Source organism: Parabacteroides sp. 20_3 (genome assembly GCF_964238835.1).
Classification (GTDB): Bacteria; Bacteroidota; Bacteroidia; order Bacteroidales; family Tannerellaceae; genus Parabacteroides; species Parabacteroides distasonis.
In genome coordinates this window covers 1-230,686 of sequence record NZ_CAXSNO010000002.1, presented here as the reverse complement: position 1 = coordinate 230,686, position 230,686 = coordinate 1, and the positions used below count along the sequence as shown (strand labels likewise).

At 45.9% G+C, this 230,686-nt stretch carries 191 protein-coding genes, 1 pseudogene and 1 riboswitch (1 of these 193 cut by a window edge); of the genes and pseudogenes, 124 read left to right on the top strand and 68 right to left on the bottom strand.

Going from position 1 to position 230,686, the window contains the following annotated elements; translation table 11 throughout:
- Positions 1-231 carry the final stretch of a LytTR family DNA-binding domain-containing protein gene (locus tag ACESPU_RS04820; protein WP_009017290.1) on the top strand. Its footprint begins 534 nt before the window's first position, so the window shows 231 of its 765 coding nt (coding positions 535-765); the start codon falls outside the window, past its left edge; the stop codon is at positions 229-231.
- Here ACESPU_RS04820 and ACESPU_RS04815 read toward each other — a convergent pair.
- From ACESPU_RS04815 to ACESPU_RS04795, 5 genes are all read right to left on the bottom strand, one after another.
- Positions 226-2,295: an ATP-binding protein gene (locus ACESPU_RS04815; protein WP_373133169.1), complete on the bottom strand. Its 2,070-nt coding sequence runs from the start codon at positions 2,293-2,295 to the stop codon at positions 226-228. The genes ACESPU_RS04820 and ACESPU_RS04815 overlap by 6 nt on opposite strands.
- Before the next feature lie 80 nt (positions 2,296-2,375).
- Entirely contained in the window at positions 2,376-4,145 is a 1,770-nt protein-coding gene (locus ACESPU_RS04810) for an ATP-binding protein (protein ID WP_005862780.1), read from the bottom strand.
- Between the two features lie 14 nt (positions 4,146-4,159).
- On the bottom strand, positions 4,160-4,846 hold the full coding sequence (locus ACESPU_RS04805; RefSeq protein ID WP_005862778.1) for a response regulator transcription factor: 687 nt from the start codon (positions 4,844-4,846) through the stop codon (positions 4,160-4,162).
- 180 nt (positions 4,847-5,026) lie between these two features.
- A complete protein-coding gene (locus ACESPU_RS04800) occupies positions 5,027-6,016 on the bottom strand; it encodes an N-acetylmuramoyl-L-alanine amidase (RefSeq protein WP_008779768.1) in 990 nt (329 codons plus the stop codon).
- 77 nt (positions 6,017-6,093) lie between these two features.
- A complete protein-coding gene (locus ACESPU_RS04795; RefSeq protein ID WP_005857406.1) occupies positions 6,094-6,672 on the bottom strand; it encodes a 3'-5' exonuclease in 579 nt (192 codons plus the stop codon).
- 243 nt (positions 6,673-6,915) lie between these two features.
- On the opposite strand from ACESPU_RS04795, the gene ACESPU_RS04790 reads away from it, so the two are divergent.
- Genes ACESPU_RS04790 through ACESPU_RS04780 form a run of 3 tightly spaced genes read left to right on the top strand, consistent with a single transcriptional unit; the run spans position 6,916 to position 9,585 of the window.
- Entirely contained in the window at positions 6,916-7,362 is a 447-nt protein-coding gene (locus ACESPU_RS04790; RefSeq protein ID WP_005857403.1) for a cold-shock protein, read from the top strand.
- A gap of 43 nt (positions 7,363-7,405) precedes the next feature.
- Entirely contained in the window at positions 7,406-8,227 is an 822-nt protein-coding gene (gene panB / locus ACESPU_RS04785; RefSeq protein WP_005862774.1) for a 3-methyl-2-oxobutanoate hydroxymethyltransferase, read from the top strand.
- Positions 8,228-8,238: 11 nt separating this feature from the next.
- On the top strand, positions 8,239-9,585 hold the full coding sequence (locus ACESPU_RS04780) for a cobyrinate a,c-diamide synthase (RefSeq protein ID WP_158532549.1): 1,347 nt from the start codon (positions 8,239-8,241) through the stop codon (positions 9,583-9,585).
- Here the strand turns inward: ACESPU_RS04780 and udk are convergent.
- From udk to ACESPU_RS04765, 3 genes are all read right to left on the bottom strand, one after another.
- Positions 9,542-10,171, bottom strand: a complete 630-nt coding sequence (gene udk, locus ACESPU_RS04775; protein ID WP_005857397.1) for a uridine kinase — start codon at positions 10,169-10,171, stop codon at positions 9,542-9,544. The genes ACESPU_RS04780 and udk overlap by 44 nt on opposite strands.
- A gap of 608 nt (positions 10,172-10,779) precedes the next feature.
- On the bottom strand, positions 10,780-11,454 hold the full coding sequence (locus ACESPU_RS04770) for a porin family protein (protein ID WP_048928426.1): 675 nt from the start codon (positions 11,452-11,454) through the stop codon (positions 10,780-10,782).
- An 8-nt stretch (positions 11,455-11,462) separates the two neighbouring features.
- Positions 11,463-13,271, bottom strand: coding sequence for a LysM peptidoglycan-binding domain-containing protein (locus ACESPU_RS04765; protein WP_121961373.1), 1,809 nt, complete (start codon positions 13,269-13,271; stop codon positions 11,463-11,465).
- Between the two features lie 104 nt (positions 13,272-13,375).
- Here ACESPU_RS04765 and ACESPU_RS04760 point away from each other — a divergent pair, with 104 nt between their 5' ends.
- Both ACESPU_RS04760 and ACESPU_RS04755 read left to right on the top strand, forming a co-directional pair.
- Positions 13,376-14,719, top strand: a complete 1,344-nt coding sequence (locus ACESPU_RS04760; protein ID WP_373133168.1) for a gliding motility-associated C-terminal domain-containing protein — start codon at positions 13,376-13,378, stop codon at positions 14,717-14,719.
- Positions 14,694-15,677: a lytic transglycosylase domain-containing protein gene (locus ACESPU_RS04755; protein ID WP_008772325.1), complete on the top strand. Its 984-nt coding sequence runs from the start codon at positions 14,694-14,696 to the stop codon at positions 15,675-15,677. The genes ACESPU_RS04760 and ACESPU_RS04755 overlap by 26 nt, the downstream gene beginning before the upstream one ends.
- Positions 15,678-15,787: 110 nt before the next feature.
- Here ACESPU_RS04755 and glsA read toward each other — a convergent pair whose 3' ends face one another.
- Positions 15,788-16,753, bottom strand: a complete 966-nt coding sequence (gene glsA, locus ACESPU_RS04750) for a glutaminase A (protein WP_005857387.1) — start codon at positions 16,751-16,753, stop codon at positions 15,788-15,790.
- Between the two features lie 75 nt (positions 16,754-16,828).
- A complete protein-coding gene (locus ACESPU_RS04745) occupies positions 16,829-18,268 on the bottom strand; it encodes a glutamate decarboxylase (RefSeq protein ID WP_005857385.1) in 1,440 nt (479 codons plus the stop codon).
- 222 nt (positions 18,269-18,490) lie between these two features.
- Here ACESPU_RS04745 and ACESPU_RS04740 point away from each other — a divergent pair, with 222 nt between their 5' ends.
- From ACESPU_RS04740 to ACESPU_RS04730, 3 genes are read left to right on the top strand one after another with little or no spacing between them, the layout of a single operon-like run.
- Positions 18,491-19,717 (top strand): MFS transporter, encoded by a 1,227-nt coding sequence (locus ACESPU_RS04740; RefSeq protein ID WP_005857383.1) that lies wholly within the window; start codon positions 18,491-18,493, stop codon positions 19,715-19,717.
- 32 nt (positions 19,718-19,749) lie between these two features.
- Complete coding sequence (locus ACESPU_RS04735) at positions 19,750-20,664, top strand: DMT family transporter (protein WP_005857381.1); 915 nt, start codon at positions 19,750-19,752, stop codon at positions 20,662-20,664.
- Positions 20,665-20,697: 33 nt separating this feature from the next.
- Positions 20,698-20,850, top strand: a complete 153-nt coding sequence (locus ACESPU_RS04730) for a hypothetical protein (RefSeq protein WP_005857379.1) — start codon at positions 20,698-20,700, stop codon at positions 20,848-20,850.
- 51 nt (positions 20,851-20,901) lie between these two features.
- Here the strand turns inward: ACESPU_RS04730 and ACESPU_RS04725 are convergent, their stop codons facing one another.
- The gene (locus ACESPU_RS04725; RefSeq protein WP_005857377.1) at positions 20,902-21,408 is read right to left on the bottom strand and encodes a GNAT family N-acetyltransferase; all 507 of its coding nucleotides are present in this window, start codon (positions 21,406-21,408) and stop codon (positions 20,902-20,904) included.
- A 196-nt stretch (positions 21,409-21,604) separates the two neighbouring features.
- On the opposite strand from ACESPU_RS04725, the gene ACESPU_RS04720 reads away from it, so the two are divergent.
- The 16 genes from ACESPU_RS04720 to ACESPU_RS04645 all read left to right on the top strand — a co-directional run bounded on the left by ACESPU_RS04720 (position 21,605) and on the right by ACESPU_RS04645 (position 37,381).
- Positions 21,605-22,195 (top strand): hypothetical protein, encoded by a 591-nt coding sequence (locus ACESPU_RS04720; RefSeq protein WP_005857375.1) that lies wholly within the window; start codon positions 21,605-21,607, stop codon positions 22,193-22,195.
- Position 22,196: 1 nt separating this feature from the next.
- The gene (locus ACESPU_RS04715; protein WP_005862767.1) at positions 22,197-23,075 is read left to right on the top strand and encodes a DUF2764 domain-containing protein; all 879 of its coding nucleotides are present in this window, start codon (positions 22,197-22,199) and stop codon (positions 23,073-23,075) included.
- A 3-nt stretch (positions 23,076-23,078) separates the two neighbouring features.
- Positions 23,079-24,836, top strand: a complete 1,758-nt coding sequence (locus tag ACESPU_RS04710; RefSeq protein WP_008772320.1) for a V-type ATP synthase subunit A — start codon at positions 23,079-23,081, stop codon at positions 24,834-24,836.
- 7 nt (positions 24,837-24,843) lie between these two features.
- The gene (locus ACESPU_RS04705) at positions 24,844-26,160 is read left to right on the top strand and encodes a V-type ATP synthase subunit B (protein WP_005857368.1); all 1,317 of its coding nucleotides are present in this window, start codon (positions 24,844-24,846) and stop codon (positions 26,158-26,160) included.
- Between the two features lie 11 nt (positions 26,161-26,171).
- A complete protein-coding gene (locus ACESPU_RS04700) occupies positions 26,172-26,795 on the top strand; it encodes a V-type ATP synthase subunit D (protein WP_005857366.1) in 624 nt (207 codons plus the stop codon).
- Positions 26,792-28,612, top strand: a complete 1,821-nt coding sequence (locus ACESPU_RS04695; RefSeq protein WP_057319466.1) for a V-type ATP synthase subunit I — start codon at positions 26,792-26,794, stop codon at positions 28,610-28,612. The genes ACESPU_RS04700 and ACESPU_RS04695 overlap by 4 nt, the downstream gene beginning before the upstream one ends.
- Positions 28,613-28,666: 54 nt before the next feature.
- Positions 28,667-29,122: a hypothetical protein gene (locus tag ACESPU_RS04690; RefSeq protein ID WP_005857362.1), complete on the top strand. Its 456-nt coding sequence runs from the start codon at positions 28,667-28,669 to the stop codon at positions 29,120-29,122.
- A 160-nt stretch (positions 29,123-29,282) separates the two neighbouring features.
- Positions 29,283-29,648: a BlaI/MecI/CopY family transcriptional regulator gene (locus tag ACESPU_RS04685; RefSeq protein ID WP_008772319.1), complete on the top strand. Its 366-nt coding sequence runs from the start codon at positions 29,283-29,285 to the stop codon at positions 29,646-29,648.
- Positions 29,649-29,656: 8 nt separating this feature from the next.
- Positions 29,657-31,126: a M56 family metallopeptidase gene (locus tag ACESPU_RS04680; RefSeq protein WP_158533103.1), complete on the top strand. Its 1,470-nt coding sequence runs from the start codon at positions 29,657-29,659 to the stop codon at positions 31,124-31,126.
- Between the two features lie 68 nt (positions 31,127-31,194).
- A complete protein-coding gene (locus tag ACESPU_RS04675; protein ID WP_254887707.1) occupies positions 31,195-32,394 on the top strand; it encodes a DUF4934 domain-containing protein in 1,200 nt (399 codons plus the stop codon).
- 125 nt (positions 32,395-32,519) lie between these two features.
- Positions 32,520-33,452 (top strand): site-specific integrase, encoded by a 933-nt coding sequence (locus tag ACESPU_RS04670; RefSeq protein WP_005857356.1) that lies wholly within the window; start codon positions 32,520-32,522, stop codon positions 33,450-33,452.
- Between the two features lie 520 nt (positions 33,453-33,972).
- Positions 33,973-35,076, top strand: a complete 1,104-nt coding sequence (locus ACESPU_RS04665) for a transcription termination/antitermination protein NusG (protein ID WP_122378580.1) — start codon at positions 33,973-33,975, stop codon at positions 35,074-35,076.
- A gap of 19 nt (positions 35,077-35,095) precedes the next feature.
- Positions 35,096-35,509: a hypothetical protein gene (locus ACESPU_RS04660; RefSeq protein WP_158533102.1), complete on the top strand. Its 414-nt coding sequence runs from the start codon at positions 35,096-35,098 to the stop codon at positions 35,507-35,509.
- 5 nt (positions 35,510-35,514) lie between these two features.
- Complete coding sequence (locus ACESPU_RS04655) at positions 35,515-36,651, top strand: MraY family glycosyltransferase (RefSeq protein WP_373133221.1); 1,137 nt, start codon at positions 35,515-35,517, stop codon at positions 36,649-36,651.
- Positions 36,652-36,720: 69 nt separating this feature from the next.
- Positions 36,721-37,014, top strand: a complete 294-nt coding sequence (locus tag ACESPU_RS04650) for a nucleotidyltransferase family protein (RefSeq protein ID WP_121962974.1) — start codon at positions 36,721-36,723, stop codon at positions 37,012-37,014.
- Positions 37,007-37,381: a DUF86 domain-containing protein gene (locus ACESPU_RS04645; protein WP_121962973.1), complete on the top strand. Its 375-nt coding sequence runs from the start codon at positions 37,007-37,009 to the stop codon at positions 37,379-37,381. Before ACESPU_RS04650 ends, ACESPU_RS04645 begins: the two co-directional genes overlap by 8 nt.
- 1 nt (position 37,382) lies before the next feature.
- Here ACESPU_RS04645 and ACESPU_RS04640 read toward each other — a convergent pair whose 3' ends face one another.
- The 6 genes from ACESPU_RS04640 to ACESPU_RS04615 all read right to left on the bottom strand — a co-directional run bounded on the left by ACESPU_RS04640 (position 37,383) and on the right by ACESPU_RS04615 (position 41,738).
- The gene (locus ACESPU_RS04640; RefSeq protein ID WP_121962972.1) at positions 37,383-37,829 is read right to left on the bottom strand and encodes an N-acetylmuramoyl-L-alanine amidase; all 447 of its coding nucleotides are present in this window, start codon (positions 37,827-37,829) and stop codon (positions 37,383-37,385) included.
- Entirely contained in the window at positions 37,826-37,921 is a 96-nt protein-coding gene (locus ACESPU_RS04635) for a smalltalk protein (protein WP_158556952.1), read from the bottom strand. The genes ACESPU_RS04640 and ACESPU_RS04635 overlap by 4 nt, the downstream gene beginning before the upstream one ends.
- Positions 37,922-38,178: 257 nt before the next feature.
- Positions 38,179-38,646 carry an HU family DNA-binding protein gene (locus tag ACESPU_RS04630; protein ID WP_005857915.1) on the bottom strand — a complete coding sequence of 156 codons (468 nt, stop codon included), beginning with the start codon at positions 38,644-38,646 and terminating at the stop codon, positions 38,179-38,181.
- 314 nt (positions 38,647-38,960) lie between these two features.
- Positions 38,961-39,167: a DUF4248 domain-containing protein gene (locus tag ACESPU_RS04625; RefSeq protein WP_005857347.1), complete on the bottom strand. Its 207-nt coding sequence runs from the start codon at positions 39,165-39,167 to the stop codon at positions 38,961-38,963.
- Positions 39,168-39,263: 96 nt separating this feature from the next.
- A complete protein-coding gene (locus ACESPU_RS04620; RefSeq protein ID WP_373133167.1) occupies positions 39,264-41,102 on the bottom strand; it encodes a DUF3987 domain-containing protein in 1,839 nt (612 codons plus the stop codon).
- 75 nt (positions 41,103-41,177) lie between these two features.
- On the bottom strand, positions 41,178-41,738 hold the full coding sequence (locus tag ACESPU_RS04615; protein ID WP_121962286.1) for a BT4734/BF3469 family protein: 561 nt from the start codon (positions 41,736-41,738) through the stop codon (positions 41,178-41,180).
- Between the two features lie 195 nt (positions 41,739-41,933).
- Between ACESPU_RS04615 and ACESPU_RS04610 the strand changes: the two genes are divergently transcribed.
- From ACESPU_RS04610 to ACESPU_RS04540, 15 genes are all read left to right on the top strand, one after another.
- Entirely contained in the window at positions 41,934-42,296 is a 363-nt protein-coding gene (locus ACESPU_RS04610) for a hypothetical protein (protein ID WP_121962287.1), read from the top strand.
- A gap of 62 nt (positions 42,297-42,358) precedes the next feature.
- Positions 42,359-43,918 (top strand): ATP-binding protein, encoded by a 1,560-nt coding sequence (locus ACESPU_RS04605; protein WP_121962288.1) that lies wholly within the window; start codon positions 42,359-42,361, stop codon positions 43,916-43,918.
- Positions 43,919-44,020: 102 nt separating this feature from the next.
- Complete coding sequence (locus ACESPU_RS04600; RefSeq protein WP_373133166.1) at positions 44,021-44,338, top strand: hypothetical protein; 318 nt, start codon at positions 44,021-44,023, stop codon at positions 44,336-44,338.
- Positions 44,339-44,667: 329 nt separating this feature from the next.
- Positions 44,668-46,110 carry a lipopolysaccharide biosynthesis protein gene (locus ACESPU_RS04595; protein WP_121962290.1) on the top strand — a complete coding sequence of 481 codons (1,443 nt, stop codon included), beginning with the start codon at positions 44,668-44,670 and terminating at the stop codon, positions 46,108-46,110.
- A gap of 107 nt (positions 46,111-46,217) precedes the next feature.
- The gene (locus tag ACESPU_RS04590) at positions 46,218-47,411 is read left to right on the top strand and encodes an EpsG family protein (RefSeq protein WP_158532854.1); all 1,194 of its coding nucleotides are present in this window, start codon (positions 46,218-46,220) and stop codon (positions 47,409-47,411) included.
- A 60-nt stretch (positions 47,412-47,471) separates the two neighbouring features.
- Positions 47,472-48,188 carry a 2-C-methyl-D-erythritol 4-phosphate cytidylyltransferase gene (locus ACESPU_RS04585; protein WP_121962292.1) on the top strand — a complete coding sequence of 239 codons (717 nt, stop codon included), beginning with the start codon at positions 47,472-47,474 and terminating at the stop codon, positions 48,186-48,188.
- 4 nt (positions 48,189-48,192) lie between these two features.
- Positions 48,193-49,245: an NAD-dependent epimerase/dehydratase family protein gene (locus ACESPU_RS04580; RefSeq protein ID WP_158563037.1), complete on the top strand. Its 1,053-nt coding sequence runs from the start codon at positions 48,193-48,195 to the stop codon at positions 49,243-49,245.
- A gap of 51 nt (positions 49,246-49,296) precedes the next feature.
- Entirely contained in the window at positions 49,297-50,220 is a 924-nt protein-coding gene (locus tag ACESPU_RS04575) for a phosphorylcholine transferase LicD (RefSeq protein WP_121962294.1), read from the top strand.
- 30 nt (positions 50,221-50,250) lie between these two features.
- Positions 50,251-51,567, top strand: a complete 1,317-nt coding sequence (locus tag ACESPU_RS04570) for a DUF362 domain-containing protein (RefSeq protein WP_121962295.1) — start codon at positions 50,251-50,253, stop codon at positions 51,565-51,567.
- A complete protein-coding gene (locus ACESPU_RS04565; RefSeq protein WP_048928443.1) occupies positions 51,564-52,943 on the top strand; it encodes a phenylacetate--CoA ligase family protein in 1,380 nt (459 codons plus the stop codon). The genes ACESPU_RS04570 and ACESPU_RS04565 overlap by 4 nt, the downstream gene beginning before the upstream one ends.
- 12 nt (positions 52,944-52,955) lie before the next feature.
- Positions 52,956-54,233 carry a hypothetical protein gene (locus ACESPU_RS04560; protein ID WP_158532855.1) on the top strand — a complete coding sequence of 426 codons (1,278 nt, stop codon included), beginning with the start codon at positions 52,956-52,958 and terminating at the stop codon, positions 54,231-54,233.
- Between the two features lie 141 nt (positions 54,234-54,374).
- A complete protein-coding gene (locus ACESPU_RS04555; RefSeq protein WP_008778387.1) occupies positions 54,375-54,689 on the top strand; it encodes a nucleotidyltransferase domain-containing protein in 315 nt (104 codons plus the stop codon).
- Entirely contained in the window at positions 54,686-55,090 is a 405-nt protein-coding gene (locus ACESPU_RS04550) for a HEPN domain-containing protein (protein ID WP_005857332.1), read from the top strand. Before ACESPU_RS04555 ends, ACESPU_RS04550 begins: the two co-directional genes overlap by 4 nt.
- A 136-nt stretch (positions 55,091-55,226) precedes the next feature.
- A complete protein-coding gene (locus ACESPU_RS04545) occupies positions 55,227-56,537 on the top strand; it encodes a UDP-glucose/GDP-mannose dehydrogenase family protein (protein WP_008772299.1) in 1,311 nt (436 codons plus the stop codon).
- A gap of 2 nt (positions 56,538-56,539) precedes the next feature.
- Positions 56,540-57,316, top strand: coding sequence for a glycosyltransferase (locus tag ACESPU_RS04540; protein WP_158532856.1), 777 nt, complete (start codon positions 56,540-56,542; stop codon positions 57,314-57,316).
- 70 nt (positions 57,317-57,386) lie between these two features.
- On the opposite strand, the gene crcB is transcribed toward ACESPU_RS04540, so the two are convergent.
- Entirely contained in the window at positions 57,387-57,773 is a 387-nt protein-coding gene (crcB, locus tag ACESPU_RS04535) for a fluoride efflux transporter CrcB (RefSeq protein WP_008779782.1), read from the bottom strand.
- Between the two features lie 70 nt (positions 57,774-57,843).
- Positions 57,844-58,863, bottom strand: a complete 1,020-nt coding sequence (gene pheS, locus ACESPU_RS04530; protein WP_005857329.1) for a phenylalanine--tRNA ligase subunit alpha — start codon at positions 58,861-58,863, stop codon at positions 57,844-57,846.
- 168 nt (positions 58,864-59,031) lie between these two features.
- On the opposite strand from pheS, the gene ACESPU_RS04525 reads away from it, so the two are divergent.
- Positions 59,032-60,306 (top strand): hemolysin family protein, encoded by a 1,275-nt coding sequence (locus ACESPU_RS04525; RefSeq protein ID WP_122145096.1) that lies wholly within the window; start codon positions 59,032-59,034, stop codon positions 60,304-60,306.
- 9 nt (positions 60,307-60,315) lie between these two features.
- Here ACESPU_RS04525 and ACESPU_RS04520 read toward each other — a convergent pair whose 3' ends face one another.
- The 4 genes from ACESPU_RS04520 to pyrB all read right to left on the bottom strand — a co-directional run bounded on the left by ACESPU_RS04520 (position 60,316) and on the right by pyrB (position 63,098).
- Complete coding sequence (locus ACESPU_RS04520; RefSeq protein WP_373133165.1) at positions 60,316-61,038, bottom strand: porin family protein; 723 nt, start codon at positions 61,036-61,038, stop codon at positions 60,316-60,318.
- 4 nt (positions 61,039-61,042) lie between these two features.
- Positions 61,043-61,609: a flavin reductase family protein gene (locus ACESPU_RS04515; protein ID WP_005862715.1), complete on the bottom strand. Its 567-nt coding sequence runs from the start codon at positions 61,607-61,609 to the stop codon at positions 61,043-61,045.
- Positions 61,610-61,700: 91 nt separating this feature from the next.
- A complete protein-coding gene (gene pyrI, locus ACESPU_RS04510; protein ID WP_005857324.1) occupies positions 61,701-62,165 on the bottom strand; it encodes an aspartate carbamoyltransferase regulatory subunit in 465 nt (154 codons plus the stop codon).
- 12 nt (positions 62,166-62,177) lie between these two features.
- On the bottom strand, positions 62,178-63,098 hold the full coding sequence (gene pyrB, locus ACESPU_RS04505) for an aspartate carbamoyltransferase (RefSeq protein ID WP_005857322.1): 921 nt from the start codon (positions 63,096-63,098) through the stop codon (positions 62,178-62,180).
- A gap of 691 nt (positions 63,099-63,789) precedes the next feature.
- Here pyrB and ACESPU_RS04500 point away from each other — a divergent pair.
- The gene (locus ACESPU_RS04500) at positions 63,790-65,016 is read left to right on the top strand and encodes an MFS transporter (RefSeq protein WP_016564142.1); all 1,227 of its coding nucleotides are present in this window, start codon (positions 63,790-63,792) and stop codon (positions 65,014-65,016) included.
- Between the two features lie 89 nt (positions 65,017-65,105).
- On the opposite strand, the gene mobV is transcribed toward ACESPU_RS04500, so the two are convergent.
- From mobV to ACESPU_RS04465, 7 genes are all read right to left on the bottom strand, one after another.
- Complete coding sequence (gene mobV, locus ACESPU_RS04495) at positions 65,106-66,473, bottom strand: MobV family relaxase (protein ID WP_022508104.1); 1,368 nt, start codon at positions 66,471-66,473, stop codon at positions 65,106-65,108.
- 193 nt (positions 66,474-66,666) lie between these two features.
- Complete coding sequence (locus ACESPU_RS04490) at positions 66,667-67,635, bottom strand: toprim domain-containing protein (RefSeq protein WP_016564201.1); 969 nt, start codon at positions 67,633-67,635, stop codon at positions 66,667-66,669.
- Positions 67,636-67,889: 254 nt separating this feature from the next.
- The gene (locus ACESPU_RS04485) at positions 67,890-69,131 is read right to left on the bottom strand and encodes a primase-helicase family protein (RefSeq protein WP_016564203.1); all 1,242 of its coding nucleotides are present in this window, start codon (positions 69,129-69,131) and stop codon (positions 67,890-67,892) included.
- Positions 69,132-69,441: 310 nt separating this feature from the next.
- Entirely contained in the window at positions 69,442-69,831 is a 390-nt protein-coding gene (locus ACESPU_RS04480) for a hypothetical protein (protein ID WP_016564204.1), read from the bottom strand.
- Positions 69,832-69,849: 18 nt separating this feature from the next.
- A complete protein-coding gene (locus ACESPU_RS04475; RefSeq protein WP_016564205.1) occupies positions 69,850-71,085 on the bottom strand; it encodes a site-specific integrase in 1,236 nt (411 codons plus the stop codon).
- A gap of 260 nt (positions 71,086-71,345) precedes the next feature.
- Positions 71,346-73,046, bottom strand: coding sequence for an alkaline phosphatase (locus ACESPU_RS04470; RefSeq protein WP_373133164.1), 1,701 nt, complete (start codon positions 73,044-73,046; stop codon positions 71,346-71,348).
- 43 nt (positions 73,047-73,089) lie between these two features.
- Positions 73,090-74,268 carry a Xaa-Pro peptidase family protein gene (locus ACESPU_RS04465; RefSeq protein WP_057318726.1) on the bottom strand — a complete coding sequence of 393 codons (1,179 nt, stop codon included), beginning with the start codon at positions 74,266-74,268 and terminating at the stop codon, positions 73,090-73,092.
- Positions 74,269-74,403: 135 nt separating this feature from the next.
- Between ACESPU_RS04465 and ACESPU_RS04460 the strand changes: the two genes are divergently transcribed.
- Positions 74,404-74,544, top strand: a complete 141-nt coding sequence (locus ACESPU_RS04460; protein WP_195319927.1) for a hypothetical protein — start codon at positions 74,404-74,406, stop codon at positions 74,542-74,544.
- A gap of 53 nt (positions 74,545-74,597) precedes the next feature.
- On the opposite strand, the gene ACESPU_RS04455 is transcribed toward ACESPU_RS04460, so the two are convergent.
- A complete protein-coding gene (locus ACESPU_RS04455) occupies positions 74,598-75,047 on the bottom strand; it encodes a YhcH/YjgK/YiaL family protein (RefSeq protein ID WP_122145098.1) in 450 nt (149 codons plus the stop codon).
- Positions 75,048-75,262: 215 nt separating this feature from the next.
- On the opposite strand from ACESPU_RS04455, the gene ACESPU_RS04450 reads away from it, so the two are divergent.
- Genes ACESPU_RS04450 through ACESPU_RS04440 form a run of 3 tightly spaced genes read left to right on the top strand, consistent with a single transcriptional unit; the run spans position 75,263 to position 78,366 of the window.
- Positions 75,263-77,476, top strand: a complete 2,214-nt coding sequence (locus ACESPU_RS04450) for a heavy metal translocating P-type ATPase (protein WP_373133163.1) — start codon at positions 75,263-75,265, stop codon at positions 77,474-77,476.
- Between the two features lie 15 nt (positions 77,477-77,491).
- Positions 77,492-77,698, top strand: a complete 207-nt coding sequence (locus tag ACESPU_RS04445) for a heavy-metal-associated domain-containing protein (protein WP_005857310.1) — start codon at positions 77,492-77,494, stop codon at positions 77,696-77,698.
- A gap of 17 nt (positions 77,699-77,715) precedes the next feature.
- Positions 77,716-78,366 carry a hemolysin III family protein gene (locus ACESPU_RS04440; protein ID WP_005857308.1) on the top strand — a complete coding sequence of 217 codons (651 nt, stop codon included), beginning with the start codon at positions 77,716-77,718 and terminating at the stop codon, positions 78,364-78,366.
- A gap of 204 nt (positions 78,367-78,570) precedes the next feature.
- Here ACESPU_RS04440 and ACESPU_RS04435 read toward each other — a convergent pair whose 3' ends face one another.
- From ACESPU_RS04435 to gadC, 8 genes are all read right to left on the bottom strand, one after another.
- On the bottom strand, positions 78,571-78,744 hold the full coding sequence (locus tag ACESPU_RS04435; RefSeq protein WP_373133162.1) for a DUF6722 family protein: 174 nt from the start codon (positions 78,742-78,744) through the stop codon (positions 78,571-78,573).
- Between the two features lie 121 nt (positions 78,745-78,865).
- Positions 78,866-80,185 carry a TldD/PmbA family protein gene (locus ACESPU_RS04430; protein WP_005862700.1) on the bottom strand — a complete coding sequence of 440 codons (1,320 nt, stop codon included), beginning with the start codon at positions 80,183-80,185 and terminating at the stop codon, positions 78,866-78,868.
- A gap of 1 nt (position 80,186) precedes the next feature.
- Positions 80,187-81,719 carry a TldD/PmbA family protein gene (locus tag ACESPU_RS04425; RefSeq protein WP_008772291.1) on the bottom strand — a complete coding sequence of 511 codons (1,533 nt, stop codon included), beginning with the start codon at positions 81,717-81,719 and terminating at the stop codon, positions 80,187-80,189.
- Entirely contained in the window at positions 81,709-82,950 is a 1,242-nt protein-coding gene (locus ACESPU_RS04420; protein ID WP_158532859.1) for an anaerobic sulfatase-maturation protein, read from the bottom strand. Before ACESPU_RS04420 ends, ACESPU_RS04425 begins: the two co-directional genes overlap by 11 nt.
- Before the next feature lie 24 nt (positions 82,951-82,974).
- A complete protein-coding gene (locus ACESPU_RS04415; protein WP_373133161.1) occupies positions 82,975-84,741 on the bottom strand; it encodes an ArnT family glycosyltransferase in 1,767 nt (588 codons plus the stop codon).
- Between the two features lie 98 nt (positions 84,742-84,839).
- Positions 84,840-86,396 carry a DUF4435 domain-containing protein gene (locus ACESPU_RS04410; protein WP_022192595.1) on the bottom strand — a complete coding sequence of 519 codons (1,557 nt, stop codon included), beginning with the start codon at positions 86,394-86,396 and terminating at the stop codon, positions 84,840-84,842.
- A gap of 138 nt (positions 86,397-86,534) precedes the next feature.
- A complete protein-coding gene (locus tag ACESPU_RS04405; protein WP_005857296.1) occupies positions 86,535-86,747 on the bottom strand; it encodes a hypothetical protein in 213 nt (70 codons plus the stop codon).
- Between the two features lie 160 nt (positions 86,748-86,907).
- Positions 86,908-88,395: a putative glutamine/gamma-aminobutyrate antiporter GadC gene (gadC, locus tag ACESPU_RS04400; protein ID WP_005857294.1), complete on the bottom strand. Its 1,488-nt coding sequence runs from the start codon at positions 88,393-88,395 to the stop codon at positions 86,908-86,910.
- 197 nt (positions 88,396-88,592) lie between these two features.
- Between gadC and ACESPU_RS04395 the strand changes: the two genes are divergently transcribed.
- The 6 genes from ACESPU_RS04395 to nhaA all read left to right on the top strand — a co-directional run bounded on the left by ACESPU_RS04395 (position 88,593) and on the right by nhaA (position 95,964).
- Positions 88,593-89,339, top strand: a complete 747-nt coding sequence (locus tag ACESPU_RS04395; RefSeq protein ID WP_211737931.1) for a potassium channel family protein — start codon at positions 88,593-88,595, stop codon at positions 89,337-89,339.
- Positions 89,340-89,495: 156 nt separating this feature from the next.
- A complete protein-coding gene (gene uvrA / locus ACESPU_RS04390; RefSeq protein ID WP_373133160.1) occupies positions 89,496-92,351 on the top strand; it encodes an excinuclease ABC subunit UvrA in 2,856 nt (951 codons plus the stop codon).
- Entirely contained in the window at positions 92,348-92,569 is a 222-nt protein-coding gene (locus ACESPU_RS04385; RefSeq protein ID WP_005857287.1) for a hypothetical protein, read from the top strand. Before uvrA ends, ACESPU_RS04385 begins: the two co-directional genes overlap by 4 nt.
- Positions 92,570-92,572: 3 nt before the next feature.
- Positions 92,573-93,172, top strand: a complete 600-nt coding sequence (locus ACESPU_RS04380; protein WP_005862686.1) for a YigZ family protein — start codon at positions 92,573-92,575, stop codon at positions 93,170-93,172.
- A 107-nt stretch (positions 93,173-93,279) separates the two neighbouring features.
- On the top strand, positions 93,280-94,488 hold the full coding sequence (locus ACESPU_RS04375; protein ID WP_005862684.1) for a cation:proton antiporter: 1,209 nt from the start codon (positions 93,280-93,282) through the stop codon (positions 94,486-94,488).
- Between the two features lie 114 nt (positions 94,489-94,602).
- Positions 94,603-95,964 carry a Na+/H+ antiporter NhaA gene (gene nhaA, locus ACESPU_RS04370; protein ID WP_005862682.1) on the top strand — a complete coding sequence of 454 codons (1,362 nt, stop codon included), beginning with the start codon at positions 94,603-94,605 and terminating at the stop codon, positions 95,962-95,964.
- Positions 95,965-96,076: 112 nt separating this feature from the next.
- On the opposite strand, the gene ACESPU_RS04365 is transcribed toward nhaA, so the two are convergent.
- Positions 96,077-96,328, bottom strand: a complete 252-nt coding sequence (locus ACESPU_RS04365) for a GlsB/YeaQ/YmgE family stress response membrane protein (RefSeq protein WP_005857281.1) — start codon at positions 96,326-96,328, stop codon at positions 96,077-96,079.
- A 97-nt stretch (positions 96,329-96,425) separates the two neighbouring features.
- Complete coding sequence (locus tag ACESPU_RS04360) at positions 96,426-98,192, bottom strand: alpha-glucosidase (RefSeq protein WP_373133159.1); 1,767 nt, start codon at positions 98,190-98,192, stop codon at positions 96,426-96,428.
- Between the two features lie 105 nt (positions 98,193-98,297).
- On the opposite strand from ACESPU_RS04360, the gene ACESPU_RS04355 reads away from it, so the two are divergent.
- Positions 98,298-99,740 (top strand): alpha-amylase, encoded by a 1,443-nt coding sequence (locus ACESPU_RS04355; RefSeq protein WP_288653588.1) that lies wholly within the window; start codon positions 98,298-98,300, stop codon positions 99,738-99,740.
- A gap of 8 nt (positions 99,741-99,748) precedes the next feature.
- On the opposite strand, the gene pbpC is transcribed toward ACESPU_RS04355, so the two are convergent.
- Both pbpC and ACESPU_RS04345 read right to left on the bottom strand, forming a co-directional pair.
- Positions 99,749-102,295, bottom strand: a complete 2,547-nt coding sequence (gene pbpC, locus ACESPU_RS04350) for a penicillin-binding protein 1C (RefSeq protein ID WP_373133158.1) — start codon at positions 102,293-102,295, stop codon at positions 99,749-99,751.
- Positions 102,267-102,704, bottom strand: coding sequence for a DUF6078 family protein (locus ACESPU_RS04345; protein ID WP_122378617.1), 438 nt, complete (start codon positions 102,702-102,704; stop codon positions 102,267-102,269). The genes pbpC and ACESPU_RS04345 overlap by 29 nt, the downstream gene beginning before the upstream one ends.
- Positions 102,705-102,858: 154 nt before the next feature.
- Between ACESPU_RS04345 and ACESPU_RS04340 the strand changes: the two genes are divergently transcribed.
- Both ACESPU_RS04340 and ACESPU_RS04335 read left to right on the top strand, forming a co-directional pair.
- On the top strand, positions 102,859-108,393 hold the full coding sequence (locus tag ACESPU_RS04340) for an alpha-2-macroglobulin (RefSeq protein ID WP_373133157.1): 5,535 nt from the start codon (positions 102,859-102,861) through the stop codon (positions 108,391-108,393).
- Positions 108,394-108,605: 212 nt separating this feature from the next.
- Complete coding sequence (locus ACESPU_RS04335; protein ID WP_005862667.1) at positions 108,606-108,977, top strand: RNA-binding protein; 372 nt, start codon at positions 108,606-108,608, stop codon at positions 108,975-108,977.
- 28 nt (positions 108,978-109,005) lie between these two features.
- Here ACESPU_RS04335 and ACESPU_RS04330 read toward each other — a convergent pair whose 3' ends face one another.
- Entirely contained in the window at positions 109,006-109,932 is a 927-nt protein-coding gene (locus tag ACESPU_RS04330; RefSeq protein WP_373133156.1) for a helix-turn-helix domain-containing protein, read from the bottom strand.
- Between the two features lie 231 nt (positions 109,933-110,163).
- Between ACESPU_RS04330 and ACESPU_RS04325 the strand changes: the two genes are divergently transcribed.
- Complete coding sequence (locus ACESPU_RS04325) at positions 110,164-112,377, top strand: TonB-dependent receptor domain-containing protein (RefSeq protein ID WP_373133155.1); 2,214 nt, start codon at positions 110,164-110,166, stop codon at positions 112,375-112,377.
- A 171-nt stretch (positions 112,378-112,548) separates the two neighbouring features.
- On the opposite strand, the gene ACESPU_RS04320 is transcribed toward ACESPU_RS04325, so the two are convergent.
- Complete coding sequence (locus ACESPU_RS04320; RefSeq protein WP_005862659.1) at positions 112,549-112,782, bottom strand: hypothetical protein; 234 nt, start codon at positions 112,780-112,782, stop codon at positions 112,549-112,551.
- A gap of 121 nt (positions 112,783-112,903) precedes the next feature.
- Here ACESPU_RS04320 and ACESPU_RS04315 point away from each other — a divergent pair, with 121 nt between their 5' ends.
- The 22 genes from ACESPU_RS04315 (at position 112,904) to ACESPU_RS04210 (ending at position 137,300) form a co-directional block, all read left to right on the top strand.
- Positions 112,904-115,213, top strand: coding sequence for a UvrD-helicase domain-containing protein (locus tag ACESPU_RS04315; RefSeq protein ID WP_217772259.1), 2,310 nt, complete (start codon positions 112,904-112,906; stop codon positions 115,211-115,213).
- 411 nt (positions 115,214-115,624) lie between these two features.
- The gene (nspC, locus tag ACESPU_RS04310) at positions 115,625-116,764 is read left to right on the top strand and encodes a carboxynorspermidine decarboxylase (RefSeq protein ID WP_087344446.1); all 1,140 of its coding nucleotides are present in this window, start codon (positions 115,625-115,627) and stop codon (positions 116,762-116,764) included.
- 19 nt (positions 116,765-116,783) lie between these two features.
- Positions 116,784-117,737 (top strand): signal recognition particle-docking protein FtsY, encoded by a 954-nt coding sequence (gene ftsY / locus ACESPU_RS04305; RefSeq protein WP_005857252.1) that lies wholly within the window; start codon positions 116,784-116,786, stop codon positions 117,735-117,737.
- The gene (gene rimO / locus ACESPU_RS04300) at positions 117,734-119,032 is read left to right on the top strand and encodes a 30S ribosomal protein S12 methylthiotransferase RimO (protein WP_048927244.1); all 1,299 of its coding nucleotides are present in this window, start codon (positions 117,734-117,736) and stop codon (positions 119,030-119,032) included. Before ftsY ends, rimO begins: the two co-directional genes overlap by 4 nt.
- A 77-nt stretch (positions 119,033-119,109) precedes the next feature.
- On the top strand, positions 119,110-119,400 hold the full coding sequence (locus tag ACESPU_RS04295; RefSeq protein ID WP_008778384.1) for an HU family DNA-binding protein: 291 nt from the start codon (positions 119,110-119,112) through the stop codon (positions 119,398-119,400).
- Entirely contained in the window at positions 119,393-120,484 is a 1,092-nt protein-coding gene (locus ACESPU_RS04290) for an HU family DNA-binding protein (protein WP_005857245.1), read from the top strand. Before ACESPU_RS04295 ends, ACESPU_RS04290 begins: the two co-directional genes overlap by 8 nt.
- Before the next feature lie 168 nt (positions 120,485-120,652).
- Entirely contained in the window at positions 120,653-121,648 is a 996-nt protein-coding gene (locus tag ACESPU_RS04285; protein WP_005857243.1) for a MoxR family ATPase, read from the top strand.
- 123 nt (positions 121,649-121,771) lie between these two features.
- A complete protein-coding gene (locus tag ACESPU_RS04280; protein ID WP_005857241.1) occupies positions 121,772-122,641 on the top strand; it encodes a DUF58 domain-containing protein in 870 nt (289 codons plus the stop codon).
- 9 nt (positions 122,642-122,650) lie between these two features.
- Complete coding sequence (locus tag ACESPU_RS04275) at positions 122,651-123,625, top strand: hypothetical protein (protein ID WP_121962310.1); 975 nt, start codon at positions 122,651-122,653, stop codon at positions 123,623-123,625.
- A gap of 3 nt (positions 123,626-123,628) precedes the next feature.
- Positions 123,629-124,615, top strand: coding sequence for a VWA domain-containing protein (locus tag ACESPU_RS04270; protein ID WP_005862644.1), 987 nt, complete (start codon positions 123,629-123,631; stop codon positions 124,613-124,615).
- Positions 124,616-124,628: 13 nt separating this feature from the next.
- A complete protein-coding gene (locus tag ACESPU_RS04265) occupies positions 124,629-125,648 on the top strand; it encodes a VWA domain-containing protein (protein WP_005857235.1) in 1,020 nt (339 codons plus the stop codon).
- Positions 125,649-125,660: 12 nt separating this feature from the next.
- A complete protein-coding gene (locus ACESPU_RS04260) occupies positions 125,661-126,401 on the top strand; it encodes a tetratricopeptide repeat protein (RefSeq protein ID WP_005862642.1) in 741 nt (246 codons plus the stop codon).
- 32 nt (positions 126,402-126,433) lie between these two features.
- Complete coding sequence (locus tag ACESPU_RS04255) at positions 126,434-128,245, top strand: BatD family protein (RefSeq protein ID WP_005862640.1); 1,812 nt, start codon at positions 126,434-126,436, stop codon at positions 128,243-128,245.
- Positions 128,246-128,249: 4 nt separating this feature from the next.
- A complete protein-coding gene (locus tag ACESPU_RS04250; protein ID WP_005862639.1) occupies positions 128,250-129,017 on the top strand; it encodes a tetratricopeptide repeat protein in 768 nt (255 codons plus the stop codon).
- Positions 129,018-129,020: 3 nt separating this feature from the next.
- A complete protein-coding gene (locus ACESPU_RS04245) occupies positions 129,021-129,713 on the top strand; it encodes a phosphatase PAP2 family protein (RefSeq protein ID WP_057326541.1) in 693 nt (230 codons plus the stop codon).
- Between the two features lie 139 nt (positions 129,714-129,852).
- Positions 129,853-130,125: a DNA-binding protein gene (locus ACESPU_RS04240; protein ID WP_373133154.1), complete on the top strand. Its 273-nt coding sequence runs from the start codon at positions 129,853-129,855 to the stop codon at positions 130,123-130,125.
- Between the two features lie 114 nt (positions 130,126-130,239).
- Positions 130,240-131,358: a universal stress protein gene (locus ACESPU_RS04235; RefSeq protein WP_005862634.1), complete on the top strand. Its 1,119-nt coding sequence runs from the start codon at positions 130,240-130,242 to the stop codon at positions 131,356-131,358.
- A gap of 119 nt (positions 131,359-131,477) precedes the next feature.
- Positions 131,478-132,242 carry a hypothetical protein gene (locus ACESPU_RS04230; RefSeq protein WP_005862631.1) on the top strand — a complete coding sequence of 255 codons (765 nt, stop codon included), beginning with the start codon at positions 131,478-131,480 and terminating at the stop codon, positions 132,240-132,242.
- Positions 132,243-132,314: 72 nt separating this feature from the next.
- Complete coding sequence (locus ACESPU_RS04225; RefSeq protein WP_057326542.1) at positions 132,315-132,920, top strand: rhomboid family intramembrane serine protease; 606 nt, start codon at positions 132,315-132,317, stop codon at positions 132,918-132,920.
- 98 nt (positions 132,921-133,018) lie between these two features.
- Complete coding sequence (locus tag ACESPU_RS04220) at positions 133,019-134,467, top strand: hypothetical protein (protein WP_005857217.1); 1,449 nt, start codon at positions 133,019-133,021, stop codon at positions 134,465-134,467.
- Positions 134,439-135,770: a GDSL-type esterase/lipase family protein gene (locus ACESPU_RS04215; RefSeq protein WP_373133153.1), complete on the top strand. Its 1,332-nt coding sequence runs from the start codon at positions 134,439-134,441 to the stop codon at positions 135,768-135,770. The genes ACESPU_RS04220 and ACESPU_RS04215 overlap by 29 nt, the downstream gene beginning before the upstream one ends.
- Before the next feature lie 9 nt (positions 135,771-135,779).
- A complete protein-coding gene (locus ACESPU_RS04210; RefSeq protein ID WP_122144678.1) occupies positions 135,780-137,300 on the top strand; it encodes an MBOAT family protein in 1,521 nt (506 codons plus the stop codon).
- Positions 137,301-137,536: 236 nt separating this feature from the next.
- On the opposite strand, the gene ACESPU_RS04205 is transcribed toward ACESPU_RS04210, so the two are convergent.
- Both ACESPU_RS04205 and ACESPU_RS04200 read right to left on the bottom strand, forming a co-directional pair.
- A complete protein-coding gene (locus ACESPU_RS04205; RefSeq protein WP_122144679.1) occupies positions 137,537-138,832 on the bottom strand; it encodes a mechanosensitive ion channel family protein in 1,296 nt (431 codons plus the stop codon).
- A 69-nt stretch (positions 138,833-138,901) separates the two neighbouring features.
- The gene (locus ACESPU_RS04200; RefSeq protein ID WP_195205414.1) at positions 138,902-140,071 is read right to left on the bottom strand and encodes a mechanosensitive ion channel family protein; all 1,170 of its coding nucleotides are present in this window, start codon (positions 140,069-140,071) and stop codon (positions 138,902-138,904) included.
- Positions 140,072-140,213: 142 nt separating this feature from the next.
- Between ACESPU_RS04200 and ACESPU_RS04195 the strand changes: the two genes are divergently transcribed.
- The 9 genes from ACESPU_RS04195 (at position 140,214) to hisB (ending at position 151,243) form a co-directional block, all read left to right on the top strand.
- Positions 140,214-143,063 (top strand): M16 family metallopeptidase, encoded by a 2,850-nt coding sequence (locus ACESPU_RS04195; protein ID WP_373133151.1) that lies wholly within the window; start codon positions 140,214-140,216, stop codon positions 143,061-143,063.
- Positions 143,063-143,518 (top strand): DUF4268 domain-containing protein, encoded by a 456-nt coding sequence (locus ACESPU_RS04190; RefSeq protein ID WP_005857205.1) that lies wholly within the window; start codon positions 143,063-143,065, stop codon positions 143,516-143,518. Before ACESPU_RS04195 ends, ACESPU_RS04190 begins: the two co-directional genes overlap by 1 nt.
- A 9-nt stretch (positions 143,519-143,527) precedes the next feature.
- Complete coding sequence (locus ACESPU_RS04185) at positions 143,528-146,056, top strand: M1 family aminopeptidase (protein ID WP_373133149.1); 2,529 nt, start codon at positions 143,528-143,530, stop codon at positions 146,054-146,056.
- 54 nt (positions 146,057-146,110) lie between these two features.
- Positions 146,111-146,377 carry a hypothetical protein gene (locus tag ACESPU_RS04180; RefSeq protein ID WP_036615828.1) on the top strand — a complete coding sequence of 89 codons (267 nt, stop codon included), beginning with the start codon at positions 146,111-146,113 and terminating at the stop codon, positions 146,375-146,377.
- Positions 146,367-146,699 carry a type II toxin-antitoxin system RelE/ParE family toxin gene (locus tag ACESPU_RS04175; protein ID WP_036615831.1) on the top strand — a complete coding sequence of 111 codons (333 nt, stop codon included), beginning with the start codon at positions 146,367-146,369 and terminating at the stop codon, positions 146,697-146,699. The genes ACESPU_RS04180 and ACESPU_RS04175 overlap by 11 nt, the downstream gene beginning before the upstream one ends.
- Positions 146,700-146,942: 243 nt before the next feature.
- Positions 146,943-147,794, top strand: a complete 852-nt coding sequence (gene hisG / locus ACESPU_RS04170; RefSeq protein WP_005857196.1) for an ATP phosphoribosyltransferase — start codon at positions 146,943-146,945, stop codon at positions 147,792-147,794.
- 1 nt (position 147,795) lies between these two features.
- Positions 147,796-149,076 (top strand): histidinol dehydrogenase, encoded by a 1,281-nt coding sequence (gene hisD / locus ACESPU_RS04165; protein WP_195473310.1) that lies wholly within the window; start codon positions 147,796-147,798, stop codon positions 149,074-149,076.
- On the top strand, positions 149,073-150,110 hold the full coding sequence (gene hisC / locus ACESPU_RS04160) for a histidinol-phosphate transaminase (protein ID WP_008772240.1): 1,038 nt from the start codon (positions 149,073-149,075) through the stop codon (positions 150,108-150,110). Before hisD ends, hisC begins: the two co-directional genes overlap by 4 nt.
- The gene (gene hisB, locus ACESPU_RS04155; RefSeq protein ID WP_008772239.1) at positions 150,107-151,243 is read left to right on the top strand and encodes a bifunctional histidinol-phosphatase/imidazoleglycerol-phosphate dehydratase HisB; all 1,137 of its coding nucleotides are present in this window, start codon (positions 150,107-150,109) and stop codon (positions 151,241-151,243) included. The genes hisC and hisB overlap by 4 nt, the downstream gene beginning before the upstream one ends.
- Before the next feature lie 130 nt (positions 151,244-151,373).
- On the opposite strand, the gene cysK is transcribed toward hisB, so the two are convergent.
- The 4 genes from cysK to ACESPU_RS04135 all read right to left on the bottom strand — a co-directional run bounded on the left by cysK (position 151,374) and on the right by ACESPU_RS04135 (position 158,204).
- A complete protein-coding gene (cysK, locus tag ACESPU_RS04150; RefSeq protein WP_211737900.1) occupies positions 151,374-152,321 on the bottom strand; it encodes a cysteine synthase A in 948 nt (315 codons plus the stop codon).
- A 169-nt stretch (positions 152,322-152,490) separates the two neighbouring features.
- Positions 152,491-153,855, bottom strand: coding sequence for an efflux transporter outer membrane subunit (locus ACESPU_RS04145; RefSeq protein WP_373133148.1), 1,365 nt, complete (start codon positions 153,853-153,855; stop codon positions 152,491-152,493).
- Positions 153,856-153,885: 30 nt separating this feature from the next.
- Positions 153,886-157,089 carry an efflux RND transporter permease subunit gene (locus ACESPU_RS04140; protein ID WP_373133147.1) on the bottom strand — a complete coding sequence of 1,068 codons (3,204 nt, stop codon included), beginning with the start codon at positions 157,087-157,089 and terminating at the stop codon, positions 153,886-153,888.
- Between the two features lie 5 nt (positions 157,090-157,094).
- The gene (locus ACESPU_RS04135) at positions 157,095-158,204 is read right to left on the bottom strand and encodes an efflux RND transporter periplasmic adaptor subunit (protein ID WP_373133146.1); all 1,110 of its coding nucleotides are present in this window, start codon (positions 158,202-158,204) and stop codon (positions 157,095-157,097) included.
- Positions 158,205-158,354: 150 nt separating this feature from the next.
- On the opposite strand from ACESPU_RS04135, the gene ACESPU_RS04130 reads away from it, so the two are divergent.
- Complete coding sequence (locus tag ACESPU_RS04130) at positions 158,355-159,188, top strand: helix-turn-helix domain-containing protein (protein WP_005857181.1); 834 nt, start codon at positions 158,355-158,357, stop codon at positions 159,186-159,188.
- A 75-nt stretch (positions 159,189-159,263) separates the two neighbouring features.
- Here the strand turns inward: ACESPU_RS04130 and ACESPU_RS04125 are convergent, their stop codons facing one another.
- The gene (locus ACESPU_RS04125; protein ID WP_122297243.1) at positions 159,264-160,448 is read right to left on the bottom strand and encodes a dicarboxylate/amino acid:cation symporter; all 1,185 of its coding nucleotides are present in this window, start codon (positions 160,446-160,448) and stop codon (positions 159,264-159,266) included.
- A gap of 132 nt (positions 160,449-160,580) precedes the next feature.
- Between ACESPU_RS04125 and ACESPU_RS04120 the strand changes: the two genes are divergently transcribed.
- Together ACESPU_RS04120 and ACESPU_RS04115 are read left to right on the top strand one after the other, a co-directional pair.
- Positions 160,581-161,264, top strand: coding sequence for an SGNH/GDSL hydrolase family protein (locus tag ACESPU_RS04120; protein WP_048927255.1), 684 nt, complete (start codon positions 160,581-160,583; stop codon positions 161,262-161,264).
- A 4-nt stretch (positions 161,265-161,268) separates the two neighbouring features.
- Complete coding sequence (locus tag ACESPU_RS04115) at positions 161,269-163,785, top strand: glutaminase domain-containing protein (protein ID WP_373133145.1); 2,517 nt, start codon at positions 161,269-161,271, stop codon at positions 163,783-163,785.
- Between the two features lie 43 nt (positions 163,786-163,828).
- Here the strand turns inward: ACESPU_RS04115 and ACESPU_RS04110 are convergent, their stop codons facing one another.
- Both ACESPU_RS04110 and ACESPU_RS04105 read right to left on the bottom strand, forming a co-directional pair.
- The gene (locus ACESPU_RS04110; RefSeq protein WP_048927257.1) at positions 163,829-164,716 is read right to left on the bottom strand and encodes an AraC family transcriptional regulator; all 888 of its coding nucleotides are present in this window, start codon (positions 164,714-164,716) and stop codon (positions 163,829-163,831) included.
- Between the two features lie 15 nt (positions 164,717-164,731).
- On the bottom strand, positions 164,732-165,649 hold the full coding sequence (locus ACESPU_RS04105) for an AraC family transcriptional regulator (RefSeq protein WP_036615856.1): 918 nt from the start codon (positions 165,647-165,649) through the stop codon (positions 164,732-164,734).
- 232 nt (positions 165,650-165,881) lie between these two features.
- Between ACESPU_RS04105 and ACESPU_RS04100 the strand changes: the two genes are divergently transcribed.
- Genes ACESPU_RS04100 through ACESPU_RS04090 form a run of 3 tightly spaced genes read left to right on the top strand, consistent with a single transcriptional unit; the run spans position 165,882 to position 169,002 of the window.
- Positions 165,882-166,955, top strand: coding sequence for an alpha/beta hydrolase (locus ACESPU_RS04100; protein WP_048927258.1), 1,074 nt, complete (start codon positions 165,882-165,884; stop codon positions 166,953-166,955).
- 8 nt (positions 166,956-166,963) lie between these two features.
- Positions 166,964-167,830 carry a DUF3737 family protein gene (locus ACESPU_RS04095; RefSeq protein ID WP_005862587.1) on the top strand — a complete coding sequence of 289 codons (867 nt, stop codon included), beginning with the start codon at positions 166,964-166,966 and terminating at the stop codon, positions 167,828-167,830.
- A 5-nt stretch (positions 167,831-167,835) separates the two neighbouring features.
- Positions 167,836-169,002, top strand: coding sequence for a MalY/PatB family protein (locus tag ACESPU_RS04090; RefSeq protein ID WP_373133144.1), 1,167 nt, complete (start codon positions 167,836-167,838; stop codon positions 169,000-169,002).
- A gap of 90 nt (positions 169,003-169,092) precedes the next feature.
- Here the strand turns inward: ACESPU_RS04090 and ACESPU_RS04085 are convergent, their stop codons facing one another.
- Together ACESPU_RS04085 and ACESPU_RS04080 are read right to left on the bottom strand one after the other, a co-directional pair.
- Entirely contained in the window at positions 169,093-172,203 is a 3,111-nt protein-coding gene (locus tag ACESPU_RS04085; protein ID WP_048927259.1) for a glycoside hydrolase family 2 TIM barrel-domain containing protein, read from the bottom strand.
- Positions 172,204-172,215: 12 nt separating this feature from the next.
- Entirely contained in the window at positions 172,216-173,373 is a 1,158-nt protein-coding gene (locus tag ACESPU_RS04080; protein WP_158533120.1) for an MFS transporter, read from the bottom strand.
- 114 nt (positions 173,374-173,487) lie between these two features.
- Here ACESPU_RS04080 and ACESPU_RS04075 point away from each other — a divergent pair, with 114 nt between their 5' ends.
- The 3 genes and pseudogenes from ACESPU_RS04075 (at position 173,488) to ACESPU_RS04065 (ending at position 175,990) form a co-directional block, all read left to right on the top strand.
- The gene (locus tag ACESPU_RS04075; protein ID WP_048927261.1) at positions 173,488-173,892 is read left to right on the top strand and encodes an HsmA family protein; all 405 of its coding nucleotides are present in this window, start codon (positions 173,488-173,490) and stop codon (positions 173,890-173,892) included.
- Positions 173,893-174,031: 139 nt separating this feature from the next.
- Positions 174,032-174,178 (top strand): annotated as a pseudogene (locus ACESPU_RS04070) (cytochrome-c peroxidase); the annotation flags it as partial.
- A gap of 72 nt (positions 174,179-174,250) precedes the next feature.
- Positions 174,251-175,990 (top strand): thiamine pyrophosphate-dependent enzyme, encoded by a 1,740-nt coding sequence (locus ACESPU_RS04065; protein ID WP_373133143.1) that lies wholly within the window; start codon positions 174,251-174,253, stop codon positions 175,988-175,990.
- A 4-nt stretch (positions 175,991-175,994) separates the two neighbouring features.
- Here the strand turns inward: ACESPU_RS04065 and ACESPU_RS04060 are convergent, their stop codons facing one another.
- Positions 175,995-177,098 carry a Gfo/Idh/MocA family protein gene (locus ACESPU_RS04060; RefSeq protein WP_048927263.1) on the bottom strand — a complete coding sequence of 368 codons (1,104 nt, stop codon included), beginning with the start codon at positions 177,096-177,098 and terminating at the stop codon, positions 175,995-175,997.
- Positions 177,099-177,206: 108 nt separating this feature from the next.
- Here ACESPU_RS04060 and proS point away from each other — a divergent pair, with 108 nt between their 5' ends.
- Positions 177,207-178,688, top strand: coding sequence for a proline--tRNA ligase (gene proS, locus ACESPU_RS04055; RefSeq protein WP_005862574.1), 1,482 nt, complete (start codon positions 177,207-177,209; stop codon positions 178,686-178,688).
- 98 nt (positions 178,689-178,786) lie between these two features.
- Here the strand turns inward: proS and ACESPU_RS04050 are convergent, their stop codons facing one another.
- Positions 178,787-180,454 carry a formate--tetrahydrofolate ligase gene (locus ACESPU_RS04050; RefSeq protein WP_005862573.1) on the bottom strand — a complete coding sequence of 556 codons (1,668 nt, stop codon included), beginning with the start codon at positions 180,452-180,454 and terminating at the stop codon, positions 178,787-178,789.
- A gap of 393 nt (positions 180,455-180,847) precedes the next feature.
- On the opposite strand from ACESPU_RS04050, the gene ACESPU_RS04045 reads away from it, so the two are divergent.
- Positions 180,848-181,360: a hypothetical protein gene (locus tag ACESPU_RS04045; RefSeq protein WP_048927265.1), complete on the top strand. Its 513-nt coding sequence runs from the start codon at positions 180,848-180,850 to the stop codon at positions 181,358-181,360.
- Positions 181,361-181,408: 48 nt separating this feature from the next.
- Here ACESPU_RS04045 and ACESPU_RS04040 read toward each other — a convergent pair whose 3' ends face one another.
- Entirely contained in the window at positions 181,409-182,113 is a 705-nt protein-coding gene (locus ACESPU_RS04040; RefSeq protein ID WP_044546061.1) for a precorrin-2 C(20)-methyltransferase, read from the bottom strand.
- Between the two features lie 66 nt (positions 182,114-182,179).
- Positions 182,180-182,379, top strand: a riboswitch (cobalamin riboswitch).
- A gap of 62 nt (positions 182,380-182,441) precedes the next feature.
- Between ACESPU_RS04040 and ACESPU_RS04035 the strand changes: the two genes are divergently transcribed.
- From ACESPU_RS04035 to ACESPU_RS03930, 22 genes are all read left to right on the top strand, one after another.
- Entirely contained in the window at positions 182,442-183,605 is a 1,164-nt protein-coding gene (locus ACESPU_RS04035; protein WP_008772223.1) for an ABC transporter substrate-binding protein, read from the top strand.
- A 9-nt stretch (positions 183,606-183,614) separates the two neighbouring features.
- Positions 183,615-184,652 (top strand): iron ABC transporter permease, encoded by a 1,038-nt coding sequence (locus ACESPU_RS04030; protein ID WP_008772222.1) that lies wholly within the window; start codon positions 183,615-183,617, stop codon positions 184,650-184,652.
- Between the two features lies 1 nt (position 184,653).
- Positions 184,654-185,667: an ABC transporter ATP-binding protein gene (locus ACESPU_RS04025; protein ID WP_008779842.1), complete on the top strand. Its 1,014-nt coding sequence runs from the start codon at positions 184,654-184,656 to the stop codon at positions 185,665-185,667.
- An 815-nt stretch (positions 185,668-186,482) separates the two neighbouring features.
- Positions 186,483-188,870, top strand: coding sequence for a DUF4906 domain-containing protein (locus ACESPU_RS04020; RefSeq protein ID WP_227154359.1), 2,388 nt, complete (start codon positions 186,483-186,485; stop codon positions 188,868-188,870).
- Positions 188,871-189,021: 151 nt separating this feature from the next.
- Complete coding sequence (locus tag ACESPU_RS04015; protein ID WP_258988422.1) at positions 189,022-190,701, top strand: ATP-binding protein; 1,680 nt, start codon at positions 189,022-189,024, stop codon at positions 190,699-190,701.
- 589 nt (positions 190,702-191,290) lie between these two features.
- The gene (locus ACESPU_RS04010; protein WP_227154522.1) at positions 191,291-193,576 is read left to right on the top strand and encodes a fibrobacter succinogenes major paralogous domain-containing protein; all 2,286 of its coding nucleotides are present in this window, start codon (positions 191,291-191,293) and stop codon (positions 193,574-193,576) included.
- A 519-nt stretch (positions 193,577-194,095) separates the two neighbouring features.
- Complete coding sequence (locus ACESPU_RS04005) at positions 194,096-196,537, top strand: FISUMP domain-containing protein (protein ID WP_191215881.1); 2,442 nt, start codon at positions 194,096-194,098, stop codon at positions 196,535-196,537.
- A 504-nt stretch (positions 196,538-197,041) separates the two neighbouring features.
- On the top strand, positions 197,042-199,375 hold the full coding sequence (locus ACESPU_RS04000; protein WP_222435035.1) for a DUF4906 domain-containing protein: 2,334 nt from the start codon (positions 197,042-197,044) through the stop codon (positions 199,373-199,375).
- Positions 199,376-199,518: 143 nt separating this feature from the next.
- Complete coding sequence (locus tag ACESPU_RS03995; protein WP_146374709.1) at positions 199,519-201,204, top strand: AAA family ATPase; 1,686 nt, start codon at positions 199,519-199,521, stop codon at positions 201,202-201,204.
- A gap of 586 nt (positions 201,205-201,790) precedes the next feature.
- Positions 201,791-204,211, top strand: a complete 2,421-nt coding sequence (locus ACESPU_RS03990) for a DUF4906 domain-containing protein (RefSeq protein WP_217804315.1) — start codon at positions 201,791-201,793, stop codon at positions 204,209-204,211.
- 68 nt (positions 204,212-204,279) lie between these two features.
- Positions 204,280-205,047, top strand: a complete 768-nt coding sequence (locus tag ACESPU_RS03985; RefSeq protein WP_158532590.1) for a DNA-binding domain-containing protein — start codon at positions 204,280-204,282, stop codon at positions 205,045-205,047.
- Between the two features lie 170 nt (positions 205,048-205,217).
- Positions 205,218-206,906 carry a fimbrillin family protein gene (locus ACESPU_RS03980; RefSeq protein WP_158532591.1) on the top strand — a complete coding sequence of 563 codons (1,689 nt, stop codon included), beginning with the start codon at positions 205,218-205,220 and terminating at the stop codon, positions 206,904-206,906.
- A 52-nt stretch (positions 206,907-206,958) separates the two neighbouring features.
- A complete protein-coding gene (locus tag ACESPU_RS03975; protein WP_373133142.1) occupies positions 206,959-208,011 on the top strand; it encodes a hypothetical protein in 1,053 nt (350 codons plus the stop codon).
- Between the two features lie 22 nt (positions 208,012-208,033).
- Positions 208,034-209,092 carry a fimbrillin family protein gene (locus ACESPU_RS03970; RefSeq protein ID WP_158532593.1) on the top strand — a complete coding sequence of 353 codons (1,059 nt, stop codon included), beginning with the start codon at positions 208,034-208,036 and terminating at the stop codon, positions 209,090-209,092.
- A gap of 49 nt (positions 209,093-209,141) precedes the next feature.
- Positions 209,142-210,368 (top strand): fimbrillin family protein, encoded by a 1,227-nt coding sequence (locus ACESPU_RS03965; protein WP_121772392.1) that lies wholly within the window; start codon positions 209,142-209,144, stop codon positions 210,366-210,368.
- Between the two features lie 152 nt (positions 210,369-210,520).
- Positions 210,521-211,624 (top strand): fimbrillin family protein, encoded by a 1,104-nt coding sequence (locus ACESPU_RS03960; protein ID WP_158532594.1) that lies wholly within the window; start codon positions 210,521-210,523, stop codon positions 211,622-211,624.
- Positions 211,625-211,640: 16 nt separating this feature from the next.
- Positions 211,641-212,780, top strand: coding sequence for a fimbrillin family protein (locus ACESPU_RS03955; RefSeq protein WP_227154355.1), 1,140 nt, complete (start codon positions 211,641-211,643; stop codon positions 212,778-212,780).
- A gap of 21 nt (positions 212,781-212,801) precedes the next feature.
- Positions 212,802-213,698 carry a fimbrillin family protein gene (locus ACESPU_RS03950; protein WP_373133141.1) on the top strand — a complete coding sequence of 299 codons (897 nt, stop codon included), beginning with the start codon at positions 212,802-212,804 and terminating at the stop codon, positions 213,696-213,698.
- 30 nt (positions 213,699-213,728) lie between these two features.
- Entirely contained in the window at positions 213,729-214,601 is an 873-nt protein-coding gene (locus tag ACESPU_RS03945; protein ID WP_227154347.1) for a fimbrillin family protein, read from the top strand.
- Between the two features lie 30 nt (positions 214,602-214,631).
- Complete coding sequence (locus ACESPU_RS03940) at positions 214,632-215,585, top strand: fimbrillin family protein (RefSeq protein ID WP_227154345.1); 954 nt, start codon at positions 214,632-214,634, stop codon at positions 215,583-215,585.
- A 17-nt stretch (positions 215,586-215,602) separates the two neighbouring features.
- Positions 215,603-216,613, top strand: a complete 1,011-nt coding sequence (locus tag ACESPU_RS03935) for a BF2992 family fimbrillin-A clan protein (RefSeq protein WP_227154344.1) — start codon at positions 215,603-215,605, stop codon at positions 216,611-216,613.
- A gap of 73 nt (positions 216,614-216,686) precedes the next feature.
- The gene (locus ACESPU_RS03930; RefSeq protein WP_227154342.1) at positions 216,687-217,838 is read left to right on the top strand and encodes a DUF4906 domain-containing protein; all 1,152 of its coding nucleotides are present in this window, start codon (positions 216,687-216,689) and stop codon (positions 217,836-217,838) included.
- Between the two features lie 69 nt (positions 217,839-217,907).
- Here ACESPU_RS03930 and ACESPU_RS03925 read toward each other — a convergent pair whose 3' ends face one another.
- The 3 genes from ACESPU_RS03925 to ACESPU_RS03915 form a co-directional block, all read right to left on the bottom strand.
- Positions 217,908-218,996 (bottom strand): phage integrase SAM-like domain-containing protein, encoded by a 1,089-nt coding sequence (locus ACESPU_RS03925; protein WP_005862537.1) that lies wholly within the window; start codon positions 218,994-218,996, stop codon positions 217,908-217,910.
- 105 nt (positions 218,997-219,101) lie between these two features.
- Entirely contained in the window at positions 219,102-222,338 is a 3,237-nt protein-coding gene (locus ACESPU_RS03920; RefSeq protein ID WP_048927274.1) for an FAD-dependent oxidoreductase, read from the bottom strand.
- Positions 222,339-222,440: 102 nt separating this feature from the next.
- Positions 222,441-222,578, bottom strand: coding sequence for a hypothetical protein (locus ACESPU_RS03915; protein ID WP_008772202.1), 138 nt, complete (start codon positions 222,576-222,578; stop codon positions 222,441-222,443).
- Between the two features lie 925 nt (positions 222,579-223,503).
- Between ACESPU_RS03915 and ACESPU_RS03910 the strand changes: the two genes are divergently transcribed.
- Positions 223,504-223,983, top strand: a complete 480-nt coding sequence (locus tag ACESPU_RS03910) for a DUF2975 domain-containing protein (RefSeq protein ID WP_048927275.1) — start codon at positions 223,504-223,506, stop codon at positions 223,981-223,983.
- A 2-nt stretch (positions 223,984-223,985) separates the two neighbouring features.
- Positions 223,986-224,207, top strand: a complete 222-nt coding sequence (locus ACESPU_RS03905; protein WP_005862373.1) for a helix-turn-helix transcriptional regulator — start codon at positions 223,986-223,988, stop codon at positions 224,205-224,207.
- Between the two features lie 356 nt (positions 224,208-224,563).
- Here ACESPU_RS03905 and ACESPU_RS03900 read toward each other — a convergent pair whose 3' ends face one another.
- On the bottom strand, positions 224,564-224,914 hold the full coding sequence (locus tag ACESPU_RS03900; RefSeq protein WP_057318927.1) for a DUF1622 domain-containing protein: 351 nt from the start codon (positions 224,912-224,914) through the stop codon (positions 224,564-224,566).
- A gap of 331 nt (positions 224,915-225,245) precedes the next feature.
- Positions 225,246-225,317 (bottom strand): hypothetical protein, encoded by a 72-nt coding sequence (locus ACESPU_RS03895; protein WP_350453580.1) that lies wholly within the window; start codon positions 225,315-225,317, stop codon positions 225,246-225,248.
- A gap of 100 nt (positions 225,318-225,417) precedes the next feature.
- Between ACESPU_RS03895 and ACESPU_RS03890 the strand changes: the two genes are divergently transcribed.
- Entirely contained in the window at positions 225,418-225,681 is a 264-nt protein-coding gene (locus tag ACESPU_RS03890) for a hypothetical protein (RefSeq protein WP_227154340.1), read from the top strand.
- 93 nt (positions 225,682-225,774) lie between these two features.
- Here the strand turns inward: ACESPU_RS03890 and ACESPU_RS03885 are convergent, their stop codons facing one another.
- Positions 225,775-226,008, bottom strand: coding sequence for a YecH family metal-binding protein (locus ACESPU_RS03885; RefSeq protein ID WP_048927276.1), 234 nt, complete (start codon positions 226,006-226,008; stop codon positions 225,775-225,777).
- Between the two features lie 165 nt (positions 226,009-226,173).
- On the opposite strand from ACESPU_RS03885, the gene ACESPU_RS03880 reads away from it, so the two are divergent.
- A complete protein-coding gene (locus ACESPU_RS03880; RefSeq protein WP_048927277.1) occupies positions 226,174-227,055 on the top strand; it encodes a DUF3078 domain-containing protein in 882 nt (293 codons plus the stop codon).
- A 68-nt stretch (positions 227,056-227,123) separates the two neighbouring features.
- Here the strand turns inward: ACESPU_RS03880 and ACESPU_RS03875 are convergent, their stop codons facing one another.
- The 3 genes from ACESPU_RS03875 to ACESPU_RS03865 all read right to left on the bottom strand — a co-directional run.
- Positions 227,124-228,509 (bottom strand): transglycosylase SLT domain-containing protein, encoded by a 1,386-nt coding sequence (locus ACESPU_RS03875; protein ID WP_005862368.1) that lies wholly within the window; start codon positions 228,507-228,509, stop codon positions 227,124-227,126.
- A gap of 12 nt (positions 228,510-228,521) precedes the next feature.
- The gene (gene rlmD / locus ACESPU_RS03870; RefSeq protein WP_005857064.1) at positions 228,522-229,934 is read right to left on the bottom strand and encodes a 23S rRNA (uracil(1939)-C(5))-methyltransferase RlmD; all 1,413 of its coding nucleotides are present in this window, start codon (positions 229,932-229,934) and stop codon (positions 228,522-228,524) included.
- A 422-nt stretch (positions 229,935-230,356) separates the two neighbouring features.
- A partial coding sequence (locus tag ACESPU_RS03865; protein WP_217969712.1) for an integrase core domain-containing protein occupies positions 230,357-230,686 on the bottom strand: 330 nt, incomplete at its 5' end.

Sequence of the window (230,686 nt, the reverse complement as noted above, 5' to 3'; positions counted from 1 at the left end):
GACGGGAAGGAATACCTTTTCACGCAGACCTTGGATGAGCTCGCCGATAGCCTTGATCCTGCCTTGTTCTTCCGGATCAATCGTCAGTACTTGATATCCAGAAAGGCGGTGCAAGATATCGATCTCTGGTTTAACGGACGCCTTGCGGTCAATTTGATCGTACCGACCTTGGAGCGTATATTGGTTAGCAAGGCGAGAGTGCCGGATTTCAAGACGTGGTTTACGTCATGATGGATTATCAAGAGGATTATAGGGGTGGAGTACGATGAACCGGGCTCCATGCTTATACGTCGGGTCTAATTGAATGGAGCCACCTAAATGCTCGATAATCGTTTGGCTGATGGATAACCCTAAGCCTGTACCCTGCGCGTATTCATCTACCTTTTCGAAACGCTCGAATATGACTTTCTGCTTATCCTCCGGTATTCCACATCCGGTATCGGTTACGGTGATACGTACATGCTGTTTGTCCTCATCTATTTGATAAGATAGGTTGATCTCTCCTTCTTTCGTGAATTTGCAGGCATTAGTCAATAAGTTTATCAATAATTGTTGGAGACGTATCGAATCTGTCTGAATATGTAAGGGGTCTTCAGAAGGTGTATAGGTCAATTGAACACCCGGAAAGACCCGGTGCTCTACACTTGCCAAAGCGTTCCGGCAACAATCTGATAAGCTTGTCTTCTCTATAATGAACTTCATATTCCCGGATTCTAGGCGAGAAAGGTCAAGAATGTCATTTATCAGATTAAGTAATAAATAAGAGTTATTGTTGATAATGGAGAAAAACTCTTTCTTTTCGCCAGCGGAAATAGATTCATCGGATATTAATTCCGAAAAGCCGACAATTGCGTTAAGTGGCGTACGGATCTCATGGCTGATATTGGCGATAAACGTGCTTTTCATCTGGTTGGCGTGTTCCGCTATCTCTTTGGCTGTACGAAGTTGACGCTCGGACTCTACTAAGGCTTCCTTGTCTTTCATAAGTTCTCGTTGGTAGCGGCGTGCGGAGCGATAGGACTTGTATACGATGTATAGCATCACTAAAAGAACGATCGATACTACGAGTAGAATAATCATTAACAACCTTTGGGTATGCAGTTGTTGTTCACGTAGCTGTAGTTCATATGCCTGCATCTCTTGATTGTTTAGATCATGTAATGTCCGGAGCTGATTGATCTGCCGGTTGAAGGCCTCGTCATGCAACATCTTGGTATGTTCTACAACTTCTCTACTAAATGCGAGCGCTTCTTTATAACGTCCCAATGCTTCGAGTATCTCGACTTTCAGTTCCGATGTTCGTATATCTTCTTCTGTTAATTTATTTTTATCTATGATATTCAGCGCCCTTTCATACATACCTATTAAATAGTAATACTTGGCGAAAACAAAGTTATAACAGAATTTCGTATAATCATCTCCGGTTTTCTCTACGATCGGTGTCGCCTTCAACAAGGTCTCCAATGTCTCCTTGGGCTTGTCTTGAAGGACATACATATCCGCATAAAAAACATACATTAGCGCACGGCAACGATCCACGGGGAAAGCGGTTCCTTGTTCTTCATTCTCTCTTTCCCTATCTTGGATCATTTCATCGTAACGAGTTAATAATTCCTTGGCTTCGGTGAAATGGTCGGTTCGAAGATAAGATTCGATGAGGTTTGCCATGTATTGCATCTCGAATTTCGGATTGTCACCTCGTTTCTGTAATAAATCGAGACCTTCCCGATAAGCTACTATCGCGTCACTATCCCGATGTATCTCTTGATAGATTAAACCTAGGTTCTCATTGCAACAAATCAATCCATATTCACTTTTTGTATCACGGGCATAGTTGTATAGGCTGATCGCCCCGTTCATCGCTAACTCATAATTGCCGTCCCATAGATCCATTTGGCAAATGAATCCTCGTGCATCGAATAATGCGTCTGGAACCTCATTCTTGGCCGCGGCTAATGAATCTATCTTATGCGACCAGTAAATCAGGCTATCCCTGTTTTGTATATTGTAATAATGGCGGGATAAGTTGGCCCATGCGTAATATAAGGAAACATGACCTTTCGAAGTGGAGCTTGCCACATCTGCCATTTTGTTTAGGTAAACAATCTCCTTGGGCATTTGCCTGTACATTGTCGCTAAATCCTTATATAACTCGATCTGTTCATTTATGGCTGGCGAGGACTTTAATAGGGATAAAAGGCTGTCTTCCCTTTGTCGGGTAGTATAGGTATTTTCCCCTAAAGAAAACATTGGGATCATTAAATAGATAAATAATACTAAATAGGTATTTCTCATGATATTGTATGATGTTCAATACAAAAATACATTTTAATATTAAATATCAAGCGTATGTTATGGAATTTTAGAGGTCTGCCTTATAGTTTCTTTTTCAAAGTGAAGAAAAAAGTAACCCCTTTTCCCGGACTGCTCTTCGCCGATATTTGTCCTTTATGAAAATTAACCCCGTTTTTAACGATGGATAATCCTAATCCGGTTCCTCCGATCTTACGACTGCGTCCCTTGTCTACCCGGTAGAAGCGCTCGAATATGCGATTGATATGTTCTTCCGGGATACCCACTCCATTATCGGAGAAGCTAAAGTAATAATATTTAGGATCTTCTTTATAGCAGTTGACGGTAATCCTTATGTTTTCTCCCGCATAAGCGATCGCGTTGTCATATAGATTCCGGAATATGGAATAGAGTAGGGAGTTATTCCCGAACACGGTCGGATCTCCCGGGAGGATAATTTCCGACGTGATGTGTTTTTCTTCCATATCTTGGGAGCATTCTTTTTGTATCTCGGCGATAAGCTTCGTGATATTTACTTCCGTGAGGTCGAACATCTCGGATGCCTCGTCAAGTCTGTTTAATACGGAAATATCTCGTAATAATCCTGTAAGGCGGGTACTTTGGGAATAACAACGTTCCAAGAAAAATTGACGTTTGTCCGGACTCAAATCTGGGTTGGATAGGATTGTTTCCAAATACCCTTGAATGCTGCTGACCGGTGTTTTCAGCTCGTGAGAGACGTTCTGCGTAAGCTGTCGTTTCATCCGGCTTTCTTCTTCTTGACGGGATATATCATTAATAGAGATCTCATAACTATTATCGAGGAATAAAATACATTCGATCAAGAATATTTTACCGTTCTTGTCAATAGTCACGGACTCTCTTAATACTTTCTTTTTCCGATTCAGATTCCGGATATTCTTATTCAAGAAGGTACGGATTGGTTCTAATTCGGCTATATCAGTAACGTCTTCCACTTGGTGGATCTGGGTGTCGGATATGACATTTATGAATTGAATGAATAGGATGTTAGAAAGAATCTCCCGCCCTTCACTTGTAAACATAGCGAAGCCTTCCTTGGAATATTGGAAATGTTTGATAAGCTTTTCCCGTTCCATGGATAACTCGTTTTTCGCTTTCTGTTGCCGATGGTATAAGGTTACGATATTCTGTGAGATATCACCTAGTTCATCATTCGGGAAAACATAATCGACCGCAGGCATTCGATCTTTCTCTACGTTTAAGGCGAAATCCCTTAGTTTGGATATCGTTTTACCTATGCTGAAAGTAAAACGGGAAAGGACAAAGAAGAAAATCAAGGTCATCAATGCCATGAAATAAATGAAGTCCTTGTTTACTGTCAATATCCCTCTTACATATGGATCATAGGGCAGGGCTGAGCGGTAAATATAACCTCCTATATTCGATGCCGAATAGAAATACCTTTTTCCCGTAGATTCCGAGGAACGGATAGCGAACCCTTCATTATATAATCGGGCTTTGCGTACCTCGCTCCGGTCGTTATGGTTATTAAACTCGTCCGTCCCGCTATTATCAAACAATACGTCGCCAGATGGATCTATAATGGTTACCCGCAAATCCTTTTGAGGGATGTCGTCCATGAAACTTATTACGGTCTTGTTGATGTCCGTACTTTGTTGGCATTTGCGGAATAATTGGTAATTATAGTTACTCAACACATTGTTCAACTTTTCTTGTGCGAACTCCCTTTCCCGCTGATATTGGAATAGCAGGAAACAGACCGTAAAGCCCAAGAACATAAAAAAGACCGACCAGAAAAGCCGTTGGCTAAACGGTATCCGGTGCCTTTTCTCACCATCTATCTTTACCATGATTCACGACAATATTAGCATTCAAAACAATAACCGAAACCTAAGCGAGTTACGATGTTCTTTCCATAAGGACCTATTTTCTTACGTAACCGGGTGATGTTGACATCGATGGTACGGTCTAGAACATATACCTCGTCTTTCCAGATGCGAGACAGTATTTCCTCTCTGGAGAAGACGTTCCCTTTATTTTCCAATAGAAGTTTTAGTATCTCAAACTCTTTTTTGGTCAATGGAACTTCCACCCCGTCTACCGTAGCCTTGATGCGTTTCGTATCAAGAGCTAATGTCTCATACTCGAGTTTCTCAATCTCTTTATCTTTTGATTTCTCGGAAGTTCTTCTTAGTACGGCCTTAACACGCGCTATCACTTGGCGGATGGAGAAAGGCTTGGAGATATAGTCGTCCGCCCCGAGATTGAACCCTGTGAGCATATCGTTCTCCGTATCTTTGGCCGTGAGGAAGATGATAGGGGTATTGGCCGTCTTCTCATCTTGTCGCAGGATACGTGCCATCTTGAAACCGGAGATTTCTCCCATCATGACATCCAACAATAATAAATTGTAAACGGTCAGATCCTTTTTCAATGCCTCTTCCGCACTATAGGCGGTATCTACTTCATAACCTTCTATTTCTAAGTTGAATTTAAGGATCTCACACAAATCCTCTTCATCATCCACTACAAGAATACGAGTTGTTGCCATAAGCTGTTCTGTTTTTAAAAGAGTGCCTTACGGCTCTCCATATACAAATATAATTATTTTTGGCAAAGAACGGATATTCTTATTTCGGAGAAATGAAATATATGTTACATTGCTGTTAAAATCGCTCATGTAACATTTCTGCCGCAGGATATGTGTTAGTATAATAGATCATTAGGGATGCTACTTCCTATAATAATTATAATCCGTGACAAAACCCTCGCAAAGCCAGTTGGCCAAGGCTTGCCGATTGTTGCTGAGGATGATCCGTTGTTGGTCGTATTGGTTTTGTATGTTGCCCAATTCGACGAATACGGAGGTCGGGGTCGTGTGACGTAATACATATAAGTTACGATCGTCTACCGTGCCCGAGAATCCCCGGCCCGGCTGGTGGCGGTTGTATTTGCGCGAGAAAGTGGATTTCATCGTTTTAGCCAAGCGCTTGCTCGCTTGATCCTTGGGCTTATGATAGAAAAAGACATCGGTCCTTTGATGCCGGCTCCGGCTGTCCACATGGATGAATATCGCTCTCTTATAAGTTTCTTTATCTTTCCGGCTCAAGCTGTTTATCTTGGCGCAACGCTGATCCAGACGGCTTACTTGGCTGAGGGGGATCGGACTACCCATACAAGTTTCCCGTTTGCTGTTATTGAGGAATTGCTGGTCACGTATTCCGTCCTTTGCGTCTTGGATGATAATATGTACCTTTGCGCCTCGCGTTAAAAGATTGCGTGCCAAACGTAGCATGATGTCGTAAGCGTATTCATCCTCATGCAATTCATGGGAGCCCATTTTACCGATCGCCCCGGGGTCCGGACCGCCATGACCGCTGACCAAATAAAAGCAAGCTCCCTTTAAATCGGAAGAAGTTACTTTGTAACTGGCTAGTGACTTGCCGAATAGGGGCTGATAATTCTTCTTCTGAGGGGCGGAGGCGAGCGGAGGCAAGGTATATTTTACGCCCATGCGCAGAGTGTTATTTTTACCCAACTTCCCTTTATTAAGCTCGATAAACTCTTTCTGATACGTCCCGCCGGTACGGTTGAAGCGTTTGAGAAAAAGAGTGATGCCCTCTCCGTTTTTCGGATACGCCTTTTCTTGGGCAGTCAAGGAACCTGTATATACGAGAGCGATAATAAAGAAGAAAATACGGATACTATGTTTCACAGACATCTTAAAAATTGATTCTACGCCGTAAAGATAATTAAATCAACCTATAGTCAAAAACGATAATTTATAAAAAGAATCAATCAACCCATAAATGAGAGGGAGGATATCCTATTATAAATTTCTTTGGTTAATTGAATATCATAGGACGCGTCGTGCAATTTCGCGGAATCTATTTGTATGCCTAAAGCCCTTGCCACCGTTTCCTGCTTGAAATCTGTCATCTCATGCCGTTTGCGCATCAAATGCTGGGTAGACAATACCATTACGTCGATCGAGTTCACCCAGAACCATGAGTAGAAATAATTATCTCCGTTCTGTACGAAGAAGGCTTTCAAGAAGTGATTATCGAAAGAGGCGTTGTTGTATCCAACGAGGAAGAACTTGTCTTTTTTATCAAATTTGTCCACGTATTTGGACAGCATGTTCACAAATTTAACGTACACCTCTCGCATGGGAGGATAAGCTTGTATCTGTTCCTTGGACACGTTGCAAATGCGAAGCGCTTCTTCCTCTATCTCACATTGGGGATGCGGGCAGACATTGAAATTAAAAGATTCCTTCGTAACCCCATCAATTACGATCTCCCCACTTATTTGGTGGACGCCATTTCTCCAGTATTTTATGCCGGTAGTCTCTAAATCAAAAAAAAGTAGTTTCATAAATGCTTTTTGGTATAGGATGCAAAAGTAAGTTTTTTTATTCTTAAATGAGAGAATCTATAAGGTTTTCTCCGTTTATTTTATTATCTTTGCGAAAGTTTGAGTCTAGAATCATTATCGACATAGTTCTTCTTTTTATAATTATTAAGCGGATCTCTCCTTTAATCATCAATTCTCACGCTAAGTTAGTATAAACAACGCTTCACGGAACGTGAGGCCCTAGTATAAATTAAAATCGACTGTATGGCAAAATACGCATCATTTGGTAAACGTGAAAACGAGAAAAAGAAACAAGCCCGCCGAGTAGAGAAACAGAACAGGAAAGAGGAAAGAAAATCGTCCGGCAAGGCGACTAGCTTTGAGGATATGATCGCTTATGTGGATGAAAATGGGATGATCACCTCTGTCCCTCCCGAACTTCGTCAAAAAGAAGAGATAAATCAGGAAGATATCTTGATCTCGACTCCTAAGAAAGAGGATGTGGCTCCCGTTATCTTAAGGGGCAGGGTAGACTATTTTAATGAGGCAAAAGGGTTCGGGTTTATCCGTGACTTGTCGGGGACGGAAAAGTATTTCTTTCACGTGAACAATGTTGTGGATGATATCTCCGTGAATGATATCGTGACGTTCGACCTTGAACGTGGCGACAGAGGCTTAAGTGCCGTGAATGTTTGTCTTGAAAATAAATAATAATACTTACCTTTGCGGCCGAAACAATTAATAAAAATATAATATGTCTGTCGCAAAAGTAGATGATAATAGAAAGGTGACCACGCATCGCCTGATAGAGATGAAGCAGCGTGGCGAGAAAATATCCATGCTTACCGCCTATGATTATTCGATGGCGAAATTGATCGATCAAGCAGGAATGGATGTGATCTTGGTGGGAGACTCCGCTTCTAACGTAATGGCTGGAAACGTGACCACTTTGCCGATTACGCTCGACCAGATGATTTACCATGGTAAATCGGTCATGAAAGCGGTGAATCGTGCGCTGGTGGTGGTAGACCTGCCTTTCGGTACGTACCAAGGAAACTCTAAAGAAGCCTTGGCCTCCGCTATCCGGGTGATGAAAGAGACGCATGCCGATTGTATCAAGTTGGAAGGCGGGGCTGAGGTTCGGGAATCTATCGAACGTATCTTGTGTGCCGGTATTCCAATTATGGGACATTTAGGATTGACGCCGCAATCGATCAATAAATTCGGTACGTATACGGTACGTGCCCGTGAAGAGGCCGAGGCTAAGAAACTGATCGAGGATGCCCATTTGCTAGAGGAGATAGGTTGTTTCGCCTTGGTGTTGGAAAAGATCCCGGCGGAGTTGGCGGCTCGTGTCGCTTCGGAGCTTACGATCCCGGTTATCGGCATTGGCGCCGGTGGAGGCGTAGATGGTCAAGTGTTGGTTATGCATGATATGCTCGGTATCAATCAAGGCTTTTCTCCTCGTTTCTTACGTCGCTACGCTAATTTAGGGGAGGAGATTACCCGTGCCGTACAAGCGTACATCGAGGACGTGAAATCTCAAGACTTCCCGAACGAGAAGGAGCAATATTAGAAACAGAATACATGAGATCTCATTTGCTAATAGGTGCCGCTTCGTCGGGAAGCGGGAAGACTACTTTTACCTTAGGATTGCTTCGTGCCTTGAGAAATCGTTCTTTACGGGTGCAGCCTTTTAAGTGTGGGCCGGATTATATAGATACTCGTCATCATAAAATGGCGGCTGGTTGCGCTTCCGTGAATTTGGATGGTTTCATGATGTCGGAAGGGCATATCAAGGATTTATATGCCCGGTATACCTCGAATGCGGATGTAGCCGTGACCGAAGGGGTGATGGGGCTGTTCGATGGCTACGATGCCATGCGAGGGAGTAGTGCGGAGATCTCCGGTTTATTGCGGATACCGATCGTATTGGTGGTGAACGCTAAAAGTACGGCTTATTCGGTGGCTCCCTTGCTTTATGGCTTCCGGAATTTTCGGAAAGATCTGAATGTCGTGGGGGCGGTATTTAATTTCGTGGCGTCGGAGAGTCATTATTCTTTCTTGAGACAAGCGTGTGAGGATGCGGGTGTGGAAGCGTTAGGCTATCTACCGAAGTGTGCGGATGTAGAGATCCCGAGCCGGCATTTGGGGTTGTCGTTGGATGAGGACTTTTGCTTTGAGGAGTTTGCGGACCGGGTTGCTTGCTTGGTGGAGGAGCATGTGGATATAGACCGCCTGTTGGCAATCACGGCTTTGCCAGAGCGACAGCCAGTTCCTCGGGTTAAGGAAGTCATGAGGACTGTTTCAAAGGCAAACTTAAATATAGCCATCGCCCGTGATCCCGCTTTTAATTTCTCATATGAGGAAAATATACATTTCTTATCTACTCTAGGCAAGATTACCTATTTCAGTCCATTGAGGGATGATTGTTTACCGGAGGCCGATTTTGTCTATTTGCCGGGTGGATATCCCGAGTTATATTTATCGGAGTTGAGCATGAATTCCGGGATGCGTGAATCGATTCATTCCTTTGTGGAAGTGGGGGGCAAGTTGCTGGCGGAATGTGGGGGGATGATGTATCTCTGTAAAGAGATTATCGGTACGGATGGGATTGCCTATCCAATGGCCGGTGTATTACCGCAATCCGCCACGATGGAGAACATGAAGTTACGTTTAGGGTATCGGACTTTATGCTATAAGAATGATGTCCTACGAGGGCATGAGTTCCATTATTCCCGGATCGTGCCTATGGAAAGCCCGCTGCCTTCGGTAGCGAAAGCCTTTACGGCGAAAGGAGGTCAAACGGATACCCCGCTATATCGCTACAAGAACGTATTGGCGGGGTACACGCATTTATATTGGGGAGATCCCTGTCGGAACGATTGGTTTATTGATTTTCTGTATGGGGAAGCCCCAGATTGTTCTCGATAAACATTTTCAATATATTGATGGCGATCTGGTTGCTTCCTCCTTCGGGTATAATTAGGTCGGCATATCGTTTGCTAGGCTCTATAAATTGCAGGTGCATAGGCTTTAGTACCCGGGTATAGCGTTCCATTACCGCTTCCGCCGTGCGTCCTCTCTCGATCATATCCCGTTGGATCACACGGATAAGACGTTCGTCCGAATCTGTATCGACAAATACTTTCAAGTCCATCAAGTCTCGTAATTGAGGGTCGCATAAAGCGAGGATCCCTTCGATGATGACAACATCACGAGGCTCGATATGAATGGTCTCGGGCAATCGGCAGCAGGTAAGATAAGAATAAGTCGGCTGCTCGATGCATTTCCCCTCTTTCAGCAAGGTGACTTGCTCTGAGAGGAGCGGCCAATCAAATGCGTCGGGATGGTCGAAATTAATATATTGACGTTTCTCTACCGGCACATGGCTGTTATCTTTGTAATAAGAATCTTGAGGGAGTAATACGACCTCACCGGGAGGTAAACTTTCTATGATCTTTTTTACCACTGTAGTTTTCCCGGAACCAGTCCCGCCCGCTATACCTATAATTAGCATGATTTCTTATATTAATCCATATTTATGTTTATAAATGCAAAGGTAAGAAATATTTATAGTGGTAGTATTTCGCTGTTAATAGAAAAAACGAGATAAAAAGAGCTGAATTCTATGTTGTATAGCATGTTTATCTTAAATAAAGTTAATGAGTAGGCTTTTCTTGTTGGAAAATTATGCTGCATAACATAAAGTCTCTATATTTGCACTGTGTTTTTCATGGTATTAGATTTAAGGTTAACAATGAGATTGGCTGTCCGTGACGGATGGCCTTTTCTTTTATAGTAGGTCACCTCAACAATAATGATAGTTAGATGCGTTCCCCATTGTATTCATGATTTATTACTGTAGAACCTTCCTGTTGGATAAAGGTATTATCGGAAGTAGCTTGTACGCCTGTATCCAAAGATCTTTTCACGGATGTGAAATGATCTTTTCACAAGGGTGAAACGATCGTATCACGAGCGTGAAAAGATCTCTTCACAGGTGTGAAAAGATCAGATCGTCCGGAGATTGGCTATACTATCCACCGTTCTTACCCCTTGAGTGGGATTACTTGCGGCACAGATCTTACGATTGGTTGTTACGATATTATCACGGGCCCATCCCCTTTATTTGCTAAAGATGGGAATCAGATAGGTTAGTTTCGCGGATATTATTTGGCTGGAAGATTTAGAGAAAGTGTCTCCTTTACGGCTATTGAACATATCGCCCAGTGCATAGTAATAACGACCTTCCAACAGGAAAGAGCCTATTCCGGTGCGGAGCTCGATTCCCGGTCCGCCGCAAAGCCCCCAATCGAACTTCTTTTGGACTTCCATTGTATGTTGTTCGTCCGGACGGTTCGCGTTCGGGTTCTCGCCATTAAGGTTCGACTCCGTGCTTTCGCTCAGCGCATAACCGATTTTAGGCCCTAGATTGACGAATACACGCACTCGCTTGCTTCCGAAATGGATGTGAGTCAAGAACGGAAGCTCCATATAGTTTACCGTACGGCTATATTTATATTGAGGTTTCTCCTCAAACTTCTCTTCCCATCCATGTTGGGTAAAGTTCAATTCCGCCTGTATGCCTAAATTGGGTTCCGTATTCCAACGTATCGTCGCTCCCCCGTTAAACCCAAGTTTCATCTTCGTAGGGACTTTTGGGGCAAAACTTACGCTAGAGAAATTTAATCCGAAGGACGCTCCAACCGCAAGCTCTTGCTTAAAAGTACTTTTCTGCGCATAGCAAATCGATAAGCTTGCCATGCACAGAAATATCGCTACAAATATCTTTTTCGTCATCATATCAATTATCTTACCTCACTGCGGGTTACCGTATAATCATTCTTGTAATGTACAATAAACAAGTTCGTATTGATAAAACCGCCCCAATTATTCACTCTATGGAAATCGAATCCGGTCTGGATGCTCTTATAATGGATCTTGTCTAAATTATTCTCGAAGTTCGAGCCATATTTATTGATGGCGCCTAGGAAATACATACCCGTGTCAAAGCCTAGGATTCCATATTTCGGGAATGTGTTGATTAAATTCTTGCTATACCAGTTTTTATAATCGGAATAAAAGCTATGGACTTCCGGAGATAAGTTGTCCGCATAGAAATTACTATAGATATAGGTGTTCAATGCGTAGAAGTCCTCCAGACACTCTCTTGTATAGGTCTGCCATTCCGGATAACCGAATAGGTTGACCATATAAGGCTCTTTCTCCTCCTCTTTTAACTCGGAAAGCATACGGAGCGGTGCCTTGATCTTATTCACCGCATCTAAGGAGGCGGAGGTTGGCAATACCACATTCCGCTTGTCCCTTACCATGGCTGCCTCTATATCCGTGGCGAAAGTATCCCCTTTATAAGTTACTTCCTTGAACGGGATATCGCGTTGCTGCATCTCCGTCTTGAAGGCTTTGATAAATTCCGGCTTTTCTTCTTTATCCTTTATATTGACAAGTATGATATTGTAATCCGAGAATAAATCGCATCCGGCTTGTGCCGCCTTGGAGTATAAATAGGAATGAGGTGTGTTTACTTGATAAACATTCGCGTTTGACAAGACATCATCATTCTTGGAGGTGAAAGGGATCACGTATTTGATATTATGCTTTTGGGCAAAATCAGCGATCAATCCGATTTGGTCGTTCTGTACGGCGCCAATGATCAAATTAGCGTTTGATAACGCATCTTCTTTCAATATCTCCTTGACTTTCTTCGTACCGTTTCCAGTATCATATACCGATAGCTCGATAGAGGTTCCCATATTTCGCAAGCTGTCAACCGCCAATAGCAATCCCTCGTAATATTCCACGAAACGGGAGGTCGCGGATGATTGCGTTGTCTCGTTCGTCATGAACGGCAACAATAAGGCGACTTGGATACGGTTCACCTTCTTTATATCTTTAGGAGTAGAGAGGAGGGCGTTCACCTCACGCTCTTCCGGCTGTCTTATGTTTTGGGTGATCACTTCTTCACTGGCTACCGGTATCTTGATAACCATGCCCGCTTTTACTCCGTTTTTCAGCTCGGGGTTGAGTCTTAAAAGCTCCGCGCTGGAAATATCGAACTTCCGGCAGATACGGTACATGGTCTCTTTTTTCTGTATGGTATATTCCATTTCCTTCTGTACGGTCTTTTTTTCCGTAGTAGGCAAGGTTTCCAGTCGTGTCGGCGGGATCCGGATATTCTTGCCAATCGTAAAGGTCGATGTGGAGAGACCCGGATTGGCGGCGATAATATCCGTGGCGGGCACTGAATATTTAATGGATAAAGAGTACAAGGTCTCTTTCGGCTGGATCGTATGGTATGTATAGTTATCTGCTTTGCCGGAAGGTGCGATAGCGGAGTCCTTCTGCGGGATTCTTAACGTAGAACCGGCCTTGATCCCTTCTTTACTTTCCGGATTCAACCGATAAATATCCTCTACGCTTACGCCATACATGGTCGCTATGGCGTATACGGTTTGTCCGCGTTCGATGGTATGATAAAATATATCGCTCCCTTGTTCGTTAGTAAAAATAACTTGCTTATTATTCTTTTGGGAATAAACGGTTACGCTCGATAAACTTAAAAAGAACGTCAATGCGTATATACTAATCTTGTTCATTTGCTGTTCGGAGTATTTTGTGACAAAGATAGTGAATTTTGCTTATCATGCTACGTATGTCCTTTTATTTCCCTAATTTTGGAACCGTAATTTTTAGACTATATATGCTAAAGAAGGAATTAAGAAAGATACTGTTATCGCTAAGTTTTGTGTTTGTAGCGGCTGTCTCGTATGCTCAATATGTGGTGACGGGAGGAAGTGGTAGCCCGATGAAAGCCACGCAGAGTTCCGGCGATTCCGCCGAGCGGCTTGAGGTCTACTTGGTGTATGGAATGGATAACGTGACGATTAGTTATACTTCATCCTCTTCTTCTTCGCATCAATGGTATCGTTATAAAACCAAGCGATTGGAGGCCGAGAAGGTGGCCTCCACCCAAAATGGAACTACTTCCACCATTCGGAATGTAGAGGAGGGATATGGCTATTTTGTCGAGGAAGGAGCCGTATCTCGTTACGTCTGGATCGTTGATTACAGCAAATACACCTTAAACATATCCAACCTGCATGTCTCCGATAATAGCGATCCATGTAGCGGATTGGTCTTGGCTGGGACAGGTACGATCCAACCTATTTATTATTATTGGCCGAATACGGGAACAAGACGTGAACTGTCTCGCCAATTTGATGTTATTTATAATACATTGGAATACAATTCGGATAAAAAAGAATATACCTCTAAACAAGAGACGGCGGTCATCGAGGGTAATTTGTTCGGTAAATCCATTCCCGCTCCTTGGTGTGATACGGAGATCTGTGTGAAAGGCGATTATTTCGCTCGTCATTTTGGAAAGGAGGTCACGCTTTGTATCGATGAATATCAGGCCGCTGCGGTAGATGCTCATATAGACACGTTGCTGATTGAGCAAGAGGCCCCGAATATGAATACGACGAAGAGCGGTTATTGCGCTCCCGCCACTGTTCAATTCTCGGCTATCGCGAATACGCCGACAGCCGCCCTGTTTAATTGGAAAATCTATCGGCAAGGGGAAGAAGATAATCCGGTTGTTCGTTTTACGGGTGAGGAAGTGGATTATACGTTCAACCAATCCGGGACTTTTATCATCAAGTTGGAAGTAAGCGACCAAAGCACTACTTGCAGCACGGAAGATGAGGTTCAGATTGATATCTCGGAGTCTTATCTGATGATACCGAACGCATTCTCCCCGGGTACCACGCCCGGAATTAATGATGAGTTCCGGGTTGCCTATAAGTCGTTGGTGAAATTTAAGGCATGGATATTTAATCGCTGGGGCCTACAGATGTATTACTGGACAGATCCGGCCCAAGGATGGGATGGTAAGAAAGGTGGTAAATACGTTCAGCCGGGTGTGTATTTTTATGTGATAGAAGCCGAAGGTTCCGATGGTATTAAGTACAAGGAAAAAGGCGATATAAACATTCTTAGACCTAAAACAATTCAAGATGAAAATGAGAATATCCAAGAATAATTTAGCTAGTTTTTTATGTGGAGGCGTCGTTTGCTTGACCGCATGTATCTCGATGGGTTCGAATGACGTGGAAAAAGTGATAGAGAGCCGTCCGGTTGTCTCATCCATGACCCTGTCGCCGGATGTTCCGTCCTCGGTTCCTTTTTGTGGGAAACTAATCGATATTACCCGCTATGATATGCGGGAAGCCTATGACCGTGAATTGAGTAGCTTTACTTATTTCCATTCTACGACGATGCTTCTGATCAAGCGGGCGAACCGTTATTTCCCGGTGATCGAGCCGATCTTGAAGGCGAACGGCATTCCCGATGATTTCAAATATCTAGCGGTGATAGAAAGCCATTTGGACCCCCGTGTATCCTCTCCGGCTCGTGCTGTCGGGATGTGGCAATTACTGGAGGGCACGGCAAGGGAGTATGGTTTGACAATCACCCCGACGGTCGATGAGCGTTGCCATGTGGAGAAAGCGACCGGGGCGGCTTGCCGCTATTTGAAGGCCGCCTATAAGAAATATGGAGATTGGGCGGCGGTAGCCGCTTCTTATAATGGCGGCATGGGACGTATATCCGGTGAGCTGGTCAAACAAGATGCGGATTCCTCCTTTGATCTCTGGCTGGTGGAGGAGACTACCCGTTATATTTATCGAATCATGGCGATCAAGCAAATTTTCGAGAATCCGTCGAAGTACGGTTTTGTGCTTCGTGCCCGTGACCTGTATAAGCCGATCCCTACCGTAGACGTGGCTGTAAGCCAAGATATACAGAATCTGTCGGCTTTCGCTAAAGAGCATGGGATCACTTATGCGGACTTGAAACGTTTTAATCCTTGGCTCCGTGATCGTAAATTGGTGACAGGTGGGAAGACCTATAAATTAAGCATTCCTCAAGAAAAGGATATGTATTATAAGACCCCGAATACGGAAGTATACGATTCGGCTTGGGTCGTGTCGGAGAATTGATCCGATTTTTATTGATACAAAAAATAAAGTGTTTCATTTAGATGGTATAACAGCCCATCGTAATGAAACACTTTTTCTATACTACTTCTCGTTTAAACTGATTCAGTCTATTAGTCAACGATCGTCACACGGTGACCGTTGAACACGTTCAATCCGAGTTTATTCATTACATACTTAATAGCAAGCTGTGCCTTTACAGAGTTACCAGCTTGGTCAATAGGAGGAGCGAATGCGGAAATACCGAATTGTCCGGGAAGTACACCCATGACACCACCGCCTACGCCAGTTTTTGCGGGAATACCAGAAGTGTACAACCAATCACCGGTGTGTTCATAAAAACCTACGGTAGAGATCATGGAAGTGATCTTCGGAGATAATTCTGCATCGAATACTTGTTTCTTTGTCACAGGATTGAGACCTAAATTTGCGACCGTAGCGGCAGCGACAGATAGTTGCTTAGCCGTGATACCCAAAGAACATTGACGGGTATACAGATCCAAAGACATATCCGGATCGTCATAAATGCGATTGTAATTCTTTAGCAACCAAGCGATGGAGCGGTTATTGAAGTTTGTTGCGGACTCGGATTTATAGAGTTCGTCGATCAACTGCGGTGCGCTTCCGCACAAATCCGTGATATTGGCTACGATAGCATCCCACTTCTGTTTGGAATCACCGACAGGCTTCACCATACTACAAGCCGTGATAGCGCCGGCATTTACCAATGGGGTAGAAGGATGGTCGTTTTCCAATAAGATAGCGATGATGGAGTTAAATGGCAATCCGGTAGCGTCGGCACCAATCTTCTCCAATAATTCTTTCGCTCCGTATTGGCGCAGTACCAAGATAGCGGTGTGTACTTTCGATACGGATTCAATACCGAAACGATATTCGGAATCTCCCACCTCGATGGTTTGTCCGTTTAAAAGGCAAATACTGATTCCGAATAGATTTTTATTGATATTCGCCAGATAAGGAATGTAATCGGCATTCTTACCATCCGTATTTGTCTTGTAAAGATCGTAAGCCTGTTGAGCTACTTCCTTAATTTGGGCGATCGTTATTTTTTTGTCCATATATGAATTGGATTAAAGAAGGCGTGTATGAAAACACTGATAGCCCTTTCATGCACGCCTTGATGAATTTTGTTTTTATTTCTTAGCGTTGCTCATTGCGGTGTGAGTAAATACCTTACCCTTAACCGGAACGTTCTTGTCTTGAGCGATGCGAGTAGGAGTCGGATATTCAAGTTTCTCCAATGCCTCTACAGCGTTCTTGATATCACCTAATAACATATCGGCCATATCACGGCTGAAACCTTGACGAACTACGACACGCATAACCACGTAGTTATCCAGCTTCTTCGGTAGTGTATACGCTGGAACCATCCAACCGCTTTGTTGCAATTTATCTTGCAAATCGTAAAGTGTCCATTTGGCGTTCTTAGCGTAATCCGGTTTCATGTACCAAATAAACAATGGATTCACAACCTCGTTGCTGTAATTAACGAATGGGGCCATCTTACCGATTTCTTGGTGGATGTATTTCGTGATTTCCATACTGTTATATTGGATTTGTTTGTAGCCCTCGAATCCGAGACGAATAAACTGATAGTATTGTCCGAGGATTTGTGCGGCAGGACGAGAGAAGTTCAAACCAACCTGAGTGATATTCGCTCCAAGATAGTTTACGCTGAATGCCATTTCTTCCGGCAAATATTTCTTGTCTTTCCAAACAACCCAACCCAATCCCGGGTAAACCAATCCGAATTTATGTCCGGATGTGCTGATAGAAAGAACCCATTTCAAACGGAAGTCCCATTTTGTCTCCGGGCTTAAGAACGGAAGGATAAAACCACCGCTGGCGGCATCTACGTGGATAGGTATATCATAACCGGTCTTGGCATTGTATGCGTCGAGCGCTTTGTCCAAGGCTTCTACGTCATCGTTCAGTCCTGTCCATGTTACACCTTGGATAGGAACGATACAAATCGTGTTCTCGTCACACATCTTAAGCGCTTCTTCCGGATCAAGTGTCGTCTTGTCTAAAGTCAAGGGAACTTCACGCATTTCGATTTGCCATAGCTGGGCGAATTTCTCCCATACGACTTGGAAGCCAGTAGAGATCACGAAATTAGGCTTGTCAGTTGGTTTACCTTGTGCTTGTCTCTTTTTGCGCCAACGTAACCAAGCGGCTACACCACCTAGCATACAAGCCTCTGAAGAACCGATAGCCAAGGCTCCGGTTTTCCATTTTTCTTGCTCGGGAGAATTCCAAAGACTCGCCATGATATTAATACATTTGGCGTTCATAACAGCGATTCTCGGATACTCTGTTTCGTCAATATAGTTGATGTTGATAGCTTCGTTCATCAATTTTGTCGCGTACTCGTCCATATACGTAGTAACGAATGTAGCTAGGTTCAAGCGAGGCTGTGTTTGTGCGAAAGTCTCGTCTTTAACCATTTGATAAGCGATCTCCGGGGTTGTAGGGCCATCAGGAATCTTATCTACTGGAGAGGGTGTCAACATCACTTCTGAGCCAAAAATCGCTGTTTTGGCATCGCCATTTCTGAAATTTGAGTCTTTCATTTTTCTTTAGTTTTTTTGTTAATAAAATGATTTGGGTCAATGGAATACTGCTTCCACTGAGCGTTTATGCCAAAACAGATTATGGATTGGAATGTTTTTTGGATTTACATTATTTGGGGTTTATTAGCGATACAAGTCCAGTCCTCTTGGAAAGAGCGAAAATGATGAACTTTCACATAAAATGTTTGTTTTGATTAGATAAAAACGTAAAACTAAATCTTTATGAGAATACAGACAGGCCGGGGCACAATTCCCCTTATAACTCTGGTAGGGATATGGTCTATCTCCGCTTTAAATGCATTACCGGGTTTAGCGGTTTCTCCGATATTAGGGAAACTTTCCGTTATTTTTCCTCATTCTACGGAACTGGATATTCAGATGCTTTCCTCTTTGCCATCGTTATTGATAATTCCATTTATTATATTGTCGGGTAAATTAACGGAGAAAGTAAATGAGATACGTCTATTGCAATTAGGCTTGGTGATCTTTGCCCTAAGTGGTATTCTATACTTACTCTCTAATAAGATGTGGCAGTTGATAGCGGTGAGCGCCTTAATGGGAATCGGATCTGGCTTGATCGTACCCTTATCGACCGGTTTGATTTCTCGTTTCTTTATCGGGAAATACCGGACGAAGCAATTTGGTTTAAGTTCTGCTATTACAAATGTAACGTTGGTATTAGCCACGATCTTAACGGGATATCTGGCGGAGGTGAATTGGCATTTACCGTTTGCCGTTTATCTATTGCCCTTGATTTCCATCGTACTTTCCGTATACTTGAAAAGGAGTATGGAGAATGAGCCGGCGATCGTATCGAAATCAGAAGTGAAAGCCCCTGTTGCGGCAGATCCCGTCACGGTTCCGGGTAAATATGGTGTGGATATAAAGCATCTGGTACAAATCATGTGTTTTTATGGATTGGCTACGTATTTAGTGATTATAGTCAGCTTTAACTTACCGTTTTTAATGAAGGAATATAAGTTTACAAGCGGTAATTCCGGATTAATGATATCATTGTTTTTCTTGGCTATTATGGCTCCCGGTTTTATCTTGAATCAGATCGTTGATTTATTTAAGCAAAAGACAAAATTTGTCAGTCTATTGGCGATCGCTTTAGGGATGGCCTTGATTTTGATATCTCGTACGGAATGGCTAATTGGATTGGGATGTATTTTTATCGGTTTCGGATATGGTGTTATCCAGCCAATCGCTTATGATAAAACGACTCGTACGGCCATTCCTGAGAAAGTTACATTGGCATTAGCTTTCGTGATGGCGATGAATTATTTGGCGATATTACTTTGTCCGTTTATTATCGATTTCTTCCAGTCTATACTCCATGTCAAGAGCCAGCAATTCGCGTTTATTTTTAACCTCTGTATTGCGCTGGTCGCTACGATCTGGGCTTATGTAAAACGAGACTCGTTCCTTTTCAACGATAAAATATGATTTACGAATATAAAACTAAAAAACGATAGACAGTGAAAAATAAGAAAACAGAAGCTAATATTAGCATGGTGGTCTCAAAAACTTTCAGTGGATTGAATATGAACGCCTTGAAATACTTGCTTCCCTTATGGATGAGCCCGTTGACGGGCGCTTCTTTCCGATGCGTGTTTGCGGCCGTGGCGTTTTGGGTGATCGGCTGGTTTATGAAACCGGAGGTTTCTACGACGAAAGATAAGGTGTGGCTATTCTTACTAGGCGCTATCGGTATCTATGGTTTTATGTTTCTTTATTTAGTGGGGCTTAGTAAGACAACGCCGGTCTCGAGTTCTATTTTCACGAGCTTGCAACCGATCTGGGTATTTTTGATTATGGTATTCTTTTATAAGGAAAAGGCTACTTGGATGAAAATACTCGGTATCTTGATTGGTTTATCCGGGGCCTTGGTTTGCATCTTGACCCAGCAAAGCGACGATTTAGCGGCGGACGCTTTTAATGGAAATATGCTATGCCTGGCTAGCTCCGTGTTTTATGCCGTGTATTTGGTCTTAAGCCAGCGGATCTTACAAAAAGTAGGGACGATGACGATGCTTCGATATACATTCACGGGCGCCGCTTTCTCCAGTCTATTGATTTTGCCGATAGAAGGCTTTCATGCTCCTTTATTCTCGGAGCCATTTCATTGGTGGCCTTTTGCCGTATTGATGTTTGTGCTTATTTTCCCTACGGTAATCAGTTATCTGTTGATTCCTATCGGATTGAAGTATTTGAAAACTACGTTGGTGGCTATTTATGGCTATCTGATCTTGATCGTGGCAACGATTACATCCCTATTGATCGGGCAAGACCGTTTCAGTTGGACACAGACGTTCGCCATTATCTGTATTTGCGCCGGGGTTTATCTGGTTGAGATAGCGGAAGGAAAAGAGAAAAAGACAGTCAAGGTTTGACTTATTAAATATGAACTATTAAATTGTTGCGTTATGGATAAAAAACAAGAAAAGAAAATCTGGAACTCTCAACTTGCGATTGAGAATCCGAAGAATGATAGGATCGCTGTTATTTACTCTGTAAAAGTTAGTAGTGTACGAATCCTAGAGAAACCTCGTAATCCGAAAAGAGGGAAGACCCGTTGACAATCATCATCCCCTATTCTATATATAAATATATGAATAGGGGATGACTGTCTATTTATTCTCCACTTCCATGCCCATGATATAATCGTTCATGAAATAGCCGTTTCCTATATGATGGTCCCGTGTGCCTATTTCCCGTAATCCCATATGTCTGTAGAAGCCTATGGCGGGATTGTAACGGTTTACGTATAATTCTATAGTGAAAGGCCCGGTATGTACCTCCTTCAAATAGTTAATACCTTGCTCGATGATAAAACGCCCGATTCCTGTGCCATGCATTTCCGGTAGGGAATAGATCTTTTGAAAATTGTACGTGTTTTCACCTGTTTTCTCTATGGATAAATAGCCTGCCGGCATATCGTCCGCCAATATAATAAAATATTGATGATGTAACTCTTCCATTTGTTTAAGAATGTTATCCGGAGCGTACATCATATCGAACATATAATCCAATTGCTCTTTAGAAAGTATCTTTCCATACGTGTTCTCCCAAATGCGTGAGGCAAGGTCATGAATAAGAGAACGATCATCAATAGTCGCTTTTCTAATCGTAAACATGTTAATTTTGTATTTTGACTCACAAAGATACAAATAGACGAACAAAAATACAATATAGACGAATGTAAATAGAATTTTACTTGACTAGTGTTATTTTTTAGCTTGATTTCACACTTATTTTCATGTTAATCCGCGAAAAATAATAACTTTGTGGGCGTTTACTATTGAAAAATACAATTCAAATACATAATAGGAAATGGATACAAAGATTCAGGAACTAACAGACAAGATCTACAAGGAAGGTGTAGAGAAGGGGAACGAAGAAGCGGGGCGTATAATCGCCGAGGCCAATGCTCAAAAGGATACGATTCTTAAAGATGCGGAAGCGGAAGCGAAACGTATCGTAGCGGCTGCCGAGAAACAAGCTGCCGAGTTGAAGAAGAATACGGAAGCCGAATTGAAATTGTTCGCCACCCAGTCTGTCGAGGCGTTAAAGAGCGAGGTGACAAACCTTATCACTGGTGATATCGCTAGTTCGAATGTGAAAGCGGCGTTGATGGATCCCGCCTATATGCAGAAAGTGATCCTTGAGCTTGTGAAAAGCTGGCCCGCTAATGAGTTCTTAACTATCCAAGCTTCTGATTCTGATGGCTTGAAGGCGTATTTTGAGGCCAATGCCAAAGGCTTGCTAGAGAAAGGGTATAAGATCGAGAAGGTAAGCGGAAAGAAAGCGTCTTTCTCTATTATCCCGGCGGATGGGTCTTATAAAGTGACGTTTGGCGAAGACGAGTTCATCGAGTTCTTTAAAGAGTTCTTGCGTCCGCAATTAGTAGAAATGCTGTTCTGATATGAGTAAGTATTACTACTTAATCTCCGGACTTCCTAACATAGCGTTGGATGATAGTAAACTAGCCTATTCGGTCTGTGAGTTCCGGACGGAAATAGAGGATATGCTATCTTCTAAGGATAAAAAGCTGATTGATTTATTTTATTTGAAATATGATAATATAAATCTGCTGGCTCACGCTAAAAGACCGGACTCCGATCCGGATCAAAGAGGAAGAATAACGTATGATGAGTTCAATACTTTATATAAAGCGTTGAAGGATGAGGAAAAAATTCCCAAAAATGATAATCTCCCGCCTTATTTCGTGGACTTTTTTAAACTGTATCTAGCCGAAGAGGCTAAGGACACCAAAAGTGAGAAAGAATATATATCATGGGAAGACCGCTTGGCTGCGTTATATTATGAATATGCCATGAAATGTGGGAATAAGTTCGTGGCCGATTGGTTCGAGCTTAACTTGAATATCAACAATGTTCTTACTGCGATCACTTGCCGTAAATATGGATTTGATAAGGCCAATTATATCGTGGGGCATAATGAGATAGCAGAAAATATCCGTACGTCGAACGCCCGTGATTTCGGCTTGGGCGATTCCGTGGAGTATTTGCCCGAGTTACAACGCATCGCCGAAGAGACCGATCTGATCGTTCGTGAGAAGAAAATCGATCTTTTGAAATGGAAATGGCTGGACGATAATACCTTCTTCAAGACGTTCGACATAGAGAGTGTATTCGCTTATTTATTGAAATTGGAGATGATAGAGCGCTGGGTAACCTTGGATAAGGCGAGAGGCGAGAAGACTTTCCGTGAATTGGTAGGCGCCATGAAGATGGGTAGTGAGAATGCGTTGGAAGAATTTAAAAGAAACAATATAAAATAAATTATGGCTACGAAAGGAATTGTAAAAGGAATCGTATCCAACCTAGTAACCGTAGAGGTGGATGGTCCGGTTTCTCAGAATGAGATCTGTTACATTTCTGTCGGAGGCGTGAAGCTGATGTCGGAAGTAATCAAGGTGATAGGTAAGAATGCCTTTGTACAAGTATTTGAGAGCACACGTGGTATGCGTGTCGGCGACGAGGCTGAATTCCAAGGGCATATGTTGGAAGTTACGCTGGGTCCGGGTATGTTGTCCCGCAACTATGACGGTTTGCAGAACGACTTGGACAAGATGGAAGGTGTATTCTTGAAACGTGGCGATTATACGTTTGCGTTGGACAATGATAAGAAGTGGGATTTCAAGCCTCTGGCTAAAGCGGGCGATACCGTGAGTGCCGGTGATTGGCTGGGAGAGGTGGACGAGAATTTCCAACCTCATAAGATTATGGTCCCCTTTAAGTTCGAGGGATCTTATACTGTGAAATCGGTGGTTCCAGCCGGACAATATACCATCAATGATACGATGGCTGTCCTTACGGACGAAAATGGCACGGACGTAAACGTGACGATGATCCAGAAATGGCCGGTAAAGAAAGCCATCACTTGTTATAAGGAAAAGCCCCGTCCATTCAAATTGCTGGAGACGGGCGTTCGTACGATCGATACCGTGAACCCGATCGTTGAGGGTGGTACCGGATTTATCCCCGGTCCGTTCGGTACGGGCAAGACGGTGCTTCAGCACGCTATCTCTAAACAAGCGGAAGCGGATATCGTGATTATCGCCGCCTGCGGTGAGCGTGCGAATGAGGTCGTAGAGGTATTTACGGAGTTCCCGGAATTGGTAGACCCGCATACGGGACGTAAATTGATGGAACGTACGATCATTATCGCCAATACATCTAACATGCCGGTAGCCGCTCGTGAGGCATCCGTATATACGGCGATGACCATCGCCGAGTATTATCGCAGCATGGGCTTGAAGGTTCTGTTGATGGCCGACTCTACTTCCCGCTGGGCACAGGCTTTGCGTGAGATGTCCAACCGTTTGGAGGAGTTGCCCGGACCGGATGCCTTCCCGATGGACTTGTCCGCTATCGTGGCGAACTTCTACGCTCGTGCGGGATTCGTCCATTTGAAAAACAACGCTACAGGTTCCGTCACTTTCATCGGTACGGTATCGCCGGCCGGTGGTAACTTGAAGGAGCCGGTGACCGAGAATACGAAGAAGGTGGCCCGTTGTTTCTATGCCTTGGAGCAGGAGCGTGCCGACCGTAAACGTTATCCGGCCGTAAACCCGATCGAGAGTTATTCCAAGTATATCGAGTATCCGGAGTTTCAGGAATACATCGCTAAACATATCTCCCCGGAATGGATCGAGAAAGTAAACGAGATCAAGACCCGTATGTTGCGTGGTAAGGAGATCTCCGAGCAAATCAATATCTTGGGTGATGATGGTGTGCCTGTCGAGTATCACGTTACATTCTGGAAGTCCGAGTTGATCGACTTCGTGATCTTGCAACAGGATGCTTTCGATGCCATCGATGCGGTTACTCCGTTGCAACGTCAGGAATTTATGCTGGATAGAGTCGTAAATGTTTGCCGTTCAGAGTTTAAGTTTGATAACTTCCTTGAGGTTATGGACTACTTTAAGAAGATGATCAACATCTTTAAGCAGATGAACTATTCGGAATACGAGAGTGACCAATTCAAGAAGTTTAATACGGAACTGGATGAACTTTTGAAGGAGAGAATCGAAAATTAAAAGAGTTATGGCAACAAAAGCATTTCAAAAAATATATACGAAGATTACCCAGATCACAAAAGCTACCTGTTCGCTGAAAGCAACGGGAGTTGGGTATGATGAGTTGGCCTCTGTAGACGGAAAGCTGGCTCAGGTGGTAAAGATTATCGGCGACGAGGTGACGTTGCAGGTATTCTCCGGAACGGAAGGTATCCGTACGAATGCCGAGGTGGTATTCATGGGGAAGGCCCCTTCCTTGAAAGTAGGTGACCAGTTAGCCGGACGTTTCTTCAACGCTTATGGCGAGCCTATCGATGGCGGTCCGATCCCCGAGGGACGTGAGGTCGAGATCGGTGGTCCGTCCGTGAACCCGGTACGTCGTAAACAACCCTCTGAATTAATCGCTACGGGTATCGCCGGTATCGACTTGAATAATACCTTGGTAACCGGTCAGAAGATCCCGTTCTTCGCCGACCCCGACCAGCCTTTCAACCAAGTTATGGCGATGGTAGCCTTGCGTGCAAAGTCCGATAAGATTATCTTGGGAGGTATGGGTATGACGAACGACGACTACCTGTTCTTTAAGAATACATTTAGTAACGCCGGTGCCCTAGACCGTATCGTTAGTTTTATCAACACGACCGAGGACCCGTCCGTAGAGCGTATCTTGATCCCGGATATGGCGTTGAGCGCCGCTGAGTATTTCGCCGTGGAGAAGAACGAGAAGGTCTTGGTATTGCTTACCGATATGACCAACTACGCCGATGCCTTGGCGATCGTATCAAACCGTATGGACCAGATCCCGTCTAAGGACTCTATGCCGGGTTCCTTGTATTCGGATTTGGCGAAGATTTACGAGAAAGCCGTTCAATTCCCGGCGGGAGGTTCCATCACGATTATCGCCGTAACGACCTTATCCGGTGGTGATATCACGCATGCCGTACCTGATAATACGGGTTATATCACGGAAGGTCAGTTGTATTTGCGTCGTGATAGCGATGTGGGTAAGGTCATCGTCGATCCGTTCCGAAGCTTGTCTCGTTTGAAACAGTTGGTAACCGGAAAGAAGACCCGTGAGGATCATCCACAGGTAATGAACGCCGCCGTACGTTTGTATGCCGATGCCGCCAACGCTAAGACCAAGCTGGAGAACGGTTTCGACTTGACCGACTACGACAACCGTACCTTGTCTTTCGCCAAGGATTATTCTTCTAAGCTGTTGGCTATCGACGTAAACTTGGATACGACGGAGATGCTGGACGTAGCTTGGGGATTGTTCGCTAGATATTTCAGCCCGGAGGAGGTAAATATCAAACAAGGATTGGTTGATAAGTACTGGAAGTAAATTAAATAAACATGGCAATAAAGTTTCAATATAATAAAACCTCTCTTCAGCAATTGGAAAAGCAACTGAAGATGCGTGAACGCTCCCTGCCTACGATCAAGAGCAAGGAGAGCGCCCTGCGTATCGAGGTGAAGCGGACCAAGGACGAAGTGAATAAATTGGAACTTCAGCTAGAACGAGAGATTCAGAGTTACGAGAATATGGTGGCTTTGTGGAACGAGTTCAATCCGGAGCTGATCTCCGTGAAGGACGTTACGCTCTCCACGAAGAAGATCGCCGGCGTGATCGTCCCGTTATTGGACGAGATTAAGTTCGAGATCGGACACTATAGTCTCTTTAATGCCCCCGCATGGTATACGGATGGTATCGAGTTGCTGAAAAAGCTGGCTCGTACCGGTATCGAGGCGGAGTTCTCGGGCATGAAGCTGGAGTTGTTGGAGCATGCTAGGAAAAAGACCACTCAGAAGGTGAACCTGTTTGAGAAGGTACAGATTCCGGGTTATAAGGATGCGATCCGTAAGGTGAAACGGTTTATGGAAGACGAGGAGAGTCTTTCTAAGTCCTCACAGAAGATCATGAGAGCCAATCAGGAGAAACGTAAGGCAAAAGAAGAAAAAGAGGAGGCCGAGGTATGATAGTAAAGATGAGTAAATATGCCTTTATGGTGTACCATAAGGAGTATGATACGTTCCTTTCTACGCTTCGTGACTTAGGTGTCGTCCATATCAAGGAGACAAACTCCGTGATGGATAACGAGAGGTTGCAAGAGCTTCTGGCTGAGCGTAAACAGATCAATACGCTGATGCGTTACTTTAAGAACCTCCATGCGGCGGAGAAAGACGTTAAGTTTGCCCCGGCCCGTGAGTTGACGAAAGAGGAAGGCTTGAAGTTGGTGCGTAAGATAGAGGAATTGCAAGATAAGAAAGCGCAATTGATCGCTTCCAAGCAATCGATCGAGAAGGATCTGGCTTATATGGAAATATGGGGTGAGTTCAGTTATCAGAATATCAACCGTCTGAAAAGAGCGGGATACGATGTTACGTTCTTTACCTGTCCTACCGCTAAGTACGAGCCGGAATGGGGTGTGCTGTATAACGCCATTCTGATCAATAACTTCCAATCGGTAACGTATTTTATCACGATTACCAAGGAAGGTACCTTGATCGATATAGACGCTGAACGTCCGAAGATGCCGGTTCAAGGATTGGCGAAGTTGCGTGCCCGTCTGGATCAACGTACCAAGGATATCCAGAATGTGGAGGATGAGCTGAAACATCGTGCCGTGGAGGATTATAAAACGTTGGAGGAATTCGATAAGAACCTGCAGGACGAGTTTAATCTTTCTAATGCGTTAGTGCAGACAGATCGGCAAGCGGGTGATAAGCTCATGTTGTTGGAAGGTTGGGTGCCGACGGAAAACGCTCCGGCCTTGGAGCACGAGCTGGATAAGCAAGGTTATTTCTTCCAGCAATTAGAGATCGAGGATGGGGATAAGGTGCCTATCAAGTTACGGAATAATAAATTCAGTAAGCTGTACGAGCCTATCACGAAGATGTTCTCCTTGCCTAATTACGGAGAACTTGATCCGACCCCGTTGTTCGCCCCGTTCTTTATGCTGTTCTTCGGACTTTGTTTCGGCGATGGCGGATACGGTTTGCTGGTCATGATCGCTTGTACGATCTTGAAGAAGAAGGTGAACCCGGACTTCAAGCCTTATTTGACCTTGTTCCAGTATTTAGGTTTCGCCGCCTTATTGGTGGGTACTTGTACGGGATCTTTCTTCGGAGTGGCCTTGGCGGATATCCCGGCTTTGTCAAAGATCAAGAACTACTTTGTGAATAGCGACAACTTGATGACATTCTCTATTGTCATCGGTTTGGTACAGATCATATTCGGTAAATGTGTCGCTGCTTACAAGATCAAGATACAGAAAGGAACGAAACACAGTATCGCTCCGTTCGCTTGGGTGTTCGTGATCATATCCTTGGCATTGGCGCTCGGACTTCCGATGTTGAACGTTCACTTGCCGAACGCTGTCGTTATGGTATGTTACGGAATCGCCATCTTGGGTCTGGTTGTCGCTTATCTGTACAATACACCGGGCAAGAACGTATTCTTGAACTTTGGTACCGGACTTTGGAACACGTACAATATGGCCTCCGGATTGCTGGGGGATACGTTATCATACATTCGTTTGTTCGCTATCGGTCTGACCGGTTCCATCTTGGGTGGCGTATTTAATACGTTGGCGGTTACGATGACAGACGGTATGAATATCGTGGCACGTGCGATCTGTATGTTGTTGATCTTGTTAGTGGGTCACTCCATCAATATCGCTCTTTGTACGATCAGCTCCTTGGTACACCCGCTTCGTTTGATCTTCGTGGAATATTACAAGAACGCAGAGTTCGAAGGTGGAGGTAAGGCCTATGAGCCATTCAGAAAAGCATAACAATTAAACGAGAAAATAAAACAATAAAAGAATAATTTAAAAACACATTTTATTATGGAACCAATTTTATTAGCTTATGTAGGTATTGCGTTGATGACAGGTTTAACTTTTATCGGCAGTAGTTATGGTGTTACGATCGCAGGTAATGCGGTGGTAGGTGCGATGAAGAAAAATCCGGATGCTCTGGGTACGTACATCGCTTTAAGTGCGTTGCCTTCTTCACAGGGTTTGTATGGATTCGTGGGCTACTTTATGATGCAGAAGTTCTTGGTCGCTGATATTTCCATGTTGGCCGCTACGGCTGTTTTCGGCGCTGGTTTAGTGTTAGGTTTCGCTGGTTTTTACTCTTCAATCCGCCAAGCTCAAGTTTGTGCGAATGGTATCGCTGGTGTTGGTGCCGGACACAACGTATTCGGTGCTACGATGGTAATGGCCGTATTCCCAGAGTTATACGCTATCTTGGCCTTATTGGTTGTGATCTTGATTGGCGGAACGATTCCTGTCGCCTAATCATTCAAACATCTGGATATAATAAAGGCCGTCCCGGACATTCCCGGGGCGGCTTTTTTGATTGGATCAATGAATAAACTATCTCTTTTAGTTTATTAACTATACGAATTAGTTTGGTAACTAAAAGTTTTAGTTACTTTGTCGCAAACAAGATAAGGTTATGAAACGACTTACGGTGAAAGAAGAAGAAATCATGGGCTGGTTCTGGCAGAAAGGCCCACTGTTCGTGAAAGAGTTACTTGAATATTACGAGGAGCCTAAACCTCATTTCAATACCCTTTCTACGATTGTCCGAGGCTTGGAGGAGAAAGGTTTCCTCGCCCATAAGAATTTCGGGAATAGCTATCAATATTATGCGGTCTTAACAGAAAAGGAGTATAGTAACGGTACTTTGAAAAATGTGATCGCTAAGTATTTCAATAATTCTTATCTGGGGGTTGTCTCTACGCTGATCAAGGAAGAGGATATCTCTGTGGATGATCTGCGAAAACTAATAGATGATGTAGAACAAGGGAATCGTAAATAAGAACGAATATGGGAATCTTCTTTGTATATATCCTTAAATCATCCGTGTGCTTGACGATATTTTATCTGTTTTATAAGCTATTGTTGAGCCGTGATACCTTCCATCGTTTCAACCGGATCGCTTTATTAAGCTTGATCATGCTTTCGGTTATCATCCCATTTTGTGAGATTACTTTGGAGGAAGCGACGGCCATTCAGCGTCCGGTCATGGATTTGGAGAATTTGCTAGCGGCGGTTTCCATGAGAACGTCGGCAGAATCCGCTAGCCAACCTGTATGGTTACGAGTTATGGTGATAGCCTATATAATCGGAGGGATATTAACGCTTTGTCAATTCGCATATTCATTTTATGCCTTGTTTCGGTTGATGAGACAAGGTACACCGAAGCTGGTGGACGGAATCCATCTGATTCTTACGGACCAACCAGTCGCCCCGTTCAGTTGGATGCGAACGATCGTAATAAGCTGGAAGGATTTTGAGGAAAGTGGGATAGAGATCATGACGCATGAGATGGCGCATATAAAAGCCCGTCATTCCATTGATCTGCTGATCTCCGAGATTTGTATCCTGTTCCATTGGTTCAACCCATCTGTCTGGTTGTTGAGACAGGAATTGCAAAATATCCATGAATACGAGGCCGACGAGAGCGTATTAAATCAAGGCGTCGACGCAAAAAGATATCAATTATTATTAATTAAGAAAGCTGTTGGTGCACAGCGCTTCACTTCTATGGCCAACAGCTTTAATCACAGTTCACTTAAAAAGCGAATAGCTATGATGTTAAAACAAAAATCAAGTCCATGGGCACGGTTGAAGTATCTGTATGTACTCCCGTTGGCAGCCTTAACGGTGGTAGCCTTTGCCCGTCCGGAAATCTCTCACGAATTGGAGAAGATTTCGAGTGTCAAAATTAGCGAAATTATTCCGGTTCAGGAAAAAAAAGAGCCTAAAAGAAATGTAGAGGTTGAGACCCTCGCAAAGGATTCGGTGATTTTTGAGAAAGATATGCAAGCGATACAGGAAAAGGTCTCGGTCGTGATGGAGAAATACCAGCCGGAGATTGACAAGGCGGTTGAAGAGGCTGTGAATGCGGCGAATGTCAACGAGATCGTTTCTGCGGAAATGGCGAAACACCAAGTTGAGATCGACAAGGCTGTGCAAGCGGCGATAGAGGCAGCCAAGATAAATGAGACTATCGCTGCCGAAATGGAGAAGATCCAACCGGAGATCAATCGAACCATAGAGGAGGCCATGAAAGCCATAGATATCAATGAGAAGGCTGCTAAGGAGGCATCAAAGGTAAAATCCTCTTTCTCCGGTATTGTCTACATCGATGGGATGGAATCTTCTAAAGAGAGGATGGACAATTTGAATCCCGATCATATTGCGTCTATGAATGTGTACAAAGGAAACGAGGCGATCGCTAAATTCGGAGAGAAAGGTCGTAATGGCGTTATCGAGATAAAATTGAAGAAATGATTTTCGCATATATATGCAAGGTAGGCTTGTTCGGCTCCCTCTGTGCGGGAATATTTCTAACTTCCTGTATGGAGCGTGAAAACGAAGAAGCGAGCAAGCGGGTGATTGAGGTAGGTAAAGCTATCTCATCGCCTGCCGAGCTGAAAGCCTCTGATTATTTTTATGAGATCCGGTATGTCCCTTTAGAGACGAGGGATGATTGTCTGGTCGGAAGTTCTCCTGATATCAAGTTATTGGATAAATATATTCTGATCACTTCCGCTAACCGGCAATGTCTTTTGTTTGATAAGGCTACGGGAAAGTTTAAATGTCAGATAGGGCATGTAGGGAAGGATCCGGGTGGCTATAGAAATGTAGACTGCTTGGTGGACGAGTTGAACGGGCGTTTGCTGTTTAATGGATGGGGACATGATTTGATTAGCTATAATCTGGATGGCAATTATATCGGAAAAATAGAGGTTCCATGCATTCAAGAAAATGTGTATCCATCCAATTGCTTTGTGATGAATGGGGATACGATAGCCGGTTTTTTCCAGAATACTTTGGGAAAGGAGGAGAACCGTGTTATTTATTTTCAAGAGGGAGGTAAATTGTTGGCCTTATTACCGAATGAGAGTCAATGCGCTTCTTTCGAGATCAATTCTATGTCCGTATGGAAGGGTGAGAGCGCCGTGAAGGAGTTCGGGCCGTCTGCCTTGAGAGGTCTCATTTATATGGAAGGCAAAGATCCGGAAACGGCTAGTGTTATGTATCCCAACAATTCCAATTTCTGGCATGTCGGGAAGGATACTTATTTCATGGAGTCTTTCAATGACACGATCTTCCATTCGGAAGGTACGGCCTTGATACCTCATCTTTGGTTTGATTGCGCTGATCTGAAATGGGATTATAAGGATCGTTTCAGCATCAACAAGAGTAGGGGACTATTCATTTCTCAAGTGCTGGATAGTAAACACGTTCTTTTTGCCTTGGCGATTACCGGCTTATACGATAAGGATAAACGAAAGACTTATAGTGTGGCTTTTGATAAACAAAAGGGCGAGACGAAAGCCTCTTTATTCGAGAAAGGAATCAAGGATGATATAACCGGTTTCCTGCCTATCCAATTGATGACAGTTTCCATCTCGGGCGAATATGGAGGTCTTCTTTCAATGGAGGATATAGCGAAGTGGGCGGATAAGCATACTGATCAAGAGCTTCCGAAGGAATTGGCTGCGTTGAGAGACCTTGATGAAGAAAAAAATCCGGTAGTGGTACTTATGAGGTAAGCTATTTTATATCGGATAATCATTTATTTCCCCTTTACTCTTCTCTTTTTTGAGATAGGGTAAAGGGGATGTCTTTTTAAATACATTTGTTCATTCATTTACAAAACAGTATTTAAAATAGGGATATGGATGAGAAAGGATTTGTAGAAGGTATGAGGGAGTATATAGCCCAGTTGAATCGAGAAAAGCGTTATTCCTCGGCTAAGAGTTATCAAGACGCATTAAACTCCTTTATAAGGTATAGCGGAACCGACTGTATAGCTTACTCGGCTATTAATAAGGATAATCTTCGCCGGTACGAGGCTTATTTATTGGAGAACGGCTGTATGCGCAATACGATTTCCACTTATATGCGGCGTTTGCGTTGTATCTATAACAAGGCGGTGGAGAACGGTAAGGCGGAATTTATTCCCACTTTATTCAAGGGGATTTTTACGGGTGTGGAAAGTAAGCGTAAGAAGTCCTTGCCTATCGAGGATTTACACCGTCTGATGACAGTCCCGGTGGAGGATGGGAAGCAGAGAAAGACACAGTTGGCGCTTTGCTTGATGTTTCTGTTTGGGGGTATGTCTTTCGTTGACTTTGCCCACTTGAAGACCGGTAATATCAAAAACGGTATATTAGATTACAACCGTCAGAAGACCGGGACACCGATGAGACTGGAGATATTGGAGACAGCCGAGACAATGTATAAGGAATTGTCAGGAGAGAAAGTGCGAGATTCCGGATATTTATTTCCCTTTCTGAGTGGCACCAGAGAGGGGCGTGAGGAATACCTCGAATACAATGCGGCACTATTTCGATTTAACCGGAATTTAAAAGCGTTGAAAGAATTTGCGGGAATTACCTCGGATGTCACCTCTTATACGATTCGCCATTCTTTTGCCATGACATTAAAAGAACAAAATGTCCCGATTGAAATGATCAGCGAACTATTGGGGCATAAATCGATCAAGACAACACAAATTTATTTAAGGAGTTTCTCTTTAGGGAAAATGACAGAGGTTAATAGCGCCTGCTTTGGCGGTGTCTATAATTATGAATCTCAAGCGGGGTGAGGCTACTTGGAGAGTAGCGTATTCTTTCACGGCGCAAATGTAATAAAAAATAGCTAAAAACAAGCGAATAGATCCGCTTGTTTGTTCATTATTGGTGTTTGACCCTCTCTATTCTTTGATTTTTCCATTTTTTCCTAGACGTATAGACACGGTGATGCGGGCGAAACGACTCCTTGTTTTCGGTATCATTCCGCCATGTCTCATAACCTGTGTGTATCCCTGTAGAGATGGGGCGTGCCCCGTCTCATCCCTTCAAAATGGTATTTAAAGTTACTCCCAGACGGTGGGAGACGGAGCACGCTCCGTCTCTACAACCGGGTAATAACCATTCTCCTACCTTTTTACGCTACTCTCCAAGTAGCCTAAGATTTCGAGAGATGGTAATTTTCAGTAATGCCATATTTGAAAATATAAAACGCTGTTTATCAAGATGATATAAATGATTCTTGGTAGGGCTCTGAATTGCCATGGGGTCTGTTTTCGGGCCATGGGATAACCACTAGAAAAGATAATCATAGAGATGGATATATTGACAGGCAAGTGCTCGGATAGGTTCATGGCGCATGTTCGTAAGCGACGTGATCAAGAGGCTGTCCGCTGGTACGTGCTCACGCTTCCTACCGCCGGTGGCGGGCGTGACAAGATCAGCCCCTCGAAGGGACTGGACGTTGAGCTTTCCCGCCGCGAGCGTCGTGGGGAGGCCTTGTTCGAGTATTTCTCCCCCTCGTATGTAGAGGCGAGGAAGGTGGGCGGCAAGATGGTCAACACGAAACGGCCCCTGCTGTACAACTACGTGTTCATCCACGCCTCGGAGAACGAGATCTTTAGTCTGAAGCGTACGCTTCCCCTGTACAATTTCCTACCCCGGGTTTCCTCGGGTGGACAGTCTTACTTTCCCTACCTCTCGGATCGTGAGATGGAGACCTTACGTTGGGTCGCGGCGTCTTACTCCAACGAGCTTCCGGTGTACGTGCCTGATAGCGGCCACCTGTTGAAAGGCGACCGTGTGCGTATCACCTCCGGTCCGTTTGCCGACATGGAGGCCGAGGTGGTGGTACAGCCGGGCGGTGGCCATAAGGACGTGATGGTGCGTATCCTCGATTGCATGTGGGTTCCCTTGTTCGAGGTGAGAGCTGGGGAGTATGAGTTGATCGAGTTGAACACGGGGGGCAAGCACGTCTATACCCATTTGGACAACGACCGTCTGTCGGAAGGCTTGCACGGGGCCTTGGGGCGTTACCATTCGTCCGGCAGCGTAGTGGAGGAGGATGCCTGTCTGGCCCGTGAGGTCCTGCGTGGCTACGCCTCTCTCCGTGCTGAGACCGACGTGATCCGTTGCAAGCTTTACTCTTTGCTCCTTCCTGCCTATAAGCTTTTGGGCGAGTCGGATGAGTTCGATCGTTTGCGCTCCACGATGCGCAGCATGCTCCCGGTGATAAAAGCGGGGCAATCCCGTGCCTTGTTGCTGGTCACGCTGTACGGCTGTACGGACAGCAGCCTCTATCAGCGCATGGCGCACGAGTTGGTTGACCCTTGGATGGAGGAGGCCTCGCCCAAGAAGAGCAAGTCCGTGTTGATACGTCGTTTACGTGATTACGACCGTTGGCTCGGACATCAAGAGTAAATCCGCAAGAATAAGCAAGATGGAAATCAAAGATAAGAGAGAAAAAGAGGAGGTTCCCTCCGGCATCCGTTTGATGCTATTGCTGAAAGAACGTTTGGTGGAGATCATGGATCGTGAGCGTGCGAACCAAAACTCAATACACCTGTATTGCACGGGGCCCTACTGGGTAGCGTTCGAGTGTTCGGCCTATCAGTTGTATCGTGCATTTCCGGATAGCGAGACCATGCCGTTGCGCCTGTTCGCCTACCCGTTCCCGATCGTGATGGTGTCCGTTACGGATCGCTCGCTCCGCTCGTACGCCCGCAAACATATCTTGAGAAGAGACGAGTCGGATTACAAGCTATTGACCGTCCCCGGGCTTCCTTTGCCGGCCTACCGTGAATGGCACTCCGGCGAGGTGGAGGGATTGCCTTTATTAAGTGAGAGCGTATGAGTGTGATGCAAATACCATTATTATTACTGTCCGGATTTTTGACCTCCGTGTTTTTTGGCATGGTTATCATCCCTAGGATCTTGGTGATCTCCCACAAGAAACGCCTGTATGATATTCCGGACTCCCGTAAGGTACATACGACCCCTGTTCCCCGTTTGGGCGGATTGTCGTTCTTTCCGGTTATCCTGATGTCTATGGCCTTGGTGATGGGCTTTCGCCTTTACCTGTGGTCGTCCGACGTGTCGAGTCTCTCGCTGGGTATGCTCCATGAGTATCTTTTCCTGTTCGTGGGCATGACGCTGCTTTACTTGGTGGGGGTTTGCGACGATTTGGTCGGGGTGGGTTACCGTTACAAGTTCGTCGTGCAGGTGGTGTCGGCTCTTCTGTTGGTGTTGTCCGGCAACTGGTTCGACTCGTTGGGTGGCCTGTTCGGGATTTATACTGTCCCGGCGTTGCTGGGTGTTCCGGTCACGGTCTTCGCCGTGGTCTATGTGACGAACGCCATCAACCTGATCGATGGAATTGACGGCTTGGCCTCCGGCCTGTGTTGCATCGCTTTGTCTGTCTTGAGCGTGGTCTTTTCCACCCAAAGCCAGTATATTTATGCCCTGCTAGCGCTCTGTACGCTTGGAGTCTTGGTGCCTTTTTGGTGCTACAACGTTTATGGTAACGCAAAACGTGGCCATAAACTCTTCATGGGCGACGCTGGTAGTTTGACACTAGGTTACGTGATCTGTTTCCTGATCATCCACCTATGCGTGTCGAACGGCTCGTCTCCGGATCGCTCGAATCCCTATCTGGTGATCGCCTTCTCTACGGTGTTGGTACCGTTGTTGGACGTGATCCGTGTAGTCCTGCACCGTCTTCGTGAGCACAAGAACCCTTTTTTACCGGACAAGAACCATTTCCATCATAAGTTGTTGCGTACGGGCATGCGAGTTCGCATGGTGATGGTGACGATCCTGTGTGTATCGGTCTTCTTTATTGCGTTGAACTTGCTGTTGGCCAAGCGTATGAATGTTACCTACCTCTTGCTTTTCAACCTCTTCCTGTGGTCTCTTCTTCATCTGTCGATTAACAGGCTTATCTCCCGGAACCGGGAACAACGGGAGAAGGAGGAAACGTCCGATAAGAAATTCTGATAGCTCTTCTGCGGTTTTCTTGTAAGGATGACAAATAAAGCTTATATTTGGCTCATTAAAGCATCGCTTATGAAGACAAAGGCCGAATATATACGATTGCTGCGTCAGTATATGACGGAGAATGCCTCCAAATACGGCATTTCCCGTATGGGGATATTTGGCTCTGTCGCCCGTGGAGAGAACACGGAGCAGAGTGATATCGATGTTTACGTGGAGGGAAATCTCCATGGTTTCTTTGCGTTGTCTGGAATAAAGGCTGATTTAGAAGAGCTCTTGGGATGTCCGGTTGACATTGTCCGTCTACGGGAAAGAATGGATACCTTTTTCAAGGATCGCATATTAAGTGAAGGAATCTATGTTTGAACGACTAATAGCTTATCATATACTCGAATTGCTGAAAAAATCGTTGGAGGAAATTATCCAGCGAAGCGAGAGGATACGGTTTGCGGATGACTTCCTCTCCTCGAATGAGGGGGTGATCTTGCTGGATAGCATTTGCATGAAATTATCGGCTGTCGGCGAGAGCGTAAAGAATTTGGATAAGATAACTAAGCGAGAGTTTCTCTCTAATTACCATGAGATACCTTGGAAAAATGTGATGGGAGTCAGGGATGTTATCGTACATCATTACTTCGAGGTGGATGCGGAAGAAATTTTTCGTATCTGTAAAGAGGATGTTCCACCTCTTTTGGATACGATTAATAGAATGCTTCTCGATCTTCATCAGTAGATTATAGCTCCCTATACTCCTCCCTTGCGTCAAAGCAGGGGCAAGCCTTGTGTATATAAGGGCTTAATTGATAATGTCCAAGGATGCGTGCCTCCGGATAGTCCCTTTTTAATTGCCGTAACAAGTCCATCAAGGTACAGCGCTGGGCATAGGTCCGGGTATCGGCCGGACGGCCTTGTTCGTCGAGTCCACCCTCATAGCATATACCGATACTGTGGTCGTTCCATCCGGCTGCGTGCGCCCCGATATGGTTGACCGGGCGGCAGTGGTGCAGTTCCCCGTCCCGTGTGATATAGAAATGATACCCGATATCGGCGAATCCCCGTGCCTTGTGCGATGAACGGAGCGCCTCCACCGGAAAATCCCTATCATAGCGTGTGGCTGAGCAGTGAATTACAAGGAGGCGAACCTCCCTGTAATTCTGGTAGAAACAATAGGCTTTGCTCATAATCCGCAAGCCGTTATGCCGAAGGCCCCTGCGATAGCGGTAGCGACGGCGATGATCACTTTGAGAATGGTACTCCAAACAGATTTCTTCATGATGAATGAATTATGATTAATAATGAATAATCAATTAAAATATAAAAATATCATGGCTGATATAAGAGGAAAGCTTCGCTTTCCTTCGGACGGCCTCAGCGGACGGGCGTCAAGCGAAGAGACCGTAGCGAGCGCCCGGAGCATCCCTGTTTGAGCGAAGCGAGTTGGGATGCGACAGCGAGCGTAGGTCTCGAAGTAGCCCGTCAGCGTCAGCCTTGACCTTTTGGTTACTTTTGGGTCAAGCCAAAAGTGACATATCAGATCTCATCAGGCGACTCAGAATCGGAACCGCCCCCTTCCTCCACCGGCGTCCCGAGTATCGTCACCTTGAGCAACGAAGTCTTCTCGCCCAACAGCGAGTACCGTCGTGCCCCGTTCAGTATGGTATAGGAAGGCGAGAATCCCGGTACGATAGTCCGTATATGCGTAGCCTTGACCTCGGGGGCGGTCGCTACCCCCTTCTCCGTGACGAAGCGGTTATAGACGGTTCCGAACCCCAGCAGCTCCACCTTGTAGCCTTTCTGGAGGTTCTTGATGACATACCGCTGGTAGCGGTCCAACACGTTCAATACGTCACCCTTCGTGAGCGACGACTCCTCGGCGATCTGATCGGCCGCGTCTTGCGTGGACAGGGTACCGAAATAATAGGGAACCGGCTTGTACACCTCCTGCTTGGGATCCGTCTTGGGGATAAAAAACTTTCGTGCTTGAAATGCTTGTGGCATGGTAATAGAAAATTAAAAGTTGATAATAGAAAATTAATTGTTTGTTGATCAACATTACAAAGATAGGTTCCGCCGTAAGGGGCGGTGATGCCGGGTGATACCTTAGGGAATGAATAATGAATAATTAACAATGAATAATGGTAGCCAATGGCCGCCGGACTACGCTGCCCATCGTAAGCCCCTTTGGATAGGCATTGTAAGCCTCTTTGAATGGGCATTATAAGGAGCCTTGGATGGGCGTTCTAGTTGATAGTTGACAAGTGGCAGTTAATTCACCGCCGTGCGCAACTGTCACTTGTCACCTGTCAACTAATTTACGGTTCTCCGAGGTAGTGGATGATCAACCCCACCTGTCGTGGCGTGAATATACGTTGCTCGGGACGGTAGCCCGTCTCCCGCAGCTTGTCGTACAGCTCCGTGCATCGGATGATCCAGCGGCGTAGACGGTTACAGGCTTGATGGGAGGCCAGTTCCGGGAAATAGGATGCCGCCAATGCGGACTTTCTTAATGGTAAGGACATTTGATTTATTGTTTATGGATTATGAATCTGGGAAAATGAAACTTGCGAACTTGCAAACTTGCGGTCGGTTCCATACCTCACACACATACATGTACATTATAAAGGGGATTGGGGTGTCTGGCGTTGTTTGGCCGTGAATATATATTCACCCCGTGCGTTCTTTTGGATCACGCCCTTTTCCAGCATACGCCGTAAGTGAGAATCTAGGGTATCGGTACCCATGCCGATCCTCTTTGCCTCATGAAGCGCCTCTTGGCGGTTGAAGGCGAGGGAGAGGGCATCGAATAGCGCCTCTTGAGGAGTAGGTTCCCGTTGTTGCACGTCGGTAGCGGGCAGGATAGACAGGATATGGCAAGCGTGCCGGTAAAGAGGCTCGGTGAGGTTGAGCACGGCCTCGAAATCAGCCTCTGTCGCTGTCAGGTCCAGTTTCGGTACGATACCGTCTCGGACATTCTCTTCCGGTATGTCATCGGAAGGGGAGAGACCGGGGCATTTGAAAATGGAGAATTGAGAATTGAAAATTGTTTTGTGTGGCGGGAGGAGTTTTTCCGTGGCTCGTAGCAGGGCCACCACGCTTAGGATTCGGCAGATGTTGATGGCGATACGTGCCACGGTGCTTCTCATGGCTCCCCCATGCGTGAAACCCGCATGGCCGAAAAGTTGTGCGAAACGTTCGTTGAAACGGATTTTTTGCTCTTCGGACAGCTTGAGCTGAATGAGATTCACGGAAGCGCCGAGCCACTCGATGAACGTCTTCCACTGTTTGCCCCATCCGGTGAACCGGGAATCATAATCCTCATCGGACAGGTCGAACTGGTTTACCCATTCGGTGATGGATGGCATATAGTAAAACATCTGGCGTGAGAACAATCCGTTCTCGGCCGAGGGAATGAGCGGTTTCACCTGTGCCGGTGTCCCGCTTAACAAGACACTGAGAAAAGATTTCATACATTCCAGATACTCATGATTCATACGCCGGTTAAAGGCTAGTCGGTCATGATCGTAGCATTTGCGCAAGGTATCGCTCCAATGGCCGTAATCCGTGCCGATAGCAGTGCTGACGGTATCCGCCTCAGTCTCGCAGATCAGCCCCACGCCGTCCGCCTCTATCAGATTCTCCAATACGCCCGTTCCGGAATTATCGCCGGCGATCAGGAACATCTTAGGCTTTGGCTCTTCCGGCTCAGGGGTTTTCGCCCGCTCCTTGCCTAGGGAACCCCACCGTGCCTTCTCCAGCCGGTATTCCTTGCGTAGGGATTTGAATTCCTCCATCATTGCCTCGTGGATCGGTTCGGCTAGGTGGCGTACCCAAGTGAGCGCCCCCTTTCCCGAGGCGGGAGGCGCCACGATGAAGGTTTGCAGGCAGGGATAATGGTATTTACGTCCGTAGAGTATGCGCAAGTGCTTGTTGAGGGTAGCGCCTAGCACGGTGACGGCACCTAGCAGCAGGATATCCCGTTGCGCCGGGGAGTCACCGCAGTCGATGAGCTGGTTCAAGAAAGGGGGCCAATCATAGTTTCCGAAGACGGGCATATTAATGTACGCCTCATGTGCGCAGGTGTGTGTGAGAGGATGAGAGGGCTGCAAGTTTGCAAGTTCGCAAGTTCCGGGCTGTTTCCCGGCGTAGCTCCGGGCGGTACCGGCCAGTTGCTTGTCGAGTTTCACGCCGGCGGTCTCTGCCCAGTGATAGACAGACCCGATTCCGTTTCGCCCGTTGCCCCCTTTGAGGGCGTGGTCGAAGAGTCTATCCGCCTCGTCGGACACATACTTTTCCGAGATACGGCAGATGCGATGGAACAACGACCGTCCCGCCTCGCCGCAATCGTTGGCGATAGCGAAGGCCAGCGGCATATACTCTTGATAGGTGGGAGCGACGTTCGCCCCCTGTTTCTCGATAGCGGCCACGAGCCGCTCTAAATCTTGAATGGTGTTCATGGTGAATGAATAATGATTAATGAAGAACGATCTATAACTGTCACTTGTCAACTGCCAACTAAAAAGTCAATGGTTTCACTTTCTCAGTTTCGCAGAGGAATCCGAACAAAGGAAACAAGCCCTTGACAGGTCGGCGTTTGAGGTATCGGCTTTCAGTCCGTATCTCCACTCAAGGTATTCCCAAGCCGATCGTCGTGCCTCGTCGAAGGCCCACTCGATCGTGGCGGTAACGGACAAACGATAAGGCACGAAGAGCTTTACGCCCGTAGTGCTAGGACTCACGAAGGTGAGGTCGGGGCGTAGCCGCTCGTCGGCGAACAGTGTGTCTCGCCACGTACAAGCCTCCTCGGGCGAGGCGAGATGATCGATATCGATAACCAGTTCACCCGAGGGAAAAAGCAACCGGTCCTCCTTTCGGTAGGAGAATACCCCGGCGGGCGTGACATAGGGCAGCAGGTTTTGCTTCAACTGCCTGAACCGTTTCTCGTCGTCCAGCGCGACACGTGTGCGGTCCGTCCGTTCCCGTAGCCATTCATTGGTGCTGACGTAGGTGTACAATTGGTCGATACTGACCACTCCGTTTGGCACTTGATTGGTAATCGGAGCGTTGTAAAAAGACATGATGGATTCTTTCATTGTGTTTGTTTTTTAATAAGGTTTAAACAATGATGATCCAAGGCTTTCGCTTCGGATCGCAGGTAAAGATATAGCCTTTGAATTTGTGGGTGGTACACTCATGGGTGCGCCAATTTAAGAGTGTTATAACTTATTTTGATCTTTCTTCAAGGTCTTAGCGTTTCACCATGGGGAGATTTCCCCCTTTGAGACGTAATGATCGAACCACAAAGCTCGGATCCGAACCCTTGGATTCGTGTGGCGTCCTTCGAGGTATGCCTCATCTTGGATCGTTGGGGGCTGTCCTCCGTGCGAGACGCTTCCGAGTTCTTGGGCATCAGCCGCCAAACACTATCGAAGTTGAACCCAAGCCATCCGGATGGTAGCCTGCGGCTGGAATCGTTGGATCATGTCTACGCCATCTTTCTCCACTTGGTGCCCTTCTATTTCCCGGAGAAGGAACGTGAGGCCGAGCGAAGGAAGCTTCAGTACTCCCGCAGCCGGATACTGGAACTGAGCTATCGGTTACCGGAGAAGGTGAGGGAGAGGGTGGAGAAAGAGAGGGGGATTTGTGATTGATGGTTGATAGTTTGCCGGAAATGTGTTATATTTGTGTTTCAAAATCATAAATTTTCATAGCTATGGAGCAACGACGATTATATCCGATAGGTATCCAGACATTCTCGAAATTACGGGAGGGTAATTATGTGTACGTGGACAAGACTGAGTTGGTGTACCGTATGACGCATGGAGCGTCGAGTTATATCTTCTTGAGCCGTCCTCGTCGCTTCGGTAAGTCCTTGCTGACCTCCACGCTCCGCAGCTACTTTGAGGGCCGGAAGGAGCTGTTCGAGGGCTTGGCTATCGAGAAGTTGGAGAAGGAATGGAAGAGTTATCCGGTGCTTCATTTCGATATGAGCCTCGGCAAGCACTTGGATCGGGAGGGTTTGGAACATTATTTGGGGCGTCGTTTGTCAGAGTGGGAGTCCATTTATGGGCGTGATGAGAATGCGCTTATGGTGAACGACCGCTTGGAGAGCCTTATCAAACGTGCCTTCGAGCAGACCGGGCAAAAGGTGGTTGTCTTGATCGATGAGTACGACGCTCCTTTGCTGGATGTGGTGCATGAGGAGAAGAATCTGCCCGTGTTGCGCAACGTGATGCGCAACTTCTACAGCCCACTGAAGGCATGCGACCCCTACCTGCGTTTCGTCTTCCTGACCGGCATCACGAAATTCTCCCAGTTGAGTATCTTCAGCGAGCTGAATAATATCAAGAATATCAGTATGCTCCCCGAGTATGGATCGATCTGCGGTATCACGGAAGAGGAGATGCGAGAACAGATGGGTGAGGGCATCGACCGTTTGGCCGGCAACCTCGGCGTTACTCCGGAAGAGGCCTTGGAAGTCTTGAAACAGAATTACGACGGTTATCATTTCACGTGGCCGTCGCCCGATATATACAATCCGTTCGGTTTGTTGAACGCATTGGCCGATGGCCGGATCGACTCCTACTGGTTCGGTAGCGGTACGCCGACCTACTTGGTCGAGATGCTGCGTAAGTACCACGTAATCCCGCAAGAGATAGGTAATCGTAAATGTGTGGCGGCTGATTTTGACGCTCCTACGGAACGGATGACGAGTATCACGCCATTGCTTTATCAAAGCGGTTATATCACGATCAAGGGCTACTCGGCGTTTTCCGGTCTTTATAAGCTTGATATCCCGAATAAAGAGGTCCGGATCGGCTTGATGCGCAGCCTGTTGCCTAACTATGTGCAACGTCCTGCCGAGTTGAATACGATGGTGGCGGAAATGGCGGAGATGATCTACAACGGTGACATGGATAGTGCGTTGCGCTTGATGCGCACCTATCTCACCACGATCCCCTATTGCGATAACACGCATTATGAGGGGCATTACCAGCAATTGCTCTATGTCATTTTCACGTTGATCGGCAATTATGTCGATGTGGAGGTCCGCACGCCTCAAGGCCGTGTGGACATGGTGCTCCGCACACTTTCCACGCTTTACGTGATCGAGCTGAAACTAGACAAAAGCGCCGAAGCAGCCATGGAGCAAATCGATTTGAAGGATTACCCCGAACGTTTCGCGCTCTGCGGTCTGCCGGTGGTGAAGGTGGGGATCAATTTCAGTACGGAGAAGAGGACGATCGAGGGGTGGAAGATAACTTCGCTATAGGATGATAGTTTGGTATTCTTTAATCTATGGAACATTTCTATGCCTGAATCAGTATAATGAGAAAACGTGGATTCAAAAAAGACTTTCCATTAAGACGTTTTGATGAATCTATTCCCCGACAATGCAATAGCAAGTGAGTTAGCGGAAAATGGAAAAGGACTCATTGGTAAGATAAAAACAGATTTCCCTTATGTAAATGCGCAGGACAAGGCATACTTTCAACATTTAGGAATAAATGAAAGTAATGTATATCTGCACATAAAAGGGCATACAATCTATACATTGATAAAATCAATAGGTAACTGCCTTTACTACCGCTCCAGAATAGACTTTGAAAAAGATATTCTATTAGATAATATACAGACCATGGGGTATTGGGAAATGGACAAAATACGAGAGGATATTTTGGCACTTTCTTGATGCCGCTATTATAGCATAAAAGTGGTATGAGTATCTGTTACCTACCTTCATAATTTAAAAAGAAAGATTATTTAGAGAAAGCCATGCTCTAACTTTCAAATATGAGCCGCTGTATGCAAATAGAAAAGATATTGCATAAAAAATATTGAATCAAAAGAACTTTTTATAAAGATAAAACTTGTGTTACTGTCTGAAAAATGGCGGGCGCTAGATTGGTGTCTTATATTCGTCGTAACCCGAATTTTGGGCATATACCTTGAAAAAACTATTAGGAGCATTAGCCAGAATTTACATTTTACCATTTATAGGAAAAAGTTAAAATATAATATATGTCAGAGTTGATTAAAAATAAGGCTATACGTGGTGTAGCGTGGAGTGCTGTTGAAAAGTTTGCTCGTCAAGGATTGATGGCACTCTTCACTATCTTGATTGCACGACAACTTTCGCCTTCTGACTATGGGCTAGTAGCAATGCTTACTATACTCTTAGCTATAGCGCAGATCTTTGTGGATTCTGGTTTTGTGGAAGCTCTTATTCAAAAACAAGATCGCACAGAAATTGATTTTTCTACTACTTTCTGGTTTAATATTGGAGTTGCGTTGGTTATTTATAGTATATTGTTTATCTCGGCTCCATTGGTTGCTAGTTTTTACAAGGAACCATTACTAAAAGAACTTCTTATATGGTTGTCGCTTTTGTTCGTTATCAACTCCTTTCGTACGGTGCAACAAGCGAAGTTGAATATTGCGATGAACTTTCGTCGTCAGGCTTGGATTTCTGTTATTGCTATATCTGCAAGTGGCGGAGTAGGTCTGTGGATGGCATATCACAGTTTTGGTGTTTGGACATTGGTATGGCAGCAACTTTTGCAGAACTTTTTGAACGTAGTGTTACTTTGGATCTCTGCCGAGTGGAAACCTACGTTGATTTTTTCCAAGGATTCATTCAAGGAGTTGTTCAACTTTGGGTCAAAACTATTGATAAGTCGTACAGTAGATGCCATTTATTCCAGTGGATCGTTCCTTCTGATCGGAAAATTCTTTTCTCCTACGGTGACAGGTTTGTATAGTCAGTCCATACAGATGACGAGTCTGATGCCCCAAACTATCACGGATATAATAGCTCGTGTGGCTTATCCCATCGAATGTGAACTGCAAGACAAGGAAGAAGAGTTACAACAGCGTTTTTTCCAGATGCTTCGAATGGCGTGTTTCGTTTTATTTCCTCTAATGATGGGTCTGGCGGCATTGGTCGAACCGGTGGTACGGCTACTGTTGACGGAGAAATGGATGGCTGTGTGTCCTTTAATACAAATCCTTTGTTTTGCATGGATTTGGAGACCAGCGTCGCATATGAATTGGCAACTGCTGAACGCCAAGCATCGTAGCGATTATTGCCTAAAAGCGGAGATTATCAAGAAATCTATTGCGATTGTTTTATTGGTTATTATGCTCTTTTTTGGGATCAAAGCGGTTTGCTTTGGAGTATTAGCTTACTTTATTGTCGATGTTTATGTCATGACTCGTTTTACTCGCCGTATATTATCTCAAGTTACCTTTATGGAAGAGATGCGAAACTTGTTGCCTATCTTGTTGCAGGCTATGCTTATGGGAGTTTTAGTTCATTTTCTGAAGTATCTCATCTATTCGGATCTGTTATTGATAGTTTCAGGTATATTCGTAGGAATAACTTTATATGCCGGAATCTCCATAGTCTCTGGAAGTGTGGAGATAAGGATGCTGTGGGGAGAAATAAGAAAGAGAAATAGGTAATATTTTGATAATTGATAAATATACTTTTCTGTATAATGTTAACATTTACACATGCTTTTATATGACGTTCCTGTCTACACTAGTAATGGTAAAAAAATAATAGAAAGATGATTTACTTATTCATATTCATGTATCTACTGATTTGTGTCATCTTGTATGATGTATATGAGAGGAAGCTACATTTAAGGGCAAATTATATTGTACTGTATTTCCTTTTTACACTAATAGCAGGATTGAGATGGCGTTTAGGAGTAGATACTGTTAATTATATGAATTTTTTTCAATATGAAATGCCTCCATTATCTCAATTATCTATTGAATACATCACAGAGTCCCGATATCAGCCATTCTGGCTCTTGCTGAATGCTGTCTGTAAAGGTCTTGGTAGTTTTACCCTTGTGCAAATATTTGTCAGTGCATTCTTTCATGCTTCTGTTTTTTGTTTTCTCCGTAAGTCATGTACGAAGCCATTTACTGTATTAACTATTTATTATCTCTATAGTTATTTCTATTTCTCGATGGAGATAATGAGAGAGTCTTTGGCTATTTCTTGTTTTCTATTTGGTGTTACTTGTTTGAATAATGGAAAAGTATTGAAATATTATATATGGTCATTATGTGCATTTATGTTTCATTTTTTTGCTATTATTTTGTTTTTGTTCCCATTGCTTACTTTAATGCGATATCATTTGAGAATAAAAATATTTGTAGTTATATTATTATTGACGGTATGGCTCGTGTTTAAAATTCAGATATTAACCTGTATTATAACTTTTGTTCCTTCTGTTGTAGCAAATAAGTTGGTTAATTATTTTTTTGTGGATAGATATGGTTCAAATATGTGGCGTTTAACTGGATTTGTATATAATTTGTTTCCTCTGCTTATCGTGTCTATATTTTTTTACTTATATTTTTGCGTAAAGTGTAAAGTTATATTTCTTTTAAAAGAAAATTTATGGATAAGCTGTGTTTTATTATATTCTTTATTGCTATTTTTAAGCATAGATATGTCCATTCTTTTGAGATTTTCCAATTATATGTATTTTATAGTAGCTATATTGTATGCTTCTTGTCTGTATATCATTAATTTCAATAAAGTATCACATAGTATTTTTATTTTAATATGTTTTTGTCTTATGTTTGGACTCAGAATCTATATGCTAGCAAGGCCTGAGAGGGTTTTTGATGACTATAAATTACGTATACATGGTTATGCGGAGTTTTTTCCTTACACTTCTGTTTTTGACAAGGACGAGCCCTTAGAAAGATCAATATTGCATTCTTATTGGGGAGATAAATGACGACTAATAAAAATAAAATCCTGTTCAAATTTTGTTGTTTTAAATAAAAAAAGAATAATCATGAACATCGCCATAATCTTTGCCGGAGGTTCCGGCAAGCGTATGAATACAGTGGCTAAACCCAAGCAATTTTTGGAGTATCGAGGAAAACCTATCATAATCTATACACTTGAGATTTTTGATAATCATCCTGATATTGGCGGAATTGTCGTTTCGTGTATAGAGGAGTGGATTCCTTATTTGGAGAAATTGATACGTAAGTTTGAGATTACCAAGGTGCGAGCTATAGTTCCCGGTGGAGAGACGGGGCAAGATTCTATTTATAATGGATTGATAGCTGTAGAAAATTTATATCCCAAGGATAGTTGCGTATTGATTCATGACGGGGTTCGTCCTCTGATTACTGAGCAAACGGTTTCTGATAATATAGAAGCCGTACGTTTGTACGGATCTAGCATTACTTGTATTCCTGCTATAGAAACATTTGTAGTCTCCAAGATGGAGGGAGATTTGGAAATACCTTCTCGAAAGGACTCTTTAGTGGCAAGGGCTCCACAGAGTTTTGTCTTGTCTGATATTTTAACAGCTCACCGGAGGGCACGAGAGGAAGGGCGGCATGATTTTATAGATAGTTGCTCTATGATGAATGCATATGGTCATAAGCTACATACGATCATCGGCCCGATGGAAAATATAAAAATCACGACACCAACCGATTATTTTGTATTTAAGGCGATGGTGGGTGTGCATGAAAATCAACAGATATTTGGATTTTAACGATATGTTTAGATATAAGAATACGATCGTGAGGAACGATATGGAGGAGATGCTTCGTGTCAATCTTCCTTGGGACAAGCTGGGGGGGAAGTCTTGCTTGGTGACTGGGGCGAATGGAATGATTGCCACGTATATGGTTTATTTGCTAATGTCTCTCGTGAGGGATAAGGGGATGGATATCCGTGTCGTAGCCTTGTCTCGCGACCGGAAGAGGGCAGAGGAACTTTTCGCTGACTTTTTGGAGGATCCCCATTTTGAATTGTTGATCCAAGATGTGTGTGAGTCGATCCATAGGGAAGGGGGTATGGATTATATATTCCACTTCGCAGGAAATGCCAGTCCTTATTACATCCAGAATGATCCCGTAGGGATTATGAAGAGTAATTTATTAGGGACTATTAACGTGTTGGAGCTGGCAAGGGAAAAGGAAACAGAGAAGGTGCTGTTCGCTTCTACTCGTGAGGTTTATGGAGATAATGCGGGGAAAGCATCCTTGGCGGAGTCTTCCTTTGGTAGGCTGGATTGCTTGGATGCCCGCTCCTGTTATCCGGAAAGTAAGCGTGCGGCAGAGACCTTGTGTAAGAGTTATTATCTGCAATATGGGATAGACTTCAATTCGGTACGAATCGCCCATACGTATGGACCAGGGATGAGATTAGAGAACGATGGTCGTGTAATGGCAGATTTACTGAATTTTGTTATTCAAAATAAAAATATCGTACTAAGGAGTAAAGGGGAAGCGTTGAGAGCATTTTGCTACATAACAGATACCTTGTTGGGATTGATGTTTGTTCTTTTTTATGGAGAGGAAGCATCTGCCTACAATTTAGCCAACGAAACGGAGGAGACAAGCGTCCGTTCGCTAGCGGAAACGTTGATAGGGATGAGTCCGGACAAAGGTTTAAGAATTGATTACGACATTCCCGAGAATCAGTCTGTTGTTTATTGTGATTATATAAGGGTTGCTTTGGATACCTCCCGATTGGAAGCTTTGGGCTGGAAGCCTTGTGTCTCTTTGGAGAAGGGGATGAAGCGGGTGTTGGGAATTTATCCGTGATTGAGTGTTTGGAAAGTCGAAGTTTAATAATTATAATAGATAAGTTAGGATATGTTTAGTATAGGAGATTATGTGAAACGTACTGATTTACAGAATAAAATAGATTTGAAGATATTGAGTGAACAAGAACTGAAATTTCTTCAAGAGAGTATATTGGACATTTATAGAGATGTCCTATCTGTATGCGAAAAGGCTGGCATTAGGGTGATGATGGTGGCAGGAAGTGCGATAGGGGTTGTTCGTCATAAGGGTTTTATTCCGTGGGATGATGATATGGATATGCTAATATCTAGAGATGAATATTATCGTTTTGTAGAAGCTTTTTGTGAAGAATTTGGCGATAAATACTATGTTACGTCTCCTTTTTCAATAACACAATATAAAGACCTTTGTATACATATAATTCGTAAAGATATTACATTGATATCTTTGTTTGATTTATCTAAATTATATCCGAATGGAGTGGCGATAGATATTTGTACTTACGAGTATGTTCCTGATAATTGCATTCTACGAGTTTTACATGGATTTATTTCTAATTGTTTATTATTTATAGGAAACTCTAGAAAAATGTATTTGTGTAAGAATAAGTATTGTGACACTTTCTTCTCTTTAACTATGAAGTCTAGGATCATGTATTATTTTCGTTTGTTTATAGGGATTCTTTTTTCATTCTTTAGTTATGCTACTTGGTGCTCTTGTTTGGATAAATGGGTTTCTCTCTTTAATAAAAGAAAAGGTAAATATGTGACAATCCCAACTGGTTATCTTCATTATTTTGGAGAAATGGTTCCTTCGGATGTATTTGATCCTGCTAAAGAGGCCGTCTTTGAAGGACTTAAGGCTTTTATCCCTAATAGAGTTGATACCTATTTGAAAAATCGATATGGAAAAGATTATATGGTGATTCCTCCTAAGGAAAAACAAGAGGTACATCCTGTTGTCGCATTTAGTTATGGGATTACAAGTGAGTGAAATATAATAGAAAATTTTATAGTCTGGCGTATGAACGTATATGTAAATGAACAATTTCCTTATCTTGATTTCATGGATATCCGTCCGGGAGATCGAGTGGTTTTGAAGCCAAATCTCGTAAAAGAGGGAAAGGAAACAGATAAAAATGAATGGAAATGTGTTGTTACATCTCCAGAGTTGATTCGGTATGTAGCGAATTATGTATGTGAGAAATTACAAGGGAAGGGCGAGGTCTTTATTTGTGACGCTCCTCAAACCGATTCCTCTTTTGAGCAGATTGATAAAAAATTAGGCTTAACAAAAATAGCTTCGGATTGTACCTCTAAGTATGGAGTGCCGGTACGAATAATTGATTTGCGGAATGAAGAGTGGACAAGTGAGAAAGGGATTATCACGCATAAAAAGAAATTGGCCGGTGACCCAAATGGAACAGTTCTTTTTAATTTAGAAAAGAACAGTTTGTTTTATGGGCATAAGGGAGAAGGTAATTATTTTGGAGCAGACTCCAATTATGAGGAGTTGAATAAACATCATCAGGGAACAATACAAGAGTATTTACTTTGCGCTACTCCTATTATGGCAGATGTGGTGATTTCTTTGCCGAAGATGAAAACACATAAAAAAACAGGTGTTACTTTAAGCATTAAGAATTTTGTGGGGATAACGGCTGATAAGAATTATTTGCCCCATCACACATGGGGATCTCCTAAACATGGAGGTGATGATTATCCTGATACATCATTTAAACGACAGTTCGAGACATGGGGATCCAAGTTCGTAAAAAGGATAATAATCAATATTCCATTTATAGGAATTAAGATGGCTCAAATACTTCGTGCAGAAGGGGAGAAGGTATTTGGCGCTACGCACAATACAATCCGGAGTGGGAACTGGTATGGGAATGATACCACTTGGCGAATGACGCTGGATTTGAATCGTTGTCTGATATATGGGAATCCGGATGGTACGTTTCGGAAAACAAAAAAACGTTATTATTCAGTTATAGATGGTGTTATTGCCATGGAAGGAGCTGGTCCGATGCAAGGAGATCCAAAGGAATGTGGTGTCTATATATCGGGAGAGGATCCCGCTAGTGTAGATACTGTGGCTACGACATTGATGGGTTTTGACTGGAGAAAATTACCTGTGGTATATGAGGCTTTCTCAAAGCATGAAATGCCTATATCTGAAATTGACCCACAAACTATAAATATAGTTAGTGATATTAAAGATTGGAGGGGTAGCTTGGATGAACTGAGAGAGAAGGAGCATTTTGATTTTGTTCCTTATTTTGGCTGGAAGGGGTATATCGAGTTACCTAATTATCAAAAGACAAATGACAAATGAACACTATATCTATTTACTCTTCCCTCCCTTATTGGCTTCAAAATATCGCAGTCTCTCTTCACGGCTACAAACTAAAGAGACAGCGTTTCAACGATGACTTTTATAAGATCTTGGATTTCTTGAACTCAACCCAGGGTTGGTCAAAAGAACAGATTCGTTCTTACAAAGAAGAACATATTTTTAAGATATTGGAACAGGCCTATAATCACTGTCCTTATTATCGAAAGAAATATGCTAATGCTGGTTTATCTCCTTCTGATTTTAAACAATTAGGAGACTTGCAAAAGTTCCCGATTCTGACGAAAGAGGAAATTCGAGAGAATTGGCTTGGCTTGGTTGCCAATAATATTCCTCAAAAAGATCTTATTCTATTTAATACTAGTGGCTCAACGGGAAAAGCGTTGGACTTCTATTGGACTAAATATAGTGCAGCCTATTATTGGGCGGTAGACCAAAGATATAAAAATAGATTTGGCTTTGATCTCGGAAAAGCTTGTATAAATTTCTCCGGTCGTCCTATTGTTCCTATTTCAACTTCGAGACCTCCCTTTTGGAGATATGATAGAGCCTTGAACCGTTATTTCATAAATATGCATCAGTTGAATGAACAGAAGATTCGGGATATCGTAAATTGGATTAATCTGAAACGTATAGAGATGTTCATAGGCTATCCATCTATTATGACCACATTTGCGAATGAGTTGATGAATGTGGGTATGGCTTTGGATTTTCCTCCTAAACACATATTCACGGGTGCCGAGAAGTTATACGAGAATCAGAAAAATATCTTACAGGCTGTTTTTAAAGGTGTCCAAATCCATGAGTTGTATAGTTTTTCTGAGCAAGCCGCTATCGCTACCCATTGTATCCACTCGGTTTATCACGAGGATTTCGAGATTGGTCATATGGAATTGGATCAAGCTGTTCCTACAGAGAGTGGGATGCAGGGTGAGATTTTGGCTACCGGGTTCGCTAATCTTGGTATGCCTTTTATTCGTTATCAAAATGGGGATACGGCAGTGTTCTCCGACCGGGAATGTGGATGTGGATTACATAGCCAAATTATAGAAGATATTGTTGGTCGCAATGAAGACTATATAGTTACACCAGAGGGGCTTCACATTCAGCGTCTGGATTATATTTTCAAAGATACGTCGGAGGTGAAGGAGTGTCAAGTAGTCCAAAAAGTATTTGGTGAAATGATTTTACGTATTGTGAGAAGGAATTCCTATAGTGTGGCTACGGAGAAGAAATTGTTGGTAAATATATCTCAATGGATAAGCCCTACCATAAAGGTAAAATTTGAGTATGTGGATGAGATTCCCCGTACAAAAGCAGGGAAGTTTAAGGCAGTTGTCTCTGAATTGAAAAAATAATCATGTTGATTTATGAATAAACTAGAATCTACCATCTATAACCTCGTCCGTAAAAATCCAGCCTTAAAGCAGTTCGTGCGGAATATGTATCAAGGCATATTTGATTTGCTGCCAAGGAAGAAGGAGTATTTCGCCTCTCCCTATCAATATCGGGAAGGCTTCTTTTTCGGATTTCACGATGTCACGCCTTTTTCTTTTGATGAGACCAAGCTATTGGCGAATCAAAATAGGTTGGATTTGCGTATGCCTTTACCTACGGAAGGACTGGATGTCGGATATTTTGATTTGGAACAAGGCCTTATAAAGGACTTTCATAGGGTGGATACCTCTTACGCATGGAATTATCATAAAGGATGCAGGCTGCAATGGTTGGATAAGAACCGGATGATTTATAATACGGCGATAGCGAATCGGCTTATGTCTAAGATTCATGATTTATCGACAGGGGAATACCAAGTAATAGACTGCCCGATTGATGCGGTCTATCAAGATGAGCAAAGATCTTTGGCTTCTTCTTTTAGTTATGAGCGCTTGGAGCGTTGTATGCCCGGGTATGGTTATCCTTATCGGGATGGAGGGAAATTGGATGATCCGGCACCTAAAGATAGCGGTTTGTTCTTGGTGGATTTAAAGGAGAATACTTCAGAGTTGCTTATCTCTTTGTCTGAGTTGGCACAGATGGAAGATGAATCCTATAGGCAGGGATATATGCATTTTGTAACCCATTCGGAGTTCTCGAAAGACGGTCGGTATCTTTCTTTCTTATACCGGAAAATACCAACCGATGGGGATTATATGAGGCGGCATACCAAGATCATGGTTTATGATTTGCGTGATCGACGACTTATTACCTTACCTACTCAAGAGTCCGGTTCTCATTATGTATGGAATAACAGGAATCAATTGATAGCGTCTTGCATTATAAATGGTAACAGTTGTCATGTATTGTATGACATGAAAGATGTAGCTCATTATCAAATAATAGCAGGGGATGTGTTGAATTCGGATGGTCATCAGTCCTTTATCTCGGATACGTCTTTTGTGGCGGATACTTATCCGGATAAATATAGGATGGCAAAAATCTATAAGGCTGATATCAATACTCAAAGTGCGGATTTGTTGCTAAGTATCTATTCTCCCAAAGAGTTTCAAACGAAAGATTTTAAATGCCATATAGCTTGCGATTTACATCCCAGAGTATCCCCTTCTGGAAAGTACCTATGCTTTGATTCGCCTCGTACTGGAAAACGGGGGTTGTATATAATGCCATTGTCGGTACCGGCTATGTAGGCAAGGTGTCTTATATGATAAAAATCAAGAAGAATATTTGTGGCCTAGCTAAAAGTAAGTATATTTGTGGTGGTAACTATCGTGCGATGGCTGTAAATCAATATGATCGATCGTATGATAATATGTTTATTTTGTACAACAATGAGGAAGGACGATATATTATATTCTCTTAGGGCTTTGATAAAGCAAGTGATGCCAGCTGGAACAAAGGTTTTTTTGTTTGGTTCGCAAGCCCGTGGAGATGTCCATGATGAATCGGATTGGGATATTCTAATATTGTTGGACAAGGAAAAGATAACCTCTGCGGATTTTGATACCTATGCCTATCCTTTAATCGACCTAGGATGGCAATTTGGCGAATATTTTAGCACTAAGTTATATACCTTTACTGAATGGATGAAACGTAAAGGTACTCCTTTTTTCAAGAATGTGGAATTAGATGGTATAGAACTATGAATCTAACAGATGAAGAACGGGAAGCCCTTGTTATAGCAAGAAAGGCTAGAGCTTTTGATACTTGGGAGGAAACCAAAGGGATCGTAGAGTGTGGTTATTGGCATGCGGCCGCTAATAGAATGTATTATGCTTGTTATTATATGACCACGGCACTGTTAATTAAAAATGGCTTTCAGGCTTCTACGCATTCAGGAGTGATTCGTTTATTAGGTCTTCATTTTGTAAGTACAGGAATAATCAGTAAAGACTTGGGACGTTTTTATAGTAAACTATTTGAGTTGAGACAAAGTGGGGATTATGATGATTGGATTGTGATCGATGCCAATGAGATTCTTCCCTTGATGGATTCTGTTGATAATTATTTGAATACCTTGCTTTCGTTGATAGAGGGAAAAGCATGAGGCTATCCTTGTCTTCTTTGCCGTAAATAGTTTAAAAAATTGAATATCGCATATCATTTGGCTTGGTATGCGTAATATACGTATACCAAAACTTGACTTCTCTATAGATTTCCTGAAATATATAATCTTATAACTTATGAATATCGCAATTATCGGCACCGGCTACGTAGGCCTGGTGTCCGGGACTTGTTTTGCCGAGATGGGGGTTGATGTCACTTGCGTGGATGTCAACCGGGAGAAAATAAATGGCTTGTTGGAGGGGAATATCCCGATTTATGAGCCGGGGTTGGAAGAGATGGTATTGCGTAATTCCAAGGAAGGTAGACTTCATTTTACGACGGATCTGGCCTCTTGTCTGGATAACGTGGATATCGTTTTTAGCGCCGTGGGTACGCCACCGGACGAGGATGGTAGCGCCGACCTGCGTTATGTGTTGGAGGTGGCTCGTACGTTTGGCCAATATATTAAGAAATATACGGTATTGGTAACCAAGAGTACGGTTCCCGTGGGTACGGCACGGAAGGTAAAGGCTGCGATTCAAGAGGAGTTGAGTAAACGTGGGATGGATATCCCCTTTGATGTGGCCTCGAATCCGGAGTTCTTGAAGGAGGGTGCGGCCATCAAGGATTTCATGAGTCCGGACCGGGTAGTGGTCGGTGTGGAGTCGGAGAGGGCGAAGGAGATGATGAGCAAGCTCTATCGTCCGTTTCTCCTGAATAATTTCCGGGTGATCTTTACGGATATTCCCTCGGCGGAGATGATTAAGTACGCGGCTAATTCCATGTTGGCTACTCGTATCTCGTTCATGAATGATATAGCGAATCTTTGCGAGTTGGTTGGCGCTGACGTGAATATGGTCCGGAAGGGGATCGGTTCGGACAGTCGAATCGGTAATAAATTCCTGTATCCGGGATGTGGCTATGGAGGTAGTTGTTTCCCTAAAGACGTGAAGGCTCTTATCAAGACGGCGGAAAAGAATGGTTATCCGATGGGAGTGCTAAAGGCCGTGGAGGAGGTGAATGAACGTCAGAAGACGATCCTTTATACGAAGCTTAGAAAACATTTTGACTCTTTGGAGGGGAGAACGATCGCTCTCTGGGGCTTGTCTTTCAAGCCGGAGACGGATGATATGCGTGAGGCTACCTCTTTGGTGATGATTGATCTTTTACGGAAAGCGGGTGCCGTGGTCAAGGTGTTTGATCCTGTGGCGATAGGCGAGTGCAAACGTAGAGTTGCTGATCGGGTTGTTTACGCGAAGGATATGTATGAGGCGGTAATCGATGCAGACGCATTGTTGTTGTTGACCGAGTGGAAACAGTTTCGCTTGCCAAGTTGGGCCGTGATCAAGAAAGTGATGAGGCAACCTTTGCTGCTGGATGGCCGCAATATCTATGACGCGAAGGAATTGGGTGAGCTAGGCTTTACCTATGAATGTATCGGAAAATAGTTATGGATAATTTAGGTTTGGTCTCCATTATTACTCCTTCTTATAATTCTTCGTCTTTTATAGCGGGAACCATTGAGTCGATTCTTTCGCAGACTTATCTTAATTGGGAACTGTTGATTACTGACGATTGCTCTACGGATCGTTCTGTTGAGATCATAGAGCGGTATATTCAAAGGGATTCCCGTATTAAGTTGTTCCGGTTAGAAAAGAATTGTGGGGCGGGTGTTTGCCGGAATCGCTCTATCTCGGAGGCCAAAGGACGATTTATCGCTTTTTGCGATAGTGATGATCGATGGTGTCCGGAGAAGCTGGAGAAACAGTTGGCTTTTATGCGAGAGAAGGATTGTGCCTTATCTTATACCTCGTATATGACTTGCGACGAGAGTGGAAAGATTTCCAGCATTGTTATCGGAAAAAGAAGGGAGACCTATTTCTCTATGCGGTGTGATGATGGGATTGGCTGCTTGACCGCTGTCTATGATACGGAGAAAGTGGGAAAGGTCTTTATGCCGGAATTACGTAAACGGCAAGATTGGGGGTTATGGCTTACCATACTTAGGCGTTGTGAGGTCGCTTACGGCTTGAAAGAGCCATTGGCGATTTACCGAATTCACTCAAGTTCTATCTCTCGGAATAAATGGTCTCTCATAAAGTATAATTTACGTGTTTATAGAACGGTTCTCGGATATTCCCCGATGGCTTCGTATCTGTATTTCTTTATTCTGTTTTTACCTTCTTATTTTTCTAAGAAAGTATTCTTGAGGTTAGTAAATAGATAATTTGGAAACAGCTTTATTCGATATAACACGGCCTTGTCATGACTGACTTGTGCCGTGTTTTTTTATTTATTTACTTGATCATTGTAATGATATTCTTCCCAAGTATGATCCCAAGGAAGACCGCTATCAAACCAAGGATATTACTGGCAAGTACATTGAGTAGTGCCATCTTGTATTCTCCGGTACGCATAAGTACCATCGTGTCGAGAGCGAAAGAAGAGAAAGTCGTGAAACCACCGAAAAGACCAGTGAATAGGAAAGCTCTTGTATTGATAGAAAAATTATAGGCTTCCGCTATACTCCAGCAGAAGCCGATTAAAAAGGAGCCGATCACATTGACCGACAAGATACCAAAAGGAAAGGAGTAAAGCATCGATCGTTGCACCCACGTGGAAACTCCGAACCGTAGCGCAGATCCGATAGCTCCTCCTATTATTAAAAGAAAAACCTTTATCATATCAACCTAGTGTGTTTCCCCCGGGCTAGGTTAAGGCCCGGGGAGATGGTAAATGATTTAGGTTTTCAATTTAATTGGCCGACTCAAACTGTCTCAAGAAACGAACATCGTTTTCCGAGAACATGCGTAAGTCTTTTACTTGGTATTTCAAATTGGTAATACGCTCGATACCCATTCCCAACGCATAGCCTGAATAAACCTTGCTATCGATACCGCAGTTCTCAAGCACGTTCGGGTCTACCATACCGCAACCGAGGATCTCTACCCAACCGGTTCCTTTACAGAAGGGGCAACCCTTACCTCCACAAATGTTGCAGGAGATATCCATCTCGGCGGATGGCTCCGTGAACGGGAAGTAAGAAGGACGCAAGCGAATTTTTGTATCCGGACTGAACATTTCCTTGGCGAAGAACAACAAGGCTTGTTTCAAGTCGGCGAATGAGACATTCTTATCTACATATAACGCTTCTACTTGATGGAAGAAACAGTGAGCACGATAAGAGATAGCCTCATTACGATATACACGTCCCGGACAGATGATACGGATAGGCGGTTCTTGCTTTTCCATTACTCGGGTCTGTACGGAAGAAGTATGTGTGCGAAGCAATACATCCGGGTTATGCTGGATAAAGAACGTATCTTGCATATCGCGGGCAGGATGGTCCTCGGCGAAATTCAAGGAAGAGAAGACATGCCAATCGTCCTCGATTTCCGGTCCCTCAGCGATGCTGAATCCTAACCGTCCGAATATATCGCAAATTTCTTTCTTTACAAGTGATAGAGGATGACGAGTGCCTAGTTCGATCGGGTAAGCCGTACGAGTCAAATCGATATCATCGTTTGCGGTCTGTACATTCTCAAAGCTTTCTTTTAATTCGTTGATCTTGCTCTGGGTTGTTTCCTTTAGTTCGTTCAAGTATTTGCCAACCTCACGTTTTTGATCAGCCGCTACATTACGGAAATCATTCATCAACGCCGATATCTCGCCTTTTTTGCTGAGATACTTTATACGTAAAGCTTCTAGTTCCTCGGCATTTGCCGCTTTCATATTCTCTACTTCTTGAAGCAGAGCCTTAATTTTATCGAGCATTTCTAATCACACTTTGTATTTGTCATGCAAAAGTACGCCTTTCTTTTGAAACCGCAAGGGATTCGTAAGGTTTTTTAGTTAAATGTAAGCGCAGACACTTAGGTGTCTTGTTTTATATATTAAAGTATTTATATATCTTCGCAGCATAATCAAACTATAAATTAATTAATGGAAATAGTCATTATTATTGGCCTTATCTTACTGAATGGAATTCTTGCGATGTCGGAAATCGCCTTGGTCTCGGCCCGGAAGGCTAGGTTGGAAACCGAAGCGAAACGTGGTAATAAATCTGCGGGCACTGCTTTGAAGCTGGCAAATGAGCCGGATAAGTTTCTCTCAACCATCCAGATCGGAATTACTTTGATCGGTATCTTGACAGGTTTGTACTCTGGCGAGGCGTTAGCTCATAATTTCGCTGTTATAATAGCGCAAATACCGGTCCTAGAACCGTATGCGTTGGGGATCGCTAAAACGACGATCGTTATTATCGTGACGTATCTTACACTTATATTCGGAGAGTTGGTACCGAAGCGGATCGGCATGGGGTGTGCCGAGAAGGTCTCTATGTTAGTTGCTAAACCCATGAATTTTCTTTCCTTGATATCCTCTCCTTTTGTTTGGCTACTTTCAAAGAGTACGGCGTTGGCTGTGAAGATGACGGGCGTGGATACGAAAGAGGAAAATAGGGTAACAGAGGAAGAAATCAAGGCGATCGTGAAAGAGGGCTTCGACGGTGGCGAGGTGCAAGAGGTAGAGCAGGACATCGTAGAGCGGGTCTTTAATCTGGGAGACCGTAACGTGGGTTCTATCATGACGCATCGTAGCGAGCTGGTTTGGCTGGATGTGACGGATAGTACGGAGAAGATTCGGGAGAAAGTGGAGGAGAACTTATTTAATATATATCCCGTGGCCTCGGAGAAGTTCGATAATATAGTAGGAGTCGTTTATCTGAAAGATTTGTTCGGAAGGATCGACCAACCGGATTTCTCGATCAACCAAGTACTTCGCCCGGCACAGTTCGTTCCCGAGAACCAGAGCGTATATAACGCCTTGGAATCTTTCAAGCAGACACACGTGAAATATGGACTCGTTACGGATGAGTTCGGAGGCATTCAAGGTATCGTAACCTTGAAGGATATCATGGAAGGCTTGATCGGGCAAGTACCGGAAGTCGGAGAGGAGTCCGAGATCATACAACGTGAGGATGGTACTTGGTTGGTGGACGGCCAATATTCTTTCTATGATTTCTTGGAATATTTCGACATGGAGGATTTGTATGCCGAGCATGATTATAATACTTTGAGCGGCTTGATCCTAGAGATATTGGAACGTGTACCGAAGACGGGTGAGAAATTAAAGTGGCTGGACTTTGAGTTCGAGATCGTAGATATGGATGGCGCCCGGATCGATAAGGTTTTGGTCAAGTACTTGAAAAATGGGTAAAATGTCTTTTTAGAAGAGTACGCCGAGTGAGATACTCATCACGTTCGTTCGCTTGTCAATATTGATATCATAATTAATCTCGGGAACCGGGTTGTTGACTTTCTCGAAATCGGATTCCACTTGATTCAATCCGAACTCATAGACAAAGTCGAAGAATAGCCGTCCGATGCTAACCCCTACGCCCGTAGCGATATTGACTCCGAACGGGGTGTTGTCATTCACGTATTCTACATGCGTGGTGGAAGACTCTACCGTATAGGCGATCTTATAGTTGTATTTTAATTTGGGGCCGACCATAAGGCTAAGTCCGTAAGGCCCTTTCTTCACTAGGTTATAGCCTACCATTATGGGAACCTCTAAGGAACTGGTTTTCATCATCAAGAGGTCGGTAGTTGCCGATGTATTGGACATCATATTATTTTCCGGCAAACTTTGAGGTATGGAAAAACGGATATTTCCCTCAGAACGATGCCATGAGAAACTAGGCTGGAGGAAGAACCGTTCGATATTGACCCGGCAAAAGACCGCGGCCAGATAACCTACCTTATATTCGATGTCTATATTCTCCGCTTCCTTCCCATTGATGGAAAGGGTGTTTATGACTGGGAAAGTGGCGTTGAATCCCACTTTGGCTCCAAAGTTGAATGCCTTGTCCTCGAAACGCATGAAACTCTGGGCTTCTGCTAACAGACCGAAAGACAGCAACGCTCCTATAAGGTAGACTTTTTTCATACCGTTATTTTTTCTTTTTCACGGACCAGCCGAATTTACCGACAAATTCACCTAACCCGTAATACTTACCATGCGAGTAAGCCAAAAGATCCGCTTTCTGCATATCAAAAGCCCCTGTCTCCGGATCTAGATATCGGTCGTCAGCCTGTACGTTTACGACATCAGCGATAAACATATCATGACTTCCGAGAGCAATTACCTCTTTTACCCGGCATTCGATACAAAGCGGAGACTCGTCTATCGTAGGGGCGTTAACGACGGTCGCTTTTCCGGGAGTGAGCTTCATCTCCTCGAATTTATGATGGTCTTTCCCTGAGTTTACCCCGCACCAATCCGTGGCGTAGGCCAGCTCACGATTCGTCAAGTTAATGACGAACTCCATATTCTTCTTCAAGATCGGATAAGAGAATCGTTCCGGACGTACGGATATATAGCACATCGCCGGATTCGTACAAATCGTACCTACCCATGCGACTGTTATTATATTGTACTCGGAAGGCTCATTCCCACAACTCACCATTACGGCAGGCAATGGATAGATCATGGTTCCCGGTTTCCAATCGTGCTTCATATAAAACGCAGTTTTTACAATTGCGAGTTGAGAATTGAGAATTAGCTCCACAAAGGTCTTTGACTTTCAATTCTCAATTCTCAACTTTCAATTATTTAATGATAATGTCTTCTTTATTAATCTTACGTTCGCAATAATGACATTTAATGGTTCCCTTCTCCTTGTCGATCACGTGGAAGCGGGAAAGCATCGGCTCATTATTGGTGATACATTTCGGATTGTTACATTTGACCAAGCCAATCAGCTCGTCGGGTAAAGTAACCGTCTTCTTCTCTACAACCTCATAATCACGGATAATGTTCAATATAATATTCGGGGCGATCATGGCGATACGGTTGATCTCGTCCTCCTCGAAAAACTTGTCGGCGATCTTGATCATACCCTTGCATCCCATCTTGTTGCTATGGAAATTATTGCCGATCGTGATCGTATTGTTCATTTTCTCCAGTCCCAGTAAAGAGGCTACCTTGAATAATTGGCTGGGAGGAATATGGTCTATGGCGGTACCGTTCTCTAAAGCGGCTACCTGCAACTCTTTTTTCTTTTCTGCTGACATAAAACTTCGTTTTTATTCGTCGATAGATATACCTAAAACTTCGCAAATGATAGCTTGGCGTGCGAACAGCCCGTTGCGTGCCTGCTGGATGTAATAAGCCTTTGGATTGTCATCTACATCGTAAGCGATCTCGTTCACACGGGGTAGCGGATGTAAGATACGCAGGTTCTCACGGCTGTTTCTCAGCATGTCGTTACGCAGGATATACACGTTCTTTACCCGCTCGTACTCTTCCAAGTCTGTGAAACGCTCACGTTGTACACGGGTCATATAAAGGATATCCGTCTGGTTGATGATATCTTCCGTGAAATCGGTATGCTCCTCGTATTTGAGTCCGTGCTTGTCGCAGAAGTTCTTTTGCTCGTCCGGCATGCGCAGCTCGTTCGGCGCGACGAAGTGGAAGGTCGGATGGAAGTGAGACATTCCCACGATCAAGGAGTGAACCGTACGGCCATACTTCAAATCGCCGACCATCGTGATGGTGAGGTTATCCAGTTTGCCTTGTGTCTTGCGGATGGAATACAGGTCCAGCATGGTTTGCGAGGGATGTTGGTTCGCCCCGTCACCAGCGTTGATGATAGGGACATCCGTCACCTCGGAAGCATAGCGGGCGGCTCCTTCCAGATGATGTCTCATAATGATCAAGTCCACGTAATTGCTTACCATCAAGATCGTATCTTTCAAGGTCTCGCCCTTGGAGGAACTAGTCGTGGAAGCGTCCGAGAAACCGATCACCCGTCCACCTAAACGGTTTACGGCTGTCTCGAAACTCAGTCTCGTACGTGTAGAGGGCTCGAAGAACAGGGTGGCGGCGACTTTGCCTTCCAGTAATTTCCGGTTCGGATTCTCCTCAAACTTCCTTGCGTTATCCAGAATACGAAGAATGTCCTCTTTGGAACATTGATCGATAGAAACTAAACTTTTACTTTTCATAGGTTGTGTATATTCTGTCTTATGTACGCGAATGTATAAAAAAAGCGGAGACCGAAGGGCCTCCGCTTTAGATTTTATTTTAAATTCTGAACGGTTTCGTCTAACCGTTTGATGAATAAACATTTAACGGAGTATCTGAAAAGTAATGGTAACGACTAGGAAACCGTGCGATTTTCAGCGTTTTGCGGTGTTTTACTATCAAATAACTCTTTCAGGTGCAAAGATACGACAAATCTTTGATATAGTATCCAATACAAACAGTATTCGCCATTTTTTGCCTTTCGATATATACCTATTTGCTTATGCCGTTATTTTTTGCAGATTTGGATAAAAAAGGAAAGGCAAAATTCAGGAAGCATTGAAATTCTTTACTTTAGTTAGTGCAAAAATCGAATAATTTATTGTAACTTTGCAGCGGATTCGGTGTGCATATAATACCATCCCAATTAAGATAAGTCGCAACATATATAGTGGTTTTCAATATGATTATGAACAATTGTACAATATTAACAGGTAAAAACACCGTTAATATTGCATATCATAAACCTTGGTAATTTTTCCACATTCAAATCTAATTAATTCGATTTGAATGTCATTGTCTTTGTAATCCGGCATGCTATTTCAGGCTTGTCGAGAGATTTTTTGTGCTATAAAATCAAGAAACATTCAAAAGATAAAAGGAAAAATTCAAATGGAAAAAATCAGAAATTGGAAACAAGATTTCTATACAATATGGGCGGGGCAAGCTGTGTCCCTGATAACAAGTGGGGTTCTTCAAATGGCCATCATCTGGCATCTGACAAATACAACAGGGTCTGCGATGGTGTTGTCAATGGCGACCTTGGTTGGGTTTCTACCTCAAGCGGTTTTAGGTTCTGCAATCGGAGTACTTGTTGACCGCTGGAACCGGAAAATGGTCATGATTGGTGCAGATGTCATCATAGCTTGTGCTGGACTGGTACTTACCGTAATTTCCCTGTCAGCGGAACTACCTGTATGGATAGTAATGCTCATCCTCTTCATTAGAAGCGTTGGCACTGCATTCCATTCCCCTGCGTTAAGTGCGGTAACACCTCTTTTAGTGCCTGAAGAACAGTTAGTCAAATGTGCCGGCTACACCCAGTCCATCCAATCGGCAAGTTTCATCCTAAGTCCGGCAATTGCCGCTTTTCTCTATGCAAAATGGGGGTTGAATTCTGCGGTTGCCCTTGACGTATTCGGAGCAATAATTGCCTGTATCACTGTTGCAATGGTTCACATCCCAAAACAACCGATTGAAGCGCTGCAGCAAGAAAACTTTTTCACCGAACTGCGCATTGGCTATAACGCAATACGACAAAATAAAGCTCTTTTCACATTGCTTTGGATAGGAGCAATCAATATGTTCATTTATATGCCAATCAATGCGCTATTTCCGCTGATGAGTATGAATTATTTCGAGGGAAGTACCTTGCATGCTTCCGTGGTGGAAATTGTTTTTGCAGTTGGTATGTTGTTGGGCGGACTTCTATTGGGCGCATGGGGAGGTTTCAAAAAGCGCATGGCAAATATCATCGGCTCTATCTTTCTTATGGGAGTGTCATTGACTGTTTCCGGCTTGCTACCAACCAATGGTTTTATGATATTTGCGATATGTTGTACGTTGATGGGCTTTTCTGCCCCATTCTATAATGGAGTACAGACCGCGCTATTTCAAGAACAGATACAACCCGAGTATTTAGGGCGTGTTTTCGGACTTCTTGGCAGCATCATGTCGTTTGCCATGCCGCTTGGGTTGGTAGTGTCGGGTGCATTTGCAGACCAAATCGGGGTAAACCGTTGGTTTTTGTTCTCAGGTATGGCTATTCTGCTTCTCGCTATAATAGCCTTATGTCTTCCACAACTTAGAAAGGTCGACAATCAAAAACAAAAATCATGATTTATGAAACGTAACTAAATCTAAACAGCAATAAGCCTCTGATAGGGAAATACGATTATCGGAGGCTTATTGCAATCTGTTTTAACTACTTATGTAATTCCTCTACTTTTCCTTTGTGGTTGAATTGGCTGTCGTATGCTCTGCCGTAGCCTGTCGAACTGTTCCCTGAACCATTCGCCTATGGGCTGGCGGTTGATTACGAGTGTCAGTTTAGACTTGTCCGCAGGGTCTTTCACCACTTGAAAGCCTGCTCTTTCTGTCGTAAAACTCCGATTATGTTCCTCCGAATAAAGTTTGCCCTCGTATATCAAAGGCTTACCATAAGTCAATGTCGTGGTCTGCCTTTCATTGAACCCGACAAGGCGGCACAGGCTCTCTATTCTCATAATTTCCTTTGCCATAGGAAACCATGCACACAGCTTTTCGATAATGCGTTTCAAACCTGATACTTCATCTTTGTGTCTGACACTTTTTTCCGCCATCTCCTTACGGTGATTCTGCTGTATTTCCAACAACTGGCGGTTGTGCTCGGTTTGCATCGTGTGTATGCGGTTTTGCAGTATCTCAATGGTTTCCTCATGGGTGGCAACTTCCCGATACAGGGCGGTGTTCTCCCTTTCCAAAGTCTTGACCTTGTTGCTCCCGAAAAGAGAACCGACACTTTCAGCTATGTTGGTCGCTGCGGTGGTGGCTGCACCTTTCAGTTTCTCGGTCTGTACCTCTTTCTTGGCTTGTCTGAGTTCCTGTTCGGTTTCGGTTTTCTGCTCCTGTAACCGCTTGTTTTCTGCATCAAGGGCAGCGTTCTTTTTCTGTATGTCCCGATAATACTGTGTCGTGGTGGTGTGCCGTGCTTCGGAACCTCGCACACCTCGCTGTAATCCGTATTTAGCCATAACCCTTGCATAATTGTCGTGGTACGCAATCAAGGTCTGACGGTTGAACAGGTCATCGGCACACAAACGGACGGTATTTGCTTTCTTGTGATACTTCCGTTTGCCGTCTTCCTGCTCTTTCTTGGCTTTGCGCCTTTCACCTGTCACGATGGGAACAATGGCTGCATGGATATGCGGTGTCTTCTCGTCCATGTGAAGATGGGCGGCAACCACGTTCTCCCTGCCGAATGTGGCTTGCAGCCATTGGATGCTGTCGCTGCACCATTCGTCAAGTCTTCCGTTTTCCTGTATGTCCATCATGTCCTCATGTGTTCCCGACAGAACCACTCGGACTACACGGACTTGGTCATGTGTAATCTTCCGCTTGATGCCTGCCGTGTTCAGCCTGTGGGCAATCGCTTCATCCCTGCCATGAACGCCATCGGGGTATTCTATAAGTACCCTGTTCAGATGCGTTCTTGTCGGGTCTGCGTTTTTAGGTATGATTCTTCTCTCTATATGGTCGGATTGTACGGTGTCCGATGAACCTTTTGCTTTCTTTATGTCCAATGAAAAATATCCCATGTAGTTTGATTTTTACGGTTATTGTTATGAGTGTATTCTCTGCCTGTGGCATTGGCTCTCAGGGTTTCCAAAGGGATTTCCCTTTGGCTCGATAGGGAGTTTTTAGCATTACCGTGTAATGCGTGAAGAAAACGCCCTATTGAGCTATGGTATTTCTGTCTAAATACCCTTGGGAAAGCGAACCTGTTCCCCTCTATATTTTCAGCCCTTTCTTTTTCGGTGGCTGCATCATCCGCCTTGCGGATTGTACTTGCTTCTCCTCCTTTATCGGCTCTGTCGATTGGGACAAGAGTTTTTTGCACAGGTACTCGTTCAAGTCATTATACCCTGCATAGTGAACCGACATATCCTGCAAGCGGTCACCCAACATCCGTTGCAGGTTGGCGTATGCGTTCCGTCCTGCTGTGTCATTGTCAAGGAAACAGCCGATTCGGGTATAGGTTGCCAATATGCTTTCCGCTTTCGAGAGGTTGGAAACGGAGTTGAGAATGACGTAATCCTGTGCATTCAATCGTGGGTGTTGCGGATTGTTCTTTACTCGGATGGTCAGGAACGAGAGATAATCCATGAAGCCCTCGAAAAGATAACAGACGGTTCGTGGCTCTTTTTGCTGTCGGATATGGGTGATGTCCTTCGGGGCGACACATCCCTTGAAGTATCTATTACGCACTTCATACCCTCTTGCCATATTCGGGAAGCCGATGGCGAAATAGGGTTTGTCGGCATTCTCAAACCGCAGTTCCTTACACTCCCTTTTGGCGAGTTCAATGTCTATCCCCCTTTCTTGCAGATAGGCAATGAGCGCAGGTGATGACAGCTCGCCAACTCTTAATACCCGATAAGTGCGGTTGTCGGATTGCTGCTTGCCAAAAGAAAACGATGCAGGGCGGATGTATGGTGTCCGTTCCTCTATGCGCTTCAACAGGCAGGTTACATCTTCCGTATGGTAGAGTTCCGCTGCCAATGCGATGATGTTACCGCCCTTGCCAAGTCCAAAATCGTACCATTTGTTGAGTTCTGTGTTTACCTTGAAAGATGCGTCCGTTTCCTCTCTCAGCGGTGATTTGTACCAAAAGCTGCTGCCCTGTTGCTTGACGGGCGTGTAACCCAAACTTTGCAGATAGTCTGCGATTCTGATTTGTTTAACTTCTTGTATGTTCATGATATTCTATAGATTTGATGATGATTGTAAAAACGTTGATTTGTTGAATGGCTTATATAACACATTTATTTACAGAAAGATATTTGCTCAACATCTTCTCAACAAACCACTCGCCAAAAGAGAAATCAACAATCGGGTGCTGTTCCTCTCTCAACTTCTCTTTTCGATTGTTGAGATTTTGTTGAGAGTGTATATTGTTTATTGTCAGCATAGTTATATCCTTATTCATCAATTCAACAAAAAAAAGAATGATATTACAGGGATTCAAGTTGTTCCCTCGTGACAGAATAGAAACGACCGACCCGTTTTACAGGCTCATACCGACACTCCCGATTGTAGTTGAATTGGTAGGTGGTATAGGTCAGTCCGTTGGGTGCAGGCGTAAGTTTCCAACACTCCTGCAACACCTTTCGGACTTGGTGCTTCTCCACTTTTACCTGCGAGTGTACCAGCAACAGAAGAATGTCGTTGTAGCAGAACGAGAATGTGTCCGTGCCGACACTATCCATGATGTCAAGTATCAGCTCGTGCATCTCTATCTCCAGTCGGTTACGGTTGCTGCGGATTATCTTCTGCAAGGCTTCGGTATGCAACAGCGATGGAGCAAACCACATACGGCTTTCCTTTTCGGTGGATAGTGTTCTGTGTTGCAGGAAATGAAGAAAGGCGGGTATCTCCGCTTTCAGCTTTTGCAGGAAGTCGGTATCATCAGACTGCAAGCGGTCTATCTTGCGTACCCAATAGCGTGTTTCCCCTGCATCAATGATTACAGGCAAGTACTCGTTGTTGGAGCATAGCACGAACTTGGCGAAAAACGCTATCTCGTCACGGTCTTTGCCTTTGGCTTCCACCTTGTAGGAAAGTGTGGTGCTTAGGTTCTTCAACCGCTCGCTGTCCTCCCTACGGTTGAGCAGCACCTCGTCCACCACGATAAGCAGTTTGCCGGCCCAGTCGGAATTGAATTGGCTACGGAAATCCTCGTTGGTGTTAAAGGTTACATTGTTCTGAAATAGGAGTTTTAGAAAATTCAGAAATGTGCTTTTGCCTGTGTTGCGTTCCTCTGATACCAACAGCAGGATAGGCAGCTTTTGAATGGGGTACAAGTAGAGCAGTTGTAGGTAGTCCATGCCCAACTCGTATTGCTCCCCGAAGATGTGACCTACCAAAGATTGGATATGCGAGAAATCGCCCTCTTTAGGTTGGTGGTCTATCGGTTCATAGAGGTTAAGGAACTTGCCGACCACGGGATGGTAGCCGATGTGTTCGGGTACGGTGCAGAAGCCGTCATACTTGGGAACGCTGCCGATGTAGTCCTTGCCGTAGTCTTGGCGCAGGGTTTCGTTGTTCCATGCTATGCGTTTCCTTACATACCCTCCGTTCAGTTTGGGCTGCTCCACAATCTTGTAAAGCGTAGTCCCCACTCGGATGAATTCCTCCTTTGCCATGCCACCATCCGATGGCGGTCTGTGGCTGTCTTGTTGTTTGTTAGCTGACATAATCAAATGGTTTTAAGTTTGAAAAATACCAGCTACAAAAGTATAAGCATTTATCGGATAAGTTGTTACGCAAAACGCGGCAGAACGGTGACAAATAGCCCCCGAAGAAAAAACTTTCAATGGTTTGGAACGGAAGTCGGGCAGGACAGACGAAAAAACTCCCAAAAAACGAATGTGGGGATTACGCTTTTCGGGAGAAAAAATTGGAGTTCCTGTTGATATGTCGGTCAGATTATATGCTGACACGCTGGCTTGATTACTCTATTCGTGACTGAATGAATGGATTCCGTCAGTCGTGCAACCAATTCAGCTACGAGAAGTATTCGGCTTTGGCTATGCCGTTGGTGTTCAGCGAAAAGAAGATGCTTGTTTTCTCTTTTCGCAAGTACAGTCTTTCAAGAACGGCATTGCGCACCTGCTTCGCACTGTATGTGCCGATACGGAACGCAAGGGCGATTATCGTTTCAAGGCTGTAAACCTCCATGCTGCACTTGTCGGACAGTCGGATGGTATGCCTTATCTCACACTCATTCAGAATGCCGTTCTTGCAGAGTGTCTTTATCCCTGCCCTGATAGTCGGGGCGGTTACATTGAACAACTCGCAAAGCTCCCACTCACTCATGGCGGTTGCCTGTATATCTTTCGGCATAACTACATTGCCGAACTCGTTCATTGTTATGATGTTTCTTTCCTCTTTCATTATCGTTTGATTTAAGGGTTACTGAATGGCATTGCAAATGTTCTTTTCCATATCCTCCAGTTTGTGCGACAATGTTTCCATATCCTGACTAATCTTTTGGGCTGTGATTTTTGCGTAAATTTGGGTCGTTTTTATGTTGGTATGTCCCAAAAGTCGGCTGACGGTTTCAATGGGTACTCCGTTGGATAACAGCACAGTGGTCGCTGCCGAATGTCTTGCTACATGATAGGTCAAGTGGACTTTTATACCGCACAACTTGGCAATGGCTTTCAGCTTCTTGTTGCAAGTCGTGTTACTCGGCATGGGGAATACTTTATTATCTCTTGTCATACCCCTGTACTTCTCTATTATCTTTCGGGGAACATCCAACAATCGGATATTGGATTCCGTGTTAGTTTTCTTTCTTCGGGTGATAATCCACAGATTTCCGTCAAAGAATGTTTGCAGGTTGTCTTCCGTAAGGTTCTTGACATCGGAATATGCCAAACCTGTAAAGGTGGAGAACAGAAATAAATCCCTGACAAGCTCGTGTGTCTTGTCGGGCATATCGGTGTTCATCATTGTGTGTATCTCCTCTCTCGTAATATACCCTCTGTCCACGCTTTCGGGAGAGTTGATGTACCCTGCAAAGGGATTGAACGGCAGACGACCGTCATTCCTCGCTATGGAAATAATGTGTTTCAGCACAATCATGTAGCCCCAAATGGTATTGGTGCGGCATTTTTTCTCAGTACGCAGGAAATACTCGAAGTCGTTGATGAACGAGAGGTTCAACTCTTTTAACGGAATATCTTCACGCTTGTAGGTATGGGGTAGGAACTCACGGATGTGCTTGCAGACGGTAACATAACGTCGGAATGTTCCTTTTGCCCTGCTGTGTCCCACTTTCTTGGCAAATTCGCTGTTGTGTTGTTCAAACAGTTTTAGCAAGGTTTCCTGTTTGATACCGATGCCGAGATAGGCATCTTTCAACTTGGCAGCAGTGACATAACCGTCCGTCTGCATCAACTCTTGATAACGGCGGTTTATCTCCACTCTGATTTTGTCAACGGCACGGTTGATTCTTTGCGCTTCGGCACTCTTACCCGAAGCACGGTTGTTCTTCACGTCCCACAGGCGCAAGGGAACATCCATCTTGCAACTGAACTGCTTAATCTCTCCGTCCACCGTAATGCGACACATCAAAGGCAGGTTGCCGTTGGGTTTCTCACTGCCTTTCTTCACGTAGAACAATACCTTAAATGTACTTCTCATAACTCACTTTTTTTTGGTTACAAAATTAATTCATAGTGAGTTACCGACAGATACGACACATAACGCCAAACGATGCAAAATTTAGGTTTCGCAAGAAATTTGCATCATCGCACGGGTAATGATAAAGTAACTGAACTTTTGCTGCGTTTGTCCATATTCTGTCTCTTCTTGGCTTTTGAACAAGAGAAAAATATAGCGTAACGAACGCTTTTTCAGTCTGTTCGCTACGCTTTACTCAAATTTGCTATTCCGTTAGGTGTTTATTTTAAGAAATCAACTAGACTTGCCGGAAGATAGAACGTGTTATTTTTATCGACATAAACGACGACAGAGTTTAACCGTATCTCATCTTGGCCTTTCTTCCCAGACTTCACGATATTGGAGAACGGGGTGATCGTTAGCTGTTTTTTCTTATCTTTCTTGTTCTTAACGATCAAGGTTGGAGAACCTTTCTCGTCGGCGGCAGGGACGATCTCGCAAGTGTAATCCTCGAATACGTCCGTGTGGCGTGCGAAGTTCTTGCTTGTAAGATTTTCCAAGTTATCGTGTGTCAATCCGAACAAATTGCATAAGTACTCATTCAGCTCGATGTTCGTATTCATACCTAGGGGTAAGGTTCCTTGCGGATGGTAAGCGGCAAGGAATACTTCCTCGCCCGTATGGCCGCCGGTCGTGAAACCGAAGCAAGTGCGGGAAGTGATGATATGCGCCATCAATCCGGTTAACGAGCCACTGTACATGGAGGAGTTGTCTTCCTTACCGCGCTGGTCTTCCGGTATCGGGCTGTTCTTGTAGTCCTTGCAATTGTTCAATGCGTTCATCTCTTCCGGAGTCAGTTCGAAGCCGGCGTAGGTGCGGAATACGTTTTGCACTTCTGAGTTAGGAACGCTGTTTACCTTGTTGGCGAAACCCTCGGCGGTCAATTTATACAGGGAGAATTGGTGGAACAATTGGTCTTTCGTCAATTTATCGTAACCTTTACAATCTCTTCTACCTAAGCTGATACCGCTGTTTCCGTGGTCGGGTACGATGACAACGGCAGTCTCGCCGTTATTGCGTGCGAACTCCAATGCGGCACCGCAGGCACGATCGAATGCCAAGAAATCGGTAGCCATACCTACCGGGTCATTTCCATGAGCGGCCCAGTCTACCTTACTGCCTTCTACCATCAAGAAGAAGCCATTCGGGTTCTTGGACAATTTGTCGATCGCCTTACGAGTCATTTCCTCGATAGAAGGTTGCTCTTCCGGATTGCGGTCGATATCGTAAGCCATTTCCTTGTTGCCATATAAAGCCCACATCTTCTGATTATTATCGGCACGCATACCTTTCAGGTCGTTTCTATATACGCCGTATCCGTTCGCCAATAGATAATCTTCCATATCCTTCGTAAGGATAGACACTCCGCCACCGATAACGACATTGATATCATTATGAACCATCTGCGGAGCGATCCAGTCGTATTTACCACGATTGTAGCTATGAGCGGAGCAGTCCGCCGGGGTAGCGTGCGGGAATTCGCAAGTGAAAACCAATCCTGTAGCTTTGCCCTGCAACATCTTGCCAGCCTCCAATACGGTGGTAAGCGGTTGGAAGGCACGGGCCGGGTCGGTCGGGTAGATATCGTTATCACCGTCGTTCTCCGGGTAAGTGGATACATAACCCGTACGGCTCGGCTGTCCGGTCATGTAGCATGATGTAGTAGGAGCGGAGTCGCCGATAGGGGCGTTAGAAGAATGCGTACGCACCGTTCCGCACAAATACGGGTCGATGTTCAATTTCGGTTTGCTGGGATCTTGGTACCATTGTAACCAACGGGCGATAGAGATAGTCGCCAATGAGGTTCCGTCCGGGATTAAGAGAATCACGTTCTTGACAGGCTTCACGTTCTCCTTTTCCACGGCATTGGCCGGCATAATGATAATAGCCAGCAAAAGTAGAAAAGCTAATGTTTTTTTCATGTGCTTTAATTTAATAATGTATAACAAATTCTTCTATTAAATCTTAATTTCCAAGTGGAATGATCTCCTCGTTGAACCGTGTCAACTTCTCCACGCCCGTCTCCGTTACAAGGAAACTGTTCTCGATACCCACGGCACCGACACCCGGGATCACGAATTTGGGCTCCAAGGCGAATACCATATTCGGCAAAAGCTCCTCTTTCGAGCGAGGGGTAAGCACGGGTAGCTCATTGATCTGTATACCGATGCCATGTCCCACGAATTTAGCCTGTTGCTCGGTTCCCATAAAGTTAGCCGAAAGACCTTCTTTCTTAGCGATATTCGCCGCTATATTATATAAATCCGAACAAGCGGTTCCCGGGCGGGTAGCGTTTTCTACCTCCTGCTGTATCGTAAGGGCCACTTGATGCGCCCGATAAGCTTCCTCCGTCAGGCGCCCTACGGAGAAGACACGGGTCATGTCCGTCATATAAGCCGTATAATTGCCGGCCATATCCACCATGATAGCGGTACCTTCTTTTAATAAAGTACCGTTAGCGCCTAGTGGACAAGAAGCGTCTATGCCGCCTCCACCCAAAGCGAAATCAAAAGGGGATGGGGTCTCGGCGTTTTCCCCGGCGAGAATACTACCCATATAGATATCCATATTGGCTCCGAAAGCACGGAAAAGACCGATCGAGCCGTTCTTGCGCATACGTTTCTCGATCTCGTACTGGAACTCCAAGTCTGTCATACCGGGACGGAAGCATTCCGGGATCTCGCTATAAGTAGCCTCGTGCTTGCGGGCGGCGATACGGAATTGCCCGATCTCCCAAGGGGTTTTTACCCGGCGAAGGTTTCGCATGAAAGCGGTGGCGTTACCGGCCTCCTCCGGTTGGAATACCTTATCTAAACGGATGTATTCATTATAAGTTAACTCATCTGCCTCTAACAAGAGTTTTTTCGGCATCTTGATCCCTCGTTCCGCGAATAGGGGCGGGATGTCTTCCGGCTTACGGATGTATTCCACTTGATGTCCTGAAAGCCCGTTCGGTCGCTTGATCAGGAACCACGGCTCACCGTCTACCGGCAAATAAAAATAACCACTATAGATTTGTCCTGTCGTATAATAAAGATTTACATCTACGGTAAGCAAACAGGCATCCATACCCATCTTTGCCATACCGTCTCTCATCCGATCCCATTTTATCTTTAGGTCGTTCTTCAATTCTTCTGAAATCATCTTCCTTTGTATTACTTTTATTTTGTACCGGGCATCAAAGGTAACAAGAATTTACGAGATTTAAATGGGTTTGAGGTGAATAAAGTATTACAAACGCATATATGCGAATATACGGTTGAATAGGGAAATCTTCTTATGAATAAAGATAATCGTGTCTGTATCTATTCCTTGATTCTCGTCGTGAATCCTATAAACCACGGCGTGGTCTTTACAGATCATGGCGTGGTTTACAAAGACCACGCCGTGGTTTGTAGAATAGAAGTAGATCCGATATAGAATATATAAGTATTCAGCTGATTATTCTTGCGGAACAGATAGGGTATCCGATGCTATTGAACCGGGATCTTGATAACCACCTTCCGGATATTCCCTTGGCCGATACCCGGGGCGTGCCCGTCTTCCGGGAAATAAATGGCGAATTGTCCGGGATAGATTTTCGTATAGGCGGTAGGCTTGTCGATATAAAAGGCGATATCTTGCTCCTCGTTGTATGGAACGGACTCCTCTAGTAATTGATCTCCCGGTTTCCATCCGATTTTCTCTACGCCCAATAAGGGGAATTGGATATCGATAAATTTCTTGTGGGTCTCGATGGCCGCTTCCGACTTCTCCTTTCCGAAGAGGCTGGCGATGCTAACCGTGAAACCAGCGTCCGCTATCTCGTATTTACCATCTTCCATTTTTGAAAAATCAGTAGACTTAACATAGTCAAAAGCCTGCTTAAACAGCGGATGGATACATTCGATCCGCTTAGAGTTCTCAAGTGAGTCTAGAATCATATTGTTATTAAGTTTTAGTAATTGGTTTGAAAATCGTTACAAATGTCGGGTATTTCCCTGTTAAATAATAGTCATATTTCTCAAATAAATCTATTAAGTTCCTAGGTTTCTTAACGTACGTAAATACTGTTTCGTAAAGTTTGCAATCTGGTTGCAATCATATTTATCGTATCTTTGTTATTCATTTATATATAACTAAACAGGTGATACGATCTATGAAAGATTTGGAGACAATTATACTGCCGGTTCTCGAGATGAGTTGCGCCGTATGTGCCAATAACGTAGAGAATACGGTGAAGGGACTTCCCGGCGTGGAGGAGGCATCGGTGAATTTCGCGGCGAATACGCTTTCCGTCAAATACCATCCATCCTTGATTACTCCTCAGAAAATGAGAGAGGCCGTGCAGGAGGCCGGATACGATTTGGTCGTGGAGGTAGAGGATCCGACGGCGGTACAGGAAGAGATGGCACGAGAGCATTACCGGAAGCTACGCCGGAATACGATCGGGGCGTGGGTACTTTCCATTCCGCTGGCCCTGCTGGGAATGGTGTTTATGCATACGCCCGGCGGTAACTGGATCATGATGGCGCTGGCCTTGGTGATTATGATCGTGTTCGGGCGGTCGTTCTACGTGAACGGCGTGCGCCATGCGTTGCACGGTAGCGCCAATATGGATACGTTGGTGGCGTTGAGTACCTCGATCGCTTTCCTGTTCAGTTTCTTCAATACCGTATATCCGCGGTTTTGGTGGGAGAGAGGATTGGAGCCGCATGTTTATTATGAGGCGTCCGGCGTGATCATAGCGTTCGTTCTGTTGGGTAAACTTCTGGAGGAGCGGGCGAAGAACAGCACTTCTTCCGCTATCAAGAGCTTGATGGGATTACAGCCTAAAACCGCCCGTCGTGTGCGAGATGGTCAGGAGGAAGAGGTCTCTATCTCGTTCTTGCGGGTGGGAGATCTTGTCAGCGTCCGTCCCGGTGAGAAGATCCCGGTGGACGGCACGGTGTCTCAAGGTTCCTCTTCCGTGGATGAGAGCATGTTGAGTGGCGAGCCGATCCCTGTCGTGAAATCACAAGGTGACCGGGTCTTGGCCGGGACGATCAACCAAAAGGGCGCTTTCTTGATGGAGGCGACCGGGGTGGGGAGCGCTACCGTATTATCACAAATCGTACAGATGGTACAAGCCGCTCAAGGAAGTAAGGCGCCCGTGCAGCGTATCGTTGATAAAATAAGTGGTATATTTGTACCGATCGTTGTCGGATTGGCGATACTTACTTTTATCGTCTGGCTGGTAGTAGGAGGAAGCGGGTACTTCTCGTACGCTCTCTTATCGGCGGTATCGGTATTGGTGATCGCTTGCCCTTGCGCGTTGGGACTTGCTACGCCAACTGCCTTGATGGTCGGGATGGGTAAAGGCGCCGAGCATCATATATTGATCAAAGACGCTTTTGCCTTGGAAAACCTTTGTAAGGTGGATACCGTCGTGCTGGATAAGACCGGGACCTTGACCGAGGGCGTGCCCGAGGTGACAGACTCTTTCTGGATATCGGAGGCGAGCCGGGATATGCTGGATATCCTTTATACCGCCGAGATGAAGTCTGAGCATCCTTTGGCGTCCGCTATCCTCTCATGGTTGAAAGGAACGGAGGCCGCGGAGATCGACGCTGATAGTTTCGAGAGCGTAACGGGGCGTGGTATCCAAATGCAGGTACATGGCGTGACGTATTGGGTAGGAAGCAAAGGCTTTTTGGAAACCTTCAAGGCGATGGTTCCGCCCGAGGCTGGGCGGGAAATCATCCGGTGGGAAGAGGATGGCAAGAGTATCGTTTATTACGGTTGGGAATCGGAATTGCTTGCGGTCATGGCTATTTCGGATCGGTTGAAACCTACGTCGGGAGAGGCGGTAGAGGCCTTGAAAGAAATGGGTATCGAGGTTCATTTATTGACCGGCGATGGAAAACGGACCGCCGAGACCGTTGCGGCCATGCTGGATATCCGTCATTATAAGGCGGATGTCTTGCCAAGCGATAAGGAGGAGTATATCCGTTCCTTGCAAGCCGCCGGAAGGAAAGTGGCTATGGTTGGGGATGGTATCAATGACTCGCAAGCTTTAGCCCGTGCGGATGTGAGCATTGCGATGGGTAAGGGAACGGATATCGCCATGGATGTGGCGATGGTCACGTTGATTACCTCGGATTTGATGTTATTGCCGGATGCGATCCGCTTGTCGAAACGTACGGTTCGCTCGATCCACCAGAATTTATTCTGGGCATTTATCTATAACTTGATCGGAATCCCATTGGCGGCGGGTGTCTTATTCCCGGTGAACGGACTGTTACTGAACCCGATGTTGGCGAGTGCCGCGATGGCTTTCAGTTCCGTGTCGGTGGTATTAAATAGCTTACGGTTGAAATGGAGTAAACTTTAAATAATAAGTAGAGATATGGCAACATTAAAATTTAAGACAAACGCTAAATGTGGCGGATGTGTAGCGGCTATCGGCGCTAAGTTGAATAAATTAGTAAAAGAGGACGCATGGTCGATCGACTTGAAATCCCCGGATAAAACATTGACTATAACAACCGATCTTCCGGCGGAGACCATTCTTTCAGCCGTATCGGAGGCCGGTTTCAAGGCTAGTGCCTTGTAGTCGTAGCGATCGGATGGATGAGAAAACAAAGACAGACTCATGGTGAGGAAGTAGCGAATGTGCTTACGCATGGCGCGGGCATGTTGTTCGGCTTAACGGCGATTGTCGTCTTGATGATCGCCGGGATTCGTACAGGTGATCCGTGGGTGATCGGTAGTTTCGCCGTTTATGCGTTGTGCATGACTTCCTCGTATGTGACCTCTACCTTTTACCACGCCGCTTCCGATCCCAAGCGAAAATGCCAGTTGCGCCGTTGGGATCATAGCGCTATTTATTTGCATATCGCGGGTACTTATACGCCATTTACCTTGGTGGCTCTCCGCGACGAGGGTTTCTGGGGCTGGGGATTATTTATTACGGTTTGGCTGGCCGCGGTTATCGGCGTATGGTTTAGTTTCCGTCGGATGAAGAAAAAGGATAATCTGAAAACGGTTTGTTATCTGCTGATGAGCTGGGTGGTGATTATCGCTTTCAAACCTTTGATCGATGTTTTCCAGCGTACGGATTCGATGTATGTCTTATATTGGTTGATCGGAGGAGGCTTGTTCTATTCCTTAGGAACGATTTTCTTCTTTCTGGATAAATATAAATATATGCATTCCGCATGGCATTTATTCGTTCTCGGGGGAACGGTTTGCCATTTTATAGCGATCTATAATTTGGTGTAAGGAAAAATAAAGAAGCCGGAACTGTGTTTAGCGGTTCCGGCTTCTTTTATTCTTGTTCTTCCGGATGTTGTTTCTTATATTTCCAATCCTGATAACGCAATATCGCTATACCGACAATTCCTACTACAATTAAAAAGCTAAATAATATTATTGCAGGTTCCATATATTACCTCCTTGTTCTTTTATATAACTCAAATCCCATAATTAACATGATGACTGTAGATATGATCCTAATATCAGTATCAATATCTTATCTTCCGTTAAATCCAATAAGGTACTTAATACCACTCCTGCGAAAACCAACTTGGCAATGTCTATGAAAAAGTCTCCAAGCTTTTCTTTGGTGGATATCGTTTCTGACTTTCCGAAATTCCTCATAATTTTTGATTTTGATTATTTAATATCTAAGCGCAAATATAGGTAATCTTTTATGGATATACAAATAAAGAAGGCGGACTTCAAAAATATTCCGCCTTCTCTTAATGTTCTGTATTACTTTTTATAATCCGCTAAAATCAACCCCATTGAAAAGCAAGGAAGGGATTCGCCAGCTGGAGGATAGGCGGGGGTCGTTTCCGACTTCCGCTAGGTTACTCCATAGGGAGAGCATATTACCCGTGGCGTTCATCTCGGAGATCGGTTGGGATAGCTTGCCTCTCTCGATCAAGAAACCTTCCACGCCATACGAGAAATCGCCGGTCGTGCTATTGCAGTTTCCACCGTTGAAGCCGGTCACCAATATACCTTTGTCGATAGAGGCGATCAATCCGTCCAGATCCTTATCACCATTCCGCATGGTAAGAATCGAGGGAGAGCCGATCGTTTGTTCCATGCCCATCTTGTTGGCGGAATACGTATCGATATAATACGTTTTCAATATACCCTGCTCGAATACCGGAAGACGTTTCGTGGCAACACCCTCGCTATCGAAATAACGTGCGCCGGAAGCCTTTACCAAATGAGGCTCATCTATCAAGGTCATCTTGTCGCTCGCTACCTTTTGGTCGATCTTATCCAACAAGAAAGAGTTCTTTTGCTGGATGGAGGAACCGTAAATGGCTCCGATTACTGGAGAAAGCAGACGACTGGAGTTCATGTTATCCACGATCATGGTATATTTACCGGACGCCACTTTCCGCTGTCCCAGTTTTCGAAGCACCCGTTCCAGCGCTTTCGTACCGATACCGGTCTTCACTAGCTCGTCATAATACAAGGAAGAGTCGTACCAATAAGACTCGGGACGGGCGTCGCCCTCCCCACGGATGCTGACACTCCCCACCAAGCCATAAGAGGAACCGGAAGCCTCGCCTTCGAAACCGTTGCTGGCTACCATGTACTTAAAGTCCTTCTCGTCGCTGTAGGAAGCGTTGGCGGAGATGATCCGGTCGTCCTTGCCCATGATCTCCTCACAGACACTCATGGCCAACGCTACCTTGTCGTCCGGTTGCACGGAGTCGAAATTCGGGTCGACCAATCGCAAGTCCGCCGCCCCACCTTTATAATACAAGGAAGCGTCCGGCAGCGTGCGAGCCTTGTCCTCGGCGAGGAAACGAGTGGCGGCGATACCATCCTTGATGAACTTCTCCAGCTCTTTCTTATCCAAGCGATTGGTAGAGTAGGAGCCGTAACGGCCGTCCACGAACAAATGAACCACCATGCTGTTCTCGGACGCCTGTTGCAGACGGTCTATTTTCATATCCCGTATCTCAAACGAACTGCTGGAACCATTGTAAAGCGTGACACGTGAAGACTGGCAACCATTCTTCAAGGCATATTCCATGGCCCATTGAGCCAATTTCTTATTTTCGTTTGTTATCATATTAATTTTCTCCTCCTACTGTAAGTTTGCTGACTAAGGCCGACGGCATACCGCAGGTTACCGGGCAAGACTGTCCATCCTTACCGCAGGTCCATGTGCCGTTATCCATTTTATAATTATTACCCACCATCGTGATATCCGCCAACGCTTTCGGGCCGTTACCGATGATATTGATATCCTTGATAGGTTGGGTGAGCTTGCCGTTCTCGATCAAGTAACCATCCTTCACGAAGAAGGTAAAATCGCCTGCGCCGATCTGTACCTGCCCGTTCGTGAAGTTGGCGGCATAGATACCTTTCTTTACGGTAGAGATGATCTCCTCTTCCGTCACGTTGCCCGCTTCCATATAAGTGGCACGCATACGGGGGATAGGCATCTGACGGAAAGACTCCCGGCGGCCATTGCCCGTAGAGGGGATGCCGTAATGTTTCGCGCTGATACGATCGTGCAGATAACTGGTCAAGACTCCCTCCCGTACGATATAGGTTTTTTGTCCGTCCACACCCTCGTCATCGATATTGACCGAGCCCCGGTTGAAAGGAATCGTACCGTCGTCCACCACGTTGATATGCTCGTTGCAAACTTTCTTGTTCAGTTGATCAGAGAAAATAGAGGTGTTCTTACGGTTGAAATCTGCCTCGAAAGCATGGCCGATCGCCTCGTGCAATAAGATGCCAGAGCCACCAGCACCCATGACAACGGGCATTTCCCCGCCTTTTGGCTTGATCGCCTGAAATAAGATAGAGGTCTTATCCACCGCCTCTTGGGCAAGCTCGTCGATCAGGTCGTCCGTTAGGAATTCCGCTCCCATGCGAAAAGCCCGTGCGGCGTACGAGTTCTCGATCTTCCCGTTATCTTCCATAATACAGACGGCACTCAAAGCACTCATCGGGCGATAATCGTAATAAATCTGCCCTTCCGAGTTACAGAATAAGATATGAGAGGTCGTGTCTCCCAAAGAGGCCATCACCTTGGTGACCCGCTTGTCCTTGGCAAATATCTGATCGTTCAGTTTCTGCAAGAAAGGCATCTTGTCATTAATGGCTATCTCGTCCCAAGGTGTTTGTACGCTATAGAAATTGTTCGTATGCTTTTCTTCCGTTAAGTTGATAGGAGCGGTATTCGCTGATCCGGTGGCGATACGCGCGGCCGTACGAGCCGCCTTTAGCATCTCGTCCAAGCTGACGTTCTCCACGTAGGCATATCCCGTTTGGTCGCCGGACAAAACACGTACGCCCATCCCAAAATCGATGTTAGATGAGGCACGGTTTACGGCACCATCCTGCAACCCTACGTTGTTCCTGTATGAATGCTCAAAAAACAAATCGGCATAATCCCCGCCTTTCTCCAAGGCTGCCGCCAATACTTTCCTCAAATCCCCCTCACTCACCTTGAAATAATTCATGGCGAATGAAATACCGGCTGCTTTATCACTCTCACTACCGGTGCAACTTCCTAGTAGGGAAGGAGCCGCTAATGTTCCAAGCATAACCATACTTCCTGTTTTAATGAAATCACGTCTGTTAATATTCATGTTGTTGTTGTTTAGCCCAATCCATCACGTTTGCGGGTGGACGTTGATTCAATAACTCTTTTTTCATAAAATCCATGTAAGGAGCTACGTGCTTGAAGAATTTCTTGTATCCCTTACATAGATAATTTAGTCCCGGTTCTCCATTCGGCGTATGGAGGAACCGGTTTTTCGGGCATTCCCCATGGCAAGCGAAAAGATATTCGCATTCCTTGCATTGCGTAGGGAGCTTATCTTCTTTATCCGTTCCAAACTTTTGTTGTACCGGACTGTACATCATCTCCGTTAATGTCTTTGTTTGGATATTCCCGAGTTTGTATTCCGGGAATACGAAATGGTCGCAAGCATATACGTCGCCATTGAACTCCATTACCCCGGCGTGACCGCAATGGCGGGCCAAGGAGCAGACCCCGGGTTGCTCACCTACCCAGTTGGCCAAGGTGGAATCGAATAATTGGATGTAGAACTTGCCGACATCCTCTTTCAGCCACTCGTCGAACAAGGCGCAAAGGAAATCCCCCCATTTCTCGCTATCTACCGAGAACGAAGCTAGCTCGATCGCAGCATCTTGCTCCTCGGGAGAAGATAGCTTGGTACCTTCCTTGTGCCGGCCGATACGCTCCACGATCGGGGCGAATTGGATGAAACGGCAATCCAGTTCCTTGAAGAAATTATAGAATTCCAGCGGATAATCCACGTTATAATCATTCACGACGGCCATGGCGTTATATTCTACCCTATGTTTTTTCAGCAACTCGATTCCCTTCATCACCTTATAGAAAGAGGGGAGTCCTTGCCGGTTCCTACGGTATTCGTCGTGGAACTCTTGCGGGCCATCGATAGATACACCCACCAAGAAATTATTTTCCTTGAAAAATTGGCACCATTCGTCATTCAATAGGGTACCATTGGTTTGGATACAGTTATCTATTTGCCGTCCTCCCGCATACTTACGCTGCAACTCCAAGGCTTTTTTATAGAAGCTGATCGGTCGCATCAGCGTCTCGCCTCCATGCCATGTAAACAAGACTTCTTGCATGGTTTGGCATTCCATGTATTCCTTGATGAACTTCTCGAGTATCTGATCCGTCATGATGTGATTCTTCACGTCCGGATAGAACTTACTTTTCTCAAGGTAATAACAATACTCGCATGCCAAATTACAAACAGAACCAACCGGTTTCAACATGATGTAGACCGGCTTGGCGAAAGGGGAAATATAGGAACTATTCATGGTATACTATTAGATATTACATTTCTATTTCAACTCGAACTCGCTAAGCACGATTTTTTGTTTTAGCTCGCTGAACGTTTGATCTGACTTAGTCAGTGTACGGAAGGTATATTTATCCCCGTATGTGGAAAGTACCTTTTCCATCTCATTTTCTCCGATCAGGAAATAACCTTTGGCGGGTGTTTCTTTATCGAAGTCATGGAAGATATTTCCCATATAGAAGTTTAACCCGTACAGATTCCGATAAATCCGAAGGTTATTTACGACATATACATTCTTTTTATTCAATGGATATTCTTTCAGGATACGTTCAGCGAAAACACGGCAAGAATCCCCTTCACGAATACCTCTCATAATGACACCATCAATTAATAAATTAACCGAGAATGTCAAGGCTATCGTAGCGTAGAGAATCTTGATATTTATTTTCTTGAACATCTGGTAATAGACCGTTCCTAATATCAATAGATTTATGAAGATAATACAGATCGTAAGCGTACTGGGGTGAACTAATACTTCTGATACCATTTGTACCATGTCCAAGGTCGATGCGTTTTGTGTATATTGACCGACGATGCCAACAGGATCAATAATACCGAATACCGTAAGCAAGATCGCTATCATGACGACACTTACTACGGAAGCTAAAAAGGCAGCGAATACCCGAGTTACTTTCGTACGGTATTCTGTAATATATAAGGCATACTGAGCCAAGAACAAGGCAATGAACGGATAAGCCGGCATTAAATATACGCTTCGTTTACTGGAAGGGATCGAATAGAAGAAAAGGATGCCGACTAAAGCAACCAAACTAAATAAACGAACTTTTTCCATGGAGCGGATACGTTTCCACGTATTCTTTAAGATCTCTTTAATAGGTTGCTCAGGCTTGCTAAGTTTCAGCCCGAATAAAGAGAAGAAAAAGAAAATAGTCCAAGGTATAAAGCCTGCCGCCAACGTCATGAAATTGTACCAAACACCATTCTCATGCCCCAGATCATAGGAAATTTCAGGAGTGTTTAGGTGTAAGAAACGAGCGAAATTCTCCGCTAATACGACATTAAGGAACTCATCTCCACCCTGCTTCCATGCGGCGGTATACCACAACATCGGTAGGAATAAAGAGGAAATTCCCGCATATAATAAAGTCTTGAATATGGTGAGATAACTGTATTGACCTAACATTAATAGATAAATGCCGAATACGAATAGGGGCAATACTACGCCTACCGGTCCTTTGGTCAGAACGGCGCATCCTAATAATAAAGGTATGAATATGGGAAGTCCTTTCAGCTCTAATTTATCTTCCCATCGATATAGCTGGAAAAGCCCTATGACTATAAAAGTAGTGAGTAACATATCCACCCGGGTCGTCATGGCCGCTCGATGTATCTCTACGCAGGTGACCAATAGAAGGGTTGCTATGAATGCCTCCTGAAACTTTAGGATTCGTTTACCGAAAAAGACCAATACGAACCCGATCAAGGTAATAAAGGCTAAAGCGGATGGCAAGCGGGAGGTGAACTCAGAGACATATCCCTGTGGATAGGAGAAAGCAGCCATTAACCAATGCGCCATCGGTGGCTTAAAAGCGAACTCGTTCGCGTAAGATTGTGGCAAGACCCAATTACCTGTCTCAAGCATGGAGATCGCTACGGCCGCTTCCCGAGGTTCCCCTTTGGTAGAAAAGTCGCCGAGGCCGATCCAAGGTAACACAGATATAATACAGATTACTACCATCATGGTTACCGGCTTTTGCAAGTAAAGATATTGAAGTGTAGGTGTACGCATATGACAATTAATATATAGGGCTTTGGCCCATTAATGTTATAAAACAGTTTGCAAAAGAACAATTTTTTATGGACTTTCCCCGCATTTTTAGAAACTTTTTATGTGCCCAATGAATGTTTGATAGCCTTTCGTATCGCTTCCGCATCCTCCTTGTTTTCCTTTAATATGGAGAGAATCAGGTTTAAATAACTCTCTTTGTTACTGATACCGCAGATCGCGCATAGACGGCTCTGTGGCAACATCCCTTTTTGATTATAAACACGGAGGATGCTTTTGTAGTTCTCCGTTTCTATATAAGACTCGAACTCTTCTTTTATGTTTTTGTATATTTCTTCCGCATGGATGTTCAGACGGATACTCTCTACATGTTCGGTTAATTGCTCCACCGTCGTTATCTTGCGATCAACGGTAGTCTCTAGTTTTTTACGGACTTGATGTTTGGCATGAAGGATTACTTGCGAGTCCAGTTCTTTTTGGAAAAGACGTACTACGTTTTCTTTCACTTGCTTGAAAACATCGTCCGGATCTTTCATCAACCGTTTGGCGACCGTCTTGATCACATCCTCTATCATCAACAGGTTCTCCACTTCCGCTACGTCCGGTACATAAATATGTTGTTCCCGTAGATAGTTTATTTCTCCTTGCGTACGCCTGTCACGATCTACGATACCTTTGCTATCCAATGTATGGAAGTCTTTCAGTTGGCCGAACGCTTTGGTTGTCTCGATTACTTTTTGGCAACCACCCATCGGTTTCACCAAATAATCGGGGAATATGAAGGGGTAAAGCTTGCTGTCGATACTGTTCGTGTCGGTCCCTTCGATAAACAAGATTGGTTTCCGGCTGCCAAGTATTTCCATATATACTTCTTCCGGGAAACTTTCATTACTCTCGATCAACTCGTAATCCCATACGGAATGATCTGCGTCGTAAGAACGAATCCAGATCCGTTTGCTGTCGGAGCGGGAGGTGGCGAAATCAATGTCATGTGTGAGATAAACAAACGTACAGTCCGGGCGTATCGCCTCAATCTCGTCCCAAAGCTGGTTCTTTATTGAGTTGTGGAGAAGGGTTTCCGGCTCTTCGATCACGAGCAAGGCGTTCGGGCATGCGCATAATGCGGCCCCAATCAAGTAGAACACCAGTTTCTCGCTATCGCTCATGCGTCCGGCGGTGTAGGAATTTGAATCACGCCCCGTGGATACAAGCTCGATAAATCCCGACTTTCGTATCAGGCGATTATGCGGAAACATCTTTTCCCAGATCGCTTGTATAATATCTATCTTGGTGATCGGAGGATCTACTTCGTTATTAGTTTTGCTGGCTTCCTTGAAATTGACTGCCGCCTCGAACTCCTCGCTCTGGAGTTGCAAAATCAGTTTCTCGTATTCAGAAATACGTGGCATGAACAGTCGTTCCTTGATCATAGACTGTAAACGTGCGAATTCATTGGAGGCCGATAATTTAGATTCGTCATCGCTGATGAATAAGGCATGTATACCGGATATTCTTTTCGCTTGACCCGCATATCTCTCCAATAAATCTCTGCCAAAAGAGCTTTTCCCCGCACCGTTCGCTCCGATCACGACTAATATCTTCGTGTCTAGCATGATGGGATGTGTCACATTAACTTTCGTTGGGAGTGTTAGTTCCATACATGTTATTGATTAGGTTTTCAAAGATAAGCTTTTTCTTTGAAAGTTCGCACGAGACCTGAAAAATAAAGTGCCTTTCCCGAAACATCCTTAAAGACGGGAAAGGCGCTTTTATTAAAACCTTAGCAGAGTTTTTTCTTATTTGCTCTTCTCCAAGATAACGCGAGCGAGGCGAGCTTGTATTTGCATTAATGTATTAACATCCTCGTTCTCGAAATTGATGTCAGCTACTTTTAAACTTCTTTTGGAGACTACCGGAGCCGATTTAGCAGCCATTAATTCTTGTACTAATTCATCTACTTGCTCTTTGATTTTCTCTGCCTTTTTTGAATAATCTACTGTACGTGCCATAGTTCTTTTGATATTTTATTTTATGAATACTATCGCAAAGATAATTACATTTTTATAATACACATAATAAAACGTAAATATTCTGTGCTATTTTTACGAAAAAGTCCGAGCTGCAATATTTTCGCAGCTCGGACTAGGTAATTATCGAGATGAATGTGTGTTATGCTTTTGTCGTATTCGTCTCGGATACGTCATTTTTTACTTCCCAATGGAACGGTTCGAATTCAGTGTTCGGATCTACCCAAGATGCTTTCTTAGACGCATAGATAATAAACGGTGCCGCAACGACAACTATTACACCGATGAAGAGAACGGCGAACCAAACCGTATTATTTCCTGTAGAAATCTGGCTAGGAGGAATGAAACTTAATACGAACGCTAATAAGGAACCACAGAATCCTAAACCTCCGATCAACCACATCAAGCCATTGCCACCTTTTCCGATACGGAAAGGACGACCTGCTTTTTTCATCTTATAACGTAATGCGATCGCTCCGGAGAACATCAACATATACATTATTAAATATAAGATCACCGTAAGCTGTGATAAGATTTGATAAAAGCTTTGTACGGATGGCATTACCACGAATAATAAGCTAAGAAGTGTAACAGCCGCTCCTTGGATATAAAGGATGTTTTTCTGTACGCCGATCTTATTGGTCTTCTGGAAGAACGGGGGCAGATAACCTGCTTTACCAACTGCGAATATACCTTTGGAAGGACCAGCGACCCATGTCAATACTCCTGCTAATACGCCAAATGCCAAAGCGATAGCGATAATTGGGGATAACCATGAGGCATGAATGTACTTGAAGTAATTGTCGAATCCCACTAATAAACTTTGCGTAAGATTGATGTCTTTCTCTGGGATAATAATACCCAACGCAAAAGTTCCTAGTACGAAGATTACAACGGTGATCAAGGCACCGATAAATACAGCTTTCGGATAGTTTTTAGAAGGATTGTCAACGTCTTTCACGTGAATACCGCCCATTTCCATACCTGCGTAAAAAAGGAAGATACTTGCGGCTAAGACTAAGTTGTCGAATTTACTGAAGTCGGGGAAGAAGTTACTGTGGAAATCCATATTGGAATGCCCGCCAGTCGCTAGATATACGATACCTAAAATGATGAGTAAGGCCGCCGGGATGATAGTACCTACCATACCTCCAATTTTCGCTACTTTTCCAACCCAACTCAATCCCTTTAGTGAGATAAATGTAGCCAGCCAATAAATAATTAACACGATCGCTAACGTGTAGTATTTGTTATTCGCCAGCAGCATATCTTCGGGATGATCCATACCGATGAAGGCGATGGATACGGCTCCAAAAGTTAATACTGTCGGATACCAGATCGTACTTTCAATCCATTGAACCCAGATAGCCAGAAAGCCTAGACGTTTTCCATAGGCCTCACCTACCCAACGGAATACACCACCTTGTTTGTCTTGGAACATTGCCGCTAATTCCGCTGCCACCAAAGAGGTCGGGATTAAGAATACGATTGCCGCGAATAAGTAATAGAAAGCCGAACTTAGTCCGTATACGGCTTCTGCTGGCAGTCCGCGTAAAGATACTACTGCCGTCACGTTCATGATTGCTAGGGTAAACACACCTAGCTTTACTGTCTTGTTGATATTTGCCATAGATTTATGTTTTAAAAATGAGAATTACTTCTCTCGTTTAAGTCTGAGTTTATAACAGCGAATCAAAGAAGATGTTTTGTTTTTGCTACGTAAAACTTGGTTAATTAACACATTTCGCTGTTTAAACAAATGGTATATGAGGTTTGTTGTCATAAACCAAAATGAAAAGGATTATAATTAAATAAATAGTAACGCTTATGAAAATGGCCGTATTTGATTTCGCATTGAGAAAGAAGGGGGTATATGGTGTGTTACATATCATTATACTATTGTTGTCGCTGTTCTTGGTTATCAGTATCTCCATCGATACATTTAAGAATATTCCCTTTTACACGCAAACTTCTTATAAGAAGATTCAATTATGGATCTGTTTGTTTTTTCTTTTCGATTTTGTTTTGGAACTTTTCCTATCGAAAGATAAATTACGTTATTTGCGAACGCACTTTATTTTCTTGCTCGTAGCGATCCCTTACCAAAATATAATAGAATATTATCATATTATCACCTCACCCGAGCTTAGTTATTTCTTACGTTTCGTTCCTTTGGTACGGGGCGGGTATGCGTTGGCGATCGTGGTGGGATGGTTGTCGTATAATAAGGCATCCGGCTTGTTTGTTTCTTACTTGACGATGTTGTTGGCCACGGTTTATTTCTCAAGTCTTATATTTTTTGTCTTGGAGCATAAGGTGAACCCGTTGGTGGCTAATTATGGGGACGCTCTATGGTGGGCGTTTATGGATGTGACGACGGTTGGCTCTAACATATCCGCTATTACGGTTACGGGACGAGTCCTCTCAGTCGTATTGGCTGCTTTGGGCATGATGATGTTTCCAATATTTACGGTATATGTGACAAGCCTTGTCCAAAAAAGTAACGAGGAGAAAAAGAGGTTTTATGAGAACATGCAGGCTCCTTCTCCCCAGCCAGAGGTGAAGGATAAATAGAAACTCTGGTTCCTACGATGGATACTGCGAGGTCTTCCCGTAGGGAACAAACAGGCGGAAGGAAGTGGCTGAGATTACACTATGATTTGTCGGAAAGTTTGATTGGCTTCTGTTTTTTTCGTATCTTTACGGCCCCTAAAACCAGATAGGTAAAAGATGATAAAAGATAAGCAGGCATTGGAAGGCGGGCGCATATCCATACTTGGCGCACGTGTTCATAATCTGAAGAATATAGATGTAGAGATTCCGAGGAATAAGTTGACGGTGATTACCGGCATGAGTGGTAGCGGCAAGTCCTCATTGGCGTTCGATACGATTTTCGCCGAGGGACAAAGGCGGTATGTGGAGACATTCTCGGCTTACGCCCGGAATTTCTTAGGGAATATGGAGAGACCCGATGTGGATAAGATAACAGGTCTGAGTCCGGTTATCTCCATTGAGCAAAAGACAACCAATAAGAATCCTCGTTCCACCGTCGGTACGACTACCGAGATCTATGACTTTTTCCGTTTGCTTTACGCTAGGGCGGGAGAGGCCTATTCCTATTTGAGCGGGGAGAAGATGGTGAAATATACCGAGGATCAAGTCCTGAGGCTGATCTTGGATGAATACAACGGGAAGAAAACGTATCTCTTGGCTCCGCTTGTGCGTAATCGTAAGGGACATTATAAGGAACTTTTCGAGCAGATACGTAAAAAAGGATATCTGAACGTCCGTGTCGATGGCGAGTTGAAAGATATCTTCCATGGGATGAAGCTGGATCGTTATAAGATGCACAGCATCGAGGTGGTGATCGATAAGATGATTGTCTCCGAGGCAGACGAGCGTCGTTTGAAAGAGAGCTTGAAGATCGCCATGAAGCAAGGCGATGGCCTTGTGCTGATACTGGATGCCGAGACTAACGAGGTTCGCCATTATAGTCGTCGCTTGATGGACCCGGTGACTGGATTGTCTTACAGTGAGCCGGCTCCGCATAATTTCTCGTTCAACTCCCCTCAAGGAGCGTGTCCGAAATGTAAAGGCTTAGGACAGGTCAATTTGTTGGATATGGACAAGATCGTTCCCGATCCATCCTTAAGTATATATAGCGGTGGCATCGTCGCTTTGGGTAAATATAAGAATTCGTTGATATTCTGGCAGATCGAGGCGCTTTGCCAAAAGCATGGCGTGACGATCAAGACGCCTATACGGGATATTCCCGAGGAGGCGATGGACGAGATCATGAACGGTACGGACGAGCGGTTGCAGATCAAGAATGACTCGTTAGGATCGTCTAACTATTTCTTGTCGTATGAGGGAGTCGCCAAGTATATCTTGATGCAACAGGAGAGCGAGGCATCCGCCTCGGCGCAGAAATGGGCGGGACAATTCATCAAGATGGCCACTTGTCCGGAATGTAACGGCTGGCGGTTGAATAAGGAGGCGTTGAGCTACCGGATAGCGGGAAAGAATATCGCCGAGTTGTCGGCCATGGATATCTCGGAATTATACGAGTGGCTGGAGGGTATCGAGGAGAAGCTGGACCCGAAACAGCTTCGGATCGCTACGGAGATATTGAAGGAGATACGCTCCCGCCTGCGCTTCTTGCTGGATGTGGGATTGGATTATCTTTCCATGAACCGGGGTTCCGCTACCTTGTCCGGTGGCGAGAGCCAGCGTATCCGTTTGGCTACCCAGATCGGAAGCCAATTGGTGAACGTACTTTATATATTGGATGAGCCGAGTATCGGTTTGCACCAGCGGGACAACGTCCGTCTGATTAACTCCTTGAAGCAATTGCGTGATACGGGAAACTCCGTGATCGTCGTGGAGCATGATAAGGATATGATGCTGAGTGCCGATTACGTGGTGGATATGGGGCCTAAAGCGGGCCGTCTGGGGGGTGAGGTCGTCTTTGAGGGAACGCCCAAGGAGATGCTGCGTGTAGATACCTTGACCTCTTCCTATCTGAATGGAAACACGGAGATAGCCGTTCCTGCCGAGCGTCGGAAAGGCAACGGGCAGTTTATTACGATCAAGGGAGCCAGCGGCAATAACCTGAAGCATGTGGACGTGTCTTTCCCCTTGGGTACTCTTATTTGCGTCACGGGTGTGTCGGGTAGCGGAAAGTCTACCTTGATAAACCGCACGCTGCAACCGATCTTGAGCCAGCATTTCTATCGCTCGCTGGAAGACCCCTTGGCATACGACGCCATCGAGGGAATCGAGCATGTCGATAAGATCGTGAATGTGGATCAATCTCCGATCGGTCGTTCCCCCCGGAGCAACCCAGCTACCTATACGGGGGTATTCTCGGATATCCGGAATCTGTTCGTGGAACTTCCGGAATCGAAGGTGAGAGGGTATAAACCGGGACGTTTCTCTTTTAACGTATCGGGCGGACGGTGCGAGACCTGTAAGGGAAATGGCTATAAGACGATCGAGATGAATTTCCTTCCGGACGTGCTGGTGCCTTGCGAGGATTGTCACGGCAAGCGATATAACCGGGAAACCCTAGAGGTTCGTTTTCGTGGGAAATCAATTGCGGATATCTTGGATATGACGATTAATATGGCAGTGGAGTTCTTCGAGAATATCCCGACTATCTTATCCAAGATCAAGGTCCTGCAGGATGTAGGTCTGGGATATATCAAGTTGGGGCAACCCTCTACTACCTTATCCGGTGGCGAGAGCCAACGTGTCAAGCTGGCTACCGAGCTGGCGAAGCGGGATACGGGAAAGACGCTTTATGTATTGGATGAACCTACCACCGGTCTGCACTTCGAGGATATCCGGGTCTTGCTGGGGGTATTGAACAAGTTGGTGGATAAAGGCAACACGATCATCGTTATCGAACATAACCTCGATGTTATCAAAAGCGCCGATTACTTGATCGATATGGGCCCCGAGGGCGGTCGCCGTGGAGGTAACGTCCTTTTCACCGGGACTCCGGAGGCTTTAGCGAAGAGTGGCGTCGGGTTTACGGCTCCGTTCTTGAAAGAAGAGTTAGATATAGCAAATAAGAAAAAATGAAGAATCCTATACAAATGATCAAGCAGTGCGTGGAGAAGGAGGAACCTTACTTCGTGCTGAGAGGGCAGGACGTATGTGCGTTGGCTGCCATAGAGACCTATTATGAGGAGGTGAGGAATAAGGTGAAAGATCCTTATTTCATCGAGGAGATCGAAGAGATCATGAAAGATTTCCGGGCGTACCGGGAGGAAGTGTCTAACACTAAAATACCGGATTGATTTATGGCAGACGACAGTTACAAGACCATCAAGCAAGTAGCCGAGGGATATTATACCGAGAAGCGCAGCCGCTTTATCTCGTATGCTATCCCCGTGCGTACGGTGGAAGAGGTGAAGGAGCAACTGGAGAAATACCGTAAACAATATTATGATGCCCGCCATGTATGCTGGGCGTATATGTTAGGTCCAGAGCGGCAGACGTTCCGGGCCAACGATGACGGGGAGCCTTCTTCCACGGCCGGGAAACCGATCCTCGGACAGATCAACTCGAATGAGCTGACCGATTTATTGATTGTCGTAGTACGTTACTTTGGTGGGATCGAGTTAGGGACCAGCGGCCTGATCGTCGCTTATCGCACGGCCGCCGCTGAGGCTATCTCCGCCGCAGAGATCGAGGAACGTACGGTAGACGAGGACATCACGGTCGTTTTCGAATACCCATACCTAAACGGGATCATGCGTATCGTAAAAGAGGATAACCCCGCTATCATCTCACAGAAGTTCGAGATGGATTGCGAGATGACGCTTCGTATCCGTAAAGGAGAGGCTGAACGCCTCAAAAATCGTTTGTTAAAGGTTGAGACCGCTTATCTAAAAGAGTAGCAAGCGATCAACTAATTCAATTTTCAATTGTTTTTTGTAGAGACAAGGCTCATGAGGAACCCTGCCCCTGCATTTTATTGTGTAAATATTAATATAGTTTTATCTGAATGAAAAAAGTTCTTTTATTCTCTCTTTTTCTAGTGTTGGGTTTGGTCGTGTCGCAAATGCTTCCCGCTATGGTGGGGGAACAGTATTCGCTGGTAAAGACGATCTCTAATACATTTTTGTTTATTTGCCTTGCGTTTATCATGATTAATGTGGGGCGTGAGTTCGAGATTGATAAGACCCGGTGGAAGTCTTATACCGAAGATTATTTCATAGCGATGGCTACGGCTGCGTTTCCGTGGATATTCGTGGCTTTATATTATATGTTTGTCTTGCTTCCGGGCGATTTATGGGGAAGTTGGGACGCTTGGAAGGAGAACCTGTTGCTAAGCCGGTTCGCCGCGCCTACCTCGGCGGGTATCTTGTTTACGATGTTGGCCGCCGCCGGGCTAAAAGCCTCTTGGGTATATAAGAAGGTACAGGTATTGGCGATCTTCGACGACTTGGATACGATCCTGTTGATGATCCCGTTGCAAATTATGATGATCGGCTTGCGCTGGCAATTGGGAGTCATTATTCTGGTTGTAGTATTGCTCTTGATTCTGGGCTGGAAGAAAATGGGATATTATAATGTACGTCAAGACTGGAAAGCCATCTTGTTCTATGCCGTCGTGACGTTTGGTATCACGCAAGTGATTTATCTGGTATCGAAACATATGTACGGGGAGGAGGCTAGCATCCATATCGAGGTACTTTTACCTGCGTTTGTCGTAGGTATGATCATGCGGCATAAGCATATCGATACCAAGATCGAGCATCAAGTGTCCGATTTTATCTCTTATCTCTTTATGTTCCTTGTCGGAGTGAGCATGCCGGTGTTTATGGGTGTGGATTTCGCTCAGCAAGCGGCGGAAGTAACTACGGTGACAGGCGCACAGCCGATGATGTCATGGTCGATGATCGCTTTACACGTCGTAATCGTCTCATTCTTATCCAATATCGGTAAATTATTTCCTTTGTTTTTCTACCGTGACCGGATGAAACGGGAGCGTTTGGCGCTGTCTATCGGTATGTTTACCCGTGGAGAGGTAGGAGCCGGCGTTATTTTCATAGCCTTAGGATATGGATTAGGTGGCCCGATGTTGATAATTTCTGTGTTAACTATTGTGTTTAATTTAATTTTAACTGGTATCTTTGTCATCTGGGTAGAGAAACTCACACGCAGCGCTTATAACCTGGAGCAAGCAGGAAAAGCCAAAGCAGTCAATTAATAGAAAAAACACTTGAAGGTATTTCAAGATGATATTCCGTTTCCCTCCCAAGAGGGAAACGGGAATAGTCATAGTACGATCAATTGTTGAAGACCTTCATCTAACTTATTATTTATGGACCGTACGATTAATGTTATCCTTAAACCGTTGCGTCGCTTCGCTATACAGAAGCCGAACGCCAGTCTTTTACTATTTGCCGCCACCATCATCGCTATGGTCTTGGCCAATTCGCCTTGGGCACATAAGTATCATTTATTATTAGCTTTTCCAATCGATCTGCAAGCCGGGCAGTTTAACTTCTTCGCGCATCATGGCGAGACTATGTCTATGTTGGCTTTCGTGAACGACGCCCTTATGGCGGTTTTCTTTTTCGTGATCGGTCTGGAGATCAAGCAAGAGGTATTGATCGGTGAGTTGAGTTCCGTGCGGAAGGCGCTATTGCCTATTATCGCCGCTTGTGGTGGAATGATCGTGCCGGTCTTATTTTATATGTTAGTATGTAATACGCCTCCCGAGGTAAACGGGGCAGCTATTCCGATGGCTACGGATATCGCTTTCGCCTTGGCCGTATTGGGCTTGTTGGGGAAGCGGGTGCCGTTGAGCATGCGTATCTTCTTGACCGCCTTGGCTGTGGTGGATGATATTGGAGGTATTATAATTATCGCCCTGTTTTATAGCGGGCATATCGCTTTCGAGCCTTTGTTGATATCCCTGATAGTCCTCGCTTTGTTGTATGTGGGAGGAAAGTTCCGGGTACACAACCGATTGTTTTTCTATATCGGTGGCTTTATCGTTTGGCTGCTATTTCTGGAGTCAGGAATCCATCCGACAATCGCCGGCGTGTTGATCGCCTTTACGGTTCCAGCCCGTCCGGTTGTTAAGCTAGATGATTTCACGTGTGATATGACCGGGTATTTGAATATGCTGGACTATACCGAGGTTCGTCAGTCCCGTAAAGCGGAAGTGCTTACGCCTACACAAATTCAGGTATTGAATAACATCCATACGTTGGCGGATAAAACGATCAGTCCGTTGCAGACCATCGCTGATAAGTTGCATCCTTTGGTAAACTATGTGATACTTCCTTTATTCGCTTTCGTGAATGCCGGTGTGACATTCGGGGATATCCAACCCCAGACATTGGTTAATGTTCCCTTGGCGGTGTTCGTGGGCCTATTTGTAGGAAAGACATTAGGTATATTCTCTTTCTCTTACTTGTTTGCGTGTACGCCATTCGCCTCCATGCCTACAGGCATGAGCAAGCGTAATTTATTTGGAGTATCCATGTTGGGAGGAATAGGTTTCACGGTAGCCTTGTTCATAGCGAATCTTTCCTTTGACGGCAGTACGGCGGCGGGTGCCGATCTCTTGAATCAGGCGAAGCTGGGTGTATTCACGGGATCGTTTATATCCGGTCTTTGCGGTTATCTGGTATTGAAATGGGTTTTACCTAAAGAAAAAGTGGAAACGATCTAAATAAAAAGGCAGTCCGGCAAGGACTGCCTTTTACATTATATTATGCCGTAACTAAAGTTTCGTGAGATCTTGTTGCCATGTAATATATGATTTGATAATTGAGCACGCCTTCTTAAACCTCTTTGGATTTGTTGAATAGCGAGCCGATCCATAATAACAAAATAGCTCCGACCGTAGAGGTTATCAAGCTCCCTAAGATACCACCGGCCGATATGCCTAGTAAACTGAATACCCAGCCACCCAATACACCTCCAATAATACCTAGGATCAAATTAACAATGACCCCGAAACCTCCTCCACGCATAATCTTACCAGCCAGATAACCGGCTACGATACCGATGATAATAGACCAAATAAATCCCATAACGAATAGTTTTATATTTTATTAAAAAGTTCTGATGCTTTGTATTTAAACACATCCGAAAAGTCTTTGGTTGCGTTTTGTACCTCTTTTTAACGAATCATTCCAAAAGATCTAGCGAATCTATGAAGGATTCATAGACGGGATGGTTCAATTGAAAGACAATCGCTTCGAAAGGACGGAGCGTGATATCTTTTTGAGGCGCCATATGACTTCGGTCCCCGTAATTGTCCAATAGGACGTGTGCGTTACTCATATCTATCCCCGGAGTGGAGATTGCCGCCTTGGGGGAGAAATTGAGCATAATCAGATAAGTGTCGGCCCCAGTCTTGCGTAAGAAGGTATAGGATTGGGGATTCTCCGCATCCAGCAAATGATAACTGCCATAAATCAAACTCGGATTCTCCTTACGGAAGCTGACTACTTTCTTAAAATAATTAAGTATGGAGGTCGGATCTTTTTCTTCGTCCGCTACGTTTATCCAAGTATAATCCGGATTTACCTTTAACCAAGGGGTTCCTGCCGTAAATCCCGCTTCCGGCGAGCGATCCCATTGGAAAGGAGTGCGGGCGTTGTCTCGTCCGGTCTCTTTCTGTTCGTCCAATACCGCCTGCGGATCTTTACCCTCTGCTTTCGCTTTCTTATAGCGGTTGATCGTATCGATATCGTTATAATCCTCGATATGGTCGAACCGAATGTTACGCATACCTATCTCGTCCCCGGCGAACCAATAAGGCGTTCCTCTCATCGTAAGCAGAAAAGTAATAAGCTTCTTGGCGGACAAGGCCCTGAACTCATCCTTATCGCTACCAAAGCGACTGACCATACGGGGCTGGTCATGATTACCCAAGTAGATCGAGGGCCAACCCTTATCTACCGCCTTATCCCATTCCGTAAACATCTTCTTTAGGGCGATCAAGCTATAGTCTATACCGGATTCCGGATTGTCCGGTAGGGTTGTATTCCGGATACGGGCGGCGTCGAAATGATAAAGCATATTCAACTCTTCCCGGGCCGGATCGACAAATTTAGCGACATCATCTACCATCACGGCCGAACCTTCTCCAACACTCATACAATCGTATTTGCTTAATACCTGCCGATTCATCTCGTGAAGATAGAGGTGTAGGCGAGGCTCTTTGGCATAGAAAGAAAAGATATCCGGATATTTCTTGGAATCTATGAGAGGGAATGAGGGATCTTTGGCGATAAGAGAGATGGAATCCATGCGAAAACCGTCTATCCCTTTATCGAACCAGAAGCGCATCATATCGAAAATCTCTTGGCGTACCTCTGGGTTCTCCCAATTTAAGTCGGGTTGTTTCCGGGAGAAATAATGCAGGTAATACGAGTCGGTTGGCTTGTTATACGTCCAAGCGTTGCCTTCCTCGTCGAAATAGCTGAGGCGCAAGGGAGGCTCACCTTTCTCGGCCGGCCACCAATGGTAATAATTATAATAGGAATTATGTCTGGATTTACGGGCTTCCTCGAACCAAGGATGCTCGTCGCTGGTATGGTTTACTACCAAGTCCAGTACCAGTCGCATCTCCCGTTTATGAATCTCTTTCAGGAGGCGGTCGAAATCTTCCATCGTACCGAATTCTCTCATGATTTCCCGATAGTCGCTGATGTCGTAACCATTATCATCGTTGGGAGAGAGAAAGATCGGGTTTAACCAGATGATATCCACACCCAAGCTTTGTATATAATCCAAGCGGGAGGTGATACCGTTTAAGTCACCGATTCCGTCGCCATCGCTGTCCTGAAAGCTACGGGGATAGATTTGGTATATAATCGCTTCTTTCCACCAAGTCTTTTGAATGTCCTCTTGACCGGACGTACTCTCTGTAACATGCTTTGAATCCATCTTATTATTCTTTAGTTTTTTACTATAACAAAAGGATGTGGTGGTTAGTTTCAGCAACTTATGACGCTTAGGAAGTGTTGTTTTATCAACAAATAGAAGAAACATATGGAAAATGGAGTAATGATGCAGTATTTCGAATGGAATCTGCCGAACGATGGAATGCTGTGGAAACGGCTGAAGGATGACGCCTCGCATTTACATGAGATCGGGATCAGCGCCGTATGGATTCCACCCGCTTACAAAGGCCATGAGCAAGCGGACGAGGGGTATGGAACCTATGATCTATATGATTTGGGGGAGTTCGACCAAAAAGGGACCATACGCACCAAGTATGGAACTAAACAGGAACTTCAAGAAATGATCGAGGAACTTCACCGGAACCAGATTGGCGTATATCTGGATGCCGTGATGAACCATAAGGCGGGAGCCGATTATACCGAGTGGTTTATGGCGCAAGAGGTAGATCCTGGGCAACGGGAAAACGCTACCAGCGAACCCCATGAGATAGAGGGCTGGACCGGCTTCGACTTCCCGGGGCGTGGTAATATGTATTCTAATTTTAAATGGCATTGGTTTCATTTCTCCGGGACGGACTATGATGTGTCCCGCAAGAAGGAAGGTATATTCCAGATTCTGGGAGAGGGAAAACATTGGAGTGAGGGAGTCGATGATGAGAATGGAAATTACGACTATCTCATGTTCGCCGATCTGGATTTCGATAACCCTGAAGTCGTGCGTGAGATGCAGGAATGGGGGATCTGGGTATCGAACGAACTAAACTTGGACGGTATGCGACTCGATGCGATCAAGCATATGAACGACCAGTTTATCAAGCATTTTCTGGAGGCGGTGAGAGCGGATCGGGGAGAGGGTTTCTACGCTGTCGGGGAATATTGGAAAAACGATACCGAATCGTTGGAGGCTTACCTGTCGCAAGTAGAATATAACGTGGATTTGTTTGACGTAGCCTTACATTATAACTTGAATGAGGCTTCCGAGAAAGGTCGTGACTATGATTTACGCGATCTATTAAAAGGGACCTTGGTCGAGATATGCCCGGATCAAGCCGTCACCTTCGTGGATAACCATGATTCCCAGAAAAACAGTTCTTTGGAGTCGCAGGTGAAGGATTGGTTCAAACCTTCCGCCTACGGTTTGATCCTGTTGATGAAGAAAGGGTATCCGTGTATCTTTTATGGGGATTATTATGGCGTAAAAGGGAAGAAATCTCCCCATCGTAAGGTATTGGATATGCTATTGCGTACCCGGAAAGAATATGCGTACGGGGAAGAGGTGGATTATTTTGATCATCCGAACACGATCGGTTTCGTACGCTTGGGAGATCCGGGACATGCTGATTCGGGCTTGGCGGTGGTTATCTCGAACGGGGAAGATGGAGAGAAAACAATGCCTGTGGGGGAGAACCGGAAAGGCGAGGTATGGCATGAGATCACAGGCTCGGTAAAAGATACCGTGGCGATTGATGAGGAAGGGAAGGGCCGTTTCCTTGTCAAGGGAGGCAAATTGGCTGTTTGGGTCAAGGCTTAACGGATGCTTTACTTGACCTCGAATTGTATTTTCTTTTGGTTCCCCTCGTTGTCGATGAGGGTAAGGAGATGTTTTCCTTGGCTCACGGAGCAACTGATCTGGTGATTCTCGGTGGTCTCTCCCAGATAGCTTTCGTCCAGATGCCAGTAAATCGTAGCGTCACGGCGGGCGTGGGCGGCCTTGAAGATAAATTTCTCAGACTTTCCGGAGAAGCCTTTCGGAAGGTAGAGAATGGCGTTATGCTCGGGATAGATCAGTTCGATCTGGCGGTTCAGGTCTTGCCCGCAGCCGGGTTTTACCGGAGGGAGCGGGATATAATCGATGTGATAGTTGCGGTAGTAATACTCCTGCGCGGGAGGAAGCACGAACCACGGGCGGCTGATCATCCGGTCGACAGACTCGCAGGAACTATTGACCCTGTACCGTCCGTCCGCCGATAGATGCACGAGCTTATGGTAGGGGCAAATCCCCGTGTTATTGCCGGACAGCGGCATGTATAAGGTGTCCGTTTGCTCGCAGTAGGGCGAGGCTTTATGTCCGCTGTTCCGGCAGATCGCCATGGGAAGCGTCTCATCATAGGGCAGGTCGAACCATTCGCCACCGGGCAATAGGGAAAAGAGATCGAAAAGGACCGGGGCGGCGTTGCCGACACCCGTAAGTCCCGGACGGCCCTCGCCGGAAGCGTTACCTGCCCATACGCCGACGACGTAGCGGGGAGTCGTGCCGATCGCCCAAGCGTCTCGTCCCCCGTAACTCGTCCCGGTCTTCCATGCGATCCGTTTCATCGACTCGAATTGTTGCCAGTCGGCCTCTTCCTCGGGACGGTTCAGAGCAGACATCGCCTCGAACGTGTACCACAGGGCCGCGGAGGAAAGGAGCGCCTTATCGGTGAGCCGGCTATCGGTAAGGGAACGGATAGGTTCCTTCCTCTCCGCCGGAAAGGGAGTCAGCGGATGGATATCCGCCGGATTATAGCGTCCGTTGTAAGTACGGTAATGTTTAAGCACACGAGACATGGAGGCATACATACCGGAAAGATCCCATAAGGTTCCCTCGGCCCCTCCCAAGATCAAGGAGGCCCCGTAATGTTCCTCGGAGAAACGTAAGGTAGTCATTCCCCACGATTTCAGTAAAGACATAAAGCGTCCGGTATTATACTGGGAGAGCATACGTACCAAGGGAACGTTCAAGGAGCGCTCTATGGCTACATGGGCCGGTACCGCCCCGTAGAATGTCTTGTTGTAATTATGGGGGGAGAAGCCATTTATATTCAAGGGCACGTCCGATACCAGCATGGAGGGGAGCAACAGCCCGTCGTGCAGCATACCGGCATACAGGAAGGGCTTGAGGATGCTTCCCGTGCTGCGGGGCGAGGTGATGATATCCACTTGGTTCCCCCGCCGCTCGTCGGCCGGATAGGTAGCGTTTCCGGCGTAGGCCAATACCTCCCCGGTCTCCACGTCCGCTACGATCGCCGCCAGATTATGGATATGGTTGGAACTGTATTCACGGGCATAACGGTTTACGAGGGCCTGTGTCTGCCGTTGCAGGGCTTGGCGGACGGAGGTTTGGATGCGTTGTCCCGGTTGTTCCGCGGCCAGTCTTTCTAACAGGTGAGGGGCATCATTAGGTAAAGGGAGAGGGGCTTCGGGAAGTGGCTCCATGCAGGCCAGTTCGTATTCAGTCTCTTCCAATATACCTTTCTTTTGAAGGGAAGCCAATAAGCGATCCCGCTTCTCCTTCAGTTGTTTCCGGTTTCTCCCGGGGTGGATCAAGGCGGGGGAGTTGGGAAGGACGGCCAGCGTAGCGCTCTCGGCCCACGATAGCTCGGAGGCGCTTCGCCCGAAATAACGCCATGCGGCGGTCTCCAGCCCGATTACGTTTCCCCCGAAGGGAGCGTGCGAGGCATAGAGGTTCAGTATCTCTTGTTTGCTATAGGTGGTTTCCAGAAAGAGCGCCCAGCACATCTCGATCGTTTTCTCGTAGAAGGTCCGGTCTTGGTTCCCTCTCGCTATGCGTGCCAATTGCATGGTCAAGGTACTTCCTCCGCTCACCACACGCCCCGCTTTCCCGTTCAAGCGGATCGCCCGGACGATGGCGGCGGGGTCTATCCCGGGATGGTAAAAGAACCGTTTGTCCTCGTACGTGAGCAAGCAATCCACGAATCTGTCGGGCAAGCTATCCGTCGCCGGGAAACGCCATTGCCCGTCCGGTGCGATACGTGCGCCTAAAAGCTCGCCCTCGGCCGAATATAATAAAGTAGAGCAGGGGGCGGGAAATAATTGCCGGGGTACGATGCCATACATGACACACCACGCCGTCACGCCGATCCCCAAGAGGGATGCGAGGAGGCGCCATAGCACTCGTCCCGGCCTTGGTAATAGCGACTTGGATAGATGGCTGAGGCATCTGCCAGTACTCCGTAGGAAGTACTGTAGTACTGTGCGCAAAGTACTGCGGTACTCCTTACGAAGTACTGCGGTACTGTCCGGCTGAGTATTGCGGTACTTTATAAGGAGTACTGCCTCAATCATACCAATTGACACTCTCCTCATAATGATCGAACCTTAGCTCTTCCGTCACTCCGACTCTTCGCAAGGCGTTTAGCACGATCCTTTGCTCTTTAGGTGAGAGTGGAAATTCGCCCCTTCGCCGCTCGAAGTAGGGGTTACGTCCGAAATGGGACATGAGTATCGACATGAATTGCTGGTATTGCGCCGGGAACATCCGGCTCTGCATCCCGGTGAAGCCCCGTGCGTAGGTGACGGGAGCGGAGTCTCGGAAGTAGGGGCAAGCCTCATCCCGGGTACAGAGGGTGGGGTTCAGCAGCCGTAATACGGTTGCCGGTTGTTCGATGAGCGGTTGGTAGGCGATCTGGTGCAGGCACTTTCCGGCCCGAGGGCAATCTTGTTGCTGGCAGACGGCGTAGTCGATGGGGATTTCCTTGTGTAGTTTCTTGGGCATGATCTTGTTTTACAATCTTAGATGTTTCATTGAACGCAAATATAGCGAATATATTTGAGAAGTGATTGTTCGAAAAGGAGATATACGGATAGATCATTGCATCTTGGTATAATTTATGTACATTTGTGGATTAACCATTTAAACATTCATGTGTATGATACGGTCTATCGGTTTATTCTGCGTACTTTGTCTCTTGTCTATCTTGACAAGTTGTCATACGACAAGCCCTGCGGATCAAGATCTCCCCCCTTATAATCCGAATGTAGAGGCGTTTACTACCGGGAAGATTTCCCGGTATTCTCCCGTTTACCTGATCTTTAATCAAGAGATCCCGGCGGATCGATTAAAGGCGGACCGATTGGGGAAACTCGTGCGCCTCAAGCCCGATGTGCCGGGGAAATGGGCTTTCGAGAATAACCGGACGTTGGTATTCAAGCCGGAGAAAGGCTTTGAGCGAAACACCTCTTATCAGGTGAAAGCCGATTTGTCCGAATGGTTTGAGGCACAAGGTAAGGATAAGTGGTTCGCTTTTGGTTTTACCACGCTCCCTTTAGCCCTTCGGGGGAATCTGGAATCGATGGATATCAACAAGAAAAACGAGAATGGGTACGATCTGACCGCCGTGCTTTTTACTCCGGATAAGGAATCTCCGGAGACCGTGGAGTCGTTGGTGGATTTCTCGGAGAAGGTAGACGCTACTTGGCAACACAGCCCGGATGGAAAGAAACATGAGGTGACCTTATTCAATGTCTCCGCCGGGATGGAGGGGGAACGGACACTCAAGCTTTCCGTATCTTCTAATAAACTAGGCGTGGAAAAGGCCGATGTCGTGACAGTGAGCGTTCCGGATCAGAATGATTTCTCGGTGTACGACGTGACGTATGTGTCCGAGCCGGAGCGTTACGTGGAGGTCGCTTTCACGAAGTTATTGGATGTGGGCCAAGATATGAGAGGCTTGGCCTTTATCGCCGAGAATACGTCGGAGACCGTAACCGTGGACGGAAACAAGCTACGCCTATATCCGGATGCCGATTTGTGGCAAAAGGGCGTGATGAATATCCACCTGAACCAAGGCATCCGCAGCAAGAGCGGCTTGAACCTGAAAGAGGCTGTCGTGCGTCAAATAATCCTAGATGAGCAGAAACCCGGCGTCCGTTTTATCGGGAAAGGAGTGATCATCCCGCAATCCACGCAATTATCCGTTCCTTTCCAAGCGATTTATTTGCGAGGGGTTACGGTGAGCGTTATCAAGATATTGGAGCAGAATATCGGTCAGTTCCTGCAATCGAACAACTTGGATGAGTCCGGGGAGCTGATGCGTGTCGGGCGCTTGATCGCCCGTAAGACGATCTTCTTGGATGAGGAGGGTCTTGACCTGTCCCGGTGGAATACGTTCGCGGTCGATTTAAAGCGGTTGATCGAGCCGGAACCGGGCGCTATCTACCGTCTGGAGCTTTCGTTTGACCGGCCTTTGTCGGCCTATCCTTGCGGGAATGATACGGTGAAGATCTCGAAGGAGCAGATCTTGGCCTCGGACGAGATCCGTTTCAAGGAAGAGTCCGCCCGTTTTGACGAGGGAGCGTATTATTACCGTCAATACGATTGGTCTAGTTATAATTGGAAAGAATGGAACGATCCTTGCTCGGATAGTTATTACTTTAATAAGGTAGAGGGAAAGAATATCTTGGCTACCAATTTGGGACTGGTCGCCTTGATGGGGCAGGATAATGATATGACCGTGTTGGTGCATAATATACAGAATACGGAGCCGGAGCGAGGAGTTACGGTTACCGCCTATAATTACCAACACCAAGCGTTGGCCTCGGGCACGACCGATGATAAGGGACAGGTACGGCTGGATCTCTCCTCGGGACGTCCGTTCTACCTGATCGCCTCACAGGGAACCCAACGTTCCTATCTGCGGGTGGATAACGGATCGGCTCTCTCGCTCAGTTCGTTCGATGTATCGGGCGAGGTAGTCCAGAAAGGGATCAAGGGCTTTATCTATGGCGAGCGGGGCGTATGGCGTCCGGGTGATACGTTGCATCTGGGCTTTATGCTGAACGACCGGGCGAAGCAATTGCCGGCAGAGCATCCGGTGGTGATGGAGCTGTACAACCCGTTAGGGCAAATGTATGCCCGTAAGACGCAGACCCGTGGCGAGCTGGGGCTTTATGTCTTCGATTTCGTTACCGAGGCGGATGCTCCCACGGGTGCGTGGAATGTGAAGGCGCAAGTGGGTGGGGTCTCTTTCTCGAAGCGCTTACGTATCGAGTCCATCAAGCCGAACCGCCTGAAGATCGCCTTATCCATGCCGGAGAAGACCTTGTTGCGTGGTGAGCCTATGGATGCCCGCCTGCATGTGGAATGGCTGCAAGGAGCTATCGCCCGTAACTTGAAATACGATATACAAGGTACCTTTATCGCCACCCCGACTACCTTCGAGGGCTATAAGGGTTTCTATTTCGACGATCCTTCCCGTGTATTTAATACGGAAGAGAGCAAGCTGATCTCCGGCGTTACCAATGAGCGGGGCGATGCCACGGTACAAGCCCGCTTCGAGCTGGGTTCTACCGCTCCCGGAATGTTGCTGGCAAACCTAGTGACCCGGGTCTATGAGGAATCCGGCGATTTCAGTATCGACGCGGACCGGATGCTTTACTCGCCTTATCGCCGGTATGCCGGTATCAAATCTCCGCAGAAAGATAAGGAACAACTAAATACCGGAGCCAATTATACCTACGAGGTCGCTTCTGTTGATTATTTAGGGAAACCGCAAGCGAATACGGAATTAGACGTGAAAGTATATAAGGTCTATTGGTATTGGTGGTGGGACTCCAACAGTAGCGGTTTGGCCAATTACGTATCGGATTCCTACAATAAGCCGGTAAAGACATTTGCCATCCGTACGGATGGGGACGGCCGGGGTATGTTCCAGCTCTCTTTCCCGGATAAGGAGTGGGGAACGTATTTCATCTCCGTGAAAGATAAGGAGAGCAAGCATTCTACGGGAGTGATGAGTTATTTCGACTGGCCTTATAACGAGGGCCGACGTAACACCGATGGCAGCGAGTCCGCCACGATGCTTAGTTTCAAGACCGATAAGGATAGTTATACGCCCGGAGAAAAGATGGTAGTCACCTTCCCCTCTACGAAAGGAAGCCGTGCGATTATCTGTATAGAGAACGGCGTGCGTGTCCTTTCCTTGACGGAACATACGTGCGAGGATAAACAAACGACCGTGAGACTGGATGTGACGAAAGATATGCAGCCGAACGCTTACGTCTATATCACCCTTTTGCAGCCTCATGGCATCACGAAGAACGATTTGCCGATCCGCTTGTACGGCGTGGTCCCGTTCACGGTAACTTCTCCGGAGAGCCATCTGACTCCGGTCATCCAATCTCCCGCCGAGCTGAAACCGGATGCCTCTTATACCGTCTCCGTCTCCGAGAAGAATGGAAAGGAGATGGCTTACACGCTGGCGGTCGTGGACGAGGGCTTGCTGGACCTGACCCGTTTCCGTACGCCGGAGCCTTGGAAGGCGTTTAACGCCCGGGAAGCGTTGGGCGTGAATACATGGGATTTGTATAACTACGTGGTTGGCGCTTATGGCGGCCGTATCGAGCAATTGTTCAGTATCGGCGGCGATGATGCGCTGAACAAAGGCCCGAAAGCGATCGTGAACCGCTTCAAGCCCGTGGTGCGATTTGACGGCCCATTCTTGCTGAAGAAGGGGAAGACCGCCCGTCATACCTATCAGATGCCGAATTATAACGGGCGTGTCAAGATCATGGTGGTAGCCGGAAACGGGGAGGCTTATGGACATGCCGATAAGAGCGTGATGGTACGTAAGCCCGTAATGCTGCTAGGAACCTTGCCCCGGGTGATCGGCGTGGGCGAGGAGATGGTAGTACCCGCTACGGTATTCGCTACCGAGGATGGCGTAGGAGCCGTGAATGTATCTATCGCTTGCAGCTCGAATATGGAAGTGGTCGGCGAGGCGACGAGGAGCTTGAGCTTCGAGCGGAAAGGGGATCAGCAAGCCTCGTTCCGTATCCGGGTGAAGAAGAACCCGGGTATCGGGAAGGTAACGATAACCGCTACGGGTAAAGGGGATAAATCCGTTTATGAGACGGAACTGGAGATCCGTACGGTACGCCGCCCGCAAGTGAAAGTTAGCGCCGCTACCTTGGAGGCCGGCAAGTCTTGGAAAAAGACGGTTGCGATGCCGGGTGCCACGGGTACGAACCAGTTGACTTTAGAAGTGTCGGATATCGCCCCCGTGAACTTATCCTCACGTCTATCTTATTTGTTGGGTTATCCGCACGGATGTCTGGAACAGATCACCTCGAAAGGATTCCCGCAGCTTTATATCTCCTCGTTTACGGATTTGACCCCTCAACAGGCGAAATCCACGGAGGAGGCCGTGAAAGAGGTGATCCGCCGTCTGCGCTCTTACCAGACCGTAGATGGGGCTTTCGCCTATTGGCCGGGTGGAACGAGCAGCAATGGCTGGGGTACGGTTTACGCTACTCATTTCTTGCTGGAAGCCTCGAAGAAAGGCTACTTGGTTCCCGAGGCCATGAAACAAAGCGTATTGAATAATCTACGCCGGGTAGCCCGTAATTGGAAGCCGGCTACCTCTTATTATATGGATTCGGAAGAGGCTACGCAAGCCTATCGCCTGTATGTATTGGCTTTGGCCGGGTCGCCGGAGATGGGTGCCATGAACCGCTTGAAAGAGATGAAAGATTTGACCTCCATGAGTCGCTGGTCGCTAGCTTCCGCCTATGCCTTGGTCGGCCGTGAGGATGTCGCTCAAGACCTGATCAGCAAGACGACGGCTCTTCCTTCCGGTTATTCCGAGTATGACGAGACGTTCGGCAGTGATGTCCGGGATCAATCCATCCAGTTAATGACGCTTTGCTTGTTGGATAAAGGCAAGGAGGCCGCTACCTTGGTGGAAGAATTGTCCAAACAACTTTCTTCGGATGATTGGTTGAGCACACAATCTACGGCATTCGCTTTAGTTGCCTTGTCGGACTACCTAGCTAAATATCGGGTAGACGGGGCCATGGATTTCACGTACGCTTGTGGCGGAAAGGATGGACAGGTGAAAACGGATAAGAATATATGGTCCGAGACCTTATTGGATAAGGCGGGGACCTCGGCGAGCGTCGAGTTGAAGAACACGGGTAAATCTACGCTCTTCGCCCGTATCATAACCGAGGGAATACCGGAGCAGGGAGAGGAAAAAGCGTATGCGAATGGTGTCTCGTTGGCGGTTAGCTATGTGGACTTGAACGGACGTCCGGTCAATGTCGCCCAATTGGAGCAAGGTACGAATTTCTCCGCCGTGGTTACGGTAAAGAACCCTTCGGCCCGGGGATATAATAATTTGGTATTATCGGAGATCTTCCCTGCCGGATGGGAAATACTGAATACCCGTTTCTTGAATGAGTCCGCTACGGACAGCTTGAGCGCCGGAGTGAATTATCAGGATATTCGTGACGACCGTGTTTATAGTTATATAGACCGTCTGCCGGCAGGCAGTCAAGTGACCGTGAAGATCAATCTTTGCGCAGTCTACCCGGGCCGCTTCTACCTGCCTCCGGTGTATTGCGAGGCGATGTACGATTATTTAATCCGTGCGAATACCGCGGGACAAGAAGTTACCGTATTCTAATTTCGTGGGGGGTGGGCAGACCCCGCCCTTATATTTTTTCGAAATTTATTGGATTTATAGTTGTATGCTCGAATAAAACCATTACATTCGCAGCATATTTGAGATTGATTTAAGTTAGTATTAGAAAGTATTTGCTCACAACTTGATTTGTTAGGTAAACTTTTTTAGTCGACATACTCAGCTCAATTAACCATTTAATTAAAGTTTACAAAATGAATCTTTACATTTCAAATCTAAGTTACAACATCTCTGATGAGGACTTAAGACAGTTATTTGCTGATTACGGTGAGATTACTTCAGCAAAAGTTATTATGGATAGAGAAACCGGCCGTTCAAGAGGCTTCGGTTTCGTTGAGCTGAGCGATGATGAGCTAGCCAAAAAGGCTATCGAGGAGTTAAACCAAGCAAGTTATGACGGCAAAGTCATCAATATAACAGAAGCCAGACCTAGAGAGGATAGAGGCGACAGAGGTGGTCGTTTCAATAACAACAGAGGTGGCGGCTACGGTTCCAACAGAGGCGGTGGCTATGGCTCTAACAGAGGTGGCGGTTATGGTTCTAACCGGGATGGTGGAAGATATTAATTCTATCTAGATAAAAAGGAAAGAGCGATCAGATATGGTCGCTCTTTTTTATTTCAAGCGCATAAGCTCGTCCTCTGTCTGTCGTGATCTTTAGGTTACTGTTTTCCTCCACTAAAGGCCGTAGCCTTCGGATCAAGGTGTTCAAGGTCTCGTCGGCGTTGATCTTTCCCGGCCATAAGCTCTCGCAGATATTCGAGCGGTTCAAGATATGCGTAGGCGATAGGAAAAACATCTCCATCAAGGCATATTGCTGAGGGGTGAGTTTTAGTTTCTCCTCATTCTCCTTATAGAAGGAGGCGGTCTCGCAAGAAAGGTTCAAATTACCGAAAGAGATGGTCTTTCCCGGATGGATAGGCTGAGGCATTATCAACTCCTTTCTATAACGTTTAAGCAATAGGGGCAGGGTAGCGGATAAAAAGGCAAGCCCGAGGAATAGGCCGGGCAAAGATTTGTCCGATAGCCCGATAACCGCAAGGGTGGAGCAATTGGCGTACCCTTGGAATGAGATCCCGATATGATCCGTGGCAGTATTGGGGCTGTTCGCTATGGATGATGCCCAGATAATCGTATCGCTGGCGATATAATATTCGTTGAGTTTCTTGTTGGCATTAGCGGGAGCGTTTTCGGTTTGAGGATCTTTATTGAGTACGTGGATCACGATTCCCGTTTTCTTCTTGTCGGGCGTATAACTCAATGCGTCGGAAAAGTCCTTGTTATAACTTTCTATGGATACCGGATTGCCGAAAAGCTTGGATAGATTGGCATAGGTGCGTATGGAATCTTGGCTCATCCATAGGTGGGAGTTTTGCAGGATCGTTTGTTGCAACGCTTGATTCAAGTCTGTCACGATCGTTTTCTTGGCTTCCGTATAACTATGGAAACCGAAGCTGAACGAGAGGATCAGCATTAAGGAGGTACCCAAAACGGATAGATTGGCCGATAGTCGTGTATTCATTATTCGCTAGATTAGAATTAACATAAAAAGAACGCTCGAAGGTACTAAATATTATAGAAGGAAAGTATCCTTTTCGATAGGATTCGGGATGAAATAGACATAAATCCTGCTAAATGACCGGATGTCATGGAAATGTCATGGAAATGTCAGCTACTTATCCGGCGATTATTTACGTTGTTGTTGTCTGTTGCCTCTACTTTTGCCCGAAAACAAATCAAATAAGATACGGATATGAAAAGATTTCTGATGATGATGGCCTTGATAGGGCTTGTGGGAAACTGGAACTCGACGTTGACTGCCCAACTCGTCTCTCCCGATTCATTGTATTTGAACGAGGACTTGCCCGAGATAAACATTGTCGCCGTGAAACCCTTGATAAAGGCAGAGGCGGATAAGACTACTTACAGTATCGCCGAGGACCCGGATTCCCGAACCTATACTTTGCTGGAGATGTTGCGAAAAGTCCCTCTAGTGACCGTGGATGGCGAGGATAACGTGAAGGTAAACGGACAATCCAGTTTTAAGATTTATATGAACGGGCGTCCCTCGAATATGTTCTCTAATAATCCCAAGGAGGTCTTGCGTAGTATCCCCGCCAGCATGATCAAGAAAGTGGAGGTGATAACAGATCCCGGTGCCCGTTACGATGCGGAGGGTGTCAGCGGAATCTTGAATATCGTGACGAAAGGAGCGGAGTTCGAGGGATATAACGCGAGTATAAACACTACGGTGATGAACTTGTTTAAGAGTGCCGGTGGTTTCGCTACGCTGAAATATGGCCGATTATCGCTTTCCGGAAATTATACGTTTAGTCAACAATCGTCCGAGAGCGAGTCGGATTATCTCCGTACCCAGTCGGGAGACGGTGCGAAGCTCCGGATGCTCTCGGACGTAGACGTGAAATATCCGGCCCATTATGGAAGTCTGGAAGGCAGTTTCGAGATCGATACATTGAATTTGATCTCCTTGTCCGGAAACTTGAATATCGGAAACAGCAACTCTATTTGGAATAGCCATTATAGCAGGTTTGATAAAGAGGGGGAAGAAATCTATGCTTATAACGAGGATATGAGTAAGAAGAACGAATGGGGTAGTGCCTCCTTAAAAGCGGATTATCAGCGTTTATTCAAACGAAATAAGGAAGAGATGCTAACGCTTTCCTATCAGTACGATTATATCCCGAACGATATTTATAGCGTGTTTCATGATAAGGACAAGATGGGTAATGTCTCGTTACCCCAACTGGAGGCCGATTATACCCGGCAAATCAGTCATGCCCGTACCCATGAGCATACGGCCCAGCTTGATTACGTGAATCCTTTTACAAGTACGCATTCCATCGAGGGCGGTTTGAAGCTGATTCGGCGTAACAGTACGAGCCACGCTACTTCGGAGGTAAAGGAGTTGGGTGAGGGTGTCTGGTTACCCGCTGATTTACAACCTTTGGTGGAATATCGGCATGTGCAGAATATAGGCTCCGCCTATGCGGGATATGGATTTAAGTATGGTAAATGGAGCTTGAACCCGGGCATTCGTATGGAACATACTTGGCAGGACGTGACTTATAAACAAGGCGAAGGCAAGGATTTTAATTATCGTGTAACGGATTGGGTTCCTTCTTGGACCTCCGCTTTCCGCTTGGACGACCGGAATTTGTTTCGCTTGGCTTACAACTTACGTTTACGTCGCCCGAATATCAGCTATTTGAATCCTACGGTGTTCGTGTCTGGGACCTCTATCTCGTATGGAAATCCGGGATTGGTATCGGAGAAACATCATCGTCTTTCGGCGTCATACAGTTATTACGGAACGAAATTGAATGTGCAGGCTTCCGTGCTCTGCACCTTGGGAAAAGGGGTGATTGATGAGTATCTGTTCATTGATTCGGCGAATGTGGTGAATAGTACGTATGATAATCTCGTGGACGTGAAAGCAGCGGGAGGAAACCTTTATCTAAGCTATAATCCTTCGCCCCGGACAAGCGTGTCGCTGAACAGCATGTTGCATTATCTGGATTTACGGGCGCAGGAGGGGAATGAGGTTTACGATACGGATGTGCGTAATTCCGGCTTTTGTGGCTCTGCTTTTGTCGATTTCTCGCAGAAGTTTAAGTACGGGTGGCGTTTTGTCCTGTCGGGTGGATACGTGCGTTCCGAGCCGAATGTGGGGATGGACTCGTACGGCTTTTATTTTTACGGCTTGAGTGTGGTAAAGAGCTTCTTGAAGGATAAATTGACTTGTACGCTGCGGGCGCAAGATTTTCTGGGAGATCATAAGACGATACAGATTGACGAGCGATATCCGGACTTTCATATCCGGCAGACCGAGCGTATGTTTAGCCGTGGTTTCGGCATCGCCATTAGCTACCGGATCGGTGATTTAAAAGCGAGCGTGAAGAAAGCGGGGAGGAGCATAAGGAATGATGATCTGTTGGACGCTAAATAAAGAAGATGGTGTGCCATGATCCACAATATGGCACACCACCTACGGTATCATAACTCATCCAACCATTTCTTGCCGGGCTTTGTGTAAAGCCAAGCTAAGAAGATAGCGGCTAAAATGGTAACAACGAGCATCAACACTGTCAATCCATTTAAATCTTTTATCATGATCATATTATTTTAATATTCTATTTCCAACTCGGGCTAATAGGTAAGTACCTAAAATCCCTATATTTAACATACCCCAATTATTAATGTCGCCGATGTCTTTTGCTAATAGGAGCATTTCTCCTAATACCATCGTCGTAAACATTAATTTAGCCAAGTCAAAAAAGAACTTCCCTAAAGTCTCCCTTCGGACCTTGTCCCGTTCTTTCCTCATTGTCTGTTGTCTCTCCCAATTTCCCATAGTCCCTTGTTTTGGTTAATACTACTGATTATATGCAGGCAAATGTATATATTATCGGCGACCTGCCCAACTTTTTTATGTGGAATCGCTTATTTTCCCTAATTTTGTATCCCTAAAACGGATGAATGTGGAAGAGTATTTGAATCAACTGAATGAGAGCCAGCGGGAAGCGGTGGTTTACAATGAGGGGCCATCCTTGGTCGTGGCCGGGGCTGGCTCCGGTAAGACAAGGGTACTGACCTATAAGATTGCTTATTTATTGCAATTGGGATTGCCTCCCTATAGTATCTTGGCGCTGACCTTTACCAATAAGGCGGCCCGGGAGATGAAAGAGCGTATTGCGGCCATCACCGGTGACCAAACGGCCCGTCGGCTATGGATGGGAACGTTCCATTCCATCTTCTCCCGTATTTTACGGAACGAGGCGGAGCATATCGGTTATCCTTCCAATTTCACGATTTATGACGCCACTGATTCCAAGAGCTTACTGAAATCCATCATCAAGGAAATGCAATTGGACGATAAGGTGTACCGCCTAGGAATGGTGCAGAGCCGGATCTCCAACGCGAAGAACTCCTTGATAACTTATACGGCCTACGAGCAAAATAAAGAGCTCGTGGAAAGCGATATGAATGCCAAGGTCCCCTTGCTTCGGGAAATCTACAAACGTTACCAGAGCCGTTGCCTGCAAGCGGGAGCGATGGATTTCGACGACTTGTTGCTGCAAACCAATATCCTGTTCCGGGATCATCCGGCCGTCTTGGAGAAATACCGGAACTTCTTCCGGTATGTATTGGTGGATGAGTATCAAGATACGAACTTTGCCCAACACTTGATCGTGCAACGGCTTTGCGAGAGACACGGCCATATCTGCGTGGTAGGGGATGACGCCCAGAGCATCTATTCCTTCCGAGGCGCTAATATAGATAATATCCTGCAATTCAAGAATCTTTATACCGGTTGCCGTATCTTCAAGCTGGAACGGAATTACCGTTCCACCCAGAATATCGTGAACGCCGCCAATAGTTTGATCGACAAGAATACACGTCAGATACCCAAAACGGTCTATTCTGAGAAGGAGGCGGGCAGCAAGGTGAGTGTTTTCACCTCGTACTCCGATTATGAGGAGGGCTACACCGTAGCCGCCCGAATCAACGAGATGCACGGGATATTAGGGAAATTCTCGTATGCTGATTTCGCTATCTTGTATCGTACCAACGCCCAGTCCCGTATCTTGGAAGAGGCGTTGCGAAAGCGGGGCATCCCTTACAAGATTTATGGCGGTTTGTCTTTTTATCAGCGGAAAGAGATCAAGGACGTGATCTCTTATTTCCGCCTGATCGTGAACCCGCACGACGAGGAGGCCTTGAAGCGAATCATCAATTATCCCACCCGGGGAATCGGGGATACGACGGTAGGTAAGCTTGTCGGCGCCGCTACCGAGTACGGGGTAAGCCTGTGGACCGTACTTCAAGCCCCCTTGGAATATTCGCTACCGATAAATAATGGTACAGCTAAGAAACTGAGCGATTTCCGTAGTTTAATTGAAGTTTTCATTGAAGAGAATAAAAAACTCTCCGCGGAGGAATTGGCTACCTTGGTGGTGAAGCGTAGCGGCATCGTTTCCGACCTGTTTCAAGACCGTTCCGTAGAGGGCGTGAGCAAGCAAGAGAACTTGCAGGAGTTGCTGAAAGGTATCGCCGAGTTTTGCGAGATCCGGCGTGAGGAGGGCATGGAGCAAGTCGCTATGTCCGACTTCTTGGCGGAGGTATCCTTGCTCACCGATCAAGATAACGATAAAGAGGAAAACTCCGATAAGGTCACGATGATGACCGTACATGCCGCCAAGGGATTGGAATTCACGAATGTTTTCGTGGTAGGCTTGGAGGAAGACCTATTCCCCTCGTCCCTATCGAAAGATAACCCGAGAGCGGTAGAGGAGGAGCGTCGTTTGTTCTACGTGGCGATTACCCGTGCGGAGCAAAATTGCGTATTGAGCTATGCGAAGAGCCGCTATCGTAACGGGAAGACGGATATGTGTACGCCCAGCCGTTTCTTGAAGGATATAGACGCTAAGTATCTGGATATGCCTTCGGATGCCGGCGCTTCAGATGCATTCGCCTCGGCCCGTGAACGCTATAGGTGGGCGGTTGAGGATGATTTCGTGTCGCCGGTGAAGCAAGCGGCACAGCGTCAAGGGCATCTTACGAAGCTAAAAAACACGATGGAATCGTCCTTTTCGGCGGCTCCAGCCACGGATCTATCAGGGTTACATGTGGGTTCCAAGGTTCGCCATGATCGTTTTGGGGAAGGTGAGATTGTCTCGATAGAAGGAGAGGGTGGTAACGCGAAGGCTACGGTGGCCTTCGATCATTTCGGGCAAAAGCAGTTACTTTTGAAGTTCGCTAAACTTACTGTGTTGAATAATTGACGGTTAGCTTATGGCATGTCTGGGCATGCTACGAGCCGCATCGTATTTCGCACCGCATTTCGCACTACGTTTCGAATGACCAAGGTGTTGGTTTTTAGTTGATTGAATGAAAAAGGTATCGCTTTTTCGCACTGCGTTTCGCACTACTATATATAAGTATATTAGGAAAGATAAGAAAAAAAGAAGAGGCGACGTCACGTCGCCGTTTTTTTCCTTTAAAACACACAATAGTGTTCACGGTTGAATACAATAATGTTCGCCGCCAAACACAATAGTGTTCGTGGCTAAACACAATAGTCTTTAAATGAAAAATATAGTTGTATTTTTATTGCTTTTTCGGAGCGGAAACCTTGCTTTCTCCGAATGTTTTCGCTATATTTGCATATTTATTATGAAATATTGAGATACAGCATGATAGACATCAACAAGATACCCTCGCCTTGCTATGTGATGGAGGAGAATTTACTAAGAAACAACCTGTCCTTGATCAAGAGCGTAAAAGAACGTGCGGGAGTGAATATCATATTGGCTTTTAAGGCTTTCGCTTTATGGAAAGCGTTCCCGATCGTACGTGAGTACATTCCTTTTTCGACAGCAAGTTCTAAATTTGAGGCCCAATTGGCCTTCGAGGAAATGGGAAGTCCGGCGCATACCTATTCCCCGGCTTATACGGAGGCTGATTTCCCGTTGATCTTGAGATACAGTAGTCACGTTACGTTCAACTCGCTCTCTCAGTTCCATCGTTTTTATCCGATGGTGCGGGCGGATGGTAACCGGGTGTCTTGTGGGTTGCGGATCAATCCGGAATACTCGGACGTGGAGACGGACTTGTATAATCCTTGTGCCCCGGGTTCCCGGATGGGGGTGACCGGCGACTTGCTGGGAGACACGTTGCCGGAGGGTATCGAGGGGCTGCATTTCCATACCTTGTGCGAGTCCACTTCCTATGATCTGGAGCGGACGCTGGCCGAGGTGGAGAGGCGTTTTGGCCGTTTCCTGCCTCACGTCAAGTGGCTGAATATGGGAGGTGGTCATTTGATGACCCGTAAGGATTACGACGTGGAGCATTTAATCGCTTTACTGAAAGGCTTTAAGGAGAGATATCCGAACTTGGAGTTGATCATGGAGCCGGGTAGCGCCTTCGCTTGGCAGACCGGGTTCTTGCTGACAACCGTGGTGGATATCGTGGAGAACCACGGTATCAAGACGGCGATTATCGACGCCTCGTTCACCTGCCATATGCCGGATTGCTTGGAGATGCCCTACAAACCGGCTATCCGTTTCGCTACGGATGCCGTGGAGGGGAAACCTACCTACCGGATCGGGGGAAATAGTTGTTTGAGTGGTGATTATATGGGGGATTGGTCGTTCGATAAGCCTTTGGCGATCGGCGACAAGCTGATTTTCGAGGATATGATCCACTACACAATCGTGAAGACAAATATGTTCAACGGCATACCGCACCCATCCTTGGCCCTTTGGAGCAAGGACAACCAGTTGGTGATGTACCGTACGTTCGGCTATGAGGATTATAAGAACAGGATGGATTAAAAACAGAAACAAAATAAATATGGGTATTTTTAGCTTTTTCAGTAAAGACAAGAAGGAAACCTTGGATAAAGGTCTATCGAAGACAAAAGAAAGTGTTTTCTCCAAGATTACCAAGGCGATCGCCGGTAAGAGTAAGGTGGACGACGATGTGTTGGATAATTTGGAGGAAGTACTGATTACCTCGGATGTCGGTGTAGATACCACGTTGAAAATCATCGACCGTATCGAGAAGCGTGTGGCCCGTGACAAGTATGTCACCACCCAAGAATTGACCACCCTGCTGCGTGACGAGATCGCTAGCTTGCTGACAGAGAACAATACGGAGGATGCCGAGGGATTCGCACTTCCGGAGGGCAAGAAACCCTACGTGATCATGGTTGTAGGCGTGAACGGGGTGGGTAAGACGACCACGATCGGTAAGCTGGCTTACCAGTTCAAGAAAGCCGGCAAGAAGGTCTATCTGGGCGCCGCCGATACGTTCCGTGCCGCCGCCGTGGAGCAACTAGTGATCTGGAGCGAGCGGGTAGGCGTACCTATCGTGAAGCAGAACATGGGCTCGGACCCCGCTTCCGTGGCTTTCGATACGCTGAGCTCCGCCAAGGCGAACGATGCCGACGTGGTGATTATCGATACTGCCGGACGTCTGCATAACAAGATCAACTTGATGAACGAGCTTACCAAGATCAAGAACGTGATGAAAAAGGTGATTCCGGACGCCCCCCACGAGATATTGTTGGTATTGGACGGCTCTACCGGGCAGAACGCTTTCGAGCAAGCGAAACAATTTACCGCCGCCACCGAGGTGAACGCCTTGGCCGTGACCAAGTTGGACGGTACCGCCAAGGGGGGTGTCGTGATCGGTATCTCCGACCATTTCCGTATCCCCGTGAAATATATCGGACTCGGCGAGGGGATGGAGGATTTGCAAGTATTCCGCAAACGTGAGTTTGTCAATTCGTTATTTGGAGAATGAGAAAAAATAAAGTAGATATTATTACGCTGGGGTGTTCGAAAAACCTAGTGGACTCGGAGCAACTTATGCGCCAATTCGTTGCCAATGGCTATACGGTAGAGCATGATCCCCATAAGATCAATGGCGAGATCGTGGTGGTGAATACCTGTGGTTTCATCGGCGACGCCCAAGAGGAATCTATCAATATGATCCTCGAGCTGGGCGAGCAAAAGCAGAAAGGACGGATCGGGAAGCTCTTCGTGATGGGGTGCTTGTCGGAGCGTTTCTTGAAAGATCTGGAGAAGGAACTTCCCGAGGTAGATCGTTTCTACGGGAAATTCAATTGGAAGGAGTTGATCTCCGATCTGGGCAAGTCGTACCATCAAGAGCTGGCTACGGATCGTGTGCTCACCACCCCGAGACACTACGCTTACGTGAAGATCGGGGAGGGATGCAACCGTACCTGCTCCTACTGTTCGATCCCGATCATAACCGGGGCTTATCAATCCCGTCCGATGGACGAGATCGTAGACGAGGTTCGTGGCTTGGTCGCGCAAGGCGTAAAAGAATTCCAGATGATCGCCCAAGATCTTACGTTTTATGGCCTCGATCGCTATAAGCGAATGGCCTTGCCGGAACTGGTGGAGCGGGTATCCGACATCCCGGGCGTGGAGTGGATTCGTTTGCATTACGGGTATCCGTCTCATTTCCCCTATGACCTGTTGCCGGTGATGCGTGAGCGTGATAACGTTTGCAAGTATATGGACATCGCCCTCCAGCATATCAGCGACCCGATGTTGAGGATGATGCGCCGCAATATCACGAAGGCCGAGACGTATGAGCTGCTGGAGCGTATGCGCCGGGAAGTGCCGGGCATCCATCTACGCACCACCTTGATGGTGGGTCATCCCGGCGAGACGGAACAGGATTTCGAGGAGTTGATCCGCTTCGTGAAAGATATCCGCTTCGAGCGTATGGGCGCTTTCGCCTATAGCCATGAGGAGGGTACCTATGCCTATCAGCATTATAAAGACGAGATCCCGCAGGAGGTGAAGCAAGACCGACTGGATTACTTGATGCGTGTGCAAGAAGGCATCTCCGCCGACGTGAACGCCTCGAAAGTAGGGCAGACCTTCCGAGTGATCGTAGACCGGGAGGAGGAGGATTTCTACGTGGGACGTACGCAATACGACTCGCCCGAGGTAGATCCGGAAATATTGATTTCCAAGGATACTCCCTTGAGTCCGGGTAGCTTTTACCAAGTAAAGGTGATTGACGCACAAGCGTTTGATCTGTATGGTAAAGTGTTGAATTGATGTAAAAACTGTCAATATATTTGTCGGTTAACGAAAAAATAACTAATATAGCAGCACGAACTGTTATGGAATTAGATATGAAAAACAAGGAACTTATAACGGAATTGGCGAATCGCATGGATTGGACCTCGAAGGAGGTATCCGACATGCTTTCTGCGCTCAGTTCCGTCGTAAGTTCGAAATTAGTGGATAACGATACGATCTATCTGCAAGGCTTCGGCCAGTTCGAGGTGAAAAAGAAAGCGGAACGTATTTCCGTGAATCCGGCGAACGGGAAGCGATATCTGGTTCCCCCTAAATTAGTTCCCGTGTTCAAGCCCGGAACGACCGTGAAGAATCGTTTAAAGGAATTGGGTGATCATGAATAACCGGCTGAATATACAAGATTTAGCCGGTTTATTATCGGAGCGTACCGGCAAGGACAGAGGAGAGGTAGAGCGTTTCTTGAGAGATTTTATCTCGGTGGTATCCGAAGGGGTCTATACGGATAAGATCGTAAAAGTAAAGGGCTTGGGTACTTTCAAGATTATCTCTGTGGAGAAGCGGGAGAGTATCCACGTGAATACCGGTGAACGTTTCTTGATCCCCGAACATTATAAATTCTCTTTCCTGCCGGATAAAGACCTGCGGGAACAGGTAAACAAGCCTTTCTCTATCTTTGAGACGACAGAGATCAACGAGAACGTGGATTTCTCGGACATGGATGAGTCCGTAGAGGAGAAGGAAACGGAAGACGAGTCCGTGGAGGAGGTAATGCCGGATAAGGAAATCCCTTTGGCAAATACTCAGCCCAAAGAGAAGCCCGAACCGATACTAGAACCTGAACCTGAACCATTGCCTGAGCCAGAGCAAGCGTTTGATCCGGAGCCGTCATCGGTATCTGAACCGGAACGTGGATTGGAACCGGAACCGCCCGCGGAGCCATCTCCCATACCAGAGAGACCGGAAGAGCAAGCCCGTAGGAAACCGGAGGAAAAGGGGGTATTAATGATCGTCGCCTTTTTGATAATCGTAATCTCTGTATTCTTCTATCTGGGAAGAAATAATTGGAAACCGGCGCCTGCCCAAGAAGAGGTGATAACGGAAGCCAAGAATACGGCCAAGGACACGGTTCAAGAATCAGCTTGGATGCTTCATCCGGACTCGGTAGCGGAGAAGACCCCGCATACGGAACCGGAGCCTTATGTGGAACCGGCGCCAAAACCATTGGGGCAGGTGAAGATCAAGCATGGCGACCGCCTCACCGTGATCGCCTTGGAATATTATGGCAATAAATTATTCTGGGTGTATATTTACCAACATAATAAGGCTGTTATAAAAGACCCGAACAACGTCCCGATCGGTACCGTGATCGAGATACCCGCACCGGAATCGTATGGCATCGATGCCAAGAGCCGTGAGTCGCGGGAGAAAGCCGCCGCCCTACAAACAGAGATACTTGCCGGGGAGTAAGAGAAATCCCCCTTTTTTAAGTAAAATAAAACAAAACGAGGAAGTGTTGGTTAGTATTATTTAACTGCAAAAGTGAAGGATACGAATTTAACATTTCTAATTTTGTGCATCCTAAAAAATCAACGTAAAATTGGGACAATATAATAACAATATAATAGAATAAATCTTATGAGTCAGACAGTAGACATTCGTGAGTTGAATGAGCGAATTGAAAGTAAAAGCTCGTTTGTGAACATGATTACGATGGGTATGGACAAAGTAATCGTCGGACAAAAGCATTTGGTTGAATCCTTGTTGATCGGTTTGCTTTCGGACGGACATATCCTGTTGGAAGGTGTGCCGGGTTTGGCTAAGACACTTGCCATTAAAACATTGTCGTCGTTGATCGACGCTAAATACAGCCGAATCCAGTTCACCCCGGACTTACTTCCGGCCGATGTGATCGGTACGATGATTTACAGTCAGAAAAGCGAAGAGTTCCAGGTAAAGCAAGGCCCGATCTTCGCTAATTTTGTGTTAGCGGACGAGATCAACCGTGCCCCGGCGAAAGTACAGAGTGCCTTGTTGGAGGCCATGCAGGAGCGTCAGGTCACGATCAGCGAGCATACCTACAAGTTGCCGAAGCCTTTCTTGGTAATGGCTACCCAGAACCCGATCGAGCAGGAGGGTACGTACCCGTTGCCTGAGGCGCAGGTAGACCGTTTCATGTTGAAGGTGATCATCAATTACCCGAAGAAGGAGGAGGAGAAACTGATCATACGCCAGAATATATCCGGAGAACGTCCGGAGATCAAGCCGATCTTAACGAAAGAGGAGATCCTCGACGCCCGTAACGTGGTTCGTGAGGTTTATTTGGACGAGAAGATCGAGCGTTACATCGTGGATATCGTCTTCGCTACCCGTTTCCCGGCTGAGGCTGGTTTGCCGAACTTGGCGAGCATGATCTCTTTCGGCGCTTCCCCTCGTGCGTCTATCAACTTGGCGTTGGCCGCCCGTGCGTACGCTTTCATCAAGCGTAGGGGCTATGTGATCCCGGAGGATATCCGTGCGGTATGCCACGACGTGATGCGCCATCGTATCGGCTTGAGTTATGAGGCCGAGGCGAACAACTTGACTTCAGAGGAGGTAATCAGCGAGATACTAAATAAAGTAGAAGTTCCTTGAGAATTGAAAATTAAGAATTGAAAATTGAAAATTAATCGAAAGAGACAAGCCAATTTTCAATTCTCAACCTTCAATTACCAACAATAAATTTTCAATTTTTCATTTTCAATTTTCAATTACCAAGTGGAGACAAGTGAATTATTAAAAAAGGTCCGCCGTATCGAGATAAAGACCCGTGGTCTTTCCCGTAACATCTTCGCCGGCCAGTACCATTCGGCTTTCAAGGGCCGTGGTATGGCGTTCAGCGAGGTAAGGGAATATCAATACGGCGATGATATCCGGGATATCGACTGGAACGTCACCGCCCGCTACGTCCGCCCCTACGTCAAGGTGTTCGAGGAGGAGCGTGAGCTGACGGTGATGCTGCTGATCGACGTGTCCGGTAGCCGTGACTTTGGCTCCGTCAACGTCATGAAGAAGGAGGTGATCACCGAGATCGCCGCTACCTTGGCTTTCTCGGCGATACAGAACAACGATAAGATCGGCGTGGTGTTCTTCTCGGACAAGATCGAGAAGTTTATCCCGCCCCAGAAAGGAAAGAAACATATCCTCTATATTATCCGGGAGCTGATCGATTTCCATCCCGAGGAGACAAGAACGGATATCAGCCAAGTGTTGAAATACTTGACCAACGCCATCAAGAAGCGTTGCACGGCTTTCCTCATCTCCGATTTTATTGACAAGGAGGGTTTCAAGGACGCCTTGACGGTGGCCAACCGCAAGCATGACATGGTAGCCATTCAGGTGTACGACCGTCGTGAGACCGAGCTTCCCGCCGTAGGCCTTATGAAGATCAAGGACGCCGAGACCGGGAAGGAGCAATGGATAGACAGTTCCTCCGCCCGTGTGCGTGCGGCCTATAAGGAATGGTGGGAGAAACGGCAGGCGAAGATGAGCGATACGTTCAAGAAATGCCGTGTAGACTCCGTCTCTGTCCGTACCGAGGATGATTATGTGAAAGCATTGATTGCTCTTTTTGACAAACGTAATTAAAGCAAGCAGATGAAATTGATAAAGAAAAGTATCCTGTTTCTGGTCGCCGCCGCTTCCCTCGTGGGGGGAAGGGCATATGCGCAAAGGCCGTTGATCGATGTCGCTATCGACTCGGCCGCCATATTGATCGGAGAGCAGACTACCTTGCACCTTACGGTAACGGCGGATAAGGATCGCCCTGTGCAGATCGTGATCCCGAACGATACCTTGATGACGGGTGTGGAGGTGTTGAATCTCTCCAAGGCGGACTCCACGGAGATCGAGAACGACCGGCTCGTTATCAAGCAGGATGTATTGATTACCTCGTTTGATTCGTCACTCTATCTGTTACCTCCGTTGAAGGTGATAGACGGGGTGGATACCGTATATTCCAACCAAGTCGCCTTGAAGGTCTCCACGATTCCCGTGAACGCGGACAAGCCGGAGGAGTTCAACGACATCAAGACCGTATGGAAGCCACCTTTCGTATGGGCCGATTATTATCCGATCATTTACGGGATCTTGCTGGCCCTGTTCTTGATTTGCGTGATCGCCTATATCGTGAAACGGATCCGTGCGAAGAAGTCGTTGATACCATTCAAGAAAGAGGAGCCGAAACTTCCGCCTCACGAGCAGGCTATCAAGGAACTGGACGAGATCAAGCAACAGAAACTCTGGCAGCAAGGACGAAGCAAGGAGTATTACACCTTGATCACGGATACGCTGCGTAAGTATATCGAGGATCGTTTCGGCATCAGTGCCATGGAGATGACTTCCGGAGAGATCTTAGACCTGATCCGCAAGAACTCCGAGGCGCAGAGCGTGTACGATAACTTGAGGCAGATTCTGCAATTGGCCGACTTCGTGAAATTCGCCAAGATGAACCCGCTGCCGGATGAGAATGATTTGAGTATGATGAACGCGTATTTGTTCGTGAACCAGACGAAGGTGGAGGAGATGCAAGAGCCGGAATCTACGAACGATACAACTAATTTAAAGGATTAAGAGATGGTATTTGCGAATCCTAATTATTTATATTTATTGTTGTTGCTCATTCCGATGATCGGATGGTACGTCTACAAGCTGAGCAAGAGTCAGGCCAGCTTGCAGGTCTCCTCGTCGGAGGCGTTCGAGGCGCCGGGAGCGACATCATGGATCGTGTACTTGCGTCACGTGCCTTTCGTGTTGCGTATGGTAGCGGTAGCGTTGCTGATCGTGATCTTGGCCCGTCCGCAATCCACGAATAGTTGGTCTAATTCTTCCACGGAAGGTATCGATATCATGTTGGCGATGGATATCTCGGGTAGTATGCTGGCGCAAGACTTGAAACCGAACCGCTTGGAGGCAGCGAAGGATGTGGCTGCGTCGTTCATCAACGGCCGTCCGAACGATAACATCGGTCTCGTGGTCTTTTCTGCCGAGAGCTTTACGCAATGCCCGTTGACAACCGATCATACGGTCTTGCTGAATCTCTTCAAGGATATCCAAAGCGGTATGATCCAAGACGGAACGGCTATCGGGTTGGGCTTGGCGAATGCCGTGAGCCGTATTAAGGACAGCCACGCTAAGTCGAAGGTGATCATCCTTCTGACCGATGGTTCGAACAACGCCGGCGAGATCGCTCCGGTTACCGCCGCCGAGATCGCCAAGACGTTCGGCGTGCGTGTCTATACGATCGGAGTCGGAACGAAAGGCATGGCGCCGTATCCGTTCCAGACCGCTTTCGGCGTGCAGTACCAGAATATACCGGTAGAGATCGACGAGGCTACGTTGAAGCAGATCGCCTCTACCACGGGCGGGCAATATTTCCGTGCTACGGACAACGCCAGCCTGAAGGAGATCTATTCCGAGATCGACCAGATGGAGAAGACCAAGATCAGCGTACAGGAGTACAGCAAGAAGCAGGAGGAGTATAAGAACTGGGCCTTGCTGGTGTTCGCCTTGTTGCTGGTGGAGATCTTATTGAGAAATACATTGTTGAGAAATATACCATAAAGATAAAAGGCTTATGTTTCGATTTGCGCATCCGGACTTTTTATATTTGCTTTTTCTCCTTCCGGCGTTGGTGGCGTTCTACGTGTACGCCATGATCGTGAAGAAGAAAGCGATAAAGAAATACGGTAACCCTACGTTGTTGGCCGAGTTGATGCCCGAGGTATCGACCAAGCGCCAGCATCTGAAGTTTTGGCTGTTGTTCGGAGCCATTACCATGGTTATCTTTATTATAGCGGGGCCTCAATTCGGCTCGAAACTGGAGACGGTGAAGCGTCAGGGAGTAGAGATCATGGTGTGTCTGGACGTATCCAACTCCATGTTGGCCGAGGACGTGTCGCCCAACCGTTTGGATAAAGCCAAACAGATGCTATCCCGATTGACGGACGGCTTTACGAATGATAAGGTAGGTTTGATCGTGTTCGCCGGCGACGCTTTCACGCAGTTGCCGATCACCTCGGATTATATCTCCGCCAAGATGTTCTTGTCCTCTATCAACCCGTCGATGGTCTCTACGCAAGGTACGGCGATCGGTGCCGCCATCAACTTGGCCGCCCGTTCCTTTACCCCGGACGAGACGACCGATAAGGCGATTATCTTGATCACCGACGGCGAGAACCATGAGGACGACGCTATCGGTGCCGCCAAAGCCGCCGCCGAGAAGGGCATCCACGTGAACATCGTGGGAATGGGTGATCCGAAAGGTTCTCCGATCCCCATCCAAGGAAGCAATAATTATATGAAGGATAAGGATGGAAACGTGGTGATCACGAAACTGAACGAGCAGATGGGTCAAGAGATCGCCGCCGCCGGAAACGGTATGTATGTGCGTGCGGACAATACGAACTCTGCCTTGAAAGCCCTTCAGAAGGAAATCGAGAAAATGAATAAGACGGAGCTGGATAGCAAGGTTTATTCCGAGTATGACGAGCAGTTCCAGATTTTCGCTTGGATAGCTTTGTTCCTCTTGATCGCCGATTTCATGACCTTGGATCGTAAGAACCGTATATTTAGGAAAGTAAAATTATTCTCTTAATTCGACGAAGTGATGAGACGTATATATAAATCTATGATATGGGTATCGGTCTTGGCGCTCAGCGCTGGGGCGGTCTCTGCCCAGAAAGCGGAACGGAAGAACGTGCGTGAGGGGAATAAGCTTTATGAGAGCGAGAAATACACCGAGTCCGAGATCGCTTATCGCAAGAGCTTGGAGGTGAATCCCCGCTCTACGGAAGGAACCTATAATCTGGGAAACTCCCTATACAAGCAAGGCAAGTTCCCCGAGGCCGCCGAGCAATATCAATTGATCGCCGGGCAAGGGGAGAAGATGGTGGCTACGCCGGAAGGGAAGGCACGCTTGTCGGAGGTGTATCATAATATGGGGAATATCTTCATGCAGAACAAGGATTACGGCAAGGCCGTGGAGGTGTATAAGCAATCGCTTCGCTTGAACCCGAAAGATGACGAGACCCGTTATAACTTGGCCTTGGCCCAGAAACTGCTGTCGGATCAGCAGAATCAGGATCAGAGCCAAGATCAACAGAACGACGACAAGCAGGAGAACAAGGATCAGAAGGACGATCAGCAGCAACAGCAACAACAACAGCCGCAAGACGACCAGAAGCAGGATAAGACCCAAGAGCAACAGCAATCCAACGAGCAAATGAGCAAGGACAATGCCCAGCAGATGTTGGACGCCTTCCTGCAAGACGAGAAAGACACCCAAGAGAAGGTGAAGAAGGCGCAGATGCAGCAGCAACAACGCCGGAAGACCGAGAAGGAGTGGTAAACTGGATAATTAACGAAAAAATGAGATACACAATGAGGAAATTAATTTTCTTATTCATCCTGATGTTAACGGTAGGGGTGGCGACAAAGGCCGCGGATGTGACCTTCAAAGCCTCGGCGCCCCAAGCGGTGGTAATGGGAGAGCAGTTTCGCTTGACTTTCACCGTCAATGCCGAAGGCAAGGATTTGAGAGTGCAGGAGATGCCAGACTTTGACGTATTAATGGGTCCCTCCCAATCCACCTCCTATAGCAGTAGCTGGGTGAACGGGAAGAGTACCAGCGAGACAACCGTTACGTATACGTATGTCTTGATGCCGAAGAAGGAAGGTACGTTTAATATAGCTCCGGCAACGATCAAGGTGAACGGCTCTAATTATACATCGAATGGCTTGGCCATCAAGGTGCTTCCGGCTGATAAGGCGGGTAAGCAAGAGGCGGAGACAACGACGGCGAGCGGGGCGATCTCTAACGATCGGCTGTTCGTGAAGATGGACGTATCCAAACGAAGCGTGTTCGAGCAAGAAGGTTTCTTGGTGACTTTCAAGGTCTATTCCTTAGAGAACTTCGCAATTACTGGCTTGAAGTATCCTGAGTTTGAGGGTTTTCTTGTGCAAGAGATCGAGCTTCCGCAAGAGAAACAACTGACCTTGGAAAACTACAACGGACGTAACTACCAGTCGGCCGTGATGCGTCAAGTGATCCTGTATCCGCAACGCTCTGGAAAGATTACGATCAGTAGTGGCAAGTTCGACGCCGTGGTGAAGGTCCGTATGCAACAAGCGGGTGGCGGTAGTATCTTCGATAGCTTCTTCGACTCGTATCGGGATGTGAGCAAGGTGTTGACCACCTCTCCGGTTACTATCGACGTGAAGCCTTTGCCCTCCGGTAAGCCCGCTTCTTTCTCCGGTGCCGTAGGTACGTTCTCCATGACGGCTGATATCAGCTCGAACAACGTCAAGACAGACGAGGCTGTAACCATAAAGGTGAAAATCACGGGTAACGGAAACGTGAAGTTGGTGAAGAACCCGGAAGTGGTTTTCCCGAACGATTTCGATGTCTACGACCCAAAAGTAGAGATGGACATCAAGACCACGACTGCCGGTGTCAGTGGAAGCAAGACGATCGAATATATGGCGATACCCCGTTACGCGGGTGATTTCGAGATCCCGGCGATCGCTTTCTCCTATTTCGATATCAAGTCCGGTTCGTACAAGACCATCAAGTCCGAGCCTTATAAGTTGCATGTGGAGCAAGGCAAGGGCGGTAGCGGTTCTTCCCCGGTCGTATCGAACTTCAGTAATAAAGAGAGCGTGAAATACTTAGGCAAGGATATCCGTTACCTAAAGACGAAAGGCTTCTCCTTTATCGAGGGAGGTGATGGTATATTCTTCGGTTCCTTTATGTATTATCTTTGCTATATCGTACCGGCTATCTTGTTTATCGTATTCTTCTTTATTTATCGTAAGCAGGTGAAGGAAAACGCCGACATCGCCTTGGTTCGTACCAAGAAGGCGAACAAGATGGCGGTTAGACGTCTGAAGAACGCCGGCAAGCTGATGAAAGAGAACAAGAAGGAAGAATTCTACGACGAGGTACTGCGTGCGTTGTGGGGCTATTTGAGCGATAAGCTGAGTATCCCGCAATCCGATCTGACCAAGGATAACGTAGAGACAGAATTGGCTAAATACGGTGTAGACGAATCCTTGACGAATGAGTTCATGGATATCTTGAATACTTGTGAGTTCGCTCGTTACGCTCCGTCCCAAGCGTCAGACGCTATGGATAAGCTGTATGAGCTGACGGTAGACGCTATTGGTAAAATGGAGAATACAATTAAAAAGTAAGAAGATGAAGATGACTATAAATTTAAGAAAGGTATTGTTTTTCTTATTGACTCTATGTCTGATAGGATCTGCTTATGCGCAAGATACCGCCTTGAAGGAGGCCGAGGTCGCTTACACGAAAGAAGATTATGCGAAGGCGATCGAGCTATATGAGGGAATCTTGAAGAGCAATGGTGAGTCTGCCGCCGTTTATTATAATTTGGGAAATGCCTATTATAAGGCGGGTAAGATCGCTCCGGCTATATTGAACTACGAACGTTGTCTTCTGCTGGATCCGGGTGATAGCGATGCTCGCTTCAATTTACAGATGGCCCGTCAGAAGACGATCGATAAGATTGAGCCGGTTGGTGATTTTTTCTTGGTCAAATGGTTTAAGAGCGTGGAGAACCTCGGTTCCGCAGACTCTTGGGCGAAGACTGGTATCGTGTGCTTCCTGTTGTTTATCGGTTGCTTGATCTTGTTCTTTTTCTCCCGTTGGGTACGCTTGAAGAAGATCGGTTTCTATTTGGGTATCCTATTTATTATCATGGTTGTTTTTGCCAATATATTCGCCAGCGACCAGAAGGATGAGATGATAAACCGTAAACATGCCATCGTATTCGCCCCGACCGTTACGGTGAAAAGCTCGCCCGACGCTAGTGGTACGGATCTTTTCGTATTACACGAGGGAACGAACGTGACCGTGAAGAGTACGCTTGGCGAATGGAGCGAGATCGAGCTTGAGGACGGGAACGTAGGATGGATGCCTAGTAAAGACATAGAAAAAATCTGATACATGCTAGAACAATTATTGGTTTGGGAACGTGATGCGTTCTTTATGCTTAACGGTAGCGACTCCGCTTTTTTAGATCGCTTTATGTGGATCTATTCAGGCAAGGCGGTTTGGCTACCGTTAGCCTTTTTTATATTGGTGGTATTGTGCTATAAGAAGAACTGGAAGGAGTGGTTGTTGATCTTATTGGCCATAGTCTTGACGATCACGCTATGCGACCAGTTCGCTTCGCATGTTTGTAAGCCCATCTTCACCCGTTTCCGTCCGACTCATCACCCTGATTTTATGGATCAGGTAAAGGTGGTGTTCGGTTATCGGGGAGGTATGTATGGATTTATCTCCAGCCATGCGGCGAACGCTTTCGGTTTCGCTACCTTGATGGCGCTGATCTTCCGGAATAAGCTATTTGGATGGACTATTTTCTTTTGGGCGATTTTGACTTCCTATACTCGTATTTATTTAGGAGTGCATTTTATCACGGATATTATTCCGGGAGCTTTATCCGGTCTGCTATTCGGGTATCTTGTATATCTGTTATACCTCTATATAAGGCCTAAATTGATTCCGGTAGATTCTTGGGTACGTCCGGAGGCCATTTACTCGGATACCCGGAAACGTTTGATCACCTATGCGATTTGGTTGACCATCCTTTTAATAGCTCTATTTAATGAGCAATTGGTATCATGCTTTAGATAAGAGAGTTTGGTTGAGTATGTCGTAAAGCATATTTGTTTTCAGCTGATTTTCTCAATAATAATTTGTTTCAATGCTATTAAATGACTAAGTTAGTGCCATAATATTAAACAAAAGTATTAACCTTCAAAATAAGAAAGCCATGACAAAGACGATTACATTTAACGAACTGAGAAGAATTAAAGATTCGTTACCTGACGGAAGTACACAACGCATCGCCGATGAGCTGGGATTAAAGGTAGAGACAGTTCGTAACTATTTCGGTGGACATAATTTTCAAGATGGACGGAGTTGTGGTTTCCATATCGAGCCCGGTCCAGACGGAGGGTTGGTTGTTTTAGATGATACGACTATTTTCGAGCGTGCTTTGCAGATACTGGCCGAGAGTCAGGATGCCAAAGCACAGAAAGCGTAAGAGAAATTCATTCGTATAAAAAATCCCATAGCTAAATGAAAGAACGCTTTGGGATTTTTTTATATTCAACAATTCATAAATCCCGATTGTTTCATCTATAAAAATGTATTGAGTATGGAAGATAAATTAGTGACATTGGCTATCCACACGTTCGAGAAAGCCCAGATTCTCAAGACAATCCTCGAAACAGAAGGCATAGAGGTCTATATACATAATGTAAACCAGATCCAGCCCGTCGTTTCGGCAGGAGTACGTGTGCGTATTAAGGAGAGTGATTTACCGCATGCTTTACGCATTATTGAAGACAATAAGTGGTTTGAGGAACCAAAGGAGGAAGAAGCGAAGGTTAATGCGGTCAAGAAAGTGCTGATCCCGATTGATTTCTCGGATTATTCCGCCAAGGCTTGTGAGTTGGGAATTAATTACGCTCATGCGGTAGGTGCGGAGGTGATGATCATGCACGCCTATTTCAGCCCCTATTTTCCATCTGCTATCCCGATGGGAGATACATTAGCTTACCAAGTAAATGAGGAGGAATCCGTACAGCATATCTTACAACGTGTCCGTATCGATATGGAGAATATTTGTACGCATATCAACCGGAAGATGTCCTCTGGCGAATTGCCAAAGGTAAAATACGATTATGTATTACGTGAAGGCTTGCCGGAAGAGGAGATCATCGCCTATAGCAAGGAGTATCATCCGACATTGATCGTGATGGGAACGAGAGGTAAGAGCCAAAAAGATATGGATCTGATCGGTAGCGTGACCGGAGAGGTAATCGAGGTAAACCGGGTTCCTGTATTGGCGATACCGGAGAATGTTCCTTTCACGGATTTGAGAGACGCTAAGAATATCGCTTTCGCTACATCGTTTAACCAGAGAGATTTGGTTGCTTTCGACGAGTTCATGGAAATCATCAAAGGTTTTGATTTTAATATTCATCTATTCAATATCTCTACCAGCAAAGATGAATGGAATGAGATTCGTTTGACAGGCGTCCGTGAATATTTCAAGAAACAATATCCACATGCCCATATTTCCCATACGGTGCTTGCCGATGGTGACTTGCTGTTAGCCATCGAGAAATTTGTTCGTGATAAACAAATTGATGTTATAGCCCTAAGCACATATCGCCGTAATATCCTAGCCCGAATGTTCAATCCTTCGATCGCGAGAAAAATGTTATTCCACACCGATACTCCGTTATTGGTAATCGATAGCAAGAAGTAGCTTCTTATTCAAGTAACAAATAAAAAAGTGGATATGAGAAAAGGCTTATCCACTTTTTTATTATATACCATGTGCTTAAAGCAATCTTTGTATCTTTGGCGAAAAAATATAAGGATAGTATGTGGGAAAGAATGTTTGATCTGGTACTTGGATTAAAGAAAGAACATAGATTAATGATGGTTATAACATTGATTTATGCGGTGACCCTCTTTGGTATTACTGTAGATGTAGAAGCGATGGAGAATTGGCTGCAATTAGTGGGGTATACCATACGTACTTTATGTATTGCTTGTATTATACAGCTTAGTGTGTTTTTTTTGACAAATATTTTTTGGAAGGAACTAAACAGAGGCTTGAATAAAACATTTGTTGTTATTAGTGGTAATGTGTTGTCTTTAGCTTTCTTACTTTTCCCTTTTTCTATATCATATATAGATATGACTGCTGAAAGTATGAAATTGAGTTCTTTGAATACAGAAAGAAATAGAATTGATAGTATGGTCCGGTACTATGAGAATTTAAAAAGTCTAGATTCTTCTTTTTCAGAGAATCTAGATTCTTTAATATTGGAAGAAAAGAAAACATTGATTCGGGTTATAAAAGAGATTGATTTAAAGCAATTCAAAATAGAAGAGAAACAGAAAAGATATGAAAAGCCATTAGTCTCCATCCTATTTCTTTTGCAAATATTCGGTTTTTATATATTGATTCTATATTCTTCCTATTTTGATAGGACGAATAAGGTGAATCGTGTTATCGCAGTGGAAAATATTCCTGATCGAAAGAAAGTAAGGAGCTATTTTTGCGATAAAGTTTTGAAGCCTTTGGTTTTACTGTTATCTGTTTTTCTTTGGGGATTCTTGTTTTTCCTTTGGCTTAGATAATATATACCTGATATTTGTATAAACCGGAATTTATGCTTTGCTTTGTGGCTCATCAGAAAAATAATAGAATATATGATTACTTATTTAATTATTGGAATAACAGTGATTCTCTCTTTTATCTGTTTTAGTAATAGGGAGTTATTTATGAAATTAGCGTTTATCCCATATCGTACGATCCGGAATCATGAATATTATCGTATCGTGACACATGGATTTATCCATGCGGATATGACACATTTGCTAGTGAATGTGTTCACGTTCTGGTCATTTGGTCTCTATATTGAACGAACGTTTCGATATATGGGATTCGGCAGTGGGGCTTATCTGGCTCTTTATTTCGGGGGAATGATCGTAGCTTCGCTTTATGATTTGATAAAACGACGTAATGATCCGTATTATGTCTCTATCGGTGCGTCTGGAGCGGTATCGGCGGTTCTATTTACCTCTATATTCCTTGATCCTTGGGGAAAGATCTTGTTTTTCGCCGTACTGCCTGTCCCCGGAATCGTATTCGGCTTGCTATATCTGGCCTATTGCCAGTATATGGCGAAACAAACAGGAGATAACATAAATCATAATGCCCATTTCTACGGGGCTATTTATGGATTGATTTTCCCAATGCTGCTGGAGCCTTCGTTATTGCATCTCTTTTTGTCTCAACTTACGTTTAAGGGATGATCCACCCTGAACGGATAATTTAAGGTTATTTTTTGTCCGAAGATTATTTCCGGGTAGGTAAACTTGTCTATCTTTGTCCCCTTATAAGCAAAAGTTAGATGAACAAAGATAATAATTTGGGTAGAGTGTTAGCGTTACTGTCGCTGACGTTGTTGATGAGCTTTGGTTTATATAGCCTTCCGGATACATTGTTCGGGTATAAGATCAAAAAGGTAGATCTTTTATCGGATTTCAAGGTGAAAGAGGAAAAGCTCTCCTTGGATTCTTTGAAACAACAATTGGAACAAGCGGACACCCTTCAAGTAGATTCGGTAGCATTAAGGGATTCTATCATGCGTTCCGCCGGAATAGATTCAGCGGCTTTGGCCCTTCGTGATTCGTTATACAAAGCGGTCTATGCTGTTCAAGGGGCGGATTCGCTGGGGGCTCATATCGAGGACTATTCTCTTGGACATATCGGTTTGCAACGATTCTTCGCCGCCTTAAAAAACAGGCGGGAATTGAATCGTCCGGTACGTGTGGCCTTCCTTGGAGATTCTTTTATCGAAGGAGATATTATGGTGGCCGATTTCCGTTCCGGGATGCAGAAGGAATTTGGGGGGCGGGGTGTTGGTTTTGTACCGGTCACATCCGTAGCGGCACAGTTCCGTCCAACCGTGGAGCAACGTGCCTCCGGATGGACTACTTGGTCTATGCTGACGGATCATGAGCATGGATATACTTTATCTGGGATGATGTTCGAGGCAAACGAGGAGAACGCCTCCATCCATGTGAAGACGACTAAGCGTTATCCGGAGCTTCAGACGTTCTCTTCTTTGAAACTGATTTATGAGCAGAATAAGAATACGGAGATGCGCTTGGTTTGCAACGCTTCCGCCGATACCCTACAAGAGATGCTTCCCGCCACATCGATCGTAACCCAATACGAGTTGGAAGGGATGTTCACCGAAGCGGATTTCACTTTTAAGAATACTCCGGAGTTCCGGGCATTAGGGGTCGCTATGGAGGATCATTCAGGTGTCGTGGTCGATAATTTCTCTCTTCGGGGAAACTCGGGTATGATATTGGAGCGATTGGATGTCTCCCGTTGCCAAGCATTGAATAAGATCCGTCCGTATGACTTGATTGTCTTGCAGTATGGGTTGAATGTCGTGAGCGATAGCGTGATGAATTATGGATGGTATAGTAGCCGGATGGTAAAGGTCATTAACCATATACAACTTTGTTTTCCGGAAGCTGATATATTGATGTTGGGGGTGTCGGACAGAAGCCGTCAAGACGATGGGGAATTCGAGACGATGCCGGCCGTGTTAGCCTTGCTGCATGCGCAAAGGCAAGCCGCTAAAAAGGCAGGGGTTCCTTTCTGGAATGTATTCGGTGCTATGGGAGGAGAGAACAGTATGGTCCGTTTCGTAGAATTAAACTGGGCTAGTAAGGATTATACGCATTTAAGCTTTAGGGGTGGACGGGAGATTGCCGATGCCTTGCTGAAAGCGTTATTATCAGAAAAAGATTTTTATGATGAAGCGGAGAAAGTGGTTAATTAGTCTGGTTGTTTTAGGAGTGATCATGGACTTCTCTGTTCCGAAACCTAAAGCCGGAATAAACGGGGATGTATCTCTTGATAGTTTGGCGGTTCGGGATACTGTAGCGTTGCCTCCTTTATCTTATTCTATGAAAGTGGGAAAAGATACGTTGATCTTACCGGATTCTAGTAAGGCGTGGAATAATTTTTTCAATGAACTGGATTCGTTGCGTGCAGGGAAAGATACGGCTATCACGATCGTTCAGTTGGGGGATTCGCATATCCAAGCCGGACATTTAAGCGGTCGTGTCATGCGCCTTTTCCAACAGGCGTTCGGGAATGCCGGACGAGGCTGGATCGCTCCTTTTAAGTTGAGCAAGACCAACGAGCCGGATGATTACTTTATCAAATCCGTCGCTAAGGATTGGATTGCCGGACGTTGTATTCAGCATGTCCGGAAAACCCCGATAGGGATCGGTGGGATCGGGATTAAGTCTGTTTCCCCCTCGATTAATTTTGATGTCGTGATAACTCCGAATAATGGTGCCGGATACGAGTTTAATGAGGCGATTTTATATAGAGGGGAGAAGTCGATGCCCATGCTTCCTGCCGGGGCTTTGAAAGACTCGGTCCAAACATTCCGTGCGGATACCGTATGTGTTCCTGGTGTATTAGCCGACACTTTCCGGATCTCCTGCTTGACCGATACTCTACAATTGCAGAGTACGAGACGGAAAGAGGGCACGAATACATTGCGACCGGCCTCATCCTTTACGAATTTATATTATGGCCTGACACTGAAGAATGGAGGCAGGGGTATCTTATACCATTCCATCGGAGTGAATGGGGCGATGTATGTGAATTATACGGACGAGGCTTATATACGTCAGTTGGCTTTATTAAAACCGTCCTTACTAATCATCTCTATGGGAACCAACGAGACATTCGGCAGACGTTTTAATACCGATGAGTTTTCCGGCCAGATAGAGGCTTTCTTGGCGATCGTCAAGAAGGAGCTGCCGAATACGGCGATCTTACTGACGACTCCTCCGGAATGTTACAAAAGGGTGCGAGTCAATAAGCAGCGAACGTATGTGCGTAATGATAATACCGAGCGGGCTGCCCGTGCTATCCGGAATGTAGCGAAGAAAGAAGAGGTCGCTTGCTGGGATTTATTCACTACGACAGGAGGGAAAAACTCGTGCCGCAAATGGCATAGTTCTCGTTTGATGGGACGGGATCGGATTCACTTTACGAAAGAAGGGTATCAAGAACAAGGAACGCTTTTGTTTAGGGCGTTCATGGAATCATATAATAACCGATAAGAATCTTATATGGAATATAATATACTTAGAGATTGGCTTAGTAATCATCAATTCACGTGGGAGAAACTGGGAGATATCCTGACGTATCATCATAATGCCCCGATCTTGTTTAGTAGCGGGTTGTTCTTCTTCTTATTTATCGGTTTCCTGATGATTTATATGTCGCTAAGGAAACATACGTTGGCTCGCATTATTTACGTGACACTGTTTTCCCTTTATTTCTATTATAAAAGTAGTGGACTTTGGTTCGGGCTGCTGGTATTTACGGCTACTTCCGATTTCTTGATAGCGCAATGTATCTCGCATACGACATCGGTATTAAAACGTAAATTATTCGTTACGCTTAGTCTTTGCATAAACCTAGGTATGCTGGGGTATTTCAAGTATTTCAATTTCCTAGGCGAACTGTTTACTATGGCCGCCGGGGGAGAATGGCTTAAGATGAACATCTTCCTTCCGGTAGGAATCTCTTTCTTTACCTTCCAGAGTATAAGCTATGTGATAGATGTTTATCGGGGACGAATCCAACCTCTCGGCCGTTGGATCGATTATGTTTTCTATGTATCGTTCTTTCCTCAACTGGTTGCCGGGCCAATCGTTCGTGCCCGGGATTTTATCCCTCAAATGTATAAGAATCCTACGGTGATGCGATCTGAGTTTGGTGAGGGATTGTTCCTTATCTTATGTGGTCTTTTCAAGAAAACGGTTATCTCGGATTATATCAGTATGAATTTCGTAGATCGTATTTTTGACGCTCCGTTGCTTTATACGGGTGTGGAGAATCTGTTGGGTGTCTATGGGTATGCGCTACAGATTTATTGTGACTTCTCGGGTTATTCGGATATGGCGATCGGTATCGCTCTGTTGTTGGGATTCCGCTTTAATATAAACTTCGACTCTCCCTACCAATCGGCTACGATTACCGAGTTTTGGCGTCGTTGGCATATTTCCCTTTCCTCTTGGTTAAAAGATTATCTGTATATATCCTTAGGGGGGAACCGGAAGGGGAAGATTCGTACCTATATGAATCTGATGATAACGATGCTGCTAGGCGGGTTATGGCATGGGGCTTCCATTAGTTTCATCTTATGGGGAGCCTTACATGGTATAGCTTTGGCTGCGCATAAGTTCATCATGGGGCATTTCAGTAGCTTTAAGGCCTTAGGATGCGAGATGAAGCCTTGGCGACGGGTATTAGGTGTCCTGATTACTTTCCATGTGGTTTGTTTCGGATGGATCTTGTTCCGGGCTACCTCGATGAAGGCCGTGGGAGAGATGCTTCGCCAGATCTTCACGAATTTTCATCCGGAGGTGTTCATGCAATTCGTCTCAGGATATAAAGGGGTGTTTGCGTTGATGGTAATCGGTTATGTACTGCATTTTATGCCTAAACGCTCTGAGGATGTCTTGAGGGAAATCGTGACTCGTTCCCCTTTATTGATACAGGCCGCTATATTGGCGATAGCGATTTTCATTGTTGTTCAGTTTAAGAGTGCGGGAGTGCAGCCGTTTATTTATTTCCAATTCTAAGGGGACAAATACATATATCGGCATAGCCTCATGCCAGTATAGGCACAACCCTACACCACTAGTGCCGTAAGGCTACGCCGATACTGATTTCATAGGCAAAGTATCTTAGGTTCATTACTGAAGTATCTTAGGTTCACTGGCGAAGTATCTTAGGATCGTCGGCCGATGCACCTAAGATATTTTTTTGACATCTTAGTGTGTTCCTATCATTTCCGGAAAAACATGTACATGAGTTTCTAGAAACACTCTGAGGGTTGTGAGCCGGCGGGAAGTTTGATGATGATATTCTTCAAATCCGCCCCGGATACATTTTGGAATACGCTTAGTCCGAACTCCGGTATTACCGCAAGTACATGGTCGAATATATCCGCTTGGATTCCTTCATATTCGACCCATACCTTATTAGATGAGAAGCAATAAAGTTCGATGGGAATACCTGTATCAGTCGGTTGTAGATGCCTTACCATGCAGACTAATTCCTTACTTACTTCCGGGAGGCTTCTTAGGTAACGTACGAGATAAGCACGGAAGACACCCAGATTTGTTTGTCTACGTCCGTTCACCCAAATGGAGCTATCGATATGATGTTCTTCATTGTATTCATATAATTCCTGTTCTTTTCCGTCGATGTAATCCGTGATAAGAGAGATCTTACGAAATTTCTCTAGCATTTCCGGGGTACAAAAATGTACGCTGTTCATATCGATATTGATAGAGCGCTTGATACGGCGGCCCGGGGATTCGCTCATACCTCTCCAGTTTTGGAAAGCGTCGCTTACTAAGGCGTAAGGAGGGATGGTCGTAATAGTATTGTCAAAGTTTCTTACTTTCACGGCGTTCAATGTCACCTCGATAACCGTGCCGTCCGCACCATATTTACTCATCGTGATCCAGTCCCCGGCCCGGAGCATATCATTGGCGGATAATTGGATGCCGGCAACGAAACCTAAGATCGTATCCTTAAAGACCAACATCAAGATAGCGGCAGACGCACCCAATCCGGCCAGTAAAGAAACCGGGGATTTATTGATAAGAATACTGATAATCAATATCACTCCAATAAAGAAAACCGTAACCTGCAAGATCTGTATGAAGCCTTTTAACGGCTTGTTCTTAAAGGAATCTTTTTTATTATAGATCTCGTGGATCAGATTTAAGGAAGCGTTTATAAACCTTAAAGAAACCGCTATGATATAAATCTGACAAAGTTTTTGGAGCAATATTAAAATCTTCGGTGTCTCTTCGGCTGAGAAGGCGAATGGTAACAATATATAAATCAATATGGCCGGGATCATATGCATCATCTTATTGATGATCTTACGATCCACGATTAAATCGTCCAGTTGATTTTTCGTCTTCCTCGCTAATCGTTTGAACATACCAAGGAAAATATACCGGCAACTATAATCGATCCCAACGGTGACGGCTATAATAAGTAATAAGATCACTATATTGTCTAGGTAACTGGAATTTTCGCTTATCAACCCCATTTGAACTAATAAATTATATACCCATTCTTGTATCTTGCTCATAAATACGATTTTAAACTTTAAGTAGACAATCCGGAGACGAAGATAGGAAAAATAATCCGAACACGTACTTTAGTCTGAATATTGATATACTTTCAATTCAAATTTAGGAATCATAGCGAAGAAATGGTCGAATATATCCGACTGGATCCGTTCATATTCTTTCCATATTTTATTCCGGGAGAAGAAATAAATCTGGACGGGAACACCATATTCCGTGGATTGAAGTTGGCTGATAATTAAATCCAAATCTTGATTTACGACAGGAAGACTTGTCAGATAACGCTCTACATATACACGGAATACTTGGGAGTTTGTAGGTACTACATCCTTATCCGGTTGGTAATCCGCTAATAAAGGAATTTCCTTGCGGAATGTATCTAGCATTTCCGGTGTACAGAACTTGATCGTATTCAAATCGAGATAAATGGACTTCATGACCCTACGTCCTCCAGACTCAACCATCCCGCGCCAGTTTTGGAAAGAACTATTCACTAGATTATAAGGCGGGATTGTTGAGATCGTATTATCGAAGTTCTGAACTTTCACGGTGTTTAGGGTTATTTCTTGAACAATACCGTTCGCGTTGGCAGAAGGCATCGTGATCCAGTCGCCGGGGCGCAACATATCATTCGCCGAAAGCTGTATACCCGCCACGAAACCTAATATGCTATCTTTAAATACCAACATAAGAATAGCTGCCGACGCACCTAATCCGGCGAAAAGGGTAGCCGGGGATTTATTGACGAGAATCGCTATAATGACAATGCCGCCAACGAAGAAAACAAGCACTTGTAATACTTGTATAAAACCTTTCATCGGCCTGTTTCTCATTTTCTCCTGTTGGTTAAACAAATCCAACATCATTAAGAGAAGACCGTTGAGCGCTAACAGCAGGGAAAATATGATATAGACCGCACAAATCTTCTGGGAAATGAATAATAATTCCTTTCCTCGGATAAAAGCCATCGGGAGCAAAGCATATACTAAAATGCCGGGAATCGTATGTACGAGATAATGTACGACCTTACGTTTAATTAATAACGTATCCCATTTATAATGCGTATGCTTAACGATACTACGTACCCCTCCGACAAAAATAGCTTGGCATAAATAATCTAATCCGATAGCGACCGCCACTAGTAAGATGGCGATGATCGCCTCGTCAAATGTGTTCGCTATTTTCTCGTCTACACCCCATCCGGTGAGGACTTTGTTCATCCAACTACCTAAATTTATCATAATAATCGTTTTTTGATATAACACTACTCTTAAAAATAGGTTCAATCCTACGTTAAATTTGCCCTTTTGTTAAGATTGCTTGTAAATGTAAGCGTATTAATCCAATTGAAAAATGTATCTTTGTGAAATAATATAAACTTAAATGGATTCCATGAGATCTCTGTTGTCAACCTCAGATTTTCTACAGGTACGAGAGCATAAATTAAGTAATGATTTGACGGTATGGTTGAATGAGGACCATAGCCAACCTAAGATATTCGGAGCCGTAGTTGTAAAAGCCGGAGCTAAAGATTCCCCTAACACAGGTATCGCGCATTATTTCGAGCATATGATGTTTAAAGGAACGGATAAGATCGGGACAATCGATTATGAGTCCGAGAAAGTCTTGCTGGACATTATCGCCGAGAAATATGACGCTTTGGCGGATACCGGGGATCCCAAGATGCGTGCCCATTTGCAGCAAATCATTAACGACCTGAGCGTACGTGCCGCTGAGTATGTAATACCGAACGAGTTCGACCGGTTGATCTCTCGTTTCGGTGGTACGAAGTTGAATGCCGGGACTTCTTACGACTATACATTATATTTCAATACATTCTCTCCGCAATATATCTCCCAATGGGCCGAGATCAATAGTGAGCGTTTGGTAAATCCCGTATTTCGTCTTTTCCAGAGTGAGCTGGAGACGGTCTATGAGGAAAAGAACATGTATGGGGACACGATGGCTAGCGTCGCCATCGAGAAATTGACAGAGCGTTATTTCTATCCGCATCCGTATGCGTATCCGATTATCGGAAGTGCGGAGAACTTGAAGAATCCCCGTCTTTCGGAGATGCGCCGGTTCTTCGAGAAATACTATGTCGCTTCCAATATGGGATTGATCTTAAGCGGGGATTTCGATACGGAGGAGGTCTTGCCAATCTTGGAATCTACTTTTTCACGGATACGAAAAGGGAAGCCGCCCCACCGGGATATCGTTGCGCTTCCACCATTCGAGGGGCGGGAAAAAGTGAGCGTACGTATTCCTATGCCTTTCGTGAAAATTATGGCATTGGGATTCCGGGGAGTTCCTGCGAATCATCCGGATCAAGTTGCGCTCAATATCGCCGTATCTTTATTGAATAACTCCAATGGTACGGGATTTTTGGATAAGCTGACGGTAGATCATAAGGTGATGGGTGCGATGGCGGTTAACCAAAGTATGAATGAGGCTGGAATATTAGGCTTGTTGGTATTTCCGAAGTTCTTTTTCCAGACCTATGCGGCAGCCGAGAAATTAGTATGGAAACAAATCAACCGTATTAAGGAGGGGGATTTTAGCGATGAGATGTTCCAAAGCTTGAAATTGGAACAGAAACGTGAATATGCCTCCAAATTGGAAGACATAAACTCAAGGGCCGAGGTGATGATGCGTATTTTCTCTCAAGGGAAAAGCTGGCAGGATTATTTGGATGAGGTCACTCGTATCGATGCCTTGTCGAGAGAAGACGTGATTGAGGTCGCCAAGAAATATTTTACGGAGAATTATATGTACGTCACGAAGAAGACCGGACGCTATCCAAAAACGATCTTACCCAAGCCGGATTATTCACCGATTATACCGAAGAACTCCGATGCTTCCTCCGCTTATGTGGAACGTCTGGAAAAGATACCCGTACAAGAATTGAAACCGCATTTTCTCGATTTTGAGAAAGACGCCGAGGTCGTATCCTTGCGTCCGCTTGTCACGTTGTATAAGACTCATAATTCCGTAAATGATATATTCTCGCTGACACTATCTTATGGAGTGGGGCAGTTGGAGCTTCGTGATCTTGATAAATTGTCCGCTTATCTACCTTTCGTAGCGACGGAATCGATGTCTTTTGAGGTCTTTCGGGGTAAATTGCAGGAACTTGGTAGTACATTGACTTTTGATTCCACGGATTCTGAGTTTCTGGTGGTGGTGAATGGTTTCGATGGGCATTTTACCCAAACAATGGCTTTGGTCGGCGATTTCTTGCGGCACGCCAAGCCAGATGACAAGAAGTTACGGCAGATTGTGGACGAGGCGAAGGTAACGGAGAAATCGTTGTTCAATTCCAGCGAGAACGTAGCCGATATGCTGTTAGAGAAAGTCAAATTTGGGGAGCAATCCCGTTATTTGACCAAATTATCGTTCGCTGAAATCAAAAAACTAAAAGGAAAGATGTTGCTGGACACCTTCAGTAAGGTACGTTCGGTCGCTTGTAACCTGCATTATTGTGGTACATTGTCTACGGAGGAGGCCGCTCGGCAGATCAAGCTGCATTTACCCTTGGAGGAGGTAAGTATTCCATCGAACTCTCCCTATATTCGTGATCTTATGACGTATGATAAGCCGACTGTCTTTTTCATGGACATGGAGGATGTCGCGCAAAGCATAATCTATGCCTATATGTATATCGATCCGTTGAAGGCTAAGGAAGATCGTCCTGTTTCCCGGTTGTTTAGCGCTTATTTCGGAGGGGATATGTCATCCTTGATGTTTCAGGAGATCCGTGAGTTTCGTTCGTTCGCTTATCAAGTAAATGCCCGTTTGAAACATCCTCCTTTGAATCGATCGGAGAAGCCCGCTAGTTTCGTGATGAAACTGGCTACACAGACGGATAAGATGATCGATGCGATGGAAGTGCTGGAAAATCTGGTGCATGATATGCCGGAACGTCCGGAACGGGTGGAGTCGGTGAAGCAGACGATTCGTAATTGGGTGAATAATGAATATCCTACTAGTCGCTCTCTTTCCTTGAAGATCGCCGGTTTCCGGCGTGAAGGGTACGAGAGCGATCCGAACAAGGATTATCTGGAGGTCATCGATCGGATGACTATGGAGGATATCCTTCGTTTTTATAAGGAGAATATACAAGATCATTTAATGATATATGCGATAGTCGGTAATTCAAAGAGTATGGATATGGAGAAACTCTCCAAATTCGGACAGATCGTTAAGGTAACAAGGAAAGACATTTATAAATAATGTATAGTAAGGAGGAACTGAAGAATCTCAAATTGGAGTTTTGGGAAAGCTTCGCCGCTTTTTGTGAGGTGCAACCCTATTTGCGGGGGCGTAAGAAAATTTGGACATTATATGATACGAAGGTAAAGGGCGTTGAGTTGAAATTCGACGCGAACCGCCAAGGGGCTTACGTTATTCTTGAGGTAAACCACCGTAGCGAGGATTTACGTCTGGAAATGTTTGAGCGCCTGACTTGGTATAAAGAGACCTTGGAACAGGATTTTCCCGAAGGCTTGATCTGGGATATTTGCTTTGTCCGTGAGAATGGCCGACAAGTGGCCCGTATCTATGTGGCAAAGGAAGGATTGGATTTGCATCGGCGAGCGCATTGGGGAGATTTTTTCACGTTTATGGCTAGCCAGATGTATTTGTTGGAACGAAATTTTATGGGTATAGCAGAATACTTAAGAGAATAATTACGAGATATGAACCTAAAGGTATTTATCGGAGCTTGCGTACTGTCCGGTCTGGTTGCTTGTAGCTCTGTTAAACAAGATGAGGCCGGTTTGTCCCGGCCCGGTGTGGGCCTTGAGCTGGCACGATTCCGGAAGGAGCATTTCTCCGATGTCCGTTATAATCTTTTCTTCTCGATCCCGGAATCTCGTGACGAGGCGATCCGGGGAAAGGTGGAGCTATCGTTACGATTAGACGAGAAGCAGCCGCTTATTATTGATTTCCGCGGAGAACAGGAGCAAGTGACATCCGTAACCTTGAACGGAGGCGATATTCCCTACGAGGTGAAAGATGAGCATATCGTGATAGCCTCAGATTGGGTAGCGGTGGGAGAGAACCGGGTAGCGATCGCTTTTACTCCGGCGGATCAATCCTTGAACCGACGGGATGAGTTCCTGTACACGTTATTGGTTCCGGACCGGGCACGTACGGTATTCCCTTGTTTTGACCAGCCGGATATGAAGTCGCTTTTTACCTTGACCTTGGAAGTTCCTTCCACTTGGCAGGCCGTGGCGAATAGCGCTATCACGCAAACGGATAGTACGGGCGTCTCCGGTCGGAATCGTATTTCTTTCAAGGAGACGGAACCGCTTAGTACCTACCTGTTCTCATTCGTGGCCGGTGAACTGACTCGGGAGGTTTATTCCCGGAACGGACGGGATATCTCTATTTATCATCGGGAGACAGATCCGAAGAAAATCGCTCAATGCCCAGCCATTGCCGATGAGGTGTTCGACGCGTTGGAATGGCAGGAAGACTTTACTGGTATTCCTTATCCTTTTGCTAAATATGACGTGATTATCTTACCCGGTTTCCAATATGGGGGTATGGAACATACGGGTGCTACTTTATATACGGATCGCCGGATGTTTCTGGATGAGCATCCTACCTTAAATGAGCGATTGAGCCGGAGTGCCTTGATCGCGCATGAAACCTCTCATATGTGGTTTGGCGATTATGTAACGATGAAATGGTTTGATGATGTATGGACTAAAGAGGTTTTCGCTAATTATTTCGCTTCCCGTATCGTAGAACCTTTATATCCGGACGTGAATCACCGGTTGAATTTTATTCGGGATTATATTCCTGCGTCTTATTCGGAAGACCGTACGTCAGGTGCGAATCCGATCAAGCAAGATTTGGATAATTTGCGGAACGCCGGTTTGGTATATGGAAATATCATCTATGATAAATCTCCCGTGATTATGGAGATGTTGGTACGTGTTCTGGGAGAAGACGCTTTCCAGCAGGGAATCCGTGAGTACTTGACTACTTATGCGTATGGGAACGCTACGTGGGAGGGCTTGATCCGTATCTTGAATAAATATACGGAAGAGGATCTGGCCGCTTGGAGTGAGGTGTGGGTGAATCAGAAGGGTATGCCGGAGATTACGGCTTCGGTTAAGGACGGCGAGTTGGTCGTAGAGCAGCGTGATCCGTTGGGCCGGGGTTTAAAATGGCCGCAAGAATTAACCTATCGGGTGATCTGTGGAACGGATTCGGAAGAAATCCCGGTTTCTCTCGAAGGAAACTCTGATTCCTTCCGAATGAAATTAAGTTTTCTTCCGAATGGAAATTGTGTCATTCTTCCGAATATAAATGGGCGTGGTTATGGCTTCTTTAAAATAACAGAGGGGGAGTCTTCCGGTCTATGGTCTGTGCTTCGCTCATCGGAAGATGAGGTGTTGAAGGGATCTTTGCTGATTACCCTTTATGAGAATCTTCGTTGGAAAACGATTTCTCCGCAAGGGTTCCGTGAAGAGATGTTAGCGTATTTACCGAATGAGTCTAATTCTTTATTGTTCTCGATGGCTTTAAGCTATTTAGGAGATTGCCAGCGGATATTCCCGTCGGATTCTCGTCCGTTGGAACAGGTCTTGTGGAAGATCATGACAACGAATCCCGTATCCCAACATCGTTTGCAGGCGTTTCGTTTGTATCGTTCGATAGCGGATTCAGAGGAGGCGGTACAACGTCTGTATACGTTATGGCAGGAACGGAAAGCTCCGAAAGATTGCGCGTTGAGCGAGAGTGATTATATTGGCTTATCCTATATGCTGGCGATGCATTTGCCGGAAAAAGCGGATAAGATTATCGCTACGCAATTATCCCGCATACAGAATCCGGACCGGAAGAAGGAGTATCAATTTATCTCCCCATCTGTATCGCCCCGCAAGGCGGAACGTGACAGTGTCTTCGCTTCCTTGTTGATCGCCGGGAATCGTAGGGTGGAGCCATGGGCCTCTTCCGCTCTCGCTAATTTGAACCATCGCCTACGAGAACAAGAGTCGGTCGCTTATATCCGTCCGGCCTTGGAAGCGATGCCGGAAGTACAGCGGACTGGCGATATCTTTTTCCCCACCGCTTGGGTTCGCTCCTTGCTTTCCGCCCATACATCGAAGGAAGCTCGGGAAGAAGTTGATGCGTTTTTTACCGCGCATCCGGACTTCCCCTTGATGCTTTCCAATAAGATTAAGCAGCAAGCGAGTCATTTGTATTAAAGTAAATCATTATCTTTGTCCTTGAGAACGAATTAATAAGAAAGGAGTATTTGTATGACGGCAATGGAACTAAAATGCCTAAAGATGGATTTGGTCGAAGAATTGTTAAGCATCGATGATAAAGACACGCTCAACCGTGTGAAGAACTATCTGAAAAAGCTGAACAATAAAATTAGGACAAAAGCCGAAGAGGAAGAAACGGAATATATTAGCAAGGAAGAAATCTTGGCAGGGATTGATGCCGGGCTGAAAGAGATGCAAGAGCGTAAGCGTAGTGGAAAGAGAGCGAAACACTTAGAAGAACTTATCAATGAATTATAGCATAGTATTTGACAAGTCGTTTGAAAAAGAGGTAAAACGCTTGAGCAAACGTTATCCTTCATTGAAATCGGATTTGATAGAGTTTCAGGAAGAGATCTATGCGAATCCCCAGATCGGGACCGATCTCGGCCGTAAAATCCGTATGCGTATCTCTTCCAAAGGACGAGGCAAAAGCGGTGGGGCAAGGGTTATCTCTTTTACGGTAGTGGTAGCCATCGATGAGACAGAGATCAACTTGCTCTACATCTACGACAAAGCAGAACGTGAATCTATAAGCTTGAAAGAGATAGAAGAGTTGCTTCGTAAGAACGGATTGAAGTAATATCGATATTGTGATAATATTTTGTCAGAAATATTTGTTCTTTCAATTATTATTGTAACTTTGCGACGTAAATAACAAAAGAAATGAAAATAACGACTACATTACATCACCATCATCATTACAGCGGGCGATAGTTCGGTGGGCTGAATGGTATGTATGTACTCATGATAAAAAGATAAAGGCTTGCCGTTTTGCGGTAAGCCTTTTTTGTTGATATTTATAATATAAAAATAAGATATAGTTATGTTGAGAATTGCGGTACAATCGAAGGGCCGTCTGTACGACGAGACCATGATGTTGCTTGAAGAAGCGGGTATTAAACTAAACAGGGGCAAACGCATTCTGTTATTATCGGCAAAAGGTTTTCCGGTAGAGGTATTATTCCTTCGTGATGATGATATTCCTCAGTCTGTGGCTAACGGTGTGGCGGATATTGGTATTGTCGGAGAGAACGAGTACGTGGAGAAAGGGCAAGAGGCGAAATTGATCAAGCGTCTGGGCTTTAGTAAGTGCCGTCTATCCTTAGCTATCCCCAAAGATGAGGAATATAAGGGAGCTGAATGGTTTGAGGGAAAAACGATCGCTACTTCCTATCCCGTGATCCTACGGTCTTTCTTAGAGGAGAGAGGCGTGAAGGCGGATATTCATGTAATCAGCGGCTCTGTGGAAATCGCCCCGGGCATTGGTTTGGCGGACGCTATCTTTGATATCGTAAGCTCCGGTAGCACTTTGGTAAGCAATCAATTGAGAGAAGTGGAGGTAGTCCTTCCTTGTGAGGCTTTATTGATCGCTAACAATAATCTATCCAAAGAGAAACTGGAGATATTGGATGAGCTTCTATTCCGCTTCGAGGCGATTCAAGTCGCCGAGGGCAAGAAGTACGTGTTGCTGAACGCTCCGAAAGAAAAGCTGGATGAGATTATCGAGGTGCTTCCCGGTATGAAGAGCCCGACCATAACGCCTTTGGCAAACGATGAATGGGTCTCTGTTCAATCCGTGATCGCCGAGAAGCATTTCTGGGAAATTATTGGTAAACTAAAATCATTGGGGGCTGAAGGTATCTTAGTGCTTCCGATCGAGAAAATGATTGTATAATATGGAGATTATAAAATATCCCGGACGTGAGGAATGGAGCTCACTAATCAAACGTCCCGCATTAGATGTAACCACCTTGTTCGATACGGTCCGTACGGTATTGGACGAGGTACGCGAGCAGGGTGACACTGCCGTAAAAGCGTATGAGGAAAAGTTTGATAAAGTGCTCCTTTCTTCCCTTCAAGTCTCGGAAGAGGAGATGCGGGAAGCGGATGCCTTGGTCGCTGAGGACTTGAAACAGGCGATCCGTACGGCAAAGGCGAATATCGAGAAGTTCCATGCCTCACAGCGTTTCGAGGGAAAGAAAGTGGAGACTACCCCGGGAGTCACTTGTTGGCAGAAAGCGGTAGCGATCGAGAAAGTCGGTTTATATATTCCGGGCGGAACGGCGCCTTTGTTTTCCACGGTATTGATGTTGGCAGTGCCCGCACGTATCGCCGGCTGCAAGGAGATCGTATTATGTACGCCACCGAACCGGGAAGGGAAAGTACATCCCGCTATCCTGTTCGCCGCAGAGGTCGCAGGTGTAAGTAAGATATTCAAGGCTGGAGGAATCCAAGCGATAGCGGCGATGGCCTATGGGACGGAATCGGTCCCCAAGGTGTATAAGATCTTTGGCCCCGGTAATCAATACGTGACGGCGGCGAAGCAATTAGTAAGCCTAAAAGAAGTCGCCATCGATATGCCCGCCGGACCATCCGAGGTAGAGGTGATCGCAGACGAGACAGCAAATCCCGATTTTATCGCCGCCGATTTCCTCTCGCAGGCCGAGCATGGGGTGGATAGCCAAGCGATCCTCGTAACCGCTTCGGAAACGATCGTGGAACCCGTGGCCCGTGCCATCCAAGAGCAACTCGATCGTTTGCCTCGAAAGGAAATTACCGAGAAATCATTAGCGCACAGCCGTATCATCGTATTGAAAGATTCGCAGGAAGTCGTAGACTTCACGAACCAATACGCTCCCGAACACTTGATTATCCAGACGGCGGATTACACCGCTATCGCGGAGCGAATCGAGAACGCTGGCAGTGTCTTTATGGGTCCATATACTCCGGAAAGCGCAGGCGATTATGCTTCCGGCACGAATCATACCTTGCCGACCAACGGTTATGCCAAGGCATATAGCGGCGTAAACTTGGATAGCTTCATCAAGAAGATCACTTTCCAAGAGATCTCTTCCGATGGTATCCGTGCCTTGGGTAGCACGATCCAAACCATGGCGGCCAACGAGCATCTGGATGCTCACCGCAACGCAGTAACAATTAGATTGAACACGATATGAAAGACCTGAAAGATTTAGTAAGACCGAATGTCTGGAATTTGAAACCGTATTCATCCGCACGTGATGAGTTTCATGGGGATGCCTCCGTTTTTCTGGACGCGAATGAGAATCCGTGGAATGTGCCGTATAACCGTTATCCCGATCCCTTGCAGTGGAAATTGAAGGATCGTCTGGCCGTACTGAAAGGCGTGGATCGTAACTCGATCTTCTTGGGCAATGGCAGCGACGAGGCCATCGATCTGGTGATCCGTGCCTTTTGCGAGCCGGGGTTGGATAGTGTGGTGACGATCTCGCCGTCGTATGGTATGTATGAGGTGGCTGCGGATGTAAATAACGTGGAATGCCGCAAGGTCTCTTTGGATGAGAATTTCGACTTGGACGCTGACCGAGTGTTGGAATCGGCGGACGAGTGGACTAAAGTGATCTTCCTATGTTCCCCGAATAACCCCAGTGGCAACAGTCTGGATCGTGGCTCGATCTATAAGATCTTGAAGAATTATGAAGGAATCGTGGTGATCGATGAGGCTTATATCGACTTCTCCGCTTATCCCTCTTTCTTAAAGGAATTATCGGGATTCCCAAACCTGATCGTTCTTCAAACCTTGTCGAAAGCGTGGGGAGCGGCGGGTATTCGTTTGGGTATGGCATTTGCCTCTCCGGAGATTATCGGAGTCTTGAATAAGATCAAATATCCGTATAACGTCAACCAACTTACGCAGGAGAAAGCTTTGGAGCTTTTGAACGACGAGGCGACCATGAAACACCAAATGAACGAGATTCTCACGGAGCGTAACCGGCTGGAGAAGATCCTGTCCGAGCCTCCTTTCTCCTATCAAGTATATCCTTCGGACGCTAATTTCTTGTTGGTGAATGTCGCCAAGGCGGATGCCATGTATAATGGGCTCGTGAAGAAAGGGATCGTAGTGCGTAACCGTAGCAACGTGCAGAAATGCCGGGGTTGCCTTCGTATTACGATCGGTACGCCGAAAGAGAATGATAGCTTATTGAACGCGATGAAAAACATGAAATTATGAGCACGAGGAAAAGAGCGTTGTTTATCGATCGGGACGGCACGCTTGTAAAAGAGCCGCCCGTAGATTATCAATTGGATAGCTTGGAGAAACTAGAGTTTGTCCCGAAGGTGATGCGTAACCTCTATTTCATTCGTGAGCGGTTGGATTTCGAGTTCGTGATGGTCTCCAACCAAGACGGGCTGGGTACGCCCTCTTTCCCGGAGGAGACTTTCTGGCCTGCCCATAACTTGATCCTAAAAACACTGGAAGGCGAGGGGATCGTGTTTGATGATATATTGATCGATCCTTCCTTTCCCGAGGATAATTCTCCGAATCGTAAGCCTCGTACAGGAATGCTTACGAAATATATGACAGGTGAATACGATCTGGAGAATAGTTTCGTGATCGGGGATCGCCTTACGGATATGGAGTTGGCCCATAATCTGGGCGCTAAAGGTATCTGGTTGCGCCCGGAGGAGGGAGCGGAGAGTGAGTTGGCGGCTTACGCTACCTCATTGTCTCCCGCCTATATCACGGATGATTGGGATAAAATCACCGAGTATCTGTTTGCTGGCGAGCGTCGTGCTGTCGTACGGCGTGCCACGAAGGAGACGGATATTTATGTGGACTGGAATCTGGATGGAACCGGAAAGACATCGATCTCTACCGGGCTTGGTTTCTTCGATCATATGTTGGACCAGATCGGTAAGCATTCCGGTACGGACCTGACGGTACGGGTAAAAGGCGACTTGGAAGTCGATGAGCATCATACGATAGAGGACACGGCGATCGCCCTTGGCGAGGCCATGCTGAAAGCGCTGGGTGATAAGCGAGGGATCGAGCGTTATGGGTATTGCCTTCCGATGGACGACTGCTTGTGTAGCGTGGCGCTGGATTTCGGTGGCCGTCCTTGGTTGGTTTGGGACGCTGAGTTCCACCGTGAGAAAGTAGGGGATATGCCTACGGAGATGTTCCTCCATTTCTTCAAGAGCTTGAGCGACGCTGCCCGCATGAATTTGAATATCCGTGCCGAGGGTACGAACGAGCATCATAAGATAGAAGGTATCTTCAAGGCTTTGGCCCGCTCGATCAAGATGGCGATCCGACGAGATATTTATCGGTTTGAGCTACCGAGTACGAAAGGGCTCTTGTAATCTGTAAAAAACACTACTGTATTTGTGCACGAATACAGTAGTGTTTTAGTCTGAATACTATTGTGTTTATCCACAAACACTATAGTGTTTTCGACTCAGATTCTATGACATCAGATAAACCGATAAAAGCCTATAGAGGATATTCCTCGAAAGCATATAGAACCGTGGAGAGATACCTTTCTCCTGTGTCCGGAAGCAACGCCACGATCGTTTTTCCCTCATTCTCCGGAAGTTTAGCTAGTTCCACGGCGGCGTATACAGCGGCGCCGGAAGATATTCCTACCAGCAACCCTTCCTTCCCGGCCAGTTCGCGGCTGGTACGGATAGCGTCATCGTTCGTTACTTGCAGGATATTGTCAACTACCTCCCCGTTGTAGGTCTTGGGGATAAAGCCGGCTCCGATGCCCTGTATCTTGTGCGGGCCGGGCTTGCCTCCGGAAAGTACCGGTGAATCGCTAGGCTCTACCGCTACGATTTGTACGTTCGGGTTGTGAGCTTTCAATCCGGCACCGACACCGCTGACCGTGCCTCCGGTTCCTACGCCGGCTACAAACAGATCGACTTTACCATCCGTATCACGCCAGATCTCTTCGGCGGTCGTACGGATATGTACGGCCGGGTTAGCGGGATTCTCGAATTGTTGTAGGATGATGGAACCGGGAGTCGCGTCACGCAGTTCCTCCGCTTTGGCGATGGCTCCTTTCATGCCTTCCACCCCGGGGGTGAGGACGAGCCGGGCACCTAACGCTTTCAATAAATTACGACGCTCGGCACTCATGGTATCCGGCATGGTCAGGATTAATTTGTAGCCTTTCGAGGCGGAGACAAAAGCGAGTCCGACTCCGGTATTACCGCTGGTCGGTTCGATAATGGTAGCGCCGGGTTTCAACAAGCCTTTAGCCTCGGCGTCCTCGATCATCGCCAAGGCGATGCGGTCTTTTACGCTACCAGCCGGGTTGAAATATTCCAGCTTGCCGATTACTTGGGCTTTAAGGCCCTTGCTTGCGTTGAATTTAGAGAACTCCAACAGGGGAGTGTTGCCGACAAGGTCGGTCAGTTGTCTTGCTATTCTTGCCATATACAAATGAATTTTGTTGTTTCTGGATTCTTTTATTTATATGACAAAGATAGTGGATGGATTGTTTACGGCATATACCATAAACCGGGTATTTTTTTACCTCCTTCTATGCGTCACGCACAAAAGGAGGTTACAATCATAATTATATACAAGTCTGAAAGGACTATCTTTAATGTCTGCCTCCTCCTAAGGCTTGGTAGAGGTTTACGGTGGCTTGAAGCTCGTCAAAACGATCCGTTACTTGGGAGAGCTGGGCGCTGAGCAGGGTTTGCTGTGCCGTGAGCACTTCCAGATAAGTGGTGTTTCCATGCGTCATCAGCAATTGGGTGCTACGGACGGCATCTTCAAGCGATTCGATTTGGTGTGTACGCAAGTCGATCTTTCCCTTTGCGGTCTGGGCTTGGGTAAGTGCGTCGTTCACCTCTTTTCCGGCGTTGAGCACGGTTTGTTGGAAAGTGAGCTTGGCCTCTTCTTGCTGCGCTTTCGCTATTTTCAATTGGGCGATATTCGCTCCTTTGTTAAATAGCGGTTGCGTGAGGGAGCCGACCGCCGATAGTAATAGTTTACCCGGATTTACGATGTAACTACCTGCGCTGTTTGTCCATCCCGCACTGCCGCTAAGACGTAGCGAGGGATAAAAATTGGAGCGTGCGGAGGCTGTCCCGTAGAACGCTTGCGCTAATGCGTACTCGGCGCTACGTACATCCGGACGGTTCGAGAGCATCTGTACCGGGATACCGATAGCCAGATCCGGGGTTAAGGATTGGTCTTCCAACCTTCCTCGCTCAATATCCTGAGGTGTCTCTCCCAATAAGACGGCAAGCGTATTCTCGGTCTCCCGGATGGTCTGTTCCAGATCTTTAACAGAGGTCTCGATGGAGTAGCAAGTAGCCTCGGTTTGCGATACGGCCGCCTCGGTAGTCATGCCGGCTGCCATTAATGCTTGGGTGGCACGAAGGCTTTCTTGCCATTTCACGGCGGTTTCTGTCGTGATCTCGTATTGCCGATCCAGCATCAATAAGGTGTAATACAGGTTGGCGATATTGGCGATCAGTTGTGTTTGTACGGCTTGGCTATACGCTTGGCTTTGCGACAAGGCGGCTTTTGCTTGTCGTTTGGCGTTTGTCAGCCGGCCGAAGATATCGATCTCCCAACTGGCCGATACCGGGACGTTGTATGTCCACGACGCTTTTGCCTTATTGAAACTACTTGTCGTGCCCTGCGGATCTAGGGAGAGCGACGGGAGGTAGGAGAGGCGGGAGGTCATTAACGCCGCCTCGGCTTCTTGCACCTTTAGATGGGCAATCCGCAGATCTGTATTATTGGCTAATCCCCGTTCGATCAAGGATTGCAAGGCCGGATCGGTGAACAGGTCTCGCCAACTGATATTCCCGATGGAGAAGGTGTCTGCCGGGGCTATCTCCTCCCGGTATAGATTCTCCGGGAGGGTGGTGACAGGCTCGTATTTCTTGTAAATGCCGCAGCTGTTCAACGCTAGCGTCGCTACGGCAAAGAGTATGATGTTATTCTTCATATACATTATATATATATACAACTGGATAGATTATTTCTTGCTATCTAAATATTCTTTTCTTTCTTCGGCGGCCTCTTTTACCTCTTCTTGCACCTGCCAATCAAGGGAACGCTCGAATTGGATCGGGCGTAGTTTCTCTTGCAGGTATTGGAACGTGATGAATAAGCAAGGCACGATAAATAACAAAGCCAATGTACCGATCAACATACCGCCAACGGCACCGGTTCCCAACGAGCGGTTTCCATTAGCGCCTACGCCGTTGGAAACGATCAATGGCAGCAAACCGAATATCATCGTAAGAGCGGTCATCAAGATCGGGCGCAGACGAACCTTTGCCGCGCTAAGAGCGGCTGAAGTCAGGCTCATACCGGACAGGCGGCGTTGGGTAGCGTACTCTGTCAATAAGATGGCGGTCTTCGCCAACAATCCGATCAACATGATCAAACCGGTTTGCAGATAAATGTTATTCTCCAATCCCATGAACTTAGCGAACAAGAAACTACCCATCAAACCCATCGGTACGGAAAGAATCACGGCGAAAGGAACAAGGAAACTCTCGTACAAGGCACTTAGGATCAAATAAATCATCAAGATACAGATACCGAAGATGATAATGGTCGTATTACTCTGCTGGTTCTCCTCACGGGTGATACTACCGAAGTCGTAGCCATACCCTTTCGGGAGCGAAGTGGCCGCTGTCTCTTTTACCGCCTTGATAGCATCCCCGGAGCTATATCCATTGGCCGGTACGGCATTGACGGCGATCGAATTATACATGTTGAAACGGGCTAGAGATTCGGCACCGTATACCTTGGTCAAGGTGATAAACTGACTAAGCGGTGCCATCTCGCCGTTCGACATGCGTACGAACGTATTATTCAAGGAGGCCTCATCCAGACGATATTTAGGATCGGACTGTATCATCACCTTATACACCTTCGAGAAACGGTTGATATTCGACACATATTGCCCTCCGTAATAACCGGAAAGGGTTGATAGAACAGCATCCGGAGTGATTCCGGCCCGTTTGCATTTCGCTGCGTCCACATCCACGCGCCATTGCGGGTACTTGATATCGAAGGTAGAGTAAGCCGTAGCGATCTCGGGCCGTTCACGCAAGGCGGCGAGATATTGCTGGGTCGTGTTAAAGAAGGTCGTTAAGTCTCCACCGGCCTTGTCTTGCGTATGCATTTCCAATGCGTTACCCATACCATATCCGGGGATCATGGCCGGGGCGATGGCGAAAATCGTAGCGTCCTTGATATCTGCCGTACGGCCATATACCTGTCCGATCACGGCTTGTACGTTATCTTCCTTGTCCGGGCGCTCATCCCAATGTTTTAGTTTCAAGATGAACATACCGAAAGAGCTACCTTGTCCGGCCAGCAAACCATAACCGGAAACCTTGGAATAAGATTGAAGCTGTGGAATCTGGTTGATCCGTTGCTCGATATTCGTCATGATCTTGTTAGTCGTAGCCAAGGAGCTTCCGGAGGCCGTACTTACGTTGACAAAGACCGTACCTTGATCCTCATCGGGCACCAAGCTGGATTTTGTCGTGTTCATCAAGACGATAAGTAATACGATGGAGCATGCCAATAAAGACCAAGCCAGCCATTTCCGCTTGATAAAGAACAACACCCCGTGCTTATATTTCTTGATGACCGAATCGAATGCGGCGTTGAACGCCTTACGGAAACGTGCGGCGAAGTTATTCTTTTGGGTGCCGTCCTCGTTGATGTAAGGCTTCAATAAGATAGCGCAAAGCGCCGGGCTTAACGTTAACGCATTAACGGTAGAGATACCTACGGCCGCTGCCATCGTCAAGCCGAACTGCGTATAGAACGTACCGGATGTACCGCTCATGAAGGATACCGGAATAAACACGCCCATAAATACCAATGAAGTAGAGACGATGGCGGATGTCAATCCTTTCATTGCGTCCATACTAGCCATATAAGAGGACTTATATCCAACGTCGAACCGAGCTTGGACTGCCTCGACGACAACGATCGCATCGTCCACCACCGTACCGATCACCAATACCAAAGCGAATAAAGTGATCAAGTTAATACTAAATCCGGCGACCGTCATAAAGGCGAACGTACCGATCAAGGAAACTACGATCGCTACCAACGGAATCAGCGTAGAACGGATATCCTGCAAGAAGACATATACCACAAGGATAACGAGGATAATGGCCTCTATCAAGGTTTTTACAACCTCATGGATCGAGGCGTACAAGAAATCATTCGTACTCATCAATTTTACGACCTCGATACCTTTCGGGAAGTCTTTCGAGGCTTCCTCAAGAAAAGCGTCGATCTTATTATTCACCTCCGTGGCGTTCGATCCGGCTGTCTGGAAAACCATACAGGAGATACCCGGCTTACCGTTTGTTTGTCCGATATAGGCATAACTCTCCTTTCCTAACTCAATGTCCGCTATCTCTTTTAGCTTCAATACCTCTCCATCCTCGGTGGAGCGGATCACGATCTCGCCGAATTCCTCCGGAGTAAGTAGGCGACCGCTATATTTCATGGTGTACTGATACGTCTCGTCCGAGTTCTCGCCTAAAGAACCCGTGGCGGACTCAATATTTTGCTCGGCCAACACGGAGGTCACGTCCGAGGGGATCAATTTGTATTGGGCCATAACGTCGGGCTTCATCCAGATACGCATACTGTAATCGCCACCCATAACCATCAACTCGCCGACTCCGGAGATACGAAGGATCTCTGGTTTCAGGTTGATGCTGATGTAATTACTGAGGAAGTTCTCGTCATAAGAACCGTCCGGGCTATAGAGCGAGAAGATCTGTAACATACTGGTCTGGCGCTTGGAAGTCGTGACACCTACTTGGGTAACCTCGGCCGGCAATTGCCCGGTCGCTTTCGATACACGGTTCTGTACGTTTACGGCGGCCATGTCCGGATCGGTTCCTTGTTGGAAATAGATCGTGATCGTGGCGGTACCGGAGTTGGTAGCCGTGGAGGTCATGTAGGTCATATCTTCCACGCCGTTGATCGCCTCTTCCAAAGGGGCTACGACACTTTTCTGCATGGTCTCGGCATTCGCCCCGAAGTAAGTCGTACTGACCATAACGGTAGGAGGGGCGATATCCGGATATTGTTCTACGGGCAAGGTGAAAAGCCCGATGATACCCGCTACCATAATCGTGATGGAAATCACGGCGGAGAGTACGGGGCGTTCTATAAATGTGCTAACTTTCATTGTTCTTAATTTTGTTTTACTTCAATCGGTGTTCCTTCACGTAATAAACCCACGCCTTCGGCTACGATCACGTCACCGCTATTCAATCCGGCGTTTACGATATACTCTTGTCCTCCGTTCACACGGGTAACTTCTACAGGGGCGGATTGCGTCTTTCCGTCTACTACCTTGAAGACAAATACCCGGTCTTGGATCTCGAACGTGGCGGCTTGGGGAATTACTACGCAGTTATCGTATGTAACCGGAATGATCACATTCCCGGAGCCTCCGCTATTCAATAATTGCTCCTCGTTCGGGAACGCTGCACGCAAGCTGACCGTTCCGGTGTTTTGATCGATAACGCCGCTGATCGTCTCGATCTTCCCCGTTTGGGGATAAAGCGATTTATCGTTCAACTGAAGCTCGATCTCGGGCATATTCTCCAAGGCTTTGTCTTTCGAGCCGTATTGACGGGTCAAGGCCAATAGCTGGTTCTCGGTCATGGAGAAATACACATACATTTCGGAATTGTCCGATACCGTGGTGAGCGGTTTGGGTAGGCTTGCGCTTACTAATGCGCCTACACGATAAGGCAGGGTTCCGATGACGCCGTTCGAGGGGCTTTTCACTTCCGTGTAAGAAAGGTTGTTACGGGCGTTCACCTCTTGTGCCTCCGCTTGGGCTAATTGGGCTTTTGCCGAGAGTAGTGTGTTGTAGGCGGTCTTTAGGTCGAACTCGGAAACTACTTTGTTCTTATACAATTCTTGTTTACTCTCGTAGGTCAGTTGCGCTGTCGCTACAGATGCCTTAGCGGCCTCTACGTTCGCAATGGCGGTGTTTAAGGCCGCTTCATAAGGAACTTGATCAATAATAAATAGGACTTGTCCTTTTTTTACGCTCTCGCCTTCTGCTACGCAAAGCTTTGTAATAAAACCGGATACTTGCGGATAAATATCAATATCCTGTTTTCCTCGTATACTCGCCGAGTAATTATTGGATAAAGTTTTCTCCGAAGTGAATACGGTCATTGTCGCATACCCTGAACTTTGTTGGATTACAGGGCTTTGTTTACACCCAACAGCTACGATACACCATAAGGCGATCGCAGTCTTCATCAATCGATTTTGCTTTTTCATCTTAACTAATACCTATATTTTCGGATGCAAAGCTACTCGCTTATCGGCGAACCATTGTTTCCACAATGAGGCGATGATTGTTCATTTTGAGATGGAATGATCCGTTATATGCTAATGATCTCTTATATTCGCGGGCAAAATAGTAGACATATGAATCCATTTGAGATAGAGAGAGGAGAGTCGTTCATAATAGGCGATTCCGATTTGAGGGAGTTATTGGATCGTCCTTACAAGAGCGGATATGGCATGATCTTATTTTGCTATAAAGGAACGGCGAATATATCCGTCGATTTGAGCCGATGGGATATCCGGCGCAACACGGTGATCGTATTGATACCGGATACGATCCTGACGTTGAATGCGAGTAGCGAGGATTTCAAGGTACAATATATATCCTTTTCGAAGGTCTTGTTCGACGAGGCCGTATTCCGGCTGGATCCGCCCTTTTTCCGCTTCATAAAGGATAGCCCTTGCTATACGCATCCCGCCGATCAGGAGGAGACCATAAATGTGATCATCCGGCTGTTTTGGCTGATTTACATGGATCGGAATAACGTGTACCGTGATATGATCGTGAAAAACCAGTTGCAATGCTTCTTCCTTAATATGTATGATAAGACAAGGTACTCCTTTTCGAGCCGCCAGCAAAATGGGTGCAACCGTGGGGAGGAGTTGTTCCATAAGTTCATCAATTGCATCCATGCCCATTATCTCGACCAGAAAGAGGTCTCTTTCTATGCGAACGAGCTTTGTATCTCTCCCCGTTATCTCTCCACTATCACCCGGCAAGTGGCGGGCGAGTCGGCGAAGACCATTATAGACCGGCATATCATATTGGAGACAAAGGTGTTGTTGCGTACCACGGAAATGACCGTGCAGGAGATAACGAACCACTTGAACTTTCCCAGCCAATCCTATCTGGGACGGTATTTCAAGAAGCATACCGGGGAGTCACCCATAGAGTATCGAATGAAAAGGAAGTGATATGTCTTTTTGTAGATATGGTTGACTCTTAAAGAATCAACCATATCTACAAAAAGACACCATGGAAGTTTGTTCTTATAAAGCCGTGGAAGCCTTTTCCGTTTGCCCTTGATCGAACGTATCCGTGATTAAGGTAAGGGCACCATCTCCCGTCACGTTGCAAGCCGTACCGAAGCTGTCTTGCAAAGCGAATATCGTAAGCAATAATGCCGTTCCTGCCTCGTCGAAACCTAGAATAGCGATGATCAAGCCCAATGAGGCGAGCACCGTACCGCCCGGTACGCCGGGAGCGCCGATTGCGAAGAAACCAAGCAAGATGATAAATACGAGCATCGTCGTGAAGTCCGGCATACTTCCATATAATATTTGTGAGACGGTCAATACGAAAAACACTTCCGTCAAGATAGAGCCGCATAGATGGATGTTCGCGAACAGGGGGACAGTCACGTCGATTACTTCCTCTCGCAAAATCTTGCTTTTCTTGGCGCAGGTCAAGGCCGTGCCCAAGGTGGCGGCGGACGACATGGTGCCTAAGGCTGTCAAATAAGCGGGTCCGTAGTATTTCAATACGCCCCAGCTATTTTTCCGGGAGTAAATCGATGCGACTACATACAGTAAGGTCAACCAGATGTAATGGCAAATGATGACAATCAACAGGACGGATAAAAAGATAGGCAACTGCTTCGTAATCGCCCCCTCATAACTAAGAACGCAGAAATTCGCTGCGATGAAAAGCGGCAGGACCGGCATCAAGACCCGTTCTACCAATTTAAGTACCATGTTCTGGAATACTTCCAGCAACCTCTCCATCTCCTCGGATTTAACCCATGCGGTAGAAAGTCCCAGCATCACGGCCAATACCAATGCCGACATAACGCTCATCACTGGCGGAATCTCTAGATTAAACAACATGGGAGGGATGTCTTTTAGACCTTCCGAGGCGGTTTGAATATGCAAATGAGGTATTAACTCGTAACCCACAACGGCGCCAAAGGTAGCGGCGCCAACCGATGACAGGTATGCGATACTAAAAGCGAATAATAAGACTTTGGATGCGTTGCTTTTTAAGCGGGCGATGGATGGTGCCACGAATCCTAGAATGATCAACGGAACCAAGAAGAAAATAATCTGTCCCGTAATTTGTTTTATGATCATGACCGCTTTTAACACAGGCTCGTTTACGACAAGCCCAACCAGAAGTCCGATCAAGACGGCCAGTATCAACCGTACGATCGTGTTGGAAAGAATCTTTTTCAGCATATTCGGATGTTTTTATTTTTCAATGACAGCAAATATAAGATATTTTCTTGTGTGAATGGGTGAGTGGACAATTTTGATTACTTTTGTTTGATGAAAACAAGATCGTTGGTTTGTATTTTATAATCAAGTAATATGAAAAACATGAGACAAGCTTTACTGGTAGCGGGCTGTTTATTGGCTACCACTACGTTATTTGCCCAGACCGAGAAAGGGGATTGGGCTCAGTTTGGTCGTTACGCGGAGGCTAACAAGACCGTGAAAGTTCCTTCGAACGTGGTATTTATGGGGAACTCCATTACAGACGGATGGTGGCCGGCGGATTCGACCTTCTTTATCCAGAATAATTTCGTAGACCGTGGGATCAGCGGACAGACAACCTCGGAAATGTTAGTTCGTTTTCGCCAAGACGTTATTAATTTGAAACCGAAAGCAGTGGTAATCATGGCGGGTATCAATGATATCGCCCACAATAACGGCGTGATCGCTTTAGAGAACGTGTATGGTAACTTGGTCTCCATGGCGGAATTGGCGAAAGTAAATAATATAAAGGTGATTTTTTGTTCCGTGATGCCGGCATACGATTTTCCTTGGAGACCGGGTATGAAGCCGGCCGATAAGGTTATCCAGCTCAATAAGTGGATCAAGGAGTATGCGGATAAGAATGGCTTGACGTACGTGGATTATCATTCCGCCATGAAAGATGAGCGAAACGGATTGCCCGCTAACCTGTCGAAAGATGGTGTGCATCCGACCTTGGAAGGCTATAAGATCATGGAGAAGATCGTGCTGGAGGCCATTCATAAAACCGTAAAGTAAGCAGATGAGAAACTATTTATTGGCTTTATCTTGTTGTACGGCTTTATCTTGTTGTACGCAAGTGGAAGTTTCCGAGGTATATACGGCGGCGGCAGAGAACTCTTTACGTGCTCCGGCCGTTCCTTTGGTCACGATCGATCCCTATACAAGCGCATGGTCGTTTGCCGATCAATTGAATGATGAGTCGGTACGGCATTGGACCGGCCGTGATTATCCGCTTCTAGGCGGTATACGAGTAGATGGTAAGTCATACCGTTTCATGGGAATGGACGATATACAGGTGACCTCGGTGATCGGTACGGCCTCGGATGGCCTATGGGAGGCCGATTATACGATGTCTCAGCCTGCCGGTGATTGGTTCGCCGAGGCTTATGATCCGAAAGGTTGGAAGCGGGGAAAAGCCGCTTTCGGAACGGAAGATAATCCGAATCGTTCCACGCATTGGTCCGCAGGCGATATCTGGGTACGTCGTACGTTTGACTGGCCCTCGGATGTGCGCAAGGATGCTCTTTACCTCCAATATTCGCACGATGATAATATCGAGGTGTATCTAAATGGAAAGCAAATCGCCGTGGCAGGGAACGGTCTGGACTATGATTTGCTGAAAGAGATACCGGAAGCGGTGGTGGAGAGCTTGAAACCTACGGGTAACGTATTGGCCGCTCATTGCCGGAACAATGGGGGAGGCGCTTATGTGGATATGGGAATCATGCGGAAGGTGAAACGAGGAGATACGTTCGATGAGAAAGCGATCCAGAAATCCGTGAACGTGATGCCTACGCAAACATTCTACACCTTTGAGTGCGGTGGTGTAAGTCTGGACTTGATTTTCACGGCTCCCTTCTTGCTGAATGATCTGGAAGCTATGACCTCTCCGTTTAATTATATAACCTATCAAGTCCGCTCCATCGATGGTAAAGATCACGACGTGCAATTATATATGGAAGCCACGCCGCAATGGGCCGTGAATACGATCGATCAAGAGGTGACTTTTGAGAAAACGGAAACCCCTAATTTAATTTACCTAAAGACAGGAACAATCGATCAAGAGGTTCTGGCGAAAACCGGGGATGATGTACGGATTGACTGGGGATATTTCTATTTGGCTATCCCAAAGAAACCGGGAGTCTCCGCAACGATCGACGAGTATTATGCTACGAAGAAAGCTTTCATGACTACTGGTAATTTACCGGCTGGATCGCAAAGTATCTCTTCGGATATGCGTGAGCAAATGACAGTCCTCGCTTATACGGACCCGATCGGCAAGGTCTCCAAGGAAACCGTCTCCGGACATTTGATGATCGGTTACGATGATTTATATTCGATCCAGTATTTCCAAGACAACCGGATGCCTTATTGGAAGCACGACGGAAAGGTGGATATTCATCAGGCGTTTGAGAAAGGGGAGGCTTCTTACGAGGATCTGATGCGGCGTTGCGGTTCCTTTGATTCTTCTTTGATGAGCGAGACGAGTGCCGTAGGAGGGAAGAAGTACGCCGAGTTATGCGCTATCGCATATCGGCAGGCGATCGCCGCCCATAAGTTGGTGACTGATAAAGAAGGGACTCTCTTATTCCTCTCTAAAGAAAATTTCAGCAACGGTTCTATCGGAACGGTGGATATAACGTATCCTTCCGCTCCTTTATTCTTAGTGTACAATACGGATTTGTTGAAAGGAATGATGAACCCCATTTTCTATTATAGCGAGAGCGGACTGTGGAAGAAACCTTTCCCGGCTCACGACGTGGGTACATATCCGGTTGCGAACGGTCAGACCTACGGTGGCGATATGCCCGTGGAAGAAAGTGGTAATATGCTTGTGTTAGCGACCGCCATAGCGGTAGTGGATGGTAATGCCGATTATGCCGCCCAACATTGGGAGGTTTTGACTACATGGGCGAATTACTTGTTGAAGGAAGGCCTTGATCCGAAGAACCAACTTTGTACGGATGATTTCGCCGGGCATTTCGCCCATAACACGAATTTGTCTATCAAGGCAATTATGGGAGTTGCCGGCTACGGGAAATTGGCGGAGATGTTAGGCAAGACGGATATCGCTAGGCAATATACGGAAGCCGCCCGTGAGATGGCCGCTAAGTGGGTAAAAATGGCAGATGATGGCGATCATTACCGCTTGACTTTCGATAAGCCGGGTACTTGGAGCCAGAAATACAACTTGGTATGGGATCGCTTGCTGGACTTGAATATCTTCCCGAAAGAGGTTGCCGCTATGGAAATGGCTTATTACAAGACAAAGCAAAATAAATACGGTTTGCCGTTGGATAACCGGAAGGATTATACGAAGTCCGACTGGATTTTATGGTCCGCTTGTTTGACCGGATCGATGGAGGATTTTAATACGTTGATGATTCCGGTCTGGAACTATGCCAACGAGACGACTTCACGTGTTCCTCTAAGCGATTGGCATTTTACTTCTGATGGTACGCAACGAGGTTTTCAAGCCCGTTCGGTTGTCGGGGGATATTTTATGAAGATGCTGGAAAAGAAGCTAGGAAAATAATGTTATTCTAAGAAACGGAAGGGGGATGGCCTCCTTCCGTTTCTTAGTTTTGCGCATATGGATATTCACTGGGGGCGATGCCTGTGATCTTCTTAAATATAAGGCTGAAATACTGTACGTTCGGATAACCTAGTTGCCGTGCTACCAGAGCGGGAGTATTACCGTTTTTCAGTAGCATTGTCTTAGCCACACTCAACCGTTTGAACTGAAAATATTCCTCCAGCGTTTTGCCGGTCTCGAATCTTAACAGGTCGTTGAAGTAAGCGACAGAAAGATTCAGTTCTGCCGTACAATATTCGATGGTGGGTAGCTGGCCGTTCTCTAATTTGCCGGAAATGATATACTCGTCGAGGAGCCTTTCCAATTTCTCCAAGATAGCCTTGTTCTTATTCTCCCGGGTAATGAACTGTCGCTCATAATAGCGTGTACAATAATCCAATAATAATTCAATGTGGCGGGATAGAATGGTACCACTGTGTGTATCGATGGCATGGTGAAGCTCATCCTCGATGTTTTCCAGACAACACGTAACTTTGGCTGTCTCACGTTGGGAGAGATGTAGCGCCTCTTCCTTATTATAAGCGAAGAAGGTATAGTTCTTAATATGGTTGTCCAATGACGTGCGGAACAATAGGTCGGGATGGAACGCTAAAAGGTACCCTTTGTCGGGTAACGTATTATTCTCGCTCATACGGAAAATCTCACCGGGAGTAAGGAATACCATCGTAGCGTTGGAATAATCGTAATACTTACGTCCGCAACAATAACAACCGTCCGGGCAGTCTTCTATCAAGAGAATCGCATAGAACTCGAACTTTACGGCCTCTTGCTCTAGGTTCGGGCTCTCTAGATTGATGAGGCTTACTTGTGGGTGCAGCGTCTTGCATCCCAAGCACCGGTTACATTCATATACGGTCTTAATATCTAACATCTTCTTGAACGCCTTCTATAGATTCGTTGATAGACCGATCTGCGCACGGTATTCACTTGGCGTGTATCCTACCCGTTTCTTGAATAGCCGACAGAAGTGCTGCGGATATTGGAAACCGAGGGAATATGCGATTTGGCTGACTGTGTCCGCCGTGTCGGAGATACGTTCTTTGGCTAGCTCGATTACTTTCTCTTGGATGTATTCCTGCGGTGATTTGCCGGTTTCCTTCTTGAACATGTCACCGAAATAGTTCGATGAGAGGCAAAGCTTGTCGGCAAAGTATTTCACCGTAGGCAATCCGTCCTGTTCGGCGAGTGCACTTTCGAAATACTCATCCAATAGATTTTCGAAACGTGTCAGCACATCCCGGTTTGTCTTGCCTCGGGTGATGAACTGCCTTTCATAAAAACGCATACAATAATTAAGTAGCAGTTCGATATGGTTTACAAGTAAGGTTTTACTATGTTTATCCACGCCATGCTCCAGTTCCATACGGATAATCTTCAGGCAATCCATCACGATAGATCTTTCTTCTTCCGAGAGGTGTAACGCCTCGTTTACCTCGTAAGAAAAGAACGTATATTTCTTGATACTCTTTCCGAGTGACGTTCCACGCAGTAAATCGGGATGAAAAAGAATACCATGTGCGTTTACTTGGACTTTATCGGTGGTCGGGTTTGTTTCCGCTGTTTGCCCGGGGGCGAAGCAAACGATCGTGCCTTCTTGGTAATCGTATGTCTGGCGTCCGTATTTGATATCGCAGGCTTTCTCTAGTTTTAGATACAGCGCATAGATGCCGTAATTGAAGCGGATGAGATCTACACTACTCGTCGCTTTATTCAAATCTATGACACTGACAAGCGGATTTAGGGTTTCGAGGCCATATAGTTTGTTATATAGGTCTACACTATCTAAGTTAAGTATCTTATCCATAGCCGTACGTATTTAATCAATAATTTTGTATGCGAAAATAGAGGATAATTCATATATAGTTATAACCCTAATTACGGATTATATAACCATTGTTACGGATTATGTGTATTTACAGGTTTTCTGGCTGATTCCGCAAAACCTGTAATTGAGGTCATGACATCCGTAATTTATCTACAAAGGGATGCTATTTGAGCTTCTATCTTTGCCATCGTAAAAATAAACAAGGAACGACATGAAGAAGTCATTAAGAGAATTATGTACGGCAATAGCCATATGCTTTTGCGCTACGGGAAATCTGTTCGCTACAGACAATCAATTTAATACCGGTCATACAATGGACAAGAATTTGAATCTAACTAAGGAGTGGGATAAAGTATTCCCACAGAGTGACAAGGTGAGCCATAGTAAAGTTACTTTTCGTAATCGCTATGGCATTACGCTTGCCGCCGATATGTACAAACCCAAGCATGCGGATGGAAAATTGCCTGCTATCGCTATTAGCGGTCCGTTCGGTGCCGTGAAGGAACAATCCTCGGGTTTATATGCGCAGGAATTGGCGGAACGTGGATTTCTGACGATCGCTTTCGATCCATCATATACAGGCGAGAGTGGCGGAGAGCCTCGTTATGTAGCTTCTCCCGACATCAATACGGAAGATTTCTGTGCGGCCGTCGATTTCCTTTCGACACGTGATGATGTGGATGCGGAACATATCGGTATCCTCGGTATCTGCGGATGGGGAGGCATGGCTCTTAATGCGGCGGCTATCGATACTCGTATCAAAGCGACCGTTACCTCTACGATGTACGATATGAGCCGTGTGAACGCTAATGGCTATTTTGATGCGATGGATACCGACGCACGTTATGAATTGCGCAAGCAACTCAATGAACAGCGTACCGCTGACGCAAAGTACGACTCATATGCCCTTGCGGGAGGCTTACCCGATACGTTACCCGACGATGCGCCCCAATTCTTGAAAGACTACTACGCTTATTACAAGACGAAGCGTGGTTACCACAAGCGTTCGCTCAACTCGAATGGCGGATGGAACAAGACCTCGGCTTTATCTTTCATCAATATGCCTATACTCTCGTATAGTGACGAGATTCGTAGCGCCGTATTGATTATTCATGGCGAGAAAGCGCATTCACGTTACTTCAGCGAGGATGCTTTCAAGAAACTGAAAGGTGATAACAAGGAATTGCTAATTATACCCGGAGCGAATCATGTGGATTTGTACGATCAGATGAATGTCATTCCCTTCGATAAGATTGAACGGTTCTTTGTAGAAAACTTCAAATAAGATCCATTATGCAACAGATAAAGAATATGGAATTTAGTGGTGAGCGCCCTTTGTTCGCCTCTCACGATTTACAATTAGACAATGTCGTTATTCATGCCGGGGAGTCGGCATTGAAAGAGTGTAGCAATATCATAGCCGTAGGCTGTCGTTTTGAGGGTAAATATCCGTTTTGGCACGTGGATGGCTTCACCATCAAGAATAGCCTGTTTACCGAAGGTGGACGTGCCGCGTTATGGTACTCCCAAAATCTAGTGATGACGGATACACGGGTGGAAGCCCCAAAGATGTTTCGGGAGATGGACGGTATCAGACTGGAAAACGTACAACTACCCAATGCTCAAGAAACCCTTTGGCATTGCCGGAACGTGGAATTGATAAATGTGCAAATAGATCATGCTGATTATTTATTTATGCACGGCGAGAACATTAAAATCCGGAACTACGCTCAAAATGGAAACTACTCGTTCCAGTATTGTAAGAACGTGGAAATCCGTAATGCGGTCATCAATTCGAAAGACGCTTTCTGGAATACGGAGAATGTTACCGTATACGATTCCGAGATTAACGGCGAGTACTTGGGGTGGCACTCGAAGAACCTGCGTTTGGTAAATTGCAAGATCTCGGGTACGCAGCCGCTTTGTTACGCCCACGATCTTATGATGGAGAACTGTACGATGGCAGATGATTGCGATCTAGCCTTTGAATACAGTTCCGTGCAGGCGACTATCAACAGCTCGATCCGTAGCGTGAAGAATCCCCGTACGGGAAGTATCACCGCCGAAAGTTATGGTGAGGTAATCCTCGACGAGAACATCAAGGCTCCGGGTAATTGCCAACTGAGGCTATGGAATGAACGTACTTGCTTTTCCGCATAAAGAATATGAGATATAACTTCGATGAAATAGTGCCTCGTACCGGTACGAACTCTTATAAATGGGATAGTGCCGTGGGCACGGATGTACTACCGATGTGGGTGGCCGATATGGATTTCCGTACGGCACCCGTTATTATCGAAGCTTTACGGCAACGTGTAGAACATGCTATTTTCGGTTATACCCAAGTGCCGGATGCATATTACGAAGCGGTGACAGGTTGGTTTGAACGTCGGCATGGATGGCAAATACGGAAAGAATGGATGATTTATACCTCCGGTGTTGTTCCGGCTATTTCCGCCGTTATCAAAGTGTTGACCGAGCCGGGTGATAAAGTACTGGTGCAGACTCCGGTTTATAACTGTTTTTTCTCATCCATCCGCAATAACGGATGTGAGATTATCCGCAACCCTTTGTCTTATGCCCATGATACATTCACGATTGATTATGAGGATTTGGAGAGAAAAGCCGCTGATCCGAGGGTAAAGGTCATGTTGTTGTGTAATCCTCATAATCCCGCTGGAAGGGTATGGACACGTGAGGAATTAAGTCATATCGGCGAGATATGTATCCGTAATGGTTTAACAGTCGTATCGGATGATATACATTGCGAACTCGTATTTCCGGAATATACTTTTACGCCGTTCGCATCTATCTCGGAAGAATTCCTACGGCATTCCGTGACATGCCTGTCACCTAGCAAGGCTTTCAATATAGCTGGATTACAGATCGCCAATATCGTGTGTTCCGATGAGAACCTACGTCGGAAGATAGACCGGGCAATCAATATCAACGAGGTATGCGATGTGAATCCTTTTGGTGTAATAGCTACCATAGCGGCCTATAATGAGGGAGAGGAATGGCTGTCGCAACTGATCGATTATTTATGGCAGAATTACTTATACATGAAAGATTTTTGCGGGAAATATCTGCCGGACTTCCCGATAACCTTGTTGGAAGGCACTTATCTCGTATGGATGGATTGCCGTAAGTTAGGTAAATCATCGGAAGAATTGGAGCACTTGCTGATCGAGAAAGCGAAGCTATGGCTCAATGCCGGAACGATGTATGGAGCAGAAGGCGAAGGTTTCATGCGTTGGAATATCGCTTGTCCACGTTCCTCGCTGATAAAGGGACTGGAACGGTTTAGGAATTTTGTAGGTAGTGGCTGTTAAAGAATAGTGATGATAGAAAACGAGAGAAGGGGAAAACAACAATTGCTTTCCCCTTCTTTCATATATCTCTCGCTAGATAAAAGATTCGTTTTACTCGATCTCGATGCTATGTTTTACCGGAGTAAGAATGAACGTGAACTCATAGTCGCCGTAAGGAATTTGATATTCCGGGAGTGCGATAGTTCCCCAGCTATTTACACAGCCCAATCCCATCTGCACCTTATCGAGACAAAGGTTTGTCAAGTCAGCTTCCTCTACTTCGGGAGAGTGTCTTTGATCCTTCCGGGCACCGTCATCCAAAGACTCGATCGTATAATGTAAAGCGGAAGCGGAGAATGGGGCAGAGGCTACAACCTCGATACCGTTGCCAGCCTCGTTCAGCATTTTCCACCAGCGGATATCCGATTTCGTTCCATTCTCTTGCGGACGGATATACGAATAGAATTGCTCATCTACGGTCTGGCGGTAAATAGCCAAGTCGGCGTTACCCTTGCGGTCGATATAATTCTCCACGGGACCACGGCCGTAGTATTCGATATTCTCGAATGATCTCGGCATCGGCATTTGCATACCGAAGCGGAACATGGGGGATACCTTGGCATTCTTGTCTGCTGTCATTTTCTGGGTAACCTTGATCGCACCCTTGTTATTGATCACGTACGTCAAGTTCAACTTGGCGGATACGGTCGGCATATCGTAAGCGGCCTCTACGATCACTTGCTTGTTCTCCATCCGTTGGTTAAGAGAAGTCAGCTTCATCTCCGGATTCTTCCATGCGGCGTACTTTTTCTGTAGGCCAGCTCCGAAATCATTGTCTGTCGGCGCGCGCCAGAAGTTAGGAGTCAAAGCCTCTCCTTCCTTGATCATGTCTTGGCCGTTTACCTCGTATTTGATCAGATAACCATTCTCTCGATTGAACTCGGTACGGAAACCACAACCTTCCACGATCAGGTAATTCGCATCGCTATCTTGTACGACTGGAGCCTTGGTTTCGATATTGGTTGTCTCCACGTTTTTCAATTCCATAGATGGAGCCTTGTATGGATTCAACGTCAGCTGATCCTTGGCTACGGTATGTCCGGCGGGTAATAAACCCTCACGGTTCTTCAGTTTATAAGATACATTCAGCAACCATTCCGTGCATTGGCAAGTCTCGCCTAGATCCAATCGGATTGTTGATGTTTGCTGGGGAGCTACTTTCAGGTCATCGACACGTCCGCTACGAACAACCTTGCCACCTTTCAGCATTTCCCATTCCAGATAATAAGCGGAAAGGTCACGGAAGAAATTCTCGTTGTACACCTTGATCTCACCTTTCGACAGATCGCCGGGGGTTGTCCAGATATCTTGGTAATAATACCCCACCTCGTACATATGCGGGTTCGGAACACGATCCGGGCTGATCAAGCCGTTATCGCAGAAGTTATTATCGCTAGCGTCGAACTTATTGAAATCGCCGCCATAAGCATAGATCATTTTCCCGTTCTTGCCGGTCCAGCGTACGGATTGATCCACGAAGTCCCAGATGAAGCCTCCTTGATATTTCGGGTATTTACGGATCAAATCCCAATATTCCTTGAAACCACCTTGAGAGTTACCCATGGCATGGGCGTACTCACATTGTATCAAAGGCTTTTGCATGGAGTTGTCCTCGCAGTATTTAGCGCAATCCTCGTAGTTGTAATACATCGGGCAGAAGATATCTGTCTTTCCGGTCTTTCCGGCCTGCTCGTATTGTACGGCACGGCTGGGATCCTCGTTTTTGATCCAATCGTAAGCGGCCTCGAAGTTAGGACCGTATCCCGCCTCGTTACCCAAGGACCAGAAGATTATACTCGGATGGTTGAAACCACGTTGGACGTTACGTTGGTTACGTTCCAGATGCGCTTTCTTATAAGATGGGTTCTTGGCTAACGTTTCCTCGCCGTATCCCATTCCGTGAGACTCTACATTGGCCTCGGCTACGACATAGATACCGTATTTATCGCAAAGATCGTACCAGAAGTTATCATCCGGGTAGTGGCAGGTACGAACGGCGTTCAAGTTGAATTTCTTCATGATCTGTATGTCCTGTATCATGCGTTCACGTGAAACGACATAACCGCCATCGGGATCCATCTCGTGACGGTCGGCACCCTTGAAAAGAACCGGTTGCCCATTCACGAGTATCTGGGCGTTCTTTAATTCGATCTTACGGAAACCTACTTTTACAGGGATTACTTCGATTGTTTTGCCTCCCTCTTTTAAAGTAGCCCGTAAAGTATATAGATAAGGAGTCTCCGCAGTCCATTTGTGGGGAGAGGAGACTTCTATCGTCGTGCTGACCTTTCCGGAAGCGTTCAAGGATTGGGTAGCGACAGCTTTATTCTGGGCATCCAATAGTTCAAGCTCTACCGTACCTTTACCCTTCATGGTCAGGTTGACAGCCAACGAGCCATTTTGGTATTGAGCGTCCAGATCCGGAGTCACACGTATATCGGCGATCTGTTGCTTTGGGTTACGGGCGTATAAATAACAATCACGTCCGACACCGCTGTAACGGAAGAAATCTTGGTCTTCCAGATAAGTGCCATCACACCAGCGGAATACTTGGAAAGCGATCAGGTTTTTTTGTCCGGGTTTCAAGTAAGGAGTTAAGTTAAACTCCGCTTCCAGCTTGCTATCTTCGCTATAGCCTACGTACTTCCCGTTTACCCACAAATACATATTGGAGGTAACGGAGCCGAAATGGGCGATGATCTCTTTTCCGTTCCAGCTGGCAGGAACCATGATCTCACGACGGTAGGAACCCACATGGTTATTAACGGTAGGGACCTCGGGCGGGTTGTTCTTGAATTGCTCACGCCAAGCGTAACCAACGTTTACGTAGAGAGGATCTCCATATCCGTTCAGTTCCCATACACCGGGCACAGGCATATTGTTCCATCCTTTGTCGTTGTAATCGGTCCGCCAGAAATCGGTAGGACGAGCGTCAGCGTTCTTTACCCAAAAGAATTTCCAAGGACCGTTCAAGGTCATGAAGTTCTGGGATTGTTCCTTGGCGTCCTTCGCTGCCACCTCGGCGGTCTCGTAGGCGAAGAAATTGGCGTGCATCGGGGCACGGTTTACGGCGTTGACCTCGGGGTCTCGCCACTCATTCGACTGGGCTACCGCTGTGAAAGCCAAAGCGGCAAACAGTCCGGTCATAAGTTGTCTTTTCATGCTATTATATTTTTAATCTGCTTTACGGAATTGCAAAACTAAGAATAAAATTCCGGGTATGGCAATAATTCCGGCGGAAACTAACAGGGCGACACGTAAAGAATAGAAATCATTTAGCCAACCTATAAATGGGGCGATGGCAGCGAATATCAAGCGGATCACAAAGTTACGGATCGACAAGACCGTAGCCCGCATCTCCGAGAAGGTCATTTGATTAATGTAACCTTTCAAAATCGGTGTGGCGAAGCCCCGGACTATATAGAAAATGAACAAGATCGCTAATCCCCAATAAGTAAGGTTATAAGCGAGCGATATATATCCACCTACGATTATAAGTAGTATAAACGTGTTTGATTTACGCATCCCGAAATACCGCTCTACCTGATCAGAATAGAGGGCGGACAATCCCACCGTCAGATTGAGCACGGTCCAAATGACACCGTAATAGGAGGTCGGGGTTTCCAACTTCATCAATACGGGCTGCACGAACCATGCCATCGTTAATGTAGCGGCTCCGATGATACCGGAGAACATGATGTTATAGCATAGCCTACGGTTCGTAACCAAGGAATATTTCAAAATGCGGAGAATCTCGGAAACCGGGTTCTGCACCTTACTCTTAGTATTGAATTCCTGCAAGGCGAACGCTGCCGGAATGCCGATAAAGGCGACAAACGCTTGGGCGTAAAACGGCAATCGCAAGGAATAAGAGGCCAGCAATCCACCGAATATCCCGGCGATGGCCTCGGCGAAATTACCGATCATCGTGATACGTCCCTCGTACCGCAAGTAAAGTTCTTCTTTTTTATATCGTACGGTTGTATCGTAGAGCAGCGCCGAATCCGCTCCGTTTACCAAGGTTTGCCCGGTTCCCAACAGGATCTCAGCAAAGAGAAATGCCGTGAAAGTGGAGGTGAAAGAATAACATAGGTACCCACCAAAGAACAGTATACAACCTAGAATCAAGCATTTCTTACGTCCCCATACGTCCGCTAGGTAGCCCGAGGGAATCTCCAAAGCGACAGCGGCGACCGAGTAGACACTCTTCAAAATAAATACGTCTTGCAATCCTAACCCATGATCCTCATAGAAAAGGACAATGATAGGCATTACGAGCGAGAACCATTTGGATAACTTGATCAGATAGAGAGCGAGTATATTTTGTTTCATATTTTTCAACGGGATTGCCCTGTCGTTTTTATTTAGACACGCGAATGTATGAATTCTTTGCCAATAGCCTGAACTTTTTTAGGAAGCTTCTGTTCTTTTTGAAAAAGGAAAAATATGGTATTCAATCAACTTGATATTCATTTACTGATTACGGCCATTTGTGTGATATCATCCGCCTTGATATGCTATACGATCGGGGTCTGGGGCGAGCGTTTCCAAGGACAGTTAAAAGCGTGGCATCTTTGGTTTTTTGTATTAGGACTTTATGCGGACGCTATTGGAACGGGCTTGATGGAGCATATCGCCCAGCTGACCCATCTGCATGATACGGCGCATACCGTAACGGGAATTATCGCTATTTGCTTGATGCTAATCCATGCGATCTGGGCGATTTGGACTTACTTTAAAGGTTCGTTAAAAGCCAAGCAGCATTTCAACAGATTTAGCATTGTTGTGTGGTTCATCTGGTTAATTCCTTATTGCATCGGTATCTACATGGGGATGTCTCTCCATAAATAGAGGCCATCGCTCATATATCTTGAGAAATAAATCGTACATTTGGTGATATGTTTACTATATGCCATATCCCGGAAAAAGGTTTTGCCGATAAATACGCCCGTATCACCTCGGAAGGGGTCGTGAAGTGTCTATTTAGCTTCATAATGTAAGGGATGTAGAGGATTTCCCCCCGGCGGAATATCCCGAGACCGTAAATAAGGATGAACTGGGGAACTTAGCTTTATCTCAGGAAGAGGAGACTGCGATTGTCGCTTTTTTACGAACATTGACGGATTGCATCAAATAAAAATCAGCCTTTCCAAAAACTTTCTCCAGCCCTTGATAGTTTTCTTATAAAATAAAAAGAAGAGTTTAAACTATGGCGAAGAAAGTTGCGGACCAGTTAGTGGATACGCTGGAAAAAGCAGGCGTACGACGTATATACGCCGTGACAGGCGATAGCCTGAATGAGGTGAACGAGGCTGTTCGGAAAAACGGCAGATTGCGGTGGATTCATGTCCGTCATGAGGAAACGGGGGCTTATGCCGCTGCGGCGGAGGCCCAGTTGACAGGCGAGTTGGCTTGTTGCGCAGGTAGTAGTGGCCCCGGGCATGTACATTTAATTAATGGGCTGTATGATGCCCAACGATCCGGAGCACGGGTCTTGGCGATCGCTTCCACGATCCCTTCCCGGGAGTTTGGTACGGAATATTTCCAAGAGACAAATACGATCAAATTATTCGATGATTGTAGCTATTATAACCAAGTAGCCACTACGCCGGAACAATTTCCCCGGATGCTTCAAGGCGCTATGCAAGCGGCGATCTCATCACGTGGGGTCGGGGTGATCGGACTTCCAGGTGACTTGGCGGCAGAGAATGCTACAGCGGGTTTGTCCTCTACCATTTCTTTTCCTACGCGACAACGGGTTTGTCCCGCCGAACAGGAAATCCGGGAATTAGCGGATTTGTTGAATAACGCAAAGAAAGTGACACTTTATTGTGGAATAGGGGCGAAAGATGCCCATCCGGAATTGGTGCAGTTGGCTAAATTACTGAATGCTCCGGTAGCCTATTCTTTCAAGGGTAAGATGGAGATCCAATACGATAATCCGAACGAGGTGGGGATGACCGGTCTATTGGGCATGCCTTCCGGCTATTATAGTATGCACGAGGCAGAGGTGTTGGTGTTGTTGGGAACCGATTTTCCATACGAGGCATTCATGCCAGAGAGCAACACGATCGTACAGGTGGATATCAATCCGAATCGTCTGGGGCGTCGTGCCAAGATACAAATGGGGCTTTGTGGCGATGTGAAGGATACTTTGGATGAGTTGATTCCGTTGATTCACCAGAAAGAAGATGATAGTTTCTTGCGGGAACAGTTGGCTAAACATGAGAAAGTTCGGGAAAATCTCCGTTCTGCCGCCGCTGTCCGGGGGAAAGAAGAGAAGATACAGCCAGAGTACGTGATCTCGGTCGTAGACGAGCTTAGCTCGGACGACGCCATATTTACCGTGGATACGGGTATGACTTGTGTATGGGGTGCCCGCTATTTGCAAGCTACGGGTATGCGGAAGATGTTGGGATCATTCAATCATGGCTCGATGGCGAACGCCATGCCGCAAGCGATAGGGGCGGCATTGGCTTACCCCGGTAGGCAAGTCGTTGCGTTGTGTGGTGATGGAGGTATCTCAATGTTGTTGGGCGACCTTGCTACGATCGTGCAATACCATTTGCCGATTAAATTAATCGTGTTTAATAACCGTTCCCTAGGAATGGTAAAACTTGAGATGGAGGTGGCTGGACTGCCGGATTGGCAGACCACGATGTTGAACCCGGATTTCGCCCGGGTAGCCCTTTCAATGGGAATGGCGGGCTACAACGTGATCAACCCCGACGATGTATTCCCCACCTTGCAGAAAGTGTTTAACGCTGACGGACCGGCCTTGGTTAACATCATGACCGATCCGAACGCATTAGCGATGCCTCCCAAGATTGAGTTCTCCCAAATGCTTGGTTTTGCCCAAACCATGTATAAGTTAATGATGGAGGGGCGAAGCAAGGAGGTCTTGGATACCATCGATACGAATCTAAAACATTGGAAAGAGGTGTTTTAAACTCTCAAAAGAGCTGGATAACCGCTTTAGATTTTGCGCTTTGAATGGCAGCGTCCAATATCCGCACTACCATTAGGTTATTCTCCAACGAGGAAAGGTCCGTGGGAGGTACGTCAATCTCTTTACGGACAGCGGCTTTCAAGAAATAAAAGGAATCATTATAAGGAGCGTTCAAGGAAGGTGCTATTTCTTGGCGCTCCTTTCCGTTGGTATAAATTCGCATTTCCTTAGGTGTATCTTGGTAGATATATCCTTTGTCGCCATAGATATGCATATCTTTTCTACCCATCGGCCAACACCATGATCCCATGATCTGGACGGTCGCGGAAGGATATTCCACGATAATAGTCGCGTCATCGTCTACCTTGGGATAAAGATTCGGTTTATTCTGCCGTAGTACGGCGTATACGCTAAGAGGCTTTTCATCTTTCATGAGACGGGTGGCTAAGTTGGCTCCGTAACATCCAAAATCGATAACCGCCCCGCCGCCATTCAGCACGGGGTCAGTTAACCAGTCCGTGAACTCTTTTCCGCAGTTGATCTCGAAGGGACCTTGATGCCCGTCGTATACGTTGATACGATCGATCTTCCCGATAGCACCGCTGTCGATAAGGCGGAATGCCTCATGGTTAGTATTATACCACGTAGTCTCGTAGTTGGTAAGCAACAAGATATTTTTCTCACGGGCGAGCGATGCCATTCGGGTAGCATGTTCGTTATTGACGGCCAATGGCTTTTCTACCATAACATGTATGCCTCTCGGTGCGCAAGCCTCTACCACACGAAGATGGTCGTGGATCGGCTCGTATACGATGACCGCCTCCGGATGGGTCTTATCCAGCATCTCGCCAAGGTCCGCATAGAATAGGTTAGGATCCAGCTTATCCCGCAGACCGTTATGTTCCCGTAAGTAATCATCTTTCTCGGCGACTCCTACAATCTTGAAATCGCCTCTATCCAAACGGCTTATCACCTCCCATAGATGTCCGTGGGATACCCCTGCCACGGCCAGTCGCAAAGGCTCTCCATCTTGCCCTTTCGCCGTGAGAGTTAAGAACGTAAATGTACATAACATAAGTAAGTAACGTGTGATCTTGTGTATATTCATGATATTATCTATATATAGTTTTTACAAAGATATACGATTATTTCTTACCTTTGCAACCCATTACTTATTCAGATTAAGGAAAACAGTATAATTTAGAAATATAAAGAAATGGCAAAAGAGCTGAAAGAACTTACACCGAGAAGTGTAAACTATTCGCAGTGGTACCAAGATTTGGTAATTAAGGCAGATTTGGCGGAGAATTCCGCCGTGCGTGGTTGTATGGTGATCAAGCCTTACGGATACGCTATCTGGGAGAAGATGCAACGTATCCTAGACGATATGTTCAAGGAAACCGGTCATGTGAACGCTTATTTCCCCTTGCTGATCCCGAAGTCTTTCTTAAGCAAAGAAGCTGAGCACGTAGAAGGGTTCGCCAAGGAGTGCGCCGTGGTTACTCACTATCGTTTGAAGACAAATCATGACGGTACGGGGGTTGTCGTAGATCCGGCAGCTAAACTGGAAGAGGAATTGATCATTCGCCCGACTTCGGAGACCATTATATGGAATACATACCGTAACTGGATTCAGTCTTACCGTGACCTGCCTATCTTGTGCAACCAATGGGCGAACGTGATGCGCTGGGAGATGCGTACTCGCTTGTTCCTTCGTACGGCTGAGTTCTTGTGGCAGGAAGGCCATACCGCTCACGCTACTCGTGAAGAAGCGGAGATAGAAGCTAAGAAGATGCAAGACGTTTATGCGAACTTCGCAGAGAATTATATGGCAATGCCGGTAATAAAGGGCGTGAAGTCTGAGAGCGAGCGTTTCGCCGGTGCTTTGGATACCTATACGATCGAGGCGATGATGCAGGATGGAAAAGCTTTGCAGGCGGGAACTTCCCATTTCTTGGGGCAGAACTTCGGTAAGGCTTTCGACGTTACTTTCATCGACAAGAACGGTAAGAGCGACTATGCTTGGGCTACTTCTTGGGGTGTTTCCACACGTTTGATCGGAGCGTTGATTATGTCTCACTCTGATGATAACGGTTTGGTATTGCCTCCACATTTGGCTCCGATACAGGTTGTGATCGTACCGATCTACCGTAGCGCTGAGCAATTGACGCAGATCAGCGAGAAGGTCGCTGGTATCGTGGCTAAATTGAAAGCGTTAGGCATTTCCGTGAAATATGATGACGCTGATAACAAGAAGCCGGGCTGGAAGTTCGCTGAGTACGAGTTAAAAGGTGTTCCCGTGCGTTTGGCTATGGGTGGTCGTGATTTGGAGAATAATACGATCGAAGTAATGCGCCGTGATACTTTGGAGAAGGAGACGATCACGTGTGATGGCATTGAGGAATACGTGAAGAATCTGTTGGAGGAAATCCAAGCGAATATCTTCAAGAAAGCGTACGATCACCGTGAGGCTAACATCATAAACGTAGATACGTATGAGGAATTTAAGGAGAAGATCGAGGATGGCGTCTTCATCATGGCCCACTGGGATGGAACCCCGGAAACAGAAGAATTGATCAAGAACGAGACGAAAGCTACGATCCGCTGTATTCCTTTAGCTGGTGATAAGACTCCGGGTAAGTGTATGGTGACAGGTAAACCGTCGGCTTGCCGGGTACTGTTCGCCAGAGCTTATTGATCGCCCCCCGGTTTCGGGGCGAGAGTGGTTATAAAAAAGGTACGCCTTACTGAATGTGTGAGGCGTACCTTTTTTTATTTAAATTGTTTTACTGTCTATTAACTCAATCCCTCAATCATGCCATCCACGATATCGATCTTTCGGGCTTGCGGCTCTTTAGGGAGCCCCGGCATACGCATGATCTCGCCCATGACGACAACGATCATCTCGGCTCCGTTATTGATGATTACATCTCGTACTTTTAGTTCGAAATCCTTGGCGACCCCATAAGCTTTCGGATCGGAAGAGAATGAATATTGAGTCTTGGCGATACAGATCGGATAATGGGAAATACCCAAGCTTTCGATCTGACGCAATTTTTTATCGGCCAAAGTCGTATAAACAATCGAAGAGGCTCCGTATATCTTCTGGGCCACTTTTTGTACCTTCGTACGGATCGGATCATTCAGATCATATGTATATTGTAAAGGAGCGGAAGGATGATTTTCGATCGTATCAACCACTAAGCGGGCAAGTTCCGTACCCCCTTCACCTCCTTCAGAGAAAACGTTATTCATGGCGAATCCAACCCCTTTTTCCTTGCAATGCTCAGCCACTAAAGCGATCTCCTCGTCCGTATCGGTAGCGAAACGGTTGAAAGTCACGATTACTTGCTGTCCGAAGCTCTTCATATTCTCAATGTGTTTATCTAAGTTAGCGAATCCGTTCTTTAATCCTTCGATATTCGGTTCCTTGATTTCTTTTTCAGGAACGCCACCATGAAGTTTTAAGCTCTGGGCAGTCGCTACGATGACTGTCAGTTTCGGTGAAAGCCCCGCTTTTCTACATTTGATATTAAAGAATTTCTCTGCGCCCAGATCAGCGCCGAAACCAGCCTCCGTAATCACATAATCTCCATAAGTAAGAGCCATTTGGGTGGCCAATATGGAATTACATCCATGGGCGATATTAGCGAAAGGACCTCCATGTACAAATGCGGGAGTATTCTCCGTTGTTTGTACTAGGTTCGGCAGTAATGCGTCTTTTAGCAATACGGTAATAGCTCCGGCTATGCCAAGATCATTTACCGTGAAAGGCTTATCTTCGTTTGTATAACCCAATAAAATATTTCCGACACGTCGTTTCAAATCCTCTATATCCGTAGCCAAGCAAAGGATCGCCATGATCTCTGAAGCGGGAGTGATGTCAAATCCGGTCTCGGTAGGGACACCGTTCGCCGAGCCGCCTAGACCCGATACGATGTTACGTAAGCTACGGTCGTTTACGTCAAGAACCCGTTTCCATTTGATCTCCTTTAACCCCTCGCAGGTGTTGCGAGTCTGATAAATATAGTTATCCAATAAAGCGGTAATCATATTGTGGGCGGAAGTAACCGCATGAAAATCCCCTGTAAAATGCAAGTTGATGTTTTCCATAGGAAGCACTTGGGCATATCCACCTCCGGCAGCACCACCTTTCATGCCGAAACACGGGCCAAGAGACGGCTCACGTAAAGCGACCACCGCTTTCTTCCCTATTTTATTCAGACCTAAAGCCAGACCGATCGAAACCGTAGTCTTTCCGATTCCCGCTTTAGTGGGAGTGATAGCGGTCACTAAAATTAAATTATGCTGGTCCATTTGCTTTTTATCGATCAAATGGATAGGAACCTTGGCAATATACCTGCCATAATTTTGTACTTCCTCACGAGGGATACCTAACGTTGTCGCAACTTCCTTAATTTTACGCAAGTCTGTTTCTCTTGCTATCTCAATGTCCGATTTCATGTGCTTTATGTAAGTTTATATAGTTTGAACAAAGTAAATCTAATTTATTATAATAACAAAATGATACGGAACAAGGTTTTCCCCCTTTATGGAATAATAAGATTGTGTTATTTTGATATTTTTGTGCGAAGATGGCGATGATCTTGCTTTTTGTGATAGCTGTTAGGCTTGAAATTAAACTTTTTGTAAAGTGAACTTTGCAAAAATCATACGTTTTGCTTGTCGCACTCTTAAAGAATTATAAAATAGTCTTTAAAATTATCCATCTATGATAATTTGATTAATTTTGTGGTGTCGCAACGATAAAAAGAAAGATAAAATGATTTGAGTGTGATAAATTGAAACAGATAAGAGATTAATAACATTAGCAATATAATATGTAAATTTAAGGTTATGTCAACAGTAAGATTTAGTCAGGTTACATTTGCTACTAAATCGTGGGTAGCAGAAGCATGGGAAAAGATGGTAGTGGAATTGTTTAGCGGCCGTGTCGTAGCGGAAGTCAAACAATTGGATGAAGTATGTGAATCAAAGTGGGAAGTAGAATTGAAGAAGCTTCAAAACGAGGTTCATTCTTTATGTCATCATGCGATCCATCAATTGCTCCCGATAGCCGGCTCTTATCAACAGGCATTACTGGATGACGTTGCCCAAGCCTATACGGTATACGCTCCGGAAGAAGCAGAGTCTATCTTCAACCGGGGAAACCAAGCGATCGAGGATATCAAAGGACATGTATCGGGTATTCGCTACAACGCTTGTAAAATGCGTGAGGCGAACCGTAAAGTAAGCGAGTTGGAAGATATGCACGCAAAAGCGATCATGTATCATAATTCAGTGAAACCTTATATGGATACACTTCGTTTCCATATCGATCAGCTTAAGCATATATTGCATGTAGCGTAATAAGATGGGCTGTCCGGGTTTGGTTACTCTCCGGGCAGCCTTCTTCTTTTAGCGAGGTTGGATAATCAGTAGGGAGAAATAGGGGAAATCCTTGGAATGTATAGTGGTGATATCAGTAGTATAATATTCTTTTCCTGTTCCAACATTCTCGAAATAATGAAAAACCGCCTTATCCGCATACTGCCGGATACAAGTATGAATAGCCTCTTGGCAACCCGGTAATTTCATGATGACGATGATCATTCCATTTTCTATTTTTGCCGAAAGTTCATCGAACGACGCAGTCCCGGGGATTACGTTAATTTGCTCCTCTTGTTTTACGATATGTATCCCGGCCAAGGCACCTGCCGCTATAAATGCCGGAATTCCTGCGATTCGATCGACCGGGATTCCTGCTTCCTCGAATTTATCGTATACATATTGTATAGATGAATAAAAACCAGCGTCTCCCTCGGCGACGATCACGATTTGTTTTCCTTTCAAATATTCAGCTTGGGCATCCAGAAACAATTCGTTATAAGCGTTTAACGCATCTGTCCGTTCCTTACTCATTGGCAAAATAAACGGATGGATCAAGGATTCGTCTACCTCAATAGCTTTCAATATATCCGTCGCCCGAGATATGATTCCATGCTTGCCTTGTGTAGCAGGACAATAGATAATATCAGCCTTTTGTAATGTTTTAAGCCCTTTCAGCGTAATTAATTCCGGATCACCGGGACCTAATGAGACGAAGTGAATAGGATGATTCATGTGTATCTGTTTTTATTTGAAACGCAAAAGTCCTTAAAATTGCGGATGTATACAAATATTCTTACTACTTTTGTCGCTGTAATAGGCTCCGCTTATCTCTTTTTCCGGGAGGCGGATTAAAAGGGAACCGGGTGAGAATCCCGGACAGACCACGCTGCTGTGAACTTCTAAACATTCGGACAATACCTTGGCCACTGGTTTCGTAATCGGGAAGGCGTCCAGAATGGAAGTAAGTCAGAAGACCTGCCGGTTCATAAATAAATGTTGCTGTCCCGTGGAGCAGGACGAGAGTAACTGTCAATGATCAACTGTCAATTAAACAAGGATTATGAATAAGTTTATAGCGGGTGGATGCTTGCTTTTATCGGTATTGACTTTATCATGTACTTCAGGTATCCGTGAAAAAGGAGAAATAGGGAAGACGGCTTCCGTAGAGCAATCCGCATTCTCGCAAGAGCAGGTTAAGCCTTTATACGCCCAAGGATTCAAGCTTACCTATGCGGATCAATATGTCTTGGCTGATATTCAAGATCCTCAAAACGAGGAAAGCACCACGTTTCATTATGCGTTCGTAAAAAGAGGTTCGAAACCCACGGGGATTCCCGTTGATTATACGATGATAGAGCTTCCTATCCGAAGCGTTATCTGTATGACTTCCCTGCAATTATCGAATTTTATTAAATTGGGTGCCTTGGATAAGGTCGTTGGGATTACCAGTACACGGCATTTGTTCAATAAAGAGATGAACGAACGCCTGAAAGAAGGTAAAACCGCAAAGATCGGTATAGAGGGAAATTTCGATAACGAGGTTATCATGAGTATGAATCCTGATTTGATCCTTGTATCGCCATTCAAGCGGGGAGGCTATGAGACGCTGAAAGACGTGGGTATCCCCTTGATTCCCCATTTGGGTTATAAGGAGACTACGCCATTGGGACAAGCTGAATGGATCAAGTTCATAGGCTTGTTGTTAGGGGTAGAGAAAGAGGGCAATGAGCGTTTTGCCGCCATTGAGAAGAGGTATAATGAATTAAAGGAACTTACGGCGGATGGCAAGGTTAAAAAATGTCCGATCGTTTTTAGTGGCGAGTTACGGGGTGGAAACTGGTATGCCGTAGGAGGAAAGAGTTTCTTGGCACAGCTTTTCAAGGATGCCGGCGCTGATTATTTCTTGAAAGACGATGAGCGATCCGGTGGTGTTACATTAGACTTCGAGACGGTCTATAACCAAGCGGACGATGCTGATTTCTGGCGTATCGTGAATAGTTTCCCGGGAACGTTTAGCTATGAGGCATTGAAAGAGCAAGATCCTCGTTATGCGGATTTCCGTGCGTTCCGGGAGAAAGGGATTATCTATTGTAATATGAAGAACACGCCGTTTTATGAGAGTATGCCGACAGAACCGGAGATCGTCCTAGCGGATTTGCTTCATATCTTTCATCCGGATTTATTACCGGATCATGAGCCGGTCTATTATTCTCGACTTAAATAAGGAACGCTGATGAGACATTCAAATACCCTATGGATGCTGGCGATTGTCACGGCTATTTTTGTTCTAATCTTTTTGAATTTGGTGTTGGGGTCAGTCTCTATTCCTCTTCAATCGGTTTGGCATATTATCTGGAATTCAGGAAATGAGCCTATTACATGGCAGAATATTATCTGGAAATCCCGACTACCACAGGCATTGACAGCGTTGGTAGCGGGAGCAGGCTTATCCATCAGCGGCTTACAGATGCAAACCGTTTTCCGTAATCCATTGGCCGGACCTTCGGTCTTAGGTATCAGTTCGGGAGCGAGCATGGGTGTCGCTTTCGTGGTGTTGTTAAGCGGTAGTTTAGGGGGCGTTGCCTTGAGTAAACTTGGTTTTATGGGGGAGATCGCCTTATCGATAGCGGCCGTGATCGGTTCCTTATCCGTGATGGCGCTGATCGTGTATGTTTCCCAAAAGGTAAAAGGAAATGTCACGTTGTTGATTATCGGTGTGATGATCGGTTACGTGGCAAACGCCGTGATCGGTGTACTTAAATTCTTTAGCGTCGAGGAGGATATCCGTGCATACGTGATTTGGGGATTGGGTAGTTTCGCCCGTGTTTCCGGTAATCAGATGACGTTGTTCGTGATTCTTATGACAGTCTTGATCCCTCTCTCGTTCCTGCTTATCAAGACCATGAACTTGATGCTTCTTGGGGATAGCTACGCACGCAATTTGGGACTTAATATCAAGCGGGCCCGTTTGTTGGTTATCACCTCGGCCGGGGTCCTTACGGCGATTGTCACGGCTTATTGCGGACCTATTATCTTCTTGGGGCTAGCCGTTCCGCATTTATGCCGGGCCATATTTCAAACTTCCGACCATCGGATTTTAATGCCTGCGGTCTTATTCGCCGGTGCGGCGTTGGCGTTGATCTGTAATTTGATCGCCCGTATGCCGGGGTTCGAGGGAGCGTTACCTGTCAACTCGGTAACCGCTTTAGTAGGTGCTCCTGTAGTGGCCTCGGTATTATTTAGAAAACGAAAGAATGAATTGAACGAGTAAGATGAAACAAGATACGATTCATATTAACGGACTTTCGATCGGTTACCATTCTAAGAGTAGTACAAAGCTGGTAGCTAAAGGTATACACTCTACGATCTATAGTGGTGAATTAACCTGTTTGCTGGGTGCTAACGGGGTGGGGAAGTCTACTTTATTGCGTACGTTATCGGCTTTCCAACCTAAATTAGATGGGGAAATATTGGTCCTAGGAAAAGATATAGATGCTTATTCCGATAAGGAATTGAGCACCACGATCGGTGTCGTGCTGACCGATAAATGTGAGATCCGGAATATGTTGGTACGGGAATTGGTCGGGATGGGACGTAGCCCGTATACCGGCTTCTGGGGCAAGTTGAGCAAGGATGATAAGCGGATCGTGGAAGAATCCATCGCCCTTGTCCGCATTGAGGAACTAGCATCCCGCATGGTCCATACCTTATCGGATGGAGAACGCCAGAAAGTGATGATCGCTAAGGCGCTCGCTCAGGAGACTCCGGTTATTTACTTGGATGAACCTACCGCATTCCTTGATTTTCCCAGCAAGGTAGAGATTATGCAATTACTCCATCATCTAACCCGGAAAACGAATAAGACGATATTTATGTCCACTCACGATTTGGAGCTGGCTCTCCAGATATCGGATAAGATCTGGTTAATGGACAAAGCAAATGGTATCTCTACCGGTACCCCCGAGGATTTGGCATTGAGTGGTCATTTAAGCAATTTCTTCGCCCGGAAAGGGATTGTTTTCGATAAGGATACCGGATTATTCCGTATAGATAATCAATTCTCCCGACAGATCCGCCTCGTTGGACATGGCCAGAAATACGCTATGGTGCGTAAAGCGCTCCAGCGAAACGGAATTTTGGCGAATCGGGAAGTGGAATCGAATATCTGGATTGAGACTGGCGATTTAAAGACCACCCACTTTATCATCCATGAGACTTCCGGCGGTACCTATATCACCCAAACGATAGAAGAATTACTTGCCTATTTTGATACTGAAAAATCATAACTATGAAATTTTCAATTCATAACTATGTTTTTCTTCATTCATAGTTATGAATTTTTTCCATTCAAATCCATTGTTTTAAAGTAAGCTAGCTTCGTCGGCTTTCCTATAATTGCTTGAAAGATACATACAACTTTAATTCCACCATTCCTGTCACTTCTACGGCTGTGTGGAGTACAGGTGTTGGTTCAAGAAAATGGTTGGGGTTACACCTAATGAATATAGACAAAATCGAAACAATTAGACATTTAATTCAACGTCATGTAACAATATGAAGTTTGCATGTATGGATCTTTACACGGTTCTTCCGTCGTGAATCGTGCTAGCTCGTGCGTGCCTTTCCGGACAGTAAGTCCTAAATGTTAAATGAGTAGTGAGATGTAAAGAGACAAACGGTAAAAAAAACGATAATGTAAAATGAATCGAAAAATAGAAGTGATTGAGAATAAAGAAGTAGGGAGAAAAAAAATGTCTCTTTCTTACGCAGAAAGAGACAACTTTCAGAATGACGGATAAATATCCGTTTTCGGGTGTAAAAGTAGCTCAAATTGCTGATAAAGGCAAGGAGAGTGCTTAAATCTTTTATCAAAATTTAAAAAGACAAACAATAGTGAGCCGTCGAGCGTGACGTGCCTTGTCCTATTAACATTCCCAAGGGATTGAAAAACAGCGGATAAAGAGCGATTTCTCTTTATTGTCTCTTTCTGCGTAAGAAAGAGACAGCGTGTTTGAAGCAAAAAAATGTGAAATGTAGTAGTGAAAAAGCACGTGCAGGTATGGAGGTCATAGGAATAAAATTACAAAAAGCAGTATTGATCATGATGTCAATAGTATGGATGTTAGGAATGTCAAGTTGCGAGGATCGTCTCGATACGCCCCGTCCATCTACGGGTGGAGGCAAGACGGTGGAGGTATCCTTATGCGTGGGTATCGCCGACGAGGTGGATGCCGGCTCTTTGGAGGCTGGACCACCCACGACTAAGGTCATAGGGAGCGGTGGAAAGGCAGGCTTCGACGTGCGGTTGGTACCCGCCAGCCGTACTAAGGCTGGGGGAGACGATGCTTTGGCTACCGTCAAGCCGGATAAACTTTACGGCTTGGAGGTCTGGCAATATGATACGAACGGTAATTTCAAGTCGGGGAAAGGGCTAAGCATTGGAGATGTAGAGATCGGTTCCTCATTCACAGTAACCTTGGATGCCTTGACCGATTGCCAATTGGTGATAATCGCCCGAGGCAAAAAAAATTTCACCTACACAGTCGGATCCCTTAGCGGGAAAAGTCTTTCCGAGGTACAGGGCACGACTGCCACCGCTTCCGCTATCGAGGGCATAACCGCCAGTGCCTACGAAACGGATAAGTCTGTAATCAACGCTATGCCATACATCTTGCACCTTCCGAAAGTGAAGGTCGTGAACGACGGCGGTGCTTACAAGATTCAAAGTCTTGACGGTACGGATATCCGTATCCTCCTTCGCCGGTTAGCTACCCGGTTGACACTGAATTGGAAGAATTTCCCTCAGAAAACCGGCTATGAGTTAGAGCAAGTCTTGCTCCAATCCATTCCCGTGGAGTATAAGTTGTTGAGACCAGAGAATACGGATACCTATCCCTCTCTATTGGATCAATACGCCACTATACAAGTAGAGAACGTATCGGACGAAGGGCGTTATTCCTGCTGGATCCCTTCCTTGGTACGTGGGGAGAGCACGGCCGCCACCTCCGATTATTATCGTACGAAAGCAAACGCCCCCAAGGGTAGCGCTTACGCCACGTTCATCTCCCGTTTCGTAACGGGAGGCGGTGGCGATAGCCAAAAGAAACTAAAGTACCGGGTCTATCTGGGTGGTAGTGTGAGCAAGGAATTCAACTTACTCGATAATACGAACTATATATATAATGTAACGATGTCGCATACTAAGCTCCCTGTGGACGACCGACGCGTCACGATCATCGACCCGATCCCTGCCTCTAGCAATAATGACAATCTGGTGCCTACGGCCAACTGTTTCATGGTGGTACCGGGTGGGGCTTTTTGCTTCAATCCCTATAAATATACGGTGAATGGTGTAACCGTAGATAATACCGTGATGCAGGGGACGGATTGGTGCGATGTCAGTGGCGAGATGATCTCGACTCCCATCAAATCAGTGAAGGTACTCTGGCAAACCTTGGAGGATGGTGATCTTGGCGATCCGGTACTTGGAGTCGTGAATAGTAGCGAGGACCATACGAATATCGTAGAGCTAAGGAACGGCTCCAGTCTCACGGATGCCCGTATCTATTGCCGTGTGGCCCCGAACACGAGCGGGGGCAGCGGAGTAATCGCCGCTTACGATGATGAGAACGGGACGGGTAATATCCTTTGGAGCTGGCATGTTTGGGTAACAGACTACGCTCCGTCTGCCATAGGGACGGAGACCGTATTGGAAAAGAATAAGAGAAAGTTCGTCCTAACGAATGGCACTACCACTACGCGGCCTCTCATGGATCGTAGCCTGGGGGCTTACGAAGGCTATGTGCAAGTTCCCGGAACTACTTTAGAGATGTCTCGTGTCGGTGGTTTTTACTATCAGCATGGGCGTAAAGACCCGCTTCCCGGCGCTTATACATCAGAACAGTTACCTAATAAATATACCTTCACGTTAAATGCGGTGACACCTCCGAAGAACTGTCTGAACCGGTATTTACCGGATGGTTTTAACTGGCTGATACCGGAAATGAAGTCGAGAACTTCACTTCGTAACGCATATAAAAATCCACAGTTCCAAATTGCTGGAGCGAGTGGACAAGGTTGGTGCTCGGACGCAGCCCAGCCAGCTTGGGGTAGCACGAAAACAGTACACGATCCTTGTCCTGCAGGTTGGAGAGTACCTAGTAAGGCTGAACTTGAACCATTGACGGCACTTAATACGAGTATTCCTTCATCTGCGGTGAAGGAGGGAGGACTCCTTTTACGATACGATGCGGATCAGTCCCATCTGACATATATTCGATTTACGGGCTATCCCCCAATGCCTACGCAATTGAATGACGTAGGATTTTCCGGATACATGGGTACTTTTGATAGATCTGGTGGATCAAGACAAGTATTTACCGTGAGTCGGGGCGGTGGAATTATTGAAAGTCAGGCCGGTATTTGTTTCACGGCAAAACAAGTGTACGACGCTCATTCGATCCGCTGCATACAAGAACGGACGGATTGATACGACGAACCATAAAGGCTCCCCCACGTGCCTTGCCGCAAACGCTGGGGGAAACGTTCTTTGACATGATGAGATTAATAAGGAAAAGTGATAATCGCTGTTGTCATATAAATTGTTATATTTGTATTCACAACTCAAAATAGTGATACTTATGGAAACGAGAAGAATACCGATCGGCATCAGCGATTACAAGAAAATGATAGATGAGGGCTATTATTATGTGGATAAGACCGATTTTATCCGTCAGATAATAGAAGAAGGCGCTTTGATCACGCTTCTTCCCCGTCCGCGTCGCTTCGGCAAGACGCTGAACCTTTCGATGCTGCGGTACTTCTTCGAGAAGACGGATGGTAACGTGTTCCGCCCGTTGTTCGACGGCAAGCGTATCCGGGAGTGGAAGGATTTCGATAAGCATCAAGGTCAATACCCTGTGATCATGTTGACGTTGAAGGACTGCAAGGCGGATACGTTCGAGGACACGTTGGTCAGAATAGGCTATGAGTTGAAAAACGAGTTTACTCGCCATGCTTACTTGCTCGATTCTCCCAAGATGCGGCCTAATTACTTGGATGACTTTATGGCACTTTATGAGGGCAAGGCTTCCCGGGGACAATTAGAGGGTTCCATCAGCTTGCTATCCGAACTGTTGACGCTCCATTGGGGCATGCCCCCTCTGGTATTGCTCGATGAGTATGATACTCCGATCCATGTGGCTTTCGACAAGGGCTTTTATGATCGGATGATCGTCTTCATGCGCAACTTCATGTCGATGGTTTTCAAGGACAATACGTCTATCTTCCGGGGGGTGATCACGGGTATCCTCCGTGTAAGCAAGGAGTCGATCTTTAGCGGGCTGAACAATATCGACGTGGATACCTTGCTGGATCGTCCGATGTGTACGGCGTTTGGCTTCACGCAAGTGGATGTCGACACGCTGCTCGACTCATACTCGTTGGGTGATCAGAAGTCAGAGGTCAAGCACTGGTATAACGGTTACTTGTTCGGGAATGAGGTGGTCTATAATCCATGGTCTGTATTGAACTATATAAATAAAGGTGGTGTCTTTGCCCCTTACTGGGTGAACACGGGCTCAGACGTGTTGCTTCGTCATTTGATAGCGGAGGGCCCCTCCCAAGTACGGAAGGGAATCGAGACGCTTGTCCAAGGCGGTAGCCTGTGTAGCGTGATTAACGACAAGCTGGCTTTCCCGGACCTGTTGTCTAGCGCGTCCAACATCTGGTCTTTCATGCTGTTCAGCGGCTATCTGAAAGCGTCAGAGGGGAGAATGACCCCGGATCACTTGATGTCGTACACCTTGGGGGTGCCGAACACGGAGGTTTCCACGGTTTTTTCTACGATCATCCGGGGTTGGATCAACGACGGCCCGGTGAAGAACGACCGCTTGGAGATGATGCTGCAGGCTTTGGACGAGAACGATATCGAGGCGTTCGAGGAGATCTTGAATGAGTTCGTTGTAAATACGCTCTCCTATTACGACACGAACGGCCGTGATCCGGAGAAGGTCTACCAAGCTTTCTTGTTGGGAATGCTGGTAAGTCACGGCTCGTATAAGGTGAGCAGCAACCGTGAGTCCGGTTTAGGCAGATATGACATCTTGATGTGCCCTGTTGACGTTAGCCGCCGTGGATACATCATGGAGCTGAAACGCCTTCGAATGAGCAGCACGGTCGAGACGACGTTGGATACGGCTTTGCAGCAAATAAAAGACAAGCGATACGCCGCCACGCTCCATGCGGCTGGTGTGCGTGATATTCTGGAGATGGCCATCACCTTCGATGGCAAGCGTGTGTGGGTGAAGACCTCCGAGTAAAATAACACTCCTTATCCTTATTAATCCCGTCATGCGATGATATAATTGTTGTCGCGTGCGTGAAGTTACACGGTACCCCCGTCGGGTATCGTGCGGTTTCGTGCGTGCCTTTCCGGACAGTAAGTCCGAAATGTTAAATGAGTAGTGATTTGTAAAGAGACAAAAAGCGAAATGAAAGAAAATGGAAAAAAGGAAAGAAAATGGAAGATATTGAGAATGAAGGTGTGAGAGAAAAAAAGTTGTCCCTTTCTTACGCAGAAAGAGACAACTTTCAGAATGACGGATAAATATCCGTTTTCGGGTGTAAAAGTAGCTCAAATTGCCGATAAAGGCAAGGAGAGTGCTTAAATCTTTTGTCAAAATTAAAAAAGACAAACAATAGCGAGCCGTCAAGCGTGACGTGCCTTGTCCTATTAACATTTACAAGGGCTTGAAAAACAGCGGATAAAGAGCGATTTCTCTTTATTGTCTCTTTCTGCGTAAGAAAGAGACAGCGTGTTTGAAGCAAAAAAATGTGAAATGTAGTAGTGAAAAAGCACGTGCAGTTATGGAGGAAATAGGAATAAAATTACAAAAAGCAGTATTGATCATGATGTCATTAGTATTAATGTTAGGAGTGTCAGGTTGTGAGGATCGTCTCGATTCACCCCGTCCGTCTACGGGTGAGGGTAAGGCGGTGGAGGTATCGCTATGTGTGGAATTTGCCGACGAGGTGAACCCTCTGAAAATAACTGACGGGACGCTCGACACGAAAGGGTTAACTGATAATAAGGCTTGCGGTTTGAATGTGCGCTTTGGTCCATCCTTGACATCAAAGGCTGTCTCTGATGTGGTTGATCCTTTGGCAACCGCTAAGCCGGATCAACTTTATGGTCTGGAGGTCTGGCAGTACGATGGGAATGGTACTTTCCAGTCCGGAATGGGAAAAAGCATCGGCGATGTGGCTATCGGCTCCTCGTTCACGGTCACGTTGAAGGAGATGGAGAAGTGCCAGTTGTTGATTATAGCCCGTGGCAGTAATGGCTCTACCAATACGGTAAGCTCGCTGGCGAATAAGAGTCTCTCCGCAATTCGAGAGATGGCATTGAGCCGTACCTCCATCGACTCGATAAAAGATATCAATACGATGCCTTTTATCATGCTTCTTACGGACGCTAAGATTGTAAATGAGAATGGCACGTATAAGATACAGAGTAAGCAAGGTACGGATGTCCGTATCCTGCTAAAGCGTTTGGCGGCACGGTTTCATCTGACATGGGACTATGAGGTTCCCGATTATGCTTTGAGTCAAGTGATACTGGATGCTATCCCCGCTGATTATAGATTGATCCCTACCCTTGATGAGAATGGTCGTTATCCCTCGGAGTTTGACCAATATACTTATTTGCTGCTTTCACCGGAGGAAATGGCGAAGAAAGGCTATGCCTGCTGGCTTCCTGCCAACGTGCGGGGTAGCGTGGGTGGCGTGACTTCACAAAACTATCGGTCGAGGGAGAACGCCCCGACCGCAAGTACATACTTACAGTTTACAGCTACTCACTCTGATGGAAGCAAGAAACTCAACTACCGTGTGTATATGGGAAAAGCAATCTCTGATTTCTCCGTGACCTCTAATACAAACTATATATATAACGTGGGGATTAAGCACACGGGAATACTTCCGGATGATAAGCGCGTGACTTTTGTCGATCCCATCTCTGCCTCTCAAAACAATAACAACCTTGTCCCAACGGCAAACTGCTTCATGGTGCCCCCGGGAGGAGCTTTCTGTTTCGATCCCTATACTTTTTGGTGTGATGGGAGCCAGATCGATAATGTGTATCTTACGGGAGGGACGGGAGCCTGGTGTAATCGTGATATCTCCGAGGTTAAACTTATTTGGCAAACGAGAGACGAGGGAAATATAGGTGAGCCTGCTATGGGGATCGTAAACTCGGACGATGATCATAGCAATATAGTAGAGTGGAAAGACAATAAAATATACTGTCGTGTGGCCCCCAATACGAAGGGAGGAAGTGGAGGAATCGCCGCTTACGATTCAGGAGGTAAAATAGTTTGGTCTTGGCACGTGTGGGTAACGGACTACGCTCCTTCGTCTATTGGTGGAGAGACGGTTCTTATCAAAAACCAGCGTAAGTTTGCGTTGTCGTATAATGGTACTAAACAATTACCTATGATGGATCGTAATCTAGGTGCTTATGATGGCTATACAGAAATTCCCGGCTCGATCTTACTGATGTCTCGTGCGAATGGATTCCACTATAACACTGGACGGAAAGATCCTTTCCCTAGCAGTTATACGAGACGGAATCTTAGCGCAGAATATAAATTTTCCGTGACGAGTGACCGTCCGGCAAAAGATGTGTTGGTCCGTTTTAAGGCGGATGGCATGAATTGGATAATCCCTAGTAACTTGTCTGGTAATAGCATAGAGACAGGATACCGCCAACCTTTATCTCCCGGAAGATTAGCTAACGCATCTGTAGGATGGGCTGTCCCTAAGACGTTGCACGATCCGTGTCCGGCAGGTTGGAGGATACCAACAGAAAATGAGCTTCAAGCATTGATTAACCTAAATACGAATTACCCCTCGGATGCCAATATAAAAAACGAAGGTGGTGTTCTTTTGAAGTTTGACGATACGGATATTAAGACCTATTTACGTTTGTCTGGCTATGTGATAGGGGTAGCTCAATTGAACAACGTAGGATATTGTGGATATATACTGACTTCTACGAAGTCTGGCAGCTATAGTAAAGTTTTAACGATAGGCCTGCAAGGGGCTGTGGCCGGAGATGCTGGGGCAAGAAGATTTACGGGAAAAGAGTTTGGTGATATCCATTCTACCCGCTGCATTCAGGAACGGGTGAACTAATATGCTCCCCGTCGGGTATCGTGCGGTTTCGTGCGTGCCTTTCCGGACAGTAAGTCCGAAATGTTAAATGAGTAGTGATTTGTAAAGAGACAAAAAGCGAAATGAAAGAAAATGTAAAAAAGGAAAGAAAATGGAAGATATTGAGAATGAAGGTGTGAGAGAAAAAAAGTTGTCCCTTTCTTACGCAGAAAGAGACAACTTTCAGAATGACGGATAAATATCCGTTTTCGGGTGTAAAAGTAGCTCAAATTGCCGATAAAGGCAAGGAGAGTGCTTAAATCTTTTGTCAAAATTAAAAAAGACAAACAATAGCGAGCCGTCAAGCGTGACGTGCCTTGTCCTATTAACATTTACAAGGGCTTGAAAAACAGCGGATAAAGAGCGATTTCTCTTTATTGTCTCTTTCTGCGTAAGAAAGAGACAGCGTGATTCGAGTAAAAAAATGTGAAATGTAGTAGTGAAAAAGCACGTGCAGGTATGGAGGTCATAGGAATAAAATTACAAAAAGCAGTATTGATCATGATGTCAATAGTATCAATGTCAGGAATGTCAAGTTGTGAGGATCGTCTCGATTCACCCTGCCCGTCTACAGGTGGAGGCAAGACGGTGGAGGTATCGCTCAGCGTGGGTATCGCCGACGAGGATGATGCCGCTAGGCTCACCGGAAATCCCGTCTCTTCAAAAGTATCAGGAATGGCAAGTGGCTTTGGTTTTAATGTGAGTTTGGGGTCCACGGAGATTACCAAGGCGATATCTGTAGAGTTCGCCAAGCCGGATAAACTTTACGGTTTACAAATCGTACAGTATAAGTTTGGTTCGTATGATACGGCTCCGATCGGAAAAATTGATTTATCATCCAGCGACCTAGAGATTGGTTCTAGCTTTACGGGAGAACTTTCAGATAATGATGGTGATTATTGCCAATTGCTAGTGGTAGCCCGTGGAAAGAACACCGTCGGCACTTTCACGGTCGGCTCCTTGATGGGTAAGAAACTATCGGACATACAGAAAGATACTGCCTCAGTTTCCATGATCGAGGCCATAACCCCCGAGGCGTATGCGGCGAATTCTAATGTTATCAATGCCATGCCCTACGTTTTACACCTCCCAAAGGTGAGACTGGTGAATGATGGGGGAACTTACAAGATCCAAAGTCCGGATGGAGAGGACGTACGTATCCTCCTTCGTCGCTTGGCCGTCCGGCTTACACTAAGTTGGAAGAATAAATATGTGAGCGAGGGCTATAAGATGAACCAGATCCTCCTTAAATCCATCCCGTCTGTCTATAGGCTAATACCCACACCGAATGAGAATGATGGTTATCCTTCCTTGATGGATCAATATCGTACGATCATGTTACCGGAATCGGCTGTAAAAGACGAGGGCAGTTATTCTTGCTGGGTCCCTGCGGTTGTAAGGGGTAAAAGTGCGAAGGCTACTTCCGATTATTACCGAACAAAGGAGAATGCCCCGAAAGGTAGCGCATACGCAACTTTCGTGACCCAAGACACCAGTGATGGCAAGAAGAAATTGAATTATCGTGTTTATCTGGGTGGCCCTTCGAGCCATGATTTCGACCTGTACGATAACACGAACTACATTTATAATGTAATGATGTCGCATACGTCTCTTCCCGTGGATGACCGCCGTGTGACGATCATAGACCCGATCCCCGCATCGGAAAACAATGGGAATTTCGTTCCCACGTCTAACTGTTTTATGGTAGCGCCGGGTGGTGCCTTCTGCTTCAATCCCTATACCTATTATGTAAACGGTTCCTCAGTTCCAAATGAGACTTTGCAAGATTGGTGCGGCGTGAGTGGCGAAACGTTGACAAAGCCGATCAAATCCGTGAAGGTCCTTTGGCAGACGTTGGAAGATGGTGATTTAGGTGACCCTGTCCTCGGTGCCGTCAATACATACGCCCCTCTAACGCCGGATGATGATCATACGAATATCGTTGATTTGAAAAGAGGTGAAAGCTTGGCTGATGCCCGTATCTATTGCCGTGTGACCCCGAATACAAGTGGTGGAAATGGTGTGATAGCGGGCTATTCCGGAGAGAATGGTACTGGAGATATCCTTTGGAGCTGGCATGTCTGGGTAACGGATTATGCCCCTTCCTCCATAGGTTCGGAAACCGTATTGGAAGAGAATAGGCGGAAATTGGTATATAAACAAGGAAGTAATACCCGATTGCCTATGATGGATCGTAATCTGGGAGCGGTAGCGGGCTATGACACAGTGCCGAATAAAGAGTTGGAGCGTTCCAAAGCGAATGGTCTGATGTATCAGTGGGGCCGGAAGGACCCGTATCGTAGTAGCTATACAAATAGTGTTATACCGGATATTCCTGTAAGTGAAACCATAGAGTCTCCTATGGATGGCTTATTGAGCTGTTATCGTGGGGATGGCATTACTTTCGCCATGATATCTTTCGATTACAGTACCCGCGTGAGTTATCAAACAGCTTATCAAAAACCGGAAGTTATGTATAAACCGGGTAAGCCAGACTTATGGTCGTCAAACCGTGACAGTACTTATATCTATTCATGGGGTATGGGAGGCGATAAAGGAGCTCACGATCCCTGTCCATCCGGTTGGCGGGTCTGTGCCAAGGAAGACTTTTATCCTTTATACTCTGCTTGGGGTAGTGGGAGCTTAAATCTGGTAGGCGACAAAAATGGTGTGAACGCTGGTGGCTATTTAATCTCTTATGACGATACAAATCGTTCACGGGGATCCTATTATCGATTACCGGGTTATTGGATGGGGAACTCTTTTGGACAAATAGGTCAATTTGGATATTACTGGACAAGAGATATTAAAGGAACGGATCTTGATGGTCACGGTGGGTATCCCCTTCGTCTGAAATCGAATAAAACTGCTTGGGAAATGACTGTAGGTGGATATGAGAAGGAGGCTTTACTAATCCGTTGCATTCAGGAACGAGCGAATTGATGTGACAAACGGTAAAGGCTTCCTAACACACCTTTCCGGACAGTAAGTCCGAAATGTTAAATGAGTAGTGATTTGTAAAGAGACAAAAAGCGGAATGAAAGAAAATGGAAAAGAGGAAGGAAAATGGAAGATATTGAGAATGAAGGGATGAGAGAAAAAAAGTTGTCTCTTTCTTACGCAGAAAGAGACAACTTTCAGAATGACGGATAAATATCCGTTTTCGGACGTAAAAGTAGCTCAAATTGCTGATAAAGGCAAGGTGAGTGCTTAAATCTTTTGTCAAAATTAAAAAAGACAAACAATAGCGAGCCGTCAAGCGTGACGTGCCTTGTCCTATTAACATTTTCAAGGGCTTGAAAAACAGCGGATAGGAGCGTTTATTGTCTCTTTCTGCGTAAGAAAGAGACAGGTACTTTCAAGTAAAAAAATGTGAAATGTAGTAGTGAAAAAGCACGTGCAGGTATGGAGGTCATAGGAATAAAATTACAAAAAGCAGTATTGATCATGATGTCAATAGTATCAATGTCAGGAGTGTCAAGTTGTGAGGATCGTCTCGATTCACCCCGCCCGTCTACGGGTGGAGGCAAGGCGGTAGAGGTATCCTTATGCGTGGGACTCGCCGATGAGGAAGACGCGGTTGGTGGGACCAAAACGATCATGGTTCCGGATGATCCGTTGGCTACTGCCAGACCAGATAAGTTATATGGCTTGGAAGTTTGGCAATATGACCGGAGTGGTAGCTTTGTGGCGGGAAAAGGAGCAAGTCTTGGGGATGTGGCTATCGGTTCTTCTTTCAGTGTAACCTTAACAGCCATGGACGATTGCCAATTATTGATCATAGCACGTGGTTATGGTAGTTCTAATTATACGGTTGGCTCCTTAAAGGATAAAAGTCTTTCCTCCGTTCAAGGTACGACAGCGCCTGCCTCCACGATTGAAGGAATAACAACGGAAGGCGGCGTTAATGCGATGCCCTATATTCTTCATTTACCTTATGTGAACGTAACGGAAGATGGCCGGATTGAGAGTCCCGAGGGCTCGGATATTCGTATCCTCTTGCGCCGCTTGGCTACCCGGCTTACGGTGGCATGGGAGAATCTACCCGATAATACCGGTTACGATTTGAGACAGGTCATGCTTCAAAGTATTCCCGTAGAGTATAAATTATTACCGGACAATAAGGACTCATACCCATCCCCATTAGACCAGTATAGGACGATACAGGTATCAAATGTGACAAACAAGGGCCAATACACCTGTTGGGCCCCGGCGGTGGTACGTGAGGAGAGTGCGAACGCTACCTCCGACTATTACCGTACGAAAGCGAACGCCCCCAAAGGAAGCGCCTATGCGACTTTTATCTCCCAGCATAAGACCGATAATAAAAAGAAACTGAACTATCGGGTCTATTTGGGAGGTAACTCCAGTAAGGATTTTAGTTTACGTGATAATACGAACTATATATATAAGGTAACGATGGATCATACATCACTTCCGGTAGACGATAAACGTATCACGATAATCGACCCAATCTTGGCATCAGAGAATAACAACAACCTAGTCCCGACGGCGAACTGCTTCATGGTTGTCCCGGGTGGTGCCTTCTGCTTCAATCCCTATACCTATTATGTTAATGGCGTTTCTAAGGATAATACGCTATTACGAGGTTGGTGCGGTCTTTCCGGTTCTACGCTCTCTTCCCCGATAAAGTCCGTGAAAGTATTGTGGCAGACCTTGGAGGATGGTGACTTGGGAGACCCAGTTTTAGGTGTCGTGACTAAATATGCCCCGCAAACCACGGAAGACGACCATACGAATATCGTGGAACTAAAGAATGGTGAAAGTTTGACTGACGCCCGTATCTATTGTCGTGTCGCCACGAATACGGTGGGAGGTAGCGGTATGATAGCCGCTTACGATGGTGATAACGGGACGGGCAATATCCTTTGGAGCTGGCATATCTGGGTAACGGATTATAGTCCTTCCGCTACGGCGAACGAATCCGTGGATGATGAGAATAAGCGAGTCCAGAAATACACTTATGGAAATAAAACACAATATCCTATGATGGATAGAAATTTAGGTGCGATGGCTGGTTATACGATCGCTCCTTCTGACAAATTGGAGCGTTCCAAGACAAATGGTTTTCATTATCAATGGGGAAGGAAGGACCCGTTTCCGAGTACCTATTCCTCAAAATCTCCGACATCTATCAAAGTCAATAGTGATAAACTTACTCCGGGTATGTTGAATCTATATCAGCCGGATGGTGTCTCTTACTTTATCAGAAAGTCTGTATCAGCTCAATATAAAATTCGGGCAGCTTTTCAAAACCCGACTGTAACAGCTAGCGCAGCTGCTGATAGCTGGTGCAGTGAAAGCTCTGATGTATTGTGGAACAGCTCTGAAGGTAATAAGACGGAATACGATCCATGTCCGGCAGGATGGCGTGTGGCTAGTAAGGTTAATTACCAGTCTTTTTTTACCAGTCAATCCTATACGGAATCAGAGAATATCGAGACAATGAATTTGGCTAACTCGAGTTTGGAAGGAGATGGAGGCGCTGTCTTTTATTTCGAGAATCAAGCCTCTGGTCGTAGCACTTATATTCGTTTTACAGGATATCAGCAATATGCGAATTCTTTCGATTTCATCGGAGGAATGGGTAATTTATGGTGTAGAGAGGCTAAGGGAGGGGGTGATAATGGGAGGCATGGATATGCGCTGTCTTTTATTTTACCCAATAAAGTAAGTTATGCTATGTCTGGCAAGCGTAATATCTCGGGTGCCTGGGCTACTCGTGACGCGCATCCGCTCCGATGTATTCAAGATCGATAAGATCATAAGGCTTCCCCTCGTGCCTTACCGCAAACGCTGGGGGAAACGTTCTTTGACATGATGAGATTAATAAGGAAAAGTGATAATCGCTGTTGTCATATAAATTGTTATATTTGTATTCACAACTCAAAATAGTGATACTTATGGAAACGAGAAGAATACCGATCGGCATCAGCGATTACAAGAAAATGATAGATGAGGGCTATTATTATGTGGATAAGACCGATTTTATCCGTCAGATAATAGAAGAAGGCGCTTTGATCACGCTTCTTCCCCGTCCGCGTCGCTTCGGCAAGACGCTGAACCTTTCGATGCTGCGGTACTTCTTCGAGAAGACGGATGGTAACGTGTTCCGTCCGTTGTTCGACGGCAAGTGTATCCGGGAGTGGAAGGGTTTTGACAGGCATCAAGGTCAATACCCTGTGATCATGTTGACGTTGAAGGACTGCAAGGCGGATACGTTCGAGGACACGTTGGTCAGAATAGGCTATGAGTTGAAAAACGAGTTTACTCGCCATGCTTACTTGCTCGATTCTCCCAAGATGCGGCCTAATTACTTGGATGACTTTATGGCACTTTATGAGGGCAAGGCTTCCCGGGGACAATTAGAGGGTTCGATCCGCTTGCTATCCGAGCTGTTGACGCTCCATTGGGGCATGCCCCCTCTGGTATTGCTCGATGAGTATGATACTCCGATCCATGTGGCTTTCGACAAGGGCTTTTATGATCGGATGATCGTCTTCATGCGCAACTTCATGTCGATGGTCTTCAAGGATAATACGTCTATCTTCCGTGGTGTTATCACGGGTATCCTCCGTGTAAGCAAGGAGTCGATCTTTAGCGGGCTGAACAATATCGACGTGGATACCTTGCTGGATCGTCCGATGTGTACGGCGTTTGGCTTCACGCAAGTGGATGTCGACACGCTGCTCGACTCATACTCGTTGGGTGATCAGAAGTCAGAGGTCAAGCACTGGTATAACGGTTACCTGTTCGGGAATGAGGTGGTCTATAATCCATGGTCTGTATTGAACTATATAAATAAAGGTGGTGTCTTTGCCCCTTACTGGGTGAACACGGGCTCAGACGTGTTGCTTCGTCATTTGATAGCGGAGGGCCCCTCCCAAGTACGGAAGGGAATCGAGACGCTTGTCCAAGGCGGTAGTCTGTGTAGCGTGATCAACGACAAGCTGGCTTTCCCGGACTTGTTGTCTAGCGCGTCCAACATCTGGTCTTTCATGCTGTTCAGCGGCTATCTGAAAGCGTCGGACGGTACGATGACCCCGGATCACTTGATGTCGTACACCTTGGGGGTGCCGAACACGGAGGTTTCCACGGTTTTTTCTACGATCATCCGGGGCTGGATCAACGACGGCCCGGTGAAGAACGACCGCTTGGAGATGATGCTGCAGGCTTTGGACGAGAACGAGATGAATATCTTCCAGCGGCTATTGAATGACTTCGTCGTGAATACGCTCTCCTATTACGACACGAACGGGCGTGAGCCGGAAAAGGTCTATCAGGCGTTCTTGTTGGGAATGCTGATAAGTCACGGTGCGTACGAGGTGAGCAGTAACCGTGAGTCGGGTTTGGGCCGTTACGACATCCTTCTTCGTCCCCGTGACCTTGGTGGCAGGGGTTTTATCATGGAGTTGAAAGTGTACGACCCTATGTTTGACGAGTCTGTGGACAAGGTGCTTGATTCCGCCTTGGCGCAGATCGAGAAGAAGCAATACGCCGCCACGCTCCATGCGGCTGGGGTGCGAGACATTCTCAAAATGGCGATCACGTTCGATGGCAAACGTGTGTGGGTGAAGACCACCGAGTAAAATAACACTCCTTATCCTTATTAATCCCGTCATGCGATGATATAATTGTTGTCGCATGCGTGAAGTTACACGGTACCCCCGTCGGGTATCGTGCGGTTTCGTGCGTGCCTTTCCGGACAGTAAGTCCGAAATGTTAAATGAGTAGTGATTTGTAAAGAGACAAAAAGCGAAATGAATGAAAATGTAAAAAAGGAAATAAAATGGAAGATATTGAGAATGAAGGGATGAGAGAAAAAAAGTTGTCTCTTTCTTACGCAGAAAGAGACAACTTTCAGAATGACGGGTAAATATCCGTTTTCGGGTGTAAAAGTAGCTCAAATAGCTGATAAAGGCAAGGAGAGTGCTTAAATCTTTTGTCAAAATTAAAAAAGACAAACAATAGCGAGCCGTCAAGCGTGACGTGCCTTGTCCTATTAACATTTCCAAGGTATTGAAAAACAGCGGATAAAGAGCGATTTCTCTTTATTGTCTCTTTCTGCGTAAGAAAGAGACAGGTGCTTTCAAGTAAAAATATGTGAAATGTAGTAGTGAAAAAGCACGTGCAGTTATGGAGGAAATAGGTGTAAAATTACAAAAAGCAGTATTGATGATGATGTCAATAGTATCGATGTTAGGAATGTCAAGTTGTGAGGATCGTCTCGATTCACCCTGCCCGTCTACGGGTGGAGGCAAGACGGTGGAGGTATCCTTGTGCGTGGGTATCGCCGACGAGGTGGATGCGGCGTCACTGAATGCCGGATCATCCGGGACGAAGAGCGTAGGGGCGAGGAATAACGGGGCCTTCGACGTTCGTCTGGTGCCTGCCGCTGTCCGGACAAAGGCGGATGCCTTGGCCAGTGCCAAGCCGGACCAACTCCATAACTTGCAGATCTTGCAGTATGATTCCAACAGGAATTTCAAGAAGCTAACCCCTACAGTCAGCCAAGCCACTGGCTCAACATTGACCGTAGACTTGGTTGCTTGCGAGAACTGCCAGCTTATCATCGTGGCCCGTGGCTCCTCGAACGCCATATCCGAATTTTCCGGCAGCCTTAGCTGGAGCGACCTTCAAGGAAGGCTTGCCGATGCCTCCACCATCAATGGGATAGGGGATGGTGGTACCAACGACATTAACGCCATGCCTTACTTCATCCTCTTGAAGAACGTGAACGTGACGAATGAGGGCAAGATCGTCATCCAAAGTGCGGACGGTAGCGATGCCCGTATCCTTTTGAAGCGCCTCGCCGTGCGTCTCACGGTGAACTGGAAGTTCGCCGAGGGATTGCGTACCGACTATACCTTGAAGGAGGTAAAACTCTGCCAAGTGCCCACTGTCTATTATCTTATGTCCCCGACGGAGACCGACTTTCGCTTCGAGGGCGATCTTTACCCGATCTCCACGGTGGAATACAAGGACTTGTACCGCTTGAAAGGTGCCGATGCCAAAAACGAAGGCTCGTTAACCACTTGGATGCCCGCCAACGCGAAAGGCAAGTCCCGTAGCGTGACCTCCGAGTATTACCGTACGAAAGAGTACGCCCATGCCTCTGCTACCTATATGGAGCTCGTGGTGGACAGCAAAGACGGGTTGGAACGTATGTACTACCGGGCCTATCTGGGAGGGAACGACGTGTCGGATTTCAACCTTTTGGAGAGCACGAACTACAACTATACGATAAATATCCGGAACACCGACTACCGCGGCGATCCCCGTATCCAATTGCTGGACCAGACTCCTGTGATCAGCACGAACCTCGTCCAGACATCGAACTGCTTCATGATGCGTCCCGGTACGAACATCTGCTTCAACCCCTATAAGCACGAGGCGGGTTCGGGTGGCGACAACACCTACCTGTCCGATAAGACGATCGGTAGCGTCCGTGTCTTGTGGCAGAGCAAGGACGCCGGAACCTCGGGTGATTTGGTGATGGGTTACGCCGTCAGCAATGAGGCGGGTAGCTATAACCATCAGAATCTGGTGAACTATACGAATATCGGCGATAGGGCAAATGCCCTTGTCCACGTGAGGGTGCCGGTCACGCAAGGCGGCAACGCCGTGATCGCGGCGTACGCTGCGGATGGTACCACGATCCTCTGGAGCTGGCATCTATGGATCACGGATTACGTGCCGGCACGCCTGTCGGGAACGATCACGGCGGCGAACAGGGAAGAGGCTATCCGGACGGCCAAGAGCGCTAGCGCCGGGGGCACGGTACATACGTACGCCGGAGACGCCTGGACTGATGCCACGTCCGGAGCTTTCTTCGGCAAGGTAATCATGGATCGCAATTTGGGAGCCCTTCGCAATACGTGGTCTACGACAAACCCCTTGGAATCCGCTCGTGCTTACGGCAACATTTATCAATGGGGTCGTAAAGACCCGATGCCAGGCTCCGCCGATGGCGGAAGGGATGACAAGGGATTGATGTTTAACGGGGATGGGGAGATTATTGATCTTGAAAAGGTGAATAGTAACAGTTTGGAAAATACCATCCGGAATCCATCAAAATTCCATATAGGCTATAAGGCGGCCGATGGCTCGTGGGGACCTACGGCGAAGGCCCTGTACGATCCATGCCCGGCCGGATGGAGAGTCCCGGATTTCGATGATACGGCAATGAAAAATATCTGGAGTGGTTTTTCGTGGGGTACTAACAAGTTTCAAATGTTAGTAAACTCCGACTGGAAAACGACAGGGATCGCTGTCAACAAGAATTCCTTCCATATCATGAATGGAATAAAATATGAGACACCGCAAGGGGATTACGCATGGTTCCCCTTTTTCAGGATGCGTGAAATAAGTACCGGTCTTTTAAGGGACCCCGAGCGTAATATTGATGGAACCCCCTGTTCGTTTAATGGAGGTCTAGCTCCAAGTTTCTCCTTATTTGGGGCGAATTCACGAAAAGATTATTATAATGAATATGGCTGGTACATTGAATTTAAATACAACTTGACCTCGACCCCTTCAGCGACCGTGAGTGGCAAGGCTTACGGTTTCGCTGTCCGTTGCGTGCAAGCAAACTGACATGTAAAGAATACAAACAAATAAGATCACACATTACGAATTATAAACAACTTAAAAACAAACCAATCATGGCAAACGAGTATTACTGGAAAGTATGGCTTCGGCCGAATTTGTTAACCAAGGATGACGACAACGACTACGTAGCGGAGGTATTGACCCAAAAGGACACCCTGCACAACGAGAATATAGCCAACGCCATCATCAAGGAAGGCTCCGAGATCAAGTATGACACCTTGCTCTCTATCATCAAGCAACGCGACCGCATCGTGCGGGAGCATATCATGATGGGCTACAGCCTACTCACCGAGGTGTGCCAGTACACGCCTCGTATCACGGGCCCTTGGGGAGGCGAGACGGCGAAGTTCGATCCCGCTATCCATAAGCTGACGCTCGATATCGTGCCCTCCGCCGAGATGCGTGACGCATTGAGCAAGGTGGGCGTGGAGGTTCTAGGAGCCAAGTCCGAGGTGGGGCGCATCGGCATGGTGACCGATACCTTCACGGGATTGTCCAACGGCTCTATCACCCCGAACGAGGACATACTGATTGAGGGCGACCGTATCCGTATTAACGGGGCGGACAGCTCGGTAGGTATCTTTTTCGTGTCGGAAGACGGCGAGAAGGTTACGCCCGTGACCCGCCGCCTCACGCAAAACGACCCCAGCCGTATCATCGCCCGCGTACCGGCCTTGACCGACGGCAAGTACAAGCTACGCATCGTGACGCAGTTCTCGAAAGGCGTCACCTTGCTCAAGTCTCCCCGCACGATCGAGTACAAGCTGCCGCTCACCGTGGGCGCCGGGGGAGGCGACTCCGAGAGCCCGGATGAGATTTGATCCGGGGGAGGTATCATCCCTAGCACAGGGGAGACATCATCCCTAACACTAGGGAGGCATCGTCCCTAACGCTGGGGAGGCATCATCCCTAACGCTAGGGAGAGACCCTCCCCGACGGCAGGGAACCGGCCCGTACAGAGGGAAAGGAAAAACTATAGATAAACTAGTATATGAGATTAAGACATTTATCGGAAAAAACAGCTTTTTTATTACTCGGCTTACTCGTCTTGGGAGCTTGCGGTAAGGACGATCCGGAACCACCCGTTCCCGGTTCCGGCGAGGGATTGTTGCGGGTATCCGTGCGACATACAGGCGATACTCCCTTGGCCGTTTTCACTTATAAGGCGGATGGTTCCCGCGTGGCGGGGAAGGAAGAGCCCGCCGGAACGCCGTCTACGTGGTCGTGGAGCGAACGGCTCGTGGTGGGGGAGTACGCTCTGCTGATCGCCGGCGCCGACCCCGCCGAGGTCCGGTTGGGCGATACGGAGAATCTGGGGAAAGCCTATGCCGCCGCCCTTCCCTCGGGAAGCGACAGCCTGCTGGTATCGCTGGATAGCCCTCTTTACGTGGAGAGCGTGACGGGGATTAAGGTGACCGATGGCGATGAGACCGCGATCTCATCGACCCCCAAGGATATCCGCCGGATCTTGCGCCTTACCATCGACGCGGGGAAAGGCTTCGGCGGGGCGAAGGTGGAGGGCCGTTTGGACGGGATAGCCTCGTCGGTGCGCTTGTCCGACCGGATAGCGACAGGAGTGGGTGTGCTCGACCTTGATTTCCGTGCCTCGGCTACGGGCGTAGCGGGCGTTTACCAAGCCGTGGCGGGTATCTTGGGTACGGTGACGCAGGACGGCTCGGACCGGAGCAACGTCTGCACGCTCTCGTTCGAGACCGCCGGCGGCGAGCGTTTCAGCTACAAGGAGAACCTGACCGCGAGCCTGCATGAGGCCATGTCCTCGGGCCGTGATACGCTGGATCTCTCCTTGAAGGTAAGCCCCGCCGTCCCGATCCGCCTTTACACCGGTATCCAGACCCGTGCCGCCGTGGACGTTTTCGACTCCACGCCCGTATCCATCGCCGTAGGCACTTCCGCCGGCGATTACACGGAGCATTGGACGGGGACGGCCACGGAGGGCGATATCCTCTTGGACCCGGAACATTATTATCCCACGGACGGCTCCGCGCTTTTCATCCGCAGCTATCACCCCGCCGCCCCCCACGTGAACGGCGAGGTACGGTACGAGCTGACGGGGCAGGAAGACTTGATGCTGACCGATGAGCGGAGCGGCTCCCTGTCCCGCCGTTTCGACGCTACGGAAACGCCCTTGATCCATAAGCACCTGCTGACGCAACTCAGCTTCCGCCTACGTGTCAAGGGAGCGCCGGACGGGTATAGCGTACATGCCGTCAAGCTGAACGGGCTAGCCTCGGTAGCTAAGGTGTCCTTGTCGGATGGAGAGGTGGTCCCGGTCGGGGAGACCAGCTCGGTGATCATCTATTCTTCCGATGACGGGAATGGTATCCCCGTGGTGGATGGCGTAGTGACGCTCCCCGGATTCGTGCTGGTGCAGCCCAAGGCCTCCTTGACGCTTGACATGACGCTCGCACCGGAAGGTGATCCCGCCTCCGGGCAGGATTTCAAGGATCTCCCCGTCTCGTTCGGCGGCGAGGGCAACGAGAGTGGAGGGGCTTACGATATCGAGATCTCGCTTGAGATACCCGTTGATCCGGATGAACCGGACGACCCCGATACTCCCGAGGAACCCAAGGAACCGGACCCCTTCGAGGAGTACCAAGTAAAGATAACGGCAACCGTCACCCCGTGGAAACCGGGCAATGGCGGCAACGCCGATTTATAGACCAGATTATTTAATTCATATTTTTTATTAATACTTTAAAATTACAAGACGAATGAAAAAGATTTTGACAATGGCGGCTGTGGCCCTGTTAGCGGCAAGCTGCTCGAACGACAAGGATGTGATTACTCCCGATTTGGGTACGGCGAACGCTCCGGTAGCGATCAAATTGACACAAAGCGTGGAAGGTCTCACGACTAAAGCCCCGATCACGAGCGGATCGCAGGTGGAAGGTATCGTGGTGATGGTGGACGTGGCGACCGGAGAAGGACATCCGGCGCATGATTGGGCTAGTTTTAATCCGGTTTACAAGAATGAGATCGATGCGAGTACAAAGGTATTGAAAACTCGTGCCAACGTAGCCGGCGCTGTATTTACAGCTGGGAAAGAGACGGATATTACCTTGACTCCCACCTTGTATTATGATAATGCGCAGGCGAGTCCTAAAAACTCCCATATCACGGCGGTCGTTCCTTCCGGAACAATCGAGTCCTCAAAAGTAGTTTTCGGTAAGGTAGACGGATTGCAGGATGTCATGACGATCGGTACGGATCAAGATGCCGGAACAGCAGCGTTACCAAGTCAGGAGGGATGTAAGTTGACGTTTTCCCACAAGACCACCCAATTGGTTTTCGCCGCTAGTTACACTAGTGTGGCTGATAACAAAGGAGAATGGGCCGGAAAGGACGTATCCATCAAGAGCATCAAGGTTTTGGGCACGCAATTGCCCCAATCCGTGAACCTGACAAATGGTGACGTGAATTGGGCTACTGCCTCCGATTTCTCTGTTCCCAATATCACGACAACCACCCTTTCCACGACAGCTTCTACGATTAGCCCGGCAGTGATGCTCGCTCCGTCTAATGATATCAAGCTGAACGTAACGATCAACGTAGGCGGTACGGATCGTACCTTCTTGAATGTCCCGGTGATGGACTCAAAGAATGCAGGTGAAAAGTTGAATGCCCAAGAAGGCTATGCCCATACGGTTACGTTGAACATTACCGAGCCAGACAAACCTACAGGAGATAATGTGAAGGCACTGGAAGTGAAAGCCACTGTCAACGAATGGAAACAGGGTAACGGCGGAACCGTTGACTTGAAATAATCCCAAATATCCCTCAACCATCATGAGACAACTCTCTATATACATATTGTCGATGATAGTCATGGGATCGTTGGCCGCTTGCTCGGACAATGGTGAGGCGGGAGGTGAGATACCTTCCGCCGATCCTCCGATCGAGCTTCGGGCGACGTACCCGGACACGTCCATAAGCACGAAAGCGGAAGTGGGAGAGGCGGAGGCGTTCAAGACCACCCTCTTTTGCGTGACCCGTCTCGACGCCATCACAGGTGTTCCCGACTATACGAGTCTTGCCGATCGTTTCTCCACCCCCGTATCCGACGTGACCACAAGTTGGGCCGATGCCGTATTCTACGAGGAATGGGTAGAGCGGACGGCTGATGTGGCGGTAGGCGGGAGTATCTCATGGGATGCCTCTCGTAAGCACCATTATCCCCGCATGGGAGCGAACGTGTATCTGGTCGGCGTATCTCCCGTGGCGGGCGATAACTCGTACGATGCCACCGAGGGTACCGTAAGCTATACCCTTGACGGGCATATGGACTTGATGTACGCCGGCCCCTTGGCGGGTAATAAGTGGGATGGCAACCGTTTTACGGGCAATACCGTCGCCGGGGTCGAGGCGAATCGCTCATTGAATTACGCCCACTTGCTTACCCAGCTGGTATTCAAGGCAAAGAAGCATGATGCCGGAGGACTGGAGGTGAAGGTGAACAAGATTATCGTGAAAAGCATACCTACGGCGGTAAATGTTCCGCTGGCTACGGGCGAGGCTGTCTTCTCCGGTTCCTCGGAAGTGATCCTTGAGCCTGCCGGCAACGCCACGGTAGGGGCATCAAATGTCGGTCCCATCGATCTGGGCTGCCTGTATCTGCCGCCTACACCCGATCCGGGCAATGTGAAAATAACGGTCGAGACTTCGATCGGTACCTTTACCGACGTATCCGTGAAGTTGGGTGATGAAATATCTGAGGATAATTTCAAGCCCGGTTTCTCTCACGTGATCACGTTGGATATCTACGATGCCTCTTTAGGTATCTCCTCCGTGGAGGTAGCCGAATGGACTCCCTCGTATGTCGATGGTAACCTAGACTTGATCCACTGACTGACTAAACGAATTGAACAATTAATAGAACGAATCAAAAAAAGTAATCATGAGAAAACTGATAAACTATAAACTACTCTTTCTTTCTCCCTTCTTCTTGGCTGCCTGTAGCAACGAGGACAATATCCCCTCCATCCTCCCTTCCAACCAGCCGGATGCCGTAGAGCTGGGGATTACGGCGGGGGTGACGCTTACGAAAAGCGTGATAAATTCGGGTACCCAAGCTAACGCTAGCAAAGATGATGTCATGAAAAGCGTGGCGGTGTACGCACGCTTAAAGGGGACAGTCGTATCGGGTGAAGATCCTTATACGAATGCGAAAAGCAATAATTACGCATTATATACTTATTCGACGACAGGAACCGCAGGTTGGAAAAGCGGAGATAAAAAGATCTATCTGACCTCCGAAGTGGCAAAGATATACGCTTATTATCCGGCTTATCAGCCCGGAACAAATCAAGAGTTAGCCACAACCACAGCTCTAGTATTATCTGATAATACCGCTACGGATAACTCCACGATCCCGGTAACGGTCTTTTTGGGAGAGACTGATGATGCGCATAGGGATTATCCCTCGACATTAATAGACAACTCTGAAACGACAAATACCAATAAGGCAAAGATTAATTCAGCGAAAGGTGAAATCGATTATATGTGGGCGGACCAAGGTAGCTCTGAGACGAATTGGATAACTGCCAGCAACACGAAAAAGGAAACCTCTATAGATGCCTCTGTTGATCTAACCATGAAGCATGCCTTGACTTTGGTTAGTTTCCGCATTTACAATGATGGAACTTATAAGAATAAAGGTGTGCTATCGAAGATACAGTTGAAGGATGTACCTAATCAAAAGGTAAGCGGTAATAGCAATCCTCTTGCTACGATGAATATTGATAAGGGAACCTTGGCTAATAATAGTTCCTTGACAACGGGATCTTATATCCGTGAGTTTGCTACTGGCGCTACTTATACCTTGAAAAAGAAAGGAGACTCTGGTTTATCAGACGATAATGCAGCTAAAGGGGCTTCATACCGATTCAGCATCTTGGCTTTGCCGATAACTAACCAAGCCCTAAATAATACCAAAGCCATCTTTACGATTGATGGAGCGGATTATGAGGTAGCGTTAGCTGATAATGCGACAGGAGTTACTTGGGAGCAGGGGAAAGAAAACATCTATACCGTAAAACTTAGCGGTAAGGAATTATCCATAGGCACCGTAACCGTAGCCGATTGGGGCACAGGAACCGGCAATGATGATTTGAAAGTTAATTAACCTACAGTCTAGGGTTGTAGAGACGGGGCGTGCCCCGTCTCTACAACAAAACACGAAACACGGAATACGAAACCCGTGTAGTAACAATCAGACCGGGTGGCAAATAATAAAACCGGGTGGCAAATAAACGAACAATATAAACAACGATAAATATGAAACCGTATAGATACCTATTATTAACAACAGTATCGCTTTCCCTTTTCGCCTGCGGCGGCGAGGATGGCGAAGACCCCATCGTACCCCCGGTTGATCCGGATACCCCTGTCGCCCTGTCCCCGCAGATCGCCAGCGTAGCCCTCACCAAGGCCACTGCCACATCCGGCGATATAAAGGCCATCGGCTTATACGCCGTAAATAACGTGGCAAGTGAAAACCATTACGGCACATCCCCCCATGGTACATACGGCCAATACACCCTCCAAGAGGGTTCCTTAAAACCCGCTACGATAAACGGTAAGGATCAAACGATCTGGCTAAGCACCCAGCAAGCCATAGTCTACTCTTGCTATCCAGTCACGGATGCCACTACGATAACCGCGGCCGGAAATGCCTCTTCCCCGGTCTATACCATCCCGGTACGAGCCACTGCCATAGCCTATTCGAATACGGTAACGAATGCCTCCTCCTTGGATTTCACAGTTCCCGGTAACGATTATATGTATGGTGTAGCCTATAACACTTCCACGAATACCTTTGTAACAACTCAACCCATAGCCGATAACGGCCACAGAGCCTCCGATCCAAAAGGCGAGAAGATAAACCTCGGCCTTAAGCATGCCTTTTGCTTGGTAAGCCTAAAGTTCAAGAAACACACGGACTACGTCGGTCCTTGCAACCTAACAAAAATAACCTATAGTCGCCCCATCCCGACACTACAAACGAATGGTACCACCACCATGAGCCTAAAGGACGGAGCCCTCGGCAACCTAACCGGAGCGAAGGCGGGTACACCGGTAAAGTACGAGTACACGGTAAATGGCGGCGTAACCGTTGCCGCTACCACAGACGGAATCGAGTTCATCAATTACGGCGTACCATTCCCCTCCGGCACTGCAAATGTTACCGCCGCTACCTTGACCGTCGTAGTAGATGGCAAGGAAATGAAACTAGACACCATTACCGACGGTGGCGAATGGTCCGCCGGAAATAAATATACATACACCATCTCCATCCACGGTACCGGCCTTAAGCTGGACGGCTTCAATGTGGTAGGGTGGACGAATGAATCATCCGACAATACAAGTACGACTATCTAAAAAAACTATACGACCTATGATACAGGATATTTACAAAAACGCACGTCCGCTACACCTCGGTGTAGGCCTGTTGGCGATACTGGCGCTCTTATCCGGCTGCTCCTCCGACGACTCCTTGCCGGAAGACACGACAGGGGCATTCTTACAACCCGTATTCCACATGAGCGGTGTCGAGACCCGCTCCATCATAAGCGGAACCTCCACGACGGAGGGTGAGGGAAGGATTAACGCGGTAAAACTTTTCGTTACTAAAGCAGAGGACGGCTATACTCCCTATGGCGGGGTTGGTACGGCGGGAAATGCTGGCCTTTCCACCTTCACCTATCAGTCGGTAGGTAGCGGCGGAAACGATTGGGTAGGCGATCCCACTGTGAATTTATCGAGTGTAAAGGCCCGGATCTATGCCTATAGCCCGGCGAACGCCATCTTGACAAAATCAACGACTACCACGACGCATACTATAGCGACCACCCTTCCCGTTCACCAGAATTTCTATGGCGGCAAGGGATGGGATTCTGACGCTACCGATTATATGTACGGTTCCGCCAGCAACACGGTAGGAGAGGCTACCGCTATTACGGCCAGTAATACCACGCCGTCCGGCGGTTCCCCCTCAAGCGATACTTATCAGCCGGAAATCTACCTGCAACATGCGCTGGCCCGCCTTTCCTTCACGATGCAATCCGCCACGGGACGTTCCGTGAATACGACCTATGATTACGTGAAGAAGATAACGTTGAAGACATCCCCCAATGCGTTCACTACCGGCACGGGAACGATGCAGATCGCGGATGGAGCGCTTGGTGGAGGAACAACGGTCGCCGAACTCACTTTTACCCCTAAAAACGATGCGTCGAGTAAAACCACCGCCATACTTTGCGGTGCCGCGGGTGTTCCGGTGGAGGTAGGCTATGGGCTGGTGGCTCCTTTGGTATCGACTGACATGACCCTTACGGTAGTGGTCGGCAAGCGGGATGGCACTACGGATGACCGGACGTTATCCGCCAACCTAAGTCAGATCACTTGGAAAAGAGGACATACCCACAAAATACAAATAACCTTATCCAACCGAGCGATTACGGTGAACGCCAATATCGTCCCTTGGATGGAGAGCGGTTCAGCAGGAACGGGAGACGTTAAGCCCGGCGGCTATTAATTACGGCATAAAAAGAAAAATATGAATATGAATTACATGAACCTCAGTTTAGCATGGATGGGAGCCTTAAACATGGCGCTGGCTCTCTCCGGTTGCACGAACGGGATAGAGACGGGGCTTTCCGCTCCGGAGGGAATCCCGGTGACGGTACTTGCCGAGATCAGCCCTGTTACCAAAAGCGGCGAGGCGGTTAGCTCGGATAATGGTTTCGATAGGACATCCTTCCTTTCCGGCGATCAGATAAAGGTGACAAGGACAAAAAAGGCAAGTGGGACGGCGGCTTCCCAATCGGCCAGCTATCGGTATGACGGGACTTCCGCATGGACCGTGGTGGGAACCTCGCCTGTGACCTTGGAGCCTGCCGTTACGTATTCGGCGCAGTTTCCGGCGGATTACTCGGCCATCAACCAGTTTCAAACCACGAGCGCTGCTTATTTGGCCAGTAACCTGCTGAAAACGGGTGATGCCACATCCAGCGACGGTACGTTGGACTTTACGTCGAGCGGCAAGCCCTTTACGCACGTCAATTCGAAGTTGACCTTGATGTTTACCGTGAAGCGTGAGACCTCTATCGCCAATGATGCCGTTACGGTAGCGGCGACGGGGATACGTACGGCTGTATCTACGAACCAGACGATCATGCTATATCGGCCTTACCCGGGCGATGCATCCCGGAAATATGAATGGTGTGGTATCCTAAGGGCTGTAGGTGGTAGCGCGGGAACCTCCGCTACGGATCTAACGGTCTCTCTCACTTGCGATGGTGTTACCTACAAGGCTACCTTAACGGGTTGTGCCTTGCGGACCGGTTACCACTATACATATAATTTGACCTTGCATAACGACATGCTGATCCCGGAAAGTTGTACCATCGGCAAATGGACGGATGAGATCATGGCTGGAGGAAATTTAACTTAACAACTATATAGCATTATGATACATTATACTATGAATATACGACAAACCATGCTCCACCTGTCCGGAGGCTTATTGCTATTGCTCGCCCCCGCCTGTACCTCAGAGGTGGATCTGGAAGGTGGACAGCCCTTGGAGGTGACGGCGGAGATCGTTTCTTCTCTGTCTACCCGTGCCGTCGACGCTACGAACTATGATAAGAGTAGCTTTAGTACGGACGATGAGATACAGATCAATGACGGGAGCCAAACCGTGACTTACCGAAAGGATGCCACGAACGGGTGGATTCCGAAAACGGCGGGAAAATCGTTGACGGTTTCCGGATCATCTACGGCTTCTTCATTCTCGGCCTCATATCCGGCAGCTTTCACCTTTATTCTGCAAGACCAGAAATCATATCAGAATTTCTGGCAAAGCAATAAACTGGAGGCGAAAGGTGCTAACGTTACCTTGAGTAGTAACAAGGTAAACTTTACCTTCATGCCGGTAGCGGCGAAGATCACGATCTCAATTAATTATGCCTCATCAGGGGGGACTACTACAAAATATAAGTATGTGACGGCTACCTTGGCAGGCAATGGCATCCGGACTGGTGCTTCTTCTTCTGAAACGATCGAGATGTTGCATACAGGGGATAATACCGTAGCTAGCGATAAGCATACTTTCGTCTGTATCTTAAGACCGGGAGCGAGTATGAGTTTCAAGCTAAGCGTTTCCCGTACGCTTGACGGTGCTTCAAGTCCAGAGGCTACACAACAAACATTTACTCAGCCGGCATACACATTTGGGGCTAGTAAGAACTATGTATATAACTTCACGTCATCCGATGAATTGATATTGACTTCCGTGGAAGTAATGGGGTTTAAGGAGACAACGGTTCCCGACAATCCTGTTAGCGCCACTTGATCCATTTAAAATCTATAAAGAATGAAGAATATGAAAAATTTATATAATCTAGGTTGGGGATTGGCCCTCTGTTCCCTGTTGGGAGCTTGCCAGTCAGACGGGATACCGGAGGTGGAGGCAGGTTCCACCCTTGAGCTGCGATCGGTCTCTTTGGCTGACGACGCTGTTACGAAGGCAGTGACTACCTCTGTGGATAACGTGAAATTGTATTTGAAGAACTCCAGTGATACATGGGTGAATCCGGTGTATTCCAAATCCGGAGTAACATGGGGATGTGAATCCGCGCCACTGCTGGGTAGTACCGCTACGGATGTGTATGCTTATTATCCTACGGAAGAAGAAGGTAAGGCCATTAACGTAACAGCCTCCTCCGGCGTGTACTCTGTCGAGGTCACGGTCCGGGATGCGGATACATTCGATGGTAAACAGATCGATTACCTTTATGCTAAGCCGGTTCAGGCTTCCAAAACCTCAAAGATAATCAGCCTTCAATTGTTCCATGCCTTGACAAAGGTGAGTTTCTATATCTATAAGTCTGCGAATGCCAGCGATGAGATCTTAACGCTGAAAAAAATAGATATACGTAGTAACACCGGACGTCTGCAAATCGGTAAGGCGGACATGCGATTGAACGGGACAGGGGAGGAACTAGGGCGTCTGAATGGCCTAGCGGGGACATCCTCGATAGAGTTGACCGGTTCGAAAATATTGGAAACCTCGTTGACGCAACCGAACATATCTTGTCTCGTAGCCCCGATGGACGCTGCCGAGCAAGTATTGTCGTTCCGTTTGACAGTGGATGTAGACGGGGTGGAACGTGAGTTTGAGACTGCCTCTATTTCTTCCGAAAGCGGGGTGAAATGGTTGGCGGGTTATCATTATGTCTATAAGATACGTATTGATAAGATGGAAGGTACATTCGAGGGCGTAACCGTATACGATTGGCAAAATAGTACGGATCAGAATACGAGTGTGGGTATTTAAATAAGAAGGGAGGAGATATGAGATATGTATTAAGTTTTGTAAGTCTATGGCTTTTGGTCACGTTGGTGGGTTGCCAAAAGGAATCTTTTTGGGAAGAAGGGGAAGGTGATAAGGTTGCCTTGGAGTTCGATCTTTATCAAGCGAATGTAACCAAGGCTGCGGCCGTTTCAGTCTTGAATGATAAAGCGTTGATTAAAGTCTATGCTTTCAAGGTGGAGACTAAGACTGAGACCGGTACTAAGACTGGGACTGGTGAGACTGGTACTCCTTCGGCGGAAGGTACTTATGTGGTGGGTGCGGATGGAAAGGTCACCGCCCAATCGGGCAAGGCCCTATTTTTGTATCGGGGTGTATATAACCTTTATTTCATTTCCTACAATGAAGAGAATGCGCCGGAATTGGGTGATGGAAATCTGGTGACCGTGCAAAATGGGCAAGATTTTATGTATACGTTCATGAACGATATAACTGTCCAGCCCCAGAAAGCGGGACAAAACACGATGTCGGTTACCTTGACGAATCCGTTCACGCGGCTTTGCTCGCAAGTAGAGGTGTCGGTAAAAGCGGCTAGTGTATCTCCTGTTACTGTAAAAGGCTTGCGTGTAAACTTTATAACGATGAAAAACTTATCTGATTCAAGAACTTATCGGCTAGGGGATAATGCATGGTATTCGGATGGAGTTGCGAATGAAAACAACGGAGTGGATTTTAGCTCTTTCAATAATTCCGTAGCTGTAGGCCTGCCTCATACCTCAGATCCACGTAAAATAGTATTGCCTTTAAGCGGGTCGGAATTACAGTTTGTAATTGATTTAACGGTAGATTATGATAAAAATGGAAATGGTGGATCTGTGCCCGGTCATTTTGTATTCAATGCTACCGCTCGTAAGACTTTCTTGCCCGGTATGTCCTATAGCTTTGAATTTACCTTGAAGTTCTTTGGGGATTTTAAAGAAACAGAACTGACATTGGGCATATTGGAATTCACGGAAATAAAAAATGTGACAGATCCCGTTGGAGGGGAATAAGGAGGAACTGAAAATGAGAATAAGTTTATTTTGTATACTATGCTTGCTGCTAGGGGCATGTAGTAATGAGGAAATGATACCATCAACATCCGAAGGAGGGGAGGAATGTGCTTTCCAGTTCCTGTTAAGGGTACCGGGTACGATTGATGTAGAGACGAAAGCGGGAACGGAAACGACAATTCTTAAATTGGGAGATACTAATATATATAACGTATGGATTTTACAGTTTAAAAAGGATGGAACCGAGTTGTTGAAAGCTGTCTTTGCCGATAGGAATAGCATAACGGCTGTGCCGGGAAGTGGTGGTACTGACTATAGCCAGTTATTGATTCAATTAACAAAGGATGATATGCGTTTTAAGAACGAGACTAGTGAGTTTTATATTATCGTAAATGCGGAGGAAATGAATGCGACGGAGGCAACCGCCAGTTTATTTGGTAATGATGGTACCAGTGGTATTCCTAAGACCCTTTCTGTAACAGATCTGATGGCTAAAACGAAAAGTATTGCTTATTCAGGAGATGGTGCTCCAACAGGTACTAATATACTATCTTCGGGACCGACCGACTATACGAAGGATCCCTCTAGCTCAGAGGCTGACATGAAGTTAGTCGTATTATCCCGTATGTACAGGGCGTTCGCGAAAGTGACCGTGACCGTGAACTCTTCAGTGGCCTCTGGCAATTTTAAGTTAATTGATACGAAACCGGTTATTATGTCAAATGTACCTAAAGTAACCCGGCTATATGATGACGACTCGACATATCCAACGATTTCAAGTCCTTTATCTACTAATTTCTATACGGAGGAGATACCTGTATCAGGAATAACACTCGGTGATAAAGAAGGAGTTTTCTATATGGCGGAAAATATCCGGGGTACAGGTTTAGCTACCACGGCGCAAGAGAAGAATAAGAAGGATATGGGGCCGGGGACTGGCGGATCTTTGGAAGGATGCACTTATCTATTGGTAAGAGGGCAATATCAGTATCCTTTGGGTGGAGGAGCATACTCTTCGCCGATCGATGTAGAGTATAAATTCTATCTTGGGGGTGACTTGGTGACCGATTACAATATCTATCGGGATTATCATTATAAGCTGACGGTGAATATCGCCGGCCCTAATAGTGCCGACCTCCGTGTAACGATAACAAACGGCAACGTGGCTGTCTTTGATGATGTGGACAATGTCGAGAATACCGTTAATTTTGGTGAAGAGAAATAGTATCCATTCTAAGGGCTGTGCAGGAATGCCTTGACGAATCTACCCTTTGGCATTCCTGCATGAACTATTTTAAATAAATGAGAATAACTTAGAGGCAATCGAGGAAATGAGCTTCTTGCATTTCTTGCCGATTGTCTCTTTTATTTGTATAGGAGGATTGTCTCTTAAAGCCATCACCTTATTTTTACTTCTTTGCCGGGAGGAAGAGCCGCGAACCAAATTATTCAACATATTATCGGAGGCCCTGTCTATTTTAGATACTGATATCCGGCCAAGATAGATCTCGGTAGTCCGTAGGGACATATGTCCTAAGGATTGGCTGATAATGCCGATTTCCGAATTCGCCTCCAGCATCATGGAAGCCCAGCTATGCCGCATCACATAGGTAGTGAATGGCTGTTCGAAGTGTAATTGCTCTCCCATTTTCTTTAAGTGGCGGTTTACTCTCCGAAGCGCGGACTGAGCCGTGACTTCTCCCTCTCCGCTGATTTTCTCGTGTAAGAAAGGGAATATCCACGGGTTATTGAAACGCCGATAAGAGAATATGATGTTCTTCATCTCGGGGGTGATCTTTACTTGCATCGCTACGCCAGTCTTGCTACGTACGTAGTGGATATAATCATCGTTTATATTGCTGTGTCGCAAATTAAAGACATCCACGAAGCACATACCTCTAGCGTAAAATAAGAAAAGAGCCAAGTGAAGGGCCGTACAGGCGTGTGGGTTCTTGGGCCGCTCAAGAGTCGCCAGATTTTGTAGGTCGAGGCTTGGCAAAGCCCTTTTCCGGGTGGGTGGGACCTTTATCTGCAGGCCGGAGAACGGGCTTTCTCTCGGAACATCCATTTGTTTATCTTGAGCGATCTTGTTGTACATTGTCTTTAGATTACGAATGTAGAAGTCCAAACTACCCGGTTTCAAGGGAGCCTGTTTCCCGTCTTCCCCTTGCATCAACCATAAAAGATAGTGATGAAGAAAATCGGTCGTTAAGTCGGCAAATGTAAACTCCGTTACTCTCGGACCTAAAAAGGTGGATAATTTATTCCATGCGCTTCGATAATTCCCAGCGGTTCTTCCTTTCCCCTCATCGATTTTACTACTGATCAATTCTTCTATACATTCCTGTAGCAAAGGGGAGTTGTCTGTTGTTTCTATATTCATATGATTACTATTTATGGATATAGAATAACAAAAATAGAAAAGATTGGTTTTATCAAAACCTCCCCTTACCAATTGTGGTAGAGGAGGTTTTGTTTTATTTATAGTTTATTTGAAAGCTTTCTCACTAATTCCGTCTCCATCGAGCCTCAATCGCTCCATATAATCCGGAACGGTACGGCCTAACGCTTTATCTACGTATAGTTTAGCCAAGTATTGAGCGAGCATGAAGCCGTGACCTTGCAAACCGACGAATAGTCCGTTATCCGGATCGATAATGTAGCGAGGCTCTACATAATAGCCGGACCATGTGGCTTGTACGGGTACTGTGGCTAACGATGGAATCCAATCGCAGAACACCTCGGAGATGATCTCCATGAAACGACGGGTATTAAACTTCAACTCATCAAAGTTGCTGATCTCCGCTTTAGCGTCGACAGCGGGGGAGGCGCAAGCGATAATCTGTCCGGTCTCGGCGAATTGCTGACCGTAGACAGCGGAGAAGTCGTTACGTTTCCGGCGGTCTATCAACATATCGAGGATATCCCCGTCTTTACCCAGATTCGGTAGGCGATGGGTAATCAACGCTTGGTGCTTGACCGGATAGAGGCCGGTGTAAAGGCCTAGCATGCGGGCGAAACGCTCGGCGCTATAACCGAGGGCGTTCACGAAATGATCGCATTCGTATTCGATGTATCGCTTATCATGCGTATATAATAAGACGTGATATTTTCCACCGTTTTTGTGTACTTCCACTAGGTGTGTGTCTTCCAAAACCTCACCTTGCCGCTCTTTGCCTTTGTTTCGTATAAAGTCTATCACACGCCCCGGGGTAGCTTGCCAACAATGCTGGGAGATTTGTGCGGCGAAATAGGTGTTTTGGTTCGTGTTGAAGTAGGGAGACACCTCTTTCTGGAAGTCTTTCTTGTCGATCAAATAAGCGTTGGACCAACCGCAGGAACGTTCCAGATCATTGTAGGTAGCCTCGTCGTGGGCGAACGTGATATAGCGTATCTCACGGTAATGGATATCGTATTCTTTTTGTGTCTCCTCGAATATCGTTTGGTTATTACGGGCGATCTCCGCTAATTCGGGGATCGAGAACGCTGGACGACCACCACCGATATTACGCCATGATGATCCTCGATCCGCATTAATAAGCACGGTCTTTTTACCGGCTTCCGCAAAATAACGGAATAATGCGCTACCACCTATACCTCCGCCGGCGATTAAGACTTCCGTCTTACGAACCTGCTTTCCGGAATCTACTTTATAGGTATCCGCTATCTGACGCTGCGGATACATTTCCCCTAGGACGAAGCGGGTAGATAGGGGAGCACGGGGGGTAGCGTCGCCTACCAGTTCGATACCTTTTTCCCTTAGTTTCATGCGTAGGCGGGGTATGCAGCGTTTTCCCCGGCATGGCCCCATTCCTAGGCGGGTGATATGTTTTACCTCGTCGACGGAGATATATTTACGATCCCCAATGGCGGAAAGTAGCTCGTCCAAAGATACGTCCTCGCAATGGCAAACATAGGTCTCCGACTCACACTCCGGCTCTTGCTTGAAGTCGATCTCCTCCGGATAGTTTTCTTTTACGATGAATCCTGTGATATTCAATAAGGCATCGTTTTCCATTCCTGCCGCTTTCACACGGGCCACGTTTGTTTTTGTCGGCTTCTTTAATACTTTCTCAATGATACCTTCGCCTTGTTTCTTCCCGTTATCATCGACGAGCCACACCTCGGCACCTTCTTCTACCTCGTATTCTACCGGTAAGAATAAGTTTTGCTTCCGGGTATCGTAGCCGAAAATAGCCAGCCCCGGACAATGGGATACGCATTGCATACAGCCGGTACATTTTTCGTAATCGATCTCGGGCGTTACGCTGGTGGAGCTTTTGGTGATCGCCTTTTGAGGACAAGCGAAAGAGCAAGGGTTACAAGCGAAACCGTATAGGCAATCCAAACGAACGAAAGGGCGTTGGGCTTGACGTTCGGGAGTGGGCCTTGGGGACTCTTCCTTGATGCGGATCGGATGTTGCTGGGAGTCGATGTATTCCTTAGATATTTGTAAGTAATCGTTGTAGTTGAAACGTACGCCTAGCTCTTGGGCGATCTCATAAGCGGCTTGCTTTCCTCTTAGTACGGCGGTAGTACCTTCTCCGATTCGTACGGCATCACCTACGCCGGCACAACGTTTTCCAAATGTATATTGGCCTTTGGTTAGCAATTGGTTGTCGGGAATCAATCCTGTACATATATTAATAACATCAATACCATCAATCACTTTCTCTGTTCCCGGGATTGGCTTGAAGTTCTCGCATTCGCAGACAACCGCGCCGGTGATACCTGTCCGATCCTGGTTTGGAATGGCTTTCAAAAGCATATGAGAGGTATAAATAGGTATGCCAAGGCGGCGAATTCGATTCGCTTGTACCGGAAATCCACCTTCATGGGGCATCGCCTCTAAAATAGCCTTGACTTTCGCTCCGGCTTGCATCAATTGGTAAGACGTTAGGTAACCTATATTACCGGCGCCTACTGTCAATATGTTTTTGCCGAGTAACGTGAATTCAGCGTTCATCATTTTCTGTACGACTGCCGCTGTATAAACTCCGGGCACATCATCATTCTCGAAGGTCGGCATAAAAGGAACCGCACCGGTAGCGACTATCAAGGCTTGAGCTTCTACATAGAAATTTTTATGGTTAAGCATGTCTTTTACGGCGATACGCTTATTTTGTAGGATATCCCAGACCGTAGAATGTAAGAAAATACCAGAGTGGTCGTCTCCGGCTAAAGTTTTCGCTATATCGAAACCACGCATACCGCCAAAGCGCCGCTCTTTCTCGAAAAAGAAAAATGCATGGGTTTGCATCAAGAATTGACCGCCAATCTTATCATTGCTATCGATTACGATGCTGTTCAAGCCTAGCTCTTTTAAGGTTTCCCTACAAGCTAATCCAGCGGGGCCGGCACCAATGATGGCCACATCGGTTCGATAGATCTCTACCGGTTCTTCTCTGGGTTCTATTTGGGAATCTGTCGTATAATTCTGTACTGTTATTTCCGATACTTCCTTTACATTGTCTACTTTCGTAATACAGATACGCTTTACTTCTCCGTCTACCAGCATTTCGCAGGCGCCACATTTACCGATACCGCAATTCAACGAACGGTTGCGGCCATTTACGCTATGACTGTGTACTGGATAGCCGGCCTGATGTAAGGCGGCGGCGATGGTAAAACCCTTCATTCCCGTTACGGGTTTGCCATTGAATAAAAAAGTGTGTTCTCCCTCTTGTGGAATTGTTAAAATAGGATGATTAACGATTCTTTCCATAATTGCTATTGATTTAATTGGGCTAAAATTACGGATATAATTGGATAAATGTCCTAATTTTACTTGAAATCTATTCATAAAAAAGCGATTATCCCTAAATATTTAGGAGTAATCGCCGTGTTTTACTTGAAATTTGTCGTTTTGGGTAACTGCTCCACCAACCATAGCGTCGGAAGCGCTTTCATTTAATGTTAATCCTAGTGCGCTAACGATAGGAACCGTTAGAAAAGTGTTCCTCATCCGCTTCCGCATTCATCCGGAAGGCAAAGAGCATTATTATAAACAATAATATAGAAAGTAACTTCTTAATCATGCCTCAAACCGATCAATCATCATTTTTATCTTTGTTTGTAAAACAATTTGCAGCTTGAAATGTTTTATATTCAAACAGTCGATAAAAAGAAAAGCTCTCAGCCTAAAAGAAATTACTGGTGAACCTTTTCAAACAATCTTCTGTTATACTATAAAATGACTCAGAAGTCACCTTGATAGTAGTCATCGTATAATAATTTGTTAGTAGTATTTGTTTTTTCATATAAGTAGAGTTTGTTATTTGTTTGGTCCGCATGTAGCTGTGAAGCTGGATGCGGATTTTTATTTGTTTCCGCATGGAATCCATATGTTAATGCTAAAATATAAGATGTTGTGTGTCATGATTATCTGTAGATAGGCGAAATTCGGCATATCCGTTGTTCTATATCTATTGATTACGTTAATATGAATAGATTGTTTAATTAAAAATCTTATCCGGATTCAGCGATCCAAGAGGTATATGTTGCGGAAAAGACTGAAGGTAAACTCTTTAAGGTGATTTTGGTAATCGAGGGCAAGGAGGCTATCGCTATCTTTAATGAAAAGGGAGAAGAGATGAAGTAGTTATTAATGAATAGGATAATCCAAGATAGAAATAAACTCTATATTTGTCCCAATAACCGTATGCAATGAGCGTCTACCACTTTTCAGGTAGGCGTTCTTTTTTCTTCTATTCCCATTCTCCCTTCCAAATGGGAGATCATTGTACTTCGACACTACACTGGCGATTCAAGTCCAGATTTTTTAATTAGCTTGAGAAAGAGACTGTTTTTTGAATTTCGCTATTCATTTATTGTTTATCAATAAATATTTATTACATTTGCAACGTCGTTTAAAATTAACATCATACGTCATGAAAAGAATTTCAACAGCATTTCTTCAAACAGTTATTGTTCTTATCGGTATTGTGGCACTTATTATTTTGATTTGGTTTCCCTTAACTGAGGGACGAGCCACACACCTAGATTTATTTAGTACTTACGCTGATCCATTTATCTTATATGGATATGGAGCGTCAATCGCTTTTTTTGTTGCGTTGTACAATGCTTTTAGGTTGCTCGGTTATATTGGGCAAAATAAAGTGTTTTCAACAAACTCTGTAAAGACTTTGAAGAACATAAAGCATTGTGCGATCTTACTAAGTATTTTAATCGTGGTGGCAGGACTATTTATAAGGTTGACCCATAATACAGAAGATGACCCCGCAGGTTTTCTTGCCATTTGTATCGTAACTACTTTTGCCGCTATCGTAGTTGCGACAGCCGTGGCTGTATTTGAAAAATTATTGCAAAATGCGATAGATATGAAATCAGAGAATGACTTAACAGTTTAATTATGCCTATTATTGTAAACTTAGATGTAATGATGGCAAAGCGGAAGATTTCTTTGAACGAACTTTCTGAAAGAGTTGGTTTGACATTATCTAACCTTTCTATCTTAAAAACGGGAAAGGCGAAAGCAATTCGTTTTAGTACCCTAGAGGCAATTTGTAGAGCATTAGACTGTCAGCCAAGCGACATTTTGGAATATGTAAATGATGAGAAAAAAACAACATAAGGAATCAACACTTTGATGTGGTTCAGTCTGCTTATTAGTATAATACAACTTTATGTAGTGCCTAACTCTTGTAAGAGTTTGTTATTTTTGATCCGCATGTAGCAGTGACGCTGGATGCGGATTTTTATTTTCTGTTTTATTTTGGCTATTGAAATTCATCAAAAGCATAAACATTATGATCTTTAATCTGGTTGTAATAATATAAGGTATTAGTTTAAGGCAATATATCCACTTCCGCTTCACCTGTGAAGGCCGAGCGGTTTGGTTTTCTAACTTTACTTCATGGCGTTTAAATCCTGTTCATGCAAGACTTAAGCGCCATTTTTCTGTACTTTCCCTTGAAAACTTTATGGGATCTACTCGGTATCTTTATTTTCAGTCTCTAGTTCCTTGATCTCTTTATTCAGAAAGACAGACAGAACTGTTCTCAGCACGACTATTCCACCTAAAATGGCCAATTCATTAAGTGTTGGTTCCAATACTGTTTTTAAGATATCTGACGCTATCAAAAATTCTAGTCCGAGAAGTAAGTATGTACTGAATACAGCTCTTAGTTTTCTTATGTTAGTAATGGAATAATTACCAGTAAGTCGCTTAAGTTCATTTCTGAAAAATGAGATGACTCCGATTAATGCACCATAGGTGACAATCAGAAGGCTTGTCACACTTATTATTGTCGCTAAGGTATTTAAAAAACCAGTAAGCATAAATAGACCATTTACAACCATAACATAAAAGGCCTATAGAATGTTTGTTGGAAGGCTCGCAGGTATGGTAGGTTTTCGGACTCACACTTTTACACGTATAGGATCAATCATGGATAAAAAACAACCCGGTAGTACAAAACTTGCCGGGTTGCTGTCTGTGTTATTCCAGAACGTCAAAAAATCCCCAATATTTTCACTTGCAACAAAATGCGCATCAAACATAATCTTTATTATTTGAATATCAAAACAAATCTATTAAATATTTTTCTTTTAAGCCTATTTTTATTGTTGTAGGACCATCTGATTTCTTTTTAAGGAAACTACTTCCTATCTAATGGCAATGAACTTCAATGATCTCATTTAGATTAGTGGTATATAATTTAGAGATGTGTTCATTTTCCATTTTTGCTATTTTATGTAAAAGAATTAAAGATGAAAATCTGTCTATATGATTTGTTTATTTGATTAAATATATTATATTTGTAGTAATAAAAATAAAGATTATGGAAGACCTTGAATTAATATCATTGTTGAATGAGTGTAATAAGATGAGTGTTTTTGAAGTGAGTAATTATCTTTTAGGAAAAATGGATTATTTGTCACGTATAAAAAGTGATAAGTCAAATAAGATACTAAAGTATATAGAGTCTTTTGTCTGGATGATAAATCACGCGGGTAACCGTAGGCCAAGTTATGTCTCTGATAAAGATTATGAATTGATGCAAAAATCATTTGCGATTATTTATAGGAATAGTATTATCCATTGAGTAGAATCGAAAGTCTTTTTTAACTTTAGGCAAATGACTCTAGGCTAAATCAAAAGAATTTAGCCTAGAGTCATTGATAGTGTCGTAGAATCTTTAATGATTACAAACCTTTGTAATATCTACCGTGAAACCATTTTCGACAGGCATGAATTTCCCCTTTTGTTTCAGAAATACGATTAACTCATCCGTATCCATATTTTCTGCCGAACAAGTATAGAAACGCTGATCCTCACCAAAAGTCTTAACGATCGCTTCTTTTAAAGAAGCTTCTGAATAACTATTACCCTCCATCATATGAAGGACTTCGTGTGCATGTAACTGTTCCATAAATCAAATTACTTAATTATCGGATACAAAAATAAGGGGTTTATCCGTATAAAGGTGTAACAAATGTGACATCCTTTCAACTTTAGGCTTTTCTAAACAAAAATTAATCAAACCTGTTTAAATGATAGGACGTCTTATTTTTTAATAACTAAAATATATCACAATATGAAACGTATATTCTTCATGACATTGTTTGTCGCATTAACGACAATCACATATAGTCAAACGGATGATAAAGGATATGAGGAAGGCAAATGGGTACTGAAAGGTGTGACAGGTTTGAACTTGTCGCAAACGGCGATGTCGAATTGGTCGGCTGGCGGTGAGAACTCTGTTGCCGGAAATGCGTATCTGAATGGGACATTAACACATAAAAGCGGTGACTGGTTATGGGTAACCAATCTCGCTCTCGATTACGGATTATCAAAGACTAAATCGCAGGGAATGAGGAAAAGTACCGATAATATAACCCTGTCTACCCAATTAGGATATTCCACCAATAATGTATGGTATTATACGTTGATGGGAGATTTAAACACCCAGTTTGCCAAAGGATATAATTATCCGGATAAGACACATTATATATCGAACTTCTTTGCGCCGGCGTATTCGAATATCTCCGTAGGTATGGAATATCGTCCCAAAAGCAATTATTCGGTTTATCTTTCTCCGGCTTCCACGAAGATGACTTTCGTGGAGGATGATTACCTTTCCGAGTTAGGAGCTTTCGGGGTCGATCCGGGAGATCGCTTCAGAATGGAATGGGGAGCTTACTTGAAAGCTCGTGCGGAATTAATCGTGATGGAAAACGTGAACTTGATTACTACAGCTGACTTTTTCACTCCTTATAGCGATCAATTCGGAAATATCGATGTCAATTGGGATGTATTGATAAGCATGAAGATTAATAAATTCCTGTCCGCTACACTCAATACGACGCTTAAATATGATAACGACGTGAAAACTTTTGAGGATAATGGAGAGAAACGGGGGGCGAAGGTCCAGTTCAAGGAAATATTAGGCATAGGTGTCGCCTATAATTTTTAAGTGGCATTTACTTGCAGAAAATTCATAGTTATGACTACTTTCACTCATAGCTATGAATTTTTTTATAACTATGACTTTTTCTTGTAGTAATGATAACGCTCCAACACTTCCCGCACGTAATTATATGTTTCTGAGCCACGCAAGTATCCATGCTTGCAAACAGGATCGTTATAATACTCGGGATCATTTTTCAAACGAATATATTCCGCTACATTATTATCCCATTTATTGGGATCTTTTCCATATTTTCGGGCCAATCGCTGCGCATCGTAAATATGTCCGATCCCAGCGTTGTAAGCCGCTAGGGTAAACTTGACTTTTTCTTCAGGATCCGTAATCTCAGAAAAACCTTGACGGAAGCGCCGTAAACAATCTACTCCCGTACGGATTCCCGTATCCGGATCTTTCAATTCATGCGGGGTGACACCTAATGCCTTCGCCGTATTTGGCATGATTCCCATAAGCCCCTCGGCACCGGCCCACGATACAACCGTAGGATTGAAATGAGACTCTTGATAGGAAATAGACGCCAGCAGCTGCCAATCCCATCCGATGTTTTTCGCATGTTTCTTGAATAAAGGGTCATACGGGGAAATATGTCCATTCTTTACCTCCGGAATATCTGCGGTAAAAGGTCGCTTGCTTAATTCAAAGTACCGCTTAGTAACTGCCTTGAAAGAATGTTTACCCGTTTTATCAGAAGCCCATTCATCGATGGCCTTCGCCAAGTCCGGACTACTTTTCCTTACCACCCATGAAGAGCGTTGGGGAAAACTAACCTTTAGGTCGACATTGATATTCCAATAATAAGTCTTGTTTAGGCGGGCGGTGTTATCATCGCTGATCGTATAGGGAATTTCGCCCAAGGAGACCATCTCGATAAGATCTTCGGTAGCAATGGAGTCATTTTCCACTTTTTGGATATGGATTCCTCCGCCGAGTTCCTCATCCAAGTTCTTCAGTCGTTCGGAGTATTTGGTGTTAGGCTTTACGTAAACATTCTTATCGATTAATTGAGTGACATCGGTAAGAAGCTTATCGCCTTTATTGGCCCGTTGTATCAATACTTGACTGGAGATATCCTCCCGGCCGCAATAAATGACCTCTTGTTTCAGCTTGTTATTGATTGGGATGGGGTAGGCTACAACATCGACCTCGCCGGCTTCTAGCATCTCGATCAGACGGGCAGGATTCTCGGCGACCTTGATGTTTAATTTCAAACCTTGGCTCTTGGCAAAATCGTTTATCAGATCGTATTCATAACCCATGGGTTGCATCTTATATTGGAAGTAGGAGGTAGAACTGTATAAAGTCACCGCCGTGATCTCGCCTTCCGCTTTCAGTTGCGGTAAATCCACGAAAACGGAAACGTCCTCTTTCTCCTCTTGTTTGTTACCGTTGCAACCATACAAGAAGAACAAAAAGAGCAGAAAGGGGACGTATTTCCTATACATTATATTATATGTTTATTTTTTCTCAAGCAAAACCACGTTCTCCACATGATGTGTATGAGGAAACATATCGACCGGACGGACTTTCTTGACGGAGTATTTCACGCTCAACAAACTCAAATCGCGGGCTTGCGTAGCAGGATTGCAGCTAACGTAAACGATACGTTCCGGCTCGGCGAAGAGAATAGTGTTGATCACATCATCATGCATACCGGCACGTGGTGGATCGGTAATAATAACATCTGGACGTCCGTGTTGGTTTATGAAATCCTGCGTAAGGATATCTTTCATATCACCGGCATAAAAAAGCGTGTTCTCTATATGGTTCAAGGCGGAATTCACTTTTGCGTCCTCGATAGCCTCCGGTACGTATTCGATGCCGATAACCTTCTTTGCTTGACGAGAGACGAAATTTGCGATCGTACCTGTCCCGGTATATAAATCGTACACCATCTCATTTCCGGTAAGACCCGCGAATTCTCTAGCCACTTTATATAGATTATAAGCCTGTTCACTGTTTGTCTGATAGAAAGACTTAGGACCTACCTTGAATTGAAGCCCCTCCATCTCTTCGATGATATGATCTTTTCCCTTGAATACGAGAACTTCTTGGTCGGTGATCGTGTCATTACATTTGCCGTTGATGACGTACATCAAGGACGTGATTTCCGGGAATCGTTCCGCCAGATGAGATAATAACGCTTCCCTGCGCTCTACATCCTCATGGAAGAAAACCAATACGACCATCAAATCCCCAGTGGATGCCGTACGGATCATCAACGTACGAACGAATCCCTCTTGGTTCCGTAAATCGAAGAAAGGATATCCCTCATGAGATAGGCAATATTCCTTGACGCAAAGACGGATCTTGTTCGATATATCATCTTGCAACCAACATTTATGGATGTCCAATACCTTATCGAACATCCCCGGTATATGAAACCCGACACCATTCATGCAATCGAAAGAAGCACCGGACTGGATCTCTTCCTCCGTAAGCCATTTCTTGTTTGAGAAAGTAAACTCAAGCTTGTTCCGGTAGAAAGTCGTGCGCTCGGAACCTAAGATCGGAAGTTTCTCTTCCATTTCGACTTTCCCGATGCGGGTAAGATTATCGTAGACCTGTTTTTGCTTATAGTAAAGTTGTTCCTCATAGGGAAGATGTTGCCACTTGCAACCTCCACAGACACCGAAGTGCTCACAAAACGGCTCCGCACGTTTGGCCGAGTACTCATGGAAATATACAGGTTTCCCCTCCGCATAACTATTCTTCTTACGGGTCAGTTGAATATCAACCACGTCTCCCGGAGCGACGAAGGGTACAAATACCACCATATCGTTCACTCTCGCGATAGCCTTGCCCTCGGCGGCTACGTCCGTAATGGTTACCTTTTCTAATATAGGCAACTGTTTCTTCTTTCTTGCCAATGTCGTTAAGTTTTAAATTCGCTTCGCGAAAATACTTACAATTCCTCTAAGAACAAAGAGCTTCGTTCTATATACTTAAATGAGTCCGGCAAACAGTTCTCGTTATTCTATCAAGATTGATGAAGATATGATTATGGACAGAAAGGGATGTATAGTATGTGTTTATAAATCAATATATTGCAGTTTCTTAAAATTTCTTATAAGGAAAACTTTTGTTTTGCTATAGAAAAACTTTAGTTCCACTAGGGAGAAACTTTAGTTTCATGCTGTAGAAACTAAAGTTTCTTCAGCAAAAAAACTGTCTTTTCCTGATTTATCTAGACACTTTTTTTGTTTATAAACGTAATCAGTAGACAGTAGTTATAAAGTAATACTGATATAGTAGTCACTTCTTTTAACTTCATACTGATAACATAGACACATTACCTCTGGGCCGAACAGAGCCCTTCTGAGAGATTAGTTGTTCGGCTTTGCAAAGCTATCGTATCCATCTCTTTCTCGTTACTTTTCACGGGTTTTCTTTTATTCCGCCACATTTTTATTTGCGTTTCCTTCTCCCCGTGCACTATGCCCGGGGTTTTATAACCGACACTCATGTGCGGTCGGCGGTAGTTGTAGAAGTAGATGTAGCGCTCTATCACGCTCGCGGCACGCTCGATGGTCTCGAACAGCCCTTGCCTATAGAGGCGTTCCACTTTAATTATCCCATTGATACGTTCCGCCACGGCATTGTCCGTGGGCTTGTAGTCTTC

Excerpts from the sequence above, each read along its gene's own strand:
- ACESPU_RS04440 (WP_005857308.1), top strand. The coding sequence starts at position 77,716 with ATGAGAAAACAAAGACAGACTCATGGTGAGGAAGTAGCGAATGTGCTT.
- ACESPU_RS04685 (WP_008772319.1), top strand. The coding sequence starts at position 29,283 with ATGAAACGACTTACGGTGAAAGAAGAAGAAATCATGGGCTGGTTCTGG.
- ACESPU_RS04640 (WP_121962972.1), bottom strand. The coding sequence starts at position 37,829 with ATGAGCAAAGCCTATTGTTTCTACCAGAATTACAGGGAGGTTCGCCTC.
- ACESPU_RS04050 (WP_005862573.1), bottom strand. The coding sequence starts at position 180,454 with ATGAAATCGGACATTGAGATAGCAAGAGAAACAGACTTGCGTAAAATT.
- ACESPU_RS04205 (WP_122144679.1), bottom strand. The coding sequence starts at position 138,832 with ATGAGCAAGATACAAGAATGGGTATATAATTTATTAGTTCAAATGGGG.
- ACESPU_RS04580 (WP_158563037.1), top strand. The coding sequence starts at position 48,193 with ATGTTTAGATATAAGAATACGATCGTGAGGAACGATATGGAGGAGATG.
- ACESPU_RS04115 (WP_373133145.1), top strand. The coding sequence starts at position 161,269 with ATGAGAAACTATTTATTGGCTTTATCTTGTTGTACGGCTTTATCTTGT.
- mobV (WP_022508104.1), bottom strand. The coding sequence starts at position 66,473 with ATGGGATATTTTTCATTGGACATAAAGAAAGCAAAAGGTTCATCGGAC.
- pyrI (WP_005857324.1), bottom strand. The coding sequence starts at position 62,165 with ATGTCAGCAGAAAAGAAAAAAGAGTTGCAGGTAGCCGCTTTAGAGAAC.
- ACESPU_RS04265 (WP_005857235.1), top strand. The coding sequence starts at position 124,629 with ATGTTTCGATTTGCGCATCCGGACTTTTTATATTTGCTTTTTCTCCTT.
- udk (WP_005857397.1), bottom strand. The coding sequence starts at position 10,171 with ATGCTAATTATAGGTATAGCGGGCGGGACTGGTTCCGGGAAAACTACA.
- ACESPU_RS03885 (WP_048927276.1), bottom strand. The coding sequence starts at position 226,008 with ATGGAACAGTTACATGCACACGAAGTCCTTCATATGATGGAGGGTAAT.
- ACESPU_RS04695 (WP_057319466.1), top strand. The coding sequence starts at position 26,792 with ATGATAGTAAAGATGAGTAAATATGCCTTTATGGTGTACCATAAGGAG.
- hisD (WP_195473310.1), top strand. The coding sequence starts at position 147,796 with ATGGAGATTATAAAATATCCCGGACGTGAGGAATGGAGCTCACTAATC.
- ACESPU_RS04595 (WP_121962290.1), top strand. The coding sequence starts at position 44,668 with ATGTCAGAGTTGATTAAAAATAAGGCTATACGTGGTGTAGCGTGGAGT.
- ACESPU_RS04080 (WP_158533120.1), bottom strand. The coding sequence starts at position 173,373 with ATGAAACAAAATATACTCGCTCTCTATCTGATCAAGTTATCCAAATGG.
- nhaA (WP_005862682.1), top strand. The coding sequence starts at position 94,603 with ATGGACCGTACGATTAATGTTATCCTTAAACCGTTGCGTCGCTTCGCT.
- ACESPU_RS04470 (WP_373133164.1), bottom strand. The coding sequence starts at position 73,046 with ATGAAAAAAACATTAGCTTTTCTACTTTTGCTGGCTATTATCATTATG.
- pheS (WP_005857329.1), bottom strand. The coding sequence starts at position 58,863 with ATGCTCGATAAAATTAAGGCTCTGCTTCAAGAAGTAGAGAATATGAAA.
- ACESPU_RS04720 (WP_005857375.1), top strand. The coding sequence starts at position 21,605 with ATGGATACAAAGATTCAGGAACTAACAGACAAGATCTACAAGGAAGGT.
- ACESPU_RS04215 (WP_373133153.1), top strand. The coding sequence starts at position 134,439 with ATGATGAAGCGGAGAAAGTGGTTAATTAGTCTGGTTGTTTTAGGAGTG.
- ACESPU_RS04075 (WP_048927261.1), top strand. The coding sequence starts at position 173,488 with ATGGTATTCAATCAACTTGATATTCATTTACTGATTACGGCCATTTGT.
- ACESPU_RS04600 (WP_373133166.1), top strand. The coding sequence starts at position 44,021 with ATGAATCTATTCCCCGACAATGCAATAGCAAGTGAGTTAGCGGAAAAT.
- ACESPU_RS04190 (WP_005857205.1), top strand. The coding sequence starts at position 143,063 with ATGTATAGTAAGGAGGAACTGAAGAATCTCAAATTGGAGTTTTGGGAA.
- ACESPU_RS04660 (WP_158533102.1), top strand. The coding sequence starts at position 35,096 with ATGGAAATCAAAGATAAGAGAGAAAAAGAGGAGGTTCCCTCCGGCATC.
- ACESPU_RS04615 (WP_121962286.1), bottom strand. The coding sequence starts at position 41,738 with ATGAAAGAATCCATCATGTCTTTTTACAACGCTCCGATTACCAATCAA.
- ACESPU_RS04210 (WP_122144678.1), top strand. The coding sequence starts at position 135,780 with ATGGAATATAATATACTTAGAGATTGGCTTAGTAATCATCAATTCACG.
- ACESPU_RS04755 (WP_008772325.1), top strand. The coding sequence starts at position 14,694 with ATGAAAATGAGAATATCCAAGAATAATTTAGCTAGTTTTTTATGTGGA.
- gadC (WP_005857294.1), bottom strand. The coding sequence starts at position 88,395 with ATGGCAAATATCAACAAGACAGTAAAGCTAGGTGTGTTTACCCTAGCA.
- ACESPU_RS04460 (WP_195319927.1), top strand. The coding sequence starts at position 74,404 with ATGAATAAAGATAATCGTGTCTGTATCTATTCCTTGATTCTCGTCGTG.
- ACESPU_RS04740 (WP_005857383.1), top strand. The coding sequence starts at position 18,491 with ATGAGAATACAGACAGGCCGGGGCACAATTCCCCTTATAACTCTGGTA.
- ACESPU_RS04120 (WP_048927255.1), top strand. The coding sequence starts at position 160,581 with ATGAAAAACATGAGACAAGCTTTACTGGTAGCGGGCTGTTTATTGGCT.
- ACESPU_RS04715 (WP_005862767.1), top strand. The coding sequence starts at position 22,197 with ATGAGTAAGTATTACTACTTAATCTCCGGACTTCCTAACATAGCGTTG.
- ACESPU_RS04625 (WP_005857347.1), bottom strand. The coding sequence starts at position 39,167 with ATGTCCTTACCATTAAGAAAGTCCGCATTGGCGGCATCCTATTTCCCG.
- ACESPU_RS04700 (WP_005857366.1), top strand. The coding sequence starts at position 26,172 with ATGGCAATAAAGTTTCAATATAATAAAACCTCTCTTCAGCAATTGGAA.
- ACESPU_RS04710 (WP_008772320.1), top strand. The coding sequence starts at position 23,079 with ATGGCTACGAAAGGAATTGTAAAAGGAATCGTATCCAACCTAGTAACC.
- pbpC (WP_373133158.1), bottom strand. The coding sequence starts at position 102,295 with ATGAGGAGAGTGTCAATTGGTATGATTGAGGCAGTACTCCTTATAAAG.
- ACESPU_RS04365 (WP_005857281.1), bottom strand. The coding sequence starts at position 96,328 with ATGGGATTTATTTGGTCTATTATCATCGGTATCGTAGCCGGTTATCTG.
- ACESPU_RS04180 (WP_036615828.1), top strand. The coding sequence starts at position 146,111 with ATGACGGCAATGGAACTAAAATGCCTAAAGATGGATTTGGTCGAAGAA.
- ACESPU_RS04480 (WP_016564204.1), bottom strand. The coding sequence starts at position 69,831 with ATGAAAGAGGAAAGAAACATCATAACAATGAACGAGTTCGGCAATGTA.
- ACESPU_RS04220 (WP_005857217.1), top strand. The coding sequence starts at position 133,019 with ATGAACAAAGATAATAATTTGGGTAGAGTGTTAGCGTTACTGTCGCTG.
- ACESPU_RS04235 (WP_005862634.1), top strand. The coding sequence starts at position 130,240 with ATGGAAGATAAATTAGTGACATTGGCTATCCACACGTTCGAGAAAGCC.
- ACESPU_RS04375 (WP_005862684.1), top strand. The coding sequence starts at position 93,280 with ATGAAAAAAGTTCTTTTATTCTCTCTTTTTCTAGTGTTGGGTTTGGTC.
- hisC (WP_008772240.1), top strand. The coding sequence starts at position 149,073 with ATGAAAGACCTGAAAGATTTAGTAAGACCGAATGTCTGGAATTTGAAA.
- ACESPU_RS04330 (WP_373133156.1), bottom strand. The coding sequence starts at position 109,932 with ATGAATACACGACTATCGGCCAATCTATCCGTTTTGGGTACCTCCTTA.
- ACESPU_RS04325 (WP_373133155.1), top strand. The coding sequence starts at position 110,164 with ATGAAAAGATTTCTGATGATGATGGCCTTGATAGGGCTTGTGGGAAAC.
- ACESPU_RS04620 (WP_373133167.1), bottom strand. The coding sequence starts at position 41,102 with ATGAACACCATTCAAGATTTAGAGCGGCTCGTGGCCGCTATCGAGAAA.
- ACESPU_RS03875 (WP_005862368.1), bottom strand. The coding sequence starts at position 228,509 with ATGTATAGGAAATACGTCCCCTTTCTGCTCTTTTTGTTCTTCTTGTAT.
- ACESPU_RS04635 (WP_158556952.1), bottom strand. The coding sequence starts at position 37,921 with ATGAAGAAATCTGTTTGGAGTACCATTCTCAAAGTGATCATCGCCGTC.
- ACESPU_RS03985 (WP_158532590.1), top strand. The coding sequence starts at position 204,280 with ATGGCAAACGAGTATTACTGGAAAGTATGGCTTCGGCCGAATTTGTTA.
- ACESPU_RS03970 (WP_158532593.1), top strand. The coding sequence starts at position 208,034 with ATGAGACAACTCTCTATATACATATTGTCGATGATAGTCATGGGATCG.
- ACESPU_RS04805 (WP_005862778.1), bottom strand. The coding sequence starts at position 4,846 with ATGGCAACAACTCGTATTCTTGTAGTGGATGATGAAGAGGATTTGTGT.
- ACESPU_RS04765 (WP_121961373.1), bottom strand. The coding sequence starts at position 13,271 with ATGAACAAGATTAGTATATACGCATTGACGTTCTTTTTAAGTTTATCG.
- ACESPU_RS04200 (WP_195205414.1), bottom strand. The coding sequence starts at position 140,071 with ATGATAAATTTAGGTAGTTGGATGAACAAAGTCCTCACCGGATGGGGT.
- ACESPU_RS03980 (WP_158532591.1), top strand. The coding sequence starts at position 205,218 with ATGAGATTAAGACATTTATCGGAAAAAACAGCTTTTTTATTACTCGGC.
- ACESPU_RS04335 (WP_005862667.1), top strand. The coding sequence starts at position 108,606 with ATGAATCTTTACATTTCAAATCTAAGTTACAACATCTCTGATGAGGAC.
- ACESPU_RS04570 (WP_121962295.1), top strand. The coding sequence starts at position 50,251 with ATGAACGTATATGTAAATGAACAATTTCCTTATCTTGATTTCATGGAT.
- ACESPU_RS04270 (WP_005862644.1), top strand. The coding sequence starts at position 123,629 with ATGGTATTTGCGAATCCTAATTATTTATATTTATTGTTGTTGCTCATT.
- ACESPU_RS04260 (WP_005862642.1), top strand. The coding sequence starts at position 125,661 with ATGAGACGTATATATAAATCTATGATATGGGTATCGGTCTTGGCGCTC.
- ACESPU_RS04340 (WP_373133157.1), top strand. The coding sequence starts at position 102,859 with ATGATACGGTCTATCGGTTTATTCTGCGTACTTTGTCTCTTGTCTATC.
- ACESPU_RS04110 (WP_048927257.1), bottom strand. The coding sequence starts at position 164,716 with ATGTTAGATATTAAGACCGTATATGAATGTAACCGGTGCTTGGGATGC.
- rimO (WP_048927244.1), top strand. The coding sequence starts at position 117,734 with ATGAGAAAAAATAAAGTAGATATTATTACGCTGGGGTGTTCGAAAAAC.
- ACESPU_RS04290 (WP_005857245.1), top strand. The coding sequence starts at position 119,393 with ATGAATAACCGGCTGAATATACAAGATTTAGCCGGTTTATTATCGGAG.
- ACESPU_RS04420 (WP_158532859.1), bottom strand. The coding sequence starts at position 82,950 with ATGAATAGTTCCTATATTTCCCCTTTCGCCAAGCCGGTCTACATCATG.
- ACESPU_RS04405 (WP_005857296.1), bottom strand. The coding sequence starts at position 86,747 with ATGGCACGTACAGTAGATTATTCAAAAAAGGCAGAGAAAATCAAAGAG.
- ACESPU_RS04240 (WP_373133154.1), top strand. The coding sequence starts at position 129,853 with ATGACAAAGACGATTACATTTAACGAACTGAGAAGAATTAAAGATTCG.
- ACESPU_RS03955 (WP_227154355.1), top strand. The coding sequence starts at position 211,641 with ATGATACAGGATATTTACAAAAACGCACGTCCGCTACACCTCGGTGTA.
- ACESPU_RS04030 (WP_008772222.1), top strand. The coding sequence starts at position 183,615 with ATGAGACATTCAAATACCCTATGGATGCTGGCGATTGTCACGGCTATT.
- ACESPU_RS04590 (WP_158532854.1), top strand. The coding sequence starts at position 46,218 with ATGATTTACTTATTCATATTCATGTATCTACTGATTTGTGTCATCTTG.
- ACESPU_RS04475 (WP_016564205.1), bottom strand. The coding sequence starts at position 71,085 with ATGAGAAGTACATTTAAGGTATTGTTCTACGTGAAGAAAGGCAGTGAG.
- ACESPU_RS04415 (WP_373133161.1), bottom strand. The coding sequence starts at position 84,741 with ATGCGTACACCTACACTTCAATATCTTTACTTGCAAAAGCCGGTAACC.
- ACESPU_RS04650 (WP_121962974.1), top strand. The coding sequence starts at position 36,721 with ATGAAGACAAAGGCCGAATATATACGATTGCTGCGTCAGTATATGACG.
- ACESPU_RS04285 (WP_005857243.1), top strand. The coding sequence starts at position 120,653 with ATGAGTCAGACAGTAGACATTCGTGAGTTGAATGAGCGAATTGAAAGT.
- ACESPU_RS04320 (WP_005862659.1), bottom strand. The coding sequence starts at position 112,782 with ATGGGAAATTGGGAGAGACAACAGACAATGAGGAAAGAACGGGACAAG.
- ACESPU_RS04745 (WP_005857385.1), bottom strand. The coding sequence starts at position 18,268 with ATGAAAGACTCAAATTTCAGAAATGGCGATGCCAAAACAGCGATTTTT.
- uvrA (WP_373133160.1), top strand. The coding sequence starts at position 89,496 with ATGATAAAAGATAAGCAGGCATTGGAAGGCGGGCGCATATCCATACTT.
- ACESPU_RS04010 (WP_227154522.1), top strand. The coding sequence starts at position 191,291 with ATGATGTCATTAGTATTAATGTTAGGAGTGTCAGGTTGTGAGGATCGT.
- ACESPU_RS04245 (WP_057326541.1), top strand. The coding sequence starts at position 129,021 with ATGCTAGAACAATTATTGGTTTGGGAACGTGATGCGTTCTTTATGCTT.
- ACESPU_RS04135 (WP_373133146.1), bottom strand. The coding sequence starts at position 158,204 with ATGAAAAAGCAAAATCGATTGATGAAGACTGCGATCGCCTTATGGTGT.
- ACESPU_RS04140 (WP_373133147.1), bottom strand. The coding sequence starts at position 157,089 with ATGAAAGTTAGCACATTTATAGAACGCCCCGTACTCTCCGCCGTGATT.
- ACESPU_RS04730 (WP_005857379.1), top strand. The coding sequence starts at position 20,698 with ATGGATAAAAAACAAGAAAAGAAAATCTGGAACTCTCAACTTGCGATT.
- ACESPU_RS04630 (WP_005857915.1), bottom strand. The coding sequence starts at position 38,646 with ATGCCACAAGCATTTCAAGCACGAAAGTTTTTTATCCCCAAGACGGAT.
- ACESPU_RS04585 (WP_121962292.1), top strand. The coding sequence starts at position 47,472 with ATGAACATCGCCATAATCTTTGCCGGAGGTTCCGGCAAGCGTATGAAT.
- ACESPU_RS04275 (WP_121962310.1), top strand. The coding sequence starts at position 122,651 with ATGAAATTGATAAAGAAAAGTATCCTGTTTCTGGTCGCCGCCGCTTCC.
- ACESPU_RS03890 (WP_227154340.1), top strand. The coding sequence starts at position 225,418 with ATGGAAGACCTTGAATTAATATCATTGTTGAATGAGTGTAATAAGATG.
- ACESPU_RS04780 (WP_158532549.1), top strand. The coding sequence starts at position 8,239 with ATGAGATCTCATTTGCTAATAGGTGCCGCTTCGTCGGGAAGCGGGAAG.
- ACESPU_RS04760 (WP_373133168.1), top strand. The coding sequence starts at position 13,376 with ATGCTAAAGAAGGAATTAAGAAAGATACTGTTATCGCTAAGTTTTGTG.
- ACESPU_RS04525 (WP_122145096.1), top strand. The coding sequence starts at position 59,032 with ATGGAAATAGTCATTATTATTGGCCTTATCTTACTGAATGGAATTCTT.
- ACESPU_RS04395 (WP_211737931.1), top strand. The coding sequence starts at position 88,593 with ATGAAAATGGCCGTATTTGATTTCGCATTGAGAAAGAAGGGGGTATAT.
- hisG (WP_005857196.1), top strand. The coding sequence starts at position 146,943 with ATGTTGAGAATTGCGGTACAATCGAAGGGCCGTCTGTACGACGAGACC.
- ACESPU_RS04230 (WP_005862631.1), top strand. The coding sequence starts at position 131,478 with ATGTGGGAAAGAATGTTTGATCTGGTACTTGGATTAAAGAAAGAACAT.
- ACESPU_RS04520 (WP_373133165.1), bottom strand. The coding sequence starts at position 61,038 with ATGAAAAAAGTCTACCTTATAGGAGCGTTGCTGTCTTTCGGTCTGTTA.
- ACESPU_RS04430 (WP_005862700.1), bottom strand. The coding sequence starts at position 80,185 with ATGATAACAAACGAAAATAAGAAATTGGCTCAATGGGCCATGGAATAT.
- ACESPU_RS04800 (WP_008779768.1), bottom strand. The coding sequence starts at position 6,016 with ATGTCTGTGAAACATAGTATCCGTATTTTCTTCTTTATTATCGCTCTC.
- ACESPU_RS04655 (WP_373133221.1), top strand. The coding sequence starts at position 35,515 with ATGCAAATACCATTATTATTACTGTCCGGATTTTTGACCTCCGTGTTT.
- ACESPU_RS04185 (WP_373133149.1), top strand. The coding sequence starts at position 143,528 with ATGAACCTAAAGGTATTTATCGGAGCTTGCGTACTGTCCGGTCTGGTT.
- ACESPU_RS04645 (WP_121962973.1), top strand. The coding sequence starts at position 37,007 with ATGTTTGAACGACTAATAGCTTATCATATACTCGAATTGCTGAAAAAA.
- ACESPU_RS04560 (WP_158532855.1), top strand. The coding sequence starts at position 52,956 with ATGAATAAACTAGAATCTACCATCTATAACCTCGTCCGTAAAAATCCA.
- ACESPU_RS04815 (WP_373133169.1), bottom strand. The coding sequence starts at position 2,295 with ATGAGAAATACCTATTTAGTATTATTTATCTATTTAATGATCCCAATG.
- ACESPU_RS04690 (WP_005857362.1), top strand. The coding sequence starts at position 28,667 with ATGGAACCAATTTTATTAGCTTATGTAGGTATTGCGTTGATGACAGGT.
- ACESPU_RS03945 (WP_227154347.1), top strand. The coding sequence starts at position 213,729 with ATGAATATACGACAAACCATGCTCCACCTGTCCGGAGGCTTATTGCTA.
- ACESPU_RS04060 (WP_048927263.1), bottom strand. The coding sequence starts at position 177,098 with ATGAATATACACAAGATCACACGTTACTTACTTATGTTATGTACATTT.
- ACESPU_RS04770 (WP_048928426.1), bottom strand. The coding sequence starts at position 11,454 with ATGACGAAAAAGATATTTGTAGCGATATTTCTGTGCATGGCAAGCTTA.
- ACESPU_RS04125 (WP_122297243.1), bottom strand. The coding sequence starts at position 160,448 with ATGCTGAAAAAGATTCTTTCCAACACGATCGTACGGTTGATACTGGCC.
- ACESPU_RS04425 (WP_008772291.1), bottom strand. The coding sequence starts at position 81,719 with ATGAATATTAACAGACGTGATTTCATTAAAACAGGAAGTATGGTTATG.
- ACESPU_RS03880 (WP_048927277.1), top strand. The coding sequence starts at position 226,174 with ATGAAACGTATATTCTTCATGACATTGTTTGTCGCATTAACGACAATC.
- ACESPU_RS04665 (WP_122378580.1), top strand. The coding sequence starts at position 33,973 with ATGGATATATTGACAGGCAAGTGCTCGGATAGGTTCATGGCGCATGTT.
- ACESPU_RS03935 (WP_227154344.1), top strand. The coding sequence starts at position 215,603 with ATGAGATATGTATTAAGTTTTGTAAGTCTATGGCTTTTGGTCACGTTG.
- pyrB (WP_005857322.1), bottom strand. The coding sequence starts at position 63,098 with ATGAAAAGTAAAAGTTTAGTTTCTATCGATCAATGTTCCAAAGAGGAC.
- ACESPU_RS04490 (WP_016564201.1), bottom strand. The coding sequence starts at position 67,635 with ATGAACATACAAGAAGTTAAACAAATCAGAATCGCAGACTATCTGCAA.
- ACESPU_RS04790 (WP_005857403.1), top strand. The coding sequence starts at position 6,916 with ATGGCAAAATACGCATCATTTGGTAAACGTGAAAACGAGAAAAAGAAA.
- ACESPU_RS04345 (WP_122378617.1), bottom strand. The coding sequence starts at position 102,704 with ATGCCCAAGAAACTACACAAGGAAATCCCCATCGACTACGCCGTCTGC.
- ACESPU_RS04035 (WP_008772223.1), top strand. The coding sequence starts at position 182,442 with ATGAATAAGTTTATAGCGGGTGGATGCTTGCTTTTATCGGTATTGACT.
- ACESPU_RS04195 (WP_373133151.1), top strand. The coding sequence starts at position 140,214 with ATGGATTCCATGAGATCTCTGTTGTCAACCTCAGATTTTCTACAGGTA.
- ACESPU_RS04675 (WP_254887707.1), top strand. The coding sequence starts at position 31,195 with ATGGAGCGTGAAAACGAAGAAGCGAGCAAGCGGGTGATTGAGGTAGGT.
- ACESPU_RS04810 (WP_005862780.1), bottom strand. The coding sequence starts at position 4,145 with ATGGTAAAGATAGATGGTGAGAAAAGGCACCGGATACCGTTTAGCCAA.
- ACESPU_RS04545 (WP_008772299.1), top strand. The coding sequence starts at position 55,227 with ATGAATATCGCAATTATCGGCACCGGCTACGTAGGCCTGGTGTCCGGG.
- ACESPU_RS03940 (WP_227154345.1), top strand. The coding sequence starts at position 214,632 with ATGAAAAATTTATATAATCTAGGTTGGGGATTGGCCCTCTGTTCCCTG.
- ACESPU_RS04360 (WP_373133159.1), bottom strand. The coding sequence starts at position 98,192 with ATGGATTCAAAGCATGTTACAGAGAGTACGTCCGGTCAAGAGGACATT.
- ACESPU_RS04565 (WP_048928443.1), top strand. The coding sequence starts at position 51,564 with ATGAACACTATATCTATTTACTCTTCCCTCCCTTATTGGCTTCAAAAT.
- ACESPU_RS04065 (WP_373133143.1), top strand. The coding sequence starts at position 174,251 with ATGGCGAAGAAAGTTGCGGACCAGTTAGTGGATACGCTGGAAAAAGCA.
- ACESPU_RS04725 (WP_005857377.1), bottom strand. The coding sequence starts at position 21,408 with ATGTTTACGATTAGAAAAGCGACTATTGATGATCGTTCTCTTATTCAT.
- cysK (WP_211737900.1), bottom strand. The coding sequence starts at position 152,321 with ATGGCAAGAATAGCAAGACAACTGACCGACCTTGTCGGCAACACTCCC.
- ACESPU_RS04045 (WP_048927265.1), top strand. The coding sequence starts at position 180,848 with ATGTCAACAGTAAGATTTAGTCAGGTTACATTTGCTACTAAATCGTGG.
- ACESPU_RS04315 (WP_217772259.1), top strand. The coding sequence starts at position 112,904 with ATGAATGTGGAAGAGTATTTGAATCAACTGAATGAGAGCCAGCGGGAA.
- ACESPU_RS03950 (WP_373133141.1), top strand. The coding sequence starts at position 212,802 with ATGAATATGAATTACATGAACCTCAGTTTAGCATGGATGGGAGCCTTA.
- ACESPU_RS04435 (WP_373133162.1), bottom strand. The coding sequence starts at position 78,744 with ATGAGGAATTTCGGAAAGTCAGAAACGATATCCACCAAAGAAAAGCTT.
- ACESPU_RS03965 (WP_121772392.1), top strand. The coding sequence starts at position 209,142 with ATGAGAAAACTGATAAACTATAAACTACTCTTTCTTTCTCCCTTCTTC.
- ACESPU_RS04130 (WP_005857181.1), top strand. The coding sequence starts at position 158,355 with ATGAATCCATTTGAGATAGAGAGAGGAGAGTCGTTCATAATAGGCGAT.
- ACESPU_RS03990 (WP_217804315.1), top strand. The coding sequence starts at position 201,791 with ATGATGATGTCAATAGTATCGATGTTAGGAATGTCAAGTTGTGAGGAT.
- ACESPU_RS04500 (WP_016564142.1), top strand. The coding sequence starts at position 63,790 with ATGGAAAAAATCAGAAATTGGAAACAAGATTTCTATACAATATGGGCG.
- ACESPU_RS03960 (WP_158532594.1), top strand. The coding sequence starts at position 210,521 with ATGAAACCGTATAGATACCTATTATTAACAACAGTATCGCTTTCCCTT.
- ACESPU_RS04085 (WP_048927259.1), bottom strand. The coding sequence starts at position 172,203 with ATGAAAAGACAACTTATGACCGGACTGTTTGCCGCTTTGGCTTTCACA.
- ACESPU_RS04445 (WP_005857310.1), top strand. The coding sequence starts at position 77,492 with ATGGCAACATTAAAATTTAAGACAAACGCTAAATGTGGCGGATGTGTA.
- ACESPU_RS04795 (WP_005857406.1), bottom strand. The coding sequence starts at position 6,672 with ATGAAACTACTTTTTTTTGATTTAGAGACTACCGGCATAAAATACTGG.
- ACESPU_RS04385 (WP_005857287.1), top strand. The coding sequence starts at position 92,348 with ATGAAGAATCCTATACAAATGATCAAGCAGTGCGTGGAGAAGGAGGAA.
- ACESPU_RS04610 (WP_121962287.1), top strand. The coding sequence starts at position 41,934 with ATGATCGAACCACAAAGCTCGGATCCGAACCCTTGGATTCGTGTGGCG.
- ACESPU_RS03910 (WP_048927275.1), top strand. The coding sequence starts at position 223,504 with ATGAAAAGAATTTCAACAGCATTTCTTCAAACAGTTATTGTTCTTATC.
- hisB (WP_008772239.1), top strand. The coding sequence starts at position 150,107 with ATGAGCACGAGGAAAAGAGCGTTGTTTATCGATCGGGACGGCACGCTT.
- ACESPU_RS03995 (WP_146374709.1), top strand. The coding sequence starts at position 199,519 with ATGGAAACGAGAAGAATACCGATCGGCATCAGCGATTACAAGAAAATG.
- ACESPU_RS04175 (WP_036615831.1), top strand. The coding sequence starts at position 146,367 with ATGAATTATAGCATAGTATTTGACAAGTCGTTTGAAAAAGAGGTAAAA.
- ACESPU_RS04005 (WP_191215881.1), top strand. The coding sequence starts at position 194,096 with ATGATGTCAATAGTATCAATGTCAGGAATGTCAAGTTGTGAGGATCGT.
- ACESPU_RS04540 (WP_158532856.1), top strand. The coding sequence starts at position 56,540 with ATGGATAATTTAGGTTTGGTCTCCATTATTACTCCTTCTTATAATTCT.
- ACESPU_RS04380 (WP_005862686.1), top strand. The coding sequence starts at position 92,573 with ATGGCAGACGACAGTTACAAGACCATCAAGCAAGTAGCCGAGGGATAT.
- ACESPU_RS04225 (WP_057326542.1), top strand. The coding sequence starts at position 132,315 with ATGATTACTTATTTAATTATTGGAATAACAGTGATTCTCTCTTTTATC.
- nspC (WP_087344446.1), top strand. The coding sequence starts at position 115,625 with ATGATAGACATCAACAAGATACCCTCGCCTTGCTATGTGATGGAGGAG.
- ACESPU_RS04295 (WP_008778384.1), top strand. The coding sequence starts at position 119,110 with ATGAAAAACAAGGAACTTATAACGGAATTGGCGAATCGCATGGATTGG.
- ACESPU_RS04605 (WP_121962288.1), top strand. The coding sequence starts at position 42,359 with ATGGAGCAACGACGATTATATCCGATAGGTATCCAGACATTCTCGAAA.
- ACESPU_RS04410 (WP_022192595.1), bottom strand. The coding sequence starts at position 86,396 with ATGGAACTAACACTCCCAACGAAAGTTAATGTGACACATCCCATCATG.
- ACESPU_RS04450 (WP_373133163.1), top strand. The coding sequence starts at position 75,263 with ATGAAAGATTTGGAGACAATTATACTGCCGGTTCTCGAGATGAGTTGC.
- ACESPU_RS03900 (WP_057318927.1), bottom strand. The coding sequence starts at position 224,914 with ATGCTTACTGGTTTTTTAAATACCTTAGCGACAATAATAAGTGTGACA.
- ACESPU_RS03975 (WP_373133142.1), top strand. The coding sequence starts at position 206,959 with ATGAAAAAGATTTTGACAATGGCGGCTGTGGCCCTGTTAGCGGCAAGC.
- ACESPU_RS04250 (WP_005862639.1), top strand. The coding sequence starts at position 128,250 with ATGAAGATGACTATAAATTTAAGAAAGGTATTGTTTTTCTTATTGACT.
- ACESPU_RS04465 (WP_057318726.1), bottom strand. The coding sequence starts at position 74,268 with ATGATTTCAGAAGAATTGAAGAACGACCTAAAGATAAAATGGGATCGG.
- glsA (WP_005857387.1), bottom strand. The coding sequence starts at position 16,753 with ATGGACAAAAAAATAACGATCGCCCAAATTAAGGAAGTAGCTCAACAG.
- ACESPU_RS03925 (WP_005862537.1), bottom strand. The coding sequence starts at position 218,996 with ATGAATATAGAAACAACAGACAACTCCCCTTTGCTACAGGAATGTATA.
- ACESPU_RS04025 (WP_008779842.1), top strand. The coding sequence starts at position 184,654 with ATGAAACAAGATACGATTCATATTAACGGACTTTCGATCGGTTACCAT.
- ACESPU_RS04455 (WP_122145098.1), bottom strand. The coding sequence starts at position 75,047 with ATGATTCTAGACTCACTTGAGAACTCTAAGCGGATCGAATGTATCCAT.
- ACESPU_RS04015 (WP_258988422.1), top strand. The coding sequence starts at position 189,022 with ATGGAAACGAGAAGAATACCGATCGGCATCAGCGATTACAAGAAAATG.
- ACESPU_RS03930 (WP_227154342.1), top strand. The coding sequence starts at position 216,687 with ATGATACCATCAACATCCGAAGGAGGGGAGGAATGTGCTTTCCAGTTC.
- ACESPU_RS04680 (WP_158533103.1), top strand. The coding sequence starts at position 29,657 with ATGGGAATCTTCTTTGTATATATCCTTAAATCATCCGTGTGCTTGACG.
- ACESPU_RS04040 (WP_044546061.1), bottom strand. The coding sequence starts at position 182,113 with ATGAATCATCCTATTCACTTCGTCTCATTAGGTCCCGGTGATCCGGAA.
- ACESPU_RS04020 (WP_227154359.1), top strand. The coding sequence starts at position 186,483 with ATGATGTCAATAGTATGGATGTTAGGAATGTCAAGTTGCGAGGATCGT.
- ACESPU_RS04105 (WP_036615856.1), bottom strand. The coding sequence starts at position 165,649 with ATGGATAAGATACTTAACTTAGATAGTGTAGACCTATATAACAAACTA.
- ACESPU_RS03915 (WP_008772202.1), bottom strand. The coding sequence starts at position 222,578 with ATGAGGAACACTTTTCTAACGGTTCCTATCGTTAGCGCACTAGGATTA.
- ACESPU_RS04000 (WP_222435035.1), top strand. The coding sequence starts at position 197,042 with ATGATGTCAATAGTATCAATGTCAGGAGTGTCAAGTTGTGAGGATCGT.
- ACESPU_RS04100 (WP_048927258.1), top strand. The coding sequence starts at position 165,882 with ATGAAGAAGTCATTAAGAGAATTATGTACGGCAATAGCCATATGCTTT.
- ACESPU_RS04575 (WP_121962294.1), top strand. The coding sequence starts at position 49,297 with ATGTTTAGTATAGGAGATTATGTGAAACGTACTGATTTACAGAATAAA.
- ACESPU_RS04555 (WP_008778387.1), top strand. The coding sequence starts at position 54,375 with ATGAGGAAGGACGATATATTATATTCTCTTAGGGCTTTGATAAAGCAA.
- ACESPU_RS03920 (WP_048927274.1), bottom strand. The coding sequence starts at position 222,338 with ATGGAAAGAATCGTTAATCATCCTATTTTAACAATTCCACAAGAGGGA.
- crcB (WP_008779782.1), bottom strand. The coding sequence starts at position 57,773 with ATGATAAAGGTTTTTCTTTTAATAATAGGAGGAGCTATCGGATCTGCG.
- proS (WP_005862574.1), top strand. The coding sequence starts at position 177,207 with ATGGCAAAAGAGCTGAAAGAACTTACACCGAGAAGTGTAAACTATTCG.
- ACESPU_RS04255 (WP_005862640.1), top strand. The coding sequence starts at position 126,434 with ATGAGGAAATTAATTTTCTTATTCATCCTGATGTTAACGGTAGGGGTG.
- ACESPU_RS04705 (WP_005857368.1), top strand. The coding sequence starts at position 24,844 with ATGGCAACAAAAGCATTTCAAAAAATATATACGAAGATTACCCAGATC.
- ACESPU_RS04355 (WP_288653588.1), top strand. The coding sequence starts at position 98,298 with ATGGAAAATGGAGTAATGATGCAGTATTTCGAATGGAATCTGCCGAAC.
- ACESPU_RS04550 (WP_005857332.1), top strand. The coding sequence starts at position 54,686 with ATGAATCTAACAGATGAAGAACGGGAAGCCCTTGTTATAGCAAGAAAG.
- ACESPU_RS04485 (WP_016564203.1), bottom strand. The coding sequence starts at position 69,131 with ATGTCAGCTAACAAACAACAAGACAGCCACAGACCGCCATCGGATGGT.
- ACESPU_RS04145 (WP_373133148.1), bottom strand. The coding sequence starts at position 153,855 with ATGAAGAATAACATCATACTCTTTGCCGTAGCGACGCTAGCGTTGAAC.
- ACESPU_RS04090 (WP_373133144.1), top strand. The coding sequence starts at position 167,836 with ATGAGATATAACTTCGATGAAATAGTGCCTCGTACCGGTACGAACTCT.
- ACESPU_RS04095 (WP_005862587.1), top strand. The coding sequence starts at position 166,964 with ATGCAACAGATAAAGAATATGGAATTTAGTGGTGAGCGCCCTTTGTTC.
- ACESPU_RS04515 (WP_005862715.1), bottom strand. The coding sequence starts at position 61,609 with ATGAAGCACGATTGGAAACCGGGAACCATGATCTATCCATTGCCTGCC.
- panB (WP_005862774.1), top strand. The coding sequence starts at position 7,406 with ATGTCTGTCGCAAAAGTAGATGATAATAGAAAGGTGACCACGCATCGC.
- ftsY (WP_005857252.1), top strand. The coding sequence starts at position 116,784 with ATGGGTATTTTTAGCTTTTTCAGTAAAGACAAGAAGGAAACCTTGGAT.
- ACESPU_RS04670 (WP_005857356.1), top strand. The coding sequence starts at position 32,520 with ATGGATGAGAAAGGATTTGTAGAAGGTATGAGGGAGTATATAGCCCAG.
- ACESPU_RS03905 (WP_005862373.1), top strand. The coding sequence starts at position 223,986 with ATGCCTATTATTGTAAACTTAGATGTAATGATGGCAAAGCGGAAGATT.